Consider the following 230686-nt stretch of genomic DNA (forward strand, 5'->3'; position numbering starts at 1 on the left):
CGGTGCACTCGCTGATCGAGCACCTGATTCTGGGTAGCATTCTCGCCAGCCTGATTGTCTGGCTGTTCATGAGGAACTGGCGAGCGGTCATCATTGCGGCGGTGGCCATTCCCGCGTCGGTAATCGCGACCTTCACGCTGATGCGTGGGATGGATTTTTCGCTGAACAACATGACGCTCCTGGCTCTGACGCTGTCAGTCGGCATCGTCATCGATGACGCGATCATTGTTCTGGAAAATATTTTCCGGTTCATGGAGGAAAAAGGAAAAGGACCGATCCAGGCGGCGATTGAGGCGACTCGTGAAATCGGCCTCGCGGTGATGGCGACGACGTTGTCGCTCATCATTATTTTTCTGCCGATCGCGTTCATGACGGGATACGCCCGCAAGTATGTGAACTCATTTGGCTGGACGATGGCGATGGCGATCCTCGTTTCACTGCTGGTCGCGTTTACGCTGACGCCGATGATGAGCAGCCGTCTGCTGCGGCTTAATACAACCGGCAAAACATCGCACTCGGGAAAGCTGCTGCTGTACGTAGAAGACCGCTACATGAAGATGCTGCAGTGGTCGCTGGCGCATCGGGGCGCGATCATTCTGATTTGCGCGGCAACATTTCTTTCGACTTTCGGTCTCTACCGTCTGGTGGGCCGCGACTGGATTCCGGCGGACGATCAATCAGAACTGCTGAGTTCATTCACGCTTCCTGAAGGCACTTCGCTGCAGAAGACGAGCGAGATGGCAACTGATATCGCCAAACGCGTCGTCGCTTTGCCGGAAGTTACGTTCGTGCAAAGCCTGACCCACGGGCCGACCAATCACGCTCATCTTTTCATAGGGCTGGTTCCACGCGGTGAACGAAAACTGAGCCATCAACAACTGGCCACAAGAGTTCGCGGCATTCTGGCGGGCTATCGCAATATCACTTACAACGTGCGCCTGCCTTCAGTGCTGGGCGGCGAGATTTATTTTCCAATCGCGGCGGTCATTCGCGGACCTGACCTCGGCCAGCTGGCGGAAATCAGCAAGAAGGTCGCGGATCGCATGCGGAAATATCCCGACCTGGTGGATGTGAACCCGAGCTTGAATCTGAACACGCCAGAACTACAGGTGAAAGTCGACCGGCAACGCGCCGCCGACATCGGCGTACGCATGACCGACATCAGCGATGCGGTTCGTTTGTTCTACTCCGGTGAAGACGAAATCACGCGCTTCAAAGAAGGGTCCGAACAATATCCGGTGACGATGCAGCTGCTCCAGGAGCAACGCGATAATCCCGACGTGCTGAATCGCATGATGGTTCCCTCGTCGAAACTGGGGCAAGTGCGGCTGGAGAGTGTGGCGTCAATTGGACGCGGGTTCGGTCCGGCTTCGCTGTGGCGCTACAACCGGGAATTTCAGGTGAGCGTGTACGCCAACGTGACGTCGGGATATCCGCTCGATGTGGCGGCCGGGCACACGATGCAATCGATCAAAGAGATCGGCCTACCCGCGGGCTATTCGTATCTTTTCTCCGGGCAAGTGAAAGTGCTCGAGGAGACCACGTGGAACCTGCTGCTGGCGATGCTGCTGGCGTCGGTCTTCATGTACATGGTCCTGGCCGCGCAGTTTGAGAGTTTTTCGCATCCCTTCATCATCATGCTCACGTTGCCGTTGAGCATTCCGTTCGCGCTGTTCTCGTTGTGGATCACGGGCCGCGCACTCAGCCTGTGGAGCGCGCTGGGAATGTTTCTACTGCTGGGGATCGTCAAGAAAAATGGAATTTTGCAGGTGGACTACACCAACCGGCTGATCGCGGAAGGAATGCCGCTGCGGGAAGCGATTCTGGAAGCGAACCGGGTAAGGCTGCGCCCTATTCTCATGACCACGCTGTCGATCATTGCCGGACTGATTCCAGTTGCCATCGGGTTGGGTGCTGGGTCCGAGCAGCGCGCGTCGATTGCGGTGACGATTATCGGAGGACAGACGCTGTGTCTGTTGTTGACGCTGCTCGTTGTCCCGGTCGCGTATTCCTATTTATCGGAATTGCAGAGTCTTCCGTGGCGCGAATGGAAGGGCCATTTGCTTGGCCGCGCTGCTGAGCAAGAAAGACCATCCGAGGGCGACTGAAGCGTTACCCTTCCGACTGCGGCTTCGTCGCGGCCGGCATTAGTTCGATATCTGCAATACCGTCCTTCGCGCACATTTCCTGCCAGGCATCATTCCCAATCTTGCCGTCGGAAAGTTGCAGGGTGAGTTGGAATGGCTGCAGTTGGTGGCCGTCTTTTTCAAGATAGAACTCGCCGGGAAGAGAGTGCAAGTTCCATCCGTGGTTGACCAGGGCCAGAGCAAAGGCGGTAGAGACAAGCCCGCGAGCGCGCTGAATTCTTTGTTCCTGGGTCAACAACATTCCTGCTGGATCTCGCATGATCGCGGCGACGTCGGGAACTTTTCCGAGTGCCTTGGGAATACTTGCAACGGTCTCTCCTTGAAGTTGCGCCGCAAGCGGTTCGGCGTATGCGGCTATGGATCCCTTCCAAGTGGGAATGAGGACGACGGGGCCACTTTCCTGCCAAGACACGGGCTGCAAGAAATTCTTTGGCATCTGGGGATTGGCCACTTCCAGAAAATTCAGTTCCGCCTGGTCGATGTCGGTGAGCAGGATCGAAGCGGGTTGATGGTCCTCTGCCATGGCATCAACAGAGAGCAGGTTGGCGGCGGCGATGCGATCGCGCAACGGAGGATGACTGTCGTAGGGATCAACCTTGGCTTCGGCGATTTGAGCGGCCAAGCCCTTCTGAACGCCTTCCGCAATCTGGGGCGCGATCAGGAATTGCGAAAAGCCGTCGGCGATCGCGGGGAGGCGTCCGGCGCTGAGCATGGGCGCCACTTCAGTTCTCCAATAGGAAGGCCAGGCAAGGGCGGAGGCGTGGACTCCGCGAAGTCCGCTGATCAGGGAAACTTGTCCAGCGACGAGGCAAGCGAGCTCGTCGGCGCGATACTCCTGTTTGCGAGAGACGAAATTGATGGCGCGTAGAAACAGCAGCCAATACCAATGAAGAAGTTTGAATACGACTGTATAGAAGATCGCGACCAGGGCCGGTAAGCTCATTTGTCCGATCGAGCCCATGTTCTGGAAGGTGCGCACCATCGACATCTGAGTGCGGTGCAGCCATGGGCCAAGACTGGTGTCCCCGCCATAGTAATGCGCAAATTCGTGAGCGAGGATGGCGCGGAACTGAGAAACATTGAGCGCAGCAAGCAGCGGCAGTCCGAGTCCCATGACGCGACGGCTGCCGATGCCCATCAGCCCGCCGCGATCGGCGACCCAGGCGTTGGGATCTCCGATGAGATAGACCTCGCGCGGGAGAGGCTCGCCAAGTTTGGAGGCGATCTGCTGGATCTCGGTGAATAGCTGGGGATGAGAAGCTGGTTCGAGTAAGAGTCCAGGCGGTTCGAACTTATCGATTCGCGGGACGAGGGACCAGAGCATGACGGCGGCGACGACGATCCCGCCTAAGAACAAGACCAGCGTGTTGAAATTCATGGCCGCGGTTAGTAAGAGGAAGGGTAGATACACACATAAGGACGCGAGCAGAATCATGAAAATGTAGGAGAGCAAAACCATGAACATCGCCAAGCTGGCGAATAACATGAGCGAGCGCCGAGGAGGGATAGTTACTGCGGAGCCCTGCATAAGACGGGCGCCATCATAACATGACAGACGATGGTCAGGCCTCAGCGGCTAAAGCCGCTAGGGAAACGAGCTGCTATCGCAGCGGTGAACCGCTGCGCCACCCAAAAGCACAGGGCAATATCACTAAGCAGCCTCACGCTGTGCTACCCATCGGCAAGAGCAAACTGTTTTCCGCAGGTTCTGCAGCGATGCTGTGATACGAAACGTACGATCAGTTTCCGGTCCACACTTCTACATTTTCAGACTTCCACCTTCAATTTACTTCTCTACTGAATCAGCGTGCCGTTGCCGTTTTCTTCGGCGACTGGGGCAATGACTACGGCGGCTGCTACGCGATCTCCGGGTTCGAGACTCAGCAGGCGGACGCCTTGCGCGGCTCGGCCGGATTCGCGGATGGTGCTCGAGTCCATGCGGATGATCTTGCCGTACTGGCTGATCAACATCACTTCGGATTCTTCGCTGACCTGCGCGATGCCGACGACTTTGCCATTGCGGGCAGTGGTCTTCACGTTGATCACGCCGGAACCGCCTCGGCCTTGCAAGCGGTATTCGTCGGCGGGAGTGCGCTTGCCGTATCCGGCTTCGGTCACCGACAGAATCAGGCTGCCTTTGATGGGCAGAGTTTCGTCGGTGGCGGTGGCTTCGACGCCGGCTTTGGCGATGATGGTTTCGGCTTCGGTGTCGGCCTTCTTCGCGTCTTTCGGAGTGGTCGCCATGCCGACGATGTAGTCGTCCTTGTCGAGGTTCATGCCGCGGACTCCGTAGGCGGGACGGCCCATGGGGCGGACGTCACCTTCGTCGAAGCGAATGGCTTGGCCGTCGTGCGAGGCGAGGAAGATGATCTGTGCGCCATCGGTCAGAGTGACTCCGACTAACTCGTCGCCTTTGTCGATGCCGACCGCGATGATGCCGCGTTGCATGACGTGGCTGAAATCTTTCAGCTCAGTCTTTTTCACGGTGCCGTTCCTGGTGGCGAAGAAAACGTAGCGTCCTTCTTCTTCGAGATTGCGGACGGCTAACATCGTGCGCACGGTTTCTCCTGGCTGGAGAGCGACCAGGTTGCCGACGTGCTTGCCTTTTCCGGCGGCGGCGATGTCGGGGATTTCGTAGACCTTCAGCCAGAAGACTCGTCCGGTGTTGGTGAAGATCAGGATGTAAGCGTGCGTCGAGGCGAGGAAGAGGTGCTCGACGAAATCCTCGTCGCGCGTCTTCATGCCGGTGCGTCCCGTGCCGCCGCGGCGCTGCATGCGGTAGGTGGAGATCGGCGTGCGCTTCATGTAGCCGCCGTGGCTTACGGTGACGGCGACCTGCTCGTCGGCGATCAGGTCTTCGAGCAGGATCTCGGCGGCTTCGTCTTCGATGACGGTACGGCGGGCGTCGCCGTAGAGCTTTTTCACTTCTTCAAGTTCTTTGATGATGACGCTGCGGAGCTTTTTCTCGGAGCCGAGGATCGATTGGAATTCTTCGATGGCTTCGCGGATTTGCTTCAACTCGTTGGAAATTTCGTCGATCGAGAGTTTGGTCAGGCGATGGAGTTGGAGTTCGAGGATCGCATCGGCTTGCTTCGAGGTGAAGGGCTTGTCGGCGGGGAGCTTCGGAGCGCGTCCGGTGACGTTGATGTCGATCTTTTTGCCGCCAAAGTGGGCGACCAAGTTTTCGCGCGCATCGGCGCGGTTGGCGCTGGCGCGGATGATCGTGATCACGTTATCGAGATGGTCAAGCGCAGTGAGATAACCTTCTAAGATGTGCTCGCGGTCTTGCGCTTTGTTCAGCAAGTAGGCGGTGCGGCGGCGCACGACGTCGACACGGTGATCAATGAAGTGCTTGATCGCCTGGATCAGGCCCATCTCTTTCGGCTGGGCGTTGACGACCGCCAGCAGAATCATGCTGAAGCCTTCCTGCATGGAGGTGTGCTTGTAGAGTTGGTTCAGGACGATCTGGGGCTCGGCTCCGCGCTTGAGTTCGATGACGATGCGCATGCCGTCGCGATCGCTCTCGTCGCGGATATCGGAGATGTCGTCGATCGTCTTTTCATTCACCAGGTCGGCCATGCGCTCGATGAGGCGCGCTTTGTTTACCTGGTAAGGGATCTCGGTGACGATGATCGCCTGGCGGTCCTTGTTGAAAGTTTCGATGGCGGCGCGGGCACGCATCATGAAACGGCCGCGGCCGGTGCGGTAGGCTTCGAAAATTCCGGCACGTCCGTGGATGATGCCGGCGGTGGGGAAATCGGGGCCTTGCACGAATTTCAAAATTTCCGGCAACTGCGCGTTGGGATTATTCACCAGCGTGATCGTCGCGTCGACAATCTCGGTGAGATTGTGTGGCGGAATTTTTGTGGCCATGCCGACGGCGATTCCGTCGGAACCATTCACCAATAAATTTGGATAGCGCGCGGGCAGGACGGCGGGCTGCGTTTCGGTGCCGTCGTAATTGGGATAGAAATCTACGGCTTCTTTATCGAGGTCTTCTAACAGCGCGGTCGACACACGTGCTAAACGGGCTTCAGTGTAACGATCGGCTGCGGGAGGATCACCGTCTACCGATCCGAAATTTCCCTGACCATCGACGAGCGGGGCGCGCATGGCGAAGGGCTGCGCGAGGCGAACCAACGCATCGTAGACCGCGAGGTTTCCGTGGGGATGGTATTTGCCCATGACGTCGCCGACGATGCGGGCGCATTTGCGGGTGGGGCCGCCGGGGCGAAGACCCATCTGCTGCATGGTGTAGAGAATGCGGCGATGGACAGGCTTCAGTCCGTCGCGAACGTCGGGCAAGGCACGGCCGATGATGACGGAAAGAGAGTAGTCGAGATACGACCGCTTCATCTCCTCTTCAATATTGACGGGCTGAATATTGAGGGCGCCGGGACCGCTGTCGCCGGGAGGAGGTGTCAGGGGGAGTTCGGGATTCTTGGGATCGTCAGGCATGAAGATTCAGGTCTCAGGTGCCAGGTCTCAGGTGCCAGGAAAGGCCTATGGATTCGGGCCGTCCCGATACCGCTAACCGCTTCATTTACAGCGAGATACTAGGTCTGGAACTAGCGAGAATTATAGCATAAAGGGGGTGGGGCTGCCGAGCTTTGCTCGGCTGGACAGGTCGGAGACCTGTCCCCACATGGGTCCCCACACGGGTTAGCTTCTCCGCAGGGTTAGCAGGGTGATTTCTGGGGGCACGCCGATGCGCACTGGGAAGCCGAAGGTTCCCAAGCCGCGATTCACATAGAGCGCAGCTTTGTGTGCGCCGTTGCTCGAAACATTCCCACTGGCATGCCCGTTCGACATTGGCAACGTGTAGTGTCCCGCCACGAAGGGCGTGATCAGTCTGGCGGGGGTTACGCTGTGGTCTACGATTTCGAACTTTACTTGGCCGCCGTGGGTGTGGCCGGCTAGGCTCAGCTCGATGCCTAAGTCGGCGGCGCGGTTGAATGAGTTTGGATTGTGGGATAGAAGAATGTTCGGCATGTCGCGGCGGATGAGATGTTCAATTTCCTGCAGCATGGGGCCGGTGCTGCCGCCGCTGGTCATGTGGTCGCGTTGATAGTCGACGCCTAACAGGTTGAAGGTGGCTCCGTTGTGTTCGATCACTTTATTTTGGGCGCGCAGTAGTTGCATGCCTTTTTCTTTGAAGAGGCGCTGGGCGTCGTCTTCTACTCCAGCATAGATTTCGTGATTGCCGTTACATCCGTAGACGCCGAGCGGGGCTCGCAGGCGGCTGAGTTCGTTGATGCAGGTTTCCAGTGGATCGCCTTCGCGGCTGACGAAGTCTCCGGTGACGAAGGCGATGTCGGCGCGGAGATCGTTGGCCATGTCGACGGCGCGCGCGATTTCCGCGGGCGGCATGTAGTCGCCGATGTGGATGTCGCTGAGTTGCGCGATGCGCAGGCCGTCGAGTTCGAGGGGAAGGTTGGCTATGGGGACGTCCACGCGCTCGATGGTGTAGCGGAGGCGGCCAGCGGCGAATCCGTAGGTCGCGGCTAGAAATGGAACGCTGCCGGCAAACATGGCGGCATATTGAAAGAACGCGCGACGCTGGGGATTGAAGGCTCCGGCTACCGCTCCCGGACGCAGACGTGCGACTAGATTCGTAAGGTATTCGATTCCGCCTACGGACTGGACGGCCAGGAATCCGAAGAAAGATGCAATCAGCCACAAGCTGGAATAGGTGATTAGGCTCTTGCCGAAAGTGAGGCGAGAAACGGCGCGGCCGAGAAGAGGATCGAGGAGCGCTGCGACCAGGGCGACTGCGACGACGATGAGTGCGGCATGCAATCCCGTACGCCACGCGGGGCTGGAGAGAGCGGCGATCCAGGACCAGGTCCGGACGAACCAGAAACGCTGGACTGCGTAGATCAGGCCGAGGAACAAGGCTAAGAAAAGGATGCGGACCAGGATCAGGGTGAACACTCCATTAGAGTACGCCTTGTTAGATGCGGGGCGGGGGGCGGAAGGCGCAACCCCTAAAGGGGCTCGCAATTGGGCGGAATATCGGTATCGCTGAAGCGATACCCTGATACGAAACTGAGTCTAGCAGCAGCATGGCACCGGGAAAAGACAGCCTCGGCGGCTGAACAGTTTGCTGAAGAAGTCCGCTGCAAGTGCGTCAGGGGCTGAAGCCCAGTTAGAAAACAACGGTGTTATCGCAGCGGTGAACCGCTGCGCCACCCAAAAACAAAGTTTTTCAGCAAACTGTGAAGCCGGACGTTGTATGGCCTTTACGGCACGGCTGAAGCCGTGCCCTCCCGACTACGCAGGGCGGCGGCGCGCTCCCGCGCATTTTGTAGTGCGCGTTTCACGTGTCTTGGGGCGGTGCCGCCGGGGACATCGTGTAGGGCGAGGACTTCTTCGAGGCCGAGTTTCGAGGGGAAGGCGGCGTCAAAGGCCGGGTTGATCGCTTGCAGGTCGGGAAGAGGAAGTTTTTGCAGATCGCATCCACGGCCGGTAGCCAGGGCTACGGCTTTGCCTACGGCTTCGTGGGCGAGGCGACTGGGGACTCCGCGTTCGACCAGGTAGGCGGCGGCGGCCCAGGCGTTCATGAAATTGGATTGGGCGTCGTGTTCCATTTTCTTCAAGTCAAATTCCACGGTGCGCATGAATCCGGTGACGAGCGGGAGCATGCTGGTGACGGTGTCGGCGGCAAGAAAAAGTGGTTCCTGACTCTCCTGCATATCTTTGTTGTAGGCGAGGGGGAGGCCTTTTACGAGAGTCTGCAGGGTGGAGGCGTATCCCATGACGCGCGCCGACTTGCCTCTTACTAACTCGAGTAAGTCGGGATTCTTCTTTTGCGGCATGGCGCTGCTGCCGGTGGAATAAGGCTCGGGCAACTCCACGAATCCGTAGGCGGGAGTGGAGAAGAGAATCATCTCTTCGGCCCAGCGGCTCAGATGCAACGCCAGTTGCGCTAGTGTGTTGACGAATTCTATGGCGAAGTCGCGATCGCTGGTGGCGTCGATGCTGTTGGCGGTGGGCGCGTCGAAAGCGAGATCCTTGGCGATCTCCTGACGGTTGAGCGCGAGCGTGGCTCCGGCCACAGCGCCTGATCCAAGTGGGCATTGATTGGTGCGCCTTCGGCAATCCGCGAGGCGGGTGCTATCGCGGAGGAACATCTCGGCATAAGCCAGAAGCCAGTGCGCAACGAGAACAGGCTCCGCAGGTTGCAGATGCGTGTAGGCGGGCATGGCTGCCGGGCCGGCGGCGTCGGCGGGGGCGATGAGGGAGTCGATCCAGTCGGCCAGCTGGATTTGCAGGGTGTCAATGCCGGCGCGAACAAAGAGGCGGAGGTCTGTGGCGATTTGTTCGTTGCGACTGCGTCCAGTGTGGAGTTTGTAGCCGGTGTCGCCGATTAATTTCGCGAGTTGCTTTTCTACGTAGTGGTGGACGTCTTCCGCTTCGGAGTCGACGGGTTCGTGCTTTCCGATCTCGTCGAGGGCGGTTTGGATTTTCTCCAGTTCATCTTTCGTGAGAACCTGGGCGCGTTCGAGGGCACGGGCATGAGCCTTGCTGGCTGCGAGTTCGAAGAGGAGCAGGCGGCGATCGTAGGGGAACGAGCGCTGCCACTGTTCGAAGTCGGGATCGAGCGGTTGGCGGAAACGGCCGGACCACATTTTCACAACGCTACCTCGGGGGCTAAAGCCCCAATCACAAAGAGTCTATATCGCAGCGGTGAACCGCTGCGCCACCCAAAAGCAAAGGCAACGGACAACCGCCTGCGCCACCCAAAAAAAGTCAACGGAGAACCGCCGCGCCACCAAAAGCAAGTCGGCGGTGAACCACCGCGTCACGCAAAAGCAAAGTCAAGATCGTATTTGTTCATGTCTGCATTGGCTGGCGGTCGTTGACTCAACCTGCGCGTTCGCTTCTTTCGCCCCGTCGGGGCTGGCGTCCTTCTGACAAAAGAAACCCACGGCTTGCGCCGTGGGCTGTAATCTTACGCCGCTGCGCGGCTGCGGCAATTTGCTATTGTGACGCCGTCCTCGAACCGCTCATCCGACTTCGACCTGTTTTTCGGTTTGCGTCTTGGCGCGGACGCGGGAGGGGAGGCCGAGGATTTTGATGAAGCCTTCGGCATCTTTCTGATCGTAGCTGGCTCCCATGGTGAAAGACGAAAGATCGGTGCGGTAGAGCGAGTAATCGGATTTGCGTCCGGTCACGGTTACGTTGCCTTTGTAGAGCGAGAGGCCCACGGCGCCAGTGATCGTTTGCTGGGTGGGCGCTACAAATGCGTCGAGCGCTTCGCGCAGCGGAGTGAACCAGAGGCCGAAGTAAACCAGTTCGGCATACTTCAGGGCGACGTGCTGCTTGAAGTGCAGCAGATCACGGTCGAGGCAGAGGGCTTCGAGTTCTCCGTGGGCGGTTAGGAGCAGAGTGCCTCCGGGAGTTTCGTAGCAGCCGCGGGATTTGATTCCTACGAAGCGATTTTCTACCAGGTCGATGCGTCCGACGGCGTTGCGTCCGGCGATTTCATTGAGAAGTTCGACCAGGGAAATGGGATCGAGCTTCATGCCATTGACGGATACGGGCACGCCTTTCTCGAATCCGATTTCTACTTTTTCTTCGCGGTCGGGAGCTTCCTGCGGAGATTTGGTCAGTTGCCAGGTGTTTTCGAAAGGCGCGTTGTTGGCGTCTTCGAGTTCCCCACCTTCATGGCTCAGGTGCCAGAGGTTGCGGTCGCGGGAATGAATCTTCTCGCGGCTGGCGGTTACGGAGATGCCGCGTTTTTCGGCATAGTCGAGGCAGTCTTCGCGCGACTTCAAATCCCATTCACGCCAGGGGGCAATTACTTTTAACTCGGGCGCGAGGGCTTGGTAGGCCATCTCGAAGCGAACCTGATCGTTGCCTTTGCCGGTGCATCCATGGCTGACGGCGGACGCGCCTTCGCGCAGGGCAACTTCGACCTGATGCTTCGCAATTACCGGACGAGCGAGCGACGTGCCCAAGAGATATTTGTTTTCGTAGACGGCTCCGGCTTGCAGCGCGGGCCACACGTATTCGGTGAGGAATTCCTCGCGGAGATCTTCGACGACGACTTTGGCGGCGCCGGTCTTATAAGCTTTTTCGACTACGGCTTCGACGTCGTCACCTTGTCCCACATCGGCGACCATGGCGATGACTTCGCAGGCGTAGTTTTCCTTCAGCCAGGGAATGATGATCGAAGTATCCAGTCCGCCGGAATAGGCGAGGACAATTTTCTCAGGCATGCGCGCTCCTTACGGGCAAGCGGCCCACGCCGTTGCCGAGCAGCCACATCAAGATGGCTTTTTGAATATGCAGGCGATTTTCCGCCTGGTCGAAAACGACCGAGCTGGGAGAGTCTATCACTTCGTTGGTGACTTCCCATCCGCGATGCGCAGGCAAACAGTGCATGAACAGGGCATGCGGAGCGGCGTCCTGCATGAGGTCGCTATTGACCTGATAGGGCGCGAACAATGCGGAGCGGGAATTGGCTTCGTGCTCCTGTCCCATACTGGCCCAGACATCGGTGTACACGGCGTCAGCTCCGGCGACTGCCTCGCGCGGATCGGTGTAGATGTTGATCGCAGCTCCGCTTTGTTCGGCGATCGCTTCGGCAGCTTCCACAATCGCTGCGAGAGGAGCGTGGGAAGCGGGAGTCGCAATCGAGACCGATGTTCCCAGCGCGGCCCCGGCCAGCAGCAGCGAGTGCGCGACGTTGTTGCCATCGCCAACATAGGCGAGATGCACTTTCGAGAGACTGCCGAAGTGCTCTTGCAAAGTGAAGAGGTCGGCGAGCGCCTGACAAGGGTGCTCGAGATCGCTGAGCGCGTTGATCACGGGGACATCGGCATGAGCGGCCATGTCCTCGACGGTCGAATGCCGGAAAGTGCGGAGCACGATGAGGTCGATCCAACGCTCGAGATTATGCGCGATGTCGCTGAGCGATTCGCGGGCGTCGAGGCGGCTGGCGGTTTGGTCGACGAAGAAAGTGGAACCGCCCAGGCTGTCCATGCCGGCTTCAAAAGTGAGGCGGGTGCGCAGGGAGGGCTTTTCGAAGAACATCACCATCTGCTTGCCGGCGAGCGCGCTGCGGAAGTCAGCGGGGCGCTCCTTGAGCATGGCGGTCAGGTTGAAGAGAGCGTGAATCTCGTGGGGAGCGAGATCGTGCGTGGAGATGAGGTCGCGCGCGGGGATCTCCGGTTGTGGCTTGGGGGCGTTCGTTGATTCGATGGTCTGCGTTCTCATGGTCGCGGGCTGCGTGCTCCTGGCTTTCCGGGGGCGGTGTGCGCGCTCCCGTTTTGTCTCTGGATTAATATTCATTCAGATGCATAAGTATCCATTGGGGTTGGCGGGGATGTCAAGGGGAAATACGGGCGGGGATGGCGGGAGTAATGAGGGTCGATATCGCGAGCCGATTTTCGGAAGACAGGACGGCCGTAAAGACGTTCTTTCGCCCCGTTGGGGCTGGTCTGACATACGACCTAACCCACGGCTTGCGCCGTGGGCTGCAATCTTGCGCCGCTACGCGGCTGCAGTGACCCACGGCTTGTGCCGTGGCTGCAATCTTGCGCCGCTACGCGGCTGCAGTGACCCACGGCTTCTGCCGTGGGCTGTAATCTTGCGCGGCTTCGCGGCTGGAGTTGACTCGCCTAGACGGGGAACATCATGCCGTCGCGGCGTTGGGGCCTCGACTGGGCTACTTTGGCGGTGACGGCGCCGGACATTACTTTCTTCAAGGCGTCCTGGAACTGGTCCATTTCGGGGCGGGTTCCGACGGTGATGCGGGCGTAGGTGGGCCAGACGGGCCAGATGCGTCCGATGAATACTTTTTGTGTGGCCATGGCGTCGATCACTTCTTTTGCAGGACGTTTGGTGTCGAGCATGAAGCAGTTCGATTCGGAACGGACGTAGGAGTATCCATTGCGATCGAGCCACTGGAAAGTTTCTTCGCGGATGCCGGCGTTGATCTTCTTGCGCTCCTGCACCAGGCCGGTGTGTTTCAGGCTGGCAGTGGCAGCAACCATGGCGGTGACGGGCATGAAGTTCCATCCGCCGAAGTTGTGAATCTTTTCGAGCAGCTCGGGACGGGCGATGGCGGCGCCGCAGCGCAGACCGGCCATTCCATAAAGTTTCGAAAACGTGCGCAGAACGATCACGTCCTTGTCGGCTTTGACCAGATCGAGTGCGGTGGTCGCGTCGGAGAAATGGATGTAGGCTTCGTCGATCAAAACGATCGAACCTTTCGGTTTGTTCTCCACCAGGTACTCAATATCGGAGTGGCTGGTGAGCGTGCCGGTGGGATTGTTAGGGGAGCAGACGTAGAAGACGCCTGCATCGGAACCGGCGGCCAGCATGGCTTTTACGTCGTGAGCGTAGGTCCTGGTGAGCGGAACTTTGACGACTCGCGCGCCGACGGCGGCGGCGGCAAACATTCCGGCTTCGTATCCGGGGTCGGCGGTGACGTAGGAGTGGGCCGGCGATGTGAAGGCGCACACGCTGTGATGAAGAGCGTCGCTTGATCCAGGATAGATGTGAACGTAGTCCGGCTTGAGGCCTTCGGTTTCGGCGATGGTTTTCGCGAGATCTTCGGTGAGGCCGTCTAGGTAGCGTCCGCCCTGCGGGGTGATGGTAACGACCGCCTCGCGGGCGGAGACGCAGGGGCCGAGCGGGTTTTCATTGGCGTCGATCATGATCGAACCGGCCGGCGGATGATGTTCACGCGCGCGGGCGAGCATGGGTTCGGTGACAATGCGCAAGGCGACGGCAGCGGAAGCTGCGGTAGTCAGGCTGAGGAACGATCGGCGGGACGTGGAAGCAGGAGTAGAAGCCATCACTCACCTCGTGGCGGACAGTTTACCCCAGTTCTCAGTTCCCGGTTCGCAGTTCTCAGGTTAACTTGCGTCGGCTTCGGCGTCGGCTAGCTCGGGAACGAGGCGGTTTTTATTGCTGCCGCCGTCGTCTCCGGTGACGAATGCGGCGATCACGAGCGAGATGAGCAGCAGTGCTGCGGCTAGATACCACGGGGCTCCGGCTAGCGTGTGGGCGGGGGCGATAAAGTAGGCGAAAGTCAGTGAGAACATTCCCGGTCCAATCAACATCGCGACGCCGCGCAGGGATGCGATTGCACCCTGCAATTCTCCTTGTACTGAGCCCGAGACACGCTTCGTCATGAGGGCTTGCGAAGTGGGTCCGGCGAGCGACCAGAGTGAGTTGACGAGGATGGATCCCAGGAACATCGAAGTGGACCAGGACACTCCGTACATGGCGAAGCCAACGGCGGCGAAGAATAGTCCGGTAAGGAGTGCGCGGCGTTCGCCGAGCGCTTTCACGATGGGACCGACGAGTCCGGACATGACGATCGAGGTGACGCCGACGACGGCGAGCGACAGTCCAACCATGCGCTGGTTCCATCCAAAGCGGTAGATCACATACAGGACGAAGACGGTGAGATAAACCTCGTGCGCGACGTAGCCGAGGAAGTTGACGGCGGCGAGTCCCATCAGTTCCGCGTGCGAGCGGAGCAGGCGGAGAGCGCCGAGGGGATTCGCATTTTCCCAGCGCAAGCGCGGCTGACGTTTCTCAGGCGCGAGCGACTCGGGCAACACAAACAATCCATACATCGCGTTCAGCAGGCTGCCGCCGCATCCCACCCAGAAGGGGAGACGCGGGTTGTACATGCCGAGCCATCCACCTAACGCTGGACCCAGCACAAAACCGACACCAAAAGCCGCGCCCAGCAGGCCAAATGCTTTGGAGCGTTTCTCCGGCGGGGTGACGTCGCTGATGTAGGCGGTGGCGGTGGGAATGCTGGCGGAGGTGATGCCGGAGAGCAGGCGTCCGAGAAAAAGCCAGCTAATGTTGGGCGCGAGCGCCATGATGAGGTAGTCGAGGGAGAGGCCGAAGTTGGAGATCAGGATCACGCGACGGCGGCCGAAGCGGTCGGAGAGTAGTCCGAGGACAGGCGCGAAGAAGAATTGCATCAGCGCCCACGTCGTGATGAAGAGGCCGAGATATTCCGAAGCGCGCGCGGTGTTGCCGCCGAGAAAATCGGAGATCAGTTTCGGCATGACGGGCGCAACCACGCCGAAAGACAACATGTCGATGAGGACCGTGACAAAGATGAAACTGAGGGCGGCGTGACGTTTACCGAGCATGAGAGTTCTCCTGCAGATACGATGAGATGGTGTCGAGAGAGTGCAGCCAGAGATCGACGGCGTGGTCGATGCGCGGCCGGTCGCGGGAAGCGCAGTAGTCGAGCATGAAGCCGCGAAAGCCAGCGAGGACGATAGTGGCGAAGGCATGCGCGTCCTTGCCGGGTAGCCCTTTGCGGAGCAACGGAGCGGCGACGAAATCAATCCAGTCCTGCACTGCATTGTGCAGGAAGTCGCCGAAGCGTTTGGGATGGCGCAGGGCGAGCGCGTACGTCTCGAAGAAAAATTGGAACAGGCGTTCAGACTGGGGAGCGGACATCTGCATCCAGATGGCGCGGCAAGCGTCGGATGGGCGGTCGTACTTTGCTTCGCGCATGGCGCCGAAAGTGCTTCGCTGGCGCTCGCGCAAACGGGTGAGCGCTTTGACGATCAGCTCTTCTTTGGACCCGAAATAGTAAAGGAGTACGCGGGGGCTGGAGCCTACCGCTTTGGCAAGAGGACGCAGGGACAATTCAGCGACGCCGTGTTTGACGAGGTAGCCGACGATATCGTCGAGCAACTCGGCGGGACGGGACTGGCTCGCGATCCTCACGATGAGGCAGAGCGTAGCATAAATGAAACGAGTGTTTCAAGTATGAGGCTGCGAGCCGTGAAGCGGCACAAGCGGTGGGTCACATCGGGCAGAAGAGAAAAGCCCCAATGAGGCGACATCTAGCAATGGGATCGATTCTTCCGCCCCTTCAGGGCTCGCGTCTCCTAACGAAACAAACCCACGGCTTGCGCCGTGGGCTGCATTCTTCCGCCGCTTCGCGGCTTTCGCGATGTGGTTGGGTACCGGTTAAAAGGGGCTCCGGTTAAAAGCGGCTCGGGTTAAAAGCGGAGCACGACTCCGGCGGAGTAGCGCATGTTGTTGAGGTTGGATCCGTTGCTGCGAATCTGCAGGAAGTCGGCCTGGCCCAGGCGAACGCTGAGCAAGGGAGCGATGTTCAGGTCAACGCCTCCGCCGACGGCCCAGGCAGCGTCGGTTTCAGAAACGCTAACGCCGGCGGATCCGCCCGAAAGACGCGCGGCACCGCCGAGGGCATGAACAAAGGGAGTGAGATGGGTCGGATTCGGCAAGCGCAAGGTCGGGCCGAACATGAAGGTGTGGTACTTGGTGTGGATGGGGATGCCCAGAAACTCAGGAGTTCCATACATGCCGCCGAAATCGCCGGTCACGCCGACATAGCGGTTAAAGTAACCGCTCAACGAGGCATTCCATCCGTTGAGGTTGAAGTCACTCAGGCTGGGGGTGCCGGTACCGGCACGGAAATACTGGAAGCCGCCAAAGACTTCCGCGCGAGGCGCGTCTTGAGCCAAAACTTGTCCAGTCAGAAGGGATGCGAAAAAAAGTACAGCGAGAATCCGGTGCATAGTTCTCTCCTATTGGTTTTCCGGCGGTACGCACACGAGTACGTTGCGGCGCATCGGGACGCGCCCGCTGGAAACGTCACATTGAATGTTGGTCTCTGTCGAAGTTGGATGCGGAGTAGTTGCCCAGTGGTCGCCTACGAAGAAACCCCACTGGACATGAACTTTGGAATCGGAACCGTTACTGTCGAAGCCCGATCCAACCTTCGGAAACCACCATCGAGTTTCCGGGATTGTGGGGATCGTATTTCACCGAACTGGGCACGCCGAGACGGCAGGAATGAAGGTTGATCCACTGGCGCAGATAGGTGACGTCCTGGGAAGCTTCATAGGAAACTCCGGCCACGTCGTATTGATAGATGAGCATCGTGGCGGGCGGTTCGGAAGGAAGCTCCTGGACGTCAATGACCGTGCCGTCCGTGATGCGGCCGACTTCGGAGAGCCAGGTGCGGCGCTTGCGCTCCAGTTCGTCCGCAGTTTTAGGCTTGCGTCGAAACAAGACATAGCTCATCGCGGCCAAGGCAAGCGCGCCCAGGGCTAATGTGTAAGTGCCGAAAGGAATAACAGCCTCCGAAAGTCTTCCGGGATCAGTGTTTCCGGTAGTGCATTCAGCATAAATGCAAAATGCAGTTGCGGAAAGTGAACGGAAGTGTGCTCTTGAGGCGAAGATTGTGGGCGGGAAACCAGATTTGACAACAAAGTGACATTTCGCTGACAACTGAGGTTGAACGGTGCCCTACATTGACGGCACTTGGCTGGCCCTGCGCCGCACTCGTTTCCGGCGCCGTTGGACATCTCTCCAGGGATGGCTGACGGGGTTGGGGACGCTTAGGTCACTCCAAGCATGACTTGTGTGGCCAGGGCAGCGTTTCAAACCGAACGCGGATTTTCGGAGTGAAAGTCGCGGGGGACAAAACGGGCTAGCACTGCCGATTCGTTCCGCGCTCGGGAAATGGCCGGAGTGTCCCCCGGCCTTTTTTTATTGCCTCCGATTTGGGTTTGCGAGGGGTTTCAGTCGTGCCTCCGGCACTGCAACGGAACGGTGTCACGATACCCGCCAGTAAACTGGCGGGCTATTTTCGAACGTCCCTCCGGGACGAGACGACGGTCGCTGATTGTCGGGAAGACAACATCCTCAACAGGGCAAAGGCCATCCAGTAAGGCACACCACCGTTAGGACCGCACCACGCACAGAACCGCACCACCCATAGAACAACATCACCTATCACAGGATGCTGTGACACGTGCGCTTGGCGGTGCTCCGGTTGGCGCGGGTAGAATATGGGTTCCTGCCGGAGTATTTGCTCTTTCGTCACGATGAAGAGGGAGCCACAATCATGGACACTCTTACCCCCACTACTGACCCCCTCATGCGCTCCAGCCGTTTTCAGATTTTCTTGACAGTGCTTCTCGTGGCGATTGTTTTGGCGTGCGTCGCGTGTGGAGGCGGGGGTAGCAGTTCGCCGCCACCGCCACCACCGCCGCCCGGGCCGACGGTGCAGCCGGTGGTGACAACGGGCGATCGATCCTTATTACTGGCATCCCAGCCGACCGTGCAATTCACTTCCGGGGGCGGGTCGGGCCAATTCAACATCACGGTGGACGATAGCGTCGCGTACCAGCAGATGGATGGCGTGGGCGCGTCGCTGACGGATTCGTCGGCGTGGTTGATGTGGAACAAGCTCGATGGCTCGCAGCAAGCGGACCTGATGCAGAAACTGTTCAGCCGGTCGAATGGGATCGGGATTACTTTTCTGCGGCAGCCGATGGGTGCGAACGACTTTTCCAACTCCGGCAATTACAGCTACGACGACATGCCGAGCGGTCAGACTGATCCGAACCTGGTGAATTTTTCGATTGCGCACGACCAAGACGCGATCATTCCGCTGCTGCAGCAGGCGATCGTGGTGAATCCTGCAGTCAAAGTTGTCGCGCTGCCGTGGAGTCCTCCGGCGTGGATGAAGACGACTGGGACGATGAATGGCGGAGGCATGATCACGACGTACTTTCCGAGCCTGGCGCAATATTTCGTGAAGTATGTGCAGGCGTACCAGCAGCAGGGCATTCCAATCTATGCGATTTCGGTGCAGAACGAGCCGCTCAACTCGACGCTCAATTATCCGAGCGAATTTCTATCGGCGGCGGACGCTTCTGATTTTCTAGCCAATCATCTTGGGCCCGCTTTAGCCGGAGCCAGTCTCTCGGGGGTGAAGGTCTTCGGCTATGACCACAACTGGGACAACCCCGGTTACCCGGAGTCGATCCTGGCAAGTTCGGCAGCGCCGTATGTGGCGGGCACTGCTTTCCATTGCTATGCCGGTGACGTAACGGCTCAATCCGATGTGAAAACGGCGTATCCGGATAAAGACATCTGGTTCACGGAATGTTCCGGGACAGTGGGATCGAACTTCGCGGGCGATCTGGCGTGGAACACGGAGCACCTGTTGATCGGCGCGACGCGCAACTGGGCGCGCAGCATCTCATTGTGGAATATTGCGCTCGATCAGAACTCAGGACCAACGAATGGCGGATGCGCGCAATGCCGGGGCGTGGTGACGATCGACACGAGCACGAGTCCTTCTACGGTGAGTTATAACGTCGAGTACTACGTATTGGGGCACATGGGAAAATTCGTCGTGCCCGGCTCGCACCGGATTACGTCCAATACATTCGGAGCAGGAAGTATCGAGGATGTTGCTTTTCGAAATCCGGACGGATCGATTGCACTGTTAGTACTGAATGCGGCCAACAGTACGAACCAGTTCACGGTGACTTGGAAGAGCCAGAAATTCAGCTATTCATTGCCCGCCGGTGCGGTCGCCACGTTCACCTGGAAATAAAACTAAGTGCGACGTTTGTAATAGATGTTGAATTCGAATCCGGGATTGGGCGGGAAGATTTCAGCGATCTTGCGGAGGCGTTCGGCGAGAGGCGCAGGCGCCAGCAACGGGTAGTCGCGTTCCCGAAGATCGTAGTAGTCGACGTCGAGGCAGAGCGAGAGCAGGTAGATCGAAATCGCGTCGGCGAAGGTGGCAGTCAGATACTCGGTCTTATACTTCTCGGCTTCGGGACCATTGGCCGTGGCGAGCTTGCGCGACTCCCAGGCATCCAGCGAAGTTTCCCCTCGAACACCCGCTTCCACCTGCTGCCAGACCATGTCCGCGAAAGGCTGCGAGACTCCGGCGCGTTCGACGAGCGCGTGCCCAACGTTGATATAGAACTCGAAGGCGACGGAAAACTTGTCGTCCATCAGGCGGGTAGAAATGAAGACGCACTGCGCGTCGCCGAGATTCAGATTGCGGTGACAGACGGCGTTGTCGCTGAGCGCGACGTCGTAGCGATCGGCAATTACGGTTTCATCGCCCTGGCTGACGGTGAGCGGGACGAAGTAGTACGCCTTGCGGGTGAGCGCAGATGCTGCGGCGACCGGGACGGTCGCGATCATGCGGTCGAGATCGTTGTCGGAGATCGCGACTTCGCCGGCCCGGGCATAGCAGATGCCATTGGCGGCCTGCGAGACCGGAGTGGTCCGGACAATGTCCGCGGGGCTGCGCGTGATCGCCGAAACGGCTTGCGACATAGTGTTTATTGTAGCGCAACGTAGTCACTGCCTAATCCTGCGGCGGTGGTTTCATGGTGTAGCCTAGAAGCATGCCGGAAACAACTTCGAGCCGCCCGCGATGGATCGGAATTCCGTTGCGCGTCCTGCTCATGACGGTGGTAGTGACTCTGCTGGCGTTTGCCGTCAGCTTACTGTTGAGCATCCTGGGGACGATCGTGTATTCGCAGGTGAACCACACGGCGCCCAATATGCCGTATGCGTATCGTTATATTGCGTTTCCGTTTGCGATCAGCGTGGGCGTGATTGTCCTGGTGCTGTCGTTGACGATGGAAATCCGGCACTACCGCCGGCGCAAGAATCTGGCCGGCGCCGAGCGGGCAGGTTAGGTAAGGGATAAGTAAAGATACGGAATGATCACGCCGCGCATAGCCATTCCCATTCCACACTCTGGCGACCGCGCCTATGCCGAGCGGGCGCTTCCGCAATATGAAGAGGCGGTACGCAAGGCAGGCGGCGAGCCGGTCCGCATCGAACTCGAGCAAACTCCTGAGCAGGTCCGGCGGCAGCTTGCAGGCTGCGAAGGCGTGTTGCTGCCCGGCAGCCGGGCGGATATTGATCCTGCAGAATATCGAGCGGAGCGGCATCCAAAGACGGCTGCAGCGGATCCCAAGCGCGATGCGGTGGATAGACTCCTGTTAGAAGATGCGTACCGTGCGCGCAAACCGATTCTCGGAATCTGCTACGGACTGCAGACACTGAATGTGTTTCGATCGGGCACGCTGGTGCAGGACATCGAGTCGTCGATCAAGCACGAAGCGGGACGCACGGTTTCGAATGCACACCGGGCGGAAGTGGATCCGAAATCCACGCTGGCGTCGATCGTCGGGGGCGAAGTGGATCTCGCCGTCAATTCTTCGCATCATCAATCCGCTGATGAGGTCGGCGACGGCTTGCGGGTGGTGGCGCGATCTCCGGTTGACGGCGTGATTGAAGCACTCGAAGGAACGGTTCCGGGACATTTTGTGCTGGCGGTGCAATGGCATCCGGAGCGCTCCGTGAATGACGAGCCGGAAGTTGCGGAGTCGGCCAAGAAAATCTTTGAGGCATTTATTGCAGCCGCGCGGAAGAGATAGCCTGCGCATTGCCGGATTGCTACAGCTTTCGTGAACGGCGAAGGGTTTCGCTGGGTAGTTCTCCGAACATCGCGCGATATTCCTGGGCGAAGCGGCCAAAATGCAGGAAGCCCCAACGAGCCGCTTCGTTGGTCACGCTCGTAGAACCATTAGGATGCTGCAATCCGGCACGCACTCCATCCATTCTGACCCGGTAAAGAAATTGCAGGGGAGTGCAGCCGCGTTTGTTTCGAAACGAATGTTGCAGGGTGCGCGCATTGATGCCTACGGCCTGGCAGATATCGCCCAGGGAAGGCGAGAGATGCGCGTGGGCGACAATGTATTCCTCGGCAGTTCTCAGCTGCCAGGCGCCGGCAGCGCTGTGGCGGTTGAGCAATCGGGTGTAGTTGTGCGGTTGTGCCTGCAGAAGGAGCGTGATGATGTCGTTCTCTAGACGCTGCACGGAGAGCGATTCGCGAATCGCAAGGAGATCCAGACTGCAAAGTACACGCGAATAATTCCTGCAGAGCTCGCGGAGGCGCTCGCCCGCCACGGTTTCCATGTTGCAAACCGGAGAAAACACCAGGTCGGTGCGCGCCTCGCGTTCCAACATTTTCTGCAATTCCTGGACAACGCCGTCAGTGGCAATCCTGAGAAAAGCTACGTCGAAATCGGCGGGAGTTAGAACTTCCACACGCCGCAGAGGGGATTGAACAAAGGCAAATTGTGAGTTGACGACAACGCTGCCTTTCTCCGAGCGATGCAATCCTGCGCCGTTACGGCGATCCAGGACGAGCGCATAGGAATCGGCGGGCAACTTCGATCGGACTCGCATGGTCCCACTGGTGACGACGCGCGCCAGGCGCATGAGCCGGCCCTTGCCGACAAAAATCTGGGTCGAAAAAGGCGGAGAGCCGGGCAGCAATTCCGAAACATAGGGGATGGCGGCATCCGCCAAAAGGGATGCGGCCTCGTCCGGATCTCTGGTCTGAAGAACCAGGTCGCGGGGAAAGGGACTTGCCTTAATACCTATCTCCTTCCCCGCATGAGGTTGGTGTCGTAATGAAAATCCTCTGGGACCGGTTTCATGAATAGTGGTTAGGGGCACGATTTTAGCAAAAATTCGTGACTCAACCCCATAAGATTCTGTTTACCCTGCCACGCAGATGTGCTCGAAAAGCCGCGTCCAACAGGTCAATTGCGCAATCTGGATAGCGAGGCGGGACGGATTTCGATGGCGCGTGGGTCCCCAGATTCAGCGAGCGGCCCGCACTCCCGTAACCGGATCGCTTCAGTTGCGCTATGTGGATAGACCGGACCGGAGAGTTGCGAGAGATTGAATTCCAGAGTCCAAGCCTCCGTTCGGCGCACGCGGAAGTATCCGAGGGGATCGAGCCGTGCGGGGATTGGGTGTTCTGCAAAGCAGCGAATCGAGCCTTCAATCGGGGGAGGTTGAAGGCTCGAGCTGCGAAGAAAGGCAATCCACAAAAGAATGGTTCACGTTCCAGTCGACCCAACCAGCCCGGCTGATCGGATCGCCCCGCGGCATTTGTTTGAGGCGAGGATACGGATCCGCTGGCAACGGGAGAACCAGAAGCTTGCAGCACAGGGCTGGACCCGCGATCTCAGCGAGAGCGGCTTGTCGGCATTTGTCGCTGACCTGCTCATCGTGGGCGAACTCATTTCGCTCGAAGTGCCGCTGTCAACCGCAGAGCGGATGGTCATTCCAGCGAAGGTGGCGCGCAGCCGTGGAACCGAATACGGATTTCAGTTCACAGCCTTGAGCTTTGCGCAGCGCAAGGAGATTCAGGCGATTCTGCGGGGGCAACCAGAGATTCCGTTTTCGAGTCGGTAGGCGAGGCAGAGGGTCCAGTACACGGGAGCGGTTCCATGTCTGACAGAGCGCAGAAGAAGGGCATCACCGCCAAGCTGATCCAGGCGCGCAATGAACTCGATGATGCGCTGAGGTTAGCAACTCCTGCCGCGCGCTTTGATCCGATCGTGGTTCCCGTGCGGCTGCGGAATCTGCTTACTGAACTGCGAGACAACCTGAACAATATTATTGGCGAACTCGAAGCCAGCTAACCCACGAGTTGGCTTCCGGCTTGCGTGCGATACGCCATCGTTCTCCATCGAACCATCATCCATCGAAATACGGAAACGCCCCACTCCTCGCAGGGTGCGCGAGAAATGGGGCGTCTTGTTATTTGTTACTTCGAAATTTGAACGGTGAGCGTGTTATTTCCGATGGTGATGGCTGCGGCGTCCGAATTCGCGCCTCCGCCACAGACCTGAAATGTGTTGTTGCCCTTCAGGAGTCCGTCGCCGGGGAAGAGAACCCACTGATAGGTCACGGCCTGGAAACCGCTGCCCGGGATAGTAAGTAGAGGGCCTACTCCCGATCCGTAAGAGAGGCACGAACCGCCATTCAGACTGAGCCCGATGCGGAATTCGTCGTTGATGGAGTAATCGCTGTTCCAAGTCACAATTACGGGAGCGACGGCGGTTGGTTCGGTGATCGAGACGGCGGGGCCAAACAGAACACAGCACTTGGCGGTAACCGTTTTGGCGGTCAGGCTGCGTGCTACCTGCTTGGTGGGGATCGCAAAGGCCGAAACCGCGCCGGCGATGATCAGGCAGGCGAGGACTGCCCGCAATACAACATTTCGAGTGTTTGTTGATGGCATCACTTTTTACCTCTTCGCTTTTTCTAGAAGTCCGCTCTCGGTGATGAGGCCCGATAAGCGTCTAGTCCTGAAATCGAAGACGGGAAGAAAAACACGACATCTGGACAAGAAAATGATGAGGTGGGAGGAAAAGTTTGATTTTGTCGAAAGCCTGGTGCGTACACATGAAGAAGGTCTTTGTGATTGGGAATTTGTGATTGAACTGGGCCGCGGGTGCAATCTCCACCTCGGAGTATGGGGGCTGGCACTTTCGCGACAAATCACAGGCCACGGCTGGCGCGCCAGGTGCGCGACTCATTTCCAGGCGCGGGGTGCCCCATTTCTCGCGCTTTTTGCGAGAAGTGGGGAATGATGCTGTCTGCCGCGAAGGGTGTTGTTCCTAGGCAGCGGGCGCGGTGTAAGCGGGATTTTTCGCCAACAATCACGAGCCCGGTCAGGAACGGAAGATGCAATCAGTGCCTGTCTGCGGGTACACCTTTCTTCGACCTCTCCAGCCATTCGATCACTATCGTCTGCAATGCAATGCGACGATCTGAGAAGGTATGGTCAGTCGCCACTGCCACATGACTAAGCGCAACGGCGCCCTTCTGCTGTAACGCGCCGACAAGGGCTTCCATGTCGGCATGGTTCTGATCGTCAGCCTCGACGAGTAGTACTGGCCGGGCGCGCAGAGCGTCAGCCCATTGCACATAGTCCCAGTCCTTGGCGTGCCGCTCTGCCTCGCTAAAAAGGGCTGCCGCACTAGTTCCCTGTACCGGGTGCAGGTTGTTTTGCCAACGCTTCAAGCGCTCCTCGCGTTCCTTAGGATCAGCATTGACCTTGCCCAAATTCACCGCTGAGATCATCGCCACCGCCGTAATGTCCGGGTCGTGGGCGGCCTCGTATCCAGCCAGGAATCCACCCATACTGTGGCCAACTACCACCAACCTCTTCGGATCGCTGCGGTACTTTGCTGCGGTTGCCGGATCACGCAAGAACCGCACAGCCTCGGCCGTGTCTTCGATGGCAGACGACTGCGAAAATGTGCCCGCCGTGCCCCACGTCCCACGATAATGGAAGAGCAGCACGTTCCAACCCGCGCGTCGGATCGACTGCGCAAGATCGACGTTACTCTCATAACCCGGTAGCCCTTGCAGCAGGAGCACGGTCACATGCGGTCCCGCCCCGCTGGCAAGATAGTAGGTAGCATCCATGTCCACGCCGTGGCTCGGGACTGTGATTCCGGCGATGCCAGGCGGAAATTTCGCGTCTACCGGTGGATCTGCAACTACGGCAGTTGTTATCATCTGCCCTCGCAGCGACTGCTCACCGGTACACGCCAGCGCGAGCAGAGTAAGCACAGCAACACGGGTCATCAAGTCCGCATCTCCTCAAACGGTAGTCCAATACCTTGGCCCTTCATTTGAATTATTGTAAATCCGTCTCAGGCGGGCACCCTTGAATGTATGGGCCACCTGCCACCGAATTTGTCTATGATGGCGGAGAAGTGGGCCACCCGCCAAATCGCCCTACTCTTGTTAAGGAGTTGCATAATGATTGGGAGACAAGTTCTGCTGCTCGGGGCATCGTTGGTTGGCTCATTGCTATTTATGGACCAGCGGAGTGCCACTGCCGAATCCGTTGGCCCGATTGTGCGGATAGCAGAACTGGAAATTGACCCGGCGCAGCTTGACGCCTACAGGGCCGCGCTCAAAGAAGAAATTGAGACCTCGATTCGCATAGAGCCGGGGGTCTTGACGCTGCTCGCCGTTTCGCTCAAGGAACATCCTGAACAAATTAGATTGTTCGAGACCTACAAGGATGCCGCTGCATACGAATCGCATATCCAGAGTCCACATTTCAAAACATACAAAACTCGCACTGGGCAGATGGTCAAATCTCTCAGGTTGGTGGAAACCGACCCAATTCTACTCGGCTCAAAATCGAAATGAACTCCCGAGCACACTCCTACGCGCGGGGTGCCCAGGTAACTCGGGGTGCCCCATTCATTCGCGTACTTTGCGAATGAGTGAGCGAAGCGTGGTGCTTCCGTCAGTAAAGTGTTCCATCGGACGCGCCTTGATCTCCAGCGGCCAATCCTGAAAGTTGACGCGGACCAGACCCTTCTCACCACAGTAGTACGAACGGAAGCTGCTCCACCGCCATTGATCCGGTTGTTCGACGAGTCCGCGATTGACCGGGTTACGATGCATGTAGCGCAGCTTCTCAATGCGCTTTCGTTCAGTCCAAACGTTGAAATCGTAGAAACGCTTCTGCCAGATAGGGTCAGGAATAGAATCCCAGAGCGCGATCTGGGCCGGGTGAATTCGTTTTCGGGGTTGGTTGACGCGTCGTGCAAAACGCTGTTTGATCACTTTCATCACCACCGAAGGATCGCCGACTTCGGGTTCGGTGATGAGCAGATGGAAATGTTCCGGCATGACGACATATCCGTGCACGACGAAGCGGTACTTACGGCGTGTTTCTTCGAGGATTGTCAGGAACAGGTCGCGGCGTTTGGCGGTTCGCAATTGCGCTTGCCGGCGATAGCAACTGCACGTAATAAAATGCAGGTCTTGGTTGCCGTAATAGCGAATGAGTCCTTTGGTCACTCGGTTAGAGTAGTGGTCGGACGGCAGGGCGTCGGTGATCCCGATACATCGTGATGGTGACAAAACCCACACATCGCAACGAACGCGATGTGTGGGGCACCCTCGAATGTATGGGCCACCCGCCAGCACTTGGCAAGTAACCACCTAGTCTGGTGCTTGAACCGCGAACGCCCAACAGCTTGTTACCCCCCTGCTGATCCGCAAGACTCCCTGGGATGAAGAAGCCACTGGTCTTGGCGTATCATTTCGCTGTTCGCTATGAGGCACCGGCATAGGGTCTGCCAAAAACAGCGAAACAGTCTAGCTTGGAGCTAAACCAGATGCCACTTCGAGGTCCCGACGATGAGGATAGGAGAAAACTGCATCAGGAGATTACGCAAGTTGTAAATCAGCGGTTGCTGGTCACCACGTTCGCCGTGACGGTGTTTGGGGCCGTTGTCGCCTGGTCCTTCCCGCAAATGGATGCAGGAAAGGTGGCAGTTCCTGAAAGACCGTTCATAGCCTCCGTTGTGTTAAACGTGATTCTCACCGCTCTCCTCTGGTTACACCACGAACTAATATTGTGGGCTAGAACTCTGACAACCTATCTGCAAGAAACGGAAGACTCCGGCTGGGAAGCAGACTGGGCAGAGTTTCGAAGACATGAGGAATTTGAGTATGAAGGCTACAGCAAACCCCAAATGAATGTGTTCAAATCGCTCGGAATTATCAGTTTAGTTTTTCCGTGGGCTCTTTGCTTGCTCTATTTGCCCCCGGTGGACCTCGCGCATCGCGTGTATCACCCGGCTGATGCATTCCAAGGTGTGATTTTATGGTGCACCGGCATTCATCTGAGGAGCTACGTCTCAGCCCTTCTTTCTTGTGCGACTGGCTACATCTACTTGAGGTTCTGTAAGGAATGGGGTGGCAGCAGCAGGGTCAAGGCCTATGAAAAGAAGGTGCGTGGCTATTGGAAGAAGCTTAAAGAAGAACCAAGCATCGTCGGCGTGGAATCGAAGCCTCCAGTTTAAGGTTGTTTGTTTTCTGTGCTCGACGAATAGATGTATTCCCACCTGTTCATTCTCCGCTTCAGTGTGGGATGCGAAACTAAGAGGTGCAAAACCACTGCCTGCACACTCTCGGTAATCGGCGTGAGGCGCTCGCCGCGTTCAGCCGGAATCAGTATGCATATGTCCGATATTTCTTTGGCGAAGCCGCCGCTGGGACCGACGATTGAGTAGATTTCGGACCCAATTTCACGCCCATACTTCATAGCTTCGACAAGTGGCACGCTTACACCTTTTTCTACGCTGCCACCTCCAACAGAAAATACCAAAAGTGAATCTCGACGGCTAAAATGCGTTGCTTTTAGCCAGCCAGTGATCGCTGTATTCCAACCATAGTCGTTGATTCTCGCCGTCAGCTCCGGAACATTATCAGCGAACGCGTAGGCCTCCAGATCAGCTGTCATGCGTAGGTCACTCGCCGCGTGCGCTGCTAAACTCGCTCCACCCCCCAAACCGGCGACAAGAATCCGCCCGTTGCGATCACGGACTGCCGCAAGTGAAGACGCTAGACGTTCCAGAGCCTCCCCGTCGAGCCTACGGATTACCGATTGGACGTCTGCAAGGTATTGTTCTGAGAAAGTCATTGGAAAGTCTCGTCTCTGAAATGATTTGCCATTGTTAAATTATAGAAGTCCCACTCAAAAAAGGCTGCGAGCAAATAGGCCGTTCAACGGAAAACGGTTTAAGCGGGCCGCGCGGCAGGGGGGTGCATATTCCATCCCGTGGTGTTCTCACCCCGTCATCCGTTTGACGGGGTGGTGTATACGGACGGCAAAATGCTCCCTCCCCGCTTTCCCTACGCTCAGGGACTCCGATTTCGACAGTTGACCGGGCCGGCCCGGGTTCCGTGGAGATCATCAACGAAGGAGTAGCGTTAGCGGATCGCTCACTAGATCCTCGAAAGAGTTCCTTTTGTAGTCCAAATCGAATCCCGAGCCAAAGAATCGTTTCAGTCGATTCTCCTCGGTCTTGGCCTCGTTCTTCTTCTTCTTTGAATGCCAATTGAAAACGAGCACTCGGCGGAACTTTGAAGAATTAACTTGGACTCTCTTCAGCAAATATTTCAAATGCATGTCGGCCTCTGGGAACGAATATCCACAGAAAACCCACACATCCGACTTGGATAGCAACTGTTCCGCAGCATTCCACACTTCCTGCAAATACAGATTGGAGAGCACCTTGAAGTAGCTCGGCGGAATGACTATGGGTACTGACAGCGTCCCGCACGAACAGATACACGCGTCGGGGTCAGTGACCAACTTACAGACGCTCTTGTCCTTAGGTGTTAGGGTCATCGTTCGACAAGTTGGACAATAGAGCCAGTTCAAAGAACCGTGTAGTTTAAGAAGCCGCACTGAATTCTTAGGATTGGGGCGATGCCATTGTCCTACATTATCGAAATTCGTGAATTCCAAGCAGTAGTCAAGGTCAAAGATTCTTTCCTGTGCAACCAGCGCGTTGTCGACCAAGATGTCGTAGTTCAGGCTGAGAAATTCAAAATTCTTGACGATCTCCTCCTCGACGAGTCGCGAGATCAGACGGTTGTGCAAGTCTTTGGAGTTCTCTAGCGTATGATCCAGAATGATAGCTATTAGGAGAATCAAGGACTGCCTGACGCTTCTTATCCGGGAGCCCTGCCCAAACAACGTGGGAAGATCGAGTCCGCGAAAATGTTCTTCCCGAGAGATCGCCAGCTCTAGTGTCCCGAGCGCTTCTTCAAAGGTTGGGAAGACAGTCTTTTTCATGTTGTCGTGATCTACGTCAATACCGAAGAACGTACGAAAGAATGTCGCCAGTTCAGCGTTGATGATGCTTCTCTTTCCACCGGGGTCCTTGTCGGTCTGATTGAACTTGAAATAGGCATTGAATAGGTCCGCACATCTTTTGATCCAGTATCAGCGGCATCCGGAAGCGAAAAGCCTATCGCCTGACGGCGCGCCGTGCACCGCAGAAACCAGAGGGTTGTTAAGGCGTGCGCACGTGCTCGCCGGGGAAATTCGTTACGTCGGCAAGGAAACTGATCGTAAATGGGAAGAAGGCGACGAGATCAGCGTGTTGGAGTTTGCGGCCGCCGAATACGGGCGAAAAGGGATGGTTGTCGCGAGTGAGGAGGTAAGAGCGAAGATCAGCAGCATCGGAATCAACAAATGCGCTCGTGAAAGCCGATTCGATCGTAAGAACGTCATCAGAAAACTAGTTCGCGGATTGCCCGTGAAACGAAACTCTTACGAGGAATTCTTGCACTGGCTGAATTCATTTCACTCTGCTTGCTACCGTGAAACTGTTAGAGCCAGTCTCAAAGGATTGGGGCAGTGCCAGAGAGGAGAAGCGGGTTAGTAGCGAAGTCATGGATTATTCGAATGTGTTTAGAACAGTTTTATGGGCGGAATGCGATCATCATTTAAGGAAGTTGTCATTAAGCAAATGCGCACGCGAGCAGGTTTGATCGCAAGAACTATATTGGGAGTTAGTTCAGGGTATATCGGTGAAGCACGATGATTGTAAATGAAATTGAGGTTGCTTCAATTTGAAGGAAAACTGTGCTAAACTCCTGACCCCATAGAAGATTACTGCTTCCCACTTTAACCATTGTTGACCTTTTGGAGTGTTTGTAATGGAGTGTCGAGCTGTCAGCAAGCTTTCGTTCAGCGACCTTCAAAAGAGGTTAAAAGTTGTTCCCAATGCGTCGCGCATCGTCTCTGCGCTAGAGAAATTCATTGGGCCGAAACAACCCGAGGCATCCGAGCCTCTCTTCTTTGAGGCGGAGTATGAGTACGGAGATTTAATTGTCGACAATGGAGTGTTCGTCCCCCCGTGTGGGGCTGATGCAAATAACTGCGAACAGTGCTTAGATTTAAAAAACCGGGTCTCATACAGTTCCGTACCCTTATCGCTTGTACTCAATCAATGCGTTGAAGTGTTCACCGACCGCTCTCCGAAATTAGTTGATAATCGGAACAAGTTGGTTCCCCTGAAGATCATCGAAAGTGCTGAACTGTTCGGAACGTTTGAGACCTTAGATTATTTCCTTGCGCAATGCACGACAAAACCGCCTTGGAGTGTATCAGCAGGCAGTCGGTCCGTTTGGATACTAGCTCCGCTTAACGACAACAGACTACCGAGTTTCTTATCCGAGACGACGGGTGCTGATGTTTACTGGGATAGGACTGAACCACAGTGGAAGCTTATAAAAAGCTCTATGAAAACAAGCCCGTGGAAAACCTCAATTATTCTGTTTTCGCGATCATTCATAGAGACTGTCAAGAAGAATCGGACACAAGCAAACTCATTTTTCAAGCTGTTGCTGGAAACAGGATGGCTCCAATCAGCGCCGTTCCGTCATTCAACCGTGGAGCATGCCGAACTCAGAACTTGGTTTCTTGAGGGGCCGGCTCGATCAATACCAGCACCATTAGGAGAACTGTACCAGTTCGCAACCGTTTGTCATATATTGAGTATCGCACGAGGAGACATCCCCGCTTTTCAGCCAGCCGGAAGTGCCAAAACCGTCGCTGGGCCTTTCATCGCTTTCGAGAAGGCGCTGTACGAAGCTCTGTCACTTCTTAAGCCAAAAACCCCAGACATTGCACGCTATTTTCCCGTTGTGCTCCAACCAGGCCATCTCACGAGCGGAGGTGCAAGTGGCTATTATTCTTTCCGTTGCCCGTCAATTGCTGGGCCTACCATGTCAGCAGTTCCAAATTTCAGCGAAATCCCCGATCCAATCCGGCGAACTCTAAATGGGCTAAAAAACGGTTTTCAGCCTGAATACCTCGATCGGGAGAAATCGACGTTTTTCGCTCAGTCTGGTAGATACTCAGTGACAAGGGAAGGAAGTCAATTTCCGTGGCAGGATTTTTTTTCACATGTCAAGCACATCCCGCTACGCCGCTCTAACTTGTATACAGAAAGTGCTTTTCTCATATCGGGTATGCGCATTGTCAGGAGCGCTGATGCTCAGCTTGCAAGACATTCTGCGGCGTAAGCCCTTCTCGATGAACTGGGCGCTGGCAGCTTCCTCCGGAGTGGGCAATAACCCATCGTTCAGAGTCAAAACCACTCGTTATTTCATTGTCGTAAAGCGTCGCGTTCTGGCGTCTTTCATCCAACCACTTTTTTACAATCGCAATCTGCATATCGGGGTTCAACATGATCCGGTTGGACAAGCACCCGTCCCAATCCTGCGCTGCTTGTAACACACCACAGAGTAGCAGGGCGCGCGTCAGCTGAATGTCTGGACCGGGAACCGACTCGGGAGAACCATCAAAATTCACCGGGAATCCACCGTTCACAAGCTTTATTGATCCATCCCTTAAAGGGATGGTTATGTCCGACCTGCGATCATTGACTTCGAATTCTGGGCGTGCGTCTAGCGTAGCTAGAATAGAGCGAAACTCATGGTCCTGTGAGGAACAACTGATAAAAATTTTGTCGCCTTTGATATTCCTCCAGCTCTGGTCGGTTGCAAACAGATCAACGCCAGTGCAACCCCAAACCACATCCACCGACTCAACTAGTTCGGCCAACGAATTTGAAACGACGACCCCTTTCAAAGCCAGCGTTGTCATCAAGTCAATATCATAGACATGGACCACTTGGGCGTGGCCAATTAAAGCCTTCGCAACTGCCGCGCCTATGTTGCCAGCCCCCACCACTCCGACCGTTCTCTTTTCGCGTAAAACACCCCTAGATGCGACTCGATTCAGCACGGCCTCGCGAATCAGACGAGGCTCCAGAAGCGTCTTAGCTGCAGAAGAGGCAACTTCTATTACGGGGACAGAGGGGGGGCGACCGCCATGCCTGGCGATCCCGCTCATCGTTTGTTCTACGGCATTAACCGATCGGGTCAATGCGATCGCATCAGGCATAGTTTCTAGACCCACGCCCCCATCATCAAGAATGACGATGTGATCGCCAGGGCTTGATTCAACCTGAACAGTTTTCCACATCGCGCGCGCCTCTGTCGCTAAATGCTCGGAATAGGCACCCCACTTGAAGTTTCCACCTGAGTGATGAACGCGCACCCCGAGCGTTTTCAACCTTTCTACGACACTCTCGTTTGCGGAGTAGATTTTGCCTAGGATGTGCAGCTTCTGGGGTTCGCAGCCTAGATCAATGAGCGCCTGAATCAAGCTTCCGGTCGTTTCAAGTAGATGCTGAATACAAACAACATAGTATTTATCCAAAGGATTCGGAACATGCGACATTTGCGTCTTCGCGAATTCCAGTACCGGAAGATTGGAAAATGTTTTGGTAGCCATAATGCCCTCGAAAGAAGTGAAACACCGCCCACCGGTGAATCCCATTGGATAGTTGAAGCCAAGATTTCACCCTGAGATTTCAGAGCCAAAATCTGGGCTTAGGTCCGAATGCAGGGCTCCACAGCGCCAATCCCCGACCTGAAATCGATTCTTGTTTCGCCCAATCCATTTTGGTTCCCTACATCGCAACTGGGTTTGAAAGAACTATTTACAACTCGATTGAAGTACTTGGTTTGTCTTAAGCGGTATTGCATGATGCTCGCGTTGATGAGGCGCTCGAACGTGGTTCGCGTAGCCCAACACACAGCCGGAGAGAGTGGAGAGAAAAATATGAAATCGCAAATTCAGAAAACGCTGACTATCACTATGGTAGGCATTCTGTTGGGGCTGCAGGCACATGCGAGCGACCTAAGCGATGCCTTAGGTATTAACATCGACCCGTCCGCCGGTAAGTTTGAAGTGGGCCCGCCGAACCCCGGTCCAGTCATCCAGCGGCTACCGCAGATCATCCAACGGCTACCCCAGGACATCGCCAACTTGGGCAACCCTGCTGGTCTAGCACTTGCAGCCGCAGTACGCCATGCGGAAGCTCAAGCCAGCTACGGAGCTCGGCCAATACCACCAGCGGTCTACCAGCAGTTGCAGGGGTATTTTGCACCCAACTTCCTCCAGGGGGTTCGGTACAACACGTTTGACAATGCGCGGATCTCGCTGGACAGCGCAGTGATGATGCTTAACAACGATGTTGCTGCAATCACGTTGAATAACATCGTCGTGTTTCGTAACGAAAATGAAGCTCAGAACGCATACACGTGGGCGCACGAACTTACGCACGTGCTCCAATATCAAAATTTGGGCATCGATGCGTTCGCGAACATGTACACAACCAATGCTTGGGTGTTGGAAAACCAGGCAAAGGACAATGCGGCACGCTTTGGGCAGGTTCAGGCTGGGGCGCAGGGGCAGCAACAACAACAGCAGTTCGCGTACTTCAACGTTACTGGTCAGTTCCTTTACGGAGATGCGAATGGGAACCTTTATCCCGCAAATCCCAATAACGGACAAGTCGTGGGACCGGCTAACGGCCGCGTGGTCTTCCAAAACGGGCAATACTGGGCTATCGATTCATTTGGTCGCACTTGGTTAGCCACGCGAATTCGCTAAGGTAGGGCGCCTCACATCCCGCAACGGCCCATGAGCAGAGGTAGCTTATGGGCCGCGCTTTTTTATGTGTTCGATTCCTCGCAGCACTTCCTCCAAGCAGGTTATGTGCCAAAAACAGAAAGGAACATCCACAGGACTCGTAGCACCCTTGGGTGCCAACGTAACCATAATCAGGGGGGAGGGGGCATTTTGCCGTCCGTATACACCACCCCGTCATCCGTTTGACGGGGTAGTACACTTCGGGAAAAATTGTCGACCCCCTCCTGGTACCGATCATGGAATGTGGTTTGAGGCGGGGCGCGCGAGCGAGTGGGGTAGAGTAGCCAGAGTTGTTGGTGTAATCGCCTGATTACAGCAATTGATGGATAAAGCGTTGGAAGGCCCTGCATCTGCGTACAATTGTCGCCGATGACTCCTTTCGTCCTCGCCAGCGTGTTCGTCATTTCCGGCGTGGTCGTGGAAACACTTTGCGCTGGCAAAGAGCCAAGCGGCGTAATGAAGAAGTTGCATCCACCGCGATGGGCATTCCCGATGCCCGTTTGGTATGCGGTCGGCTTCTTCTACTACGTGATGTGTTTTGCGGTCGTGTATCGCATGACGGCGTCAGGCAGGTCAGAGGCTCCTGGTCTAATGCTGATCGCAGCATTGATGGCTGCGAATGCCGGATGGAATCTCATTTTCTTTCGGCTACGCTCATTGCGATGGAGTTTTTGGTTCTACGTGCCATATATCGTGCTCGCGGCCGCTCTGATAAGGGCTCTGTGGTCCGTGGACAGGGTCTCCACCACGTTGCTTCTCATCTATTCGGCGTATCTGCCCTACGCCATAGTCTGGTCCTACTTCGTCATGAGATTGAATGCGTCGCCCTCAAACCACTCGATAGGCGGACCCATTTCCGGCCCGTGACCCTACCACCTTGGAACCAGAGCAAGCTGGCCGCTACCAACCAATCACGGCAATCTTGTACACGAGCAGAACGGGTACGGTCACCAGTGTGATCCAAGCGGATAGCGTGTAGCGTCGGAAGAAGTACAAGGTCACGCCCGCCCAGCAGGAACAAGCTGCGATCAAAGTGCCGCCGACATAGAGCGCAGCCACTGCGGTCGAGAAGTCCGAGCCTTGGACATGTCTGAGCCGGAAGAACTCCCCAAGGGTCCTCACGACGATAAGGAATTCGATCGTGATTCCCATCTGCGCCCAACGTTCTTTAGTCACGTTAAGAATTCTAATTGGGAGAACAAACGAATGGACAATCTTGAGCGCGCTCATTGACCTTCGTGGGGTCAGGACCTGCTCAATCGCTCATCGCCACAGAGCAACCGTCACTCCGCCGATGACTATGAACGCTCCACCTACCATGATGGCTGGTGTTGGAAGAGTACCGAAAAAAACAAAGTTAGAGATCTGGAAAACTACGAAGAGCGTCGCGACGTACATACCAGTGACGGCCGCAAACTCCACGGGGGCCAGGTTGAGGGAAGTACCGTAAAGCGCGAGTAACGTGTACCCGAGCAGGAAGAGGCTGATCCGGCCTGACAAAGACTGACGGTGCAGCGCAATGCGCACGATAGCATCGCCTGCTGCTTCAAAGACCGTCGCCGCGAGCACGAACAAGAAGATTTTCATGCGCCATGTTCTCAGGTCCTAACAACAAGGCGCAAATCTCAGGGTTATCGGCGAAAAATCGCAATTACCCTCAAAACCCGGTCGAAGTGCCCACAGTCGTAGCTTACGATTATTCCGGCACCTCGACGCCACCGCCTGAACGAACCGAAAGCTTGAATACATGTCGTAGTTCCCGTCCACGAAGGGCTTTCACAGACGGGGCTTGGACAATTGCAACAGTCGGTACAAATGCGGGGGCGGAAGCAAAGACCTCATATTCCTGCGGGGCAACATCGAAGCTTGCTCGTCCCTGAGAATCGGTCGCGGAGACACCGTCCTGAACAATTCGAGGTTTACTGCCAATCGGGATAGCCCAATGCTGCACCTGAACTGATGCCCCAGCTATCGGTGCTCCACTGGAGTCTTCGACGACGACAAGCAGGGTTGGCGATGATTGTGCCAACAACATTGAAGTTATTAGCACGAGTGACCCGACGGCGAGAACAGCGTTTACGCGCATTTCTTGCACCCAAATTCCCGACCCGTCCAAAAGATCGCAGGGGACCCGGTTGCGTACACTATATGCCAGTTGCTTTACCAAATGACTGTTGTTAATCGCGATTACACTCATTGACCCACGGGTCACATCCCGGCCCGGCCCGTGGCGGGAGCAGTTGGTGCTAACGCGTGTTAACAACAGTCTCGTAGCGCAACAATCTCGCCAGCTATAATCCCTGCCAATGGGCAGACGCGCGATCTTGGGGTTGATCTCATTGTTCGTGAGTGCTTCTCTGGAAGCGAGTGCTCAATCTAAAGCCAACGGTCTATGTCAGCTCTCGACTCTCAAAGATGGCCAGACGGTCTCACTTCTCGGGAGAGTGGGAGATGCCCCTCACGACATGGTTTTTCTACCGGCCGGATGCACTGAGACGGTTGTGCTGGTGTATGCAGGTAATTCGGAGAGTGGCGAACTGAGCGAGAAGTTGGTCAAAGATAAGAACCTCGAACGCTTCGGTAAATACACCCGCGCCACCTACGGAAAAATCGGACGAAACGGGACGTGCGCGCAATGTGCTATGTACGAGGTCCGCGCCACGCTAACAGGAAGGCTAAACGTTGCTCCTGATGTCGTCCCGCAAGGGTTGTGGAAGGACAAGCTCGGAATGCTCCATGATCAGACTGGGAAGTTCGTAGGCCAAGCTGGCTTCGGCCATCCACCCATCTGGAAATACCGACTCGCAATCGTGTCCGTGTCGAATGTTGAAGCAAAGAAGCTTCCAGAGCCAAAGATCGAATAGCAGTTAGTTGGCGTAACATCGCCATTACACTAGTTTGCGCTTTCCTTTCGCCGACCTGGCGAAGAAACGGCGCAAGCTGGTGCTAACGCCTGATTACAACAACCATCTCGAACTAGCCATCGGAGAAGCGTATAAAGTTCTAGCAATGCGAAGGCGACGCGTACTCACCGGATGGCGGCTGTGGACTGGCATGGGACTGGCCACAGTTGTTTTTTCTCGGGATGGTTCAGCCTCGCGAAAGTCTTCGCTCCACATGACTCACGTTGGGATATTTCGTGGTCTGCTGTCGGGTGGACAGTGGCAGCGGTAACTGCATTCGTCCTGCTAGGGACCTATCTTGATTCTGGCAGAAAGGGTTGATTCGGCCAGCAGGTCAATGAGTGTAATCGCCTGATTTCGACAGTTATGGTGCTCCCCCTACCGCGTCATGCAAGAGAAAAGCCGCCCAGACATCGGGCGGCAGGTAATCGCGTTGAAGGAATTCGGACTCGGAGCAGCGGACACCCCCTGCATGATCAGTACTCAGCTGGAATCGTTGCCCATGCATAGCACTATCAGGCTCTAAGGGGATGCCGCAACCGCGGTTGCTCGCGCCTATTGCTGTGCCATCCAGCCATGGACAGCGCCAGAACCATCAAACCAGTTGCCGACCATTAGGCCGGCAGCGTTAATGCCCCATCCAGATGTCAGCGCAGCCCCCGTCGGCGTTCTGTTCAGAAATACGATGTGACATGTTGAGCGTCGATGGTGTCTATTAGACTTAGAACGAGATGACGAAAAATGCGCCCCAACCTCGCAACATACACTTGATCTTTTTGGCGAAAAGGCCCAAGGAGTTTTACAAGATAGTACCTGAGAAACTGAGGGAAGGTCTCAGCACTCGCAACCAGGTAATCGCCGATCTCGACCGCGCGCAAAATCGACATTAGAATGGAAATCGTTGCGCTTTCTTATGATGATGCCAAGAAGGTGGTGACCGGTGGATGGCAAACTTTCGAGCAACGGTATTCCCGCTGTCCCGGCATTATGTTGCTGGCATTGTCCGCGTTGAATGGGGAGCAAGATCAGGCGCTGTTGTACAAAGGGAATTCATCCGGAATGCTCTGTGGCGAAGACAAGCTCCTGCTAATGATGAAGAAAGACGACATTGGTCCGTTAAGAAAGAGGCTACTGTATCGGTCTTGTAATTTGGTGCGTTTGCTTTCGCGAGGGCTTGGTTGGCGAAAAAAACGACCGTACTTTAACAACCTTTAGTTTTCTGTAAAGCTTATGGATCGATCTCAATTGGCCGTGTTTTCGTCCTTAGTTCAGGCCGCGATTCGACTGACGCTACTAGGTTGTGGAATTGCGGTCCCCTTAGCGGATGCCCAGACCGAACAAGTTCAGAATCAGGCACCAAGGGCTGGTGCGCACGTGGTCAGCGGTACTGTCACCAATTCTGTAACCGGAATGCCGATCGCGCGTGCCTTGGTCGAACTTGATGCCCAAACTGTTCGTCACATTCTGACAGATGCCAGCGGCATGTTCCGATTCGAAAGTGTTCCGGAAGGTTTGGCAAAACTAGAAGCGGAAAGACCCGGCTTTTTGCAACCTTCCGATGTGGGAACGGAAATGAGACGTTCCGTTAGCGTACAGGTGTCGGCCGATGTCCAAGGCATTGTTTTGAAGCTTGTGCCACAGGGTGTGTTGGCCGGATATGTTCGCTCCATCCAAGGAATACCGATAGAAGCGTTTCCCGTTCGTGTGTACTACCGAAGCGTCGTTGACGGCAAGACACGATGGCAGAAGGCGGCTTCCTTGAGCTCGGGCGAGGACGGTTATTTCCGAGTCTTCGAAATGCCCGCAGAGTCGGTTGTTGTTTCCGCTGGCCCAGAGCTCTGGCGACCCCGCCCGCCCGGAGCAAAACATCTTGGATATCCATCTGTGTTTTATCCCAATGCAAGAGGGCGCGCGGCAGCCAGTGAGATCACTGTGACGCCAGGACAGGAGGTGCAGACCGACTTTTCCTTGAGTCAGGAGCCGCTTTTCGAAGTCTCAGGAGAAGTTGCTGGCCTTCAGGAAACCATCGACACAAAGGTCGAGTTGAGCAATAGTTCGGGAGAAGCTTTGCCTCTGGTGCAGGTCCACTCGGGACGGCACGACTTCTCCGCCTATGTTACCGAGGGTAGATATACTCTGCGGGCTTCAGCTGAGGTGGACGGTCAGGCATGGCAAGCGACAGTGCCTCTAACAATCACGTCGAATATGGTCGGGATTCGCGTTGTGTTGGGGCGCCGACCGCCCATTGCGGTGAAAGTGCGCAACGAGTCTACCGTCAACCACAATCAAAAGCCAAATCCGTTGACCGCCGCAGTTACTCTGACCACAGGAGCACCATCTCTCAATCCGCTCCAGTTCGTAGCCCGACAATTGGCAAATGGGGATCAGACTTCCATGGTAGTTGCTGGTGTGGAGCCGGGGAACTATTCCGTTGAAATCAGCGCGTACGGCGCCTATGTAAAATCTGCCATCTCTGGTTCTACGGACCTCTTACACGATGAATTACTGGTTCCGGAGGATGGAGGCGTTGCGCCCGTCGATGTTGTACTGAGCGACGATGGTGGTCAGGTTACCGGAAGCGTCAAGTTGCCTGAGCATGACAGTTCGGCTACCGTACTGTTGGTGCCCGAAGCCGGGTCATCCAAAGAAGTCCGAACTGTGATCACAGAGGCAACCGGCCAATTCGAGTTCGTACAAGTCCGCCCCGGAAGTTTTATTCTGCTTGCTTTCGATCGTGTCGAAAGTTTGGAGTTTAGGAATTCGGATGTGCTGAGCAGATATCTGTCGAGTGGCGTCCACGTCAGTGTGGCAGAGAGGCAGGTGGTAACAGCAAGCCCGGAATTGATTTTGTTTGACAAATGAGTCTTATGTTCCGCAAATGGATTCTGACAACGGTGCTAGTGGCGACTGCCGCATCTGCTCAGCCATCGCCTCCGCAGGCCCCGATGAAGTCCCGAATTTCCGGGACGGTGGTGGACGCCGTTCGCGGCGAGGTCCTTCCCGATATTGAGGTTTCCATTCGGGTGAACAGGGCGGAGAACGCGCTGCAATCTGTGGTCACTGGGTCAGATGGACGATTTGAGTTTGGCGACTTGGCGACAGCCAAGTACTCGCTCTCCGCTCGCGGGCACGGCTACCTGCCACAGGCGTATCAGCAACACCATGGGCTGGCTACTGCTGTTGTCACTGGACCTGGGTTCGAGTCGGAAAATTTGATTTTCGGGTTGAAGCGCGACGCGTCAATCTCGGGCACCGTGACGGATGGTGTAGGAGCCCCAGTTAGTTTGGCGGAAGTCTTGCTCTTCACGAGTTTGCCAGCCTTGACACAGGTAGTGAGGCTCAGGTCAAAACAGAAAACCGATGATGCAGGCCAGTTCCAGTTCAGTCACCTAACGGAAGGCAAGTACTATCTGGCAGTATCTGCCCATCCGTGGTACGCGCGAGACGACTCCGAAGAGGCAGAAGGAAGCACCTCGCTCGAAGGTGAAAGAGGGCTCGCAATAGAAGAGTCCGCTCAGCCTAAGGAGGCCGTCTCCTCGCGGGGGGCGCCTATGCATTCCGAGTTGGACGTGGCCTTCCAGACACGGTACTACGTCAATGCCACAGAACCGGAACTAGCAACGCCGATTGTTCTAAAGCCCGCAGATCGGGCGACAGCGGATTTGCATCTTGTCGCCGTGCCTGCCATACGTCTTAAGATCCGAGGCGAACCCGGTTTCAAACACACGGCGGACCCCCTTGTTCTGCACGAGCGGATATTCTCCTACTCGCGGCAAGTTGTCTCCCAGAGCTTCGATCAGGACGGTGCAGAACTGGACAGCTTGGCACCAGGACGCTATCGCCTAGAACTTCCATCGCAAGGAGCGGGCGGCCTGCCACAACAGCAAATGATTGACTTGGTTGCCGATGCGGAGGTTATTCCCGGTGAAAGTAGCAAGTCCGTCAGCAGTGTTACGGGCAACGTATTGCTCGACGGAACCGAAGTGTCATGCCAGCGCTGCAATATTCAGCTTCTGAGCCTGCCCTCTGGCGAAGCGTTTGTAGCTCGAAAAACTCCCAAGGGCTTCGAGATCGACGGAGGTGTGCGACCAGGTGTCTATTTTGTTTTAGCACTCAGCCCTGAAGACGACTATTGGGTCAAAGAGATTTCTGCGGTTGGCGCCCGAGTCTTCGGAAAACAGGTCGAGATCCAGTCCGGAGCACCCGTTCGATTATCCATAGTCATGACCAAGAATGCCGGGACGGTTGATGGGCTCGCCCTCCGCGGCGGCAAACCCGTCAGCCAAGCTGCTGTGTTTCTCGTGCCGAATGATCCCGCGCACAATCTAGACCGTTTTCGCTTCGACCAGAGCGATAGCGACGGAAGTTTTACATTCCGACGGATACTGCCCGGCGACTATACGGCCTTTGCAGTTGCTGAGGGATGGGACTTAGAGTGGACGAATCCGGCTACGCTTGGGCCTTACCTCGGCGGCGGTGTGAGAGTGCGAGTTCAGCCAGGAAATAAAATTCGCCTTGAACTTACGGTCCAATTGCTCGCGGGCGTTTCCAACTAGCTTTTGGGTCTCAAGTCTCTTTTGTGAAAGCAAACTAATTTGATAATCCCTCTCTCGATTTAGTGACCTGCGAGGATTCACGCTCTAGTTCTTGCATAGTCTCTGCCAGTTGGGTGCACGTACTAGGGTGAACGCGTTCTCCCCGGCGCGCTTTGATAATCGTGTCGCGACTCAGGCCGGTTCGCTCCAGTTGACTCAGGGAGAAATCGTTGAGCCTCTTCACGAGTTCAGGGGTACATGGGCGAGTCTTGAGCGTTTGGTGCCGGTGATATCGGATAGGTCCGGTGTGTTCGAGCATGCTAGGGTCTTCGCCTTCCTGGGCTCGTCTCTCAATTTCCTTTCCGATAAAGACAAATGGTGTCATCGCCGTGATGGGACGACGCAACAACAATCCCCTGGTGTAGGCATCGCAGGGCTCGCCATTGGGGGAAAGGGATTTGTCTTCCGGGTGGAGGTGATGACGCCAGATCACGCTCGAAAGCGTTTGCGGCGACAGAATCACTCCATTGAACTCTTCCGACAGATGAACCGTGATCCCACTATGGATCTCCGTATACTCCCGCGTTATCCACTCCTCGGAATTTTTGCTGGCGGGCGCAATCAAAGTGCAATTGGGCGGAGGCTGAACGAGTATCGGCGACAACGCAAAATTGTACGGTTTGGCTGCACCCGGATCGCGCTGCCGCAAAACCTTCAGCACATTTGGTGTAGTGATGCGAACTCGCATGACGGCGGGCAAATTGTCGAACCACAATTCGCGTGAGAGGAGCGCATTCTCGGGGTTTTCGATATTGCGGAAATGGTCGTCAATAAGGCGCTGCCATACTTCCACGATCCATCGCGGATAATCGGTGTCCTGATCTTTGCAGTCTTCTGGTTTATACCGGGGTCGTTTGTCGGGAACGAAGACGATGCCCAGGCCATGCTCACTTGGCTTGATGATTTCAATGCTTCGTTTCCTTCTTGTATAAACGACATATCGTTTTGCCGATATTGCCAAGCCGTATAGTTGCTGTGGTTTGCCCTTACGATCAAGATTGCAGTCTTCAATCTTAAGAATCTCTCCAACCACGCTCTTGTCGTATGGATTCAGTCGGTTGAGTTTTGCGCAAATCTCATCGACTTGTTTCCACTTTATCGCTCGAATGGCCGGTTTCCCGTCGCTAAGTTTGTGCTGTCCGCCGGGACACGGAACCAAGCCGCCGTTCCTGGAAGCGACAAAATGCATCGAGTCCGTATCGGTTAGCAAGTAAGTGCCGCCAAGGTCTTTGACCATGTGCTCCAGGACAGCCAAAATTAACCGGCCACCGGATGTAATCAGCGCCGCCGCTGGAGCGAATTGAAATTTACCTGGGCGTTCAACCACAAATGTTGGCTGTTCGAATCTGTGATCGCCGGAAAATACTTCCAATTGTTTAGCGGCATTTTTTCCATACTCGTATTTGTTCAATTCCGCAAAGATTCCGTACAGTGCGTTGGCGATTATTTTCAGTAGGAGATAGTGCGGATGTGTTTTTGGCAGTTTTTTCCGTTCTTCGATTACGGTGCGGAAGAAATCGTCTTTCTCAGGATCGAACGCCCGCGTGCCGATTACCGTGGGCTTCATCCCTTCCTGTACACCGTAGGAAACGAGCCTGAACGCTTGAAGGATTTTCGGCGTGCGCCCGGTGGCGAGTTTGGACGCAGCCAGGTCCGGTCCGGCATACCAGATCGGCTCTTTTGAACTAATCGGGTTCAAACCAATGTTGGTGCTGCCAGTATCGTTATATAGAGCACGAACCGGGAGGATGTCTGCCGATGGCTCGACTAGGGCGAAAAAGCCCAGTTCCAGCCAAGTTGAAGGGGCAAGCACCGTTTCAACATCCACATCGTTCAACGTTTTCTGGGCGGCTTTAGTGCAGTATGCAACTCCAACGTTGGATGAAATTAGCAGGGGCCAGAGGCCGAGCAATCCCGCAACCGAAGGATACTCGGACGTTGTATCACAGACCACGATGGGCACTTCCTGATGCCGTATCCGAATTTCGCTGCGGCCTCCGTAGTACGCCTGCATGCACTTGCCTAGGATATGGTCTGGTAGATCAAACTTTCGGCGTGGCTGCTCGATACCCATTTCTTCCAGAAACGCTTTGGTGATACTGGCTGCACTCATGGCTCTTTCAGGCGGGAGCTTGAGTGGAAACCCGTCATATTCGAGTTTCATCGAGTTCAGTAGTGCAACGGTGCGTTCAACATCGCGTCGACCGTACTCCAATTCCTTTTTTGTAACGCGGCCCGTTGGCTCATGGTCCATCTTGCCTTCAAGGCCAAAAGAAGCCAGAAAACCGCCGAGGGTCATGTGTCTATTACGGAGTGCCCAGCCCAAAACAGAGAGATCAAGGAAACGCCCGCGATAGACCGCACGGTTGTTCGGATCTCCGCCTGCCAGGCTGATGAATGCCGAGCGCGAATCCTTCGGCTTAATTCTCACTTTTGGCCGGAAAACGTCGGAGCCGCCTTTGCGCGTCCACAGAACCATCGACCATCCGGTGTTTTTGCTCTGAGCCTCGCGATACTCCAGCGCTAGTCGACTGAGGTCGAATGGGGCATTAAAACAAACGATGGAAGCCCCGGCCTGAATGGCCTCCCAGAATTCCCCGTCGACAAACTGGGTGCGCGACTGCACCAGAATTTCCTTCGGGCATCCCTCCTCTACGTCGGCGAGTTTCTTGTGCGCGAAATTGCGAATCAACCGGACTGACTCGGCGTCCAGATTGTCTGCATACACAAGACCTTCCTGCTGGCAGACGTATGTTCCATCCTTCAGTTCGCAAAATCGCCACCACAGAAAGTTGAGATCCTGGCGAATACCGGTTGTGGTTTCACAATCGAAGACAAGCGCAAAATTTGCCCACTTGTCTGCTAAACGGCCCTCGCCATCCGGGCGTGGTTTTTCGTTTACTACTCTGGTGTGGACCCGAAGGAAGATGGGTGCCAGTTCGGATTGAATCTTGCGCGGATGGCGACTTCCGGAAAGACTGTCGGGCATCGGTTCTCAATCCGACTGCTGCGCGGCATCCTAAACTTCAGTTCAATTAATCTTGGGGTTAAGCGCAGGGTCAGACAATGATAACGCTTCCGCTTTACGACGAAGGGACGCGGCTGTTTCCTGTAACGCTTTCGCGATCAACTTGGGCGGGGTAGTCAGTACTTGTTCGGCAATCGTGTCTTGGTCTTCGGCCAACAACAATAGATAACGGCGCAGCGCTTCGAGGCCCGACTCCTTGCTACCGTGCTTCCCGTTCTTGGCGAGCCGTTTGATGTCTCTTCTGCCTTCCAATTTGCGATGACAATTGCGACAGACGACTCTCTTGAAGTCCGCATCCAGTTCCCAGGAAACGGGATGATCCGCTTCGAAACAAAAGAGATCCGATTCTGGACAGTAAAAACATCGAGTTGGATACCCCAACTGCTTGCGGCGCATCTCCGTGCGCTTGGCTCGCGTGATGGGGTAAGGATTTTTCACGCGCTCGCGTCCGGACTGACGTAAAGAGTATCGAGCTGCCCCACGTCACCCGCTTGGCCAAGGGATAACAGCAACTCATAGTCACTAATCAGTTCATGGCCGCCAATCTTCTTCCCGCGATACTGCCCCAGAGCCGACGGCGGTTCTTTCCCCTGCAGTACGCGTAAGTACGTCGCGCGGTGTTGTCCCGCGAGCTCGCGCTCACGAGAGCCGCGTGCGTTCACCGACAAGGCTCCTCGGTCAGTTAGGATTTGCACCGTGGCGGAGTATCTGTCGCTCGCTTTTACGCGAATGCGACCGCCCGGTCGGTCCTGAATCAGTGCGTTGGGGACCAGTTTTCGCATTGCTCTCACGGTGGTTCCCTCCGCGCGTGCGGCTCTGGTAGCTGACTTCGCTTCTCCCCGGCGGATTCGATTAAGAGCGGCAAGAACGCGTACTCTTTCTTCTTGTTGACGCCGGGAAGGGCCACGGTCGCCCTTCTTGGCTTGGTTACTTGAGCGGTGTCGTGAATGTTTGGCCTTCTGGCGCGAAGGCCGCGTCTTTCGCGAATTGGAATTTCGAGGACTCATGAGCTGAATCTCTCGTTGATTCAGCCTGCGAGCAATGAGAAAATAGAACTGTTGGCACGCTTTGGCATGAGTTTCTTCCATGGGACATCGAGGGCCAAAACCGGTCGCAATCGGCTTAATGACGACCTGGGAATTCGAGTTCTACAAGGCCTTCCGGTCGTTGCGAGACGGAAGATCGCTTCCCTCCCAGTCAGCTTCTCCCGCAACTGGGCTTAGCAGGCAGCAACTCCGCTCCTTCATCGGACGACTAAAGCAAATGAACCCAGACCACTATTGGCTGACGACTCAACGCCTTACGAAAGAAATGGGCTATCCTGTGACGCTCTCACGGCCACCAGTGAGCGTTCAGCTACAGTGGGCCGAACAACAGAAGGAAGAAGAAATCCGGTCTCTGGCAATGGAATTGAACCCTCCTGGCCTGCGGGCTTTGGACAGACGACGGAAGATCTGGGACGACCTGATTAGAGCTGTCACCTATGCCGCTCTTCGGAAGGCTTGCGGACGTTGGGCCCAGTTGGCGGATGTTCGGAGTTCAGGAACTACCCCGTATCCCCGACATATCGTTCGGAACGCTGCGGCGTTTCTTATGATGAAGAGAAACGAAAGGTTTCCCAAATCGACCTATGGTGACGATGCCCGCGTGGATTATTTGGCGCGCGGGATGGCTGGAGTGCTCTGCGATCTCAGCCCCATGACTGGTATTGAGCGCTTACGCAACATGCAGCACAATCGGACTGGGCCGCTCTGGGTGACGCGTGAGGGAAATCGAGAGTTACCAGAACGCGAGCGGTATTGCGGCTGCTGGCGATGCAAGATTGAGAAATCGAGCAAGCTTACGGAATTCATGCGTTCTGGATACGACAACGGTTTGAAAGTCTTTATGGAACTCTCCGCCACCACCAAGGTTCCAGTCGAGTGGCGTGCGAAGCGTTCCCGATTGGTCTAAGAGAGTTTGAAATACGAAAACGGGCCTGCCGTCTGTTCGAAGCAGCCGACAAGCCCTAACCACCAATGGAGAGTGAACTCCGATGGCAGCTACGAAAACCGTACCGCAACTACCGCAATCCCACAATTCACTAGTGCCCCGTCACGGCGTCGTAACGCTTTTTGGCTACGGCATCCAGGTCCGCGTTGATCGCGGTCACCTTCTGTTGGAGGACGGCATCGGAGCCGAGCGTTGCCAGTATCGTCTTCCGCGCGTCGGACACGGCCTTAAACGTCTAGTTGTTATCGGCTCGGACGGGAATGTTTCGTTGGCCGCGCTCCGTTGGCTGGCGGATCAAAAAGCCGCTTTCGTCATGCTGGAGCGTGACGGCTCGGTCGTGGCAGCAATTGGACCGGTTCGCCCATCTGATGCCCGACTTCGCCGCGCTCAATCACTGGCGGGCCAATCAGGAGCTGCAATCCGGATCGCTCGGGAACTCATCGACAGAAAACTTGCCGGACAAGAGGAAGTGGCTCGTCAAAAACTGCATGCCACGCAGATCGCCGACACAATTCACCGCTACCGATCTGAGTTGGCAGAAGCTGACACGACGGAGTCCATAAGATTAGTAGAATCGAAGGCGGCTGGTGCTTTTTGGTCTGCTTGGCGAAGCTTGCCTATTAGCTTTCCAAGAAAAGACGAGCTACGAGTTCCGGACCACTGGCGGACTTTCGGCGCACGGGTATCACCTTTGACAGGGTCCCCTCGTCTAGCGGTTAACCCACCGAACGCAATACTCAATTATCTCTACGCGATTCTCGAATCCGAATCTCGGTTGGCTGCGGCTGCTCTTGGCCTCGACCCCGGAATTGGCGTCCTACACGTAGACACCCCTGCTCGCGATAGCCTTGCCTGCGATCTCATGGAAGTTGTTCGTCCCCAAGTGGACGCATTCGTACTGGACTGGATCACTCGCGAACCTCTGAAACGAGAATGGTTCTTGGAGCAGCGGGACGGCAATTGCCGCCTTATGGCAGATCTCGCTATCCAGCTTTCTGAAACTGCGCCGACATGGAGTCGGGCGGTCGCGCCAATTGCTGAATGGGTCGCCGAGGTACTGTGGTCGCGAAGTCGGAAACCAATCGGTTCGGCTTCACTTCCTACTCGCTTGACTCAACGGCACAAACGCGAGGCGAAAGGTATGTCATCGGAGCCCTCTCCGATTCCGCACCTACAGAGGGCGAACCTTTGTCGCGGGTGCGGGAAGACAATCCGGATGGGGCGCACAAACTGTGCAGAGTGCGCAGTTGGCGCGGCGACAGAACGCCTGGCTAGTGCCTCGAGACTTGGCCGCACGGCTGCGCGCAGCCCGGCGGCACGCGCTAAGCATGCGACTTCGCGGAGGCGGCACGCGCAGGCATGCTCGGACTGGGACGCATCGACGCAGCCAGCCTGGCTTACGAGCGAAGTGTTCTTACACCAAATCCAGCCCCTGCTCTCGAACATTTCAACAACTGCGATTCGAGCACGGATTGGTGTCTCGCGCTGGTATGCAAGCAAGATTCGAAAAGGTTATGCTTCACACCCAAGGCATTGGCAAGCTCTGGCCGAGTTGGTTGGCATCGGGATGTGATCAGCATCACCGACGAACGCCATTGTCTCACTAGAATATCCCATTGTGTTAGACTCCTGCGCTTTTTATCCAGCTCGTTCTAGACTCGAGAGAGTCTGGTTAGAAAACATATGAGAGAAATCCGTGGAAGTGCCAGGTTACACATCATCGTCCTTTGGCAAGTACTGGGAGTGTCTTTGGTGACGATGCTTGGTTGTGGCGGCGGCAGCTCAGGTGGCGGTGAGCCGCCCCCACCACCGAAACCCGATTTCAGTTTGGCGGTCCAACCGACTATGCAAACTTTGGCGGCTGGAAGTTCCGTTTCTGTTTCTTTGTCCGCCACGGCACGGAACGGTTTCTCATCTCAAATCACGGTTCGAGTGACGGGACAACAAGGTGGCGTCTCAGTATCGCCTCAGAATTTCACACTCACTCCCGGCACTCCACAAACAGTTACACTTATGGCTGCTGTTAATACCCCCACGAGCAGCGCTAATGTTGATCTTTCTGGCAGTTCTGGCTCGTTGGCCCACACAGCGCAGCTAACGTTGTCGGTGAGCGGACCATATAGTGGGCCGCCGGTGCGCACTCGCTACGTGCGGACAGATGCAACAACCATTTACAGCCTCTGGTTGAATCAGCACTGGGAAGTCTACGATCCTCCCACGGCTCGTTTCTTCGTTACCGACCCGTCTTCAAGCCATGTTTTTGTCTTGGACGATGTCACCGAGTCTGAGATCGCCAGTATCAGCGTCCCGGGAGCCTACGGAATTGATGAATCTCCCGATCACAGCGCGCTGTACGTTGGCACGCTTATCGGAGACGTGTACGTGATTAATCCTGTGTCGATGAAAATCACACAGCGGTACAAGGCCTCGCAAATCGGATCCAGTGGCTTTCAGGCTTGGATCGCTCTTGTTTTGGCTGACGGGCGGTTGACACTGCTAGGGCAGCAAAACATCGTGGGCGGAGACGTTGGTTACGCTGTTTGGAATCCGTCGGACAATTCCATTAACGTATGTGTCATCGGTGCCTGCGGCGGCGGTGGTGAGGCATTCAGTTCGTCGTTCGCAACGACCGCAGATCGCACAAAGATTCTCACCGGCGGCCGGGGAGGCTTCTTTGTAATCGACCCCAGCACGCAACAAGTTAGTAGTGTTCCCGCGTTCAACGCTAGCCATATCCTGACTTCACCAGACGGAAAATACATCATTCTTCCGGGATCTAATTCCGACGCTGTTGTTTACGACGCACATACGCTCCAGCAGGTCGCTGACTTTAGCGTTGCCGGGGACGCGTCCAGCGCGTCTGGCTTCGCTGTGAGCGCGGACTCAAGCACACTCTACACATCCGGCAACGACCACGGAGGGTTTGTTTATGCGTATAGTCTTCCCACTGGCCAAGCCCTCGGATGGACGCCGGACATGGTTGTCATCCCACAGGGCGGTGGGTCAGCGGTCGGGCCTATTGCTACTCCCTACATGTTGGCAGTTGATGGTACGGGACTATTCGCCGGACCTCTCGAGGAAGGGGTGGGCTTCGTCGACGTGGCGACTCTGCAAGCTGCCTCTGGAGCTACGCAATTCGAGAATGGATATTTGATTCCACCAACGGGTCCAGCATCAGGCGGAACCGCAACACAGAACGCCGACCCAAACGTGGTCGGCACGCTGCAGAGCGTATATTTCGGCTCGCAACAGGCGACCGGCCTTTCTCTCGGCCCGCAATTTACGATCAACGCCACCAGTCCTCCGGGTCCGGCGGGTCCTGTGGATGTCTACACGTTCACAGCCGACGGCGGTATGCAATTGCTTCCGGAGGCTTTCAGTTACGGCCCGACGATCCTCCAAGTAACGCCGAGTATGGCCACGCAGGAGGGTGGAGGAACCGGGTACATTTACGGCTATGGATTCGGTACGAACGCAAAGGGTATTCCGGCCGATTTGCAGCTCACGATGAACGGCAGTCCAGCTACTATCACTTCTTACAGTTACTTCGGCTATCCCTTTCAAGCGGCTCCATACCCCATGGAAGTTTTCACCTACACGATTCCACCGAGTGCAAGTGGAGCGAGTGATGTCACGGTCACCACCACTTCGGGAAGTGCCACTTCTCATGGGGGATTCACATACCTTCCTCCGACGCAGCAGTTTCCGTTAGCAGGCGCCGAACTAGTTCAGGGTATTTACGATCCTCATCGTGCCTTGTACTACTTTACGGACAATAGCCAAATTGACGTGTTTTCGCGTACGCAGGGAAAGTGGTTGTCGCCTATTGCGATTCCTGCCCCTCAGGGAGCGACACAGCGGCTGTGGGGAATCTCACTTTCGCCAGATGGCAGCAAGCTGGCGGTCTCTGATGCCTCGGCAGGTGTCATCTATCTCCTAAACCCATCCAATCCGGCCTCCGTGAAGACATTCACGGTGCAAGTCATTAACCCTGCCGGCAATTTGAATCCCTGTGGGCTCGCCGTTAGCAACTCTGGGATCGTTTATTACTCTATGTTTGGTGGCGCAACAGGTTATTACAAACTCAACACAAATAGCGGGACCATTACAAACTATGAGACCGGCCCGGCGGTTCAAGACGGCGCCTATCTGCGAGCAGCAATCACTGCTGACAATTCAACCGTGTTCTTTAACAGCATTGGATATCTTGTCAGCATTGATACCGCAACCGATGTCCTATCACTGGTCGCGGTCAAACCATTGTGCTGTGGGAACAATGAGCTGTCGCTATCGAACAACCAGCTGCAGGTTGTATCTAGTTCATATCTTTATGACTCAGCCCTAAATGCGGAATCATTTTACGCGTTGAACGATCGTGAAATTCAGCACATTGCCTATGCTTATGGCGCAAAGATGAGTGCTGATGGGCGGGTCGTGTTCCAGCCATCGACGAACGGGATTGACGTGCTCGACGGCAGATTAGGAAACCTGCTCCAGCGCGTTTCACTGCCTTTCCCTCTTTCAACGAACTATGATGCACTGGTCGATGACGGCCAGGACAATATTCTGATTGCAATCACGAGTGCGAATGGCAGCGGAATCGCAATTGTTGATTTAAGTTCCATCCCGGAGCCGCCCGCATTGATGTACAACGGGAGCGCTTTCCAGGCACCTCGTACCACCAGTTCGGAAGAATATCCGCGAGCTTGGCAAAAACAGACCATAAGCGTTTCCACGGCGAAACGTTTCGCAACAGGGCAAGTGCGCACAGTTCCACACGTCACGAAACTATTCCGGGCGATGACCAATTAGGGCTGGCTGGAGAAAACCTCGGATCCCGAAGACGGGAGGGGGTCGACAATTTTTCCCGAAGTGTACTACCCCGTCATCCGTTTGACCCTGCTTTTCACCCGCCTGTAAGATCAAACATTCCTCCCTTCACCAGAAATCTGCCGAGCGGGGCTTGGCTTCGATGGTTGAGGGTGGTGGTTTCTATAAAGACAAAACATGCCGCACGAATTGCCTAAAGCGTACGAGCCGGGCGCGATTGAAACGCGCTGGGCGGAGTATTGGATCCGCGAGAAAATCTTTCACGTGGAGACGCCGGACCCTCAGGGGCTAAAGCCCCCGTCAGAGGGGGCATCAGGCGGCACGGCTGAAGCCGTGCCCTCCCCGGTCGTTCCGTCTTCGGCCGCTGCTTCCCCAGCGGTGCCTTCTCCATATCCGCAGGGGACTAGCGAGGTTGGCGGGCGGGGGCGCCCGCCCCACACTGGCAAGCCGGTGTTTACTTTGTTGTTGCCTCCTCCCAATGTGACGGGACGGCTGCACATGGGGCACATGTTCGGGCAGACGCAGATGGATATCCTCGTGCGCTGGCATCGCATGCGCGGGTTTCTGACTTTGTGGCTGCCGGGGACCGATCATGCGGGCATCGCTACGCAGATGATGGTCGACCGGCAGTTGCGCTCCGAGGGGAAGTCGCGGCTGGCGATGGGGCGCGAAAAATTTGTCGAGCGGGTTTGGGAGTGGAAGCGGCTCTACGGTGGCAACATTCTCGAGCAGATGAAGCGGCTGGGCGCGTCCGTGGATTGGGGGCGCGAGTACTTCACGATGGACGAGAACCTTTCGCGCGCGGTGCGCGAAGTGTTTGTCCGGCTGTATGAGCAGGGACTGATCTATCGCGGGAAGTACATCGTCAACTGGTGCGCGGATTGCGGCACGGCGATTTCGGATCTCGAAGTGAAGCACGAGGATGTGGCGGGCAAGCTGTATGAGATTCGCTATCCCATCGTCGAGGCGGGCGAGGGCGCCCGCCCCACACCACCCACCCAATACATTACGGTGGCGACTACGCGGCCGGAGACGATGCTGGGGGATACGGCGATTGCGGTGAATCCGCGGGATGAGCGTTATTCGCATCTGCGGGGGAAGCATGCTTTACTGCCGCTGATGAATCGCGCGATTCCGATCATCTTTGACGAACTGGCACAGCCGGAATTTGGGACGGGTGCGGTGAAGGTGACGCCGGCGCATGATCCAAATGATTTCGAGGCGGGGAAGCGTCACAACCTGCCGCAGATTGAAGTCATCGACGAGCACAACAAGATGAACTCGAACGCCGGCGCCTACGCGGGGCTGGACCGGTTTGCGGCGCGGGCTCGCGTGATCGCGGATCTGACTGAGCAGGGATTCCTGGTCGGCACGAAGGACTACACGATTGCTTTGGGCAAGTGCGATCGGTCGGACACGATCGTCGAGCCGCGGCTTTCGGAACAGTGGTTTGTGAAGATCGCGCCGCTTGCGAAGAAGGCGATTGCGGCGGTTGAGTCGGGCGAGATCACAATTACGCCGGACAACTACCGGCAGATTTATCTGAACTGGATGTACAACATCCACGACTGGTGCGTATCGCGGCAGTTGTGGTGGGGACACCGGATTCCGGCATGGACGTGCGGCGACTGCAAAGAAGTAATCGTCGCGCGCGAGGCTCCAACGAAGTGCACGAAGTGTGGTGGAGCGAAGCTGGAACAGGTGACGGACGTGCTCGACACGTGGTTCTCGTCAGGGCTTCTGCCGTTCACAACTTTGGGATGGCCGGACAAGACGCGCGACCAGGCGGTGTTTTATCCGACGACGCTGCTGATTACGGCGTACGAGATCCTATTCTTCTGGGTGGCACGCATGATCATGTTCGGCTGCCACTTCATGGAAGGGCATGAACAGGATCCGGCGCTGAAGAAGGCGAGCGGGTGGGGCGACAAGAAGAATGACAGCGTGCCGTTCCGCGAGGTTTATATTCACGCGCTGGTGCGCGATGCGGACCGGCAGAAGATGTCGAAGACAAAAGGGAACGTGATCGATCCACTGGAGATCATTGACCGGTTTGGTACGGATGCGACGCGGTTTACTTTGGCGGCGATGGCTGCGCCGGGGACCGATATTGCGTTCAACGAGAGCCGGACGGAGGGCTATCGGGCGTTCGCCAACAAGATATGGAATGCGGCGCGCTTCATGTTTATGAATGTGGAGCGGGTGGGGACAGGTCTTCGACCTGTCCTGGACAAGTCAGAGACCTGTCCCCACACGGGCATTGCTGGGTTCCAGGCTCAGACGCTTGAAGATCGGTGGATTCTTTCTCGCTTCAACCGGGTCACGGGCGAGGTCAACGAGGCGCTCAAGCTTTATCGCTTTCACGAAGCGGCGAACCGGATTTACGATTTCTTCTGGGGCGAGTTCTGCGATTGGTATCTGGAACTGCTCAAGCCGCGGCTGATGGAAACGGCTTCCGCGGAAACGGCCAAGCTTGCGTGTGAAAATCTGGCTGGAGTGTTTGAGGCGTCGTTGCGGTTGCTGCATCCGGTGATGCCGTTCATCACGGAAGAGATCTGGCACGCGATGTATGACGGGAAGCCTCCGCTGAAGTCGATTGCGCTGGCGGCGTATCCGGCGGCGGACGAAGCGCAGATCGATCTGGCGGCGGAAACGGAAATGGCGGTGTTGCAGGACTTGATCGTCAGTGTGCGCAATCTACGGGCTGAGTTGAAAGTGGAGCCCAAGGTCAAGGTGCCGATCGAGTTGTTTGCACAGGATCCTGCGATTCGTAAGATGATTGAACAGAACCGGGGTTCGGTAGAGCGGCTCGGGAATGTGCAGTCGATCCAGTTCGTGCAGGAGTCGCTGGCGAGTCGTCCGGGTGCCCGGGGCACTGCGCGATTTGACGTGCACGTAATTTACGAGAGAAAGATAGACGTCGCGGCCGAGTGCGCGCGGCTGACCAAGGAACTGGAGAAGATTGAAAAACCCTTGGCCAGTTCGCAAGCCCGGCTGGCGGATGAAGGGTTCCTGGGTAAGGCTCCAGCCCACGTGGTGGAAGGATTGCGAAAGCAAGTGGGCGAAATGGAAGTGGTACGTGACAAGGCGCTGGCGAAGATGAAAGAGCTGGGGTGCAAGTAAGGCGGGCGAGGCGCCCGCCCCACACAAACATAAACATGGACTGGAACTCACGACGCATTACCGCGATTATCGAGAACGCGCTGAACGAAGACAAAGCGACGCGCGATGCGACTAGCTACGCCTGCATTGATGCGAATCAGCGGGCGGCGGCGACGATTATCGCGAAGCAGAGTTGCATCCTGGCCGGACTGGGCTGCGTGCCGCGAATTCTTGACGCGTACGCTACGCTGGACGGCGCGGTCACGTCGCACTTTGAAGTCACCAGTCATCCGTCAATTTTCGATGGGATCCGGCTGCATGAAGGGCAGCAGATTGCGGTGATCACGCACAACGCGCGGGTGCTGCTGTCGTGCGAGCGCGTGATCCTGAATTTTCTGCAACGCATGAGCGGAGTCGCGACCAGCACGCGGCAATTTGTGGACGCGGTCCACGGGACGCGGGCCCGCATTCTGGATACTCGCAAAACTGTGCCCGGCCTGCGCGTGATCGATAAGTACGCGGTGCGCTGCGGCGGCGGACAGAATCACCGGCTCGATTTGTCCGACGGAATCCTGATCAAGAACAATCACGTGGCTCTGGCGGGCGGTGCGGCGAGTGCGCTGGATCGGGCGCTCCGCAACCGGCGCGGCAACCAGCCGATTGAAATCGAAGTGCGATCGCTGGAAGAGATGCGGCAGGCCCTGGAGCACGGAGCGGAAGCGATCCTGCTCGACAACATGACCGCCAAGGACGTGAAGGAAGCAGTCGAGACCTGTTCGCGGCTTACACGGCGTCCGCCGCTGGAGTGCGCGGGCGGAATCACGCTCGAGAATGTGCGCGCCTACGCGGATACGGGCGTGGACTTTATTTCCGTCGGCGCACTGACGCATTCGTCGGTGGCGGTGGATATGAGTATGAGAGTGGTGCCGGCGTAGAAAATCGTCGTTGGTCGCTCGTCGTTCGCGACCCGCTGTCTTGCCGCGGACGTTGCCGCTGACACTGCCCGATACCGCGAACGACGATCGACGATCGACCAACGACAATTTCACTTCCCCGCTATAATTCCCGCATCGAAAGCAAACCTAAATCCCGCACGGCTGGCGGAGCGGTTGGCGCTTCGGCGCGGACGGACGATCGCCTCGGGCGGATTGTGCGCCTGCTGATGGATCATGCAACCGTGGTGGCGAGTGGCACGAAGATCGCGGAAGAAATTGGCAGCAGCCGTTCCGCAGTGTGGCGAATGATCCAGCAATTGCGCGGGCTGGGAGTGGATGTGGCGGGACATCCGGCGACGGGATATCAGTTGCGCGCGGTGCCGGACCTTTTGCTGCCGGAGATTGTCGCTCCGCTCGTGAAGAGCACGATCTTCGCGAAGAGTCTTCATCATTACTACAAGATTGGATCGACCAACTCCGAAGCAATGACGGCGGCGGCGGAGGGTGCGCCGGAGGGAAGTGTATTCCTTGCCGAGGAACAACTCGCGGGCCGGGGCCGGGGCGCGCATACATGGCATTCGGCGCGGTCGGCGGGGATTTATTGTTCGGTGGTCTTGCGGCCTCCCATGCCGCCTTCGGAGGCGCTGCTCTTTTCTCTGGCGGCGGGACTGGCGGTGCACGCGGCTGTGGCGGAGACATTCCCGGGATTACGTCCGGATCTGAAGTGGCCGAATGATGTGCTGCTCAACGGCAAGAAGTTCTGCGGAATCCTCACGGAGATGAATTCGGAGGCGACGCGCGTGCGGCACCTGGTGGTGGGCGTCGGGATCAATGTGAACCAGACGAAGTTTCCGGCGGAATTGCGCGAGATTGCGACTTCGCTGAAGAGTGAAACCGGCACCGAGTGGTCGCGCGTGGAACTGTGCGCAGCTTTGCTAAAATCGCTCGACCGCGAGTATCGGAACTTGTTGCGCGATCCGGAAGCGCGGGAAGCGATCCTGCGGCGCTTTCAGGAAAACTCGTCGTCGACGCGCGGACAACGAGTGCGAGTGGAGGAAAATAGCGGGATCGAAGGCGTCACGGAAGGGCTTGATCCGCGCGGGTTCCTGCAGGTCAGGACCGCGAGCGGATTGAGAACGGTGCTGAGTGGAACGGTCAAGCTGATTACGTAATTTTGTAATTGTGTAATCTTGTAATTGAGAATCGGCAGCGATTTTTAGATTGCCAAATTACACAATTACCAAATTACAAATCCCTATGCTTCTCGTGATTGATGTCGGCAACACGAATACTGTGCTGGGTGTGTTTGGCCCCGCTCCTGGAGATGGCTCGGATAGCGAGGCGTCCGGGAACGTTCCACACGATGCTCAACTGGTGGCGAACTGGCGCGTCGGATCGCACCTGGCGCGCACGGTGGACGAGTACGGCGTGATTTTCCGGAATTTGTTTTCGATGGAGAATCTGGAAGTTTCAGACGTCAACGGGATTGTGATTTCGTCGGTCGTGCCTCCGCTGGATTCGGTTTTGCGGCAGGTTTGCGAACGATACTTCAAGACGAAGCCGCTATTCATTGAGCCGGGCGTGAAGACGGGCATGCCGGTGTTGTATGACAATCCGGCGGAAGTGGGCGCCGATCGGGTCGTGAACGCGGTGGCCGCGTTTGAGAAATATGGCGGCCCGTGCGTGATCGTGGACTTCGGCACGGCGACGACGTTTGATTGCGTATCGAAAAAGGGCGAGTACATGGGAGGGGTGATTTGTCCGGGGATCGGTATTTCGGCGGACGCACTTTTTCAGCGGACGGCGCGCCTGCCGCGCGTCGAGATTCGGAAGCCGGCGCGAGTGATTGGATCGAACACGGTGGGGAGCCTGCAATCGGGACTCTACTATGGATATCTCGGATTGGTGGACGGGATCCTCGAAAGACTCCGCGATGAAATGGGAGAACAGACGAAGGTCGTGGCCACGGGCGGACTGGGTACGTTGATCGGCACGGCGTCGCACTTCATCAAGGAAGTGGATGAGTTCCTGACGCTGGAAGGGTTGCGCATTATCTGGGAGAGGAACTTGTCACTGACTTCGAAAACCAGCAAGGCCGCGACGAAGCCGGTGGTGGATGCGAAACCGTGGCCTTCGCCGAAGAGTCCGAAGGGGCATTGAGAGTTGTTCCACGGCGGCTAAACAGTTTGCTGAAAAAGTCCGGGCCGAATACCTCAGGGGCTGAAGCCCGAATCGAAACAAAGGCTTTACTGCAGCGGTAAACCGCTGCGCCACCCAAAGGCTTGCCCGGAAGAGAGAAAAGCGGTTGCCGTCCTGGCGGATCAATCTCCTGCATCGCGGACTATCTTGGAAAACTACTTCAATTACTTCACGGAAATCGAAGAGCACTATCTGCGGCGGCGCGGGACGCATCTGCTTGTCTCCACGCTTGATTGGGCTCTGATTGAGACGTGGAAGTCGGCGGGGATTCCGCTGGAAGCGGTGTTGCGCGGGATTGATGCGACGTTTGATAAGTACGATCAGCGTCCGACGAAATCGAAGAAGGTGAACAGCCTGACGTATTGTGCGCAGGCCGTGCTGACGGCAGCAGAGGACATGAAAGAAGCGGCGGTGGGTGCAGAGTCGCCGCGGCCGCAGGTAGCAGGATTTGAAGCACCCGGAATCGCAGCGTTTCTTCGCGACAATGCCGAGCAACTTGGACGGGCGAAATTGCCGGAGCGCGAAGGATTTGCGACGGGAGCGCTGGCGCGCGAAATGGCCAAGTCGTTACGCGAGATCGCGGATGAGGTAGAGTCGAAGTTGCCGCGACTGGAAGATCTCGAACGGCGTTTGACGGTGATGGAAGAAAAATTGTTCGCGGCGTTGCTGGCGGTGACGCCGGACTCCGACCTGGTCGCGGTACGAACTGAGTCGGATCGCGATCTTGCACCGTATCGTAAAAATATGACGGCGGCGCAAGTTGAGCAATTGCATAAGCAGTATGTCCACAAGCGGTTGTTGGAAAAATGCGGGGTGCCGCGGCTGAGCTTGTTCTACATGCATTAGCGTGGTGCGGGCACTCTTGCCCGCCTCCCTCGTACACAAAATCAAAAGCGGCGGACAAGAGTGTCCGCACCGCACGATCAAGCACCTATGCTTCTTACTATCGAAAAGCTGATTTACGGCGGAGACGGTTTAGCGCGTACTCCGCCGGATGTGGACGGCCGCAGCATGGCTGTCTTTGTGCCGTTTGTGTTGCCGGGAGAACGAGTGGAAGCGGAGATTGCGTCCGGGAAGGCAGGCTTTGCGCGGGGATCGGCTGCGAAGTTGGTGGAGGCGTCTGCAGAACGGATCGCAGGTGCGTGTACCTACTACGAACGCTGCGGCGGATGTCACTACCAGCACATTCCTTACGAACGGCAGTTGCAGTACAAGGCTGGAATCCTGCGCGAGACGTTGCAGAGGATCGCAAAGATCAAGCTCGGCCCCGAGATCCAACTGCATGCTTCGCCGCCGTGGAATTATCGCAATCGCGCGCGATTGCAGGTGAGGATTGCGCCGGAGTTCGCATTAGGATATTTCCGGTTTGGCTCGCATGAATTTCTGCCTGTGCGGGAGTGCCCGATCAGTTCGCCGCTGATCAATCAAGTCCTCTCGCGATTGACGGAATTGCAAGGGTGCGAGTGTCCGGCAGGGATTGAAGAAATCGAATTGTTCGCGGATGCGGGGGATGAGCGGCTCCTCGCCTGGGCATTCTGTGGACGAGACGCCGATGCGGAACCTCTGGGACGTTGGGCGGAGACGGTGCGGAGGGAAGTACCGACGATTGCGGGTATCACTTTCTTTCCAACGCGGCGGCGTTCCGAGGAAGAGGAGCCGACGGATATGAGACCGCTGGCGTTGTCTGGGGCTTCCGAGATTCTGTACAAGGCGCAGGACGCCGAATATCACGTGAGTGCCGGGTCGTTTTTCCAGGTCAATCGCCACCTCGTGGACGAGATGGTTTCGACCGTCACGGGAAATGCCGAAGGCGAGTTGGCGCTCGATCTCTATGCAGGAGTGGGGCTTTTCTCGGTGGCGCTGGCGAAAAAGTTTCATCACATATTTGCTGTAGAGGCGTCACAGACTTCATATGGGGACCTGGTGCACAATGGCCAACCGAATGTGAGGGCGGTCCGAGCGCGCATGGAGGAATTCCAGCGGCCGTCGCGACAGCGTCCTGATCTGGTTGTGCTGGATCCTCCGCGAGCCGGAGTAGGAAAAGCTGTGACCCGGCTGCTGGTGGAACTGGAGGCGCGGCGAGTCCGATATGTCTCGTGCGATCCGTCGACGCTGGCGCGCGACCTGGTGCCGTTGCTGGCGGCGGGCTATCGCATCGAGGAAGCACACTTATTCGATCTCTTCCCCCAGACGTTCCATATCGAATCGGTGATGCTGCTGGCGCGCTGACCGCTTTCACATTCGCAGACCCTTCCTGGTCAATTGCATAACTCCGCCGATGCCACGGCGGGGCGTTTCCGCCATGTTGTCCTATGACACGCGAACTCAAGCCCGGGCGACAGCCGCTCTTGTGGGCGGCATTATTTTTTTCTTCAGGAATATGGATTGGCGTTCGTGCGTGGCGTCCTCCGCTGTGGTGGGTGATTGCGGTGGTTGCGTTTGGGCTGGCGGCGGTGTGGTTCGTGCGCGCGCGGGCCTGGTTTGCGAAAGGGCTGGCTCTAGGAGCGTGGTTCCTTCTCGGCGCTTTTCTTGTTCAGGTTCGCGGCACGCCGGCCGCTGATCCGCGCATCGCTGAATTTGCAGACGGCAGCGTCGTGACGGTCACGGGACACGTGGTCCGGGAGGGATATGCGCGGGCTTCAGGACCGAGATCCGTTCGTCACCCGATTGATATCGAGACAGAGAGTATTGAGGGAGTGGGGCGGAGTGCGGATATCAAGTGCGGGCTGAGGCTGACAATTGCGGAGGTGGTAGAGGAGCAGGGCGTCGAGAGCGCGGAGATGTCAGCAAACTGCGATCGGAAGCGATCGGAAGATGTCAGTGTGACTGCCCCTGGAGGACAGCAGGTCCTTCGCTTCGCTCAGGATGACAAATCTCAGAAGGGCGCTGAGCGAAGAAGTCCCGGAGGGAGTGCCGATTGCTTGCGTTATGGCACGCGTTTGCGGGTGCGAGCGAAGTTGCATCCGCCGCGGAACTACCGTAATCCGGGCGCGTTTGACTACGAAGGCTATCTGCAGGAAAACGGGATCGCGGTTCTGGCGTCGGCGCGCGCGCAGGATGTTGAAGTGCTGGCAGGCTTCTCCGGAAGCCGGATTGAAGCGTGGCGTATGTACGTCCATTCGAGCCTGGTCGCGAAGATTCATGAGCTATGGCCGGCGCGGGAAGCGGCGCTGATGGACGCGATGGTGCTCGGTGAAGACGCGTTTCTTGAAAACGGAAGCAGGGTTGAGTTTCAGCGGTCGGGTACGTATCACGTTCTGGTTGTGTCGGGGATGAATCTCAGCATATTGGCGTTCGTCATTTTCTGGATGCTCCGGCAGTTTCATCTCGATCAGTCGCTGGCGAGCGTGGTGACGGTCGCAGTGTCATTTGCCTACGCATTTGTTACGGGAGTCGGGCCGCCGGTATGGCGAGCGGCGCTGATGCTGGCAATTTATCTGGGCGCACGCATTCTGTATCGCGAACGTAGCATGTTGAACGCGCTGGGGGCAGCGGCGATCGGCGTCTTGATCTACGATCCGCGCGCGCTTTTTGGTGCGAGCTTCCAACTGACGTTTCTGGCAGTACTGATCATTGCCGCGATTGGCATCCCGATGCTGGAGCGAACGACGCAACCGTACTCCAAGGGAATGCGGCTGCTGCGGTCGACAAGTTACGACGTACATGTTCCGGCAAAGGTGGCGCAATTCCGGCTGGACTTGCGGCTGATCGCGGGAAGGCTGAAAAGGTTCATCGGAGAGCGGCTCGCCTTTGTTCTTTCTCGAGGGCTTACGCACGTTGCGCTGGCGGTTTGTGAACTCGTCTTTGTCTCGGCGCTCATGCAGGCGGGCCTGGCATTGCCGATGGCGTATTACTTCCATCGCGCAACGACGACGGGAATGCCCGCCAACCTGGTGGTCGTCCCGCTGACGGAAATATTGATGCCGGCAGCGGTCGCGGCGGTGGGGCTGGGATACATCTCGTCGCTCGCGGCGCGCCCGGCAGTTTGGATTTCGAGTTGGTCGCTGAACCTGATCACCGGAACCGTGCACTGGATGGGCGGTTCACGGCTGGCTGATCTGCGTGTAGCGACTCCAGCGCAGCTGATCGTGGTACTGGCACTGTTGGCACTCGCGATTGGAATGCTTCTGGTTTGGCGAAGACGGCTGGTGGTTTTCGCAACTCTGACCGCACTGGCTGCGGTGGCCGCCTGGATCGCGATCGGTCCACCGCGGCCACAGGTACGGGCGGGAATTCTGGAAGTGACCGCGATTGACGTTGGCCAGGGTGACTCGATTCTGGTGGTGACGCCCCAGGGCCGCACGATTCTGGTCGATGCGGGCGGCCTTCCCTACTGGATGCATTCCTCTTTTGACATCGGCGAGCAGGTGGTGTCTTCCTACCTCTGGAATCGCGGGATGGAGCGCCTGGATGTTGTCGTCATCACGCATGATCACTCCGACCATCTGGGAGGGATGCCGGGAGTGATAGCAAATTTTCGTCCGTCGGAATTGTGGTTGAGCACGGACGCGCCGAACCGGGAACTGGATCCAATTCTGGCGCAGGCAAAAGAAGCGGGGATGAAAATTAAGGTCCGCACGGAAGGAGAGCAGTTCGATTTTTGGGGGCGCAAACTTCCATGTGCTTGGTCCGGATAAGGACGAAGCGCGGGTTGAATCGCATCCGAATTTTCAGTCGCTGGTTTTCACAGTCACGCTGGCGGGGACGACGGCGCTGCTCGAAGCGGATGCGGAGCGAGCGGAGGAGTGGCGCATCGTGCAGGAGCATCCTGAGGCACAGCTCCTGAAAGTGGCGCATCACGGCAGTTCCGGCTCGACGTCTGCCGACCTGCTGGCGACTGTTCATCCGCAATACGCAGTGATTTCAGCAGGAGTGCGAAATATGTATGGGCATCCGCGGCGCGAGGTGCTGGAGCGATTGCAGAAGGACGGAGTGAAGACGTATCGCACGGATATGACCGGCGCGGTGAGTTTCTATCTCGACGGCAAAACCGTGACGCCGGAGGTCGCGATTATCCGTTGATCTCAGCTGTCTCGTCATCGACGGGCGGCGATTTCCGATAGGACTCGATGATCCGGGTAGCTTCGCCGGCGTCTTCTTCGCTGACCAGCAGCACCACGCCACCCAGGCCGGGAAATGCGTCCTGATTGAGATCGGTCGCCATCAATTGCGCTTCGATGCCGGCGGACTCGAGCAGTCCCTGCACGACGAGGGCTTCCGGTTCCTGTTCGCTGTCAAACACCTTGACGAGCTTTTCATCGGGATTGGGACTCGGATCGGTCTTCGGAACAGCATTATCAGCGTTTGGCATACCTCCTCCGCAGATTGCGTATTAACAGATTACGGCAGTCACCGTCGCCCTGTCTTGCTCCCACGAAAGTGCACGGTCCAAACGAAACTTGAAACAGGCGCGGAAGGTGCCACAATGACGACTTGGATGCCGTAACGCGGGGTCGCGGCCAGACATCCAATCAAGTAGTGGGGGTGGGCATGGAATCTGCGCAGTGGGCCGAGTCGTCGATGAGCGAGCGGAATGAACTGGATGAGTCGCGCAAAATTCGGCGCCTGCAGGTCATGATCAGCATGGTGATGTCCGTGATCAGCCAGGATCCAGATCTGACGGTGGAAGAAGCTGCGGCGATGGCGGCCAATGCCCGGAGCGCCGCGCTTGCCATGTTTCCCGGCAAGGAACTGGCCTACGACATTCTCTACAAGCCGCGGTTGCAGCGGTTGATGAATGAGCGCTTTCGGCTGCAGTAAGTGCCTGCCGACTTATTGACTCGCGCCAGAAGCGGCTTGTACCCTCAACAAATGAACGCAGCATTTTGGAGAAACACTCTTTTCACCACCGTAATACTCTCCATTCTGGTTGTCCTCACAGACTTTGCTTCAGCTTCAGATAAGCAAGCGGAAGGCATGGCTTTGTTTAAGCATGCTATTGAACTTACGGACTTACGTCAGAGTGGGCCGTATCGCCTGCACTGGAACCTAACGGTGGCGGACGAAGTGCTGGGTAAGCGAGAAGGAACGGACGTGGTCACTTTTGCGTCAATGGAGCGATGGCGCCGCGACCTTCACATGACGGGTTACGACGAGGTTGCAGTATTCCTCGGTCACAATATGTATCGCACCCGCAGCATTGCCTTCACGCCTCCCAGCATGCGTGGTGATGTGGCGGCCAGTCTTAGGAATCTTCCAGAAATGTTGAGTTTCAAAGTCCTGCGTGTATTCAATCGTAAGAAAGATGGCGTCGAGGAGCGTTGTGTTGATCTGGAGCTACCGAGCAAAGCAGAAATGATGTGGTGTTTCGATTCACAGACTGGACTACCGTTGTTGCAACAATGGCCTGACTTTAATCGTCGAATCGAGTTCTCGAATTACAAACAGATCGCCGGTAAGTTTGTCCCCGGCGTAGTCGAGGCGACGGCCAAAGGCAAGCAGGTGGATAAGGCCGTTCTTGAAGCGATCGATGTTCCCGATTCGCCTCAGGCCTTCGAACCTCCGCCGGGGGCCAACGTAAGACAGTGGTGCGACAACATGGAAAGGCCATTCCCGACGAAAAGGCTACCAGTGGATATCCGGCCCGATATGCGATCCCGCAAAGGCTTAGAGCTAAAGTACGAACTTACGCTGGACGCGCAGGGCAAGGTGACGAATGTCGTTCCCATGGATCCGCAGCCATACGTGGACCGGCAAGTGATCGAAGCGGTACGTACCTGGCAATTGGATCCGGCAACATGCGACGGTACACCGGTCCCCACCGACATCTTGCTTGATGCCGGGCGGTAGGTTTACCGACCTGACAGTAGTGGCTTAATTTTCAAGCCGATAACCAAACGTCCCGAAGGGACAATTGAAAGTAGCCCGCCAGTTTAATGGCGGGAGGCGGCCATTTCTGAAGTCGAGTGCCGGAGGCACGACTTAATTTTTCATCGGGCGCAACCCCGAGATCAGTTGTCCGCCTGAGGACTAGGTCCTTCCGTGGGCCTGGCCAGGCGTTGAAACGCCGGGCCATTGTCAGCTGTCCTTGCGGTACAACAGGTCGCGCATCGCCTGGCGGCGAGCTTCGTTGACTCCGCTGTCGGCATCCTTAAGACCGGCGTCCTTGCCGGATTTGCCGACGGGGCCAATGTACTCGGGCGCGCTGCAGTCGGGGCAATGCGTGGCAAACCCGGGTTTGTCGGGCTTCAGTTCAAATTCTTCCGAGCAGATTGCACAGACTTTCATGGGAAAAGCCATTCCTACTCCTATCAGGACGATGCCAGAAAATTACGTTCATAAATCATAAAACTTAGATCCGTGAACCGACAAGATCGTTGCTTTTTCTTGGCCAGGCAACGGGCAAGGCGTCTCAGGAAGGGCACGAAGGAATTCACGAAGGAGCACTAAGGAAAACGCTTCGCCTCCTACTCAACGTCGGGTTCCGCGCGGCGACAACGACTGAAGTAGCGCTTTGAAGTCAGAGGGGAGTTCACAATCTACCGAAATGGTTGTTCCTGAGCGTGGATGAACGAAATCGAGGTGGGCGGCGTGGAGGGCAACGCGATCAATCTTTCGCTCTGACGCTTCTGCGGGAGAATATTTGCGGTCGCCGATGACGGGGTGGCCGAACGCTGCGAACTGCACTCGGATCTGATTCTGCAGTCCCGTAACCAGCGTGACCCGAACCAGCGACGCGCCGCGAAGGGATTGTTCGACGGTATAGCGAAGTTCCGCGCGAGTTGCTAGGGAATCTTTCTCGGTGCTCAGTTTTTGAAACATATCCTCACGTCGCAAGTAGTGAACGAGCTTGTCTTGCTTGGCGGAGAGATGTCCGCGCACGACGGCGAGATACTGGCGCACGGGAGTATGCGCAAGAAACTGCTGCACGAGCGCCTCGCGATCCCGTTCGGTTTTCACAAAGAGCAGAACACCAGACGTGAAACGGTCGATGCGATGCACGACGTAGGCGCGTTGTCGTCTGGATTTCAGTTCCGCGGAGAGAATCGACCATGCGGACGCTGCGTCAGATCCTGGGGCTGGCACAGAGAGAAGTCCGGCCGGCTTGTTGAGAGCGACAACGGCGTCGTCTTCGTAAAGAACGGCCAGGTCGCGGGAGCGACGGGGGTTTCGACTACCGTGTTTGCCAGGCGATTTCTTCATGGCGAGAGATCAGTCGTTCGTTACAAAACTGCGGATCCCTCGCTTCGCTCGGGATGACAGTTTGCAAGAGTGAATGCTCACGTGCGACGCAATGGTATCAACAATCCACGCCGAGACGGTCTTGACCCTTTCTTGCGTTCCCCACTAGACTCGCTGGGCGGGGTGATCCATGCGCAAACTTATCTGGGTACTGTGTCTTGCTGTCTCCTATTGCGGAGCTGCTGCGGCCGATGAAGGCCATCATCATGAAGAACTCACGCAGGAGCAGTTGGGGACGGTGCACTTTCCTGTGTCCTGCACGTCGGACGCGCAAAAGAACTTCGAGAAGGGCGTCGCGCTGCTGCATTCCTTCTGGTACGAGGAGTCGGCGAAGATGTTCGAGGCGATTCAGAAGCAGGATCCGAAATGCGCGATGGCGTATTGGGGCGAGGGGATGAGCGCGTGGCATCAGTTGTGGAACCGTCCGGATGCGAAGTTGATCAAGAAGGAGATGTCGGGGCTTAAGAAGGCGGAGAAGATTCACGCGAACACGGAGCGCGAGCGGGATTACATCGCGGCGCTCAAAATCTTCTATACGAACAGCAAGGCGGATCACCAGACGCGCGCCAAGGCTTATTCCGACGCGATGGAGAAGGTCTATCAGAAGTATCCTGACGATCACGAAGCGGCAATTTTCTACTCGCTGTCACTGCTGGCCTCGGAGCCGGAACAGGACACAACGTTCGCCAATCGCAAGAAAGCTGGGGCCATCCTGGGGAAGCTGTTCGACATTGAGCCGAATCATCCGGGCGTGGCGCACTACCTGATTCACAGCTATGACAAGCCGCAGCTGGCCGAGTTGGGACTTCCGGCAGCGCAACGCTATGCGCAGATTGCACCATTCGCTCCGCATGCCGTGCACATGCCGTCGCATATCTTTGCCCGCGTTGGAGACTGGCCGGCATCGATCAAATCGAACCTGGCTTCCATCGATGCCACGCGCAAAACGGCGGCAATGCACATGGGCGGAGCGGGCCACCAGTTTCATGCGATGGACTATCTGATCTACGCGTATCTGCAAAGTGGGCGTGAAGCCGATGCGCAAAAGGAAATCGACGAAGTGAAAACCATGCCCGAGATGCACATGGGTGATGGACGGGATATGCAGCCGTTCGCGATGTCGAAGTTTCCGGCAATGCTGGCCATGGAGTTGCATCGCTGGAACGACGCCGCGCAGTTGCAGGTGATCGCCAAGGCTGAGGCGGGCGATCGCGCTTATACCTATTGGGCGCGGGCGATCGGCAACGCGCGCACTGGGAATCTGGCGGCGGCGAAAAAGGATCTGGCCGAGATCGATGCCATCTCCAAGGGAAAAGGCGCGCACAATGCCGGCTACGACGAAGAGTATCTCGGGATGCTTTATGCAGAGGGCAACGCGTGGGTACTGCATGGCGAGGGAAAGAATGATGAAGCCATCGCGGCGCTAAAGAAAGCCGCCGACAAGGAAGATAGTGTCGGCGAAGAAAACACCTCCATGCCGGCGCGGGAAATCCTGGCTGACATGCTTTTGGAATTAAACCGTCCCGCCGAAGCGCTGGCGGAGTATCGTGTCGCGCTGAAATTCAATCCGAAACGTTTCGACGGTTTGTATGGGGCGGGACGCGCCGCAGAGATGGCGGGACAAACCGCGGAAGCCTCGGAATACTACGCGCTGCTGGTCAAGACCTGCGACGGCGGGAGCTCCGAGCGTCCGGAGTTGAAGAAGGCGAAGGAGACGGCTCTGGCGGCGAAGTAGGCGAAGCGGTTTAGCCCCCTGCAATCGCTCCCAAAATCACGAGCGGCTCTTTCCCGGACACGACTGCATCGGGCAGAGGCTGATCGGGCGAGTCGTGGGACAAATCTTCTTCGATCGCGAAGAAGCGCAGGAACGGCCTTCGTTGTAGCGTGACGTGATCGCGGATGGTGCCGCGCAGCATCGGATAGCGCGCTTCGAGGGCGTCGAGCACGGCGCGTAAAGTCACCTGGCCGTCGACCTCGAGACTTACCTCGGCGCCCACGTGGGCCAACGTGCGCAGATGTTGCGGGAGCAGGACGCGGATCATATTCGATTTCTTGACCTGTTCTTTTGAGTGTCGGCCAGCCGTAAGTGCAGCAGCCTTGTTATTCCCACCCGACTACCAGTTTGTAGATATTGTCGCGACTGTCCTTGGCGACGCCTTTGATGTTGGAAATGCCTTCCCTCTCGCCAGGCTGACTGAACATCTCCACATTCATCGTGGTTCCGCGGTTGCCGGTGACAACGGTCTGGGCGTAATACTGCGTTCCGAGGACGCGGGAGACATAGTAACCCGGCCCATAAATGCTGTCCCACACCGGTTGCATTGCGTTCGTTGGCGCGTTGGCGGTGGTTGCGCCTTTAGGAACTTGCGCGGGTTTCACGATCGTCCACCGCCCCTTGCAGATTTCGCCATCGGGCATCGTGACAAAGATATCCCCGGGAGTGAATTTCCCTGAGATCTTCGCGATCAGTACGGGTGCGGGTGTCTGCGCGGCAAGTGGACCCTGGACCGGATAAAAGCGCCCCGTGAGTGTGGCGCATCCGAGCATTGTGGAGATGGCCAGCAATACCAAGAAGAGTCTGATTTTCACCGGATTGCCCTCCGTATGCTTAGATGCCGCTGCAGGTTGGCTACGTGAGCACAAATAGTCCACTTCCGAAGTCACGAAAGGACTATTCGGCCAGCGGACGTCCGATCTCCCAGTGATGCCCCCAGGGATCCACGACTCGGCCCAGTCGCCAACCGTACTCTTCCCCGACTGGATAGACTTCCTTCGCACCCGCAGCCAGCGCGCGGAAAAAAACCGCGTCCGGATCCGCCACAGTGAAGATCATGCGGACCGTGCCACCGCCAAGAGTCTGCGGGCTGAAGTTGAAGTGCTCGGGAGATTCGTCGCCCACCCAGAACTCCGCGCCTTCGATGGACAACTTCGCGACCACGCTTCCAGCGTCGCCTTCCATGCGATAGACCTCAGTCGCTCCGAATGCAGACTTGTAGAATTCGACGGCGCGCGCGCTTTCACGGACGGAGAGCCAAGGGGCTATCGAGGTGCGGACAGAACCCGCGCTGGATGGATCAGAAGACATGATGGATTTCCTGAACTTGATCAACAAGCCCGGGGCTAAAGCCCCGGGTCATAGAGAGTAGTTTCGGCACGGCTGAAGCCGTGCCCTCCCACCAAACGCATACGCATCACGGCAATGTCTGTACTTCCACGCTGAGCACCGCCGGCAGATCGCGCACGATTGGATTCCACGAATCGCCTGCATCGGCGGAGGCGTAGACCTGGCCGCCGCTGGTTCCGAAATAGATTCCGCACTTATCCAGGGTATCGACGGCCATGGCGTCGCGCAGGACGTTTACGTAGCAATTTTCTTGCGGGAGGCCCTTCGTGAGAGGCTCCCATTCGTTGCCGCCCGTGCGGCTACGGAAGACGCGCAGTTTGCCGTCGGGCACAAAGTGCTCGCTGTCGCTCTTGATGGGGATAACGTAAACGGTTTCTGGTTCGTGGGAATGGATGTCGATGACGAATCCGAAGTCGGTGGGTAAGTTGCCGCTGACCTCGCGCCAGTTATCGCCGGCATCGTCGCTGCGCATGACGTCCCAGTGTTTCTGCATGAAGAGGACGCCGGGCCGCTTCGGGTTCATGGCAATGTGGTGCACGCAGTGTCCGACCTCGGCGTTGGGATCGGGAATGTATTGCGACTTGAGTCCACGATTGATCGGCTTCCAGGTCTTGCCGCCGTCATCGGTGCGAAATGCCCCCGCCGCAGAAATTGCAATGTACATACGCTGCGGATTACTCGGGTCAAGGATGATGGTGTGCAGACACATTCCGCCCGCGCCGGGCTGCCACTTCGGGCCGGTGCCGTGGCCGCGCAGTCCGGGGAGTTCGCTCCAATTTTGTCCACCGTCGGTGGAGCGGAAGATGGCTGCATCTTCTATGCCTGCGTACACGGTATTGGGTTCGGTGAGCGACGGTTCCAGATGCCACACCCGCTTGAACTCCCACGGATGCTGCGTGCCGTCATAAAACTGATGGGTCGTGAGCGGCTTGCCTGTCGCCTCAGACACGTCATAAGCAAATTTGTTGCTCTCGCCTTTGGGCATGCCATCGGGAGTGGTGGTGGGTTGGCCGGCGGGCGTTCCGGGCTGGTGCCAGGTTTTACCACCATCGTCCGAACGCTGAATGATTTGTCCAAACCATCCGCTGGTTTGCGAGGCGTAGATGCGATTGGGATCGACCGGCGATCCTTTCAGGTGATACATTTCCCAGCCCGCAAAGTGCGGACCACTGACATCCCACTTTTCACGCTTGCCGTCGGACTCAAGAATGAATGCGCCTTTGCGCGTGCCTACCAGAACGCGGACTCTGCTCATGCGTCGCTCCTTGAAAAACCTGTTTATTTTCGCACCGAATCAATTGTCTGCGTATGACTCGAGCTACTCTGATACGAATCTGAGTCGAAAAGGCACGACTCAAGCCGTGCCCTCCCCAACCAACATGTTCTTCCCAACGATCGAACTACGCTGCCTTGGCGGGCGCGCTCATCATCTGCGTCATGAATTCGCGCATTTTCGCCACATGGCCGGGTGCGCGTTTGTCGCTCCACGCCTCATAGCGCTGGGCGGCTTTCTCCAGATGCGCGAGGTATGCGGGGCTTGCAAATAGTTCACGCAACTGCGGGACGACGCCCTTGGCCATCTCCCAGACGCCAAAAAACTCGCCGGTCGTCTCGAAGAAGAGATCCTCGTTCAGGAGATCATAGTTCAAGAGCGCACAGGTTTGCTCCCAATAGCCCAGCACCATGTTGGCAAAGTTTCCGCCTTCGGTTCCGGGAGCTGCGATCTTCATTGCATCCTCCAGGTTTTGCACCCGGTAGTTCTTGAAGTACCAGTCGCGGGCCTTGCGCAGCAGGGCTTCGCGCCGCATTTCGTAAACCTGGAGTTGAAGCTGCGCTTGTTCGTGGGTTGGTTTCGCCATGATCGTTCTCCTTAATTTGATTTTCATTACTGTTGGTACGACGTTGCAGCCACTACGAGAGCCGAGGTCGCTGCCGGAAATCCTCGGCGCGATCTGAGCTCTACCTGTGCAACGAAGGAGAAGGCTCAGGATCGACATTCTTTCTACCTATTTTAGGACCCCATCTGCCGGGGTTTCCTCCGCGAACGAATACTATGCAATATGTCGCTTGCGTTATGCAAGTGACTTGCTAGAATAGCAATGTGCCCAGGCCAAGGCGCGGCTCCGCCCGCCGTTCGGGATGTCCGCTGAATGCTTCGATCGAGATGCTGGGGGACCGCTGGTCGTTGCTAATCATCCGCGACATGATGCTGCGCGGTTCGAAAACCTACAAAGAATTTCTGCATTCCCACGAACGAATCGCCACCAATATTCTTGCGGAACGTTTGCAGCGGCTCATCTCCTACGGGATTATTTCTGTGGAGCCGGATCCGGAGGATGGGCGCAAACAGATTTACTTGCTAACTCAAAAAGGGATTGACCTCGCGCCCGTCCTGACGGAGATGGTGCTCTGGGCTTCGGCGCACGAAGAAACTGGCAACCAGGCGCTGGTTCAACTCATGCGAACGGATCGAACGAAGTTTCTGATGGGCATCCGCCAGCGTTGGGCCGAGGCTACAAAACACAACAACGCTTAGTTCAGTTATTTGCCGGTGAGGATTCCGCCGGCACGAAGTCGCTGAGCGTAAGCACTGCCTGCACCGTACCGTCTTTAATGTCGGCTTTCAAGCGGAAGCCGAGCTTGCGGCAGATTGCTTGCATGTCTCGATTCTCGGCGAGGATCGTAGATTCGACGCTCACCAACTTTTCAGCGCGGGCGACTTCGATCAGTCGGCAGAACAGTTCCGTTCCTAATCCTTGATGTTGGAAACGATCGTCGACCAGCACGGCCATCTCGGCTTCATGGCGGCCGCGGAACTGGCTGAGGCGTCCGATCGCAATAATTTCGGGATCACCCTCGGCATTCTTCTGTTCAGCCACCAGCGCCATTTCCCGGTCGTAGTCAATGAAGCAGATGCGCGTCAGCCGTTCGTGCGCGGTGCGCTGACTCAGCTTCAGGGACTGGAAATAGCGCATGTAGACGGTGCGATCCGAAAGCGCGTGATGCAGTTTGATAAGCAAGGGTTCGTCTTCAGGACGGATGGGGCGGAACAGAATCTCCTTGCCATTTTTCATGGTCCCGGCGCGGACGTATTGCTTGGGGTAGGGCCGAATAGCGAGGCGAGGCAGTTGTTCCTCCTTCGCATCCTGCGGATAGACAATGACGCGGGCGTCGAGAGCGATCAGACGCTCGGGCGAAGCCAGCAGTGGATTGATGTCGATCTCCCGGATCCAGCGCTGTTCGACGACGAGTTGGCTGAAACGCACCAGCAGGTCTTCGAGCGCGCCCATGTCGATGGCTTTGCGTCCGCGCACACCCTGTAGAGCGGCAAAGATCTTCGTCTGCTCCATCACGCGGCGCGCCAGCGTGGTATTGAGAGGAGGCAGGGACAGAGCGCGGTCCTTAAAAACCTCTACCAGTTGTCCGCCGGTGCCGAAGAGCAGAACCGGCCCAAACTGCGCGTCCACCGAGCTGCCGAGAATCAGTTCGTAGCCGTCCGCACGGATGAAGGGCTGCACCGTGACTCCCTGAAAACTATCGGCGCCGGCTTTTTCTCGGACGGACGATTCAATTTCCCGCCACGCGCGCTTTACGGCTGCGGCGCCGCTCAGGTTCAACTTCACGCCGCCAACATCTGTCTTGTGTGTGATTGTGTGGGAAAGCAATTTCAGGACGACCGGATAGCCCAACTTTTCTGCCTGCGCGGCTGCTTCATCCTCGGAATGCGCCTCGAGTGTAGGCGCGGTAGGGATCCCGTAACAGGCCAGCAACTCTTTCGATTCCGGCTCGGTCAGCAGCGTGCGGCCAGTCTGTCGCACGGTTTCGATGAGGGCCTCAGCGCGGGTGCGATCTGGCCCCTCGGCGCCTTGGGGCAACAAGGGAGTTTCATACAGGCCGCGAAGAAGATAGCTGTAACGCCACATGTAGTAGAAAATCCGGGCCGCGGTGTCGGGATAGGAAAACGTGGGGATGCCGGCGCGATTCAGGATCGCCATCCCGTCAGTCATTTCGCCGCCACCCATCCACGTAGCGAGCACGGGTTTGCCAAGGCCGGTCGCGAAGGGAACCAATTTCTCAGCCGTCACGGTTGGATGCGACATTCCTTGCGGGCAGGTAATCGCCAGCACGCCGTCATTGCTGGGATCGTTGGCGACGATCTCGATCACCTTGGCGTACTTATCGGGCAGAGCGTCGCCGAGGATGTCGACAGGGTTATTGTGGCTCCAGTGAGATGGCAGCAGCTGGTTAAGCTGATCCATGGTCTCCGGAGAAAGCTGGGCGAGTTCGCCGCCGGCGGCGATGATGGAATCGGCGGCAAGCACTCCGGGGCCTCCGGCATTGGTGACGACGGCGAGGCGTGGTCCCTTGGGCCGGGGCTGCTTCGAGAGAACCTCGGCCATGTAGAACAGGTCGGCGATGGTGTTGACGCGGAGCACGCCACAACGAAGAAAGGCCGCATCCAGCACTTCGTCGCTGCCGGCGAGTGTTCCCGTGTGCGAGGCAGCAGCATGGGCGGCGGCTTCGGTGCGTCCAGCTTTGATCACGATGATCGGCTTGGTGAGCGAGACTTCGCGCGCCGCAGACAGGAACGAGCGAGCATCTCCGACGGACTCCATGTACATGACGATGGAGTGCGTCCGCGGATCGCTGCCCAGGTAGTCGATCAAGTCTCCCCATCCCACATCGAGCATGGAGCCGACCGAAACGAAGGCGCTGAAGCCGACGAGTTCCTGCTTTGCCCAATCGAGAATCGCGGTACACAACGCGCCGCTCTGGCTGATGAACGCCACATTGCCCGGCCGCGCCAGATGATGCGAGGCAAAAGTTGCGTTGAGGCCGGTAATCGGGTTCATGATGCCGAGACAATTCGGACCGATGACGCGCATCCCACTGTCGCCGAGCTGGGCCAGAATCTGGCGTTCCAGTTCTTTGCCGTGATCCCCGTGTTCTTTGAATCCCGCCGAGATTACGATGGCGCCTTTGACGCCAGCCGCTACGCACTGTGCGATGACTGCAGGCACGGTTTCTGCGGGCGTGGCGATGACGGCGAGATCGACCTGTTCCGGGATCTCCTGCACGGTCGGGTAAGCCTTGATGCCGAGCACGTTACTGCGTCTTTCACTGACCGGGTAGACGGCGCCGCCGAAGGGGCTGCTGAGCAAGCTCCATAGGATCGCGCGTCCGACACTGCCTTCGCGGTCGGTCGCTCCGATCACCGCGACGCCGTGCGGGTTGAAGATTGCATCCAGGGGGTGGCCCTCACCCCTGATTTTCTTGGATTTAGTCTGCGCGGGGTTGGATTCCGGCTTTCGATCGCGCTTCGGGATGCTCATGGCCACTCAGTTTACGCCACAGGTGGGCAAGGGTCTGTGATGTTGCGCACTGCATTTCCGGGGCGTTCGTCACTTTATTGGCGCTTGGAAAAGGCCAATTCGTGATCTACAATTCCGCCTACTCGGGGACAATCCATGATGATTCAGCACCCCGGGATTCGTGCGTCTTGCGCACGAAGTAGTGCTCAAGGAGCGTCTCAAATGAAGAAACTGCTCACATTGATGTTTGCGCTTGCCCTCTCCGTGTCCTTGTCGTCGTTCGCCCTCGCCCAGGACAAGATGGACCACGACAAGATGGACAAAAAAGAAGACAAGATGGAGAAGAAGGAAAAGAAGCACCACCATAAGAAAGAAAAGAAAGAGAAGAAGGACGAGATGAAGCACGACGACATGAAGAAAGACGAAATGAAGAAGTAGTAGTCCGATCCTTTCTTGCGGGTGCCACCCCGGCTTTAGGCCGGGGGTTTTTATTGGAGTGAACTTTGCCGGGACGCCAGACTCCCTTCGAACCGTGTTAAAATTTGTTGCGCGGAAAAATCATTCTTCCGGCTCGCGACGCGCGAAATCTCTCCAACCGGCAACCAGGGACTGAACAGTGGCTCAGAATCCGAACGCCCAGAACGGTCCTATCACCTACGCCGACGCCGGCGTTGATATCACACGGGCCAATCGCACCAAGCAGCGCATCAAGTATCTCGCTCATAAGACCTTCACGCGCGGCGTGTTGAGCGAGATCGGCGGCTTTGGCGGGCTATTTTCCGTCGACAAGAAGTATGTCGATCCGGTGCTGGTTTCGAGCGTGGATGGTGTTGGTACCAAGCTGAAGGTTGCCTTTGAAATGAAGATGCACCACACCATCGGCGCCGACCTGGTGAACCACTGCGTCAACGATATTGCCGTGCAGGGCGCAGCGCCCATGTTTTTCATGGACTACCTCGCCACCGGCAAGCTGGAACCGGAAGTGGCCGAGAAAGTGGTCGAAGGTCTGGCCGAAGCCTGCAAGCACAATGGATGCGCCCTGATCGGCGGCGAGACTGCCGAGATGCCCGGCTTTTATGACCAGGGCGAATACGACTTGGCCGGGTTCATTGTCGGGGTAGTGGAACGCGACAAGATTATCAACGGCAAGACGGTCGAGATCGGCGACATCGTGCTCGGACTTCCCTCGAACGGCCTGCATACGAACGGCTATTCGCTGGCCCGCAAGCTGCTGTTCGATGTGGCTGGATACACGGTCGACACGTTTGTCAGCGAGATCAAGAACAAAGTGGGCAACGAGTTGATGCGTCCGCACAAGAGCTACTGGCCGATCATCAAGAAGATGATCGCCGGCGAGTGCGTAGCGGCGCTGGCACACATCACAGGCGGAGGCATCACCGAGAACCTGCCGCGCGTATTGCCACGCGGAACCGCTGCAGTGATTGAGCGCGGAACATGGCCGATCCCGCCGCTGTTTGAGCATCTGCAAAAACTGGGAAACGTCGCGGATGATGAGATGTTGCGGACGTTCAACATGGGCATCGGCATGTTGATGGTGGTCCCGGCAAAAAAATTCAAGAAGGCGGAAACGCTGCTCGATCGTGCCGGAGAGAAGTTCTATAGCGTCGGACGAATCGTCAAGGGCGACCGCAAAGTGATGTACAGCTAGGTCAAAGGTGAGAGGTCAGATTGCAGAGGTGAGACCCAACCTCAACCGCCTTGGATTCTTACCTCTGCAATTTGACCTCTGACTTCTGCAATTGTTTCCATGAAAAACCTCGGCATCCTCCTTTCCGGACGCGGCTCGAACTTCGTCGCCATTGCCAACAGCATTGACGCGGGACGGATTCCCGATGCTCGGATTGCTATCGTGATCTCCAACCGCACAGACGCCCCGGGCGTGGAGACGGCTCGCGAGCGAGGATTGAAAGCGCTGGTGATTCCGTCCAAGGGGAAAGACCGTCAGGCGCACGACCGCGAAGTGGTGGCGGCGTTGCAGGAACACGCGGTCGATGTGATTTGTCTTGCCGGATACATGCGTCTGCTTTCGCCCTGGTTCGTACAGCAGTTCCCGCAGCGCATTCTGAATATTCATCCCTCGCTTCTGCCCGCGTTCCCCGGACTCGAAGCGCAACACCAGGCCTTTGCCTACGGAGTGAAATTTTCCGGATGCACCGTGCATTTCGTCGATGAAGAGCTCGACCACGGCGCGATCATCGTGCAGAAAACCGTGCCCGTGCTCGACACGGACGATGAGCACACGCTGGCGGAGCGCATCCTGGCGCAGGAGCACGTTGCTTATTCGGAAGCGATCAAGATAGTGCTGGAAGGAAAATGCAAGGTCGTGGGACGCAGGCTCTTGCAAGGTTAGAGGTGAGAGGTCAGATTGCAGAGGTGAAACCTGACGGTACAAAAGTCTGTTGAGAACCTTCTGGTTTTCACCTCTGCAATCTGACCTCTCACCTCTCACCTCTGACCTTAATCACATCAGCAGTTCGCCGGTTTTCCGAAACAGCGGGTACTGCATATCCACCAATTCGTTTTTCACCCGATTTAATCCGAACACGCACTCCTCGAATTTGCTGGAAAGCTGGGCGAAGAGCGGCGCGACTTTCGCGTACTCGAAATATTCAAATTTGGAAACGATGTAGTAGCTTTCCTTGCCCGCCTTCATCCATTCAACAAAATTCTCTAGCCTCTGCTTGCGCAGGCGGTAGTGATTGATGCTCTCCGGAAACATTCCGGCAAAAAACAGAGTGTAGTCACCGATGTGTTTGCGAACCTGGCGCTCGCGGTCGAAGGAGGGCGCGGGGCCGTACACAGGATCTGACTCAAGCAGCATTTCACCGACATCGTTCAATGGTTTTCCGGCGGAGCTGCGGATCTTGTAGAGTTGTTCGGCGTCGCAGAATTCCGCGAGCAGGTGCGCGACATAGCTGATGATTTGCGGGTCGCGGATGCCAATCTCCTCGGCATAGTGCCGTCCTACAAGGTCGACAAACAGCTGCTCCAATGGATGCGATTCGCCAGCCATATCCGGGCCCCCTACTCCCTTGTCCGATGCACCTGGAACGTCCATCGGACGCTCCCTTTGGACCGATTAGATACCGCACATCGGTTTTGAATACAAGTAACTTTCGATTAGTGAACCCCTTCAGATATTTAGAGGTGGGCGAGATGCGATAAGTTATCTCTGAACATTGTTGGCACTTGATCGTGCCGGCTGCTAATCACGCGAATCGCGAAGATGTCGTAATCTATTTCCTCGCAGTCGCAGAGGCCGGGGTTTGCCTCGTCTCTGCGCACACAGGAGACGCGGCAAGGCGCGTCGCTACGGGGAATTTAATTTGGAGGAGCATTTATGGAACGCCGCAACATTTCAGGTTCATCGCCATTTGAGCCGGTGGTGGGATATTCGCGCGCGGTGCGCGTGGGTGGATATATCCATGTGTCTGGTACGACGGCAACTGGGCCAGACGGGAAAATCATCGGTATCGGCGACGTCTACGCGCAAGCCGTGCAAACTATCAAGAACATCGAAACCGCCTTGGCGAAGGCAGGCGCTTCACTGAAAGACGTGGTGCGCACCCGCATGTTCATCGTCAACAGGGGAGACAGTGATGCGGTGGGGAAGGCGCACGGGGAGTTCTTCGGTGCCATTCGCCCAACGACGAGCATGCTGGTGATCAGCGCGCTGATCTCGCCGGAGATGCTGGTGGAAATTGAAGCCGAGGCGATCGTAGCGGAAGCGAAGTGAGTGACGGGAAGCCGGCGAGAACCGGCTTCCCCACAAATGGATGAGAGTTAGCGGCGACGGCCCTTCTTGGCCGATTTCTTTTTCGCAGCTTTCTTGGCAGGTTTCTTCGCCGCTTTTTTCTTAGCGGGTTTTTTCGCTGCCTTCTTTTTCTTTTTGGCGGGCGCCTTCTTCTTCGCCGGCTTCTTGGCTGCTTTCTTTTTTGCCGGAGCTTTTTTCTTGGCAGGCTTCTTCGCTGGCGCTTTCTTCGGTGCGGGCTTGCTTCCTCCGCCACCGCCAACCGGCGCGGGTGGAGGCGCGATCACGGGCTCAGGTTCCGAGCCGGGACGATCTTCCATCATGCCGGATTCTTCTTCCTCTTCTTCTTCCTCGTCGAAGTTCTCTTCCAGCGATTCGCCATAGGCGCCGCTGTCGCTGTATTCGTCCATTTCATCATCCCGGCCCCAGAGGGTCCGATCATCGAAGCGCATAGTTCCTCCTGCAGATTTTTTGGTGGCCACCGGGCATATTGCGCCGGAGCCCAGGAAAATTAAGACTACTCTCTCGCCGAATCTATACCAGATCGCGCAATGGCGCGCGATTATAGCATGGCAAATTTCATCCGAGAGTATCGTGCATCCGGGGCGTTTTGGCGAGGAAAATCCGGAAAGGGATAATCCGTCTTGGGTAGGGCGAAAGACCCCCGGTCGTGCCGTCGATTCGAGGCAACCTAAGGCGAAGACAAGGCGAAGCCGCTTCGGAACTCTATTCGTAAGCCAACGCGTCGATCGGGTCCTTCTGAGCCGCCTTAAAAGCTGGATACAGGGAGCCTGCAATGGCGCCAACGATCGCAATGACGGAGGCGCGCACAATCCAATTTCCGGCCACTACCACCTGCAGCAAGGGGAAGCGTTGTGCGAGGGCGGCCCGCGCCGCGAAGCTCACGACGATCCCCAGGATAATGCCGCTAACTGCGAGCAGCATGGTTTCCCGTACGACCACGTTGACGATGTAAAACCGGGATGCGCCCATCGATTTCAGAATCCCGATCTCCCGTGTCCGTTCCATTACCGCCGTATACATTGCCTGGAAAATGACAATGAAGCCGATCACTACCGAGATGCCAACCACGACATTGATGAACGTGGACAGGCCGGGATAGTTACTGGTCGTCATCATGGCGAGGTAGGCAGCCATCGACGTGGCCGCATAATGTTCCAGGCCCGGGACGGCTTTGATTTCGCCAATGACGGTGTCGGCGTTCGCAGGATCATCGAGTTTCAGATAGAAGAAAGTGGCTTTGTCCTTCGCGCCGACGAGATCCTGCAGGGTGCTCAGAGGAACAAATTTACGTCCGCCTTTGCCACGTTCGACAATGCCGCAAATCCTGAACTTGTTGTTCAGGATATCGATGGTGTCTCCGATCTTGGTCTTTTGCGACTGCGCAAAGAGGTCGTCAACCAGAACATCATATGGACCCTCAAAGGGGCCACCCTTGAGATAGCGAAAGCCGCCGGACATGCTCTCGTAACTCGGCAGGTCGATGCCGGCAATCGTCTCCAGCGTGCCACTGGTCACGACCTGCGTGACGACCGGAGCAACGCTTTTTACGTGCGGAAGTTTGGCAAGTACGCCTCCAACCTTCACGGGCATGGGTGCGCCGCTGAATGCGCCGATGAAGGAGGAACCGGGAGGGCGGACGAGAACATCGGCGCCGATTCCAGCGGTACGGGTGCGGCTATCCTGCAGCATGCCCACGCACAACCCGACGATCAATAGAATGAGAGTCACTTCCAGTGCCACCGCGACAATGCTGATCAGCGAGCGGATCGGCCTATGCACGAGGTTGCCGACGATCATTCGATTCATCATGATTTGTGGACTCGAATCTATAGCGTGGATGTTGCTACCGGCTACGTCTTCTACTGACTATGACCGTCCGAGCCCTTGGCCGACGATTCGGACTGAGTTTGACCAAGGTGTACGACCTCGGCGCCTGCCGGTTGCTCGAGCGCGAACTGCTCGTCCTTGAGGGGCTTGTTGATCTCTAACTTGACCATCGTGAGCAGGATATCGTAGTCCTCCTGCGGCCGCTCGATGGCAATGTCATTGGGAAATTCGGTGCCACCGTAGTCGGTGTACTGGTCGTACTTCGCGTCCGTAACGACGTTTCCCTGCTGGTCGTACAACATCTGCCGGCGGGGACGCAGGTCGGTCCGGCTGAACGAAATCTTGCGCGACAGCACCCAGCCGTTCGGACCTTTGCGAATAATCGCAAGTTCGTAGTCGGGCTGATCGACGCGATGTTTCTTGGCGTCCAAAACGGTTTCATAACCGTTTTCCATCACGGCGATTTCGTCGGGGCCGATTTCACGCGGCAACAGCGCGTCGTAGATGGCCTGCGGGCGCAGGTTCTCCAGCCGCTTTTCGGGCTGGTATGCACCTTCGCTGTTGGAGCCGGTGACGAACTTGTTTCGGGGAGGAATCCAGACCTTGAAATTTGACCCGTCGCTCACCATGTCGAAAGCGGTGTTGCGCACCACGGGAAGGAGACCTTTCATGCGCAGCATGGCGGGCTTGCGGGCCAGCACGTAGCCGCGAATCTCCTTGTAATCGGTGACCTTGCCATTCTTCTGGTCTCCGACCGAGGTGTTGATGTCCACCGTCGCCTGCATAGACTGAATCTTCGCCGCCTGCGCGTTGACGTATTCGATGAGTTGCTGCTGGGTCGCAGTTTTCAGCGGAGCGTTCGAGAGCTGGCGGTCCCGAGTGCGGGTGCGGAAGAGGCATCCGCTGAGCGGAAACGCAGCAATCGCGACCAAAAGAATGGCGGTCAGGCGAGACGGCATCCGGCGAGTAGTGCGATCGGTACTGAGGTAGACTTCGGCCACGCTATATATGATTAAGATGAAGTTCAATCGGTGCAAGAATCGTTGCCGGCAGACCGCAGCGTAGGCCGAAAATACAGACTGATCCACGCCGCTCCGGCCCCTGAGCAGTTAGCTCTGGCGCGGAGAGAAATCCCCCGGGACACTAAGACATCATGAGAACTGCTATCTAGTATAAAGCAGCGGGGACCTTGGTGCTCGGCGTTTAGCGCATTCCCAGTGCACGACGGTATGCGGCCACATTGCGGTTATGTTCGGTAAGGTCGTGGGCAAAGCGGTGATGCCCGTTTCCGTCGCTTACAAAGTAAAAGAATTTCGTCTCCGCGGGATGCATCGCTGCAGTCAGCGCGCCTTGTCCAGGATTCGCAATTGGGCCCGGAGGCAATCCCGGAAAGCGATAGGTGTTGTACGGCGAATTGACCGCCAGGTCGGCATGATGCAGGCTGCCGGAATATGTTCCTGCCAGCAACTCGGCGTAGATCACGCTAGGATCCGCGTCGAGCGCCATACGATGTGCCAGCCGGTTGTAGTAAACGCTGGCCACCATGGGACGCTCGTCGGGCGAGGCCGTTTCTTTTTCGACAATCGCCGCCATGGTCACGGTTCGATGCACATCGGAGTTGAGGCCGATCTGCTGGGCCACCTGCCGGAACTGATGCACCATGGTGCCAATCATTTCTTCGTGACTTTGCGTGCGCGTGAACTGGTAGGTATTGGGGAACAGATAGCCTTCGAGGGATTTTGCTTCCGGAGCAAGGTCGGCGATCAAGTCCGTGCGCGTCTGCGCGATCTTTAAGAATTGGTCGGAAGTGCCGAGGCCCGCGTCCTCCATAACCTTGGCAACGTCGAACATCGTGTAGCCTTCCGGGATCGTCACCACATGGAAGTACACGTCGCCCCGAGCAATGCGATCGTAGACCTCAGGAACACTGGCCGCGCGCTCAAAAAGATATTCGCCCGCCTTCAAAGAAACCTTGGGATGAAACTGCCGCCATATGCGGAAGGCGAGCACGCTCTGAATGACTCCAGCTTTCTTGAGTTCAGCCGCGATGCGCCGAGTGGAATATCCGCTATGCAGCAGGACAGACTGGTTGGCCGGAGGAGTGACAGGCGTGTAGACGGACCAGGCCACCCAGCCCGCGACGCCGAGTGCAACCGCCAAAAAGAGCGCGACTAGAGTACGCAAGGGTTAAGTGTAAAAGCTTATTGCGGAATGCAACAGCCAGAGTAGGGAGCGGAGCCTATCGGGAGTAACCGGCAGGGCGTACAGCAAAGATCGCTAGAACAGGGAACTTTGGCGTCGATTGGGCGTGATGCCAAAGTGTTCGTAGGCAAGCTGGGTCGCGATTCGCCCGCGGGGAGTGCGGTTCAGAAATCCAATCTGGATGAGGAATGGCTCGTAAATTTCTTCGATCGCGTCCGCTTCTTCGGCGAGCACGGCCGCCAGTGTGCCCAATCCCACCGGGCCACCTTGGTACTTCTCGATGATGGTGAGCAGCAGCTTGCGATCAATTTCGTCGAATCCGTGGCGATCGACCTCCAGCATGGAAAGTGCTTTCTGCGCGGTCGGTTGGTCGATATTTCCGCCGGCGCGAACTTGTGCATAGTCGCGCACGCGCCGCAGGAGGCGGTTTGCAATGCGCGGTGTTCCGCGAGACCGGCTGGCGACTTCCATGGCGCCCGGCCGATCGATGGTCACACCCATGATGTCCGCCGAGCGTTCGACGATCACGCGCAGATCATCGTTCGAATAAAACTCCAGCCGCAGGAGAAGTCCGAAGCGCGAACGCAGGGGAGCGGACAACAATCCTGCACGTGTGGTCGCGCCGATAAACGTGAACGGCTTCACGTCCATCGTGTGGGTGCGAGCCGACGGGCCTTGTCCGATCATGATGTCGAGCTTGTAGTCTTCGAGAGCGGAATACAGAATTTCTTCGAGCGCGGGCTGCAGACGATGCACTTCGTCGATGAACAGCACCTGGCGATCCCTCATGTTCGTGAGGATTGCCGTCAGATCGCCTTTGATCTGTAGTGTAGGACCGGAGGTCTGCTGGAAAGGGACGGCGAGTTCGTTCGCGATGATGTTCGCGAGCGTGGTCTTGCCAAGGCCGGGTGGCCCATAGAGCAGAACGTGATCAAGGGCCTCGCCGCGCGAGCGGGTCGCTTCAATCGCCACCGCAAGATTCTCTTTGACCTTGGATTGTCCGATGAACTCGTTGAGCCTCTGCGGGCGCAGCTTGAGTTCAAACGAGGAATCGTCCTCGACCGGCGCCGCGGAGACGATGCGGTCTTTCAGGTTGGGATTGTTCTTTGCGAGTGCCACTGTCGCAAATGTTAGCAGATGTGGGACGGACACTCTTGTCCGTCGCAGTTTTGCACGAAGCTACTGCCCAATCACGCCCACGCGTGCGCCCTTAATTCTGCCGGGATCGATCCATGCGACTTTCTGCCCGAACCACGTCTTGGTGTTGACCAGCTTGTATTTCTTAGACGCGGCAGCGAAATCGCGGGTCGCCAGAAGATACGCAACTGGACTCTCTCCAAACTTACTCACACGGTCCGCGAGCCATCCTCCACCTGAGGGCGCGGCGAGAATAACCGGTTCGCCAGGAAAGTACGCGAGCTTGCCGAAATCTTTTTGAGTCTCAGTGAGCGGCTCCGCCCATCCATAGGCTTTTCGGAAAAGCGCGATGGCTGCGTTCAGGTCGTTGACGCCGACGATGACATTTTCGATTCCAAAGACCGGCGCCCCGTTCATGCTCGCCGAAGGCTGTACGCGCCATTGCCGCGGCGTTTGATCTTCGATCATGAACGGCAACACGGATCCCGTCGTTCCTGGACCCACTTCCGCTGTCAGCCATTCCAGCGACATGCCATCCGGACGCTTGCGGCTCCCACGTTGCGGTGCGCCGACCGCGATGCCGGCTTTCTTCAGGCGGTCGATATCCTGCAGCAACACGTTGGTGCCGACGGCCCAGGCACATGCGCCGACATCGCTCGACATGAACTTTGCCCAATCCGAGCCATCGGTCACGCCCGCTTTTACCGGGCCTATCAGTTCGAGGTACGACTGGTCTTCGAATCCGATCAGGGCCATCTGGGTAACGCCATTGCCGTGCGGCCCGCCAAAATCGGGAGTCATCCCGACGTCAGTGAACATCTGCCGCAGGGCGTCGAGGTCCGGTCCGCAGAGGGAAACGTGATCGAGTTCCAGCACCTTGGCTGACTGTGCCATAACGGAAGATGAAAACAGAGTTGAAACAACGATAACCAGCGCCGCGACGTACAAGCGGTGGGGAACGGATTCCCGCCTGAGCATCTTTGCCTCCCTCAAGAAAGAGGAATGGTACGCCAGAAAGTGCGATTAGGGAAAGGTTTCCTGCCAGAGCCTCGGGCCAGCCGATTCTAGCCAAGGGCACGGAGTTCGGGCGTACCGATGTGAAGCTGGCGTGAATCTACGAACGACTCCTCGTTCAAAAAACCAACCCCAGCGCTACTCCTCTTCGTCCTTGACCTCGCCGCGCGCCGCCTTGGCCTTCTCGACAATCTTGTCCTGCAACTGCTGCGGGACGACATCGTAATGGTGCATTTCCATCGCAAAGCTGCCGCGTCCCTGCGTCATTGAAGTCAGGTCGACGCCGTAGGTCAGCATCTCGGCCATCGGCACTTCGGCTTTGACGATGGTGTTGCCGGCTTTGTTGTCCATACCTTGGATACGACCGCGGCGGCTGTTCAAATCGCCCATGATGCTGCCGGCGAAGTCGTCGGGAATGGTGATTTCCGCGTGCATGATCGGTTCGAGCAGCGTTGGTTTCGCCGCTTCCATCGCCTTCCTGAATGCAATGCGCCCCGCCATCTGGAAGGAAAGATCATTGGAGTCGACGTCGTGATACGAACCGTCGTACAGGATGACGCGGAAGTTCACCACCGGAAAGCCCGCCAGATAACCGCGCGAAGCCGCGTCCTTGATTCCCTTCTCCACTGCCGGAATGAAGTTCTTCGGAATCGCGCCGCCAAAAATATCGTTCACGAATTCGAACTCCGGTCCCTTCGGCAGCGGCTCCATCTTGATCTTGCAGTCGCCATACTGCCCGTGGCCGCCGGTCTGTTTCTTGTGGCGTCCCTGGACGTCTGCCTTGCCACGAATCGTCTCGCGATACGGAACCTTCGGCGCCTTCAGCACCACTTCCGCGTGGTACCGCTTTTTCATCTTCGATACGACGACTTCGATATGCTGCTGACCAGTGCCTGCGATCAGGAATTCCTTGGTCTGCGGGTCACGGAAGAAACGCAGCATGGCATCTTCTTCCATCAGCTTGTGGAGCCCGACACCCAATTTATCTTCGTCGGCGCGGCTCTTGGGCTCGATCGCAAACGTGATGGCGGGCTCGGGCAGCTGTACGTGCGGATATTTGATGGGAGCGTTCTTGTCGCCGAGCGTGTCGCCGGTCAGAGTCTCGCGTAACTTCGCGACTGCTCCAATATCGCCCGCGTGCAGCTCCTGGATCGGAATCGCCTGTTTGCCCTGCATGATCGAGATATGCGCCAACTTCTCTGCGGTGTTGCGGCTGAAGTTCTGCAGCGTTGCATCGTTCTTCAGGACACCTGAGAAGACTTTGAAATAGGAGATGCGTCCCGCAAATGCATCGGAAAGAGTCTTGAATACATAGACCGAAGCCGGTTCGGTATCGATTCCCTTGCGGACTGGCGGCTCGCCGTTGCCTCCCGCCGCTTCGCCGGTGATCTGGTGATGCTCGCTGGCGGCCGGGGTGTAATCAACGATGAAGTCCATCAATTCATCGACGCCGATGTTGCCCAGTCCGGAAGTGAACAGCACGGGGAACAATTTGTCTTCGCGGATCGCCTCATGCAACGCGGGCACCAGATCTTCTTCCGGGATCGTGCCCTTCTCGAAATACTCTTCCATCAATTCGTCTTTGCCTTCGGCGACGAGTTCCACCAGCTTTTCGTGCGCTTCCTTGGCAACTTCCGCCATGTTGGCGGGAATTGGTCCTTCTTTCCCTTTGCCATTGCCACCCATTTCGTAGGTGTAGGCTTTCATGCGGACGAGATCGACGATGCCGGAAAGGTTCTTCTCGCTGCCGATGGGAAGTTGGAGCGGAGTGACGGCGCGTCCAAACGCGTTGACCAGTGATTCCAGCACGCGCTCGGCGTTGGCGCGCTCGCGGTCCATGCGGCTGACGACGATCATGCGCGGCAGATTGATTTCTTCGCAGTAATTCCAAACGCGCTGCGTCACGACTTCCACACCGGCCACGCCGTCTACGACCACCAGCGCCGCATCGACTACGGGCAGCACCATTTTGGCCTCGTGGACAAACATGTTGAAGCCGGGAGTATCCAGCAAATTGAGCTTGGTCTTTCCCCACTCCACCGCCGCCAGGCCAACCGAGATCGACATCTTGCGGGCAATTTCTTCCTCGTCGTAGTCCGTGGTGGCCGTGCCATCGTCCACGTGCCCGAAACGCGGTGTGGCGCCAGCGGTAAAGAGCATGGCCGAGACCAGCGAAGTTTTGCCGGCGTGTCCATGCCCGATCAAGGCAAGATTGCGAAGATTGGCTGCGTCGTAAACTTTCACGGATTGTCTCCTTCAGCAGGCTTGACTGGGAGATCGGCGAGGGCCCGGAATTAAGTATCAGGACAGGTACAGGCCAGCCCAACACCACCTGCGAAACTCCCGATGCTAGCACAGGGCGGGAGAGCGCCTCAAGGAAGGGGCACCACTCCCGCCAAAAATTGCCGAGTTGGCGGCATTGAGGAACGATGTCGTGGGACGCTCGCAGTCCACATCTTTGTCCAAGGTTTCATTTGCTGGGATAATGGATCCTGCGGAGGTTGTCCATGGAACGTTCCGCCCTGGCCTTTTTCATTCTTTCCGTCGCTGCCCTTTCCGTCGCCCAAAACACAAAGCCGAGTCAACCTGTGATCACCCTCGAACGCACCGCCTGCCTGGGCTCTTGCCCAATTTACAAGTTGGCGATCTACAAAGACGGATCCACTGTTTACGAGGGGAAAGAATATGTGCGCATAAAGGGAACGGAGACCTATCGCATCGAGGCAGATGCGGTTCGGCAACTGGCCAATAAATTTGTCGCGGCCCGCTATTTCTCGTTCGAATCCAAGTACGTCTCCATAAAAACTGCCGATGGGTCGGAAATGGTCGTGACCGATTTACCTTCAACCTACACATCCTTCACTTGGGAAGGGCACACCAAGAAAATCGATGACTATGTCGGTGGGCCGAGGGAGTTGCGCGAATTGGAGGAAGAGGTTGATCGTGCCGCTAAGTCGAGTCGCTACATTCGTATTGACGCCGAAACCGTGCATCAGAAAGCGCGGCAGGGATGGAACGTAAAGGAGGATCCGGAAGCGAAAGGCCTTCTTTGGGAAGTTGTTGAATCGGGAGAGGCAGACGCCGTGCGTGCCTTTCTGCAGGAAGGGGCGAACCCAAATCAGAACAGCCGCGACCTGAGCCTGCTGCAGCGGGCCAGGAATGCCGATGTGGTCAGGGTGCTGATCGCTGGCGGCGCCGACGTAAATTGGAAGTCCAGCTATGGCACAGCGCTGTTGTCCGCCGCGAGCGGCGATTTGGATGCCGTGACTGCTCTGATCAGTGCGGGTGCTCATGTGAACGAGACAAATTCTGAAGGAGAAACCGCTTTGATGAAGGCGGCTTCGGAAGCCGAACCCGACATTTGCCGGTTGCTCCTGACATCCGGAGCAAATCCCAGTCTCCTCGACCAGTCCGGCCACTCTGCCCTCGACCACGCTCGAGAAGGTCAAAAGACCAGAGACCAGAGGAAAGACGATCCGTTCGCAGAGCCGATCGACCCGGCGCAATACCAGGCAACCCTTCAGGTCCTGTCGGCCGCAACGAACGAACCGGCCAAGAAACAGTGAGTACCTACGGGACCAGCCTGAACACCGTCCCCAAGCTCGATGTGCCGCCGACCGCTGTGGTGCCATACAACGCTTTGTCGATGCCGACAACGAGTGCTCCGTAAGGATTGAATCCGTCGGTCGTTCCACCGGTGAACATGTGCAGCACAGTCTCGGTTCCCGACGGCGTGAGCTTGAACACCGTGCCGCCGTTGGAATTGCCGCCGGTCGTCGTGCCGTACAAATTCTTCTTGAAGAGGATCAGGCCCGCGTTCGGATTGATTCCGTCGGCGCCGTTGCGGCGGAAATGATACAGAACGGTCTCGCCGCCCGTCCCCAATTTGTACACAACTCCGGCATTGTCGACTCCGCCCCCGTTGGTGGTCCCATAGAGATTGCCGTCGGCGTCGAAAAGCACACTGCCGAACGGCGATTGCCCGTCGGCGACGCCGCCCTTGAAGGTGTAGAGCGTGGCGTAGCTTCCCGTTTTCGTAATGGAAAATACCGTTCCCAGATTGCCGAGGCCACCGAGCGTGGTCGTGCCGTAGAGAATGCCCTTGTAAAGAATCATGCTGGCGTAAGGGAACGATCCATCCAGAGCCGGGAAGGCGGAGTTGAAATCGTGCAGAATCGTCTTCTTGCCCGCGGCCGTCAGTTTGAACACCGTGCCGTATCCGAACGCGCCGCCGGCGTTGGTAGCGCCGAACAGGTTCGTGCCTACTCTGACCACACCTGCATAGGGGTTGTAGCCATCGGCGGCTCCTTTGAAGCTGTAGAGGACGGTTTCGATTCCCGTGGCCGGATTGAAGCTGAACACGGTGCCGTTGTTGGTGGTTCCGCCGAATATGGTGGTGCCATACAGGATGCCGGTTTTCTTGTCGATGAATAGCCCGGCAATGGGGTGCGTGCCATCGTTTCCGCCGACAAAGCTGTAGACGACTGACTCATCGCCAGTTGTGGTCACTTTGAAGATCGCTCCGAAGTTGTCGTGACCTCCGCTGAACGTGGTTCCGTACATGTTCCCCACCGCATCGACCACCAGGTTGCAGCGTGGGCCGTAGGCATCGGGAGCATTCCCAAAACTGTGGATGACGCTCTCCGAGGTCGCAAGGGCAGCCGGGCCAGTGAGCATGAGCAGAAAAATCAATAGGGCCGATGAAAGTGCTACTTTGGCGGACGATGTGTACATGGAATCCTCCTGACGGATCAATCCTCGATGTTTGACAGCGTGAAAGCGTACCGAAAGCCATCAGCGCGGATTTGGCAGCAGGATTAGTCCGTGGGGAGTCGGAGGGGAAAGGCAGGCCGACAAATCTTGGGCGGAATCTTGACCCAGATGGGTGTTGTCTGTCAATGGCGAAAGGGCCTTCAATGCTGACTCCCGCCCGACAACAGCTATGAATTCTCAATGCGTCTCACCGAGAACTCATACTCAGGACTCTTCGGCACCAGGGATCCGAAGTATCCGCCCGAGAATGCGATGTCATTCCACTTGGTGCCATGGCTGAAGACTTGTTTGACTAGGTCGCCTTCGTTGGTCTTGGTGATCTTGCTGTTACCGGTTATTCCATCTACCGAATAGCTGAACGTGTAGTCGGCTCCAACATAGGACGAACTCAAATCCACAGCATAGTGAAGGCCTCCCATGAGGATAACAATCCCAATGGCCTCATGAGTCAAACCGTCCAGCGAGATGATTATGCGGTGCTCCGATATCGGTAGTTGAATGTGGTTTGCAAAGGTTGGGTTGAAGAATAGTTTTACGGGCGCCTCCGTACCGCTGGCTATGAAGTCCCGTATAGCCTGAAACTCGTCGCTTCTTGCTAGTGCTCGTGATTGGCGGGCCAGACAGATGTAAGAGGCCTTTGCCGCGGTTCTCAAGGCTGAGGCCGCGCATAGAAAATGAAACGTGCCCTTCCACACAGGTTCATAGGTAACCCGTTCTGCTGGTTCTTCAGCTAGTTTCTTGCCTTGTTGTCGCGCACGACGCTTGAAAGCCTCGACTTCTTGGAGAGAGGTAGACCTCAGATTTTCGGAAATTACCTCCCCGGAATGATCTATCTGTCGAGTGCGAATCGAGATTTCGCCGTCCGGATGTCTGATGCCCGTTTCCTCATCCGAGCCTACCCGCAGAATGGAGGGCACACTGGGCACGATCTTTTTTCGCCGATTGGGGATGCCTGCAATTTGTCTGAAGGGGAGCAAGTGTTCAGTAAATTCGTCCTCAAACCTACCGCAGGAACCGTTACATTCCACACACGTTGCCGCGATGGTGTCATTTCCACCTAGAGACGCGGGAATGACATGTTCCTGGGACGATGCCTTTGCTGGGCAGAATAGGCAATTGCGCATGCTGACGACCTGACTACAATCCCGCGCTCTTCTCCGCGATCAGCCCCTTGATCTTCTCCACGAACTCCGCCGTCCCCATATCTTCAGTCTTTTCTTTGCCGCGGGCGCGGACGTTGACCTTGTTCGCTTCCGCTTCCTTGTCTCCGACGACGAGCAGGAACGGAATTTTCTGCATTGCCTGTTCGCGAATCTTGGCGTTCATCTTTTCGTTACGGGCATCGACTTCGACGCGGACTCCCACGGCCCGCAGTTGCGCGGCGACGTTTTCGGCATAGGCCACATGACGCTCCGCAATCGGGATCATCGCTACCTGCACCGGCGAGAGCCATACCGGGAACGCTCCGGCGTAGTGCTCGATCAGCACGCCGAAGAAGCGCTCCACCGATCCATACAGCGCGCGATGCACCATGACCGGCTGCTTGCGCGTGCCATCTTCGGCGACGTACTCCAGTTGAAAGCGCTGCGGCAGGTTGAAATCGAACTGCACCGTCGAGAGCTGCCAGAGTCGCCCGATCGCGTCGACCAACTTGACGTCAATCTTCGGACCGTAAAACGCCGCTTCGCCTGGAATCGTCTTGTAGGGAATATTCAGCTTCTTCAGTGCGCTTTCGAGCGAATGGTTGGCCGTATTCCACTGCTCGTCGGTGCCGAGAAAACTTTTCTTGTCGTTTGGATCCCAGGTGGAGAGTTCCGTCTGATATTCGGTGAAGCCGAAAGCTTTGAGTACCGCCAGCGCAAATTCCAGGCAGCCGACGATTTCGTTTTCAATCTGCTCGGGAGTGCAGAAGATGTGGGCATCGTCCTGCGTAAAGCCGCGGACGCGCAACAATCCGTGCATCACGCCCGAGCGCTCGTAGCGATAGACCGTTCCCAACTCGCCCAGTCGTACCGGCAGATCGCGATACGACTTCAGCGAGTCTGCATAAATCAGTATGTGCCCCGGGCAATTCATCGGCTTGAGCCGGTATTCGGCATCGTCGAGTTCCATGGCGTCGAACATATTGTTCGAGTAGTAGCCTTCGTGTCCGGACGTGTGGAAGAGTTGACGGCGCGCGACGTGCGGCGTGCAGACCAGCGAATATCCGCGGCGCAGATATTCTTCGCGCATCCAGTCTTCCATCTCTTTGCGGATCACTCCACCCTTCGGATGCCAGAAGATCAGCCCCGGTCCCGCCAGTTCCTGGATGGAGAACAGATCGAGCTGCTTGCCGAGCACGCGATGATCGCGTTTCTTCGCCTCCTCGATTCCGGTCAGGTAAGCGTCGAGGTCTTTCTTCGAGAAAAATGAAGTCCCGTAAATGCGCTGCAACTGCTGGTTCTTCTCGTCGCCCAGCCAGTACGCGCCCGCGATGTTGAGCAGCTTGAACGCCTTGATCTTGCCGGTCGAAGGAATATGCGGGCCGCGGCAGAAGTCGAGAAACTTGCCGGTCTTGTAGATCGAAATCTTTTCATCGGGCTTGGTGAATTGCTCGATGAAATGGCACTTCATGAAATCGCCTTCACCCTTGAACTTGTCCAGGCCTTCCGTGCGTGGCAGAAACTCACGTGCGTAAGGCAGATTCTGCTGGACGAGTTCCTGCATCTTCTTTTCGATCTTCTCGAGATCTTCCGGCGTGAACGCAGTGGGACGATAGAAATCGTAGAAGAATCCATTCTCGGTCGACGGCCCGTGACCGAGCTTGGTCTCCGGGAAAAGTTCGAGCACCGCAGCCGCCAGCAGATGCGCGGACGAATGTCGATACACTTCGAGCGCCTCCGGGTCTTTATCCGTGAGCAGGCGCAGGTCAGTATCTTTTTCGAGCGGACGAGTGAGGTCGATCAAATCGCCATTCGTCTTCGCCGCGAGCGCCGCATCCGCGAGACGCGGGCTAATGGACCTCGCAATATCGAGCGCCGTCGTCCCCTTTGGAACTTCTTTGGTGCTCCCATCGGGGAGCTTAATGTGGATACTCTCAGACATAGGATCAGGCCTTGTATTTCGCTGAATCTCTTAAGTTTAAGGGAGTGCGGCGGGAGGGTCAAACATGCGAAACCCCAGCTGTCATCCTGAGCGGAGCAAGAACTGCGCGAAGCGAAGTTCTTGCGGAGTCGAAGGACCCCATGCAAGTGGACACAACCAGCGGCGTTGCAGGGAGTTTCCACATGGATACTCGTTTGAATCGGAAAACTCCGGGGGCGCCACGTGGCTGCAACAGCACGGGGAGAATTCCCTGCAACCGCAGAGACTTGGAAAACGTGCTGGGGTCCTTCGACTACGCAGGCCAATTCGCTTCGCGAATCGCCCTGCTCCGCTCAGGATGACAGGCCTGTTAGAGATCTCAAGGCGTGATTGTGACCTTCTTCAGTTTCCGGCCAAGCTGAATGGTGATTGTCGTCGGCAGATTCGACGTCAGTCGCAGCAAGACGTCGGTTGCGATCGCGCTGTCTACCTTGACGGCTTTCTCTTTCTTGATCTTCCGCGACGCCTCTGACGCTGAGCTAGCCAGGCCAATTAGAGCAAGCAGCTTGTCGAGCCGGATTCCACTCCGGTCCTCCGAGGCGACATCCCCGAAGGAGACTGAGACGGTTTCGACGTCCTCCGGCACTTCATGCTTCTGAAACTGCTTCGCCCAGTCCTCGCCCGCCTTGTTTGCTGCATCCGAGGAGTGAAAGTCCGCGACAATTACTCGCGCCAGCTCCTTCTTCAGCGCCATCGGATGCGCTTTCCCGGTCGCTGCATCCTGTTTCATTGCTGCGATCTGGTCCGAGCGAACGTCCGTCAGCAGTTCGTAGTACCGCCACATCATGTCGTCCGAAATCGACATGATCTTGCCGTACATCTCGAGCGGTGCTTCATGAATGCCGACCGCGTTTCCGAGCGACTTCGACATCTTATTAACGCCGTCGAGCCCTTCCAACAGCGGCATTGTCAGCACGACCTGCGACTCTTGTGCGTAGGCCCGCTGCAATTCGCGTCCAACCAGCAGGTTGAATTTTTGATCGGTGCCGCCCAGTTCCACGTCCGCTTCGAGCGCCACCGAGTCGTATCCCTGCGCCAGCGGATAGAGCAACTCGTGCATGGCAATCGGCTTTTCGTCGTGAAATCGTTTGTGGAAGTCTTCGCGCTCCAGCATTTGCGAAACCGTGTACTTGGCCGCCAGCCGGATGAAGTCTTCGGCGGAAAACTTCGCGAACCACCGGCTATTGAAATCCACTACCGTTTTTTCCGGACTGAGAATCTTGAACACCTGTGCTTTGTAGGTGTCGGCGTTGGCGTCAATCTGCTCGCGCGTCAACGGAGGCCGCGTCACCGATCGTCCCGTGGGATCGCCGATCATCCCGGTGAAATCGCCGATCAGGAAGATGACCGTGTGTCCCAGATCCTGAAAATGTTTGAGCTTGCGCAATAGAACGGTGTGTCCCAGGTGAAGATCGGGCGCGGTCGGATCAAATCCCGCCTTTACCCTTAGCGGCTTGCCCGATTTGAGCGACCGCTCGAGTTTCGCGCGCAATTCGGATTCTTTGACGATCTCCGCCGCGCCCTTCTTGATGTAGGCCAGTTGTTCGTCAACCGGTGGAAAGTTAGCCATGCGGTTTGATTATAGCGAGAGCATCACGCCGCGCGATGATTAGCTTTGTCGTGGCTCCTCCGCCTCACCACGGGTGTGTCCCAGGAAACGCCCCGCTTTCGGTACACTCGACTTTCTGTTTCGGAGCACCCGTGCGCGAAGTCGCTCTGTACGACCCAAATCGCGAGCCTGCCAGTTGGATGGAGATGATCCAGCCTACGCAGTATGCCGTCTTTCTCTGCGACACTGAGAATAGGACTGAGTTGACGAGCGATGGGCACTCACTCGGTCCCGGTATGACGCGCAGCTGCCTGATTTTCGATTCGCTCGACGAAGCCGAGCAATACTGCCGTCGGACAATTGCAGACATTCCCAGGTTGCGATGCGACGTCTTCGACAGTCGCGGACGGGTCAACCCGCCGGTCGCCACCTTTGTCGATCCGCAGTTTGAAGGCAGCCTGGATTCTGAAGCCAAGGCCACTCGCATGATCCGGTGGGCCTGCCTTTTGATCGCTGCGTCGCTCCCATTGTTCTGGTACACATGGCGCACCCGGGGCGAAGGGTGGGTGGGCGCTTTTTTTGGCGTGCAATTCGTTTTTGTCGCTTTGCGACTTCTGCATTGGGGCTACAGCATGAAAGAGGAACTGCGAAACCGGAAGGTGCAATCCGACCTGCGCAAGCAACAGAATGTCAGGAGCGGATGACTCTCAGGTTTTCTAACCTTTGACGTAAAAACTCAACGCCGCGTCCCCCTGGGCCAGCGTCCGATACCGTCGCAACTCACCGTACGATTCCCCACAGTCGAACTTCTTCTCATGCTCCGCGATCACCACTGCCGCTGGCCGAAGCAACTGGGACGCCGCTAACGCGCTCAAAGTCCTGCCGTATTCTTCCTGCTCCCGATAGGGCGGATCCAGGAAAACAAAGTCCACCGCGATGCCCGCAGTCGCCAACTGCCGAAGTCCCTTGCCGACGTCTGCCGTTATGATGCGGAACCCGCTCTCGATGCCCAATGATCGTAGATTTGCCGCAATCAACTGCGCTGCCGCCTGCGACGACTCCACAAAACAAACCATCTTCGCCCCGCGGCTCAGCGCTTCGATTCCGACCGCTCCCGTCCCGGCATACAAGTCCAGCCACACCGATCCGGCGAGTGCTTCGGGATTGCCCGCGCACAGCACGTTAAACAGCGTCTCGCGCAGGCGGTCTGCTGTGGGACGAATTTCCGTGCCTGGCACCGACCGCAGCAGGCGTCTTCGATATTGTCCGGCGATGACTCGCATATTCAGTAAGTGTGGCGCGGGCGCCCTCGCCCGCGTGCCCGCACCCAAACCGCTGCATTGGGGGTTGGGCAGTTCCAGTTTCCTCAGGCTCGCTTACGACAGCATCTACACCAACGACAGCTTCTACAACAGCATCAGTTTCGCGGGCGAGGGCGCCAGCGCCACAGAGGCTGATCCGCCGGCACCACGTCCGGCGTCTAAGTAGATAGAATACTCATAGGCACCACTATGCGCAGTTGGTCCATCCCGGCCGGCAAGCTGTTCGGCATCGAAGTTCGCATTCACCTGACGTTTTTCTTCCTGCTGCTGTTTGTGTGGAGCGCCGAGTCAGCCGTACAAGACGCGACCGCTGCCGCGCGTGCGTTGGGGCTGGTTGGAATCATTTTTGCGAGTGTAGTCATGCACGAGCTCGGCCACGCCCTCGTCGCCCGTCGCGCGGGAGTGCCCGCCAAAGGGATCATCCTTCTTCCGATTGGTGGCGTCACCATCCTCGACGAATCGCAGGCGACGCTGGAATCGGATTCGACGTGGAAGCGTGATATACGAATCGCCATTGCCGGCCCGCTCGTAAATCTGGTAATCGCAGGCGTAACGGCATTGGCGCTGTTGGCAGTCGTTCCCGGCTTTCCGTTGCTTGCGAAACCGCTGGTCGATCCCAACTCCCTGCCGCGCAGTGTGGTTTGGTTGAATCTGTATCTCGGACTTTTCAATTTGCTCCCGGCGTATCCCATGGACGGAGGCCGCGTGCTGCGCGCCTTCTTCACGCGACAGATGGATCCGATCCGCGCCACGCAACGGGCCGTTCGCATCGGGCACGTGTTCGCAATCCTGTTCATGATGCTCGGTATGCTCCTTGCCAATCGCCCCGAGACCCGTGGCGACGGTCTGTGGCTGCTGATGATCGGATTCTTCCTCTTTGCAGGAGCGCAACTCGAAGAACGTTCCGCAGTCTTCCATTCTGTTCTGCAGAGCGTGCGACTCGAAGAAGTCATGCTCACCGACTTCGCTACTTTGTCGCCTGCCGACACATTAGAAGATGCGCTCGACAAAGCTGTCCACACCTTGCAGGACGATTTCCCCGTGGTCCGAGGCAGTGACATGGTCGGCGTGATCTCGAAACAGAAAATTCTCGACGCGCTCCGCTCCGACGGCAACGGATACGTGCAGGCTGCCATGAACCGCTTGTTCGAAGTCGCCAATAAGCAGGAGTCGCTCGCTTCGGCCTTCCGCAAACTGGCTGCACGCAACTTGAGCATCATTCCAGTGGTTGATGAACAACGCCTGGTCGGCATCATCACCCTGCAAAATTTGATGCACTCCATGGCGCTGCTCGCCGAGAGCCGTAAACTGCGCCGCGCCGACATCGAATAGATACGCGAGTAGAGACGCGGCTTGCCGCGTCTCCGATGGCAACCGCACTACCGATTGCGAGGGAGACGAGGCAAGCCTCGTCTCTACATGATTTTGCGGCCAATCCGCCGGTTGTTCGCGGCGACTCGCATTCTTGTTAGACTTTCCTCATGCGCGCTGATGCTCCCGCCGACGCGAACGGACGCGGCACTCTTGCTCCCGGTTCGGCGCTGTATCTCGTCGCCACTCCCATCGGGAATCTCGAAGACATCACGCTGCGTGCTCTGCGAGTACTGAAAGAAGTCGACTTCATCGCCTGCGAAGACACTCGCCAGACGCAGAAACTTCTGAGCCACTACGGCATTCCGACCCGCACCGTCAGCTATCACGAACACAACGAGATGACGAAAGCCGCCGAGCTGATCGTCGATCTCGAAAGCGGCGCAAAGATCGCGCTCGTCACCGACGCCGGCATGCCTGGCATCTCCGACCCCGGCTTCCGCCTGATCACGCTCGCGATCCGCCATCACGTGCCGGTCGTCCCGATCCCGGGTGCGTCGGCATTTCTGGCCGCGCTCGTAGCCAGCGGCCTGCCCACCGACTCCTTCCGGTTCAGCGGATTCCTTCCCGTAAAATCCGGCCAGCGCCGCAAGCTGCTTGAGAGCGTGCGCGAGTCCGAGCGGACGCAAGTCTTCTACGAAGCCCCGCACCGGCTGCTCGAAACGCTCACCGATGTAGTCGAAGTTCTGGGCAGCGAACGGCACGTAGTAGTCGCGCGCGAAGTCACCAAGATCTACGAAGAGTTCCTGCGCGGACGAGCAAGTGAAGTGCTGGACGAATTGAAGTCGCGCGGAGAAGTTCGCGGTGAGATCACATTGTTAGTCGCCAAGGCGGAGGGCTCCGAGCTGCGAGCTGCGGGCTCCGAGTTGACCATTGCGCAACGCGTGAAGCAGATCATGTCCGATGAGAACGCCGATGAAAAAGCCGCGTTGAAGAAGGTCGCTAAAGAGCGCGGGATGGGGAAGAGTGAGGCGTATCGGGAGTGGCAAAGGAATAAGTGATTACGTTGTTGGTGACCTCGCGATTTCGAAAACAGTTGCCGTACAGGGCAGTCCTTGGCATCCCCGTGCGGCTGCTCGTCAGTTGATAGCTAACCATGACAGACACACATTACGAAGACATTCTCACCAAGCAGCTTGCGATGAATCACCAGACATGGTCTGTCTTGCAAAAACATGGCGTGACGGAAAAGAGCAGGGTGCGTCTCGATTTTTCTTACAACTCACCAAATCGTCAGGCTGCCGACGGATTGCGCGCTCTACTTCAGGAACAGACGGACTACGAAGTTCAGGTCGAGCCGGTCGGTTCATTTCTGCGCCGCAAATGGAGAGTTGGAGGCCGAACGCAGGCGACAGCTGTTTCTCCCACAATCCTAGATCAGTGGGTCACGTGGATGGTCGCTGCTGGTAAAGAGCGCTCTTGTGACTTTGATGGATGGGGAACATCGGTCTGAAAATCTGGGTAACCACTTTTCCCTCCGCAACCTGTCGGGCCATTTTGTGAAAATGGCGATGTTACGGTAGCAATCCACCTTTACAATTCACATCCCCGGCATTTTCCCCAGGAACAGCAATACCATATCGATCGTGTCGCTGACGCCGTGCGCGATAATCGGCACGCACAAATTCTTTCCCGTGCGTAGGTACATCAGACCGAGAAAGATTCCCGCCAGCCCTTCTTCAATCCATCCGGTCAGCCCCTGATAGCCATGCGCCAGACCGAACACGATGTTGACCATCACCAGGCTCACGATCCACGCGCCCCGCGTGCGGCCAAATAAATCCGCCACGCGGTTCATCAGATACCCGCGCCAGAACAGTTCTTCGCCAAAAGCCGCCAGCGTCCAGGAGAGCGCAATGAACAGCAGCGTCATCTTGATGTTCCCGGTGAGCATGCGAAACAGATCCAGATCCGGCTCTCTGCCAAGCAGACGCGACAAAATCGGCTGCGTCACTAGAAGTTGAAACGCTTCCAACGCCGCACCCAGCACGACACCACCTGCGATCGTCACCGGCCACGAACGCCAGCGAGTCAACCCGACCGCGCGCCATCCCAGCCCGCGCAAGCGCAGAGAAATCCATCCCAGTAGAACGAGCTCCGGGGTTTTCGAGACGGGAATCCAGTGACTATAGTCGGCGTAGAAGATGAATGCGACCAGCAGAAATTCGAGGAGCGCGAGCCACTTGCTATCGCGCCAGGACGTTGCGGACGTGTTCAGGTCGGCCATTCGATCTAGTGTTATCTACAAATGAATTGTCATCCTCAGCGGAGCGAAGGATATGCTCGCTTTGCGAACGCCAAGAAAGCAGGTCCTTCGCTCCGCTCAGGATGACAGGTGGTTTTAGGGATGACGGCGCCAGTTGCGGTCCAATCTATTCATCGAGCTGCTGTTCCCCATCCCTGAGTCGATCGCGTTTCCCGAAACTGGTGAATGAACCACAGCGCCAACTGCGTGGTGAGAAAAACCGTTCCGCCTCCAAGTGCGAATCCGATTGGAATGAGTTTCCATCCCAGTAGTTCGTGGCCCTGCGGAATTGCATCCGTCATTCCGAGCACCAGGGAGAATGTGTCCGCATTCGTCAGCCACAGGCCAACTTTGTGGTTGAACGGTTTCGCCAATGCCGCGAGAAAGAAGGACGCGCCAAAGCAGTAGCCGGCCAGGCAGACGAGAAAAACCAGAAAGCCTTTCAGACTGAGCGTGGCCCATCGGAAGATGGCGCGCAGAATGGTCCACGGCATGCGGTGTTGTTGCGCGCGTACCAGCAGATTGTCTGTGACGTAACTGGCGGCCAGCGTCGAGGGTGTCCCGAGGCGAGTCAGCGCCGAACTGACTCCCGCCTCCGTCATTGCTCCGCCCGTGGCCGCAGTGTCCAGAATGTGGCTGCGAATTTCTTCGACGATTTCCGTGACTTGCTCAGCGGGCAGAGAACGCAGCCGCGCGCGAAGATCGGCGAGATAGGCGTCGATCATTTTCTGTGTTTGCGGAGACGCGAGTGCAGGCATTAACGTTGCTCCTTTCGCACGGCGACCAGAAGGTCGTCGAGGCTGGCCGAAAAGCTTTGCCAGAAGCGCGCCATCTCGGTGACGCGCCGGCGTCCGGATGCGGTCAGGCGGTAATACTTTCGGGGATGGCCCGCGTCCGCTTCCACCCACTCTGAACTGAGCAGCCCTTCGGCCTTCAACCGGCTGAGCAGGGGATAAACCGTTCCCTCAGGAACGACGAGGCCCGAGCCATCTGCCAGCCGTCGCATGATTTCCAATCCATAAAGGCGATCCGACCAAAGCACCGCCAGAATCGCCAGTTCCAGACATCCCTTGCGCAACTGGACTTCCCACTTATCAGCAGACTCGGGCTCGGGGGTGGCGCGGACAGCCATTGGTAGGCACGATACCTTGCGGTGCAAGGTATGTCAAGAATCAAGATGCACGCCGGGTGGGCGGACGAGTGCTCCGTGCCGAAAGTAGCGGTGAGATCAGGAGTTCGCGGGCGGGGGCGCCCGCGCCACATCCTACGTGGACAAAGCCTTTTTGACCGCCTCGCTGACCACTTTCCCGTCCACTCGCAACCCGGCGGCTGCGAAGCGAGCCATGGCGGCCTTCATGACGTTGCCCATGTCTTTCATCGCGGGCTGCGGATTCATCTCGGCGATCGCTGCCTTCACTCCCGCGATGATCTCTTCTTCGCCCGCGGCCTTGGGCAGATAGGCTTCAATCATTTTGATTTCGGCAGCTTCTTTGTCGGCCATTTCCTGACGTCCGCCTTTGGTGAACTGCTCCACCGACTCCTTGCGCTGCTTGATGAGCGTGGAGAGAATCTGCTGCGATTCCTTATCGTCGAGCGGCGCCATCTTCTCGACGGCTTTCAACTGGAGCGCGCTTTTCACCATACGCAGGCAGGAAAGGCGAGCTTCTTCTTTCGCCTTCATGGCGGTGACGATGTCTTTCTGGATCTGGTCGATTAATGGCATGGGCAGATTATAGAACGCTACGGGCTCCGAGCCTCGAGCTGCGAGCGAACCAAGATTGGTCGAAGCCCGCAGCTCGTAGCTCGCAGCCAATAGCCATTCGCCCATACCCTCGACTATCCTAAGAACTCATGCTGAAAAAGAACCGCCTTTTCACTCCCGGCCCGACACCGCTTCTCCCCTCCGCGCAGCTCGCGATGGCGTCGTATGGCGCGCATCATCGCACTGCGGACTTCCGCGCCCTGTTCACGCGCGTTCTCGCCGATCTGAAGGAATTTATCGGCACACAGAATGAAGTCCTTGTGCTCACTGCTTCGGGTACGGGATTCATGGAAGCGGCCGTCTCGAACCTGACGTCGTGCGGAGACAGAGTGCTCGTCCTGACCGCCGGAAAATTTGGCGAGCGCTGGGTGTCGCTGGCGAAGGCATTCGGATGCCAGGTTGAAACCGTCACCGCGCCCTACGGCCAGACGATCGCCCTCGACCAGGTGCAAGCGAAACTCGCGGAGAAGAATGACATTCGCTGCGTCTATGTGCAGGCGTCGGAAAGTTCGACCGGCGCGCGTCATGACATCGAAGCGATTGCGAAGCTGGTGCGCGCGTTGCCCGATACGTTGCTCGTGGTTGACGCCATCACCGGGCTCGGCACCACTCACCTCGACGTCGACAAGTGGGGGATCGACATCATTATTGGTGGATCGCAGAAAGCGCTCATGATCCCGCCCGGCCTCGCATACGGCGCGATCAGTGAGCGAGCGTGGCAGCGTATGGAGACGACCACCACTCCGCGCTACTACTTCGATCTGCGCAAGGAGAGAAAGTCCTCTGCGAAAGCGGAAACGGCCTACACACCCGCGACCGCGATGTTCGCCGCGCTCGCGGCCGCGCTCGACTACGTTCGCCAGATGGGAAACGGCAACCTTGCCGCCGGAAGAAAAGCTCTCATCGACAACGCCGAACTCTGCGCCGCCATGGCGCGCGCGGGAGTACAGGCCCTCGGCCTGAAACTATTCGCGCCGACGTGCCCGGCCGCCGCGCTCATCGCCGTCGAGGCTCCCCGCGAGGCCGACTCGACCGAAATCTGCAAACGTTTTCGCGATCAGTTTGGAGCCGTCGTCGCGAACGGGCAGGCTGAGATGAAAGGACAACTGTTCCGCATCGCGCATCTCGGCTACTACGACTACCTCGACACAGTTGGAGTGCTGTCGGCACTCGAAAACGTGATCGCCGATCTGACCGGGAAACCGGTGGAGTTTGGCAGCGCAGTCCGCGCCGCGCAGGAAGTGTACGCGCGTACAGCAAAGGCGAATCGATAGCTTCCTGGAGCAGCATTCGCTTGCGGGTGGTCTGGGCAGGTCGCTCGACCCGATGAGCCACCGAATATTTGTAATGGGTTCCGAGTGTGAGACCTCGGGGGCTAAAGCCCACTGGTTAGAAGAATCTCAATCGCAGCGGTGAACCGCTGCGCCACCCAAAATCAGATTCTGTCCACTACTGTCCACGGCATTCTGCACACGGACAAACTTCCCGCAGATACGCCCACGAATAAATTCCCAAATCGTGTTTATCGTTCCAGGAGAAACGAAGCGCATACTTCCCCACCGGCTCCGCTGACAGCGGCTTGGCTGCGGCCTTGAACATCGGGAGCGCTCCCGGAGCCTGCTTCGGACCTTCGCCCGGCTTCCGATCGGACTTGCTCCGCTCGTCATCACAAAGCGCGCACGGACAAGCGTCCCGCAGAAACGGAAACGTGTAGCTCGACTTGTGCCCATCTTTCCACTCGATTTCGACGCCGGTTCCCGTGCTCAAATTGATCTTGACCGAGTGAGGATCGTTGGCGAGCCGAGGGGACGGATCAAGCGCTGGCATACCATCAGTATCGCATGCAGCGATGTCAGCGCGACCTAAACTCTTTATTTTCAGCGCTCGCGAGCCTCTGCAGTCCCGGCACCTCGTCCGTTGCCGCGATAGAGTCTGCTCTCGCTCCCGATCCCCGAACCCTCACCAAACATCTACCGCTAACCGATCGCCTTTCGTGGAACGAATCCGTGTCCGATATCATCTAAGTTGTTAGGCGGAAGACACATCCGGCGTCGGTGACGGGAAAAATTAGCTTTCGATCACGCAGGCAGAGGCAGTTCTGCGCGTGCTATACTTCCAAGGCTTGTGCCTTTGTGCACAACTCCGTACCAACTCCTACCGCTGAATAGGTTTGGCGCCCGCCCACTGCGGACGACCCGAAGGAAAATCTGTCTTGGCTCTTGATGACAAGTACGACGATATAAAAAAGCTGATCGAAACAGGCAAGGAAAAGGGATATCTGACCTATGACCAGGTCAACGATTTAATCCCGCACGATGTGCATTCTCCTGAAGACCTGGACGATCTGCTTACCACGATCGGGACACAAGGAATTGACGTACTCGAAAGCTCGAAAGGGCCTTCGACCGATCTGGAAAAAAAATTCGAGGAAGTAGAAGAAGGCTCTGAAGACGTTGAGCTCGACCTGACCCCAGGCGCGCTTGAAAAGACCAACGACCCCGTCCGCATGTACCTGCGCGAGATGGGCACCGTGCCTTTGCTGACCCGCGAAGGCGAAGTCGAAATTGCAAAACGCATCGAGCGTGGACAGAACCGCGTCCTGAAAGCTCTTTCCCGTTCTCCCATCGTGATCAATGAACTCCTCGCCCTGGGCGAGGACCTCGAGAAAGGCGTCCGCTCCATTAAAGAGCTGGTCACTTTCGACGAAGAGGAAATCACCGAAGAGATCGTAGAAAAGCGGCTCAAGGAATTCCTGGCGAAGATTCACGCCATGGAAAAGCTCTACCACAAGGTAGCGCCGCTCCAGGCGAAGTTAGCCGACGTGAATCAGAAGAAGCGTCCGAAGGACTATCGCCGTTATCGCATTCAACTGGCGCGAGCGGTCATCCGGACTTCGCAGGCGATCCGCAAGCTGGGATTCACTCACAACGAACGCAAGCGCCTGATCGACCGCGTCAATCGCACGGTCGATGGCATGCGATCGCTCGACCGTCAGATCCAGAACCTGGAAAAGAAGGCCGACGCGACGCGTTCCGAAGAGCAGCGCAAGGAATACCGCAAGCAATCGCGCGCGGTACGAGGCGAACTCGAAAAGCTGGAAGCCGAAGCGGGCGTCTTGTTCCTGGAACTCAAGCGCACACAGCGCGAGATTATCCAGGGAGACATGGACGCGGAGCACGCCAAGCGCGAGCTCATCGAAGCCAACCTGCGTCTCGTCGTCTCGATCGCGAAAAAGTACACCAACCGGGGCCTGCAATTCCTCGACCTGATTCAGGAAGGCAATATCGGCCTGATGAAGGCGGTAGACAAATTCGAATACCGGCGAGGCTATAAGTTCTCCACGTACGCCACGTGGTGGATTCGGCAGGCAATTACTCGTGCCATTGCTGATCAGGCGCGTACGATTCGTATCCCCGTCCACATGATCGAAACGATCAACAAGCTGATCCGCACCTCGCGGCAACTTGTGCAGGAACTGGGACGCGAACCTACCTCGGAAGAGATCGCGAAGAGAATGGATATTCCGGTAGCGAAAGTCAGGAAAGTCCTGAAGATCGCTCAGGAACCAATCTCGCTCGAAACTCCGATCGGCGAAGAAGAAGACTCCCACCTTGGAGACTTCATCGAAGACCGAGCCGTAGTCTCGCCCGCCGAGGCCGTAATCAACGTCAACCTGAAAGACCAGACCTCGCAAGTTCTCCGCACGCTAACCCCGCGCGAAGAAAAAGTAATCAAAATGCGGTTTGGACTGGAAGACGGCAGCGAACACACCCTGGAAGAAGTCGGCCAATCGTTCGCAGTTACCCGCGAACGCATCCGCCAGATCGAAGCCAAGGCGCTGCGGAAGTTGCGTCATCCAAGTCGCTCGCGTAAGTTGCGGGCGTTCATGGATGGAGTCCGGGACTAGCAGTTTACTCGTAGGGTTTTGAAGGGCGCGAGTGATCGCGCCCTTTTTCCTTTCTGACGACTTATGCTGAATTTCCAGGTTAGCGCTCATCCCGAGGCGCGAACCCGTGCCGCTAGCCAGGCGATGGAAGCCCCGCTACTGTGCCCTTTTAGTATGATCATGGTCAGCCTATCTACAAATGCTTGATATCACGCCAGACGATATCGCGCTATTGAACGACTCCGACCTTCGCACCTTGGTTGGTCTACTTTGCGAGGCAGAGCTTAGGAAGCGAGGTTTGTCCACCACTGCGGTGACGTGGAGCGGACATCAGAACTCGGCGGATGGAGGCCTAGACGTTCGCGTTTCCCTTGGGGACGACGTAACGATCGCCGGCTTCATACCGCGCCCACACACTGGCTTTCAAGTGAAGAAGAGCGGTATGCCGCGCACCGAAATTCTCGACGAGATGCGGCCGGGCGACGTTTTGCGGCCGATTATTCGAGACCTGGCGAATCGATCGGGCGCGTAGGTCATCGTGAGTGCGGAATCAACCTCGGAAACGACTCTTCGAAACAGACACGACGCCATGCGAGAGGCTGTGGGTGATCTTCCGAACGCGAAAGATCTTTCGTTAGATTTCTACGACCGAGGGCGTGTGGCGAGTTGGGTTCGCGACCATGCAGGCATGGCTCTCTGGGTCAGGAGCAAAATCGGGCGCGCGCTGCCGGGATGGCGCCCGTACGAGGCGTGGGCATATGTGCCTGATGGTGTCAGGGGAGAATACCTGCTTGACGATGCGGTCCGCGTCCGTACTGACACTGAGGCGACAGAGCCCGGCCTGTCGGCAGTGGTGGGCATTCAACGCGTTCGTGACCGACTGCGACCCCCTGGTGGAGTAGTCCGTCTCGTCGGATTGTCAGGAGTAGGAAAAACGAGATTTGTCCAAGCCCTTTTCGATAGCCGGGTTGGCGAGTCGAGCCTTGATCCAGCACTGGCGCTTTACACAGATGTGGCCGATGGACCCGAGCCGTCTCCCGTAACTCTTACCCAGAACCTGATTGCATCGCGCTCGCGGGCAATTGTCGTGGTGGACAACTGCCCGCCTGACCTTCACAGGCGCGTCTCCGACGTGTGCCGGGCGCCCGAAAGCACCGTGAGCGTGATTACGGTCGAGTACGACATTCGCGAGGACCAGCCCGAGGGAACCGAGGTTTTCGAGCTGGAAGTGTCTTCGGAAGCCTTAATCGAAAAATTGTTGAAGCACCGATTTTCCTATTTGTCGTGGATCGACCTTCACACTATTGCGCAGTTCTCGGGCGGAAACGCTCGAATCGCCATCAGCCTGGCCGAGACGGTTCACCGCGATGAGACGATTGCTGGCATGTCCGACGAAAATCTTTTCAAGCGATTGTTCGAACAGCGTAATGCACCGAATGAATCTCTGTTGGTTGCAGCACAAGGCCTATCGCTCGTGTACTCGTTTCATGGAGAAGACGTGTCCGATGGTGACGAGGCGGAACTTTCCCGACTGGGGGCCGTCGTAAAGAGAAACGCTCAAGAGATGTTTCAAAGTGCCGTCGAACTGGGGCGTCGCCGTTTAGTCCAGCGCCGCGGCGTCTGGCGGGCCGTTCTTCCCCATGCAATCGCGAATCGGCTGGCGGCCCGAGCGCTCCAAGACATCCCCACCACCATAGTCGAAAAACACCTAGTCAACGAAGCGCCCGAAAGACTTCTAAGGTCTTTTTCCAGAAGACTCGGGTATCTTGACGGTTCCCAAGAGGCAAAGCAAATCTCGAGGAACTGGCTTGGCGTAGGCGGGTTGTTGTCAGATGTCCTGAACCTCAACGAACTTGGCGAAAGTATGTTCAGAAACATAGCGCCAGTAGACCCGGATGCCACGTTATCGGCGCTCGAACGAGCTGTGCTTGGGTCCACAAGCGGCGACTCTGCGAAAAAATGCGCCCGCTACGTGCAACTGCTGGTATCCCTCGCTTACGAGCCTCAGCATTTCGAAAGATCCGTTGCGCTGCTCGCCAAAGCTGCAGTGGCTGGCGCAGAAGGATCGGCGTCATCCTTTCGCCAAAAATCCCAACGACACAACCAAAGCGTTCGGTTCGCTTTTCCTAATCATACAGTCAGGCACTCACGCATCCCCGGAACAGAGGGAATCAGTAACTCGGTCGTTGCTAAGGTCAAGCAATTCACTCGAACGAGAACTAGGCCTGAGGAGTCTCGATGCCGCTCTAACCGCGTGGCATTTCGGACCCATCGTAAGTTTTGGATTTGGAGCACGGTCGCGAGACTTTGGCTACTGGCCTGCCACGAGGGAAGAAGTGGTCAAGTGGTTCAGTCGATTCCTAAAGTTGGCTGAGGAATTGGCATGCGCTGACTACTCCGAGGCTCAACGCGTGCGCACTATCATCGCGAATAAGTTTCGTGGCCTGTGGACGGGAGCCCAGATGTATGAGGACTTGGAACGTACCTGCAACTCGATCTCGAGAAAATCATTCTGGGCAGAAGGCTGGAGTGCCGCGCGGGAAACGCTGTATTACGACTCCAATGGATTCACCGCCGATGTGGCTAAGAATCTCGCCCGCGTCGAGGCGCTTCTTCAGCCGCGGGGTACGATCCAGCGTGTGCGTTCGATCGTTTTGGCGGAATCTATATCAATTGTGGGAATTCCTTTAGTCAGTGACCGCAACGAGAGCATCGAGTCCGCGATGTCCCGACTGGAGAATACTGCCTACGAACTTGGTGTGACTGTGGTGCGTGATGAATCCGCGCTAAGAGAGCTTCTTCCAGAGTTAATTCGCACGAGGAGTGAACAAATTTGGGGTTTTGGGCGAGGGCTGGCGCAAGGCGCAGATGATCCGATCGAAATCTGGAAAAAGTTGGTCGCCCAACTGCAACCCATCCCCGTGGAAGGGACAACCATAGGCGTGTTCCGCGGATTCTTGAACGGTCTCCATCCAAGGAATCCAGCACTTGCAAGTTCCATGCTCGATGATGCCATCGACGATAACGCTCTTGCGCAATTCTATCCCATGCTGGAGACCTCAATCGGAACGATAGAACAATCTGGATTTCAGCGCCTGATTCGCTCTCTTAATCATGGTAGCGCTCCAATTCACATGTATCGGACGTTGCAGGCAGGGGGAGTAACGCATCATCTCAAAGGCTCGATGTTTAATGAGTTGTTGCTGAGAATTTCGGATCGCTACGCCGGCGTTGACATCGCCATAGAGATTCTCATCATGAGGCTTTCTTTCGGTCAAGAAAGCAGTACGCCCGGCGAACTCGTCGAAATTGGATGTGAGCTTTTCCGCCGTCTCAAAGTAACCGGAAACACAGACTCTAACTTCGTATATAGGCTACAGATTGTCGGGAAGAACTGCTTACTTGGGGAAAAGGGCGCTACGACTGTTAGCGAGATCTGCAGCAATCTGCGTGACGCCATTTCGAGGTCCGAAGCGTCTACATATGGCCACCGTGACCTTCTGCAGGTTCTCTTCAGTGCTCAGCCTTTTGCCGTTCTGCAATCCTTGTGCGGTGGAGACGATGCGGCAATGGCAAGGGTCGGAATCGGCATTTTGGAGAGTTCAGATCTATTGCGTCCGCATGCTTTCGACGTTATCCCAGTAGAGGCGCTTCTTCGATGGTGCGACGAATTGCCTGAGGTTCGTTATCCGATCGCGGCTGCGGGAATATCTGCGATTAAGCAAGACAAGGACGGTCCACACTGGACTGACATTGCACTCAAAATTCTGGAGAAATCTCCCGACCGGCCCCGAGTGCTCCAAAAATTCATCCGGCAATTCAGCTTGCCGGGTTGGGACAGTTCGAAAGCCGCGGAGGTCCAGTCCAATTTACGGCTCCTCGATGAAATGGCAAAGTACTCTGATCCTCGCCTTGAGGAGTTTGCAAGCCAGGAAAAGGCCAGGTTGTCGCAGGCGACCGCTGCTGTGAAGGAAGCGATCCCCCCGGTTTACCTAGATCAGTACGAAAGCTTTGAGTAAGCAGGCATCCGCGTCGCAGCAGTGAACCTCTGCGCACGGGAAATAGCTTCCCAACATCAAAAACGTCGGACAAGAAAGCCTGCCCCGCGTGCATTCCGCTTCCCGTTTCGGGAAGCGGCGACAAGATTTCTCTTCTGAAACTCTTGCTTTGGGATGCTGGAAAATTTCCAATAGAAGCAGTCAAAAGCAGATTCCTCGCACGCTCTCGCCTTCGGCTGCGAGCGACTCGGAATGACAGCCGTTAAGGGAGTGGCTGCGGGCGAAGCAACATCTTCGCTGAGGATGACATGTCTCTCATTGGGGTGAGTGTGACGAAGAAAAGAACAAGATCGACGCACAAAATCGCCGACAAGAAGAAGCGCGGCGAGTGGGTGGAGTTGCGGTTCATGGCGGAGGCGGCTGAGCATGATTTGCCGGCTAGCAAACCGTTGGGCGATTCGGAGAATTTTGATGTGGTGGTGGGGCGTCCGGGAAAGTTCGTGGCAGTGCAGGTGAAGTGCACGATCTTCCAATCGAAGAATGGCGAAGGATATGTCTGCTCGGTGTGCAGCAGTCATAAGGTGTATCGGGAGGGGTCGTTTGATTTTTTGGCGGCGTATGTGGTGCCGGAGAAGGCATGGTACATTCTGCCGGCCAAGGAGATTACGGGAATGCGGGCGGTAACGCTGTGCACGCCGACAGGACGGTATGAGCAATATCGCGAGGCGTGGAAGCTGCTGCAGGATGCGGTGGGGCTGGGCGAAACGGCGGTGAGCGATCCGGCTAGTAGCGGCGTGGACACCAGCGAGGAAGCACCGGCGGCGCCTTCGCCGGCGTTTCAAAGGATGGAGTCTGCGATGAATCTGTTCCGTCGGCGCCTGCAGGGCGAGTGAACGCTTCCGCGACAGGGATGTAACGTTCTATCCCCAAGGCCTTCTCACCAGAACGGCTGCTCCGCGGGAACAAACTCCACCTTAACTTCCGGCACCATCGGTTTCAGCCAGCGCACACACTCTTCCATCCCAGCTTGCTCGGAAGGGATGTGTCCGAGGACGATCAACGCCTTCTGTCTCTTCTCACTGACGGCGTCGGCGGCGTATTCGACGGTTTCCCATTCGCGGGATTCGCCGGTGATCAGTAGTTGGACATCGGGAATCTCTAGCGCGCGCACTTCCGTCTGCAGGCCGGCGGCGCCGGGGGAGAGAGCGATACGGGTCAGTTTCATGGTGCGGTCGCCGACTACACGCATAGTGCGCAGTTGCAGTCGCGACTTCAATTCGGCGGCCAGCTTTTCCAGCGTGGTTTCAGGAATCGTGAATAGGTACGGATTCTGTTTGTCCTGAAACTTTTCCCAGCCGAGAGCGCGGATCATGCCCACTTCGATGCCGTCCGGATTGCGCATGTGCCAGTGGTCGTGGAATCTCCAGACCACCAGGTTGTGCTCTTTGATGAATGCCAGTTTTTGCGCGAGGACGGGATCGTTTTCTTTCTGCGGAATTTCGTCGGCGTGGTCGAGGTGATTGTAGAAAGTCGGCTCGTGGGTGATCACGAGATTCTGTCCGGCGGCGGCGGCGCGCTGCAGGACGTCGAATGTCGCCATCATTGTGACTGCGATGCCGGTCACGCGAGTGTCGGGATCTCCTGCTTTGAAGGTGTCTACCGTGTCCTGCTGCCAGGGAACGCCGACTTGCGCCTTGATTCGTTCGATCACTTCCCGCGCGGTGAGAGGTTCGTGTCTCGCGGTGGCCGGGGATTGAGCCGACGCGACAATTGGCAAAAAGGTGAGGAATGCGAGTAAGGTCGACCAGCGTCCATGCATGATTGTGCCTCTTTCTGGCTGCGACACTTTGTGCGCATTCTAACAATGCGCATGCGATTGAGGGGCGAATGCTGCCATCAATCGAACCATTCAATCTCTTCCACGTCCCGCGCCCCGGCTTGCGCCAGCAGTGCGCGAAACGCTTCATCGATCGCCGGCATTGCGGTCTGGCAATCGTTCGCGAGCCGGACATCGGCACGATAACGATATCCGCCGGCTACGCGATCTGGAAAATCGCAGATCCGAATCCGCACGCCCGGAAACGGAGAGCACGCCACGTAGTCTCCGTACCAATGACTGTCTCCCATCGACCATTGCCATCCGCCGAGAGCATGCAAGCGGGTCCGCAGGGCGGTTGTGGATGAGTCCGGAACGACAAACTGGTAGGCTCCAGTCATAATTTGAGAAACTCATCGTACCGGAATCGGCCGGGAGGGCGAAGGGCGGTAAGGCGCTTCGAGCGCGGATTTCCGCCGCGAACCAATCCAGCCAACTCTTTGATTCGCTTTTTATTCGCTTCGTGCTAAACTGACCCAAAATGATGTGATGACCCGCACTTTTTACTCCAGCCTGCGGGTGTAGGCTTCTGGGATTAACACTCCCAGCTTCAGGTATTTAAATACAGTCAGGAGCATTCATGATGGCCGACGAGCGCAACAAAGCAATTGATCTTGCACTCTCTCAGATTGAAAAGCAGTTTGGTAAGGGCTCGATCATGCGGCTGGGATCGAAGGAAGCGATCGTCCCTATCGCCGTGATTCCCACTGGATCGATCTCGTTCGATGCGGCATTGGGCGTGGGTGGATTTCCACGTGGCCGTGTGGTCGAAGTGTTCGGTCCGGAATCGTCCGGCAAGACCACCATCACCCTGCAGGTGATCGCCGAAGCGCAGAAGATGGGCGGCATGGCCGCTTTCGTCGACGCCGAACACGCGCTTGATCCCGGCTACGCGAAGAAACTCGGTGTAGACGTCGACAACCTGCTCGTGTCGCAGCCCGACTACGGCGAACAGGCACTCGAGATCGTGGAAGCCCTGGTTCGCTCGAACGCGATTGACGTGCTGGTGGTGGACTCGGTGGCAGCCCTGGTTCCGAAAGCTGAACTCGATGGCGAAATGGGCGACAGCCACATGGGATTGCAGGCCCGCCTCATGTCGCAAGCTCTTCGTAAACTGACTGGTACGGTCGCGAAATCACGTACCTGCCTGATCTTCATCAATCAGATCCGCGAAAAAATCGGCGTCATGTTTGGCAACCCGGAGACCACTACCGGCGGCCGCGCGCTGAAGTTTTACTCGTCCGTGCGCATCGATATCCGTCGTATCGCTGCTATCAAGGAAGGCGACGTAATGACGGGCTCGCGCACGAAAGTGAAGATCGTGAAGAACAAAGTTGCCGCACCGTTCCGCGAAGCCGAATTCGACATCCTCTACGGCGAAGGCATCTCGCGCGAAGGCGACCTGCTGGACCTGGCGTCGAATAACAATATCGTGGAGAAGTCCGGCTCCTGGTACAGCTACAAAGGCGAGCGCATCGGACAAGGCCGCGAAAATGCGCGCGCTTTCCTGAAGGAAAACAAAGACACGATGGTGAAGCTCGAAGCCGAAGTTCGCAAAGCTCTGGGAATCGGGGTCGGGCCAGCAGCAGCGGCTCCTGTGGCGGCCCCAGCGCAGGCTACGGGGACTCAGGGACGGGTAGCAACCATGCCATTGGCAGTTGAGGCAGCCAAAGGACAGGCCGCAAAGCGCTAGAAGGGCCATATGAAATAACGACCGCCCGCGGCGAAGTATTGCGGGACAGTGAGGCGTTTGCTTCGCGAAAGGGTTAGCGGCGTTTGCTTAGTCCTCGCGTCGTTTGCATTCTTTGCAGCGCTCAGTCTTGCAGTTAGGATTTCCTAGGTACGTGTGCAAACGATTTTCGGGAGGTCGGACCACGGTAGATCCAGAGCAATGTCGCCCCGCCCAGAGCGGCCCCGGACTTGCTGACCGGCTGACACAAATCGGCAAGGATTGCGCGGAACATCTAAAAGAGCCCTTTCGCTCCGTCGATCATGGCGAACTGCTATACGACGAAAAGGGATTTCCACGATGATTGCCCGCTCCTCGGCCCTCAGGGCATCGTGTCGACGAGCCCAAGTTTATCCAAGGAAGCGCATAGGTTGGTCGTCTCCACGCTCGCTCGACACATAGAAGTCGCCATCGCGCCGAAACCTGAGTGCTGACCACGGCCGAGTGCTGCCTCATTGCCATCCCCGTTTCTCCCCGCATACAATCCTTCTTACTCTCGACCCTGTCGTCGACCGAGGCCCTGTGAAGCGCATTAAAGCCATATATCCCGGATCGTTCGATCCCCCGACCAACGGACATCTCGATCTGATCGAGCGGGGGAGCAAGATTTTCGATGAACTCGTGGTCGCCATCCTTCGCAATCCCGAAAAGGCGCCCCTCTTCAGTGTTCCCGAGCGCCGCAACATGCTGGAAGCCATGACCGCCGGCTTCGACAATGTTTCGGTCGAGACCTTCGACGGCCTGACCGTCGAATACGCGATGACGGTAGGAGCATCGGTGGTGCTGCGCGGCATTCGCGCCATCAGCGACTACGAATACGAACTCCAGATGGCATTGATGAACCGCAAGCTCCAGCCCAGCCTGGAAACTGTCTTCATGATGCCCGCCGAACGATATTCCTACGTCAGTTCGCGACTGGTACGGGAAGTTGCGCAACTGGGCGGCAGTATCAATTGCCTTGTTCCGGACCTAGTGGCGCAGAAACTTCGTGAGAAAATGGATCCAGCACTGAAGTTCGCCGACGCCGAGTTGGCACGCAAACCGTCCCAGCACAAGACAAAGTCCAGGAAAAAGCGTTAGTCCAAATCGACCGAGAAGAAGAGACGACGAAATCATGAGCAGCGTAATGACCCCCGTGACCCATCCCGTCCGCCTGACGGAACGCATTAACCGGATCGAGCCCTCGTCTACCATGGCCGCGGCAGCCGAGGCCGAAAAGCTGCGCCAGCAGGGCATCGACATCGTGGACGTCACCGCCGGCGAACCACACTTCACCACGCCGCAGCACGTGAAGGATGCTGCCATCGCGGCCATCAATAACAATTTCTCGAAATACACCGCAGTCGGTGGAACGCTCGAATTGAAGGATGCCATTATCAATCGCCATGCCGCCGACTTCGGCTCTGCCTACAAACGCGAAGAAGCGTGTGCGTCGGTGGGCGGCAAGCATGCGCTGTTCAACGTGATCTCCGTGCTCGTCGATCACGGTGACGAAGCGATTCTGCCGGTGCCCTACTGGGTCAGCTTCAAAGACATGGTGCGTTACATGGGCGGCAACTGTGTGCTGCTTAATGCCGACGAGTCGCAAGGCTTCCGCGTAACCGCGCAGATGGTGGAGCGCCTCATCACGCCGAAGACGAAACTCATCATTCTGAATTCGCCGTCGAATCCGTCGGGCGCGGTGATGAGCCCCAGCGACATGACCGAAGTCGTTCGACTCGCGCACGAGCGCGGCATCTGGGTAATTTCCGACGAGTGTTACGTCTACCTGAATTACACGGCAAAGAATTTTTCTGTCGGATCGCTCACGGAATTCCGTGACCGTTTTCTCGTCGTCGGATCACTCTCGAAAACCTATGCGATGACTGGATGGCGTCTCGGGTACACACTCGGCCCGGCCGCGATCATCGGCGCAGTAGCAAAGCTGCAGAGCCAGTCCACGTCGAACCCGACCTCGATCGTGCAAAAAGCGGCCGTCGCGGCGCTGAATAGTTCGCAACAATGCGTGGCCGACATGCGCGCCGAGTACATCAAATTGCGCGACCACATTGTCGGCGGGTTGCGCGCGATCCACGGCGTGAAGTGCACGATGCCGGAAGGCGCGTTCTATGCGTATCCCAATGTGTCGGCGTTCTTCGGCAAGAGCGGCGTGAAGTGCGCTGCCGACATCGCCCACGGACTGCTGCACAAAGCGCACGTGGCGACGGTCGCCGGAGAAGGCTTCGGCACCAGCGAGCACGTCCGCATTTCGTACGCGACCACCATGGAGAACCTCGACCGGGCACTCGAACGGATGCAGAAATATTTCGCAAGCCTGTAGCTTTCATATCGTTTTTTGGAATTCTGGAGGTCGCATGCGATCGCGTCTATTGTTTCTGTGCTCTCTCGTTATCCTCGGCGTGCTTGCCGTTGCCGTGCCAAGATCGCGCGCGGGATCTGGCGAGGCGACCGCCGTTCCTGGGGGTGACCGGTTACTCGGTGCGTGGCGACTGGTGAGCGTGGAAACGATCCGGCCCAATGGCGAAGTTATCTATCCGTTTTACGGCAAACATCCTGAGGGACTGATTGTTTACGATCGCAGCGGATGGATGAGCGTCCAGATTGTCTCCGATCCGAAGCCCCCCGGCCCGAAAGGGGATTCTCGAGAGACGTTTCGCAACGGCTCTCCCGACGAAAAGGTTGTTGCCATCGAAGGGTACTATGCCTACTTTGGAACCTGGACCGTCGACTCATCGACGTCTACCGTGACCCACCACCTTAAAGACTCGCTTTATCCAGGAGAGAGAGGCGTGGAATTCGCCCGGCACTTTACCTTCAACGGCGACCAACTTACTCTGATCGCGAAGACCCACGAGATGGGTGAAGATCACCAGCGCAAACTGGTATGGCAACGCGCACGGTAGAGGCCCTCGTAGTCTGGTAATTTGTAATTAGTAGGCTTGGGAACTCAGCTACCGCCGAGTGCGAAAATCACAAATTACCAATCGCAAATTACCAATTGTTCATGACCGACCTGTACCCACTCTTGCTCCCGCCCGCGTTCGACCCGCGCCCCTGGGGAACGCTCGATCTTTCGCAGATTTATCCCAACCACAAATTTAACGAGAAGATCGGCGAAGCCTGGCTTACCGGAGACGATTGCCTGGTCATGAATGGACCGCTCGCGAAGAGGACTTTGGCTGACGTGAGCAAAGAGTTCGGCGCCGCCCTCGTAGGGACTGCGGCGCGCGATCCGCAGCGTTTTCCCTTGCTCCTGAAATTTCTTTTCCCGGAAGAAAAGCTTTCAGTCCAGGTTCATCCTGACGATGCGACGGCGCAACGCTTTGGAGAGCCCTGGGGCAAGACGGAATGCTGGTATGTCGCGCATGCGAAGCCCGGCGCAAAGATCGCCCTCGGACTAAAGCCGGGCGTAACCGCCGCGCAACTGGAACAGGCCATCCACGACAAGAGCGCGGAAGAGTTGCTCAACTGGGTCAACATTTATTCCGGAGAGATGATCTATGTCACCGCCGGAACGGTCCACACGATGGGCGGAGGCGCCGTGCTCGTCGAAACGCAACAGCAATCCGACACGACCTATCGTCTTTACGACTACGGCCGCCCGCGCGAATTGCACCTGGAACGCGGCCTCGCGTCGATCAAAGTGGAAGCAAAATCCGGAAAGGTGATTCGTCCCGCTCCGGTCACGATTGACGGCGGACAGAACCGCCTCTCAACCATGGTCGCCGCGCCCTATTTCACGGTCGACATGTTCGAATTGAAAGCGCCGCACATCTTTTCGACTCGCGACCAATCCGGGAAAGACTCGGTGCAAATCCTGGTTGCAACCAACGGTTTTGGAGTCGTCGAATCTCCGGGACGTGAGCCCGTTACCCTGGCAAAAGGCGATGCGGTCGTAGTTCCCGCAGCACTGGGAGAATTCAGCGTGCGGCCACAGTGGACGCTCGAATTTCTGAAAGCATTTGTCCCGGGCGTTCCCGCCGCCGAGCCTGCCGTCCGGCTATGAAGCCTCTTCCCGCCTGAGGGGTTTCTCGTGACCTGCACCAAGATGATAGGCTTTTAACTTAGTGACGACGAACTTCTATCCCGTAATTCTGGCGGGCGGGCGAGGCACACGCTTCTGGCCGCTCAGCCGCAAGCGCCGAGCAAAACAACTCCTGGCACTCGACGGCAAGCAGACCATGATCCAGCAGACCGTGGCTCGCCTACTACCGATCACGTCCGCCAAGCGGCAATGGATTATCACTAACGACGATCTTCGCTCCGCGATCCTGCGGCAATTGCCGAAACTGGCGCCCAAGCAGATCCTCGCAGAGCCTGTCGGTCGCAACACGGCACCTGCGATTGGACTCGCGGCATTCTTCCTGCTTCGCCACGATCCCGACGCCGTGCTCGGACTCTTCCCTTCCGACCATGTTATCGCCGAACCCAAGCAGTATCGGGAGACGATCCGCCGCGGAATAGAAATTGCCGCTGCCGGAGAAAATATCGTTGTCCTCGGGATACGTCCGACGCGCGCCGAAACTGGTTACGGATACATTGAAGTCGGCAATCCAGATGCGAACGGAGCGCTGCAAGTCCGCCGTTTCACAGAAAAACCTGACTTAGCGAAAGCCACCCAGTTTGTCGCGGCTGGGAATTATTTCTGGAACAGCGGCATGTTTCTGTGGCGCGCTTCGACGCTGGCGAACGCGCTCCGCGAGCATCTCCCGAAGACGGCGCCGATTCTTGAGAAGATCGCGGCCGCGTTCGGGACAAACAAGTTTGCAGCAACCTTTCGGCGCCTGTATCCAAAGTGCGAAAACATCAGTATCGATTACGCCGTACTCGAACCTCGCTCGGCGAAAGGCGAAGGCCGGTCGAATATTTTTTGCCTGCCTTCCGATTTCGGCTGGAACGACCTCGGCTCCTGGACATCGCTGCACGAGCATCATGCCCGCCGAACCCAGCCGGCCGAAAATAATCTCATCAGTGCCGCGGCCAAATTCACACTGAACGCCAAGAACAATTACATCCACGCTCCCGGCAAATTTGTAGCGGCGGTTGGAGTCAGTAACCTGGTGATCGTGGAAACAGAAGATGCCCTGCTGATCACAACGCTCGACCAGTCCCAGGACGTAGGTAAAGTAGTCAAACACCTCGACGAGAAGAAGTTGAAGAAGTTGACTTAGCTCAAAGCTCGCGGCCCGAAGCTCGCAGCCGCCTTCGAACGACGAACAGCGAACGACGATGACAATCAAATTCGGTACCGACGGCTGGCGCGGCTTCATCGCCGACGACTTCACTTTCGATAACGTACGCAAGGTCGCGGGAGCAATCGCGTCCTACGTTCTCAAGCATGAGGAGTTCGCGCGCGGTGTCCTCGTTGGATATGACACGCGCTACGCGTCTGACCGAGCCGCCCGACTCGTTGCCCAAGTGCTCGCCGGAGCAGGCATCCCCGTCCTACTCGCCAACGACTACACTCCGACTCCGGCCGTGTCTTACAACGTCAAGAAACTCGGGGCCGCCGGCGGGGTGATGATCACCTCCAGCCACAATCCCTTCAACTGGAACGGCGTAAAGTTCAAAGCTAAGTTTGGCGGCTCGGCGACTCCCGACATTTTGAAGTTGATTGAAGCCGAATTGCGCGCGGGCGCGATGCCCTCGAAGCCTACGGCGAAGATTGAAGAAGTAGACTTCAAGCCCGCCTATGTCGAAGCGGTGTGCGAGTTTGCCGACCTCGATATCATTCGCCGCGCGAATTTCAAATTCGCTATCGACTCCATGTACGGCTCGGGACGCGGCGTCCTGCCCGGAATCTTCGACAAGAATGGCATCCAGTACGTTGCGATTCGTCAGGATGCGAATCCATTGTTTCCGGGAATTAATCCGGAACCGATTTTGCCGCACGTTTCCCTGTTGCAGGAAACGGTGAAGAAAGAGAAATGCCATGCCGGCCTCGCGACTGACGGCGACGCCGATCGCATTGGAGCTGTCGCCGAAGACGGAAGTTTCGTCGACGCTCACAAATGTTTCGCGATCCTCGCGAACTGGCTGCTCGAACGCCGGAAGTGGCCGGGCGACCTGGTACGCGCCTTCAATACCACCAAGATGATCGATCGCATCGCCGCCAAGCATGGCCGGAAGATGCACGAAGTTTCCATCGGCTTCAAGTACGCCGCCGACCTCATGATGACGCGCGAAATTCTGATCGCAGGAGAAGAGTCCGGCGGCATCGGGTTTGGCTGCTTTATTCCCGAGCGCGACGGCGTGCTGAACGCTCTGCTGCTCGCTAACGTGATGGCGGAAGAAGGCAAGCCGATGGGCCAACTGGTCGCCGATCTGCAGCGCGAATACGGACCGCACTACTATGGCCGTCGCGATCTTCATATTTCGGAAGAACTGAAGAATGGTGCAGTCCGCCGCGCCGCCGACCCGGGTACGACGAAGGTCGGACCTTACAAGATCCTGCGCAAAGAGAATCTGGACGGCGTGAAGTTTTTTCTCGACGCGCCCACGAACGGCAATGGTGCCGACGCCTGGCTGCTGTTCCGTGCCTCGGGAACGGAATTGTTGCTGCGGGTGTATACGGAAGCGTCCTCGCCTGAACTGGTGGAAGAGATCCTGCAGGCGGCGGAACGCTTCGTGCATCAGGCGTAGAGTCGCCGAGAGGTTGCGCCGCTTCTATGATCCCGCACGAAGCGAGGGATCTGCAGTTTTGTCCCGAATACTGGGGCCGACAAAACCCTCTGGTCGCGACACTTTCGCGACTCGCCATGCCTCCGAACACGATAGGATAATGGCTGTAATCTGGGGTCGATCATCGAAACGGAAACTACAGTCTCGGGAGCGGATTCGCTCGAGTCGCAGCGCTATAACCGCGTCAAGCGGTGGCTGGGCGTCGCTGACTTCGGGATGGGACTTCTGCTGCTCGTCCTGCTGCTCGCCACCGGCTGGAGCGGTGCCCTCCGCGATCTCGCCCTCAAAGGTGCATCGACCAACTATTCGTTGGCTGTGTTTCTTTACGTACTCATGCTGACGGCGATCAGCCGTGCCTTAGGATTCCCGCTCGATTACTACAGCTTCCGGCTTGAGCATCGCTACCACCTTTCCAACCAGCGAACCCGGTCCTGGTTGTGGGACGAATTCAAGGGTCTCATCGTCGGACTGGTGTTCGCCACGATTGTCGTGGAGTTGCTCTATCTGCTGATTCGCTACGTGCAACATTGGTGGCTGGTAGCGTGGGCGCTTTTCCTAGGATTGTTCGTGCTGCTCGCGCAACTGGCGCCAGTCGTGCTCTTCCCGATCTTCTACAAATTTGAGCCGCTCGACAATGAAGAATTGAGAAAGCGCCTGGTTGTCCTCAGCGAACGAGCAGGCACGCGGGTGCGCGGCGTCTACAAATGGAATCTTTCGGAGAAGAGCAAGAAAGCGAACGCTGCCCTGACCGGCTTGGGCGCAACACGGCGTATCATCCTTGCCGACACACTGCTCGATCAATACTCCAACGATGAGATCGAAGCTGTTCTCGCCCATGAACTCGGCCACCACGTTCACCGGCATATTTTGAAAAGTATTCTCGTGCAGGCGGGGATCACGCTGGCCGGCTTTTATCTGGCGAATGAAGTGCTGCGCTATGCGGTCGAGCGCGCCAATATGTATGAGAGGATGTCCGACTTCGCCAACCTGCCGCTGCTGGTGCTGGTCGCAACCTTGCTCTCATTTCTCTTGATGCCTGCCCTGAATGCCTATTCCCGCTTCAATGAGCGGCAGGCGGACCGGTATTGTTTCCAGTCCGTAGCTAGTGTCGAGCCATTTATTACGTCGATGAACAAATTAGCGGAACAGAATCTAGCTGAGAAAACTCCGTCCCGGTGGGTCGAATGGCTATTCCATTCCCATCCCGCAATCGCGAAGCGTGTAGCCGCTGCGCAAGCCTGGGCGAAAGCACACTGAACATAAGGTAGAAGGTAAGAGGTCAGATTGCAGAGGTTAAAATCTGATTTTTACCTCTGCAATCTGACCTTTCACCTCTGACCTCGCAGGATCACTTCCACTCGCTTCACATCCTCTTCCGTATCCACGCCGACGGAATCAAACGGCGTTTCGGCCACATAGATGGGGATTCCGTTTTCGAGAAAGCGCAGCTGTTCCAACCGTTCGCTGCGTTCCAATCCAGACTCCGGCCAGCGGACAAACCGGTCCAGCGCGTCCTTGCGATAGCCGTAAAAGCCGAGGTGCTTGAAATACCGTGGATGCGTCTGGTCGCGATCAAAAGGAATTGTCGCCCGCGAAAAGTAGAGCGCGCGGCCGTTCGAATCGGTCACGACTTTCACCGCGCTCGGGTTGTTGACGTCCACTTCCTCTGCGGGTGTCTTCAGCGTCCCCACCTCGACGCCCGGACGTCGCATCACGGCGATCAAGCTGTCGATATGCTCCGGCTTCGTGAGCGGTTCGTCTCCCTGAACATTCAAATACACGTCTGCGGCAACCGAGTTAGAGATCTCATGCACACGCTCCGTACCCGATCGATGCTCGGACGAAGTCATGCGCGCCTCGAACCCGCGTCCCCGGCAAAACGCCAGAATCTCCTCGGAGTCGGTCGCGATGACGACCTCGTCGAGCGTCGCGCAGCGCCGCACGCCCTGATAGACCCAGGCCAGCAAGGGATCACCCGCAATCTCGCGCAGCATTTTACGCGGCAGCCGTGTCGAAGCGAGCCGCGCCGGAATAACGGCCACAACTTTCATGCGCCGTAGTTTCGCACGCGGCCCGGTGGTTTGGCACCCTATTCCGCCTTTTTCTGAGGACTGATAGAATCATTATCGGAACGCGTCCACCCGCGTCGGCGGAATTCTGTGCCCGGTCCCGGGCTCCCCGAAACAGTTCGTTTCCGCAAGTTGTACGAGTTGGCGGTGTAGCTCAGGTGGTTAGAGCGACGGTCTCATAATCTATTGAAAACAATTGGTTTATAGTCTTTTCAATGCGTTACGGACGTTGAAGAGAGCCGTTTTGGGGCATTTTGGGCACGTTTGGGTCGAATTGTTCTACAAATGTTCTACGAAATTGCCGGATTTTGAGCGACGGTAAGTTTACGGTTTTTTCGTCGCCTGTTCGCTGCGAACAAAAACAGAAAAGATGCTCAAGGTCGTAGGGTGTTTTGGAAACCCACAGCGCCCCGTGGCATCTATCTAGAAGGTGACCGCGCTGTGCCGATAGACCAAGAAAGACCCAACGTTGAACTCGAAATCGCCAACGAAGCAAAACACATGCTTCAAGAAAAACTCGTGTCTTCCGGTATAGCAGGACTGCTGTCACTCGTTCCGGGCGTCGGCGCAGCGGTCAGCGAGTTGATGACAGAACTCGCAATACAAAGAACCAACAATCGCGTAAAAGAAATGTTCGAGCACTTCACAGCCAGAGTGCACGAGGTCGGAGAAGAGAAGGTTGATCGGGAGTGGTTTCGCAGCGAAGAGTTTCAGACGTTGCTGTACGAGGCATTCAGCCAACTCAATGTCACACATGACCGCGAGAAGATCGAGATGCTTGGTACTGCGCTCGGCAACAGTGGCGCACCCGGCTTCAAGGAAGAAGAACGCAAAGACCTTTTCATTCGCTTTGTGAGAGACCTCACCCGGCAACATGTGAAAGTCCTTCTCCAACTCGTCCCGAACTATCTCCCGATGCGGGCGTCCGGCACGGTGGAGCCTCTGAATGAGGAAACAGAACGGAAATTGAAATGGGGTTCCAGACCAACGGTGAATCCGCGTGCGGACGATCTCCTTGTGCTTCAGATGCTGCATGCTTACGGTCTTGTTGAAGAACACATTAACTCGTCAATTGTGCAACCTCGCATCCCGGCCAGATTCACTAGTGAGAATCAAATGATCGGTGCACTGAAGAAGGTTACCAAGAACATGGAGCATCCTACAGTGACGCGGTCTTTCCGCCTTAGTCCACTCGGCAACGATTTTCTGAAGTTCATGGGATTGCCGAAAGCTTAAAATCTTTACATGAAGATCACTGATCCCGATACTCCTGACCCGTTGCCGAAGTTCACGGCGGAAATGGAGAAAGCAATCAAGGACTTGCGGGAGACAGCGTTAAGGACTGTTGTGCCTGCGTCAGACCAGTTGAGTCTTTTGGCGAAGGAGTGCGCACTTCCAACGAAGCAGCTACAAGGAATATTCGAAAAGACAGAATTTCTTCCCTCAGCTCAATTGAAAGCTCTAGCGGAAGAGATGCGTTCCCAAACCGTTCAATGGTCACAAACAGCGGAGGAAATGCGGCCACTCTTTGAGCATGCCGCAGAAGTCTGGCGGGAGTGCAGGGACGGAGCCGCACGGCTGGCTAAGTCAGGGTGGACTCTTCCCGCGCACATGACGCCGCGCGAAATGCTAGAACTCCTTAACGAGCCGAACGATGATGCGATTGACAGGGCATTCATCGAGTTCTACCACGATGCGGGTCAGATTTCCTTTTTGAAGCGGGCGATTTTGGCGTCTCCCCGATTCAAGGAGTGGGAGCAGCTTCTTGAGCAGTGCTTCGACAATTACGAAAGCGGAAAATATTTGATCTGCATTCCCGCTCTCCTTTCGGTGTTGGAAGGCGGTCTGGCGCTCCCTGAAGGAGCTACTTTTATAGGATCGAAGGAGCGCATCAAGTACTTCAATTCAAAACTCGATGCTTCTCAGCCCCTCTCGATTAAGCACGCAATGTGGAATTCGATGAATGAATTCGTAAAAGCCCTCTATCAGGATCGTCATTTCGACCAAGGGCGGCCTCTCAAGCTGAATCGTCACTGGATTCTGCATGGACGAGATATTCCGTCTTCTTGGCGACAGGCAGATGCTCTTCGGCTCTTCCATGCGCTGTCAACAATCTGTTCTCTTTGCAGCCCTGTGTCAGGCTAGAGGCTGATGGCATTTCCATAGTTTCTGATGAGGGACGATTTCCCTTTAAGAATCTCTGTCTTTCAGTTCCAGGTCGAGCTTCAGCGAACGACCAAGGCCATCGAGTCCAGGGATAGAGCCGCTTCAGGACCTGCATAATCGTCCAGGTGTCTTTCGCAATCCTGACGAATTGTTCCGCAAACTTCTTTTCAGCTAGACTGTCTGCCCGCTGCTGCTCGTTAACCGCTCGCAGCTTTGCCGCTGCTGATTCAGACATCGACTTCTTAGGCTCTGGTGCAAGTCCTCGGAATCTCGCAAACGGATCGGTCTGTGTTTCAAAGAGTGCAACGGTACTCACGGTTTTCCCTGCAACTTGAACCGACTCCAATCGAGGACAGGTTCCTCACCGCGTGACAATGCACCCATAGCCGTTTCCAGTTCAGTCGGCTCAGGCTCTTTGTAGCCAACTGCCGGAAGAACTTTTTCGTTTAGCGTGTCGAGAAGAGCTTTTCTCGTGATCCGCGATTGAAACTGCGTTTCACGGAACACGGCTGTGACCTGTGCCTGCAAAGCCTGAGCTTTCAGGTGCAGATGACCGACCGCCGATAACGTCAAGAACGACACGGCAAACGTTGCCAACATCAAAATCAAAATTACAATCAACATATTTTCTCCTAAAAAGAAAGTGGGGTACGCCCGGACTCCGGATAGCGGCACGTCGTACCCCTGTTTCGAGGTCATCGCCGTGTACGCTGGCAAGCGTACATAATCGGCTCTCCCGAAAGTCATCCCCCTAAGTTCTTGTCCTGCCAAGTAACGAAAAACTGTGGGGGCGGATGTAAAGCTATGATTCAGGAGGAAAAAGAATTTTCTGCGTCTGACGATTTTCCTGTCGGACTTTCCAATAGCAATTTTCCTTCTTGTATTCGATAGAGTCCTCATGTCTCGCGAGTGACGACTTGTCCGGCTTGCGCCCCATGTCCCTAGCGAATCCTTCATAGGTCAGCCATTGCGGGTCACACCGTTCTGAGCCATCGAGAACTTTTGTCATCAAGAATTCCCATGCCCGTTTTGTAGGAATGTGTTCCCCTGCTGCTAGACGATTTTCAGTGATTTGAAGACGACGGTATTCCTTCGACAGCACTGCACCGTCATACGACTCTCCGCTCTCGCCTGTGTGAGTCTGATAATGGTCGTACTCGTCCGCGTCGGGACCGTTCCCTTTTCCTTTTGCCCGGTAGACTGAATCCGGATCGCCTCCCATGCGAACACAATTTTTATTTCCGACTAGATTGTCCTTGGCGAACCTGGGAATTGAGACGTTAGAGAACCTGAGGTCAAACGGTCGCTTCCGGTCAACGAGCCTCGCCCGCCGAAGGACATCCTCAGGAAGCGTGCCGTGCTTGACGCTTGCAACCAGTTCCGTCAACGGTGCAAACCGTGTTCCTGGTGTGCCGAGAAATGAACGTGTAGGAGTAGCTGTGACTAGTCTGCCGTTTTTGACTTTCAAGATGTGAACGACACACCGGAAGAACGGTAGGAACTCTGGTGAGATGAGACAATTACCGCCCCCAAGGGAAGTCAAATCGAGATGGACATCGTCACCAATTCTCTGTGCATTAAATCTCCCGAACTCAAAAGCATTTTCGGCAACCGTAGTACGGAGTTGCGCCCGGAGACGCTTGAGCAACGCACGGCGGGAGATGTCGATAGGGTCATCGGAACGCCGTGTCTTCTCGACAGCAGTCAAATCCTCCCTTTGAAACTCTTCGCGTGCGTCACGGCACAGAGCTTCTAGGCGGATGAGAACGCGGTCAATGACCTCGTCGGAAAAACAATCCTTGGTCAGGTCTGGGACTTCATGCGAAATCTGGGACAGCACGTCCTCCCGCCTCGTCAGTGGGCAGAGTTGGGCAACGCGGTCATTGACGGTCTGGAGTAGGATGCCGTTCACAGGGCACCCCCGATGACGCTCTCTGAACGTGTGGCATGCCGATAACAGAACGTGCTGCCCTCAATCGGGGAGTTTGTGCAGTCGTTATCAAAGTTGCAGATTGGAATTCGCGGTGAGTCGGATGCGCTAAATGGAGCCAAGTCCGCTAATGGACTAGGAACCAAGTCCACAGGCGGACAACTATCCACATATCCTTCTATAAAACCCTTCTGACCTACAGACCTACTACCTTCTATATAACTGTTAACAGATAGATGTCCGCTAATGGACTTGGGCATGTTCTCAACAGTTTGCGGGGAGGATGCCGACACCCCGCTGGCTGCGGTAGCCAAGTCCGCTAATGGACTTGGTTCGTGCTTAGGGGTTTGAGTAGGCTTCACAAACAGCGGTGAGAGGTAGCCGTCTTTACCCCGGACTGATTCACGAACAACTATCAAATGGCACTTCACAATCAGGCTGTGGGTCGTTCGATGGATTACGGGTCTGGATGTCAGGCACGCCCTGGCAGTGATAGCCATCCTTTGTCCAAACAGACCAGCAGCGTCAAGATTCTGCTCGATGTAGTGGAGCAGTCCACGCTCTTGTAGCGTCAATGTTTTTGTGGATTTGTTGCGGTCGCGCTTTGGTATGTGTATCGTTTTGTCAGTCATTCTGTCCCTTTCCTTCTGTCTACTTCCTATTTCTGCAATTCCAGGCTCACGAGTGCCAAGTCATCCGGTGTCAATCGTCCGAGTAGCGCCCCGATTGAGCGTGATGTTTGAAAGCTCGTCGTCTTCGTGAGTTCACGGAGTGCTCTGACCTTGTTGACGAGTTCTCGCAAGTCAGCCCGCAATTCGTTTTTCGTTTCCATCGTGAGTCCCCTCTGTCTTTCCTTTACTGCACCTTGCCTGCGTCAGCAGAGCGACGAATCCACTGTTCGACATCGCTGCGCAGGAATCGCATCCCGCACGGCAGGCGTAGAACTGGTAGTGGGATTTCGTGGGAGGTCTGCCCTCTGCGCCTGGTCAACTCATAGACGCTGCGCTTGCTGCACTTCAAGAACACAGCAAGGTCTGTCACAGTCATCAGTTCCACGTTTGACTCCTCGCTCCCCAATAGAAAAAACGCCTGACAGACGTGAGTCCATCAGGGCGTTGGTCGAGGCGCTTTGCGGAACGCCTGTCAAAAATCTACCCGCAAAGGTTTCCGACCATGCCCCGCTTGGGGTCTGCGATCAAATGTGGTGATTGCGTTTTGCGCTCACCCGCGCCGTACCTGCCCTAGTCGGGCGACCACCGTGGCCTTTCGGATCGGTTGGTGAGACAGTCGCGAGAACTGCCCGCTCTTGGTACATTTCTACCTCTCAAGAATAGCAAGCTGAGAGGGATTAGCAATGGCTCGAAAGTCATCAGCACTTGTTACCGATCAGTGCGATGACCTACTATTACAATATTACACTGTGGTATGCCCAAAGTCAATCTAACTCGCTAGCACAATGCTGCAAGATATTCATTGACTGATACAAAAATATCAAAAATATATATCAGTACGTGAGAATCATTCTGACGCCCGATGGTACCTACTCCGAAAATGTACCAGGCAGAAAGCTACGCAAAGGGGACCCACAAAGGGGACCCGCCCGAAAAAATGTACCGGATAGAAATTCCGGAAAGGGGACCCAATAGACGGGACCCCAATGAAAGGGAGCGTTGTGTGACCTGGCCGAACCGATCACGTTGGAGAACTACCACGGGGCGCTCTGCCGGACGGTCGGTCGTCTGGGGAGGTAACCACCCTATTTTTCTGCCCTTCGACTGTCCTACCCCATACCCCTAATTCGCATCAGGGTTGCGAGGGAGCCGCAATCAGGGCAGCAGGAGGCTGTTGAGCGACGGTTCGTAGAACCTGCGTCACAAAATCACGTCCTTGCAATCAGAGACTTACAAAGGACGTAGAACACCTGTAGAACATTCTGAGCATGTGACAGTTTTTGTCATTTCCAGGAAGAGGCGTCATTCATTCGTGTTGGAGAGGTCGAGCGTCATCAAGGTTGAGTTTGGTCTAGAGCGGCAGTCTGGTTCTCGCTCCACGCGACCAAATATCTGTGGAACGCATGAGTGAGGGACTCTATCCACACGTCGAAGTCTTTTCCGAGCACAAATGGATTCATCAAACGCTCATCGAAGTAGTCTGGTTGGAAATGATAGACGCCGTTTCGGAACCGCTTCAGTAACGCTAGATGTGGCGATGCCAGAAGAGGGTCGATCTCAGGGTCAGACAACTTCAAATCTTGCCAACCTTCGCAGACTACATACAGCCCTGCATACCAATAGCTGAGATACATGAACGCACGACCTGCGTCCTCATTGTCAAAGAAGCTCGGGGTCGGTGAGAACTGCTTGCCCGCTTGCAGATAGTGCTCCCGCATCTCAATGCTCCACATGAAGTAGCGGTGCAGGCTGAAAATCTTGAAGACCTCTGGAACGGGTGCACTCACGGTATTTATTTTACTAGGTGCAGGAGCACCCGCTGGTGCTTAGTGGGTATCGGTCTGACGATGTGCCCTTAGAACTGAGCCTATTTTCTCAAGTCTCTCTCCTTTGTATCGAGTATCCCGGCTATACTTTCCTGGCCTGAGGGGGCAATTACAAAATGAACTTCAGAGAGATTGTTCGTGACCTTGACAGACAAATTTCAGAGCTTCAGAAAGCACGGAAGGCGTTGGCCGGGTTGGGCGGGGCAGTCGGAAACGGAAGACGCGGAAGGACAATGAGCGCGGCTGGTCGCAAACGAATTGCAGCCGCTCAACGCGCACGCTGGGCGAAGATCAGGGCGGGCAAGAGATGAAAGCTACGGAGGAAGCATGGCAAGTCAGGAGTGTTGGGTGAGGTGTAGCGAGTGCCCTTTGATAGTCACCTTCACGGTACTGGAATTTATGGACAGACTGGGGATACTCGAATGTGCGGCAGGTCACCGCTGCGAGTACGCAGTCGGGGAAGTAAACCGGGGAGCACCGCCACAAGCGTAGGTACTGACTCAGACCCCTAGCATTCGCTTCGCTGCCTTCAGTCGTGCCTTGCGGTACGTAGGCTCAGGCTCGTTCTGCCGGATGTAATCCTCAAGAATCTGACCGAACATCGGAGCATAGCCCTTCGCAATACGGCTGATCCGCATGAAGTTCTGCGCGGGCGTAAACATCTTGTCTTTGCAGATTGCGTCAATCATCTCAAGAATGTTCTGTGACATGGATGCGACTCCGACTCACCCTATCATTATGGACAACAAATAGAAGACTGCCCATCCCACGATTCCGAATTCAAAGCAGAGCACCAGCAGAAGCCCCAGACTGAACACACCGTCAATGACCTTTTTCACGGTTCCTCCTTGTCACTTCCCCTTGCCATTCGCAGCAGCCGCTTCCAGGAGCTTCATGCCGCTCTTAAATGCCTCCGGTGTGATGGCCTTCTTGTACACGTTCAGCGTCGTCGTCATGGACTTATGCCGCAAGAGCGCCTGGGCGACAGCATAGTTGCCGTTGGTCGCTTCGATTGCAGCAGTGCAGGCTCCGCGTCGGCCAGCGTAGAGGGTCTTCCATTGCACGCCTGATTTCTTTGGGACTTTGTCGCAAATCTCACATTCTTTCTTGCCTTCGACGTGCGGCTTGATGACTCGGGCAATCAGATTGTGAAGGTCAACGGGCGTCCCGTTACGACTTTCGAACACGTACCCTTCTTTGCGGTTGCCGCTCTTCTTGCGCCAGAGTACGAGCGGAACTCTGACTTGGTCTATCAGGGGCAGGGGCGCAATGGACTCAGCCGTCTTTGGGACATCGACTATACCGCGTACAACGGAGCGACGAATATGGACGCTCTCTTTGTCGAAATCTTCCCAACGCAGAGCCGCAATCTCACCAGGACGCAAGCCAAGGAAGCAGGACAGTGCCATCACGAGTTGGCAGTCAACATGGTCAACCAGGGCTGAAATGATGTTCTCCGCTTCCTCAAGTGTGTAGTGCTTCGTGCGCTCGGATTCAATGGCGTCATCCGGCATCGAGACATCGTGCCACGGGTTGACCTTGATTCGCTGCTCAATGACCGCACGCTTGAAGAGCGAACTGCCGAGAGCCTTGATGTGCTTCAGCGTGTTCTTGCCCTGAGTGCTGGTCAGCGATTGAAGGAACTGCGTCCCCATGAACGGCTCGTACTGTTGCAGCGTGCGCTTCGCGAAGTGAGCCTTGAGATGTTGGTTCCAAATCTGCTTGTACCCTCGCACGGTCGAAGGCTTCTTTCTGGCTTTGCTAGTCAACTGCACAATCTCTTCGCAGTAGGGAAGGTATCGCTGCTCCCAGAAATCAGAGATGGACATGTCTTGCTGAGGCTGACCGTTCGACTGAGCAGCGTTGACGGTCTGCATGATTTTGTCGCGCACATCAGCGACAGATTTCTTCGTACGATGCTCGGCTCTCTTCTCGCAGAATCGGTGATGCTGCTCACCGTTCACTGAGCACAATCGCTCCGTTTTGTGAACGCGCTGCGCAGTTCCATCCTTCAATTCTGTTGTGCGATACTTAAGGAACCATGAGCCGTTGTGCTTGTAGATCGAACCTGATTGGTACGCCATTGTGCTCCCCTCTGTTTCAGCACAAGAGTACCGAATTGTTCTACAATGTTCTACAGCACAAAGGTCACATCCTCGTAACTTGCAGTAAACACACCGTGGCGGTGTAGCTCAGGTGGTTAGAGCGACGGTCTCATAATCCGTAGGTCGTAGGTTCGAGTCCTACCGCCGCCACCAAAATCCTCCCAAAAACTTCCGCGACGAGGACTGTGTTAGTAGTCGGAACCGCTCTGCTGCGATCCCGGAGTCTCGCCCTGCAACTCCGCCATGATCGCGACCGCGGCACTCGTCCCCACCAGGTCAGCGCCCGCTTCCACCAGTTCGCGCACGTGTTCAGCAGTTTTGATTCCGCCCGATGCCTTGATGTGGATATGCTTTGGCGCGAGCCCACGGAGAAAACGGATGTCTTCTGCCGTGGCGATTCCCACGCTGCCACTGCTCGCGTTCTTCAGGTAAGAGACTCCGGCATCGATACTGAGTGCAACTGCGCGTTCCCGCTGCGCCAGATTCAGGAGAGGAAGTTCCAGCATGATCTTTACCGGAATTCCCTGCGCCCCTTCTACCACTCCCCGGATGTCTTCGAAATAGTCCTTCTCTCGACCTGAAAGCAGAAAGCCGACGTTCGGCATCAAGTCGATTTCCTGTGCACCTTCCTGGACGAGGCGGCCCGCCTCGTACGCCTTGCCTGCGCTCGTCATCGTGCCGAAGGGGAGATCGATAAACGATGCCACCTTGATTCCGGTGCCTGCGAGCGCCGCCGTGGTCTTGCTTGTCCACGCCGGAGGAATCATGGCCGCGTGAAATCTGTACTTCTTGCATTCTTCAATGTGCTGTTGCCACTGCGCGTCGGTCAGGCGATTGGAAATGAGTGTCGACTGGATTCGTCCGGCAAAACTGGCGGCGTCTTGCAGCGAGATGCGGGGCTTGGCGTGAGTCTCGGTCAATTCTGCTCTGTCGATTTCCCTGGGAACAAATGTTTGCGGAACTCGCCAGTCTGCGCCCCGGTTGCGCCCCTGTCAACACAAGGAGGCAGGAAGGAGGTAGGTTGGTGGTAGCTCAGTTTGAACCCGAATCCATTCCCATACTGCCCGGCAGTGCTGATATTCACACCAACGCAATGAGTACCGGACGGACAACCGACAATAGCCCGGCGTTTTAACGCCGGGTAGGGTCCGCGTAACAAAGAGCCAGCGGGACGACTGATCTGACGGATACGGTCCGGGCGTGAACCCAGTCGTGCCTCCCGCACTGGGCGCCAGAAATTGCCCCACACCCGCCAGTAAACTGGCGGGCTGCCCTCAATCGTCCCGCGGGGACGGCGGTTTGTCAGTTTGAAGGTTGAGCCGCGACCGGCTAGTTCTCAGTCATCGGGCAGTCGTCCAGCAGCGACCGCGCTTTGCTGGCCAGACTCTTCAGTGAGAACGGTTTCTGCAGCACTTCGGCGTGTTCGGTGAGGTCTTCGGAGTTGCGAACGGCGAAATCAGGATAGCCGGACATATAAAGAATCTTGGCCTGCGGATACAGCCGCATGATGTGATTGCCCAATTCCTGTCCACCCATGTTCGGCATGACGATGTCGGTGACGACGAGATCGATTTGTTTCTGCTGCGTTTCGGCGATGCGGAGCGCCGCTTCGCCGTCGGGTGCGGCCAGCACGTTGTAGCCGAGGCCCATCAGGTACACGCTCGCCACTTCGCGAATGGCAACCTGATCCTCCACCAGCAGGATTGTTTCCGTGCCGGTCGTAGCAGTCTTGGTTGGCTTCGGTTCGGGCGACACTGCCGCTTCGCAATCCGGGAAAAAGATTTTGAAGGTCGTGCCTTGTTCGGGCTCGCTGTAAACGGAGATCGCTCCGCCACTCTGCTGGATCACGCCATACACCATGGGCAAGCCTAGTCCAGTACCCTTGCCCGGAGCTTTCGTCGTGAAGAACGGCTCGAAGATACGTGCCTGGGTGGCCGCATCCATGCCCGTGCCGGTATCGGTGACCGCGATCATAACGTAGGATCCCGCTTGCACGAAGGAGTGCCGCCAATTCTGGGGCTCGTCGAAACGGACGCTGGCTGCTTGAATCGTCAGGGTGCCGCCGTCGGGCATCGCGTCGCGTGCATTCAAGGCGAGATTCAAGAGAGCTTGTTCGAGCTGTCCCTGATCAACCTTCACTCGTGCCAGATTGTCTTCGCTCTCGATCTTCAGCGCGATGGTTTCCGGCAGAACGCGAGCGAGCATTCTGGCCACTCCAGTCAGCACTGAGGGAACATCGATGACGCGGGGCTGCAGGAATTGTTTCCGGCTGAACGCGAGCAACTGGCTGGTTAAGGCGGCCGCTCGTTGGACCGCATTGTGAACCTCGGCTGCATCCGCGCCGAGGGGATCGTCGGGAAGCAGGCGATCCCGAATGCGATCGATATGCGCGCCCATCACCATCAGCAGATTGTTGAAATCGTGAGCGACGCCTCCGGCGAGTTGGCCGACTGCTTCCATCTTCTGAGCCTGGCGGAGCCGATCTTCCATGCGCCGGTTTTCCGTAATGTCGTAGAGAACGCCCTGCATCAACTGCATGTCACCGGGAACAGCGTCGAGCAGATTCGCTTCGTCGCGAAACCAGAGAATCCGGCCATCGCGCGCCAACATGCGGTATTCCGCTTTGTACAGTTGATGCGTTTCCTTGATTCGGTTCTCGGCCGCAATCGCGATTTCGCGATCTTCGTGATGAATGCGGCTCATCCAGAGGCCTGGATCCGCCATCCACTCCTCGGCGGTGAATCCCAACATCGATTCGATCTGGGGACTCACGAATTGCCACCGGCCTTCGATGCCGACTTCTGCAACATAAGTAATCGCGGGCAGGCGTTCAACCAAGGTCCGGTAGCGCGTTTCCGCCGCCCGCAATTCCGTCTTCGCGCGATAGTGCTCAATTGCAATTCCCGCCAGATGCGTGGCCCGGTCAATCAATAAGAGATGATGAGGCTGGGGCCCGAGTGGCTCCCGGTAATAGCAGGCAAATGTTCCCTGCACCGTGCCGTCATGCGAGGCAATCGGCATCGACCAGCAAGCGCGCAGTCCGTGAGGTAACGCCAGGTGCCGGTAGTCGGCCCACAAAGGATCGTTCGCAATATCCGTAACTACGACTGGCTGCTGGCGATATGCTGCCGTGCCGCAGGATCCTGCCCGGGGGCCAATGGAGAGTCCTTGTAGTGCGTCGCGATAACTTCGTGGCAGGCTCGGCGACGCTCCTTCGCTCATCGTGGCTCCGTCGGCGTTCAGCAACAGAACCGAACAAAGCAGGCCCGGCGATCTTTCTTCAATTTTTAGACACAGGGATTCCAGTATTCGCGTCAAAGGCTGTTGTGCCCGGATCATCTCCAGCACGGCCTTGTCGAGCAGAGACAACGCCTCCGCGATCTTGTGGGGATCGCCGTCCGACATGCGGGCTGCTGTTGACATACGGGACTCTCAGTCCGATGCGCAGGAACGCAGTTCTGTGCACCGGAAGATGGTGGAACCACAAAATCGGGGGGGGACTTCATTATCGTTGCGTATGGCAGAGTCCGCACGGTTACTACGGTAACCAGGGATTGAAGGGAAAAATTGAAGGGGGAAAGGCAGGTTGTCGAGAACGGTTTTTCGAACCTTGCGGCTCGAAGCGCACCCGCAATCCGACCTTTCACCTGCGCCCTGCCTACACGTCTTTTAAAGCGTCTTCGTCCAATCCGAAGTAGTGCCCAAGCTCATGCAGCACGGTTTGCCGCACCTGGTGTCGAATCTCAGCCTCGGTCGAGCACACCGCCTCGATGTTTTTCTGGTAAATGACGATGCGGTCAGGGCCTTGGGAAAGGTCAAAAACACTTTTTTCAGTCGCTGGCCGGCCTTGATAGATACCCAGAACGAGTCCGTCCCGGCTGCGTGCGACTTCCCGAGGAGGGCGGTCTTCGACCAGCACGGCGAGATTGTGAATGCGCTCCTGGAACTGCCTGGGCAGAGCGTCCAGAACTCCTTCGACCAGCGTTACGAATCGCTCGCGTTCCATGGGTTGCTCAGACTCCGCCGACGACCTCGGCCACGAACGTTACGAACTGCTTGATGTCGTCTTCGGTCGTATCCAACGAGCACATCCAACGTACAACCGATTCCTCTTCGATCCACGGATAGAAAAAATATCGTTCCTGGATTTTCTTGATCGCGGGACGCGGTATCTGGACGAATACTCCGTTCGCATCCACTGGATACACGACCTTGACCTGGGGAATCTTCTTCACCTCGCTCTCGAGCAGCTTGGCCATGCGGTTGGAATGCTCGGCGTTGCGACGCCACAGATCGTTGGTGAGCAATGCTTCCATTTGGACGGCCAGAAAACGCATCTTCGACGCCAGTTGCATCCCCTGCTTGCGCATGAACAGAAACTCCCGCGCCAGTGCTGGCCGAAAGAAAACGACGGCTTCTACTCCCATCAACCCGTTTTTCGTCCCCCCGAACGAGAGCACGTCGACTCCGAGATCTCGTGTTGCCTGCCGCAGGGTCAGGCCTTGCGCAACGACGGCGTTCGAAATTCTTGCTCCGTCCATATGCAGGAACATGTCGCGCTCGTGGGCAAACCTCGCCAGGGCTTCCACCTCTGCGCGCTGATACACCGTCCCCATTTCAGTCGACTGCGTGATCGAGATCACCTTGGGTTGCACATGGTGCTGATCCCCGATCCCGTGGTACGCGTGCTCCACGGTTTCCACGGTCAATTTGCCCATAGCCGCAGCCAGCGGAATCAGCTTGCATCCCGTGAGCTTCTCCGGAGCGCCACATTCATCGGTGTAAATGTGGGACATCTCGGAGCACAACACCGCGTGATACGGGCGCGTCAACGCGTCCAGGCTCAAAACATTGGCAGCTGTTCCGTTGAAGACGAAGAACACCTCGACATCCTCGCCGAACTGCTCGCGAAATTTGCGAACGGCGGATTCCGTATAGGGGTCGTCGCCATATCCGACGACGTGTCCCTGGTTCGCGCGCCCAATGGCCTCGATCACCTCGGCGTGCACCATGGCATTGTTGTCGCTGGCAAAACTGCGGCTCGGTTTCATGACCAAAACAGCCTAGCAGACCTGCAAATTCTTAGGAGCTTTAGGCATCTATTTCGAATCTATTGGCTCTACAATAAGTGTTTCGAGGCCGATCGAGCGGTCAGCCTGGGCCAGTTGGCTCGTTTTAGAAAGATGGATTACATGCGCGGAATTTCAGTTCGATCCTTTGAATTTTTTGCACCCGTCCTTTTTCTTGGATTTCTGCTGTTCTCCACCAGTGGATGCTCGGGCAACAAACCCGCGCAGGCCGGGGGCCCGCAAGCTATGCCCGTGCAGGTGAAAACGGCCCAGCCTGCCAAGGTCGATGACACCACGGACTATGTGGCCACCTTGAAATCGCGGGAGACGGCAGTGATCATGCCCCAAGTGGAGGGCATCATCACCCAGATCTTCGTCCATTCCGGACAGAGCGTCGCGGCCGGAGCGCCCTTGATGCAGATCGATCCTGCCAAGCAACAGGCAACCGTCAAGAGTCAGGAAGACGCCCACACCGCCCAGGAAGCCCAGGTCAAATGGGCGCAGCAAAACTACGAGCGGATCAGCGGCCTGGCCAATGCCGGCGTCGTCAGCAAGCAGGAGCTTGACCAGGCCAAAGCGAACGTCGATGCAGCCCAAGCCCAGTTGCAGAGCCTGTCGGCGCAAGTGCGTGAGCAGCAGGTGCAGCTCCACTATTACCAGGTCGTAGCCTCGCGGGCTGGAATCGTTGGAGACGTCCCGGTCCGAGTCGGTGACCGGGTTCAAACTTCGACGATGCTTACGACCGTCGACCGTCCCGGCACGCTCGAAGCCTATGTCTATGTTCCGGTCGAGAAAAGCGCGCAGCTCAAGATGAATCTGCCCGTGCAGCTCGTGGACGCCAGCGGCAAGGTACTCGCCGCCAGCCGGATCACCTTTGTCTCGCCGCAGGTGGATAACGCGACCCAGACCGTCCTGGTGAAAGCGCAGGTTCCGAACAACAACGACTCTTTGCGCAACGCGCAGTTTATCCGTGCTCGCGTAGTCTGGAGCACCACCCAGCGTTCGGTGGTGCCAATCATAGCGGTGTCTCGTATCGGAGGGCTGTATTTCGCCTTCGTCGCTGAGGCCGACTCCAAAGGCGGATACGTAGTCCGTCAAAAGACCCTGCAGGTCGGACAAATCGTAGGCAACGACTATGTCGTGCTCGACGGAATCAAGACCGGCGACAAAGTCGTCGTCACAGGGACGCAGTTTCTGATCGACGGCATCCCAGTCATTCCACAGGAATCGAGTAGCTAGTTTCTAGTTGTTGGTTTCTAGTTCCCAGTTGTCCGCTCGCGATTGGGACGTCACCAGGAACCGGCCACCAGGAAACGAATTAGGACTTGTAACCAGCAACTGGAAACTGGAAACCAGCCTTACTGACTGCCCTCTTATGGTTGATTTTTTTATTCATCGTCCCGTTTTTTCGACCGTGTGCGCCTTGCTCATCATTCTCGCGGGCGCTTCCGTCATCCCCACTCTCCCTATCTCCCAATTCCCTCAACTCGCGCCGCCGCAAGTCAGCGTAACCAGCGTGTATGTGGGCGCGAGCGCCCAGACGGTGGAGTCGGCTGTCACTACACCGCTCGAGCAGCAGATCAACGGTGCGGAGGGCATGAAGTACATTACATCCTCGTCGACCAACGACGGGGTGAGTCAGATCACCGCGACCTTTGATTTGACGCGCAATCCTGACCTTGCCTCGGTCGACATTCAGAACCGCGTCAACACGGCTCAGGGACGCCTCCCCAATGCGGTCAAGCAGGTTGGCATCACAGTACAGAAGAGTTCGCAGAATTTCGTGTTCGGCGCCGCCGTCTTCTCGCCCGACCAGCGCTATACGCCGCTCTTCATGAGCAACTACCTCGACGTATACGTGCGCGACAGTCTCAAGCGCGTGCCCGGCGTAGCCGACGTGCTCATCTTCGGAGAGCGCAAGTATTCCATGCGCTTATGGCTCGATCCTGTGCGGATGGCCAGCCGCAGCCTCACCGCGCCCGATGTCGTATCGGCACTGAGCGAGCAGAACGTGGAAGTCGCCGCCGGGCAGGTCGGATCGCAACCCGCTATGCCCGGCCAGCAATACCAGATCAGCGTTCGCGCCGTCGGCCGCCTTTCGGAAGCGGCGCAGTTCGACAACATCATCCTCAAGAGTAATAACGATGGCACGCTGGTTCGCCTGAAGGACGTCGGCCGCGCCGAACTCGGCGCAGAAGACTACGGTTCCGACCTGCTCTACAACGGCCAGGACGCGGTCGGCATCGGCATTACCCAGCTTTCCACCGCCAACGCGCTCGACGTTCGAAAGAAGTGCCTGGCAGAACTCGATCGTCTCTCCAAGCGATTCCCGCCCGGCATGAAAGCGGAAGTGGCATTCGACACCACGGACGCCGTCAGCGAATCGATTCGTGACGTCGTGTATACACTCGGCGGATCCATCTTTCTCGTCATTCTCGTTATTTTTATTTTCCTGCAAGACTGGCGCTCGACCATCATCCCCGCCGTCACGATTCCGGTCTCGCTGATTGGCACGTTTGCGTTTATCAAGCTGCTCGGCTTTTCCATTAACACGCTCACTCTATTCGGCATCACGCTCGCAACTGGACTGGTCGTCGACGATGCCATCGTCGTCATCGAAAATATCGAACGCCACCTGCAGGAAGGCGAGTCCGATCCAACCAAGGCGTCTTCGGACGCCATGCACGAAGTAACAGGCGCAGTCATTGCGACCTCACTGGTGCTGGTCGCTGTGTTTATTCCGGTAGCGTTTTTTCCTGGCACCACTGGAATATTGTTCCGCCAGTTCGCGCTCACCATCGCGTTCTCGATCGCCATCTCGGCGTTTAACGCTCTTACCCTGACGCCCGCGCTCTCCGCGCTCCTACTGGGCCGCAAGCACGGCCAAAAGAACATCGTCTTCCGCTTCGTCGATCGCGTCATCGAAGCCATCACCAGCGGATACGTACATGCGCTGCGCACCTTCCTGCGCTATGAACCGGTCGCCCTCCTCTTATTCGCCGGCGGCCTCGGACTCGCTTACTTTGTCTTTCAACAGGTCCCCAGAGGTTTTGTCCCCAACGAAGATCAGGGATATCTGATCGTCATCGTGCAATCCCCAGCGGGCGCTTCGCTGGAATACACGAGAAAAATTGGCGAGCAGATTTCAGCGATCACCAAGAAAGTTCCTGAGATTCAGGGCACCTTCGCAATTGCGGGCTTCAGTTTTGGCGGTGCCGCCGCAAACCGTGGCCTCGTCTTCCTGCCACTCACGCCCTACAGTAAACGCGAGGGGAAAGAACACACTGCCTCTGCGGTGCTGAATAAGATTCGCGGTCCGATGTTCGGTATTTCCGGAGCTTTAGTGATCGCCGTCGAACCGCCCGCCGTGCAGGGGCTGGGGGCATTCGGTGGCTTCCAGTTCGAATTGCAGGATCAAGGCAGCCACACCTTGCAGGAACTGGATAAAGTGACGCACGACCTGATCCGCGAGGGCGGAGCGCGCAAAGAGAAAGATCTCGTCAGTCTCTTTTCTACCTACACGGCCGGCGACCCGCAGTTCGTCGTGACTATCGATCGCGAAAAAGCAAAGAGCCTGCACGTTCCCCTCAACCAGATCACGGAAACGCTAAGCGTCTATATGGGATCGGCGTATATCAACGACTTCGATTTCAATAACCGCTCCTACCGCGTGTACGTACAAGCCGACAAGCAGTTCCGCGCCCGTCCGCAAGACATCAACCAGTACTATGTCCGGTCGGACGGCGGCTCGATGATTCCGCTGGAGAACCTGTTGGCTGTGACCTCGACCGCGGCGCCCCAGGTCATCAGCCACTACAACCTTTTCCGGGCAACGGAAATTACGGGCGTTGCCGCCCCCGGCTTCAGTTCCGGCCAGGCCATCGACGCCATGCAGCAGAACGCGGCCAAGGTCATGCCCCAGGGCTTCAACTACGAATGGTCCGGAATCTCGTTGGAAGAACTGCAATCGGGAAGCACGACGCTGATCCTGTTCGGCCTTGGTGTCGTGGTCGTGTATCTCACGCTTTCCGCGCAATACGAAAGCTTCGTGCTTCCATTCATCATCTTGCTGGCGGTGCCGATGGCGTTGCTGGGCGCCCTTTCTGCGCAATGGCTACGCGGCCAGGAAAATGACGTGTACTGCCAGGTCGGACTCGTCATGCTCGTCGGACTGTCTTCGAAAAACGCCATCTTGATCGTGGAATTTGCCGAGCAATTGCGCAAGCGCGGTATGACGATTCTGGACTCCGCTGTTGAAGCCGCAAAAATTCGACTGCGCCCGATTCTCATGACGTCCTTTGCATTCATTCTCGGCGTCGTACCTCTGGTCACCGCCAGCGGCGCCGGCGAAAATGGGCGCCACTCCGTCGGCACCACCGTTTTCGGCGGCATGATCATGAGCACGATCCTGAACCTGTTCTTCATTCCCGTGCTCTATTTGCTGATTGAAGGCTTCCGCGAGCGCCGCAAGACCAAAGCAGCATAAGCCTGTGTCATGACGAAAAGAGTCATCATCAGTGAATTGTCATCCTGACCCCGAGCGAATTCGAGGGGGAAGGACCTGCTTTCTTTCGGTTCTCTGAGGAAGCGGCCCATGGAAATCGCTTTCCTCGGGGAGCCCAGTCACCGTGGCTAGGAACTTGACCTTTCGTCCTTCCCGGCACATTATCTGGTAGCCAACCGTAGTTTAAGCAACCGTTCGAGCCTTAATTTCATCTTTACGCTTGGGAAACATTCGGGCTCCCGCTACAAAATCCAGGTTGTGCGAGGTCCACTATGAAGAAGTTCTTATTGCTTGCCGTTATTGCCTCCGCTCTTTCTACCGCCGTGCCGGCACAGGAAAATCGAGATGCTCTCAGCCAAAAAGGTATTGATCGCATCACGAAAGAGGTGCGACACGAACTCGTCATGCTGCCGTACTACGGCGTGTTCGACAATCTGTCTTACAAAGTCGATCCCGACGGCACGGTGACGCTGCTCGGCCAAGCCGCTCGTCCGACGCTCAAGTCGGATGCGGAAAATGCCGTGAAGCGCATTGAAGGTGTGGAGAAAGTCGTCAACAACATCGAAGTCCTGCCGACTTCAATCGGCGATGACCGTATCCGCCGCGCCGTTTACCGCGCGATCTTTGGAAACTCGGTTCTCAGTCAATATCAACTGCGTGCGGTACCGCCGATCCACATCATCGTGAACAAAGGACACGTCGCTCTCGAAGGCGTGGTTGCCCGGCAGATGGAAAAGCAGATTGCCGGTGTCCAGGCGAATGGCGTTTCCGGCGTGTTCTCCGTCGCGAACAACCTTCGGGTGGAAGAGGACGACAAGAAAGATGACAAGAAGAAATAACGACCGCTGATATAGGGCGGACACTCCTGTCCGCCCTGCAATCCCTGCCCGATCCGAACCAGCTTTTCTCCGCGCCCATTGCGGCTTCTCTTTGCGTCCGCTGCGGTTTAAAATTTTGAGCTTGAGACGCCAGCGAGGATGACCGTCCACCCAGACATCGAACGCGCTGCTGCGCTCTTGCGTGCTGGCCGTCTTGTCGTCTTTCCCACGGAAACCGTCTATGGCTTAGGTGCAAACGCCCTCGATCCAGACGCTGTCGCACGCATTTACGCGGCCAAAGGCCGCCCCGCGACCAGTCCTCTCATCGTCCACGTAGCCTCGATCGAGATGGCGCAGTCTCTGGTTGCAGGTTGGCCCGAAATCGCCGACCGCCTGGCGCGCAAGTTCTGGCCCGGCCCGTTGACGCTCGTCCTCGAGAAGAAGTCTGCGATTCCGGCGATTGTCACCGCCGGACTTTCCACCGTCGGCCTGCGCATGCCCGCACATCCTATCGCGCAAGCGTTGCTTCGCGCTGCCGGACTACCGTTAGCCGCGCCGAGCGCGAATCGTTTTACAGAACTTTCTCCGACCACTGCGGACCATGTGCGCCAGAGCCTGGGTGACGATGTCGATCTCATCCTGGACGGCGGCCCCTGCGAGGTCGGAATCGAATCAACCGTGCTGTCGCTCGTTGGCTCGCAGCCTGTGTTACTGCGTCCGGGTGGGATATCCCGCTCAGAAATTGAAGCAGTCATTGGCCCGGTGATGACGGGGCCTGAAGTCGTCATCGGCGCACATCCGTCGCCCGGAATGCACGCGCGCCACTACAGTCCGCGGACTCGCTTGTTTTTAGTAAGAGATGGAAAAGTGCCTGAGCAGGGGAGCGGAATTTACCTGCGGCATGAGCATCCACCGTCGCGCAAAGACATCGAGATTATGCAGATGCCGTTGCATGCCCCCGAATATGCGACTGTGCTCTACGAGCGACTCCATCAAGCCGACGCCGGTGAACACGAGTGGATCGCCGTTGACTCGCCGCCCGCATCCAGCGCTTGGGAAGCGGTAAACGACCGTCTTCGCCGTGCTTCAACGCCAGACCTAATTTAGGGGGATGCTCTGTGCTACTCGGTCCAGCGCTTGAATAGCAGAGCTCCGTTGGTTCCACCGAAGCCAAAGGAATTGGACATGGCGTATTCGAACTGAGCCTTGCGTGCGTGGTGGGGAACGAAATCCATTCCTTCAGTATCGGGATCCTGATTGTCGAGGTTGACGGTCGGGGGAAGAATCTGATCGCGCAGCGCGAGCACGGTCACGCCCGCCTCTAAACCGCCCGCCCCGCCCAGCAAGTGCCCGGTCATGGATTTCGTCGAACTGACAGGCACACTCTTGCCAAAAAGATTGCGGATGGCGTGTGCCTCGAGCGTATCGCCGATGGGAGTCGAGGTGCCGTGGGCATTCACATAGCCGACGACCGTGGATTCCAGCCCGGCGTCGCGCAGGGCGTTGCGCATCACGCGAAAACCGCCTTCGTGTTCTGGAGCGGGCTGCGTCATGTGGAACGCGTCAGAACTCATGCCGTAGCCGACAATCTCGGCCAGGATGGGAGCGCCGCGCCGCCGCGCATGTTCCAGTTCTTCGAGAATCAGAATGCCCGCGCCTTCTCCGATGACAAAGCCATCGCGATCCTTGTCCCAGGGACGGCTGGCGCGTGTGGGATCGTCGTTGCGCGTTGAGAGTGCGCGCATGGCAGCGAATCCGCCGACCCCCATGGGAGTAATCGCGGCCTCAGCGCCACCGGCAATCATTACGTCCGCGTCATTGTGTTGAATGATGCGGAACGAGTCGCCGACTGAGTGCGCGCTGGTCGTGCAGGCCGTGGCCGTCGCTTCGTTCGGCCCCTTCGCGCCGGAGCGCATGGAGACGTGTCCAGCGGCGAGGTTGATGATGGATGCGGGAATAAAAAATGGAGAGATCTTGCGCGGGCCACCCTGCATTAACGCAGTGTGCTCGCGTTCGATGACATCGAACCCGCCGATACCCGATCCGATGTGCACGCCCACCCGCTCGGCATTCTCCGGCGTGATTTCCAGCTTCGACATCTTGAGCGCTTCTTCGGACGCGGCGATCGCGAAGTGAATGAAGCGCCCCATCTTCTTGATTTCTTTTTTCTCGATGAAGTTCAGCGGGTCAAAGGTCTTGACCTCGGCCGCAATCTGACAGGCAAAGGCGGCAGCGTCGAACCCGGTGATGCGGTCGACGCCACTCTTGCCCGCCAATATCGCGGGCCACACGTCTGCCGTGGTGTTACCCAACGAGCAGATCAATCCCAAGCCTGTGATAACGACCCGCCGCGCCAAGTTACTTGCCTGCCTTTGCGTGCTTGCCGATGTAGTCGATGGCATCGTTGACGGTGCGGATCTTCTCGGCGTCTTCGTCCGGAATCTCGATGTCGAAGGCTTCTTCGAAGGCCATGACCAGTTCCACGGTGTCGAGCGAATCAGCTCCCAGGTCGTCCACGAACGAGGCGCTCGGTGTGACTTCGCCCTCGTCTACACCCAATTGTTCCACAATGATTTGCTTCACTTTTTCGTCAACAGCTGCCATTTGTTCTCCTCGTTTCCAAGTCTGGGGATTGTACGCCTGCGTAACCTAAACCGGCGGCTCACTGAATCAGTGCCGCCTGCTGCTCACAATACTGAATGGAGTCAATGCAATAGTCTAAAAGGGATTGAGAAAGTATGCAAAGCGGTGAAGAGCAAATCGAACGGATTCAATGGAGTAGCCATGCGGCAGACGACCGACCGGTCGATATTTGACCTTCGCATTCGACGCTTTGAAGTAGAGACGCGGCTCGCCCGCGTCTCCCAAGCCGAAAAGAGACGAGGCAAGCCTCGTCTCTAGACGAGGGTTGTTCTTACTTGTTTTCTCCAAACACCGCGTTGTAGATCCCTCCCGCTAACGCTCCGCCCACGATCGGCGCGAGCCAGAAAAGCCAGAGTTGCGAGATCGCCCATCCGCCAACGAAGATTGCCGGCCCCGTGCTGCGTGCGGGATTGACAGAGAGGTTCGTCACGGGAATTCCGATCAGGTGAATCAACGTGAGTCCCAGTCCGATCGCGATCGGGGCAAAACCCGACGGAGCGCGCTTGTCGGTGGAGCCCATGATGATCATCAAGAAGAAAAATGTGAGAACGACTTCGGCGACCAGGCAAGCGATCATCGAGTATTCTCCCGGCGAGTGCTCGCCGTAGCCATTGGAAGCGAAACCGCCCAGGCTGAAACCTGGCTTTCCGCTGGCGATCACGAACAGGACGCCCGCACCGGCGATTCCGCCGAGAACTTGCGCGATCACGTAGGGCAGCAATTCCGACGCGGGAAAGCGTTTGCCCGCGACCAGTCCAACCGACACGGCGGGATTGAGATGGCATCCGGAAATGTGCCCGATGGCGTAGGCCATGGTGAGGACGGTGAGTCCGAAGGCGAGTGCGACACCGGCGAATCCGATGCCGAGTTGCGGAAATGCGGCTGCCAGCACGGCGCTGCCGCAGCCACCGAAGACTAACCAGAACGTTCCGAGAAACTCTGCTACGGCTCTTTTGGATAAGCTCATATTGCCTCCATTCGAGGTTCGCTCGAGATTTCTACTTGGAATATTGATCGCGCAGCCAGACTTGCCGATTGGTCATCGGCATTGCGCGTCCTTCAATGTACACCTGCTTGACGGCTGTCTTTACATCCAGCGGATCGCCATTGGCAACGACGACGTTGGCCGTCTTGCCGACGTCGAGTGATCCGAGTTTGTCCGCCACACCCCAGACCTCGGCAGCGTTCAATGTAATCGCCTTGAGCGCTTCGTCATACGGCAACCCGAATGCCACCGCATAGCCCGCTTCGTCCGGCAGATTGCGAACGTTGTGGGCCGAGTAGGAAGCGAATATGACTTTCACGCCGCGCTTGTGAAGTTCTGCAGGCAAGCTGTACACGGCGTCGTAGCGCTCATCGTCTTTGGGCGCTTCGTAAATCGGGCCTACGATCACGGGCACTTTCAGGCTGGCGACGTAGTCCAATACAGGTTGGGAGTGGCTGATGTGGTTGAGCACGAACTTCAGCTTGAATTCGTTGGCCAACCGGACCGCGGTTTGCAGTTCACTAGGGCCTTCTGCTGCCAGCACAATGGTTTTCTTGCCTTCGAGGTAAGGCAGCAGCGACTCAAGTTTCAGATCGCGTTTCGGAGCGGACGGCTCGGGCTTCTTGTCGCGTGCGGCATCGGCCTTCTTGCGATCGTAATCGGTCCACTTTGATTTGTAATCCTGCGCATCCAGAAACGCCTGTCGCAATTGAGCTGCGAGTCCCATGCGGGTGGATGGGAATTTGCGCTTATCGAAGCCACCTCGATTACGGCGTTCATTTCCCGTGAAATTAAGCGGCATGGCAAGATCGCGGATCAGCAGCATTTCGTTCGCGGACGCGCCGTCCAGTTGAATGAACGAATCCTGGCCGGGAAGCGTGTCACCACTCGATGGAGCGATGACCGCGTTGGTAATGCCATTCATACGCGCCACGGGGATGAGAGTCGTCTCGGCGTGAAAGGCTTCGGCGGTGTGCATGTGCGGCATGATCTCGTCGCTGATTTCGACCAGGTCGTTGGTCATCTCTTCGGCGGAGATTTCCGTGAGTCCGAGACTGGTCTCTGAATCAATCAGGCCGGGATAGACGGTCATGCCGGTTACATCGATCACCTGCGCTCCGGCCGGAACGTTCACCGAAGCCGCAGAGCCGACAGCGGTAATCTTTCCGCCTTGCAGAACGACAGTGCCGTTCTCAATCGTCCCATGAGTGATGGTCAGGAGCTTGCCGCCCTTGAGGGCGATGGGTTTGTCCTGGGCCGCCGCGGGAATGCACAGCAACGCGAACGCTGCCAGAACCAGCGCACAGATGGCACTGATCGTCGGAAGCGCACCAGCCTCAGCGGCTGAAGCCGGTTTCAATTTGGCATCGGCGGCACGACTGAAGTCGTGCCCTTCTCGGAACATTTCTGAGAACTGAGAACTGGGAACTGAGAACTGAGAACTGGAAATTGAGAACTGGCTTTTCATTGTCCCTCCCGATAGTGCGTCATCCCGAGTCCGGGCAATGAGCGGTCGAAGAATACGTCGCCATCAATCAAAACTTTTTCCGGAACTCCATTCGTGGAGAGCGGATAACCGTCCCAGATCACGAGGTCAGCATCTTTGCCGACATCGATCGAGCCCACGTGGTCATCAACGCCCACGATCCACGCGGGGTTGAGGGTAATCATCTTCAGAGCTTCTTCTTCGGTGGCGCCTCCGTAGCGCATCGTCTTGGCTGCTTCCTGATTCAGCCGGCGCGTGTAGTCTTCGGAATCGCTCTTGATCGCGACGCGCACGCCTTTGCGCATCGAGAGGACGGCATTCCACGGGATTGCGTCCCAGGCTTCCTGCTTGTAGCCCCACCAGTCAGCGAAAGTCGCGATGCCAATATTTTCGGCGGCGAGTTTTTCCGGTACCTTGTAGGCCTCGAGCGCGTGATGGAAGGCGCGAATCTTGTAGCCGAACTCATGCGCCATCGCGATCTCGGTGAGAAATTCATCGGCGCGATAACAATGGATCTGCACCATCAACTTACCGCGCAGCACGTCGGCGAGTGCTTCGAGTTTCAAGTCGTGCTTCGGAGGAGAGGCGTCCTTGTCGCCGCGCTTCACTTTTTCGTTGTAGGCATCCCATTCGCGCATGTAGTCCTGCGCCTGGACGAGCGCTTCGCGTTGCACGGCAAAATTTCCCATGCGCGTGGAGGGCAGTTGATCCCGGCTGCCGTAGACGCGTTTGGGATTCTCTCCACTGGCAAACTTGATGGATCGCGGCGCGTTCGGGAAGAGCAGTTCATCCCGTGTGAGCCCGTATTTGTGTTTGATGACGATGGCCTGTCCGCCAATCATGTTCGCGGAGCCGTGCAGCAGTAGCGAAGTCGTGACGCCGCCGGCCAGTGCGCGGTAGATCGCCTTGTCTTGATAGTCGAAGGCGTCTTTCATCATCATGTGCGGCGTGATTGGGCTGGTGGCTTCGTTCACATCGTCGTCGAGCGCGATGTGCGAATGCGAATCCACGATGCCGGGTGTCACGTACTTGCCGCCGGCGTCGATCACCGGAACTCCGGCCGGTGCATTGACGTTCTCGCCAACAGCGGCGATCTTGCCATCTTTCACATAGATGGAGCCATTCTTGATGTTGCCGTGCGTCACCGTCATCACGACGGCATTCTTGATGACCACATCATGAGGAGGAGCGGAGGTCTGGCTAAACGCCGTCGATGTGGCGAGCGCCACGAACAAGGCGATACAAATAGCGAATCTTTGGGCGAACTTCATGCGATGAACTCCGGATGCGAAAGCGATGTCAGCAGCGAATTGGGATTGTAGGAGGCAGAACGGAATGGGTCAACGCGAAAGCGCAGGTCTTGTCGGCGGCAAGAATTCATGTGACGATCAGAACGTGAAAATCACTATTGTTCTTACACTCTTGTTGACTGTTTCTGTATGGGCCGCGGATTGTCCGAAGCAACAGCCGAAAACCGAGGCCGCCTTGATCAGCCTCGAAAACAATTGGGCCGATGCGCTCAGCCGCAAGGATGCCGATACCGTTGCCTGCATGCTCGCCACCGAATTTGAGGAGGCGGACGTGGATGGATCGCTTCATACACGCGCGGAAAACCTGGCGAAGATTCCCAATCGTAAACCCGGCACGAACCATCTCTCTGAAATGCGCGCGCACATTGAAGGCAACATGGGATTCACGCGTGGCCTTGCCGAACTGGTGGATGCTTCCGGCAAAGTCGTCGCCCGCGTCCGTTTCACGGATGTGTTCACGTATCGGGACGGCCGGTGGCAAGCGCTGATCGGCCACGAGTCGCTGATCAGCCAGGCCGCCCGGTAATGCGCGCCGTTGTCCAGCGTGTCAGTCGCGCCAAGGTCACGGTAAATGGCGAAACGACTGGCGAAATCGGCCTTGGACTGCTGGTGCTGCTCGGCGTCGGCAAAGAAGACACGCGCGTCGAAGCTGACTACCTGGCTGAGAAAATCATTGGTCTGCGGATCTTTGAGGATGCAGACGGCAAAATGAATCTTGGAGTTGCGGACGTCGCTGGAGCGCTGCTGGTGGTTTCGCAATTCACGCTTTACGGAGATGTCCGCCGCGGGAAACGCCCTTCGTTCGATGCGGCGGCGCCTCCCCAACTGGCGCGGGAATTGTACGAATATGTTGTAGAGAAGGTCCGCGCTACCGGTTTGCGATGCGAAACAGGACGTTTCCAGGAAATGATGAAGGTGGAACTAGTGAACGAAGGGCCGGTTACGATTCTGCTGGATTCCTCGAAGGTCTTCTAACGGGTACGACTCGGGTCGGTAAGAAATTGCCGCCATCCAACATGCTTCGCAATAAAAAAGGCCGCCAGCTTTCGCCGGCGGCCTGCACTCCTGACGAGAGTTACTTGGTTTGTGGTTGATCTCCGCTCGGGATGGACTCGTTGTCCCGGAATGGTTTGATCACGTGATCGGACTTTGCATTGGGCACGGGGAAGTCTCCAGCAGAACTGAGTTCCTCGAGTTCCGGCGCATCCCCTGCGAGGCCGACTGCGGTTGTGTAGATCGCCTGGTGAAACAAGGAACCGGTTGGAGCCGTGGCGAGGGCAAAAATCGGGAACGCTTTGCCGCCGCCAAATCCAACAGCAATGTAATCAGCCACCATCCGGCCGGAGAACGTATCCGGAAGCCAGCTGAGATTCATCGGTCCGCCCAAGACTTGTGGAGCGCTCCACTTTGCCCCCCCGGTCGAGGATTGAATGAAACCGGCAAACAGCGAGCAGCTGTTTCCGCAATTCGAAACTGGATAGTAGTAATAGGCCAACCCGATGTGCGCGGTCGCGCCCGCAGTGCCCGGCTGGATTGCCATCCCGGTAATGAAATGGTCGACCGTGCTGGTGACCGCATCGATTGGTATTCGTTTGACTGCGGTCCAGACTGTGCCACTGCCGGATTTGCTGAACACGATATCGTTCGAGGCACAGTTCGTGCGGAACCGGCAATCCGGCCACGCCACATAGACCTTGCCTTTCGCATCGATGGCTGCGGAAGGTAATCCCGCGCTGCGGAGTCCTCCTGCTTCACCGTGGCTGATGAATTCTCCGACATTGACCGCTCGGGTCCAGGTGGCGCCGCCATTGGTCGAAGTGAACGCCATAACAAAGCCGCCAAATCCCAAGATAGGGACAATCACTTTTCCATTTGGCTTTACCAGGGGAAGGCCACCGATTCCGAAATCGTTGCCCTGCGTGCCAACCGCAGGACTCCAGGTCAGCCCACCATCGGTCGAAGTGCTCATCTGGATAAAGTCGCCGGCGTCCGTACTATCCCATTCGGAATAGCAGTGTCCGTAGAATTTGCTGGCGGCAGTGTTGTCGCAGACGATCCAGTTCTTGTCAGGGTTGCCCGTCTTGGTGACAAAACTGGGGTTGCTCCAGTGGGTGCCGTCGGTCGAGCGGCTGACGGCGACGGCATTCGCGTTGCCGATGGGCAGCGTCGAGATAAGCCACACAGCATGCAGGGCGTCATAGGCAACGGCGGCATCGCTGGCGGCCTGGTATTGTCCATTGCCCTGAAAAATTGTGATCCCGGGTAGAAAGCCGTTGGTCCAATGTGCGCCGCCGTCCGTCGTCGTGGCAAAGCCGATGTCGGCGCCCCCACCGCTGAAAATGCGGGCGACCTGGAACGCGGCGACGGTGGTGCTGCCGAAGGTGAACGCGCCCGGTTCGACTTCCGTCGCGTGCTGGCTGGTGTTGTTCGTGAACGTATCTTCGCTAAGTTGGGTGAGGCTGACTTGGGCGGAAGCCATCGACGCCAGTGCGAGAGAAGCTAACACGATGGCGAACCACGAACATTTGTGGGCGGACTGATTGCAATTTGCACGCATTACGAAAAACCTCGGACGGTTAGGGTCTGGGATCGTTGCCGGGCAGGCTGAAAACTAGCGGGGGGCCGCTCTGCCAATACTATGCGAGATAGTACTGGGGTGGAATTGGGCTGTCAACGGGCAGTTTGGCGAACAGTCAGCGGTGAGAACTCGCTACCGGCAAACCTTTCTAAGCTCCTCAGGTCAGTCGTTGGCGACTTTGCGGTGAGGTTTGACGGCGAGGCAACGGGAAAAGATTTGCGATACCTGCTGCACTTGCTCCTCGCTCAGCCGGACAGACCCGCCGAGCTTCTTGGTGAGTGCCTGGTTAATGTCGGGGAGGGGATGTCCGTGGAGCAAGCTCATCAATTGCGTCCATTCCTGGGCGACGGCGGTGCGTTCACCGGTGTCCGCATCTTCGCAGAACTGATCGGCGGCATCGACCGGAGTACCGTATTCATCGGCAACGTCTTCGTGGAAGTATCCGCGCAGGAAAGAGCGGAGCGCAGGAAAGTTGGCGGCAGTAATTTCTGGTTTTGGGTTGGAGTCGGGATTCATGAGCGACACTCCGGGTAGGACGTCAGGACGTAAAAGCTGGGTGCAGCATATTTCAAGACGACGACGGCATGCGAGCAGGAGCGAGACTCGCTCTCTCCGCGGTTAATGGTCCGTCCAATGGGCTGCTGGCTGTCATAGTCGAGAACCAGGTTCGGACGTCCGCCCGAACGATCGAGCCAGCGCTGAATGCGGTCCTGGGAGACGGCAAGGGCTGCGCCGATCGCATGTTCGGCGGTGGGCCGGTCGGTGTAAGTAGACGCTCCTGAAATATTGCGTTCGTGTTGCAGGCGCTCGCGGAGTTGCTCGTCGGTGCGCCCTACATGTTTGCGAAGCACATGGCCGCCGGCGGTTTCGTCCTGGCTCAAGTCGCGAGGAGAGCCCTGCCAGAACTCGGCGCGGGCTTCTGTTCGCTTCGCTGGAGTGGAAGCGGGAGCGTTGGTTGGTGGCAACTCACAGGAGGCAGCGCCCAACGCTAACAGCGCAGCCGCGCAAAATAAGAATCGGTGTGCCATTCAGCCCCGGGAGAAAGCAATCTGAAGCGTTCCGAGATTGTGCTCCCAAAGTAGGCGCATGGGCAAGTCCGGAAGGAAAGTTAGCGACTTATGACAAAGAAGGGACGGCGGGGGAAGCCGTCCCTTTCTGACTTGAGTAGTGCCATGTAGCTTGTATAGACCAGCAAGCTACTGCTTTGTTGTCGAAGACGCCTGCGGTGCAAGTCTCGGTGCGATCGAAGGCAGCAGATCCGCATTCGCAGCGTTGCCCGCTTCGGCAATCCACTCCCAAACGCGCCGTCCTTTTCCATTGGGAAAAGTCCGCACCTCGGCGTAGCCGACCAGGCGGTTGAATACGGTAGTCACCGATGCGATCGGATCCTTGTGGTGCTCGACCAGTTCGGGGAAACGCCGTAGCAGTTCGCGGTGGCCTTGGCGTGCTTCCAGTGGCACGCTTGACTCCATCAGGACGACGCGACAGGCACGCGTGAATCCAGTTTGCTTGCGGGAACTGGCGCGTCCGAGTAGCCGGGTTACTTCAGCCGTGAGTGCGTCTTCGCCAAACACTTTTGCCAGACACACCATCGTCTGTCGAACCGTGCCGATCCGTTTCATGATGTCGGCACGCTGGAGCAGCAACTGGCGAAGTTCTATTTCCGCCGCGGCGATTACCTCCTGAACATGTTCGTGGCGCAGAGGCATGGGCTGCGGGACGTTGGTAGCGGTGCTCATAAATTCCCCCTTTACGGATGAAGTTACGGTTACGGTTTCGTTCCTTCGGCAGCCTCACGCGATTCCGACGAGCGATGGCGGGCAACGAAAAGACGATGATTGGCGTTCGCTGGATAAATGTGATGGCCCTCGGAGGCATTTTGTTGCCAGACCTCAATGAGTTCGTGCCGTCCACCAACCGAATAGAACCTCAGCTTGCTGGTGGCTGGGGCTGAAGACGACTCAATCTCATTGGTGAATGTGGACGCGACAGTTTGCCCGCGCGCGTCCCGCAAGACCAGGAAATGCTGCATCGGCTGGGTTAGAGAGTAGTCGCCCGGCTGGAAGGTTCGGTCTCCCAGGCTGAATTCAAATGGGATGTTTACTTTGATCACGGCTGTTGATTGCGCGAGCACGTTTCCGGCTGAGTACACAACAAACAGCAAAAGTGATGTCAATGTCCGCTTCATTGCCTGCTTCATAGAGCCTCCTAAGTCGGTCCTGCTGGGTAACTTGCAGTTGGCAGAGTGACGCGAAAGTTTTCGCATCGCACTCCGTTTCTTGCCGTCAAATAGCTTGGGGCAAGTTAGAAATTGGACGACGTCCAGGGGCGTGGCGAACCGTGGTTTGTTTTCATCGCGCCGATGAAGGTTGGTCATAGGTGGATGTGAATCTGGAAATCCGGCATTTGAAGCTGCTGGCTGCCGTCGCGGAAGAAGGCAGCGTCACAGCCGCAGGCAAGAGATTGCACCTGACACAGTCCGCGCTCAGTCACCAGTTGCGGGATGCGGAAGAGCGGCTTGGGACCGCACTTTTTCTGCGCCTCGGTAAGCGCATGGCTCTGACCGCAGCGGGAACCATGCTGGTGGAAGCCGCACACCGCATCCTGAAAGACCTCAAAGACGCGGAGTCGCAGGTGCTCGCGCTCAACGGAGAGAGTCATGGTGTAATCCGGCTGAGCACCGAGTGCTACACCTGCTATCACTGGCTACCGCCGGTACTGTCGAGCTTTCATGCCCTGTATCCCAACGTAGAAATTTCCATCGACATGGCAGCGACGAATCGTCCGGCGGAAGAGTTGCTGGCGGGCAATCTGGATGTTGCGGTGATGTATTGTCCGCCCGAGCACAAGAATCTGCAGGTAGCGCCGCTGTGCGACGATGAATTGCTGGTCGTGATGTCGCCGAAACACCGGCTGGCGGCGCGACGGCGCATACAGCCCCAGGATCTTGAAGGAGAGACGCTGCTCTGCTATCCGCCGCGGGACGAGAGCACTTTGCTTTTGAAAGTGCTGCAACCGGCCGGCGTCACTCCCGGCCGCATCATGGAGATTCCACTTACGGAAGCGATTGTGGAGATGGTTGCGGCCGGCGCCGGGGTCGCATTCTTGGCGGAATGGTCAGTGGCGCCGCATCTGGAAAGCAAGAAGATTGTCGGCCGGACGCTCGGTGACCTTGGCTTTCACCGATGCTGGTATGCGGTGACTTTGCGCAACCGGCCTGAGGTTGCGTACATGACTGAGTTTCTGAACCTGCTCACTCTCAACGGCGCAAAGTACATGGACAGCATGCACGTGAGTGCGGCTGCCTTATAGCTCCACCCATCAGGGCGATGGAGCGTCGGCGACTGTGCTACTTGCCGGCCACCATCGCTTTGGATCCCAGTCCGATCAGCCGCTTCATTTTTTCGACGAGCCAGGCTACTTCCTGATGGTTGGGGATGGTTCGTCCGAGAGTTATTTTCTTCCCGTTGCTCAGGGTGAGTTCGATGTCGTAGTAGGGTGTGCCCGTCGAACCGCCCTGCTGGCTCCTGATTGCGCTGCTGATGGAAGCGATTTCCGCAAACGCGAATCGGCGAAGCCTGCCGACTCCGAGAAAGCCTGCCTGCAAGAGCAACTCCCCTTTGCCGATTCCGACACGGGTTGTGCCCAGCCACATCTGCGCGCAAATATAGAGGAGAAGGAAAGTGAAGAATCCAAAAACGATCGGAAAGAAAACGGGGGCGCGCGAACCCGCAAGGAAGTAAGTGGCCGCGCCGAAAATCAGCAGGAAAACCGATGTCCCGCTTGCGAACCCCTTGTTGCGTCCTGCGGGGAAATAGAACTCGATGCCCTCCGCGGTCTCCGTGATCACCACCGTGAGAGCGCTGGGTCGACTGGTCTGCGGAGTTGCATCAATGCTGTTGTCGGGATCGGGGGCCGTAGGCGTCTGCGCGGTGCGGAAGACTGGCACTTCGAAAACGTCGCGGTAGTCGACACCCGGAACATCGGCCCGGGCCTCGAGTTGCCAGACGATGACATCGCCGGGGCTGCGGGTTTCAGTGGGCTGAGCATTCCAGGGAATCCGAAAATTCACGGGGATGGATGTACCGGTTGGTCCGGGGTACATCTGGCCGGGCGCCACGCTCGCTTCCGCGCGCCAGCGAATGTGTTCCCATGTCGATCGGTTGTCGCCCGACCCGCTGGTCACACGGTTGATGCACGAGAGCCGCAGTTGTATGCCATGGTCGGGCGCTTGCGGAATCCTCGCCTGGATCATGCCCTTCAACTCGCCGCCGATGACGCCAGGCACAGGAGTGATTTCAAAATAGGTTCGGCCAAAAGTGCGGTAGGCGATCGTCCAGCGAATCGCCCGTACTAGTAACAGCACGCCGATCAATGGAAAGAGAAGTCCAACATACGCGATCGGTTTCCGAGCCGCTTGCTGGGGAATGAAGATCAGCATCGGCAAGGAAATCGTGTTCCACAGGCCAGCAAAAATCCATGCGCCGATCATGCCGGAACGCATGCTGCCCTGGATTCGTCCTTGAACCCAGTCCTCGCGCCACAGCCACGGCTCGGACGGATGCTCGGCTTGTGCGCGCTGCTGCTTCTTGAGCAGCCTTCCGCCAAAGATCACGGCGTAGATCAACCCGAATCCAATACCGCAGAACACCAAACCAAAGGGCAGAAAAAGCCAGCTGTGCGAGCTGCCGCTGCCATCGAGCGTCTGACGCATCCCGGTGAAGAGGGCGAAGAGTCCGAAGGCGGCAAAGGGCAGCGCGAACAGGCAGAGAAATACGGTGCCGAGTTTGCTGGTGCGCTCCACTTTGCATTCATTGTCAGTGGGAACACCCGGACAAGGTAGAGGTGAAAGGTGCGGCAACCAAAGTAACGGGAAATGAACTGGCTTTAGCAGTGGTGAAGACGCGGGGGCAAGCTGCCCCCGCGACCGCGGGCGCTATTGGATCAGAATCTACTTTTTGTCGGCCTCGAGGGCCAGGCGGCATTCTTCGAGGGCTTCGTTGACGTGCTTGAGGGCGGCGACACGATGGCCTCCGAAATCATGGGCGGCATTCTCGAGACTCTTCTTGGCTTCTTTCAGGTGCGTCATTGCCATCGCGATCGCGGGATGCTCTTCCTTTTCTTTCTTCATTTGTACCCGCTTCAGTTTCGGGGTGGCTGGTTGCTGCGCAGCGGCCGGCATGCTGATCGCGCCGATGAGGGCGGCAGCACTAAGAATGGCAACGAGTTTCTTTTTCATGGGAGATTGGCCTCTCTGGAAAGTTTGGGGATCGGGATCCCGCAAGCAATGTAGCACAGCAGCCAGAGAGGGCCAGCGCCGGTTGGGCAGCCAGGTTGCGCCCAAAAAAGGAAAGCCGGGCTGGTTCGCCCGGCGTTTCATATGGGAAGCGTCCATCGCTGGATCAGTATTCCCATCAACCTTGTCGACCTAAATTCGAATTACTAAGTTCGTGAAAAACCTCACATCACCAGGGCGAGGCTTTCCAGTTCGCGTTGCAGTACGGGCAGAGAGCACCCGGAGATTTCGACCCGGCCGGCGGCGTCCAGAGCCGCTTGTGGCGACACTCCATAACCGCGGCCCATCAGAAACACTTGCAACAATTCAGCAGCATCCCGGGAATCAATCATGCCGCCCTGCAACAAATCGTTGCGCAGAGCCGCCAGTTCTATCGAAGAAAATCTTTCTCTCATGGCCGTCATCACCTCCGACCCCCTACTGCTGTGATCTATTAGACTCATCGGCAACCTACTTTGTTGCATGCAATTAAACTGCCGGAGATTCCCCACCTCGATGGATACGGTTTTCCGGGTAGTAACGTTCCCTCCAAACGTGCTGGATACAGTGATTTAGGGGAAGAAATGGGTGGAATCAGCACTCGCCAGCCAGGTTGCCAACAATGTTCAAACTGACACTCTGTGTCATTCTGCGGGGGCCCACGACTGGACTTGGCGATCGGATCAGGCCGCGTCTACGGTAGCGGCATCCATCAGCAAAATCGGAATCCCATCCTGGATGGGATACACGCGACGGCATTCGCTGCATTTCAGGCTGGGCGGGTTCTCTCGCAGGGCGAGCGCTTTCTTGCAAGCGGGACAAACCAGAATGTCGAGCAGATCCTGCGGAATCATGATCAGCCATTCTAACCGTGAAATCGTCGTTGGTCGATGGGGGCTCGTCGTTCGTCGCTCGTCCTTCGCTATTCGCACGCTGGAGTGGATGTGTTGCCCGGTCGTCGAGAAGCTGGGTTGCTAAGGACGAACGACGAAGGACGAACGACCAACGACCAACGACCATCGCCACACGGCATCCTTGATAGAATCGCCCTTCACACTCACGAAACAGAACTGGGGAGCAATGGCAGCGAAAATCCTGGATGGCACCAAAATGGCGGCGGAAATCCGCGCGGAAGTGGCCGCGGAAGTGAAGACCATGGCGGCAGGGGGCCTGCGTCCCGGGCTGGCGGTAGTTTTGGTCGGGCACAATCCTGCGTCGGAAGTCTATGTGCGCGGCAAGGTGAAGAGCTGCGAAGAAGTGGGCATCTACAGCGAGAAGCATACCCCGCCGGACACGGCGTCCACAAAGGACCTGCTCGACCTGGTCGCGGACTTGAATCGTCGAGATGAAATCGACGGCATCCTCGTGCAGTTGCCTTTGCCTTCGCAGGTAGACGCCAAGAAGATTCTGCTGGCGGTTGATCCTGCAAAAGATGTGGACGGTTTCCACCCCATGAATGTCGGATATCTTTCGACTCAGCGACCGGGGCTGGTACCCTGCACTCCGGCGGGCGTGATGGAAATCCTGAAACGAACCGGCATTCCCGTTGCGGGACAAGAAGCGGTTGTGGTGGGACGCAGTGACATCGTGGGCAAGCCGGTTGCCATGCTGCTCCTGAATGCGAATGCGACCGTGACCGTATGCCACTCCAAGACGCGCGATCTGCCGGGCGTCTGCCGGAAGGCAGACATCCTGGTGGCGGCAATCGGACAGGCGGGCATGATCACGCGCAATTTCGTGAAGCCTGGTGCGACCGTGATTGATGTGGGCATGAACAAAGTCAGCGAGCGCTCGGAATTCGATCGTCTGTTTGCTGGGAACAAAAAACGCGAAGAGACGTTTCTCACCAAAGGATCGACGCTGGTGGGAGACGTTCATCCGGAAGTGGCGGACGTGGCGGGTGCACTGACTCCGGTACCCGGAGGCGTGGGTCCGCTCACGATTGCGATGTTGATGGCCAATACCGTGAAGGCGGCGAAGCTGCGAAGAGGTCAGAAGTAAGAGGGTAGATCTAGTATTTACCTCTGCAATCTGACCTCTGACCTTTGCAATCAATCGAGAAATTCCATTGCTTAAAGTAGGCCTTACCGGCGGGATTGCGAGCGGCAAATCGGTCGTGGGCGAAATGTTCGTCAAGCTGGGCGCCCACTTGATCCGCGCCGACGACGTTGCGCATCAACTGATGCAGCCGGGACAAGCTGTTTACAACGAAGTGGTGCGGCGCTTTGGGCGTGAAATCCTTGATCCTGATGGGCGCATCAATCGGCCTCGCTTGGCCGCGATGGCGTTTGGAACCGCGAGCGGGGCGGCGCGCGTCGAGGAACTGAACGCCATTGTCCATCCCGCCGTGGTCAGATATGAGAATGAATGGATGGACGAAGTGGGCCGCAACGATCCGCGAGCGATTGCAATCGTCGAGGCGGCGCTTATCCTGGAAGCAGGCGTGGCAGACCGGTTTGACCGGTTGCTGGTGGTCACGTGCAGCCCGGAGCAAAGAGTGGAACGCTTCGCCCGCCGGCTTGGAATTTCGGTGGAGTCGGCCCGCGCCGAAGTGACCCGCCGCATGGCCGCCCAATTTTCCGAAGAAGAGAAAGTAAAAGCCGCAGATTTCGTGATCGACAATTCCGGATCTCTCGATGCGACCGAAGAGCAGGTCCGGCGCGTATTCGCCACCCTGCGCGAGGCGGCCGCACGAAACCAGTAGTTCCCCTCCGAGTAGTGGGTCAGTTTGAAACCGAATCCAATCCCATGCATCCGGCGGTACTCCTACATTCAGCCCAACGCATGAGTCCCATCCAACCCAACGCACAAAGTCCCCTGCAACCCAGCGCATAGAGTCCCGTAGGGACAAATGACAATAGCCCGGCGTTTCAACGCCGGGTCGGTTCCGCGTAAGGACGAAAAGTCCCGGGAGGGACGACTGATCTCGGGGATGCGCCTGTGAGAATTCAGCCGTGCCTAAGGCGCTTTGATGACATCAGTTGTGCTCCCCACAGTGGAGTTCTACAATTGTCTTGTTTCCCCTTCCGTAAAACGATCTGTGCCGGTTCAGGAGGTCCCCATGAAACCGCTCAGTGTTTCGTTACTGGCCGTAGCCATCGTTTCCATCTACCTGTTGACGAGTTGCGATTCCACACCGAAAGCCGGAGAGGGTGCAAGCACGACTGCGCCCGCAGCCCCGGTTAAGCCACCGCAACCTTACACGGGATTGCAGGCCTTCAGCTGCATCAGTGGCCTGGCACAGAAATGGTCCCCCGACGTGATTCCCGTGCGCCTGGAATCACAACCGAACAGCGAGGCCAATGGTCAGGGCGGCAAGTCCACCGTCTGGAAAGCGGGATTCATTTCTCCAAGCCGGCGAAAGCTCAAATACTTCTATTGCTCGGGCAGTCGGCTAAAAGAATCGCCGCCCTACGGACCGTCCGCTGGGAGCGAGGAACCATACGGTTCCGATGTGCCTGCGCTCGGATTCCAGTCGTTGTTTCTTAAGACCGACTCCGACAAGGCATTCGCAGTGGCGCAAGAGCATGGTGGCGCCAACCTGATCAAGAAGAACCCAGATCAAGTGGTGACCTACTTCGTGCTCTGGAACCAGAAACAGCAGGCTCTCCACTGGTACGTGATGTACGGCAAGGATAAGGAGTCAGCCGCAGGCACAGGGATCGTGAACGCTTTGACCGGCGTCTACGTGGGCATAGGCAAGTAAGCCGGCATCTGTGGCGTTGGCTGAGACGAGACTAGGTTTGGATCGCGCCACCCGGCCGGCGCATCCACTGCGCTAGAACTATTCCCAGATCCAGTAGCGTGAGCAACGAAATCACTCCCAGCGAAATCGCGCAGTAGATACACCAGACTCCCAGCACACTGGCTTCGATGTGGGCGAGGCGGAGCGAGAATCCGAGGGCGGGCAAGATCGCGAGCAACATCAGGCGGTAGGCTCGTTTGTAAGCGAGCGCAGCCAGCAGGAGATACCCCACAATTCCAATGGCGGCCACTGGAATGCCCATGATTACTGCGAAGGGACTCTTGTTAACGATCCCGCAGTCCCAGCGTTCGTTGATGCTGCACGGGGAATCGCCTTCGCGGTAGTGTTCGCGCAGGGCCAGTGACGAGGCCGTGATTCCCACCACACACAGGATTACCAGGATCCATTTCATGAACGTGCTCCAGGGAATTTTTCGAAATCAACTGAAAGCGAAGTTCTCTTCATCGGCTAGTCATGATAGCGCTGCTCTCCCGCCGGAATGGCAACGGTCAAACGATTCTGCACGGGCGGCAAAGGACACGTCGCATACGGTGTGAACGAGCACGGCGGATTCTCCGCACGATTGAAATCGAGCCAGAGTTCGCCGGGCTGCGTCAATCCGTGGTCAGGCAGATCGGTGTACAGGAATCTTCCCGCGCCGTAGGTGGTCGTCTTGCTGGTCGCGTCGCGAAGGATAAAAAACAAAGTCGTATCTTCCGGGTCCTCAAGTACGGGCTCGAGTCGATAAACTTGGCCATCGATCGTGAACTCCGCAGCTCCTGGGGCAGGCATCTTGCTGACCGTGCCGAGGATCGTGGGAATATCCAGCATCTTCGGCGGATTGTACGGAATCCACTTGGCGTGAACCCGATACGCGGCGTTGGGTGCATACCAGTGCAGTCCGTGAAAGCCGGTGCGGGTGGCGGCTTGCGCGTCCTTGATTCGCAACCCGTAGCGCTCGTCGCGGTGAATGATGATGATCGTCAGGCCGCCGAGCGAAAGCTTGGAGCGATTGGGACTGTCGTCCGAGAGCAAGGCTTGCTCTTGCGCGGGATGACCGTCGACCGCCATGTCTTTCGGAAACCCGCCCGACGGCGGGAGCAGTCGCAGCGCACCGCCTTTTTCCAAACGCACAACCGCGAGATGGGCCGGAGCCTTGGCAATCTGAATCTTGTTGTCAGCCGCGGATCCAACGGTGTTGTCGCCGTCCTTCAGCCATTCCAGCCCGATGAGGGAAAGCCAGCCTTCCGGCGTCTGCAGTGCGGCTGCCCGCTTCTCTCTCCAGGTGAGCAGATCGCGCTGCCAGTCGGGAGCGGCGGGGGTATCGGCGGCGAAGGCTAACGGGGCCAACGCAAGGACCAGAGCGGCGTAGAGAACCAGTGTTTTCTTCATGAGACTGCCTTGATAGCTATTTGTTGTTAGATGTTAGCACTGGCCGTTGGTGAGCGTTTTGGGTAAGCAAATCCGCCCAGGATTTAGCTGGATGAACTTCCGCTCGTGAGGCATCGTATATAGGACCATGCAAAAGTGCGCCCGCCTCCTGCTGATTTCCTTGGCCTCGATCGCTCCTGTATTGGCGCAGGAGACGGCGTCGCGTACACCTGAGGCTTCGCCTCCCGCCGTGCAAGCCTCAGCTCCTGCGATTCCCAATGCAACCCCCGCCGAAGCACCAAAGGCCCCTCCGATTGAGTTGAAGCCGGATGCTTCGGGCACCGTGCCCCAGGAGCAGATCCGCGAATTGTTGCGGCGCGTCGCGGAAAAAGATCTGGAAAACGAGAAGCGATTACGGGACTACACCTACATCGAGCGGGAAGAAGAGCACAGCCTCGACGGGCACGGCGACGTCAAGAAAGTTGAGTCCACCACGTCGGAGGTGCTGGTCGTCTACGGCGAACACGTCGAGAGGCGCATCGCGAAAGACGACAAGCCGTTATCCGCTGACGACGCAAGAAAAGAAGAAGAGAGAATCCAGAAGATCGTCGATAAGCGCAAGAATGAATCCGAAGGCGATCGCCGCAAGCGCCTTGAGAAAGAGGAGAAAGAGCGCGAAGATGGCCGCAAGTTCGTCAAGGAAGTCGCCGACGCTTATAACTTCCATCTGCTAGGTTCGGAGACGTTGGACGGCCACGATACATGGATGCTCGACGCCGACCCGCGCTCCGACTACAAACCGACCAGCAAAGAGTCCAAATTCCTTCCGAAACTCAAAGGGAGAATCTGGATCGACAAAGCCGAAATGCAGTGGGTGAAGTTCGATATCGTTACGACCGATACGATTTCATTCGGCTTGTTCCTCGCACGTATCCACAAGGGCACACGCATTGTCGTCGAAACGACACGCGTCAATGACGAAGTCTGGCTGCCGAAACACGTCCAATTTCACGCCGACATCCGGTTAGCCTTGGTGAAGAACTACGATGTGGACGTCGAACAGACCTTCCGCGACTATAAGAAATTCCGCACAGAGTCGACGTTCACCGTGGTGGGTGAAAGCCAATAGCCGCGCACCCTACGCCTCTCAGTTTGTCTTCTTCGGCATCACCAGCCAGTGCAGGATCGAACTGACGATCGAGAGTACGATCGCGCCAATGAAAGCGGCGAGGAAGCCCTGTACTTCGAATCCCCTCACGAGGACGGACGCGAGTTCCAGCATCAGCGCGTTGATCACGAACCAGAACAGGCCGAGCGTGATCAGCGTCAAAGGGAAGGTGAGGACTTTGATAAGAAATCCGATCGTCGCGTTGACCAGACCGATCACCAACGCGGCAATGAGAGCGGTCATCGCGCTGTTCACGTGAATGCCGGGCACGACTTGCGACACGATCCACACGGCCAGAGCGCTTAAAACCCAGTTCAGCAACAGGCGCATGAGACGGCCTCCTTATCCAGGAATTCTGAAACTATACACCGGCCTACGTAAAGCGTTTCTGTAGAGACGAGGCTTGCCTCGTCTCCCGGGCGAACGGCGATGGAGTTGCCATCGGAGACGCGGCAAGCCGTTACAATTTATCTGTGCCTGCGAAGACGAATGCCGCGCGTTTGCTTGACCAGTTGGAAATCCGATACGAATTGCGCGAGTACGAGGTTGATCCCGAAGATCTGGCGGCCGAGACGGTGGCGGCCAAGATCGGGCTGCCCGCCGAGCAAGTGTTCAAGACCCTGGTCGCGCGCGGGGATCGCAACGGAGTTTGCCTCGCAGTCATCCCCGGAGATCAGGAACTGGATTTGAAATCACTGGCGAGTGCTGCAGGTGAGCGGAAGATTCAACTCGTCCCGATGAAAGAGCTGCAGGGACTGACCGGGTACATTCGAGGTGGCGTGACCGCTCTGGCGGGCAAGCGGGACTACCCTGTATACGTCGATGAGACCATCGAATTGTTTGACGTGGTTTCCATTTCGGCGGGCATGCGCGGATTGCAGATTCTGGTTGCGCCCGCCGACTACCTGCGGGCGACTCGCGGAAGCCTGGCGGCGATCGGGCATCCGAAGAAGTAGGTCGAAATCAGGCCGCGAACGCCGTTCGACCCCGGTTTTACGCTGAATACTGTGGAAAATTTTACGACCGCATCGCTGTCTGATTAAATAGATAGGTCAATCCATGGCATCAACAGCAGTCCAAATTCGGCGGAATTACAAAGCGGCGACCCGGAACGTTCACGGGCTGTGGCAGATCATCAAGGCGCTCGCCTCGACGGATCATCCCCTGCTCGCGCATCTGATTCCGATCCGGCGCTGTAATTTGTCGTGCACCTATTGCAATGAGTACGACGACTTCTCGAAACCGGTTCCGACCGAAGAGATGCTTCGGCGCGTGGATCTTTTAGGCGCCTTGGGAACATCCGTGGTCACGATCAGCGGTGGAGAGCCTCTGCTGCATCCCGATCTTGACGACATCATCCGGCAAATGGTGAAACGGCGCATCGTTTCCGGGCTGATCACCAACGGCTACCTGCTGACTGCGGATCGCATTCAGCGCCTCAATCGCGCGGGACTGGAATGGCTGCAGATTTCGATCGACAACGTGAATCCGGACGAGGTTTCGAAGAAGAGCCTGAAGGTTCTCGACAAGAAGTTACAACTGCTGGCCGAACATGCCGACTTTCACGTGAACATTAATTCCGTGGTGGGTGGGGGCGTGAGCAATCCGCAGGACGCGCTCCAGATCGGCAAGCGCGCGCTGGCACTGGGCTTCAGTTCGACGGTCGGGATCATTCACGATGGCCAGGGACAGCTGCAGCCGCTGAAGGACGACGAAAAAGCGGTGTATCACGAGATGCAGAATCTCGAGCGGCGCAGCTTCACGCGCATCAATGCGTTTCAGGACAACATCGCGCAGGGGCGTCCGAATCAGTGGCGCTGCCGGGCCGGTGCGCGCTATCTGTACATCTGCGAGGACGGCCTCGTCCATTATTGTTCGCAGCAGCGTGGCTATCCGGGGATTCCGCTGGAAAAATATACCGTTGCCGACATCAGGCGCGAGTTTTATGCGGAGAAATCCTGTGCACCGCACTGCACAGTGTCGTGCGTGCATCAGGTTTCAGTGGTCGATGGGTGGCGAGCGCCACAACATCCAGCCCCAGTGGCTCCGAGCGGGCTCGTTCAGATCGAGTAACGCAATCAGAAAATCCAGCTGTAGAGACGAGGCTTGCCTCGTCTCTCTCGCAAACGGCGACGGCGCGTCCGTTGAAGGCGCAACAAGCCGCGTCTCTACGGACGACCCATCAATACGTGTAGGGATTAGCTGGCTGCGGAATGTTCCGGTGAATGGGACCGTTCTTTGGGGGTGCTGCGGTGTTCTCGCTGGGCAACGCGCAGATCGGCGTGCAGAGCATCAAGTGCGGCAGTCGGTAGCTCGGTTCCCCATTCTTCCATCTCATCCTCTGGCCAATGGCCATTTAAACGGATGGTGGAATCGGTCATGTCTTCCGGGAACGCAAGGCGGTAGCTGCCTTCGCGGCTGAGGATGTCGCCCACCTGGCGGCCGGAGTGCATCTCGTATACGCGCCGCGTCGAGTTGCCGCCGTTGTTGCTGAACACGACCAGCACTTCGCCTTCTTCGCCGTAGTCGGGACGATAAAACCAGGCTTGCGGTGCGTCGGATTTTGGCCGCGTGCGTTTTTTGGCGTGAACTTGCGATCCGACTGGTTCTGATTTCAGCTCGTTCGCAGGATCGAAATAAAGAATTCGCTGGCAGGATTCACAGGTGATCAGTTTTTCGCCGTTGCGTATTTCGTTGTACGTCTGTGGGCGCAACATGACCTGGCAGCCCATGCATTTGTGGTCCCGGACTTCGGCGAGCCCGCTGCCGCGGAATTTCATCACGCGCTCGTAGTGGCGCAGCAGGTCGTCGGACACGCCTTTGCGGAGTCCATCACGCTTTTCATTCCACTCGGAGAGCTTCGCCTGATCAGCGGCGGTGATTTTGCGCGCTTCTTCTTTTTCTTTTTCGATTTCCGCGGTTTCCGCTTTCAGTTCCGCTTCCGCGGCCTTGACTTCGCGCTCGCGGGCTTCCACGTTCACCATCACTTCGAGAATGCGGTCTTCGTTGAAGCGGATTTCCTGCTCGGCAAACTGAATTTCCTGGAGCAGCGCTTTGTACTGGTCGTTGGTTTTTACCGCCAGCGACTGGTCGCGATACTTGGAGATTTTGCCTTGCAGATCCGTGATGGCGGCTTCGAATTTCTTTTTGTTGGATTCGTCGGCTTTGGCGGCGGCGCGGGCTTTGTCCAGTTGCGCCTTGGTGCCGGCAAGTTTGGCTTCGATCAAAGCGACGCGTTTGGGGAGCGTGGCGATTTCGTCCTGCAGTTTGCGGATTTCTTTGTCCGCGACCTGGAGCTGCAAGAGTTTTTCTATGTCAGGAAGCATCGGTCCCGAGTGGCATCTGCCATTGATTCTAGCACGCCGCCGGAAGGTCGTTTAGGCCGAAGAGCCATCATATAAGTCCTGTTCCGAGAGGACGGGTGCTGCCGCGGGTTTCTGGCCTGCTCGGCTGGATGCTCCAAACATGGCTCCCCGCGCGGGAACTACGGGCGCAAAGCGCATGAAGCCAATGGCTTCGGGCATGTCATCGTAGACGGCTTCCATGCCGCCGGCGCGGAAGTAGGTTTCGTGCCAGAAGCCGGTTCCGCTGGAATTCTTCAGAAAAGTCTTCCACCACTGCCGGTGGGGATCGGAGCGAGTCCAGGCCATTAGTGATTCCAGATCGCGCCAGTATTGCCGCATCCCGACATGCGGAGGAAACAAGGAATAGAGGACCGGTTCGTGCAGCAGCAAGCCATCGGGTTGGGCGGCGGCGGAGGAAGAAATCCCGGGGCCAAAGCCCAGCAAGGTTTTCAATCCGGTCAGCCGGTTGACGCGCATGCCCAGGTAGATCACGACCAGGTTGGGAAATCCGGAGAGGTCGACGGTCTGGCGATTCACTTTCGTTGGCATGAGTGGAAGATTAGCGGCGAGCGGGAGGCGTCGCAGTTTTTTCGGGGGGGGCGTTGGTGGGGATTCGTATCAGTAGTTGGAGAAATCGCCTGTTAACGTCAACTGGCACGATTAAAGGTTTAACGAATACCGCTGTCATTGTCTATTTTCGATGCCACGATTGGTTTGTGAGTAGCGACCAATGCCACGGGCATCCGGGATGATGTGCCGGAACAGGTAGACAAGCTTGAACCAGCCCGAGGTCTCTAACAAGATGAGTCCGCCCCACAGATCGCTGTGGCTGCCCCGATAACGCTGCTTCCAATGCCACATCGTCACAAGCACAAGGTAGACCATGCCGGGCAGAACGAGCAACATGGCCGCCACCAAGAGTCCCGCAAAAACCGCTTGGTTGGTCACGAATATGCACGGGAGTGCAATGAAGAGACCTACTAGCGCTGCGATTCCAAGCTGGCGCAATAATTGAAACCTTGATTGCCAGAGTGTTTCGCTCATGCGCGTTACTTTATTACAGTTTCAGCCGTCCGTCAGTTCGCTCAATTGGCGTAACATTCGCGATTACACCAACAACTCTGGTCCGGCAGGAGGTTGGGGGCAGTAGTTGGTGAAATCGCCTGATTACGACAGCTATCCTTTAGCCTTGTACTCTTCGACGAACCTTGGATCACCGATTAGCTCCAGATGGGCGCTTGTGCCGCGGACGCGGACCGTTTCGCCGCAAGATTCCATCGCCAGTTCTACATCTGCGGCCATATTCAGTGGAATCGATATCAAGCTTTCTGAGACCACATCATCCAGCCTCAGTGATCCGTCATACAGGTAGACGATATCTCCGCCCCAGACTTGCTTTGCCACAGAAAACGCCCCCTCAATTTGCGCATCCCCGATACGCAATGTCGCTTCCTGAGCCCAAAACGTCCCGTCGTCTTGCGCCGGTGTACCCTCGGACTGATGGATGTAGACGGACGGAAAGTGTATGAGCGCGCCTCCGTTTTCCATGGTTATGTGGTCAACGGCTGAGTCGTGAATTTCCATTGCAAGGTTAGGCACACTGAAAGGATATCGCTAAGGGTGTACTCATAGTTGGCGAAGAATCGCGATTACACTCATCGACCCAGAATCGACGGACCTCTGCCACGTTACGCTTTGCAGCCGAAGTGCTTGCGGCTTTCTTGTTTTGGGGCTGCTTACTTCTCACCCGGCATGGGATGCCGGGCTTCATCGGCGTGCGGAACGAGTTGCTGGTAGGTGGCGCTCGATACGTGCGAGTCCCAATAGCCCGAAGTTTTCGCGAAGCCAACGATGCCGAAGAACAGCACGGCAATCCCCGCGGCCATAGCCCATGTCGAAATTCGTGGCGCGGCGGGAACCAGTTTCGGAATTGCCGGAAACGATAAATTGAGTGTGTCTCTGGCCGGGCAGACGGCTACACACTCCAGGCATCCGGTACATTCGGCTGATTTGATCGTGACTAGCTGATCGACTGGCAGTGCCGAGGGACAAGCTTTCGCGCACTTCGCGCAATCAATGCAGGTTTCCGGATTGCGGCGGATGCGTGCCGGACTGAACAGGGATGTGATCCCCAGTAACGCGCCGTAGGGACACAGGTAGCGGCACCAGAAATTCTGGATGAACAACGACGCTACGACCAGCACGCCGAGTACGATCGCGCCGGTCTCTCCCATGTGGCGGAAGAAGTTGAGCATCTTTACGTCGGCAATGACGCCGTACGGGCTGTTCATGAAGGCGGCGAGTTCGTCGACTGCCATGGAACTCACGGCCCAAACGAAAAAGCCGAGGAGCAGATACTTCAGTCCGCGGAAGAAGGCGTCAAGCCAGCGCGGCAGATGAAAATTCCGGCGGAAGATTTTTCGTCCCAGCTGCCACAAGTATTCCGACAGCGTTCCTACCGGACACAGCCAGCTGCAGAAGGCCTTACGAAACAGGAACGACATCGCGAGAAACGAGATCAGAAGGAATAAGCCCGCCGGATGCAGGGACGGTACGTGTCCGGTGAGCAGCAGGTATTTCATGTTCATCAGTGCCGCGATCGGGAGCCAGCCCTCCACTCCCGCCGGACGGGCAACAGAAGTTGCCGCGCCACCAGGCTCATACTGCCGAACCCAGAAATAAAACTGTGTACCCATCCAGAGGTTCAGCAGCAGAAATGCAACTTGAAAACTGCGGCGCGTGATCTGGGAATGGTCGCGGTCGGTTCTGCGGATCAGTTTCTTTTTCGGCTTTGGGAGTGAGCGCGGAGTCTCTTGGCTGGTCGCGGAGATGATGCCTTGCGGCGGTGCGACAGTAATTTCGGATTGAGATTGAGTCGCCATCACGCCACCACCCCTGACTCATTGAGGGTAGAGCCTTCACGAACATTAGGATGTGATCTAAGTCACGGTCGTCGTACATTTGTGTAAACTACTGATTCAGTGGCTACTTGGGGAATTTCCGCGCGCAAGACTTCGAATCCAAACCTGCGCTGTGATACATCTTTCTACTTGGACCTTCACACATACATCTTCCTCTTCGTTGCCGGAGTACTGGGCGGAGCGCTCAATGCGGTTGCCGGGGGCGGCAGTTTCATTGCGTTTCCGGCGCTGATGTTCGCCGGCGTTCCTCCGATTCCCGCGAACGCCACGAACACGGTCGCTCTGTGGGTTGGCGTCACCGCCAGTTCGGGCGCTTACCGGAAGCATTTCGATATCTCGCGGCGGGTGATGGTGCCGCTCGCCGTCACCAGCGTCATCGGAGGAATCGGCGGCGCGTTTCTTCTGCTCCGAACTCCGGCCAATACTTTTTTGCACGTGCTGCCCTGGCTCATGTTGGGAGCAACCTTGCTGTTCTTGTTCGGCGGGCGCCTGGCGCGCGGATCAAAAAATGGACTGGCGCACGATGCCACGGTCACAGCGATTGCCGTCGCCGCAATCTTTGAGTTGGTGGTTGCGGTATACGGAGGCTACTTCGGCGGTGGCGTGGGGATCATGAACCTGGCCATGCTGGCCGCGCTCGGGATGACTGACATCCACGCCATGAACGCGTTGAAGGTTGTACTGGGCGGCATCATCAATGCCATGGCCGTAGTGACATTCACGGTGGCGAAGGCCGTCGCCTGGAAGCCGGGAGTGATCATGATCGCGGGCGCGATTGTCGGTGGATACTTCGGCGCCCACTACGCACAGAAACTTCCGCAACCGTGGATCCGCGCTTTCGTCATCGCCGTGGGAACAGGGATGACGGTGTACTTCTTCTGGAAGGCATACCTCTAGGGCCCTCCCGGCCCACATCGGCCATCGAACATCTTTACCACCAGGGTCGCAGCCGCCCCATTTCCTGTTTTGTGCCCGCCTTCTCGTTTGCATGACGGTTTTTCCACCGGATTTTCGCAATGGTATGTAACAAGGCTCTCAGGCCGAGGAGGATTCCATGAAGTCACCGTCTGGCTGGTTGCATTCCGGGTTCGCGAAGGGACTGGTATTGCTCTTCGTTGGTGCGGCGATCGTCGCGCAGGCGCAGGTCTATACGCCGCTCTATAACTACGGCACCAACACCGGCGATCCGCTCAACCCGACGCCTTTCAGCCAGATGACGCAGGGTCGCGACGGCCGTATCTACAGCACGACCGCTTTCGGTGGAGCGCATTCCGGCGGAGCCGCCTATGCCATCACGACCAGCGGCAGCCTGACGGTCATCAACAGTTTCGGGGCGTATCCCGCGGCCACCGCGCCCTGGAGTGGCTTGACTCTCGGCACCGACGGATTCTTCTATGGAACCACCACCGGTGGTGGTGCACACATCTCCGGAACCGCATTCAAGCTCAGCGATACCGGTGTGTACACTAATCTGTGGGACTTCACGGGAAACACCGATCAGGGTGTCCCCGAAGCTCCCCTGGTGCTGGGCGCTGACGGAAGCATGTACGGGACGAGTGACGGTGTGTACTCAGGACAGTATGGGACTGCGTTTAAGATCAGTTCCAAGGGCAAGCTGACGACTCTTCATCCGTTCAAGTTCACCGATGGCGCAGTTCCCTATGGGCTGATCCTGGGCCTCGACGGCAACTTCTATGGCGTGACCAGGCTCGGCGACTCCAACCAACTCAATTTGGGCTCGATCATCAAGATGACCAAAGCCGGTAAGATCACCGTCCTGCACGCTTTCGGGGGCACGGCCAACAATGATGGATCGCTCCCGATTGGAGGCATCGTTCAGGCCAACGATGGCGTCATCTACGGTACCACCTATGGCGGTGGCACCAAGAACTGGGGCACCGTGTTCAAGATCTCTCCCACCGGAAAAGACTATGTGGTTCTGCACAATTTTGACCGGACCGTGGACATCAACGACGGAATCCAGCCGCTCGGAGGGCTGGCGCTGGGCACTGACGGCAACGTCTATGGAACCACGGGCGGTGGGGGCAAGCAGAATGATGGAGCGCTGTTCCGCGTGACTCCGGCAGGAGCGTATTCCACGGTCTACAGTTTCTGTCCTGCGTCGGGCTGCAAGGATGGCTTCTTCCCGCAAACAGGAATGGTGCAACACACCAACGGCAAGTTCTATGGGGCCACCGAATCGGGTGGTGAAACAGTAAATGGCGGCGAGTTCTTCAGCCTCGATATGGGACTGGGGCCGTTTGTAAATCTGGTTTCTGTGTGGGGCAAGGTTGGGTCCACGATTGAAGTGCTCGGGCAGGGATTCACGGGGACTACCAGCGTCAAGCTGGGCGGGACGGCCGCCAGCTTCAACGTTGTCTCCGATACTTATCTGACTGCGACGGTACCGGCAGGATCGTCTGGCGTTGTCACAGTCGCAACGCCTGCGGGAACGTTAACCAGCAGCCGCAAGTTTTTTGTAACTCCGTTGATCACCAGCTTCACTCCCACCAGCGGTCCGGTCGGGACGCATGTCGTGATCAGCGGCAAAGGTCTGATTCAGGCCACGAAAGTTGCCTTCGGCAGCAAGAGCGCAACGTTCACGGTGAACTCCGACACGCAAGTGACGGCCACCGTGCCATCCGGCGCCGTGACCAACAAGATCTCGATCACGACACCCGGAGGCAAAGCGAGTAGCACGGCAAAATTCACGGTCACGCCGTAAATTTTGCGGCCATGCTTGGGGCCGGTCGGGAGCTTGAATTTATCCCATCGGCGCCGAGACGTGCTCGTGCACGACCAACCACTGGCCATCATGTTTTTCGAGGACAGCGGTCCAGCGGAACTGTCCCATGTCGCGCTTGCCGGATTTGTGCGTCATGTCGAAAGCGACCGTGGAAGTGATCCAGTAGGCATCTCCGGACTTGTGGATCTGAAGGTCGTCGTTGACGATAAATTTCGCAGCCTTGAAGTCGGCAAGCGCCTGTCCGACGCCCGCTTGATACTCGTCCCAGCCGCCATATTTGAGCGGGGCGATGTCGAAAAATACGTGTGGACCTTGCGCGTAGAACTGCTTCTGGTGAGCGGCATCCATCGCGCCCCAGCCGTCCCAAATTTTCTGCAAGTAGGCCCGGTCTACCCCACCACCAGAGCTTGCTTTGGCTGCCTTCTGGGCGAAGCCGGCCATCGCCAGGCAGGCGATCAACATCAATAGCGATATTTTCTTGATCATTTGATTCCTCTCTTCTTCACGGCGCAGCATTGTCGCATGGGAAATGGATTAAGACCAAGGGCGAGTGCTGAGGGGAGGTGCCCCCAGCCGGAGGGCGCGAGGCGCCCGCGCAACGGGTCAGGCGCACCCGCGCTACTGGGCGAATGCCTTTGGTAATCTGCCCTCCACCCGCCCGGCGTGCGATATTTTCAGAGGATATGTCCCAGATAAGCAAAGGTCAGAGGAGTTCGCGAGTTAAGCTCGGTGGGTCTGTGCTCGCTCTGGTGTTGCTGGAAAACGGCCGCCAGATTCGCGCTCGCATGAACCAGCTGTCCGCGAATGGCGGGCTGCTCTCGCTGGACCGTCCCTTGGATGAGGGCATCAAGGTCACTGCGTTGTTTCACGTTGGGACCACTAGCATCCGCACACGCGCTGAGATGCTGTTTCCGATGTGGGCCACAAAGGGCTGCTTTCAGCCAATCCGCTTTGTGGGCTTGGACGACAAAGAGCGCTCCAGCTTGACGAAAGAATTGGAAGCCATGGTGCGCGCCGGCGCGCCAGAAGAAGACGAAGAATAGATTCCGCCGCAAATCTTCAACTCACACTTTCACCACACATTTCCGTAGAGACGAGGCTTGCCTCGTCTCTCCCGCGAACGCCAACGCTGCCCGCAGAAGACGCGGCAAGCCGCGTCTCTACAGCAACCGTCACCCGGCGGCCGACAGTATTTGTTCCGCAGAATAGTTTTTCAACTCTCCGATTCTTCCCAGCGTGATGTCGGGTTTCGGAAATTGCGCGACCAGTTCTTCATCCAGCGCGTAGTGGCCCTGGCGGGGAAATACCGTGGTGACGCGCTTCCCCCAGTACTGCTTGATTGCCGTCAGCAGGCGGACCTTGTCATCAACCATCACGTAGTGCTGCGCCGGATACTTCGCTTCGACATCGGCAAGTTCGTGCTCCTTGTGAACGTAGATCAGGACCTGGCTTTCGAACGTTTCATATAGGCCGGAGCGGTCGACCTTGCGAGGCTGGAAAACGACATCGCCGTCGCTCAGGATCACAGCTTTGCCGGACTGTTTCACGTGCTCGACGGCGTCGAGGGATTCCGGATACAGCCGGTTCGCGAACGGATAGTTGATCATGAAGTAGGAAACTTCCAGCAACTTTGCCTCGCGCGGCATTTCGACCCGATAGCGCTGCAGCGCGCCCAGATAGTCGGCGTAGCCAAGTTCAGAGCGCAATTTTTCGAAGATGTCCCAATAACGTTGTTCGGAGGCTTCCCCGACGGTTGCCAGGAGATGGCGCTTGAGGTCGGCGGCCACCCGGTCGTTGTCGATCAGAGTATTGTCGACATCAAACAGGAACACCGTGCCAAGGCTGCGATCATTCGTTCCAGTATTCACGGGAGTCTCCACGAGGGAATCGTCGGTTCTCTTGCATCTTGCCAGAAATTCCATTTTCGCGGGGAGACTAACGCCGCTCGCCGTCAACCATGATGTGGAAAATTCCAACAATCTTCGGCTTGTGGAACGAAGGGCGCTGTAGTAAAACAGCGCCACCCAAATATTGTGGTGTCCGCGTCTTCTTCCATTCGGAACACTGCGGAGAATCTCCATTTCAATACCGGACGGAGTCCAGTACACATGGAACACGTTGATCAAGTATTCAGAAAGAAACGGCTTGAAGTTCGCTCCAGCCGTCTCTGCGAGTTCTGCCAGCAGCTCGATCCGAAGTTTGGCCACCGACATCCTCTGGACCAGATGGTTGGGCTCACCCGCAAAAGTACAGCGGCGGCGCATTTGACTGAAGACGGCTACGTCCAGCATCGCCTGGTGGAACTGGACCGGCTGACTTCCCGGCGTTCTGCGTAGCTTCATCCAGGACGTATCCAACAACCTTGGAACCGGCGGTGCTCGCCGCCTCCAGAGCAGGCGCAGTTGAAAAAATTGGTCCCCGGGGCTCTAATAGCCGAAGTGAGGTTCGTATGCTCGTCCGGATCCGCCCCCTCTTCTTGATCGTTGGCATGGTATTTCTGGCATCTGGAACGCCTCAGCTGTACGGCCAGATTCACGGCGTTCCGGCCTCGGTCTCGTCCATGGGATTCGGTGGAAGCAATTCCTTTACGCCAGGCGTAGCCGCCAGCGTGACCTCGCTTGGTCCGAACGGATTCGGCGGAAACCACGCTCGATTCGGTAACTGCTGTGTCAATCCTTTCTTCCAAAACGGATCCTTCCAGCGTGGAACACACTCCCCAGGCTTTCGCGGACGGCACTTCCGCCGCGATCTCTTCACAGGTGGAGTGCCCGTTTACGGCGTTGGCGCTCCTTACACACAAGTGATCGTCGTGCAGCCGGACGCGGTTGCGGATGATGAGGAAGATTCTTCGGGCGAACCTATTGTGGTGGAGCGTCGCGTATCACGTTCCGGTCGAGCCCGCGCGGTTGCCGTGGAAGCGCCACCAGCGCCGACCCCGCAAACTTTGGTTGCGGCCGAACCGCCGGCCCCAGTTGTCGCCCAGCCGAGTACCCTGCTCATTTTCAGGGATGGCCATCAAGCCGAGTTGCAGAATTACGCGATCGTCGGCGATACCATCTTTGACTTGGCGGACAACCGCGCTCACAAGATTCAGTTGTCGGACATCGATCTGGCCGCGACTCGCAAAGCGAACGACGCGCGCGGCGTGGATTTCCAGGTGCCTGTTAATCCAGGGCAGTGACGCTGGAAGATTGCAAGAGCAACAACAGCAACTTCAAACCCAACACCAACACCAACACTAACACCAACTTCAAACCCAACTGCAGCGGGCGGGGCGCCCGCGCCACATGGGGATGGGCGCGTTCGGGTACCATCGGAGGCATGTCTAAGAAGCTGGCTTCGGTTAAGCCCGGTGCGCCCTTGTCTGTCCAGATCTCAGCGAGAGGCGTTGCCCGACTGAAAGCGGGACACGTCTGGGTCTACCGCTCGGACGTCACTCCTTCCGAAGATGTGCCGCCCGGAGCCGTACTCGGGGTGGCCGATTCGCGCGGAAAATATTTAGGAACCGCCCTCTACAGCAGCTCGTCGCAGATCGCCATCCGCATGATCGCTCGCGACCCGGTGGCCGACTTCCCTGCTCTGCTCGCTGATCGCATTCGTGCGGCTATCCGCTATCGCGAACGGGTCGTCGCGACCACCAATGCGTATCGCGTGGTGTTCAGCGAAGCGGATTTTCTCCCTGGGCTGATTGTCGATCGCTACCACGATGTCGTTTCCGTGCAAATTCTGACCCAGGCCATGGATGCGGAGCCCGTGCGGGCCGCTCTGATCGCGACACTCATTGAGGAATTCCACCCCGCGGGGATTGTCGAGCGTGTCGACGCACGCATCCGCGATCTCGAGCAGTTGCCTCCGCGCAAGTCGGGGCTGTTGTGGGGAGAGAAGGCCGCGACCGTAGTCACCATGAACGAACCGGAAGTCCGGTTTCAGTATGACGGCATGGAAGGTCAGAAAACCGGTTCGTTTCTCGACCAGCGCGAGAACTACGCTGCCGCTGCCCAATACGCACACGGTGAAGCGCTCGACGTCTTCTGCTATCAGGGTGGATTTGCGCTGCACCTGGGGGCGAAATGTTCGACCGTGACCGGCGTGGACAGTTCGCGTCCGGCGCTGGAGATGGCGGACAAGAATGCGGCCTTGAACCAGCGCGAGGTGGAGTGGATCGAGGCGAATGCCTTCGATCTGCTGAAAGACTACGACTCGGCAAAGCGCCGCTATGACATGATCGTGCTCGATCCGCCCGCCTTCGCCAAGACTAAGCATGACCTCGATAAGGCCATGCGGGGATACAAGGAACTCAATCTCCGGGCGCTGAAGATGCTCCGGCCCGGTGGCGTGCTGGTGACCTGCTCCTGCTCCTTCCATGTGAGCGCTCCGGACTTCACGGAAATCGTGGCCGAAGCGGCGCGAGACGCTCATCGTCCAACGCGGGTCCTCGAAAGCCGCAGCCAGGCAAAGGACCATCCGATACTACTTAGCATGCCGGAAACGAGCTACCTGAAATGCGTGATAGCCACCGTAAACTGATGTAAATAGAGGCATATTCATACATTGACAATAAGACACTCATATTTTATGCTTCGTTTGTAGTGAGAACACATCTAACGGAGTGCTGATCGTTCAAAATCACATTCCGAGCAGGAGGCTTTTGCCATGACATTCGTTACCCGTTGGGATCCGTTTCGTGAGTACGTTTCGTTGCAGAACCGCGTGAACCGCTTGTTCCATGACGCGCAGAGTGGGGAGGGTCGTGAGGAGTCGTTGACCACCAGCACGTTTGCGCCGTCCGTCGACGTTTACGAAGACGAACACAACATCACGCTGAAGATTGAAGTCCCGGGAATTGACGAGAAGGACATCGATGTCCGGATCGAGAACAACACTTTGACCGTCCAGGGCGAGCGCAAGTTCGAAAAAGAAGAAAAAGAAGAGAACTTCCGCCGCGTGGAAAGCCGTTACGGCAGCTTCACTCGCACCTTCACCTTGCCCACCACGGTTGACTCCGAAAAAGTCGTAGCCAACTATGACAAGGGCGTGTTGAAAGTCCAGCTTGCGAAGAAGTCGGAAGCGAAGGCGAAGCAGATCAAGGTCAATGTCGGCAGCGAAAAGACGATCGAAGGCAAAGGACCAGGCAAGGCGGCGTAAGACAGTGGATAGTGATTGGTGGATAGTGGTTAGTTTTCGCGGGAGGCGGCGGGTTTGCGCCTCCCGTTTCATTTTGTAAGTTTGTAATCGGGTAATTTTGCAATCTGAAAACGATCAGGAGTGAGTTTTTCGAATTACAAAATTACTCGATTACAAAATTACAAAATCGGTCTAGGCTCGAAGTCTGGCCAGGAGTCAAATCATGGCAATCCGCTGGGACAAATTTACAGTCAAGGCGCAGGAAGCGGTGCAGCGCGCGAATGAACTCGCGTCCGAGCACGGCAATCCGGAATTGTTGCCGGTCCATCTGCTGGCCGCGCTGATCGAAGACCACGAAGGCATCGTCACGCCGGTCCTAGAGAAGATCGGCATCGGTCCGCAGGCGGTGCTGAGCGAGATCTACCAGGAAATTGAAAAGTTGCCGAAAGTTTCGGGCGCGTCTGCGCAGGCGTCGATGTCCTCGCAGGTGAACCAGTTGCTCGACCGCGCCTTCAAAGAAGCGGACACCTTCAAGGACGAGTATGTCTCGACTGAACATCTGCTCCTGGCGGCCACAGCGCTGAAGCGAGATCGAAATCACGTTGATCCAGCGCAGGAGTTGCTGGCGCGGCATGGCGCGACCCACGAAGCGATTCTTAAAGCGCTGCAAACGGTTCGCGGATCACAGAAAGTTACCGATCAGAATCCGGAAGCGAAGTTCCAGGCGCTGGAACGGTACGCCAAGGACCTTACAGAACTTGCGCGGCGGGGGAAGCTCGATCCCGTCATCGGCCGGAACGAAGAAATCCGTCGCGTCGTGCAGGTGTTATCAAGACGTACGAAAAACAATCCCGTGCTGATTGGCGAGCCCGGCGTAGGTAAGACCGCCATCGTCGAGGGACTCGCGCAAAGAATCATTTCCGGCGACGTGCCCGAAGCGCTGAAGAACAAGCGTGTGGTCGGACTCGATCTCGGCGCAATGGTTGCGGGCGCGAAGTATCGCGGCGAATTTGAAGATCGCCTGAAAGCGGTGCTCAAGGAAATCGAAGACTCGAATGGACAGATCATTCTGTTCATCGACGAATTGCACACCCTGGTCGGAGCAGGCGCGTCCGAAGGATCGATGGATGCGTCGAACATGTTGAAGCCGGCGCTGGCGCGCGGAGAACTGCGGGCGATTGGCGCAACCACACTCAACGAATATCGCAAGTACATCGAAAAAGACGCTGCCCTGGAACGCCGCTTCCAGCAGGTGTTTGTGGGCGAGCCGACGGTCGAAGACACAATCGCGATCCTGCGTGGACTAAAAGAAAAATACGAAGTTCATCACGGCGTCCGCATCAAGGACTCCGCGATTGTGGCCGCGGCAACTTTGTCGCATCGTTACATCTCCGATCGCTTTCTCCCGGACAAAGCCATCGACCTGGTCGATGAAGCTGCGGCGTCGTTGCGCATCGAGATTGACTCCATGCCGACCGTCATCGATCAGTTGGAGCGCCGGGCGATGCAGCTGGAAATCGAGAAGCAGGCATTGAAACGCGAGGAAGACGTGAACTCGCGCGAGCGGTTGGCCGTGGTGGAGAAAGAACTCGCCGGAATTCGTGAGCAGTCGAACGCGCTGAAGGCGAAGTGGAAACAGGAAAAAGAGGGGATCGCACGCATTCGAGCACTGAAAGAGAAACTCGAGCAGCTCAAGACCGAAGAGGCTGCTGAAGAGCGCAAGGGCAATTTGGAGCGCGTGGCGCAGATTCGCTATGGGTTGATCCGGCAGACAGAAGAAGAGTTGCAAAAGCTTTCGAAGGAAATGGAAAGCAAGTCCAGCCGCATGTTGAAAGAAGAAGTGGACGAAGAGGACATCGCGCGGATTGTTTCCAAGTGGACGGGCATCCCGGTCTCGAAGATGCTGGAAGGCGAAGTCAAGAAGCTGATCACGATGGAAGATCGCCTGCGGCAGCGCGTGATCGGGCAGGATGCGGCGCTCGAACGTGTGGCCAATGCGATCCGGCGATCGCGGGCGGGACTGAGCGATCCCAAGCGTCCAATCGGATCATTTATTTTCCTCGGGCCGACCGGCGTTGGAAAGACAGAACTGGCGCGCGCGCTGGCGGAATTCCTGTTCGACGATGAGAAGGCGCTGTTGCGCATCGACATGTCGGAATACATGGAGAAGCATGCCGTCTCTCGCCTGATCGGCGCGCCTCCGGGATATGTCGGATATGACGAAGGCGGGCAGCTGACAGAACAGGTGCGGCGCCGCCCTTACGCGGTCGTGCTGTTCGATGAAATTGAAAAGGCGCATCCGGATGTTTTCAACGTCCTGCTGCAGATCATGGACGACGGCCGGCTCACCGATGGCAGAGGCCGCACGGTCGATTTCAAGAACACCGTGATCATCATGACCTCGAACCTGGGGTCGGCGTATCTGCAAGCGGAGAGCGGTTTGAGTGCCGAAGCGTTCGAGCGCGCCAGCAAGCTGGTGATGGACGCTCTGCATGCGCATTTCAAGCCGGAGTTCCTGAATCGAGTTGACGATATTGTCATCTTCCATCCGCTCGGCAAAGAGCAGTTGGTCAAGATCGTCGATCTGCGCCTGGAAGATCTGCGGCGCCTGTTGGCCGACCGCAAGATCTCGCTGGAACTGACGGACTCGGCGAAAGAGTTGCTGTTCACAGAAGGATACGATCCGAACTTTGGAGCGCGTCCGCTGAAGAGAGCGATTCAGAAACTGGTGCAGGATCCGCTGGCGCTGAAGATTCTCGACGGCGAAGTGCTGCACGGGGACCACGTGATCGTCGACGGCGCCAAGGGCAAGTTGACGTTTCGAGTGAGCGAGCGCGTTGGCGAAAACGTGCCGGCGAAGGCGAAGAAGTAAAAAGTAGCGCCGGCACCCTGCCGGGCTGTGGCGAGGGCACGCTGCCCTCGCATGTGGGGGCGGGGCGCCCCCACGACTGCCGGCGAGGCGCCGGCGCTACGGTGAAGTGGGTTGCCTCTTGAACTGCTCCGAGATGTGCCCCTGCGACAGATACCACGCGACGATTACTCGGACGATGATGCCAACTCCGCCGAAGATCAGTCCCTTCAGACGTACGGCGACCACTGCTCCTGACACCGAAGGGATCAGCATGACGATTCCGGCACAGGCGGCGAGGATGGCGGCGTGGCGCATGATGTTGTTGAGGCGGAGCAGGCCCCAGGCGATGGCGCCCGCCGCGACGGCGACCAGAAGGAACATGTAAGGTCCGGCTAATTCCAAGCCGAAGAGCAACGGAGCAGCGGCTGTCATGGAGACGGTTCCGGGGCTTAGCAGCAATACGGCCGCAAGGATCGCCAGGTATGTCCCGCAGAGCCCGAACAGCGTTGCGATGGCGCGGATGCCAGTAGGGGGTGGGTTCAGGCGTGCACCTCGATACGTAATGTACCCGATCTGGGCGCGCGGGAAGTCAAAACCAAAAGCTTAACCACGGAGGTCACGGAGGACACGGAGGAATTCGACCGATTTTCTTTCTCTGTGTCCTCTGTGACCTCCGTGGTTATGATCTTCGCGTGCATCGACACTGTGCCTGCGTTTAGAATTCCCCGCTGAAACTCTGGGGGGATGGAATGAGACTTTGTCGTTGGGTAATGGTGTTCGCAGTGTTTGCGCTTGCGGTGAGCCTGGCCGCAGGGCAGGTGGCAGCTGTTAAGACGGTGGTCATCCGCGCCGGACGCATGCTCGACGTGAAAACTGGCAAGACGCTGACCGGCCAGACCATCATCATTCAGGGAGGAAAGATCACCAACGTCGGATCGTTAACCGACCAACTGCTTCCTGCCGGTGCGACCGTCATCGATCTCCCTAACGCCACCGTTCTTCCCGGACTGATCGACGCGCACACGCATATTACGTTCGCCCCCAATTTTGGCTACTCGACTCTGGGGATTTCTATTCCGCGCGAAGCGCTCACTGGAGCGCGCAACGCCAAAGTCACGCTGGAAGCCGGGTTCACAACCATCCGCAACGTGGGCGCGAATGGCTTCTCCGATGTTGCCCTACGCGACGCGGTTAATGCCGGCGACGTGCCTGGGCCGCGGATGCTGGTGAGCGGTCCGGCGCTGGGTATCACGGGCGGACATTGCGACAACAACCTGCTGCCCTACGAATACCATGCCATCGAGCCGGGAGTGGCCGATGGCGTGGAAGCGGTGCAGCACAAAGTGCGCGAGGTCATCAAGTATGGCGCGGACGTGATCAAAGTCTGCGCGACGGGCGGCGTTCTGTCGCGTGGAGATAATCCGCAGGCGTCGCAGTACACGCTGGAAGAGATGAAGGCCATCGTGGCGGACGCGCACCGGTTGGGGCGGAAAGTAGCAGCGCACGCGCATGGCGCCGAAGGGATTCGCTGGGCGTCGATGGCCGGCGTGGATTCGATTGAGCACGGCTCCTACGTCGACGACGCAGGCATCGCTGAGATGAAGAAGAACGGCACGTACCTGGTGCCGACTCTCTATCTGATGGACTGGTTCTTCGACAACGCAGAAAAGATCGGCACGCCGGCGGAACTCGTTGCGAAGGGAAAAGAAGTGATGCCGGCGGCGCGAAAGAATGTCGCGCGCGCGTTCGCAGCAGGAGTGAAAGTTGGTTTCGGAACGGACGCGGCGGTGTATCCGCATGGACAGAACGCGCACGAGTTCGCCGTCATGGTGAAGCTGGGCCTGACGCCACTGCAGGCGATCCAGTCTGCGACCATCAACGACGCCGATCTGCTGGGATGGTCCGACAAAGTCGGGACGATCGAACCCGGCAAATGGGCGGACATCATTGCGGTGGATGGCGATCCGCTCGCCGATGTAACTACGCTGGAGAAAGTGAAATTTGTGATGAAGGGCGGCGAGGTGGTGAAGAACGCATACGCGAAGTAAGGTCAGGGGTTTCAGGTCAGATTGCAGAGGTGCTATCGCGCGCAGCGGAAGCCGACAAACTCCTGCGAACCGTTCGGAGGATGGCTGTCGCGGTACTCAACCCAGAAATTCACCGGGCCTCCATCAAAGCTTCCGCCGCGAAGTACGCGTCTCGTCTTCACTTGAAGAAAAGTCTTCGCATCGAGGAATTTATTTCCGCCAGCAATCGGATTTTTCTGCGGACCGGGCGAGTAGGGCTTCCATTCGTCGGCGAGAAATTGCCAGACGTTGCCGGCCATGTCGAGGAGTCCGAAACCGTTGGCTGGATAAATCCCAGCGCGAGTCGTGGTGTGCAGATTGCTGCCTGAGTAGTTCAAATGAGTCGGGTCCGCAGGCTGATCGCCCCACGGGAAGAGCGTGTTGCGGCCGCCCCGCGCCGCGTATTCCCACTCGGCTTCGGTGGGCAATCGCTTGCCGACCCAGTGGCAGTACGCAACGGCGGAGAACCAGTTCACGTTGACGACCGGATGGTCAGCCTTCTTCGAGAAAGTTGCCGGATCGCTCCAGTGCTTGAGGTAGTTTCCATTGTCCAAGTCCCGGCTGATTTGGCTCGGCTGCCACTCGGGATTCACGTCCGTGAATCTCTTGAACTGTGCGTTCGTCACGGGAAACTGGTCGATGAAATAGTTGTCGATCGTGACCTCATGTTTCGGAACTTCGTCTTGAAACAGCTGGGGTGCGTCGATGCTGAAAATTTTCTGGAAGCTGGAAACTTGATCTGCGTCGATCCCCATCGAAAAGGTCGCGCCATGAATGCGAACCATCGGACCGGGAGCGGGTCTGGTGGCCTTCGGGGGCGGGGGCACAGGCGCGGGATGAGCGGATACTTGCGCCTGACAGATCCCGGCGAGCAGAACGATCCAGCCAAAAATCATCGCCGGCGAAAATCGGATGCGGATTGCTGGAGCGATCTCGATTGCCATGCTTCCAACATAGACTGGTCGCGCGGAAAATGGGTAGCGCAGGAACTGGCTGCGGCACTCCTCTTTCGCCCCTTCGGGGCTCGAACATTTCACGCTCGTAACCCACGGCTTGCGCCGTGGGCTTTATTCTTACGCCGCTTCGCGGCTGTGCTTTGTTACGTCCGCTTCGTGCCCTTGGACAGGTCGTTGTTCACCAGCAGGAGAAATCTTGGTTCTCACGCAATCGCGAGGGCATCGCGATGGGGCCATTACAGGTACCGAGGCTGGAGCAGAAAAAAGCCGGCCTCTTGCGAGGCCGGTGAATCCGACGAGCGGATTGCTTTTTTAGAAAGCGCGATAGCCCACGGTGGCGGTAGCCGCCGCTCCGCCGCCCACGAAAGCCTGGTAAATGAGGGCGAGAGATCCGTCAAATTGAACCAACGGGCCTGCGGGGAAATTGGTGAAAGGGTGGCACGCGTCGGGGCCGGAGGGAGAGTTCTGCGCGAGCGACTGATGGGTAACGCGGGCGACGCCCACGTTTTGCAGCATGAGTCCACGGGCCGTGGCGTTCTCGTTCGGAGTGGTCACCGAATTCCATGCGGAAGCCGCCTCAATGGTCGCGTCCAGGTTGTTCGAGGTATCGGAGTCAATGTCCGTATCCGCGTAACGCAAGAGGAAGGCGCCCCGGGCGGCAGCGGTGTTGTTCTTGAGGGTCATGGTGTCCTTGACCATCGGCGAATTGCCTGCGACCAGCGTGAAAGTCTGGGTGAGGGTCCAGATGCCGTCACTGGTGGTGCGAGCCATCTTGACGACCTTTGCAGAGTGCGACACGACGGAGACTGGTCCCCAGTTGGCACTGGCGCCGAAAGAACCGTAGTCGAAGTAGGCAACGCCGGTGCTCTGGTCACAGACGCCGTAGCCTTCGCGGTCGTCGGGGATCATGAAGTGACCCTGGGGGCTCTCGATGCCAAGGATATTGCCACCATCGGTCACGCAGTACCGGAGGAAAGTATTCTGAGCTCCCGCGGTGAACGTGAACTGACAATTGATGCTCGGCAGCGGGTTGTTGCGGGTTTCATTCTTCGCATCCGGTTCGGCGGCGAAACCGAGAGCAGTAAGCGTTAGCAGCGCAAGTACAAGAACAGATTTTTTCACGAAAGAATCTCCTGATGATTGGGATTGGATTGGCGCGTCATGCAGCCTGATCTTCGGGTCGCACAAGTAGAACCGGGCTATGAGGCGCTACTGGTGGTATCGAAGCGCGGCGGGAAAAAGCGACAAGCGGGGAACAAATCCGTGAGGCCGGCGGTCGATTCACGAAAACAAAACAGGTTGGTGAAACCCGATGGGGCTTCTCGCCTTGAGCAATTCCTTTAGAATTCTCGACAGTGTCGATCCAATTGCAAATTGAAACGACGTCGGGGAGCGCTCGGCTGGGCCGACTCACCACACCTCATGGCGAGATTGAAACGCCGGTCTTCATGCCGGTCGGGACACTGGCCTCGGTCAAGGGTGTTCCGCAGGACATTCTCGAAGAACTCGGCGTCCAGATTCTGCTCGGCAATACCTATCACCTCTATCTGCGTCCGGGAGTTGAGACCGTCCGCAAGATGGGTGGCCTGCATGGCTTCATGTCGTGGAAGCGGGCGATCCTTACTGATTCGGGCGGGTTCCAGGTTTTCAGTCTGACCGAGTTGCGCAAGGTAAGTGAAGAGGGAGTGACGTTCCGCTCGCATCTCGACGGCTCCTCGCATTTCTTTTCACCGGAGAGTGCGATGGCCGCGCAGATCGGGTTGGGCGCGGACATCATCATGGCGTTTGATGAGTGCACGGAGTATCCGGCGGATGCGGTTCGGGCGCGGGCTTCCATGGAGTTGACGCTGCGCTGGGCGGAGCGAAGCAAGAAATATTTTGAGCAGCACAAGCACGAAGTACCGTGGAGAGTGACTGACGATCGCGGCTCCGAGCCCGGAGCTTCGAGCTTCGAGCAAACTGGTTCTGATCGCTCGCAGCTCGGAGCTCGGAGCTCGGAACAAGCTTTATTCGGCATCGTGCAAGGTGGCATGGACCGCGAGCTTCGCCGCGAGTCAGCTCTACGGACCGTCGAAATCGGCTTTCCCGGTTATGCGATCGGCGGGCTGAGTGTCGGGGAGCCGCGGGAGCTTACGCGCGAGATCATCCAATCGACGTTGGAGCATCTGCCCGCGGACAAGCCCCGCTATGTGATGGGGGTCGGCACGCCGGAAGAGATTGCGGAATATTCGCAGATGGGCGTCGACATGATGGATTGCGTGCTGCCGACGCGGGCGGCGCGGCATGGGCTGCTGTTTACGTCCGAAGGCAAAGTTTCCATCAAGCAGGCGCGCTATGCCCAGGATGCGGGCCCGCTGGACCCGAATTGCCGTTGCCGAGTGTGCCAGAGGTACTCGCGGGCCTATTTAAGGCACCTTTATGCATCGAACGAATTGCTGGCCCAAGTGCTGAATACCGTCCACAATGTGAGCTACTACCTTGACACCATGCGGGGCGTCCGGCATGCTATTCAACTTGGGGAAAAAGCCCCTTTTCTTTCTGAGCAGTCTCGGCCGAAACCGTAGCCGTGTTCCTTGAAATAGGTTCAAGCTCGACGGTTCAAAGCTCAAGCCTGATGTCGAAGGGTATCCGGCCTAAGAAATATAAAGAGAAAAGAAATCCCGCAGGTCAGCAGCGCTAGAAGCAAAATTGTGCCGAGTTTTCCTCGGTTGCCCCGATGAGGGTGCTTCAGACTGCCACGGCTGGATATGATTTTTCGCAGTAAGTTCGTTCTAGGGGATCAACTTGGAAGGTAGCGCACTTTTCATGGGTTATGGCAGCGGATTGGCGGTGTGGTTGCAGGCTCCCAGTGGATCGAGTCTGTTGACCATCGCACCCCTGCTGTTCATTTTTGCCATTTTTTACTTCCTGCTGATCATGCCGCAGCAGCGGCGGCAGAAGAAGTGGCAGGCGATGTTGGGCGAATTGAAGACAGGCGACAAGGTCACCACCAGCGGCGGTCTGCGCGGGACGATCATGAGCCTGAAAGACGACGCGGTCATCCTGCGCGTGCCGCCGGACAACTTGAAACTCGAAGTCAGCCGGGGCTCGGTAGTGTCGGTGACGACGGCGGAAGAAGGAAAGTAGAAAGAAGCTTCGGGCTAACGAGCTTCGAGCTTGAATCTTGCGAAAGTGATCTTAGCTCGCGTCTCGAAGCGCGCAGCGCCTTTGATTTTTTATGACTAAGAACCTTACCGGGAAATTGCTTCTCATCCTCGCCATCCTTGTGATCTTCGTGGTGGGGATTTTCGGTCTTCCGTGGGAGTGGGCGGGACACGGTGGCGTGTTGGCACTAGTGACCGACCGCATTCACCTCGGACTTGACCTCAAGGGTGGCACGCACCTCATTCTCCAGGTGCAGGTGAACGACGCGGTCAATGTGGATTCCGACAACGCGATGGCGCGCTTGAAGGAAGATATGCGCACGCGCAAGATCAACTATGTCGAGGTCACCAAGCCGGATCCCGTGAACCATCCGGACGCGGTCGTGATCAAGGGTGTCGATCCGGGGCAAAGATCGGATCTGCAATCCATCGTTGCCGACCGGCTGCCGGAGTACAACCTCAATTCCGGCGCGGAAAATTCCTACACCGTTGCCATGAAGGCGCAAAGCCTGGCGGACCTCAAGAACCGCGCCGTAACGCAGGCGATCGAGACTATCCGCAACCGCATTGATGCGCTGGGCGTGAGCGAGCCGGTGATTCAGGAACACGGGTTGGGGCAATATCAGATTCTGGTGCAGTTGCCCGGCGTTGACGACCCGGCGCGCGTGAAGGCGATTGTGCAGTCCACCGCGATGCTCGAGATTAAGCAGTCGATGGGCGGGCCGTACGGCAGCCAGCAGCAGGCTTTGCAGGACCGCGGCGGAGTGCTTCCGGAAGGCACGGTCTTAATGCGTGGGCGCAGCATCGGGCGGACCGATGACACGGGCGAGACCTGGTATCTGATTTCGCGGGCTTCGGCAGTGACGGGCAGCGATCTCCGGACGGCTGAATCCAGTCGCGACGAGAATGGTCAGCCCGCCGTACGCTTCGTGCTCACGGGCGAGGGCGGCCGTAAGTTTTATTCCTTCACTTCCGCTCATGTGGGCGACAATCTCGCCGTAGTGCTCGACAATCAGGTGCAGGAAGTCGCAGTCATCAAAGAGGCCATCCGCGATACGGGCGTGATCAACGGCCGGTTCACCGAGCAACAGACGCGTGATTTGTCGATGGTTCTGCGCTCGGGTGCGTTGCCGGCCAGCCTGAAGTATCTCGAAGAGCGCACCGTCGGACCTTCTCTCGGCGCGGATTCGATTCGCTCCGGCGTACAGGCAGCGATGGTGGGCATGATTGCGGTTCTCCTCTTCATGCTGATCTACTATCGCGGCGCGGGCATTAACGCCGATATCGCACTCATTTTCAACCTGATCATCCTGCTCGGATTCATGGGCTACTTCGGCGCGGTGCTGACGTTGCCGGGAATTGCGGGTGTGATCCTGACGGTCGGCATGGGCGTGGACTCCAACGTTCTGATCTTCGAACGCATCCGGGAAGAGTTGCGCAATGGCAAGACTCCGCCCTCGGCCGTGGAACAAGGCTTCAGCCATGCCTGGATCACGATCGTTGACACGCACGTCACTACCATTGTGTCGGCGGCCATCCTGTTTATTTTTGGAACCGGTCCGGTGCGTGGATTCGCGACCACACTGGTGTTTGGTCTGGCGGCGAATCTATTTACCGCGGTTTTCGTATCGCGAGTGATTTTCGACTGGAACTTGAGCCGTCACCAGCGCGGCGAAGCATTGAGTATTTAAGAGCCGTCGTTCGCTGTTCGTCTTTCGCCAAGGGGCATCACCTGGCGCTTAGCGCGAAAGTAGCGAACGACGAAAAGCGAACGACGAGTTCAAAGGATCGAGTGCAGCGTGGAATTCTTTAAAAACACAAACATAGATTTTCTCGGGAAGAAGTGGTACTTCCTCGCTTTTTCTCTGGTATTCAGTCTGGCCGGACTATTCTCCATGGCGTTCTGGCATGGGATTCCGCTGGGCGTGGACTTCCGCGGCGGCACGCTGGTGTACGTAAAGTACTCGCATACGCCGGTTCCATCCGAAATCCATGCGGAACTGGCGCGCGCCGGTTTGAAGAATGCCCGCGTCCAGTCTTACGGGCCAGCCGCCAACAATGAGGTTCTGGTAGCGCTCGACATCCAGGAAACCAGCGAGCAGTCCCTCGACAGAGGAAAAATTCAGATCATTCAGGCGCTGCAAAGCAACGCGCCGGCGGGGAAACCGGACCTGAACAACGCCAGTTCTTTGACAATTCTGAACTACCTGTTGGAGAAGGACCCGTTGCATGCCGCGAGCGATGCCAATCAGCGCTATACCGCTGTGGCTCAGGCCATCGTGAACTACCGCGACAAGCAAAAGGGCGGCGTGCTGAATTCGATCGATGAACTGAAGGCCGCCACGGATCCGGCGGTGGTTGCGTCCTTGCAGGAAGGTTTCTCCCTTTCGGACTTTGGAGTTCGCAACGTCGAGATCGTTGGCCCGCAAGTCGGCGGCCAGCTGCGGAACCAGGCGCTCCTCGCCACTGTCTATTCCTTAGCAGGAATGCTGGTTTACCTGGGATTCCGCTTTGAATGGATTTATGGCGTGGCGGCGGTGCTGACGGTGTTCCATGACACGCTGATTACGGTGGGAGCGTTTTCCCTTCTCAACTGGGAAATCTCCTTGACGGTGATCGCGGCTATTCTCACCCTGATCGGGTACTCCAACAATGACACCATCGTGGTGTTCGACAGGATTCGGGAAAACATCAAGTTGTTGCGGCGGGAGCCGCTGTCGGAGATCGTCAACAGGAGCATTAATCAAACTTTAAGTCGAACCATCTTGACAGCAGGCCTGACTTTCCTTACCGTGCTTGCTCTGTTCTTGTTTGGCGGCGAAGTGCTTCGCGGTTTTAGTTTCGCCCTGGTGATCGGAATTCTGATCGGCACTTATTCGTCGATCGCCATTGCCGCGCCGGTTCTGGTGGCCTATCAAGACTGGCGTACGGAGCGAGGCAAGAGGCCGGTTGCCATGCCCGCCCGGCCGGGCGCTCGGCAGGATGACAGGCCGAAGGAAAAAGTGAAGGCATAGAACGGCTTATGTGGCGTACAATCATGGACTTGTCCGGAGAGACAAGCCTGGCAGACAGAGCAAGAAGATCGGGAGCAAAGGGGATGCAGGTGGTGTCTAAGATTACGTAGGGTCTGGTGCAGGGGAGAAGCCCATGTTTGAAGATAGCCTTATTGAATCGGGAAACAAGCTCAAGACCAAGCGGCTCGCAACCTCGATCATTTCGTTCTTTGGTCAATTCTTGCTGCTGGGAGTCTTGATCCTGATCCCACTGATTTACACCGAAGCGTTGCCCAAAACCCAGTTGATGACATTCCTGGTCGCGCCACCCCCGCCACCCCCACCTCCTCCACCTCCAGCCGCAGCCGTAGTGAAGGTCGTCAAGATCCAGAGCGACCTCGTCAACGGCCAGCTGCGCGCTCCGACCAAGATTCCTGAGAAAGTTCAGATGATTAAGGAAGAGGAAGCGCCGCCAGCAATGGGCATGGGCGTGATGGGCGGAGTACCGGGTGGAGTACCGGGCGGCTCGATGGGAGGCGTCATCGGTGGCATGATCAATTCCACTGCTGCCATCCCGAAGGTCGCGACCCCGCAGCGCGTGCGTGTATCGACGGGCGTCGCCACCGGTCTTCTGATCAAGAAAGTACAGCCCAATTATCCGCCCCTGGCGCGGCAGGCTCGCATCCAAGGATCGGTCGTGTTGCAGGCTGAAATCAGCAAGGACGGCACCATTCAAAACCTGCAGTTGATCAGCGGACACCCGATGCTGGCTCCGGCTGCGATTGAAGCCGTGAAGCAATGGCGGTACAAGCCGTATCTGCTCAACGGTGAGCCGGTCGCGGTGGATACACAAGTGGTTGTGAACTTCACTCTGTCCGGAGGTTAGACCCCGGCGGAGTTGTGGTGGCAGTCGGCCCTCCCCGTCCGACGCAAGTCCCATCGACGGGAAGCCAGGGTGGTTTTCTCCCACCCGGAGGGCGGTTCTGCCCACGGATTTTCATGGCAGCACGAAGGTAAGGTTTGGCTCGGGCGAGCATTCCGGCTAAGAAAGCGGAGCGCTGCGTCAGAGCAGTTGTTCCCGTGAAAAGCGGGGCAACGTGATCGGCAAGTTCAGACGAGGTCCGAGGAGGAAAGGCAACTCATGTTAGTAAATCTGGCAGCAGTCGCACTCTGCAACATGCACATATTCGCCACCATGCTCTTACAAGGTGAGAGCTCGGTTGGTTGGGACCCGATTTCGCTATGGAAGCAGATGGGGCTTCTTGCGAAAGCCGTGGTTATCATTCTGTTCATCATGTCGGGCTGGTCGATCGGCGTCATGATCGATCGCTGGATGGCTTTTAATGCCGCCCGCAACCAGTCGCGTGCGTTCGCTCCTGCGGTGGCAGGCGCTCTGCGCGAAGGCAAGATTGACGAAGCCATCAAAGTTGCCGAGCGTAACAAGAAGAGCCACCTGGCCAAGGTTGTCACCGCTGGCCTGATGGAATTTAAAGCTCACCAGGACAGCCCGGGCGAAATCCCTGGCGAAACCATCGAAGCTTCGAAGCGCGCTCTGGAGCGCACGGAAGCGATCGTCCACGCGGAACTGAAGCGCGGACTCGGTGGACTGGCGACAATCGGCTCGACTGCTCCCTTCGTGGGACTGTTCGGCACGGTGGTCGGCATTCTGAACGCCTTTAACGGCATCGCGAAAGAAAAAGCCACCGGACTGGCAGCAGTCGCGGGCGGCATTTCGGAAGCGCTCGTCACCACGGCAGTTGGATTGTTCGTGGCGATTCCGGCCGTTATGATGTTCAACTACCTGACCGGTCGCGTGGAAGCGTTCGACGTGGAGATGGATAACTCCTCGAGCGAACTGGTGGACTACTTCCTGAAGCGCCGGAGCATGCGCCGGTCCTAAGCCGCCGAAAACGGCAGTCGCCAATCGTGAGTTGCCGGACGGGCGTCCCAGTGCGGGGCGCCCGCTCCTCCACCTCAACGAGCAGAACGCGACTGGTGGATCGAAGCAGCGGGACAGGAAAGGAATTTCGATGGCATTAGCAAAGCGAAACGAAGGCGCCAAAGTAAACTCCGACATCAACGTGACGCCCATGGTGGACGTGATGCTGGTGTTGCTGATCATCTTCATGGTGGTCACGCCCATGTTGCAGCACGGGCAGCCCGTGGACATGGCGCAGGTCAACAACCCGGCGCCGATGCCGGACGCGGACAAGGAAGATGCGCTTCTGGTTGCGGTCACCCGCGAGAACAAAGTTTTCTTCGGGACCGATCCCATCAAGCCGGAAGATCTGACGCAGAAAATCAAAGACAAACTGGCCAACAAGACGGACAAGCGCGTTTTTATTAAAGCGGACGCGCGGGCAAAGTTCGGATGGGTGGTCGAGGTCGTGGATAACGTCCGCGCCGCAGGCGTGGATCAATTGGGATTGCTGACGGATCAGAAAAAGACCCCGGGTGCTTTGACGACGCCGCCCAAGGCGACGACGGGCGGGCAGTAACCGCGGGCTAGCAGTCGAGGAGATTAATTTATGGCAATGGCAATGGGTTCGGGCGGAGGGCAGAGTGCGAATATCAACGTCACGCCGCTCATTGACGTGTTGTTGGTGTTGCTGATCATCTTCATGGTGATCACGCCGTTGACTCCAAAGGGTCTGGATGCACTGGTTCCGCAGCCGCCTCCACCCAATCAGAAACAACCGCCTCCCACACCGGATCGTACGATCGTGGTGCAGTTGATCGATCACGGCCCGGGGCAGGATCCGGGGCTGAAGATCAATCAGGACGAAGTGACTTGGGAAAGTTTGCAGCTGCGCCTGTCGGACATCTTCAAGGCGCGCGCGGAAAAAGTCATGTTCGTAAAAGGGGACGACAATATTCCCTTCGCGAACGTGGCGAGCGTGATCGATATCGCCCATTCAGCGGGTGTAGATAAAGTGGGCCTGATCACAGCCAAAATCGAAGCGGGCAATTAAGATACTAGGTCAAAGTTCAGAGGGCAGATTGCCAGGGTGACTTAACCTCCGCAATCTTACCTCTCACCTCTGACCTTTCCGGGTTTCTACTCCGTGGCAAGGGAGATTCATAACGCGAATGAAAAACACCGCAAAAATAAAAATGCTGGTGGTACTGGCAGCCAGTCTGCTGCTGCTTCTGGGCACCGGCTGCACCAAGTTGAAGGCGCGCGACCAGCTCAACAAGGGCGTGCAGGCCTTCAAGAACAATAAATTCGAACAGGCAATCGATCACTTTCAACAAGCTGTGACGCTGGATCCGTCTCTCCTCAACGCGCGGCTTTATCTGGCCACTGCCTACGCGCAGGGATATGTGGGGGGCGTGGATACTCCGGAAAACATTCGTATGGCGGAGCAGGCGATCGATCAATACAAGCAGGTGCTGCAGGCCGACCCCAAGAATATTAATAGCGTGAAGGGAATCGCCTACCTCTACCTGCAGCAAAAGAACTTTCCTCTGGCAAAAGAGTTTTACAAAAAGGCCTCCGAACTCGATCCCAACGATGCCGAGCCGTATTACTCGATCGCCGTGATTGACTGGACGCAGACCTATCAGCCGCGCATGGAAGAGCGGCAGAAACTGGGCATGAAGTCGGAAGAGTCGCTGGCTGCAAAAGATAAGAAGCTCTGTGCGACGATCCGGGAAAAGAATACCGCCAACATTCAGGAAGGCATCGACAACCTGACCAAGGCGATCCAGTTGCGCCCGGACTACGATGACGCGATGGCCTATCTGAACCTGATGTACCGTGAGCGTGCGGACGTGCAATGCGACGATCCTTCAGCCCGCGCCGCCGATCTGAAGACTGCGGATGAATGGGTCGACAAGACCATGGCCGTCAAGAAGGAAAAGGCCGAGAAGCAGCCCGCGGGCGGCATCGTAATGGACGAGAACAAGTAGGGTTTTTGTTTTCAAAAGAAGGCCCCTCGCGGATGCGATGGGGCCTTTTTTAGTTTGTGGGCGCGGTGGCGGTAAGTGTTGTATTCGATTTCGGTCCCGAAGGGACCCGCCGATAATAGCCCGCCAGTTTACTGGCGGGGAAATGAACGCGGATGCGGGCAAGTGCCGGAGGCACGACTGGTCCGGCGATCGTGAGGCGGTGCATCAGTCGTCCCTCCGGGACTTTTGGCTCAAGATGTTCGCGATCCCGGCGTTGAAACGCCGGACTATTTTCAGTCGTCCCTTGCGGGACTTTTCATGGGGTGCGGGTCACGCTGGGGACTACAATCGATTCGGAAACGCGCCATGTTCAAGAAGATCCTGATTGCCAACCGGGGAGAGATTGCGGTGCGGGTGATCCGTGCGTGCCGCGAAATGGGTATTCCCACGGTGGCTGTCTTTTCCGACGTGGATCGCGCCGCCCTGCACGTTCGCAAAGCGGACGAGGCCTACCACATTGGCCCAGCGCCGGCGGTGGAGTCCTATCTTCGGATCGACAAGATTCTCGATGTGGCCAGGCGTTCGGGCGCAGAAGCAATTCATCCCGGATACGGTTTCCTTTCGGAGAATGCAAAGTTTGCGCAAGCCTGCGCAGACGCGGGCGTGAAGTTCATCGGCCCCACACCGGCGTCCATGGAAATGATGGGATCGAAGACGCGCGCCCGCCAGGAAATGGAAAAAGCGGGAGTGCCGCTTGTGCCCGGCACATCCCGCGGACTGCAATCTCCAGGAGAAGGCGAAGAAGTCGCAGAGCGAATCGGTTATCCAGTGATGTTGAAAGCGGCGTCGGGCGGCGGCGGTAAGGGCATGCGGCTGGTGCATTCGCGCGCAGAGTTACGCTCTGCGCTGGAAGCCGCGCAAAGCGAAGCGCAGCGCTCATTTGGCGACAGCGAAGTCTACATTGAGAAAGCGATCGTGAATCCTCGGCACATCGAGATGCAGGTGCTGGCGGATGAACATGGAAACACAGTCTGGCTGGGCGAGCGCGAATGTTCGATTCAGCGCCGCCATCAGAAAGTGCTGGAGGAAGCGCCGTCGCCGATCGTCGATGTCGGTATGCGCCGCCGTATGGGCGAAGTGGCTGTTCGCGTCGCAACAGCTGCAGGGTACACCAATGCCGGAACCGTCGAATTCCTGGTAGATCAACAAAAGAATTTCTATTTCCTCGAAATGAACACCCGGTTGCAGGTGGAACATCCCGTGACCGAACTGATCACCGGCCTCGACCTTGTGCATTTACAGATTCGCATCGCACACGGCGAGAAGCTCCCCTTCACGCAGAACGATATCCAGATTCGTGGACACGCGATCGAATGCCGCATCTATGCGGAGGATCCAGACAACAATTATTTTCCGAGTCCGGGCAAGATTACTTTGCTGGTTGCCCCGTCCGGTCCGGGAATCCGCCGGGATAGCGGCATGTACGAAGGGTGGACGGTCCCGCTCGATTACGATCCTCTACTCGCGAAATTGATCGGCTATGGTACGGACCGGCAGCAGGCGATCATGCGGTTGCGGCGCGCGCTGCATGAATATTTTGTGGCTGGCATCAAGACGAATATTTCTTTGTTCCAGCGAATCTTGCGCGATGAAGATTTTCAGGCGGGCAAACTTGATACCGGGTATCTGGATCGACTGCTAGCGAAGAAATCTGTGGCCGCGGAGTCCGCGCCGGAGCCGGAAATTGCGGCGATCGCGGCAGGGCTGTTTGAAATCATCGCTCCGAAGGCGGGAGACCGGCAAAATGGGGGCGTGGTTGCGACAGCTTCCAAATGGAAAGAAACGGGGCGCGTGGAAGGGCGGCGGTGAACAGTTTCAAAAAAGATGCGAGCGTTTGGCATGCGCCCTTCAAAATGTAAGGGCGTCTGAAATTCACGTATGGTTTACGAAGTCACCATAGACGGCAAACCGCATCGGCTCGAACTTGAACGGGCCGAGAGTGTGTGGAAATGCCGTCTTGATGGGCGGGAGATGGTGGTGGACGCGGTGTTGGCGCGACCAGACGTGCTCTCGCTCCTGATTGAAGGCCATTCGTACGAGATTAAGCGTGAGCAGACCGCAAACGATCTCCATCTGTGGGTCGGGAGCTCGCGCTTTGCAGTCGAGTTGCGCGATCCGCGCTCCCTGCGCTCGCGGCGGGACGGAACAGGGGATGCCGCCGGTCCGAAAAAGCTGGTCTGTCCGATGCCGGGGAAGATTGTGCGCGTGCTGGTGACGGAGCAGTCGGAAGTCGAAGCTGGCCAGGGAATCGTGGTGGTCGAAGCCATGAAGATGCAGAACGAGATCAAGTCGCCGAAGAAGGGTGTGGTGCAGAAGATTCTGGCCGTACCGGGCGCAAGCGTGAATGCAGGGGACGTGCTGGCGATTGTGGAATGACGCTCGCACCGGCCTTGGGGCTGCTCAAGACCTTGCGTTTCAGCTACCTGCCGCGAATTCGAGTGGAACCACCAGAGCAATCTGCACCCGGCGGTTGGCCGTACGGCCCTTCTAGAGAGTTCTCCAGATACAGCACCTCCGTGATCTAAACCTCTTCATTCGTTACGGATACGATGATTCAGTTGGGGGAGGTGTGTCTTGAAATGGCAGCGCATCATTAGTCTGGTAACACTGGCAATTTCGTTGTTCACGCTGGTCTTAGTTGTGCGGAAACCGGCGCCGGTTGCCGTACCTGTTTCCCCGGCAGCGACCGCAGCCAATGCGCAATCGTTTCAGGAAAAGGTGGACCGCCTTGAGCAGGCCGGGTCGACGGGCGTGGGTGGCGGCGAGGTTCGTCTGACTTCCGGCGAATTGTCGGCCGCGCTCGCGCAAGCCACCGGAATGATGCCGACGGCGGCGGCAACGCCTGCATCCACGGCTTCTTCCACGAGTTCTTCTTCCAGTTCTCCGGCTGCGAGTCCTTCGAACACTTCTGCTAGTCCGACCGAGTTTCCGGGTGCGGTACCGAACATCAAGGATTACCAGGTGTCGATGGATGGCGACGTCGTGCGCGGACAGTTCCTCACCAACATCGCTGGTAAAGATGTGTACCTGACGCTCGCTGGACACCTCGGGTCCAAGGACGGCTACGCGACGTTCGATGCGACGGAAGTAAAAGTGGGCGACCTGAGCGTTCCCGTGTCACTGGTGAATGATGCGCTGCAGAAGAAATTGGCGGAGCAACGCGATCAGTTGAAGTTGCCGAATAACGTCAAGGATCTGAAAGTCGAGAACGGTGAGTTGGTGTTTGTAGAGAAATAGGATGGCTCGACACTGCATCCATTCTTTCGTTGATGCAGGTTGCAACGAAATTGGGACACACGGAGGGAACGATGGGTCGTGCATTCGGATTTCTGGGGACGCTGATCGTGGCGGCGGTCGGGATGTATATCTATTCGATCCAGTTGAAGGGCACGGCCACGCCCGGCGGCGGCGACAGCACTGCGGAAACGGCCAACCTCGTGGGCGTCAAGAATGATCTGATCAGCATTGCGAACGCGGAGCGCGGCTACTTTGCGACGCAACAGAAATATGCGTCGCTGGACGAGTTGGTCGTGGGCAACTACATCACGATCGAGAGACAACGGCCTCCCTATACGTATGATGTTCAGACCACCTCCGGAGGATTTCATGTAACTGCAACGCGCGACCGCGCGGGCGCTCCGGCGCAGCTTTGGATCGACGAGAGCATGCAGATCAAGGCGTCGGATTGAGCGGTCCTGACTATCTGTGTTGAGAGTTGTGTACAGGACGATCACGACTGCACGCAGAAACGCCGCCTCTTGTAAAGCAGAAGTTGCGGCGATTCCCACACTACGGTTTCACTCTTCGTGATTTTCTAATCTCTATCTAATCCCATTCTTATCCGGGCAGGCTTCAATCAGTCCATATGACCAGCCAGCCGTTTTTGCCCCATCATGCCGAACACGTACTTGTGGCGAGTCCCAGCAGCGTCGTGCGCCAACGAGTTCTCGAAAGTCTGCGTTCTCCCGTGCGATGCGTCGAACAGGCGAGCGGTGGAGCAGAAGCGTTAGGTTACCTGGAGAGCGGCGCCTGGCAAGTTCTCTTTCTCGACCGATCATTGCCCGACTTGAATGCGGAAGAATTGAGCCACACCATCCGGCAAAGATTTCCCATGGTGGAGATTGTCTTGCTCGACTCGGAAGCCGATTCCGATGTTGCTGCCCTGCCAGAAGAACGCGTAACGCTCCCGCCACGTAAACCTCCCAATGTAGAAAAGCTGATGCCAGCGCGGGCGGTAGTGGTGAACGCAATCCTGCAGGCGCCGTTGCCGGGAATGATTGGCGGTTCGCGAAAAATGCAGCCCGTGTATCGAGGATCCCGGCTGATGGCGCGGCGGGATACGACTGTTCTAATCACAGGTCCAACGGGATCGGGAAAAGAGTTGGTGGCGCGCGCTATTCACGATTTAAGTGCGCGGTCCGCGCGCGCGTTTGTGGTGATCAACTGCGCTGCTATCCCTGAGGCTCTTCTCGAATCCGAACTCTTCGGGCATACGCGAGGCGCATTTACAGGGGCGATGCAATCGTATAGCGGCAGAATTCAGATGGCACAGGGAGGCACGCTCTTCCTGGATGAGATCGGCGACATGCCTCTGAGCTTGCAACCGAAGTTGCTGCGATTTCTGGAGCAGAAAGAAGTCCAAAGGTTGGGGAGTTGCGAAGTTCTGCGGGTGGACGCTCGCGTGATCGCCGCAACCAATGCTCGGTTGTTGTCGCTGGTGCAGCAGGGAAAGTTTCGCGAAGATCTGTATTACCGTTTGTGCGCTTTTCCGATCGAGATCCCGCCCTTGCGGGAGCGTCCGGATGACATTCTGGAACTTGCCCAGCATTTTCTGGACAAGTTTTCGTTGCGACCGCCAGCGCCGGAATTGTCGCCGGAAGGCGCGCAGTTATTGCGCTCGCATCCCTGGGCAGGCAATGTGAGGGAATTGCAGAACGTGATTGAGCGCTCGCTTATCCTCGCCGAAGACGAAATGATGATTCGTCCGGAACACATGCTGATGCCCGAAGATCGTGCACATGGTTAGAAACAGGCCATCTACATCGGTAACATTTTCCCAGTGCGGCTGTTCACGATAAGAGTCTTCTAAGGGGATCGGGGAGATAGCTGGCATCGCTCTTGCAAGAGCAGTTGTGATGTCATTCTCTTTTCCGATACCACAAACTCCGACGAGTGACGCCGACCATCCACTGGCACGGGCGTTCGCATCTTTCACAGAGGCGGCGGTTTCTCTCGAACGGTCCTACGCTCAGTTGCAAACCCAAGTGGTTCATCTGCGCGAAGACCTGAACGTCACCAATCGCGAACTGGCGCAAAGCCTGGAGGAAAATCGGCGAATCCGCGAGCGACAGCGGCGGATTCTGGAAGGGCTGCCGTGCGGGGTGCTGGTACTAGAAGGGGACACTGTTTCCGTTCTCAATCCTGAAGCGGAGCGGCTAACGGGTGTCAGAGCATCGGAGGTGAATGTTCTACCGGCTGCGATCCTCGCTGCACTCGAGCGCGCGCGGGACACTGGCAACGAAGAGGAACTATCGATCGACGGAACTGATGGCGAAAAGCCAACGTGGCTGTCGATTCGGCACGCATGGCTGGAGCGCGACGCCGAGCGCTCGACCTCGGTGTTCATCCTGCGCGATGTGAGTGCCGCGAAAGAACTGGAATTACAGCGCGGGCGGTTGGGAAGGCAGCAGGCGTTGGTGGAGATGTCGGCATTGCTGGCTCATGAGATTCGTAATCCGCTGGGCAGCCTGGAATTGTTCGCCGGCCTTCTGGCCGAAGCGCGTCTCGAGAAAGAGAGTCAGCAGTGGGTCGAACATGTCCAAGCTGGACTACGCACGCTTTCCGCGACCGTGAACAACGTGCTGCATCTCTACAACACTCCTCAGCCGGAAGCCGCGGAAATGGATCTCGGGCAATTGCTCGACTAGGCGCACGACTTCCTGCGTCCGCTGGCCAAGCAGGCAAAAGTTGAATTGCATCTCACCAATGGCTTGCGCGGCGTCACCGTGCGCGCCGACCGGCATCGTCTCGAACAGGTGCTTCTTAATCTCGCCTTGAATGCGTTTCGCTTTATGCCCGGTGGAGGATGGCTCGGTTTTCGGGGTGCTGATCTGGGTGCGAAGGGAGCCGAGATTGAGGTTCGAGATACGGGGCCCGGCATACCTGAAAGCGATTTGCAGCGGATATTCCAGGCTGGGTTCAGTACTCGTCCCGGCAGTTGCGGGCTTGGGCTGGCAGTGTGTCATCAGATTCTGGAACAGCATGGCGGCACGATCGCGGCAGAAAGCCGCGCGGGCGAGGGCACCACGTTCCGACTGAACCTGCCGCGCACGGGAGTGGCGCAATGAAGCGCGTATTGATTGCGGATGATGATGCCGGGATGCGAGCGGCGCTCGAAACACGTTTTCTGCAGCGCGGCTGGCAGGTTGATCTGGCCGTGAACGGATCCGAGGCGCTCGGCAAGTTCCGTGAAAGCCGGCATGCCCTGGTCATCACCGACGTGCGCATGCCGGGACGCGACGGTTTCGAGTTGATGCGTGAGGTGCAGGCAACGTCACCACGAACCGCAGTCATTCTCCTGACTGCGTATGGTTGCGTTCCCGATGCGGTGCAGGCGATCCAGAGCGGGGCATGTGACTACCTCGTCAAGCCCGTGTGTTTCGAAAAACTGGAATTGGCCGTTGACCAGGTTTTGCGGCGGGCGCAAGAAGAGAACAAGGACACCGAATCACTGATAGGACACTCGCCAGCATGGGAACTGGCGCTGGAGCGGGCGCGGCAAGCGGCGTCTACAGATGCCGACGTCCTGATCGAAGCGGAAAGCGGCACGGGGAAGGAATTAGTGGCGCGGCTGATTCATCGCTTGAGCGATCGTAAGCGAGGGCCGTTTGTCGCGTTGAATTGCACTGCATTTCCGGAATCGCTGCTGGAAAGCGAGTTGTTCGGCCATGCGAAAGGTGCGTTCACGGGCGCGGTGGCGGCGCGTCCCGGAAAGTTCGAGAGTGCCAACGGCGGCACGCTCTTGCTGGATGAAGTCGGCGAGATGCCGCTTCCCTTGCAACCCAAGTTACTGCGCGCGTTGCAAGAGCGCGAGTTTGATCGCCTGGGATCGAATCAAACCGTGCATGTCGATATCCGCGTGATTGCGACCACCAATCGTCCCCTGGAAGCCGCGGTCAAGGAAGGCCGCTTTCGCGCGGATCTGTATTACCGGCTGAATGTGATTCCGCTTACGCTGCCTCCGTTGCGGGAGCGCTCAGGAGACATCGCGGAACTGGCAGAACATTTCGCACGCATCTATGCCGCGTCGGGCGCGGTGCCACCCCTAAGCAGCGCGCTGGTGGCCCGCTTACAGGAGCAGGTGTGGCCGGGCAATGTGCGCGAGTTGGGCAACTTCGTGCGGCGGGCGGTTGCCCTGTCCCGCGGCGGCGAGATTGGGCTGGAGGCATTCGACCACGGTAAACCATCGGCGCGCGGTGCCGTTCCGGAGTGGAAAGCGGGCCTGTCGCTGGGAGAAATGGAACGGCAACTCCTGGCGATGACTTTGGAATCGACGGGCGGAAATCGTTCGCGGACCGCGGAACTGCTGGGAGTGAGCCTGCGCACGGTTCGCAACAAGATCCGCGAATACGGGCTGCCCCCGAGGAGTAACTACATCCATGTCAATGATTGATACGCCCATGATGCGAAGCCTGGAACGAGCGCTGGACACAGGCGCTTTCCGGCACCAGTTAATTACCTCTAACCTCGCGAACGTGGATACGCCCGGATACCGGACCCGCGACATTCGTCCCTTCGCAGGCGAACTGCAGCAGGCGATGTCGGGCGAAGAGCCGATGTTTTCTCCGATGTCACACGAACTGCGCGGGTTGATGGAGCGGCCGGATGGCAACAATGTGAACGTCGACCGGGAGTCGTTGCTGCTCGCCGAGAATCAGTTGCATTTTCAACTGGCGGTGCAGTTTCTGCGCGCGGAATTCCGGCGGCTGTCGCTGGCGATCCATGAAGGAGCAAACTCATGAACCTGTTTGGCATGCTGGAAATGAGCGGATCGGCACTGGGCGCAGAACGGCAACGCGCCGAAGTGGTGGCCAGCAATATGGCGAACGCACAAACGACTCACACTCAGGCGGGCGGCCCGTATCGGCGTCAGCTGGTGATCTTCCAGGCGCAGCGAACGCCGCGCTTTTCGCTGACACTCGCCGGAGCCCAACGAGAAACCTCTTCGGCCGTACGCGTGGCCGCGGTCGTTTCAGATACGCGTCCACCGGTGCAGCGTTTCGAGCCCGGGCACCCGGACGCGGACAAGCAAGGCTATGTTTCGTACTTGAGTATTGTGTTCGATTGCCGGCTGGTTTCAGCGGAGCATCTGACCTATCGCGAATTTCTGCAACGTCTTCCGGAAATTGCCTATCTCGCGTCCTGCGATCTGGTGCCAGCGGCGGCGCAAGCAGTGCTGCAGTTAGATCTCGCGGTGGCCTTCCCCGTCATTGACTTGTTACTCGGAGGAGAGGGTAAGGGAGGCGATCTGGGCCGGGAGATCACTGCCATCGAAGAGCAGATCTTGGAGAGTGTCATGCGGATCGTGTGCCGTGAGATGCAGGCTGCCTGGCAGGCCATCGCACTGGAATTCCGGTTTGGGCAACGACAGCCAATCGCACAGGCACAGCGCCTGATGGTTCCCGAAGAAAAGAATTTGTGTCTCAGCTTCGAAGCGAAGATGGCGGAGACTCGCGGCACATTGAACATGGCGATTCCGGCCGTGGTTTCGAACGCTCTCCTGCGGAAGATCTCTGCTGACCTGAGTTTCCAGCGCCCGCGCAGCCCGGTGGAGGCGCGTCGCAGAATCGAAAGGCGTTTGCTCGGCGCCGCATTCCAAGTGGACCTTTTCGCTCCGACGCTCACTGTCTCCCTCAACGCTTTGGCCAAGTTGGTACCGGGCTCGGTGCTGTTGTTTCCGGAAAGCATCGAACAACCGGCGACATTGATGGTGGATGAAATGCAGTTGTGTTCGGCCGCGGCGGTGCGAGTAGACGCGCAACGCGCGGCCCGCGTGCTCGCCATGGAAGCCAATCCGGCAAGGCCTGGTGAAGTATGACCGAGTCCGCAAACACACCGCTCCTCGACGAGTTGCCTGCATGGCTCGAAGGCTGGGAGAAATGTATCCAGTCTGTGCTTTCGCAGACGACCGGCCAGAGCGTCGTTTTTGAGGCATCGGCAGAGACACTGCCGAATGCGGAATCCGACTTGTGGTTCACCGTAGTCGTCGGAGGGGCCGTGCGCGGCGAGATGTCGTTACGTTTGCCGGCTGCTACCGGCATCCGCCTGGCGCAAAAATTTCTTCAGGAAACGGAACCAGCGCCGGACTCACCCACCGCAGACCACAAAGAGGCGCTCGAAGAACTGTTTCGTCAGATCGCAGGGCAAGCCGCCACTGCGCTGGCATCCACGGCAGGCGGAGAAGTGCAATTTCACCTGGCTGGTTCGGGAGCGCCTTCGTGGTCAGCATCGAGCAACAGGAATCTGCATACCCGCGACGAAGCGGGAGCGTCCATTTCCATTGAGCTTCAGATCAGCGCTGCACTGGCAGGCGCATTGCAGGCCAGTCACGAACCACCCGCACCCAAATCTTCTACGCCGGTGCTTACAGAGATTTCACCCTCTCCGGGGACCGCTCGCTACGAACGATTGCGCGACGTGATTCTCGAGGTCAAGTTGCGTTTTGGAAGCCGTCGCATGGTACTCCGCGATGTGCTGGCGCTCAGCGCAGGCGTGGTGGTGGAACTCGACAGCAATGTGAATTCTCCTGTCGATCTGCTGCTCGACGGCAGGGTTGCTGCGCAGGGCGATGTGGTGGTGGTCGACGGTAAATATGGACTACGCGTGACTGCGGTACTCGATTCCGCACCACCGTCGTAAGGAAAACACTATGCGCGAAGTTGGGCAGATCTTGAAGTGGCTGGAGCACCGGACAAGGGAATTCGAGCACTCCAAGTCGGGCTGCGGCCTCATCCTGTGTGCAGGGCCGAAGTCGCCGTGGGCACGATTATGGAAGAAACGAAGTGGAGCTCTTCTGCAAGGCGAGTTCTATTGCCAGCGGGAATGCCTGGAAATTGCATTGACGGCACAGCTGGCGCGTCTGCACGCGCTGAATCCGGCGCCGCCTCCTTCCAACCGCATTCCTCTGGGACTGCTCATGGTGGCGCGCGGCTGGCTCACTCATGAACAGGTAGTGAAGGCTCTGGCTGCGCAAGAGAAGGCCCGCACTGGACAGATCGGGGACTGGTTCGAGCGACTCGGATTCGCCACCGAACAACAGGTCACTTCAGCGCTTGCTTTGCAATGGGGATGTCCGGTGACCTCCTCGTTGGATTCGGCAGCGATCCAGCCATTCGACCGGATTCCGCTCGGGATTCTGGAAGCTTTCCAGATGATTCCCGTGCATTTCGTCCGAGCGACGAACACGGTTTACATCGCGTTCGGGCAACGGGTGGATCATGCCGCGCTCTATGCGATCGAAAAAATTCTCGGCTGCCGCACTCAGCCCTGTGTCGCCGGGCGCAGGCATGTTGCCGACGAACTGGTCCGTATGCGACAACAGCCCCGGCCCCGCGAACTGGCATTTGGTCCCATGCGAGACTTCGCCGAAATTGGACGAGTCAGTGTCAGCTACATGTTGAAGCTGGGCGCCGAGGACGCCACCTTGGGCCGAGTTGGTGACTTTATCTGGCTTCGCGTGCGGGTCCGCAATGCTCATACGGACGTGGTATTCCGGTTGGAGAGTAGAGTTCGCGCTGCAAAATCGGCAGTCGGGTTGGGGTATTCTTCGACCGACGCCAGTGAGATTGCTTTGATCGGATGAGGAAGAATCAATAGAGCTTGAAGTTTACTTGGACGCTGATCAGCACCAGCACAGGGTGGCCATCCCTAGTAGCCGGATCGAACCGCCACGTTTCCACAGCCTTGATCGCCTGTTCGTCCAGCCCGAGGCCCGCGGGCTTCATGATTCGGATATCGTGCGCTAGTCCGTCCGTTCCTACAACCACCGACAATATGGATTGCGCCGCGTACCCTGCCTGCCGAGCAAATTCCGAATATTCTGGTTCCGGATCGTACTTCAATTGGGGCGGAGAGACACCACCGCCCACGGGAACGACGGGTGCTGAGTGGTCTTGCGCTACCGGTACATTGTCCTTATCTTGCTTATCCTTCGATGCGAACCACGCCTTCCAAACATCGGGAAGCGCGTTCTTGAGTGGCTCGTCCGCCGCGAGAAACACCACTTCCATCACCTTCGCTACGTCTGGAATCTCCGGCTGCGCCGTGCCACACTCCAGTTCAATCTCAATCCCGCCATGTTTCGAGGCCCACTCGTCGATTTTCTTGATTCTGAAAATCTTCCTCGAGGGATCCTCCTTCGTTATGGAACCGAGATCACGAAATTGATTGCTACCAGGGTCCAAGAACAGGAACAACCGTTGCGCCTTGATGTGCAGGACTCCCGCTTGCAATGAAATGTCCTGCACTCTCACTTGTCCGTCGACCGTCCACGGACCGGGAGCGGCTGGCGGAGAGAGCTTCCCATCAGCGCCGAAATGCAGGGACGCTCCGGGGTAGGCCTGCCGGAGTGTCAGAATCTTGTTGCCATATGCCGCCTGCAAATCGCTCTTACTGGCGACAGCATGGGCGATCATCGGCGCGCCGAATAATAGAGCGACACCGATGCAAGCATGCAATGGTCTGCGGAATTTCACGGTACGCCTCATGCGCTTCGGGAAGAGGACAGGATTCTACCACCCTGAACTCAGATGGAGTATTTGGGATTACAGCGTGCGCTTGAACAGCGGCACGGCCAGGCCCAGCGTAACCAGCGCAAAAATTGCGAGGTACATGACGTCGGGAAGAATTGCGATCAGGCCGCTCTCTTTCAACAACAGCGCCTTGAATCCGTGAACGGCGTAAGTGAACGGATCCACAATCGCGATGGCGCGCAGCCATGCTGGAAATGCCTGGATCGGATAAATCGAGCCGCTGGGGAAGAACAGCAGTGTATTCAGAATTCCAAAAACAGCGCGGGGCACGAGCGGATCCTCAACCCGGACCATCATCAGGAACATCATACCGTTGAAGGCCAGAGAGACGGTGACGATCATCAAGAGCAGTCCAAGCACGGTCCCCGGATTGAAGATGGTGCCGACTCCGGACATGAGCGAGCCAATCAGGCTGATCACGACCCCGGTGAGTACGGCCTTGATGGCACCCGCTCCGTTCAGTCCGAAGACCAGTTCTGCTTTGGTGATCGGAGTCACGAGATATCCTTCGTGCACGCCTCGCGCCTTGTCGTCGATATAAAGCATTCCGCCGCCGATCATCACGGAGACGAACATCGCCAGCGCGATCGATCCGGGCAGCAGGTACTTCATGTATTCGATGTAAGGATAGAGTTCCACCACATCGAGAGCGGTTTGCCGCAGAAGGCGAGGCTCAATCGCCGGCTGGTTAAGAGCTTCGGTGATTCCGGCCAACTTCTCCTGCATGGTGGAACTCATGAAGTTGTCGCTGTTGTCCACGATGAGCGCGATGCGCGGACGGTTCTGCTGATAAACGCGCGCCGAATATTGCGGTGGAATGATGACTGCGCCCTGGATCTTTCCGTTGCGCACATCTTCGCGCGCCTGTACTTCGTTGTCGTAGTCAACCGGCACGAAGGTGCGCGCATTGGCGCGGACAGAATCGAACGCTTCCTTAATGCGAATCGCCTGTGTGCCGTGGTCCTCGTCTACGATGCCGAGCTTGGCATCGCGAATCTTTCCGCCAAACGCGTTCCCGAGCACGATCAGTTGCACCAGCGGGAAGATCATGGACACCATCATCAGCGCGGGCGAGCGGAAGAACTTGCGCATCTCGCGCTCGATAATTGCCATCATGCGGTTCATGGTTGCATCCCCGGACGCTGCGGCATCGTGAACGCATGCGCCTTGACCAGTTCGTCGCGTAACTGGCGCCCGGTGTAGTGGACGAATACATCGTCGAGCGTGGTGTTCTGCACCGAGAGTGTGCGCACCGGAACGCGCGCCTCGACTGCCATTTCGACCAGCATGGTAGTGGTGCGGGAACCGTTGGCGGTTAGCACGCGGTACATGCCCGCGCCCTCGTGCTGGACAGAAGTCACTTCCGGCAGGGCACGCAAACGCTGCTCCCAGTCAGACGGTGGATTATCAAATTGCGCTTCGATCACATTCGATCCGGGCACGCTAGCCTTCAATGCCTCGGGACTATCGAGCGCGACAAGCTTGCCGTGATCCACAATCGCAATGCGGTTGCAGAGTCGATCGGCTTCGTCCATGTAGTGCGTGGTGATGAGCACGGTGAGTTTGCGCTTCGACTTGATGTTGGTGAGCATCTCCCAAACCGCCACGCGAGAGACAGGATCGAGACCTGTGGTCGGCTCATCGAGAAAGAAAATCTTGGGACTATGCACCAGTCCGCGCGCGATTTCGAGACGCCGGCGCATGCCGCCGGACAACGTTTTCGTTTGCGCGTCCCGCCACTTTGTGAGGTCAACAGTTTCCAGCAACTCGTCGATCGCTTGCTTGCGGCGTTGCGCGGGAACATCGTAAAGCTTGGCGTAGATGCTCAGATTCTCCTGCACGGTGAGATCAATGTCGCTGGTCATGGCCTGCGGAATGACGCCGATCGCTCGTCGTGCTTCGTTCGGTTCTTTGCTCACATCGTGCCCCGCCACGCGGGCGAATCCTGAGGTGATTGGAATGAGAGTGGTCATCATCCGGATCAGCGTCGACTTGCCTGCGCCGTTGGGGCCGAGCAGTCCGAAGATCTCGCCTTCCTTCACCTGAAAAGAAACATCGTCGACCGCGGTGAAGTCGCCATACTTTTTCACGATGCGCGAGACTTCGATGGCGTTGGGCGCGTCCGCTGGAATTTCGCTCTTTCCGTTGAATTCAGAAACCGGAAGCGGAGCGTCATTGCCGGTGCCATGATTCGTGGGTACGTCGCTCATGGCTTCCCTGCAGCTTCGGAATTCTTCGGCACTGTGCCCTTCAGTTGCTCAGGGGACACCAGCACTTCGGCGGTCATGCCGGGCACATACGCGCCCTTAGGATTGTCGAGGCGAACCTTCAGGACGAGCGTGCGAATATCGCGCTTGCGGCGGCCGACATCGCGCTGGGTGGCGAAGTCCGCTTCCGCGGCCTTGTAGAACACTTTGCCAGGAGTAACCGTGCCGCCCGGCAGGCGAACCCGAAGCGTGTCGCCGAGCCCGATGTGATCGGCGTCCGTCTCTGGAATCGCCGCGCGTACCCACGTGTCGCTGAGATCGACCACCGTGACGATCGCCTGCCCGGCAGTGATTACTTCTCCTTCACGCGCCGCCCGCACCAGCACCGTCCCCGTTACCGGGGCATAGATCTTTGTGTAGCCGAGACGAACTTCGGCTTCCTTTAGTTGCGCCTGTGCGTTGGCGAGTTGCGCCTGCATGGAGGCGACCGTGCTTTCCGCGGCGCCGGCCTGGTTGGTGCGAGCACTCGCGGAATCAAGGTCGGCTTGCCCCGCGCGTACCTGATCCTTCAATGCCTGCACGCTGGCCTGCTGCGCTTTCAAATTTTGCTCCGCTTGTACTTTCTCCATTTCGGAGGCTACGCCGGCCTGTGCAAGTCCAACGATGCGGCGGCTGTCGCTTTCTACGCGAGTCAGAGTGGCTTCGGATTGCGCAAGCTGTGCGCGCGCGGATTGCAATCTTGCCTGTGCGTTGGCGACATCGCCGGAGGTCGAGCCCTTGGTCGATCGCTGCGTGAACTGGCTCTCGCTGACTTTCGAGCGAAGACTGGAAATGGTTGCTGCTGCCGCCCGCTCCTGCGCCTCGAGTTCCGCTGGATCGAGCGTCGCGATCAGGTCTCCCTGCTTAACGGAAGCGCCCTCTTCGACCAGCAGCTTCGCGATGCGGCCACCGACCTGCGGGCTGACCACGATCTGGTTCGAATCCACTGTGCCGACCAGGACCAGGTCATTTCCCGCGGGCGTCGAGAGAACGTAATAGGCCGATGCGATCAACAGAAGGATGCCAAGCAGGATCAGGAATTTGTTACGAACACTCATGCACGAACTCCTTGCCGTGACGCCGATAGCGGTCGCGTAAACAGCGCCGCGGAGATGAAGTCGAGTACGAATGCGCGCCGTTCCGCGATGTGCTCGTCCGTCAGTGGGTCAAACTTCATCACGGATTTGATCACCGGCGCCGCGCTGAAATAGAAAACAATTACTGCAACCATGGACGGAACAAAGTGCATGGGATCAATGGGACGAAATTCACCGGCGGCGATCCCCTCGCGCAATACTTCGCCTAGTTTTTGATAGATAGGCTGGAAATAGGCCCGCGCCACGCGCTTCATCTGGCCGATGCGGTCGGTGCCGCTGCGTATCCATTCTCCCTGAACGACGCGCGGGAAGCGTGGATTCGCCGCAATGTAATCGAAATAGGCGCCGAGGTAATTCAGTACCTTCTGGCGTGGTGCGAGGTTGCCCTCGAGCATGGGGACAACCGTATCGCGCAGGCCGCTGAAGACATGGTCGAGCACGGCCTCATAAATCGAATCTTTGTCTTTGAAGTAGTAATAGAGAAGAGCTTTATTAACACCGGCGGTGCGTGCAATCGCATCCGTGCGGGCGCCGGCGATGCCATGCTCTGCGAATTCGTCGATGGCCGCGTTCAAGATGGCGGCCCGGCTCTGTTCGGGCTTTCCGCGGGAACCGAGACGGGGTGCAGGCGAACGTTTCATGGGCTAATTAACCAGTTAGTTAGATAGTAGCCCATGCCTCCGGCAGCGTCAAGCGGACCTTTCCTTGGACGGAGCAGGTGCGAGGCCGGACGTGTGGATACAGAGCGTCCGCCCGGCCTGAACGGCAGATGCCTTACAGTCCGCCTGCGATCGATGGCACCAAAAGCACTTCGTCGCCATCCTGGAACGCGTAGGTATTGCCGCCGAGAAAGCGGATGTCCTCTTCGTTCACATACACATTCAGAAAGCGCCGGGTTTCTCCGGCTTCATCGCGCAGATGCGGCTTCAGGTCCGGGAACTGGGTATCGAGCACGGAAAAAAGTTCCGAGAGATTGGCGGCAGCACAGGTGATTTGCGGCGTGCCCGATGTCAGCCGGCGCAAGGCAGTCGGAATTTGGACAGTGACACTCATTTAAGCCTCCACAGGAATCGACGGCGTAGCGTCGGCAAAACTTGCAATCGTATTCAACTTGCTTTGCAGCAGGACTTCGAATTCGCGCAACTTGGGAGCGATGGGCGTTTCAGTTTCGTATTGCCCGGCCAGCACATCGGTTGTCTTCAGGCCGTTGCCAGTAATGCAGAGCACGGTCGTTTCATCGGAAAGAATGCGATCCTGCCGGACCAGCTTGCGTGCGGTGCCCACCGTGACGCCGCCTGCGGTCTCTGTGAAGACGCCTTCGCTCTCGGCGAGCAGTTGGATGTTGGCGATCACCTCGGCATCAGAAACATCTTCCGACCATCCGCCACTGGCTGTGATCGCCTTGATGGCGTAGTGTCCATCGGCGGGATTGCCGATGGCGAGCGAGCGCGCGATGGTCGACGGCCTCTGCGGCTCAATGTCTTTGCTGTACTGTTTGACGGCCGTCGAAATCGGCGAACATCCCGTTGCCTGCGCGCCAAAGAACTTCACGTCTTTCGGTTCGACCAATCCGAGCTGGATCAGTTCATCAAACGCCTTCTTGATTTTCGTGATCAGCGATCCACCCGCCATCGGGACAACGACGTTGTCCGGCAATCGCCAGCCCAGTTGTTCGGCAATTTCGAAGCCGACTGTCTTCGAACCTTCGGCATAGTACGGACGCAGGTTGACGTTGACGAATCCCCAGCGATGCTCGTCGGCAATCTGCGAACAGAGCCGGTTCACCTGATCGTAATTGCCGCTGATTCGCACCACGTTCGCGCCGAACACCTGCGTTCCGAGAACCTTCGCCGGTTCGAGATCGGATGGGATGAAGATCCAGGCCTTGAATCCCTCGCGCGCTGCTTGCGCTGCGACCGAATTCGCCAGGTTGCCGGTAGAGGAGCACGCTACGGTATCGAATCCAAAAGCACGCGCGTTGGCGAGCGCAACCGCGACCACGCGGTCCTTGAAACTCAAGGTGGGCAGGCAAACGGCGTCATTCTTCAGATAGAGATTGCGGATGCCGATCCGCTCTCCGAGTTGCGGCGCCTGCAGCAGCGGGGTGAATCCCGTGGGCAGTGAAGGCCGGAACGCGGCGGGCAAGGGCAGCAATTCGCGATAGCGCCATAGATTCGGAGCGCGCGAAGCGAACAGCTGGCGCGAGACCAGCTTCCGGATCGCGTCGTAGTCGTAGGTGATTTCGAGAGGCGAGAAGCAATCGTCGCAGATGCTGCGCGGTTGATTGCCAAAAGTCTTGCCGCATTCGCGGCAGGCAAGTTCATAGGTGCTCGTCGACATTTCCGCAACTGCCTTCTGTGACTGCGGGACGAGCCGGGTAAAAAAATACCCCAGATACGACAAAACCCCTTTTCCGAATGGGAAAAGAGGCTCGAAGTGCAAATAGCGCTACCTTGAAAAATGCGCTGCACCCCAAATCTCATGGTCCCCGTTACCGGGCGAGAGTTGGCACCTGCAATACGGGATAGATGATCCCGATTCGGTTGCCGTGGCGTCTATGGGCTCGTCCCTCAGCCACTCTGCATGAAATTCAGGTCCGCTCCGAAGAGCTGACTTGTTAAAGATAGTAAAACCGACCGAGCGGTCTGTCAAGAGGGGTTACGGGGAACACCTCACTTCGAATCAGGATCTGTTCGAATCCTGGTTACTTGCTGCTCTGCGGTGCTTCGGACCGCCCGCGATCCCTCCTGCCAGCGAGCGACCGTCGCTTCTTGAAGGCGCCTGCTCTCGGAGGCCGAGAAGAAAAGCGCCCCTTGATCTGCGGCGAGCAACTCTCTGCTTGACCATGGCGACCGCATCAGTCCGACCCCAGAGTGGGACTTCGGACCGAGCAACAGATGGCCCAACTCGTGCGCGAATGCGTACCCTAGAAGTTGTCCCAAGCAAAGCTGTCTTTCGGCAGCGAGACGGTGGATCGAGTCGTAGAAGATCCATGCAATCGAGCCGAACGACTCCTCAAGCCCACCTTCGGTTGCATAGCCAAACGCGTCTCCCCGGTCATAGAGGGATCGCGACATGGAGAGTGGAAGCACATTTACAACGAGATCCATTGGTCCCGGCAGCCGGGTGCAGGCAACTTCTCCCGACCATGTCGTGCCATCGAAACATACGAGCCAAAGCGTATTGACGCCAGCCTCGTGGAGGATCTTACGGGCTGTCGTTTCGGCTTTGGATAGAACGTTGGATTCAATCTGGGCATAGTTACGAACGCGAACGGTGATTTGTGTTGCTACATCCGATGGGAGTTGGAGGGCACTTTGTGAAGCGGCGCGCAAAGTGGCTTCTGGGAGAAGCAGCAGCGTCAGGATCCAAAACAACGCGGTGCGTTTCATGGAGCACCTCCTCGTGGTGCTCCATAAGTCGCGGATCTACCCGGCTACCTCAATGAGCGCGCTGTCGCACGGCCAACAAATATTTGTCGCACGTTAATCGGCTGATGGGAAAAGAGTTGTGCCGAATGTTTTGGTCAAGACAGTCTTCTTGAAATGGAGGATAATTTGGGGGTACGCCCCGGGTCAGGAGTTTCCCTATGTCGGGAATCCACACTCCAAGGCCGATTATTTCTTTTGGTCCGTTTGAAGCAGATCTGCAGACGCAGGAAGTGAAGAAACAAGGTATCCGGCTACACCTACCGGGCCAGTCCTTTCAAATTCTGAAGATGTTACTGGAGCGGCCAGGGGAGCTGGTCACTCGCGAAGAACTGCAAGAGGCGCTCTGGCCTAATGAAACATTCGTCGACTACGGCCACGGAGTGAACGCGGCCGTGAACCGGTTGCGAGATGCCCTGGGAGATTCCGCGGACAATCCCCGGCTGATCGAGACCTTGCCTCGGCGGGGATATCGGTTCATTGGGACGATTGCGCAGCCAGAGGAGTCAACTGCACCGGCTGAAGCAGGGGACGATAGGCGCGATCGCTTGCGTTGGCTACGAGTTGGAGCGGGCATTCTTGTCGTAGTTGCGGCGTGCGCACTCGCAGTGTGGTTTGTGCCTCGAGTTGCTCCTGGATTCTCCCTTCCAAAAATAACAACACTTGCAGCTGTGCCAGTCACAGCCTACCCGGGGGAGGAGTTATGCCTGGCGTTTTCCCCGGATGGATCGCAGATTGTTTTCGCGTGGAATGGTGATCCTGAATTGGGTCCGCAGGGTTTCGATCTCTACGTCAAGGTCCTGGGCAGTGAGGACCTGCTGCGCTTGACGCATCATCCATCGGCAGCGATTTGTCCAGCCTGGTCCCCGGACGGTTCGCAGATTGCCTTCCACCGCCTGTCTGGTGCAGACACGGGATTGTACGTGGTTCCTGCATTGGGTGGGCCGCAGAGAAAGCTGCGCTCCACAAACATCACGAGTGAAAACCATACGTACATCAGTTGGTCTCCAGACGGCAAATGGATTGCCCACGTGGATAATCAGCGACTCTTCCTTCTCTCCACCGAAACCTTGGAAAGCAGACAGATTCCCCACACTCCTGAGTGTCTTTCGGAAGGGATGCCCGCTTTCTCTCATAGCGGGCGAGAATTGGCATACTTCTGTACGCAAAACACTCAAAATTTGACCCGCGGCTTGTACACCGTCTCAACCTCGGGGGGCACGCCAAAACTGGTGACCACAATTGTCTGCGGGTGGCCTCCACGGCCACCCGCTTGGGCAGCCGGCGACCAGAAGTTGGTTTTTTCAAACACTCATTTTGGAGAAAGCTCCGACCTATATGACGTGACGCTCGCGGATGGATCAATTCGGAAACTACCCACCGAGGGAGGCGCCTTTGGTCCGGCAATTTCTGCAAAAGGGGACAAACTCGCCTACGTCAAACCCATTTCCGGCGATCATGGCCAGATCTGGCGAAGCGACCTGCTCAATCCGGGATCCTCCGGAGTCAGGTTGATGGCCTCTACCTATCAACAGCGAAGCCAACAGTTCTCCCCGGACGGAAAACATATTGCGTTTGAGTCCACTCGAGGAGGAATTCGAGAAGTTTGGATGAGCGATGCCGACGGGACTCAGCTGGTGCAGGTTTCGAATTTCAAGGACCCACGTACCGGCTCGCCACATTGGTCCCCGGATAGCCAGAAGATCGTCTTCGATACCCGGCATTCCGAACTTGCGGAATTGTACGTCGCCGATATTTCTGAACGGTTACCGCGGAAGTTGATCACAAACATCACGGACATTTTTCTTCCCACCTGGTCGCACGATGGAAAGTGGATTTATTTCGTTTCGGGCGAACCAACCAGCAGGGGAATTTACCGCTGTCCAGCGAGCGGAGGAGATGCGGTTCTGCTGTTGACGCTGCCACCACAAAGTTCGTTGCTCGGGCCATTGGCGGAGTCATTCGATGGAGAAACGCTCTATTTTTCGAGGGCGGTAGGAGGTTATCGGTGGGAACTGGATATGGTTTCGACTCAACGGCCCGTCAAGATTACCGCAGTAGAAGGACTGCCCACGGTTGATTACAACGTCTGGGCAATCGCGCCGGGAGGCATGTACTTTGTGGATTTTGATGCGAACAAGTCGATCCGTTATTTCGACTTCAGTACCAAGCAGGTCCGCCCAATTTTGGATGTAGGAAGAGCTGTCGACGGCGGTTTAGCGGTCTCCCCGGACGGCCGATGGGTCCTCTATGTTCAAAAGGAGGACTATAACGAAGACATCATGCTTGTCGACAACTTCCAGTAGGGTCTGTTTGCTTCCGAGTAAGTCGGGTTCCGTGCTGTCCAACCTCTCGCAGCCTCACTGCTCATATCCGCCAATATCAATGTTCGACCCTTGCACCCGTGGGTTACCCGCATAGTCGGTGGCGCCGACAACCCCGGTTCCGAGATTGATCCCCGCATTCACCGCTCGCGAGGCCGCTTGAACGTGGAGATCCGGCGTGGTCGGGTTCACAAAGAGAGGATCCGCATAGTTCGAATGGGAATCCTCACCTGATCCCGATTGATAGGCCGTAAAGCCGCTGTAGGTTTTTCCTACCCACAGCCAGGTCGTGCCGCTGGCGTTCGCGCTCGAGTAATAAAGGTTGTAGTCGACGTCGGCGGGGTTGGGAGTCGACTTTGTGTAGTTATTGACCATGTAGCCCTGTGCGCCCGCATACACAATGTTGTTCTTGAAGACATTGTTGGTGGCGTGAAACTGAATCTGGAATTCTCCTGAACCCGTGTTCTGGCCATCGTTCTTGTAGAGCGTGTTGTTCACGATGGTTACGTGATCGGTGCCACCGACGCCTGCCGCGTATCCGCCGATTGAGACTCCCGCTGAGTTTCCAAAGTAGATGAGGTTATTGCGGGCGGTTACAAAACTGGATGTCTTGTTCTTGTGCTCGCTGGCGATTTCAATTCCCAGGTCGACGTTGTGGATGAGGTTGCGTTCGACGATGACGTTCGTGCCGCCGTCCACATAGATGCCGTCGGAGCACCAGCAATTCTTTGGATACGACGGATTTCCGTCGGAAGAAATGTTGTAGACCGTGTTCTGGCTCACCGTGCCGTTGCGCGCCTGATCATAGGCTGGATTCGGCGAGGTGCCCTCAAAGCCGATCACGTCGATGCCGATGTTGTTGTTGTCGTGGATCAGGTTGTTGGTGACGGTGAACGTGTCCACATTGCCGTTGAGGGACATCGATTCGCTGCATCCAGTCTTGAGATGATCGAGTTCGTTGCCGCTGATCGTGAGATGGTTCAGCGCGGCCGGTGCCTCGCTTCCGTAGATCGCAACGCCGAGCGCATTCGCGCCGCATCCGGTCGCGGTCGTCACGATATCGTGAACGTGGTTATTGAGCAGTTGGAGATGGCTGCCCGCTCCAGTGATGTAGATTCCAACCGGGACATTGCTTCTGCTGGATGATTTGTAGTTTCGGACTTCCAATCCCTTCACGATGATGTAGCTTTGGCTCGCGATGTTGATCATGCCGTATTGGCCGCCGGGGATGGTGAGTCCGGTGCCGTCGAGAATCGCGGCCTGTTTGGAATAGTTCTGGAGCGTGATGTACCCGGCTGCCGCGGATCCTGATGCTGGAATATTCACGGTCTCGTTGTAAACGCCGCCCAGTACGTTAACGGTGTCGCCCGCCTGGACATGATTGGCGGCATATTGCACGTTCCGCCATGCGGTGCGCCGGGAAAGGCCATCGTTGGCGTTGTTGCCGGAGGTTGCAACGTAATACGTAGCGCCGAATCCGAACCCGCTGCAGAGCAAACTGAAGCAGATGCAGGAGAGTGATCTTTGAATTTTCGATCGCATGGCGGTTGCCTCTTTAGTTATGGTGCTATCTCCTCTGGCAGTTCTTTCTAATAATGGTTATTTAGTTTCGTTTTATTACGGTTAGTAGATTGCAAATTTATGCCCGCCTCGGAATCGAGTCAAGCGAAATTGCCTGGAACACGCAGTAGGAAGGGCGTGGAAGCCGAATGAATAAAGGCTTACCGGCTGTACTGGTTCCTCTTCTTATCCTCGTGGCGCTCGATCCCTAACTGAATCAGCCGGGAGATCAGGTCAGGATACGAGAGTCCCGACGCCGCCCAGAGTTTGGGATACATGCTGATTGAAGTGAAGCCAGGCATGGTATTGATCTCGTTGACGAAAATCTTGCGGGACTTCGGGTCCATGAGAAAATCCACGCGGGCCAGGCCGGAACAATCGACAGCCTGAAATGACGCGACAGCCAGCGACTGCAAGTTTTTCATCTCCGATTTGGTTAGCTCAGCGGGAATGACTAACTCGGATCCTTCGTCAAGGTACTTGGCGTTGTAATCGTAGAATTCTTTGCAGGGGACGATCTCACCGGCGATGGACGCTTTGGGATCGTCGTTGCCGAGCACCGAGCATTCAATTTCGCGAGCTTTGCGATTTTTCCCGCCAACGCCTTCTTCGATCACAATCTTGCGGTCGAACTTTGCGGCTTCTTCGATGGCAGGGCCCAGTTCTTTCCGGTCATGCGCCTTCGAGATGCCGACGGATGATCCCAGGTTTGCGGGTTTAACAAACACGGGATACTTCAACTTGCTCTCCACCAGCTTCTGAACTTTCTTCGGCTCGCTCTCCCACTGGCTGCGCAGGACGGTGACGTGCTTCACGATCGGCAGGCCCGCCGCGCGGAACAGGGACTTCATGACGTCTTTATCCATGCCGGCGGACGAGCCGAGAACGCCCGCGCCGACATAGGCCAGGTCGGCGAGTTCGAGCAAGCCCTGGATCGTCCCGTCTTCGCCGAACGTTCCGTGGAGCACGGGGAAGATCACGTCAACATTGATGGCGCGGTCGGTCGTGCGTCGAAGGGCGGAGGCTTCGATGCGGAAGGGCTCCATGCCACCGCCGCGATGGACCGGTTCGGGCGGCACGATCACTGCCTCGCCTTGGGCAAGAAGCGCGGCTCCGGGTGTCGCATCGGGATCGCCCGCGCGGAGGGGACGACTTTCCTCAAGCGGCTTTCCCTGCAAAAGTCGCTCGGCATTTTCCGACGTCAGCCATCGACCGTCCTTGGTGATTCCAATCGGGACAACGTTATATTTCGTCTTATCTATTGCTTTTAGGACCGATGCCGCTGAGAGGAGTGACACTTCGTGCTCGCCGCTTCGTCCACCAAAAAGGATGCCGACTCTGAGTTTTGCCATGCCATTTCAGTTTGGCGGGAGGCGCGGTCCGCGTCAATCGCAGGATTGGTACCCGAAAGGGTTGGACCCTCTGTCCGCGCAAAAAGAACACCTGCCAACAGGTTGCTGATTGTGTTGACAACCGTCAGAGGGCCGTTTAGCCTCGCTGATCAAGGGAAAAGGCTCGCCTGTGAAAGGGTCATCTTCCTGAATCCCCCAGAAAAGGCATCCGACATGAAAAAAGCTCTATTCGCGGCAGCGATATTGGCACTCCTGACCACGACCTGGGTCGGCTCAGCAGTGGCGCAGGCGGAAGGTGCGCCCGCGCGCAAAAAGCGCGTCGCCATTTTCGATTTTGACTATGCCACGGTGCACAGCGGCGTAGCGGCGATCTTCGGGCAGGACGTTGACATCGGCAAGGGCATCTCGGATCTGCTCGTAAAGTACCTGGTCAAGGACGGCAGCTATTCGGTGATCGAGCGCAAGGCCATGGACAAGATCCTGGCCGAGCAGAATTTCTCGAACAGCGATCGCGCCAATCCGAATTCGGCCGCCAAGCTGGGCAAACTACTGGGTGTGGATGCAATCATCGTGGGCAGCATCACGCAGTTCGGCAATGACACGAAGAAGACGGGCGTGGGCGGAGCCGGCGGCGGCCTGGGCGGTTTCGGCCTGGGTGGATTCAAACATTCCAATACCAAGGCAATCGTTGGACTCGATGCCCGCATCGTGGACATCGATACGGGTGAAATTCTGGCAGTTGCCGAAGGCAAAGGCGAATCGCAACGCTCCAGCACTTCGTTGCTGGGCGGCGGCGGTAACTGGCACGGATTCGGGGCTGGCGCCGTCGATTTTGGCAGCAGTGACTTTCAGAACACTATCATCGGCGAAGCCGTGAAATCCGCGGTCGAGCAGATGAGCACGGGAGTCATCGCCGGCAAAGACAAGCTGGTCACGCGCACGATCGTGGTCGAGGGCCTGGTCGCAGCGGTCGATGGCGGACAGGTAGTCCTCAATGTTGGCTCCAAAGCGGGCGTGAAGGTTGGCGACCAGCTTAGCGTCGAGCGAGTCAGCAAGGAAATTAAAGATCCGGCCACGGGAAAAGTATTGCGGCGGATGAGCACGTCGATCGGCATGGTTAAGGTCACCGATGTCGACGATGTTTCGTCCGTGTGCTCGGTGGTTTCTGGAACAGGCTTCAAAACTGGGGACGCGGTGAAGACTAAGCTTCAATAGTCTTCAGCCTGGTTGAGAAGGGAACGGCGGAGCTTAGGCTTCGCCGTTTTCTCTTTGGGACAATCGGTAAATTTTCTTACAGGATTTTCTTGCCGAAGGCTGACAACGCAAGCTCGACCGCCAAGTCGGCCGTCTGGTTCCGTTCGTCGATGACGGGATTGACTTCCACAATTTCAAAACTCAGCATGCGGCCGTGGTCGGAGATGATTTCCATCGCCAGATGAGCTTCGCGATAGGTGGCTCCGCCCCACACCGGCGTGCCCACGCCTGGAGCATCTTCGGGATCGATCCAGTCCATGTCGAGCGACACGTGATAGCCGGCGGTGCCGCGTCCGGCCATGCGAAGCGCCTCTTCCATCACCGAGCGCATTCCTCGTTCGTCGATGTCGCGCATGGTGAAAACTTCGACGCCGGCTTTGCGGATGTTTTCCTTTTCAAAATTGTCGACGTCGCGGATTCCCACGAGCACACAATTCTCGGGTTGCACCTTGGGAGTGAAGTCGTAGATCTTGCCGAGTTCATACGGAGGCAGTCCCATGATCGCTGCGAGCGGCATCCCATGGACGTTCCCGCTCGGGGAAGATTCAGGGCTGTTCATGTCGGTGTGGGCATCAATCCAGATCAAACCGATTTTCTGATTCTGCCGGCGATAAAATTCCGCGACCCCGGAAACCGTTCCTGCCGCAATCGAGTGATCGCCGCCCAGCACCACGGGAACTTGCCCGGCCTCGAGAGTTTTCAGAACCAGGTCTGCGCCCTTGGTACACGTAGCCGTGATTTCTTTCAGGTACTTGGCGTTGGCGGCGCCTTCCTTCTTTTGCTCAGGAATCGCGACCACGATGTTGCCGGCGTCTTCTACTCGGTGGCCGATTGCTTCCAGGCGAGCTTCCAGTCCGGCCACACGCACCGCCGACGGACCCATATCCACGCCACGGCGAGACTGCCCCAGGTCAAGAGGAACGCCAATCACCCGAATCTTTCGGGGAGTGACACTGCTAAACGATGCTCGTGTTGTATGAACCATAGAAGCCAGTTCTCAGTTCCCGGTTCTCAGTGAAACATCCCGTTCGCAGTTACTGAGAACTGGAAACCGGGAGCTGAGAACTTATGGATACAGCCGATGCAACATTCTCGGGAACGGAATCGTTTCCCGCACGTGTTCGAGCCCGCAGATCCACGCTACGGCTCGCTCGATGCCCATGCCGAAGCCGCTGTGCGGCACGCTGCCGTACTTGCGCAGGTCAAGATACCATTTGAAAGCTTCTTCCGGCAGATTGTGCTCGTGGATGCGCTTCAGCAGCAGTTCATGGGACGCCATGCGCTGCGATCCGCCGATGATTTCACCGTAACCTTCGGGAGCCAGCACATCGACGCAGAGCGCCAGTTCGGGACGCTGCGGATCGGGTTCCATATAAAACGCCTTCACGCCCGCGGGATAGCGATGCACCATGACCGGCTTGTCATATTGCGACGACAGGTAAGTCTCGTCCGGTGATCCAAGGTCTCCACCGTATTCGAATTTGTTTTCCAGCGCGCCTTGCGAGTGGCCTTCCTGGAGTTTCTGGACGGCTTCGTCGTAGCTGATGCGCGGAAAGGGTGCTTCGATCTTTTCGAGTTTCGTGAGATCGCGTCCGATCGTTTGCAGGTCCGTGCGGCGGCGTTCGAGGCACCGCTTCACGAGGAAGCTCAGCAAGCCTTCGGCGAGTTCCATCATGTCGTCGAGCGTGCCGTAGGCGACTTCGGGTTCGACCATCCAGAACTCGGTGAGATGGCGCCGCGTTTTCGATTTCTCCGCACGGAACGTCGGGCCGAACGAATACACCTTGCCGAGTGCCATCGCGGTGGCTTCGATGTAAAGCTGGCCGGACTGCGTGAGGAACGCCTGCTCTTCGAAGTAGTCCACGGGAAACAATGTGCTCGTTCCCTCGCAGGCGGCAGGCGTGAGAATCGGTGGATCGGTCAGCGTGAAGCCGTTGCCGTCAAAGAAATCGCGCGCGGCGCGAATGATCTCGGCACGCACCCGCAAAATCGCTGCCTGCCGCAACGAGCGCAGCCAGAGATGGCGGTGCTCCATCAGGAACTCGGTGCCATGCTCCTTCGGGGTGATCGGATACGGATCGGACTCCGAGACGCGCTGCACGACCTGCACATTCAACACGTCCATTTCATAGCCGCCCGGAGCGCGCTTGTCGGCGCGGACCTTGCCTTCGACGATAACGCTCGATTCCTGCGTCAGGCCTTTGATGGCGTCGAATACTTCTGGCGGGACTGCGTTCTTCGGCACCACGCCTTGAATCACGCCGGAGCCGTCGCGAAATTGCGGGAACAAAAGCTTGCCGCTCTCGCGCAGGTTATAGAGCCAGCCGCGGATGGTGACCGCCTGGCCTTCGTATTTGCCGATTTCTGCAATCGTACTTATGGGTGCGGACATAAAATCAAACGAGGTCAAAGGTGAGAGGTCAGATTGCAGAGGTTAAAACCCAAGGCCTCCATATTTTCACCTCTTCAATCTGACCTCTAACCTTTGACCTCCTAGGAATCTTCGAGCGTGCGGAACGTGGCGATCACTTCCGGACTTGGGCTTTTCTTTTCTTCGCCATCGATCTCCAGCAGCAGGGGCGGCGTCTGAGGAGCGGTGCGCAGTAGTTCCATGGTCTCTTTCCAGTTGATGGTGCCCTGGCCCGGCCACAGGTGCGTGTCTTTGTCGGCATGATTGTCATGCACGTGGGTCGAGCAGATGTATTTCTTGAGCGTCTCGAATGCCTGGGGCACGCCACCCATCATGTGAGCGTGGCCGCAATCGAAGCAGACGCCGACGTCGTCCATGTGTGACGTCCGGATGAACTCTACCAGGCGCTCGGGTGTGGACAATTCGTTCGGAATATTCTCGACCAGAATCCGTACTCCCAGCGGCTTGGCGAAAGCGCGCAGGTGCTCGATCGAGGTCATGGCCGATTCGAATTTCTTCTCGTCAAACTCTTCGTTCTGATTTCCGATGTGCTGCACCAGGAAGCGGAATGGAATCTGCTCGGCAATTTCAAGCGCGCGCTTGATTTCGTCCATGGCTTCGATACGCTGGCCGCGGTCGACCGACGCGATGTTCACTGGAGGCGAGCCGGTTCGTCCCCACTCGTAGTCCGAATAGAGAGGCGCGTGTACGGAGTTCAGAGGGATGCCCGTGGAGTTGAACCAGTCGGCAATTTCGCGAATGTGCTGCTTTCGGTTCGCGTAGTCGAAGTGTTGCCGGGCGGCGAAAATTTCGATCGCCTGCGCGCCGGCTTTCACGAGCTCATCCAGCAATCCCGGATGAAGCCGTTCCTTCACATAGATGTATGTTGAGACGGCTCTCTGCATCAGTACCCTACCGCCTTCCCGTTATTGCGGCCGTCACTCGCACCCAGGCGTTCGCCTGTTTTGGGGTCAATCATGATGCACTCTCCGTCACCCCACAGGTGCTCGACTCTCAAGGTATGTCCCTTGGACCGCAATAGGTTCATTGTATCGGGAGACAGGCGGTCTTCCACCTCAATTACGTCAGGGAGCCACTGATGATGCAACCTCGGCGCATTGACGGCTTCCTGGATGTCCAGGCCAAAATCGACCACTCCCATGAGGACATTCGCGACCGTCGTAATGATGGTTGGACCGCCGGGCGAGCCCAGCACCAGGAAGAGCTTGCCGTCTTTAAGGACGATCGTCGGCGTCATCGCGGAAAGCGGACGCTTGCCGGGGCCGATCGCGTTGGCGGGGCCCTGAATCAGTCCGTAGGCATTGGGGACGCCCTGCTTGGCTGCGAAGTCGTCCATTTCGTCGTTGAGCAGGAAGCCCAAGCCCTCGGCGGTAACCCGGGACCCAAACGAGTCATTCAGCGTAGTCGTCACCGCGACTGCGTTGCCCTGCGGATCGACAACCGAAAAGTGGGTTGTATTTTGTGGTTCGCGAATCGCCATCGGCTGGAATTCGGCGACCCGTTCCAGTTCATTGAAGACCTTGGGGCGTTTTAGATCTGCGCTGGCGCTGGCATGGCTGGGACTGATGGATTCACGCCATGCTTCGGCATAACGCTTGTCGAGCAACTGCGGTACGGGGATCCTTGCGAAGTCGGGATCGCCCATGAATTCCGCACGATCGTAGAAGGCACGGCGAAACGCTTCGACCGTCAAATGGACGGTTTGCGCCGAACGGTTGCCGAGTTTGGCGAGATCGAAGCCTTCGAGAATGTTAAGAATTTCGACCAGAGCCGTTCCGCCCGACGATGGCGGCGGAGCGCTGATGACGTCGTATCCCCGATACGTGCCGTGAATCGGCTCGCGCTCTTTGACTTCGTAGTCCGCCAGGTCTTTGGCCGTGATGAGGCCGCCACCTTTTTGCACGGCTGCCGCAAGTTCGCGGGCGAGGGCGCCGTGATAGAAGTCGCCCGGATTTTTGGCGATTCTCTCGAGCGTGCGCGCCAGTTCCGGCTGCTTCAGGATTTCTCCCGGCTGATAATACTTGCCGCCCCGCTGGAAGATGCGTTTCGATGCCGGGAACTTCGCAAGATCGTTGTCTTTCAGGTCTTCAGAATCTTCCCATGCCAGAGCAAACCCCTCGCGTGCCAGGCGAATGGCCGGGGCCATCACTTTTTCGAGCGTCAGCTTGCCGTATTTTTTTTCCGCATACACCAGGCCTGCGACCGATCCCGGAACTCCGACCGCCTTGTATCCGACCAGGCTCGCGTTCTCGATCACGTTGCCTTGCGCGTCGAGATACATGTTCTCGGTAGCAGCGGCGGGCGCCTTCTCTCGAAAATCGATGAAGTGTACTTCCCCGCTTGCTTTCCGCAATAGCAGGAACCCGCCTCCACCGATGTTTCCAGCCTGTGGATACACCACGGCGAGCGCAAACCCGGTAGCCACCGCCGCGTCCACAGCATTCCCACCCGCGTGCATCGTCTCGACACCGGCGCGCGATGCCAGTTCGTGCACGCTCGCCACCATCGCATGCTGGGCATGGACTGGACTCAGCGGCGCAGCGGTCAGATTCCCCGCAACCATTGCGAGAAACCCGCACACAATGACCAGTTTGTATTGAATACGCATGGGATGGAGTTGAACTTAAGAGGCTAGTCCACGATATTGATCAGAGTCAAACGGAGCATGCCGTGGAGACGCGGCTGGCCGCGTCTCCAATGTCTGCGATCAAGATGCTGGCGGTTGCTTGACCAGAGTCGCTTTGCTGTACGCCACGCGGAATCCGAGCCGCTCCGCGTTGCGCATGGACGTTGTTCCACCCAAGGTGATGATTACGGCGTACTCGCATCCGGCCTGAGCGGCGACTTGCATGCGCCGTTCGAGGATGGCGGTTTGTAAGCCGCGTCCGCGGTAATCCTTGAGTGTTCCTGCACCGTAGAGCCCGACGATCTTGTGCTCCGGGATGATGAGGCCCGCGCCGGTCGCGACAATGTGTCCGTCAATCTCGGCCACGAACGTCCGGCTGCCGGGGAAGGCGAACATGGGCGAGAGCATCTGATCGAAGCCCTCGGGCTCACCGCCATCCGGAAAGAACGCTCGCCGGACGATGCTGCCGATCGTAGGCAAATCCGCCGGCTGTCCCGCGCGAATCGTGAATCCGGAGTGAGCGGGAAATTTCTCGTCCGGATCCAGTTTTCGAGCCAGGACATTGTTGAGTTCTTCGATCCCGTAACCGCGTTCGCGGGTCAGATCGAGCAGGCTCGGGTCGCTGAGTGGACAGTAGTCAGTCTTCGACGGTGCCTTGCGGGAAAAGTAAAATTCTTCAAGGCGGTCCATGTCGGCGGCCGTGACAGGCGCTGCGAATCCCATGCCGACGGCGCGTCCGATGGGAGATCCGAGTCCGGCAAAGATCATGTGCCCGCCCGCGATTTCTTCCACTGCGGCCACCGGGTTCGGCTGATTCTTCAGACACCATTCTGCGTGATACACCTGCGGCATTTCTTCCGCAGACTCCAGGCGGCGGGCCAATGCCCGATCCACGAATTGCATGGGGAATGATCCTTTCTGTTGTTGATTCGGTGAGCCAGGGCGAAACTGCGCACACTACATGCGGGGCCTCGCCAGAACAACAGAGGCCGAGTTAGCGGGCGGCGATCATAAGAAGGAAACTAGGATACGACACTTTCAGCTGGAACTCATCTGGCAATCGCGCACGGAACCCGTAAACCGGTCTAATCCTAGTTGATTTCTAGTATTGCTGGTTCCCTACATCCTTTCTAGAGTGTCGGGTACTCAGGGTCACATTGTTTCGATGTTTCCCGGTTGCGGCCGGACTCTGCACGTTCTGAAGTGCCGTTCTGGACGCGAATCCTACCTCAAGGAAATTTGTGTATGCGAATCACCGCCATCGTTTTGTGTGCGTTCTGTGTGCTCGGCTTAGTGCTGCCCGGGTACGGGCAAAGTAACTACGCGACAGTGTCCGGAACGGTTCGGGATGCGCAGTCTTTGCCGGTTGCCAAGGCTACGATTCACATCCGAGCAATCAGCACAGGTGCGATCCGAGTGGTCGTTTCCAATGAGGGAGGACTGTTCTCCGCCGCCGGACTTTGGCCCGACGACTATGAGCTGACCACCGAAGCCGCGGGCTTTGCCACCTCAAAGCAGTCTCTGCGGCTCGAGGTCGGAGAGAAGTTGGCAATCGATATCGGACTTAAAGTCGGAACCGTCAAAGAAGGCGTGCAGGTCAGCGCGGCCGCCGATGTACTGCGGACGACCGAAGCGAGTGTCGGTGAAGTCGTCGAGCGGAAATTGGTGCAGGACCTTCCCTTGAATGGCCGGATGTTAATTGACCTGGTGTTGACGGTGCCGGGAGCGCACGTCGGCTTTGGAGCGCAGACGGGGGAAACGAATCCTCTTTATTGGCGGCCCGGGCAGCGCTCCGCGATCACGATTGGAGGCAATCGCCCGAACGCCAACTTCTTCCTGCTGGACGGCGCCACCAATACCGATCCCACCTTCAACACGCAGAATCTGAGCCCGTCTCCGGACGCGGTCATGGAATTCCAGGTTGAGACGAGCAGTTACACCGCGGATATGGGAGGAGCGGGCGGCGGGCAGATCAACATCGTCACTCGCGGAGGAACCAACCAGTTCCACGGAACGGCCTACGAATTCTTGCGCAACGGCGCCATGGATGCGACGACGTTTGGCTCCATGGGCAACAATCACCTGGTGCAGAACAATTTCGGCGCGTCATTCGGCGGGCCGCTCCTGGGCAAGAGCAAGAAGACTTTCTTCTTCTTCAACTATGAGGGCTTGCGGCTGGCGCAGGCGGATGCCGAGACGCTCACAGTCCCTACCCCGGAGGAAATCCAGGGCGATTTCAGTATGGCTAAGGCCAAGATCTACGATCCCACCACCGCGGTTCCGAATCCGAACTATGATCCGACGCAGCCGACTGGGCCGGACAACTTCCCGTACACACGCAGCCAGTTTCCCGACAACATGATTCCGATGGACCGGATCAATCCGCAACTCGCGGCATTTCTGATGCAGTACGTCCCGATGCCGAACATGATGATGGACAATACAGGAGTCGATTCGAATAACTATCTGGATATCCGCAACGAAAACCACTATCAGGATCAGGGCACAGTTCGCGTTGATCACGTATTCGGGAACAACGACACACTCCTCGCGCGGTATAGCGTGAGTGCCGAGCGCGGGTTTTCTCCCAGCAACGGCTCCACGGCAACCACGGAAAACCTGCCCGGATTTGGCGCGAATTTCGATAATCTTTCCCAGCAGTCCGTAGTGTCGTGGAACCACGTGTTTTCCAGCACGAAACTGAATACCATCGCGCTTACGTTTTCTCGCCTGGCGATGAATCACACGTCGCAAAACAATGGCGTCAACGATATCGTGGGTCAACTCGGTATCCAGGGAGTTGGATTCGGCGGAAAGAATGCCTGGGGCGCACCCTGGTTTGCGGCGCAGGGCTACACCGGAGTTGGAGATACGTTTGCCGCAACCCCCATGCATGCCTGGGACACGACTGCGGAATTGCGAGACACCTTTGCCTGGCAGCGCGGACGTCACGCCTTAAAGTTCGGTGGCGATGTTCGCAAATATATCTGGCCGATGTGGGGATTCTTTCAGAACCGCGGCTACTACCAGTACACCAACGGCTACACCACCGAATTCGGATTCAATGACGGGAGCGGGTCAGGATTTGCCAGCCTGTTGCTGAGCCTCCCCGCCGTGAAGCAGCGCCAGGCCGGAGTCCCGCAGATGCAATTGCGGAACTGGGGATGGGATACGTTCGCCGAAGACAGTTGGCAGATCACTTCAACGACGACGTTGAACATCGGACTGCGTTATGAATACACCAGCCCGCTCTATGATTTGCGGAACACCAATTCCAACATCATCTTCAAAGACGGACTCCCCGAAGTTTTCATCGGCGGCGAGCAGGGATATCCGCGTGGGCTGATGTATTCGAACAAGCACAACATCGCGCCCCGTTTTGGAATTGCCCAGAATGTTCCCCGGATGGGGTTGGTAGTTCGCGCGGCCTACGGGATCTTCTTTACGCCAGTGGATATGAACACCTGGTGCAATCAGCGCCACAATGTCCCGTATGTTTTCCCGGAAACGCAACAGGCCGACAACTTCACGCCACCCGTGGGTCTGTTTACGAGCGGCTTGAATTTCGGCACGCCCGTCCTCGGAAACGGAGACTTGAAACCTACGACCGTAAGCTTTACGGCATTTGATCCGAATGCGCCCGCTCAGTATGTGCAGCAATGGAACGGGCAGATCGAGAAGAGTTTTCACGGCAACACGACGCTTGCCGTGGGATACCTGGGCGCGCGCGGATTTCATCTACAGCGTGCGCACCTGATCAACAACGCGCCTCCGGGGCCGGGGCCGATCGGGCCGCGGCGTCCGTATAAGACACTGACGTTCGTCGACGGCACCGTGTTGACGCCGAGCAGTGATCCGGAAGCCATTATTCAAAGCCAGACGTTTCCGGTCAGCACCATCAACCGCCTGGAAGACTCCGCGCAGAGCTGGTACGACGCGGGCTACGTGAACATCCGCCGAAAGTACTCGCACGGCCTCAGCGTTTTGGCGAACTACACCTACGCCAAGACACTGACCAACGCGCCCGACTTCCGTTCTGCGATGGACGAGTCGGCCATCCCGCAAAACAACAGCGACCTGGGCGCTGAAAAAGGCCCGGGATGCGATGTGCGTCATCGCTTTGCGCTGAGCAGCGTGTTTGATATTCCAACCTACGGCGCGGCGACCTGGGCGCGGCTCCTCACGGAGAATTGGCATTTCACGACCATCTACCAGGTGCAATCGGGCATGCCGCTGACGATCTCAGTATTCGGTGACACCGCGAACTCGGGCACGGTGTTGGGAGAAAATCCCATTCGCGCGAACGTTACCGGGGAGCCAGTCTTCGGTCCGGGCACGCGCACCGCAGACAAATGGTTTAACCCTGCGGCCTTTGCTGCGCCACCGGCGTTCACATTTGGCGACGTCGGACGAAATTCCGTGTACGGCCCGCCGCTCCAGACTCTTGACCTGTCCTTGGCGCGGACATTCCGCATCACGGAAAAGGCAAACTTCCAATTCCGTGCAGAGGCCTTCAACGCTCTGAATAAGGTCAACCTGGGGACGCCGAACCGGTTCGTGAACACGCCGCAGTTCGGCACGATCACGATGGCGATGACGCCGGGGCGGGAGATTCAGTTGAGCGCGAGGTTATCGTTCTAGGCCAGCGACACCACGTCTCACAGTATTCAGCGTTTTGTTAGGAGACGGAGGAGTCAGTCCTAACCTCAGCGGCTAAAGCCGATCAAAGCACCAACCTATCGCAGCGGTAAACCGCTGCGCCGCCCAAGAGCCTATTCGCAAGAGGCCTGAGCAAGAGGCTAAGCGTTCGAATGCTCTAAATGGCCGGCTAGAGGCTAGTAGCCAGAAGCCAGCAGCTTTCTTACACCTGTTCCCGCGCTTCGCCCAGCACCACGCTGACCTCCATCTTCTTCTTTCCCCGATAGATGGTGACGTTCACGGTGTCTCCGGCGCGATGGCTATTCATGACCTGCGCGAGGTCTTGCTGGGTCTCCACCTTTTTCCCATCGACGGAGACGATCAGGTCCCCGCCAATCATGATCTGCATGTTGCCGAGGAAGGCGCGTTCGGTGCCTCCGCGCAGGCCGGCGCGATCGGCGGCGCCGCCGGGAACGGCTTGCACGATGAGCAATCCGTAGTCGGCGGCCAGGCTCATTTCAGTGGCGAGTTCACTCGAAATCGGAATTGTGCGCACGCCGAGCGCGGGACGCCGCACTCGTCCGATCGTGACCAGGTCATTCAAAACTGCTTTCGCGGTGTTGATCGGAATCGCGAAGCCGATACCTGCACTTTGTCCGACGCTCGACGCGATCATGGTATTGATGCCGATCACCTCGCCATGCCAGTTGAGGAGCGGTCCGCCGGAGTTGCCAGGATTGATCGCGGCGTCGGTCTGAATCGCTTCCTCGATCACCATGCCGTCGGGTTCCTGCACCTGGCGGATCGAACTGACAATCCCGCGTGTGAGTGTCCCCGCGAGGCCAAAGGGATTGCCGATCGCATAAACCTTCTGGCCCACCTGCAGATTCGTGGAATCCCCTAACGTCATCGGCGTCAGGCCGGGCGCCTTTATCTGGACGATGGCCAGATCATGCGCGCGGTCGGTGCCGACAATTGTCGCCCTATATTTCTTTCGGTTGCTCAGCGTCACTTCTACCTGGCGCGCTTCGGCAATCACGTGGTAGTTGGTGATGATGTGGCCCTCTTTATCAATGATGAAACCGGTTCCCTGACCTTCTTGCGGAACCAAGCCATAGAAAAAGTCGAAGGTCATCGCTCGCGAGGTGATGTTGACCACCGATGCGATGTTTTTGCGATAGACGCTGATGTTGTTCTGCTCTTCCGCATCGAGCGGATCGCCGCCGCCAGCGGCCTCGGTAATCTCAACGCTCGTGGGATGACTGATCCAATCGGCAGGATGCAACCGGTTATGACGATAAGTAGTGAAGTAGAAGAACGCACCCGCGATCAACACAGCAAGAAGAAGTGGACGGCCGGCTTTCATGATTGGTAACTCCCGAACAAGCGGTATAGAAGAATTCTAGCGAAAATCGAGGCCACAGTGTAGAGCCGAGGCTGGCCGCGTCTCGGGAGACTAGTTGCTTGGGCTGCGATGTGTTTTACCCCAGCCACCACCACCCGGAGACTCAACGCGGACCCTCTCTCCGGAACGCAGGCGGACGCTGGTCTTGCCGGCTAGTTTTTCTTCGGTGCCATCCTGGCGGATCACCGTTGTTCGTCCTGGCGCGCCGTCGCTGCCTCCAGAAAGTCCGTAGGGACCGCGGTTGCGGCGGTCGGCCAGCAGAGTGACTTGCGCGTCGGAGAGCACTTCGATTTCACGGACAATCCCGTCACCACCCCGATGTAGACCTGCGCCGCCGCTCTCCGTACGAAACGAATAGCGCCGTAGTCGGACCGGGTAGGCATATTCGAGCGCCTCAGCCGGAGTGTTCAGCGAATTCGTCATGTGGGTGTGAACCCCAGACACGCCGTCCTTAGTGGGGCGCGCGCCCATGCCTCCGGCGATGGTTTCGTAATAGGCAAATGACTCGCCGGAGCGTGGATCGATCCCGCCGATGGTGAGGTTGTTCATCGTGCCCGAGGCAGCGGCAGGAATGCGGTCCGGAATCGCTTGCGCCAGTGCTTTTAGCAGTACATCGACAATGCGCTGCGAAGTTTCGACATTGCCTCCGGCCACGGCTGCCGGCAGCTTCGCATTGACGACAGTGCCAATGGGCGCGATGACCTCAATGGGACGCAAAAGTCCGGCCGTGGCAGGTACGTCTTCCTGCAGCAGGCAGCGAAACACATAAAAGCAGGCGGAAACGGTGATGGCTTCCACCGCATTGATCGCTCCCTCCACTTGCGGATCAGATCCGGTGAAGTCGATGGTGATCGCTTTCTTAAGGGCATTCTTGCCGCCGGATTGCTTCTGGCCGCGTGCATGGACTCGCAGAGTCACAGCAATCCGCACCGGCTTGTCGTTGACACCATCATCATCGAGAAAATCTTCTGCGGAATACGTGCCGGGAGGGATGCTTCCCAGAAAACTGCGCATCATCGCCTCGGAGTAGTCAAGCAGCGACCGAGCCGCGAGTTGCGTACGAGCCAGTCCGTAGCGGCTGCAGATTTCGCCAAGCCGCGCAGCGCCAGTCTGGCACGCTGCGATCTGTGCTCCGAGATCGCCTTCGCGTTCCTCGGGTGTGCGGACATTATTCAGCAGCAGCGCCAGCACATCGGGAACGACCTTTCCTCCACGCAGAATCTTTACCGGAGGGATGCGAAGTCCCTCCTGATAAATCTCGCGGCAAGGCCCCATCGATCCGGGATAGGTGCCGCCGACATCTGCATGGTGAGCCCGGGAAGCAACATAGAAATCAGGCGTGACAGTGTGGAGCGGGCGCCCCCGCCCGCTGCCTTTGATTTTGAATGTGCCTTTGCCGCGTGTGCTGTTGACCGTGCCTACATACACCGGCATAACCAGCGTGATGTCCGGCAAATGAGTGCCGCCCCGAAACGGGTCGTTCAGCATCACGACGTCGCCTGGCTCAAGCGTCGAATGCTCGACTGCCGCCGCCACCGACATGGGCATCGACCCAAGATGCACCGGCATATGGTCGCCCATTGCAATCACTCGACCCTCACAGTCGAAGACCGCGCAGGAATAGTCGCGCCGCTCCTTGATGTTGGGAGAGAACGAAGTGCGGCGCAGCGCCGCGCCCATCTCTTCCGCAATCGAATGGTAGAGATTCTTGAAGACTTCGAGTTCGATAGGGTCGCGCATGACAGGGATGAGTTTACGCCAACCCTGAAACTGAGTTGGGTCACAACGAGGAGTCGTTTTGTCTTCTCGGAAATCGGTGTAAACTCGCACAAGGAGCCTGACGGCGGGGCAAATCCTGATGGCAGGCGACCGTGTCCAAACGCTGAATGCAAAGGACGTAACGGAGTATGAACATGAACATAAGGAAGAATGCCGCTCTCGCGACTCTGATCCTCTCAACTTTTGTGTTATTCGGCCAAGCTTCCGCCGCGAATCCGCCGGCCAATGCCGAAGAACTTATTGCCCAACACCTTGATTCGATAGCGAGCGGGACGGTTCGTGCCGGACTCAAAACTCGTGTAGTGCAGGGACCAGTACGCTTCTCGATCCTGAACGGCGCATCCGGCTCTCTCGAGGGCAAGGCAGCAATCGTATCGGACGGCAAGAAATTCCAAGTCATGATGAAGCTGCAGAACAACGACTATCGCGGCGAACAGTTTGTCTACGACGGCGACAAGGACAAGGTGGCGCTCTCCACCGCGCAAAAGTCGCGCTCCAATTTGGGCAACTTCGTCTTCGTACAGAATGCCGTTCTTCAGGAGGGTCTGTTAGGGGGAGCGCTGACCACCAGCTGGCCGCTGTTGAAAATAGACGAACGCAAGCCGAAGCTGAGCTTTGGCGGCCTGAAGAAACTCGACGGACAGGAACTCTACGATCTTCGCTATCGTCCCAAAAAGAACAGCGATTTGGAAATCCACCTTTACTTCGACCCTCAAACCTATCGTCACGTGGCAACGGTCTACAGCCTGAGCGTGACGCAGGGACTTGCTGGCGATACGCCGGTGGCTTCGGGTACGGGCTTACCGAACGCAGGGTCCGCTGCTGGAGGCAACTTTCCGGCCGGCGGAACGGCTGGCATTCCCTCGTCCACGGAAACCAACCAGGCGCGTCAGCAGCAGAACCGCTATCTCCTGAAAGAAAAATTTAGCGAATTTACGACCGTGGATGGCGTTACGTTGCCGACCCACTACGACATTCAGTTCACGCAGGAACTCCAGACCGGAAGTTCCACGTTGTCGGATTGGGATCTAAAGGGCCTCGATATAGCCAGTAACGTCACTGTGGACGCCCGTAACTTTGACGTGAAGTGAAGAAGGAGGGAGGTTCGTGAACAAGCGATTTCCTTCGAGTTAGTAAGACTCGGCTTGGCAAGACTGAGTTTCACGGCCCTCCCGGTGCTACACTTTTCTCACTATGACCGAGCGTCGTTCGCGTGTCTGGCTTTGGCTGCTCTTCGGCGGCGGAGCTTTCTTTCTTTTCGTGGCAGCGGTGTTTACGCTGGTGTACCTGAGCTTCAATGGCCACGATGAAGAATCATCATTCGGCGGTTTTGGAGACAAGATTGGCGTCGTCGATCTGGATGGTGTGATCCTTTCGCCGAAGCTGGTGGTGTCCCAGCTCAAGAAGTTTGCCGACGATGATTCCATCAAAGCGATCATTCTTCATGTCAACTCTCCGGGCGGAGGAGTGGCGGCGTCCGAAGAGATCTATCGCGAAGTGAAGCGCATTCACGACTCCAAGAAAAAGCGCATCGTGGCCTCCATCGAAACGGTCGGCGCGAGTGGCGCGTACTACGTATCCTCCGCGACCGACAAGATTTATGCCGACAAGGGAAGCATTGTCGGTTCCATCGGAGTGATTGCGCAGTGGGTGAATTATGGCGAACTGCTCCGCTGGGCCAAGCTCAAGAACATCACGCTGAAAGCCGGAGAGTTTAAGGACACCGGCAATCCCACCCGCGACATGACCCCCGCCGAGCAGGAATACATGCAGACCCTGATCGACAACATGCATACCCAGTTTATCCAGGCAGTCGCCGACGGCCGGAAGATGAAAGAGGCGGATATCCGCTTGATTGCAAACGGCAAAGTATGGACCGGAGAACAGGCGTTCCCGATGAAACTGGTCGATCAGATCGCTGATTTCGAGGATGCCGTGAAAGATACCGCCAAGTCCGTTGGAATCAAGGGAGAGCCGTCACTTGTCTGGCCTCCAAGGAACCGGCGATCGGGCCTCGACCTCATGTTTGGCGACGTTTCCGACTACTTGCCGACCCGCGAAAAGCTGATGGAGCAGCAAATGGGCTTCTATTATCTGTGGAAATAGGGTATTTCCCTGTCCACTTGCGCAGAACCCCTGAAATTTGAGAGAGTTATAGACGATGCCGCCCTCGATAGACCGGGGGGAAGAGAAGTTCGGCAGGGTGACCCTACCCCCAAGGGAGTAAAGAGACTATGACAAAAGCGGACCTCATCGAAGAAGTGTCCCGGCTCGCCGAACT

Annotated in this window: 213 protein-coding genes, 1 tRNA gene, 2 pseudogenes and 2 riboswitches (2 of these 218 only partly in view); of the genes and pseudogenes, 106 read left to right on the forward strand and 110 right to left on the reverse strand. The window is 57.2% G+C overall.

Annotated elements, in window-relative coordinates:
- On the forward strand, nt 1-2108 hold the 3' portion of the coding sequence (locus tag HY010_12590; protein MBI3476563.1) for an efflux RND transporter permease subunit. 997 nt of this gene lie to the left of the window's left edge; the window shows 2108 of its 3105 coding nt (coding positions 998-3105); its start codon lies beyond the left edge, outside the window; its stop codon occupies nt 2106-2108.
- A 4-nt stretch (nt 2109-2112) separates the two neighbouring features.
- Here the strand turns inward: HY010_12590 and HY010_12595 are convergent, their stop codons facing one another.
- From HY010_12595 to HY010_12645, 11 genes are all read right to left on the reverse strand, one after another.
- On the reverse strand, nt 2113-3633 hold the full coding sequence (locus HY010_12595) for a M48 family metalloprotease (GenBank protein ID MBI3476564.1): 1521 nt from the start codon (nt 3631-3633) through the stop codon (nt 2113-2115).
- A gap of 308 nt (nt 3634-3941) precedes the next feature.
- Nucleotides 3942-6605, reverse strand: coding sequence for a DNA gyrase subunit A (gene gyrA / locus HY010_12600; protein ID MBI3476565.1), 2664 nt, complete (start codon nt 6603-6605; stop codon nt 3942-3944).
- Between the two features lie 204 nt (nt 6606-6809).
- Nucleotides 6810-8081, reverse strand: coding sequence for a metallophosphoesterase (locus tag HY010_12605; protein MBI3476566.1), 1272 nt, complete (start codon nt 8079-8081; stop codon nt 6810-6812).
- A gap of 308 nt (nt 8082-8389) precedes the next feature.
- Nucleotides 8390-9778, reverse strand: a complete 1389-nt coding sequence (gene argH / locus HY010_12610; protein MBI3476567.1) for an argininosuccinate lyase — start codon at nt 9776-9778, stop codon at nt 8390-8392.
- Between the two features lie 378 nt (nt 9779-10156).
- Entirely contained in the window at nt 10157-11371 is a 1215-nt protein-coding gene (locus tag HY010_12615) for an argininosuccinate synthase (protein ID MBI3476568.1), read from the reverse strand.
- Nucleotides 11364-12371, reverse strand: coding sequence for an ornithine carbamoyltransferase (gene argF, locus HY010_12620; GenBank protein ID MBI3476569.1), 1008 nt, complete (start codon nt 12369-12371; stop codon nt 11364-11366). Before argF ends, HY010_12615 begins: the two co-directional genes overlap by 8 nt.
- A 404-nt stretch (nt 12372-12775) precedes the next feature.
- The gene (locus HY010_12625) at nt 12776-13957 is read right to left on the reverse strand and encodes a pyridoxal phosphate-dependent aminotransferase (GenBank protein ID MBI3476570.1); all 1182 of its coding nucleotides are present in this window, start codon (nt 13955-13957) and stop codon (nt 12776-12778) included.
- A gap of 60 nt (nt 13958-14017) precedes the next feature.
- On the reverse strand, nt 14018-15280 hold the full coding sequence (locus HY010_12630; GenBank protein ID MBI3476571.1) for a TCR/Tet family MFS transporter: 1263 nt from the start codon (nt 15278-15280) through the stop codon (nt 14018-14020).
- The gene (locus HY010_12635; GenBank protein MBI3476572.1) at nt 15270-15869 is read right to left on the reverse strand and encodes a TetR/AcrR family transcriptional regulator; all 600 of its coding nucleotides are present in this window, start codon (nt 15867-15869) and stop codon (nt 15270-15272) included. The genes HY010_12630 and HY010_12635 overlap by 11 nt, the downstream gene beginning before the upstream one ends.
- A gap of 278 nt (nt 15870-16147) precedes the next feature.
- Nucleotides 16148-16690 (reverse strand): outer membrane beta-barrel protein, encoded by a 543-nt coding sequence (locus HY010_12640; protein MBI3476573.1) that lies wholly within the window; start codon nt 16688-16690, stop codon nt 16148-16150.
- A gap of 178 nt (nt 16691-16868) precedes the next feature.
- A complete protein-coding gene (locus tag HY010_12645; protein ID MBI3476574.1) occupies nt 16869-17186 on the reverse strand; it encodes a hypothetical protein in 318 nt (105 codons plus the stop codon).
- An 871-nt stretch (nt 17187-18057) separates the two neighbouring features.
- Here HY010_12645 and HY010_12650 point away from each other — a divergent pair.
- Nucleotides 18058-19527, forward strand: a complete 1470-nt coding sequence (locus tag HY010_12650; GenBank protein ID MBI3476575.1) for a hypothetical protein — start codon at nt 18058-18060, stop codon at nt 19525-19527.
- 2 nt (nt 19528-19529) lie between these two features.
- On the opposite strand, the gene HY010_12655 is transcribed toward HY010_12650, so the two are convergent.
- Nucleotides 19530-20267 (reverse strand): hypothetical protein, encoded by a 738-nt coding sequence (locus HY010_12655; protein MBI3476576.1) that lies wholly within the window; start codon nt 20265-20267, stop codon nt 19530-19532.
- Between the two features lie 71 nt (nt 20268-20338).
- On the opposite strand from HY010_12655, the gene HY010_12660 reads away from it, so the two are divergent.
- Together HY010_12660 and HY010_12665 are read left to right on the forward strand one after the other, a co-directional pair.
- Nucleotides 20339-20635 (forward strand): hypothetical protein, encoded by a 297-nt coding sequence (locus HY010_12660; GenBank protein MBI3476577.1) that lies wholly within the window; start codon nt 20339-20341, stop codon nt 20633-20635.
- A 27-nt stretch (nt 20636-20662) separates the two neighbouring features.
- Entirely contained in the window at nt 20663-21382 is a 720-nt protein-coding gene (locus tag HY010_12665; protein MBI3476578.1) for a gamma-glutamyl-gamma-aminobutyrate hydrolase family protein, read from the forward strand.
- Nucleotides 21383-21401: 19 nt separating this feature from the next.
- On the opposite strand, the gene HY010_12670 is transcribed toward HY010_12665, so the two are convergent.
- Nucleotides 21402-22319 (reverse strand): helix-turn-helix domain-containing protein, encoded by a 918-nt coding sequence (locus tag HY010_12670; GenBank protein MBI3476579.1) that lies wholly within the window; start codon nt 22317-22319, stop codon nt 21402-21404.
- A 534-nt stretch (nt 22320-22853) separates the two neighbouring features.
- Here HY010_12670 and HY010_12675 point away from each other — a divergent pair.
- Nucleotides 22854-23216: a PilZ domain-containing protein gene (locus HY010_12675; protein MBI3476580.1), complete on the forward strand. Its 363-nt coding sequence runs from the start codon at nt 22854-22856 to the stop codon at nt 23214-23216.
- A gap of 35 nt (nt 23217-23251) precedes the next feature.
- A complete protein-coding gene (locus HY010_12680; GenBank protein ID MBI3476581.1) occupies nt 23252-23446 on the forward strand; it encodes a hypothetical protein in 195 nt (64 codons plus the stop codon).
- Between the two features lie 125 nt (nt 23447-23571).
- Here the strand turns inward: HY010_12680 and HY010_12685 are convergent, their stop codons facing one another.
- Both HY010_12685 and HY010_12690 read right to left on the reverse strand, forming a co-directional pair.
- Complete coding sequence (locus tag HY010_12685) at nt 23572-24048, reverse strand: hypothetical protein (protein ID MBI3476582.1); 477 nt, start codon at nt 24046-24048, stop codon at nt 23572-23574.
- 452 nt (nt 24049-24500) lie between these two features.
- The gene (locus tag HY010_12690; GenBank protein MBI3476583.1) at nt 24501-25403 is read right to left on the reverse strand and encodes an alpha/beta fold hydrolase; all 903 of its coding nucleotides are present in this window, start codon (nt 25401-25403) and stop codon (nt 24501-24503) included.
- A gap of 177 nt (nt 25404-25580) precedes the next feature.
- On the opposite strand from HY010_12690, the gene HY010_12695 reads away from it, so the two are divergent.
- Complete coding sequence (locus HY010_12695) at nt 25581-25979, forward strand: antibiotic biosynthesis monooxygenase (protein ID MBI3476584.1); 399 nt, start codon at nt 25581-25583, stop codon at nt 25977-25979.
- Between the two features lie 156 nt (nt 25980-26135).
- On the opposite strand, the pseudogene HY010_12700 reads toward HY010_12695, so the two are convergent.
- Nucleotides 26136-26639 (reverse strand): annotated as a pseudogene (locus HY010_12700) (transposase).
- Nucleotides 26640-26959: 320 nt separating this feature from the next.
- On the opposite strand from HY010_12700, the gene HY010_12705 reads away from it, so the two are divergent.
- Nucleotides 26960-27649: a hypothetical protein gene (locus tag HY010_12705; GenBank protein ID MBI3476585.1), complete on the forward strand. Its 690-nt coding sequence runs from the start codon at nt 26960-26962 to the stop codon at nt 27647-27649.
- On the opposite strand, the gene HY010_12710 is transcribed toward HY010_12705, so the two are convergent.
- Both HY010_12710 and HY010_12715 read right to left on the reverse strand, forming a co-directional pair.
- The gene (locus tag HY010_12710; protein MBI3476586.1) at nt 27646-28269 is read right to left on the reverse strand and encodes an SIS domain-containing protein; all 624 of its coding nucleotides are present in this window, start codon (nt 28267-28269) and stop codon (nt 27646-27648) included. The genes HY010_12705 and HY010_12710 overlap by 4 nt on opposite strands.
- 273 nt (nt 28270-28542) lie before the next feature.
- The gene (locus HY010_12715) at nt 28543-29430 is read right to left on the reverse strand and encodes an SIR2 family protein (GenBank protein MBI3476587.1); all 888 of its coding nucleotides are present in this window, start codon (nt 29428-29430) and stop codon (nt 28543-28545) included.
- An 869-nt stretch (nt 29431-30299) separates the two neighbouring features.
- On the opposite strand from HY010_12715, the gene HY010_12720 reads away from it, so the two are divergent.
- Entirely contained in the window at nt 30300-31670 is a 1371-nt protein-coding gene (locus HY010_12720; GenBank protein MBI3476588.1) for a hypothetical protein, read from the forward strand.
- On the opposite strand, the gene HY010_12725 is transcribed toward HY010_12720, so the two are convergent.
- The gene (locus tag HY010_12725) at nt 31627-32946 is read right to left on the reverse strand and encodes a hypothetical protein (GenBank protein ID MBI3476589.1); all 1320 of its coding nucleotides are present in this window, start codon (nt 32944-32946) and stop codon (nt 31627-31629) included. The genes HY010_12720 and HY010_12725 overlap by 44 nt on opposite strands.
- A 330-nt stretch (nt 32947-33276) precedes the next feature.
- On the opposite strand from HY010_12725, the gene HY010_12730 reads away from it, so the two are divergent.
- Nucleotides 33277-34110 (forward strand): DUF4157 domain-containing protein, encoded by an 834-nt coding sequence (locus tag HY010_12730; GenBank protein ID MBI3476590.1) that lies wholly within the window; start codon nt 33277-33279, stop codon nt 34108-34110.
- A 408-nt stretch (nt 34111-34518) separates the two neighbouring features.
- Nucleotides 34519-35016: a tryptophan-rich sensory protein gene (locus tag HY010_12735; protein ID MBI3476591.1), complete on the forward strand. Its 498-nt coding sequence runs from the start codon at nt 34519-34521 to the stop codon at nt 35014-35016.
- Nucleotides 35017-35049: 33 nt separating this feature from the next.
- On the opposite strand, the gene HY010_12740 is transcribed toward HY010_12735, so the two are convergent.
- The 3 genes from HY010_12740 to HY010_12750 form a co-directional block, all read right to left on the reverse strand.
- A complete protein-coding gene (locus tag HY010_12740) occupies nt 35050-35325 on the reverse strand; it encodes a hypothetical protein (protein ID MBI3476592.1) in 276 nt (91 codons plus the stop codon).
- A gap of 87 nt (nt 35326-35412) precedes the next feature.
- Complete coding sequence (locus HY010_12745) at nt 35413-35736, reverse strand: hypothetical protein (protein ID MBI3476593.1); 324 nt, start codon at nt 35734-35736, stop codon at nt 35413-35415.
- Between the two features lie 109 nt (nt 35737-35845).
- Nucleotides 35846-36346: a carboxypeptidase regulatory-like domain-containing protein gene (locus HY010_12750; protein ID MBI3476594.1), complete on the reverse strand. Its 501-nt coding sequence runs from the start codon at nt 36344-36346 to the stop codon at nt 35846-35848.
- Nucleotides 36347-36614: 268 nt separating this feature from the next.
- On the opposite strand from HY010_12750, the gene HY010_12755 reads away from it, so the two are divergent.
- The 4 genes from HY010_12755 to HY010_12770 all read left to right on the forward strand — a co-directional run bounded on the left by HY010_12755 (nt 36615) and on the right by HY010_12770 (nt 41608).
- On the forward strand, nt 36615-37013 hold the full coding sequence (locus HY010_12755; GenBank protein MBI3476595.1) for a hypothetical protein: 399 nt from the start codon (nt 36615-36617) through the stop codon (nt 37011-37013).
- Nucleotides 37014-37943: 930 nt separating this feature from the next.
- On the forward strand, nt 37944-38267 hold the full coding sequence (locus HY010_12760) for a hypothetical protein (GenBank protein MBI3476596.1): 324 nt from the start codon (nt 37944-37946) through the stop codon (nt 38265-38267).
- Between the two features lie 15 nt (nt 38268-38282).
- Nucleotides 38283-39914 carry a carboxypeptidase regulatory-like domain-containing protein gene (locus tag HY010_12765; GenBank protein MBI3476597.1) on the forward strand — a complete coding sequence of 544 codons (1632 nt, stop codon included), beginning with the start codon at nt 38283-38285 and terminating at the stop codon, nt 39912-39914.
- Between the two features lie 83 nt (nt 39915-39997).
- Complete coding sequence (locus tag HY010_12770; GenBank protein MBI3476598.1) at nt 39998-41608, forward strand: carboxypeptidase regulatory-like domain-containing protein; 1611 nt, start codon at nt 39998-40000, stop codon at nt 41606-41608.
- Nucleotides 41609-41642: 34 nt separating this feature from the next.
- On the opposite strand, the gene HY010_12775 is transcribed toward HY010_12770, so the two are convergent.
- The 3 genes from HY010_12775 to HY010_12785 form a co-directional block, all read right to left on the reverse strand.
- Nucleotides 41643-43946 (reverse strand): hypothetical protein, encoded by a 2304-nt coding sequence (locus HY010_12775; protein ID MBI3476599.1) that lies wholly within the window; start codon nt 43944-43946, stop codon nt 41643-41645.
- A gap of 732 nt (nt 43947-44678) precedes the next feature.
- Entirely contained in the window at nt 44679-45113 is a 435-nt protein-coding gene (locus HY010_12780; GenBank protein ID MBI3476600.1) for a hypothetical protein, read from the reverse strand.
- Nucleotides 45110-45457, reverse strand: a complete 348-nt coding sequence (locus HY010_12785; protein MBI3476601.1) for a hypothetical protein — start codon at nt 45455-45457, stop codon at nt 45110-45112. The genes HY010_12780 and HY010_12785 overlap by 4 nt, the downstream gene beginning before the upstream one ends.
- An 811-nt stretch (nt 45458-46268) precedes the next feature.
- Here HY010_12785 and HY010_12790 point away from each other — a divergent pair.
- From HY010_12790 to HY010_12840, 11 genes are all read left to right on the forward strand, one after another.
- Entirely contained in the window at nt 46269-46628 is a 360-nt protein-coding gene (locus HY010_12790; protein MBI3476602.1) for a hypothetical protein, read from the forward strand.
- Nucleotides 46629-46710: 82 nt separating this feature from the next.
- Complete coding sequence (cas1, locus tag HY010_12795) at nt 46711-48240, forward strand: CRISPR-associated endonuclease Cas1 (GenBank protein ID MBI3476603.1); 1530 nt, start codon at nt 46711-46713, stop codon at nt 48238-48240.
- A gap of 533 nt (nt 48241-48773) precedes the next feature.
- Nucleotides 48774-51479: a hypothetical protein gene (locus HY010_12800; protein MBI3476604.1), complete on the forward strand. Its 2706-nt coding sequence runs from the start codon at nt 48774-48776 to the stop codon at nt 51477-51479.
- A 195-nt stretch (nt 51480-51674) separates the two neighbouring features.
- The gene (locus HY010_12805) at nt 51675-54620 is read left to right on the forward strand and encodes a valine--tRNA ligase (protein ID MBI3476605.1); all 2946 of its coding nucleotides are present in this window, start codon (nt 51675-51677) and stop codon (nt 54618-54620) included.
- A gap of 35 nt (nt 54621-54655) precedes the next feature.
- Nucleotides 54656-55534 carry a carboxylating nicotinate-nucleotide diphosphorylase gene (gene nadC, locus HY010_12810; protein MBI3476606.1) on the forward strand — a complete coding sequence of 293 codons (879 nt, stop codon included), beginning with the start codon at nt 54656-54658 and terminating at the stop codon, nt 55532-55534.
- A gap of 227 nt (nt 55535-55761) precedes the next feature.
- Nucleotides 55762-56706: a biotin--[acetyl-CoA-carboxylase] ligase gene (locus HY010_12815; protein MBI3476607.1), complete on the forward strand. Its 945-nt coding sequence runs from the start codon at nt 55762-55764 to the stop codon at nt 56704-56706.
- Nucleotides 56707-56791: 85 nt separating this feature from the next.
- A complete protein-coding gene (locus tag HY010_12820) occupies nt 56792-57694 on the forward strand; it encodes a type III pantothenate kinase (GenBank protein ID MBI3476608.1) in 903 nt (300 codons plus the stop codon).
- 186 nt (nt 57695-57880) lie between these two features.
- Nucleotides 57881-58579 (forward strand): hypothetical protein, encoded by a 699-nt coding sequence (locus tag HY010_12825; protein ID MBI3476609.1) that lies wholly within the window; start codon nt 57881-57883, stop codon nt 58577-58579.
- A gap of 87 nt (nt 58580-58666) precedes the next feature.
- The gene (locus HY010_12830) at nt 58667-59962 is read left to right on the forward strand and encodes a class I SAM-dependent RNA methyltransferase (GenBank protein MBI3476610.1); all 1296 of its coding nucleotides are present in this window, start codon (nt 58667-58669) and stop codon (nt 59960-59962) included.
- A gap of 83 nt (nt 59963-60045) precedes the next feature.
- The gene (locus tag HY010_12835; protein MBI3476611.1) at nt 60046-62370 is read left to right on the forward strand and encodes a ComEC/Rec2 family competence protein; all 2325 of its coding nucleotides are present in this window, start codon (nt 60046-60048) and stop codon (nt 62368-62370) included.
- Nucleotides 62354-62755 (forward strand): hypothetical protein, encoded by a 402-nt coding sequence (locus HY010_12840; GenBank protein ID MBI3476612.1) that lies wholly within the window; start codon nt 62354-62356, stop codon nt 62753-62755. The genes HY010_12835 and HY010_12840 overlap by 17 nt, the downstream gene beginning before the upstream one ends.
- Here HY010_12840 and HY010_12845 read toward each other — a convergent pair.
- Complete coding sequence (locus HY010_12845) at nt 62745-63044, reverse strand: DUF2007 domain-containing protein (protein MBI3476613.1); 300 nt, start codon at nt 63042-63044, stop codon at nt 62745-62747. The two genes, HY010_12840 and HY010_12845, sit on opposite strands and share 11 nt — an antisense overlap.
- A gap of 179 nt (nt 63045-63223) precedes the next feature.
- Between HY010_12845 and HY010_12850 the strand changes: the two genes are divergently transcribed.
- Together HY010_12850 and HY010_12855 are read left to right on the forward strand one after the other, a co-directional pair.
- Nucleotides 63224-63493, forward strand: coding sequence for a hypothetical protein (locus tag HY010_12850; protein ID MBI3476614.1), 270 nt, complete (start codon nt 63224-63226; stop codon nt 63491-63493).
- Nucleotides 63494-63544: 51 nt separating this feature from the next.
- On the forward strand, nt 63545-64522 hold the full coding sequence (locus tag HY010_12855) for a hypothetical protein (GenBank protein MBI3476615.1): 978 nt from the start codon (nt 63545-63547) through the stop codon (nt 64520-64522).
- Nucleotides 64523-64750: 228 nt separating this feature from the next.
- Here the strand turns inward: HY010_12855 and HY010_12860 are convergent, their stop codons facing one another.
- Both HY010_12860 and HY010_12865 read right to left on the reverse strand, forming a co-directional pair.
- Nucleotides 64751-64972 carry a hypothetical protein gene (locus tag HY010_12860; GenBank protein MBI3476616.1) on the reverse strand — a complete coding sequence of 74 codons (222 nt, stop codon included), beginning with the start codon at nt 64970-64972 and terminating at the stop codon, nt 64751-64753.
- A 171-nt stretch (nt 64973-65143) separates the two neighbouring features.
- On the reverse strand, nt 65144-65875 hold the full coding sequence (locus HY010_12865) for an RluA family pseudouridine synthase (GenBank protein ID MBI3476617.1): 732 nt from the start codon (nt 65873-65875) through the stop codon (nt 65144-65146).
- 169 nt (nt 65876-66044) lie between these two features.
- Between HY010_12865 and HY010_12870 the strand changes: the two genes are divergently transcribed.
- Nucleotides 66045-67649 carry a hypothetical protein gene (locus HY010_12870; GenBank protein MBI3476618.1) on the forward strand — a complete coding sequence of 535 codons (1605 nt, stop codon included), beginning with the start codon at nt 66045-66047 and terminating at the stop codon, nt 67647-67649.
- 10 nt (nt 67650-67659) lie between these two features.
- On the opposite strand, the gene HY010_12875 is transcribed toward HY010_12870, so the two are convergent.
- The 5 genes from HY010_12875 to HY010_12895 all read right to left on the reverse strand — a co-directional run bounded on the left by HY010_12875 (nt 67660) and on the right by HY010_12895 (nt 70900).
- Nucleotides 67660-67956, reverse strand: a complete 297-nt coding sequence (locus tag HY010_12875) for a MoaD/ThiS family protein (GenBank protein MBI3476619.1) — start codon at nt 67954-67956, stop codon at nt 67660-67662.
- A gap of 58 nt (nt 67957-68014) precedes the next feature.
- Complete coding sequence (locus HY010_12880) at nt 68015-68503, reverse strand: hypothetical protein (protein ID MBI3476620.1); 489 nt, start codon at nt 68501-68503, stop codon at nt 68015-68017.
- Between the two features lie 82 nt (nt 68504-68585).
- Nucleotides 68586-68999 (reverse strand): VOC family protein, encoded by a 414-nt coding sequence (locus tag HY010_12885; GenBank protein MBI3476621.1) that lies wholly within the window; start codon nt 68997-68999, stop codon nt 68586-68588.
- 106 nt (nt 69000-69105) lie between these two features.
- A complete protein-coding gene (locus HY010_12890; GenBank protein MBI3476622.1) occupies nt 69106-70293 on the reverse strand; it encodes an exo-alpha-sialidase in 1188 nt (395 codons plus the stop codon).
- Between the two features lie 145 nt (nt 70294-70438).
- Nucleotides 70439-70900 (reverse strand): hypothetical protein, encoded by a 462-nt coding sequence (locus tag HY010_12895; protein ID MBI3476623.1) that lies wholly within the window; start codon nt 70898-70900, stop codon nt 70439-70441.
- Between the two features lie 302 nt (nt 70901-71202).
- Between HY010_12895 and HY010_12900 the strand changes: the two genes are divergently transcribed.
- Nucleotides 71203-71574: a helix-turn-helix transcriptional regulator gene (locus tag HY010_12900; GenBank protein MBI3476624.1), complete on the forward strand. Its 372-nt coding sequence runs from the start codon at nt 71203-71205 to the stop codon at nt 71572-71574.
- A gap of 1 nt (nt 71575) precedes the next feature.
- Here the strand turns inward: HY010_12900 and HY010_12905 are convergent, their stop codons facing one another.
- Complete coding sequence (locus HY010_12905; protein MBI3476625.1) at nt 71576-74371, reverse strand: bifunctional acetate--CoA ligase family protein/GNAT family N-acetyltransferase; 2796 nt, start codon at nt 74369-74371, stop codon at nt 71576-71578.
- A gap of 201 nt (nt 74372-74572) precedes the next feature.
- Here HY010_12905 and HY010_12910 point away from each other — a divergent pair, with 201 nt between their 5' ends.
- The 3 genes from HY010_12910 to HY010_12920 all read left to right on the forward strand — a co-directional run bounded on the left by HY010_12910 (nt 74573) and on the right by HY010_12920 (nt 76721).
- Nucleotides 74573-74788, forward strand: coding sequence for a hypothetical protein (locus tag HY010_12910; GenBank protein MBI3476626.1), 216 nt, complete (start codon nt 74573-74575; stop codon nt 74786-74788).
- Nucleotides 74789-74966: 178 nt separating this feature from the next.
- A complete protein-coding gene (locus HY010_12915) occupies nt 74967-76019 on the forward strand; it encodes a phosphoribosylformylglycinamidine cyclo-ligase (protein ID MBI3476627.1) in 1053 nt (350 codons plus the stop codon).
- Nucleotides 76020-76118: 99 nt separating this feature from the next.
- Nucleotides 76119-76721, forward strand: a complete 603-nt coding sequence (locus HY010_12920) for a phosphoribosylglycinamide formyltransferase (protein ID MBI3476628.1) — start codon at nt 76119-76121, stop codon at nt 76719-76721.
- Nucleotides 76722-76832: 111 nt separating this feature from the next.
- On the opposite strand, the gene HY010_12925 is transcribed toward HY010_12920, so the two are convergent.
- A complete protein-coding gene (locus tag HY010_12925) occupies nt 76833-77429 on the reverse strand; it encodes a hypothetical protein (protein ID MBI3476629.1) in 597 nt (198 codons plus the stop codon).
- A gap of 282 nt (nt 77430-77711) precedes the next feature.
- Between HY010_12925 and HY010_12930 the strand changes: the two genes are divergently transcribed.
- Nucleotides 77712-78107, forward strand: coding sequence for a RidA family protein (locus HY010_12930; GenBank protein MBI3476630.1), 396 nt, complete (start codon nt 77712-77714; stop codon nt 78105-78107).
- 47 nt (nt 78108-78154) lie between these two features.
- On the opposite strand, the pseudogene HY010_12935 reads toward HY010_12930, so the two are convergent.
- The 7 genes and pseudogenes from HY010_12935 to fusA form a co-directional block, all read right to left on the reverse strand.
- Nucleotides 78155-78364: pseudogene (locus tag HY010_12935) on the reverse strand (hypothetical protein).
- Nucleotides 78365-78848: 484 nt separating this feature from the next.
- A complete protein-coding gene (locus HY010_12940) occupies nt 78849-79952 on the reverse strand; it encodes an ABC transporter permease (GenBank protein MBI3476631.1) in 1104 nt (367 codons plus the stop codon).
- Between the two features lie 53 nt (nt 79953-80005).
- A complete protein-coding gene (locus HY010_12945; protein ID MBI3476632.1) occupies nt 80006-81001 on the reverse strand; it encodes a DUF4292 domain-containing protein in 996 nt (331 codons plus the stop codon).
- Between the two features lie 175 nt (nt 81002-81176).
- Nucleotides 81177-82157: an endolytic transglycosylase MltG gene (gene mltG / locus HY010_12950; GenBank protein MBI3476633.1), complete on the reverse strand. Its 981-nt coding sequence runs from the start codon at nt 82155-82157 to the stop codon at nt 81177-81179.
- A gap of 93 nt (nt 82158-82250) precedes the next feature.
- Nucleotides 82251-83312, reverse strand: coding sequence for a Holliday junction branch migration DNA helicase RuvB (gene ruvB, locus HY010_12955; protein MBI3476634.1), 1062 nt, complete (start codon nt 83310-83312; stop codon nt 82251-82253).
- A 42-nt stretch (nt 83313-83354) separates the two neighbouring features.
- Nucleotides 83355-84290 (reverse strand): VOC family protein, encoded by a 936-nt coding sequence (locus HY010_12960; GenBank protein MBI3476635.1) that lies wholly within the window; start codon nt 84288-84290, stop codon nt 83355-83357.
- A 174-nt stretch (nt 84291-84464) separates the two neighbouring features.
- Entirely contained in the window at nt 84465-86570 is a 2106-nt protein-coding gene (gene fusA / locus HY010_12965) for an elongation factor G (protein MBI3476636.1), read from the reverse strand.
- Between the two features lie 263 nt (nt 86571-86833).
- Here fusA and HY010_12970 point away from each other — a divergent pair, with 263 nt between their 5' ends.
- Nucleotides 86834-87892: an ankyrin repeat domain-containing protein gene (locus HY010_12970; GenBank protein MBI3476637.1), complete on the forward strand. Its 1059-nt coding sequence runs from the start codon at nt 86834-86836 to the stop codon at nt 87890-87892.
- Nucleotides 87893-87896: 4 nt separating this feature from the next.
- Here the strand turns inward: HY010_12970 and HY010_12975 are convergent, their stop codons facing one another.
- The 4 genes from HY010_12975 to HY010_12990 form a co-directional block, all read right to left on the reverse strand.
- The gene (locus tag HY010_12975; protein MBI3476638.1) at nt 87897-89060 is read right to left on the reverse strand and encodes a hypothetical protein; all 1164 of its coding nucleotides are present in this window, start codon (nt 89058-89060) and stop codon (nt 87897-87899) included.
- A gap of 206 nt (nt 89061-89266) precedes the next feature.
- Nucleotides 89267-90223 carry a hypothetical protein gene (locus HY010_12980; protein ID MBI3476639.1) on the reverse strand — a complete coding sequence of 319 codons (957 nt, stop codon included), beginning with the start codon at nt 90221-90223 and terminating at the stop codon, nt 89267-89269.
- A 13-nt stretch (nt 90224-90236) separates the two neighbouring features.
- Nucleotides 90237-92183, reverse strand: a complete 1947-nt coding sequence (gene thrS / locus HY010_12985) for a threonine--tRNA ligase (protein ID MBI3476640.1) — start codon at nt 92181-92183, stop codon at nt 90237-90239.
- Between the two features lie 358 nt (nt 92184-92541).
- Nucleotides 92542-93792: a tyrosine--tRNA ligase gene (locus HY010_12990; protein MBI3476641.1), complete on the reverse strand. Its 1251-nt coding sequence runs from the start codon at nt 93790-93792 to the stop codon at nt 92542-92544.
- 131 nt (nt 93793-93923) lie between these two features.
- On the opposite strand from HY010_12990, the gene HY010_12995 reads away from it, so the two are divergent.
- The gene (locus tag HY010_12995) at nt 93924-94475 is read left to right on the forward strand and encodes a hypothetical protein (protein ID MBI3476642.1); all 552 of its coding nucleotides are present in this window, start codon (nt 93924-93926) and stop codon (nt 94473-94475) included.
- A gap of 12 nt (nt 94476-94487) precedes the next feature.
- Here HY010_12995 and rsmD read toward each other — a convergent pair whose 3' ends face one another.
- Nucleotides 94488-95054 carry a 16S rRNA (guanine(966)-N(2))-methyltransferase RsmD gene (gene rsmD / locus HY010_13000; GenBank protein ID MBI3476643.1) on the reverse strand — a complete coding sequence of 189 codons (567 nt, stop codon included), beginning with the start codon at nt 95052-95054 and terminating at the stop codon, nt 94488-94490.
- Between rsmD and HY010_13005 the strand changes: the two genes are divergently transcribed.
- The 4 genes from HY010_13005 to HY010_13020 all read left to right on the forward strand — a co-directional run bounded on the left by HY010_13005 (nt 95044) and on the right by HY010_13020 (nt 97917).
- Nucleotides 95044-95259, forward strand: a complete 216-nt coding sequence (locus HY010_13005; GenBank protein MBI3476644.1) for a hypothetical protein — start codon at nt 95044-95046, stop codon at nt 95257-95259. The two genes, rsmD and HY010_13005, sit on opposite strands and share 11 nt — an antisense overlap.
- A 23-nt stretch (nt 95260-95282) precedes the next feature.
- Complete coding sequence (locus HY010_13010) at nt 95283-96425, forward strand: site-2 protease family protein (protein ID MBI3476645.1); 1143 nt, start codon at nt 95283-95285, stop codon at nt 96423-96425.
- Between the two features lie 149 nt (nt 96426-96574).
- A complete protein-coding gene (gene rsmI, locus HY010_13015) occupies nt 96575-97465 on the forward strand; it encodes a 16S rRNA (cytidine(1402)-2'-O)-methyltransferase (GenBank protein MBI3476646.1) in 891 nt (296 codons plus the stop codon).
- 95 nt (nt 97466-97560) lie between these two features.
- A complete protein-coding gene (locus HY010_13020) occupies nt 97561-97917 on the forward strand; it encodes a hypothetical protein (GenBank protein ID MBI3476647.1) in 357 nt (118 codons plus the stop codon).
- 87 nt (nt 97918-98004) lie between these two features.
- Here the strand turns inward: HY010_13020 and HY010_13025 are convergent, their stop codons facing one another.
- From HY010_13025 to HY010_13040, 4 genes are all read right to left on the reverse strand, one after another.
- Nucleotides 98005-98691, reverse strand: a complete 687-nt coding sequence (locus HY010_13025; GenBank protein ID MBI3476648.1) for a CPBP family intramembrane metalloprotease — start codon at nt 98689-98691, stop codon at nt 98005-98007.
- A 149-nt stretch (nt 98692-98840) separates the two neighbouring features.
- A complete protein-coding gene (locus tag HY010_13030; GenBank protein MBI3476649.1) occupies nt 98841-99467 on the reverse strand; it encodes a hypothetical protein in 627 nt (208 codons plus the stop codon).
- Nucleotides 99467-99841, reverse strand: coding sequence for a PadR family transcriptional regulator (locus tag HY010_13035; GenBank protein MBI3476650.1), 375 nt, complete (start codon nt 99839-99841; stop codon nt 99467-99469). Before HY010_13035 ends, HY010_13030 begins: the two co-directional genes overlap by 1 nt.
- A 132-nt stretch (nt 99842-99973) precedes the next feature.
- On the reverse strand, nt 99974-100432 hold the full coding sequence (locus HY010_13040) for a GatB/YqeY domain-containing protein (GenBank protein ID MBI3476651.1): 459 nt from the start codon (nt 100430-100432) through the stop codon (nt 99974-99976).
- A 128-nt stretch (nt 100433-100560) separates the two neighbouring features.
- Between HY010_13040 and HY010_13045 the strand changes: the two genes are divergently transcribed.
- Nucleotides 100561-101745 carry an alanine--glyoxylate aminotransferase family protein gene (locus tag HY010_13045; GenBank protein ID MBI3476652.1) on the forward strand — a complete coding sequence of 395 codons (1185 nt, stop codon included), beginning with the start codon at nt 100561-100563 and terminating at the stop codon, nt 101743-101745.
- Nucleotides 101746-101920: 175 nt separating this feature from the next.
- Here HY010_13045 and HY010_13050 read toward each other — a convergent pair whose 3' ends face one another.
- Nucleotides 101921-102298, reverse strand: coding sequence for a DUF971 domain-containing protein (locus HY010_13050; GenBank protein ID MBI3476653.1), 378 nt, complete (start codon nt 102296-102298; stop codon nt 101921-101923).
- Nucleotides 102299-102683: 385 nt separating this feature from the next.
- Between HY010_13050 and rpoD the strand changes: the two genes are divergently transcribed.
- The 5 genes from rpoD to HY010_13075 all read left to right on the forward strand — a co-directional run bounded on the left by rpoD (nt 102684) and on the right by HY010_13075 (nt 109248).
- Complete coding sequence (rpoD, locus tag HY010_13055) at nt 102684-104378, forward strand: RNA polymerase sigma factor RpoD (GenBank protein ID MBI3476654.1); 1695 nt, start codon at nt 102684-102686, stop codon at nt 104376-104378.
- A gap of 277 nt (nt 104379-104655) precedes the next feature.
- Entirely contained in the window at nt 104656-104889 is a 234-nt protein-coding gene (locus tag HY010_13060) for a hypothetical protein (GenBank protein MBI3476655.1), read from the forward strand.
- Nucleotides 104890-105513: 624 nt separating this feature from the next.
- On the forward strand, nt 105514-106731 hold the full coding sequence (locus HY010_13065) for a hypothetical protein (protein MBI3476656.1): 1218 nt from the start codon (nt 105514-105516) through the stop codon (nt 106729-106731).
- Nucleotides 106732-106936: 205 nt separating this feature from the next.
- Nucleotides 106937-108376, forward strand: coding sequence for a hypothetical protein (locus HY010_13070; GenBank protein ID MBI3476657.1), 1440 nt, complete (start codon nt 106937-106939; stop codon nt 108374-108376).
- Nucleotides 108377-108663: 287 nt separating this feature from the next.
- Entirely contained in the window at nt 108664-109248 is a 585-nt protein-coding gene (locus HY010_13075) for a hypothetical protein (GenBank protein MBI3476658.1), read from the forward strand.
- Between the two features lie 44 nt (nt 109249-109292).
- Here HY010_13075 and HY010_13080 read toward each other — a convergent pair whose 3' ends face one another.
- On the reverse strand, nt 109293-110174 hold the full coding sequence (locus HY010_13080) for a Nif3-like dinuclear metal center hexameric protein (protein MBI3476659.1): 882 nt from the start codon (nt 110172-110174) through the stop codon (nt 109293-109295).
- 77 nt (nt 110175-110251) lie between these two features.
- Entirely contained in the window at nt 110252-110572 is a 321-nt protein-coding gene (locus tag HY010_13085; GenBank protein MBI3476660.1) for a hypothetical protein, read from the reverse strand.
- Between the two features lie 239 nt (nt 110573-110811).
- On the opposite strand from HY010_13085, the gene recA reads away from it, so the two are divergent.
- The 8 genes from recA to HY010_13125 all read left to right on the forward strand — a co-directional run bounded on the left by recA (nt 110812) and on the right by HY010_13125 (nt 119898).
- Complete coding sequence (gene recA / locus HY010_13090; GenBank protein ID MBI3476661.1) at nt 110812-111924, forward strand: recombinase RecA; 1113 nt, start codon at nt 110812-110814, stop codon at nt 111922-111924.
- 558 nt (nt 111925-112482) lie between these two features.
- A complete protein-coding gene (gene coaD / locus HY010_13095; protein MBI3476662.1) occupies nt 112483-113040 on the forward strand; it encodes a pantetheine-phosphate adenylyltransferase in 558 nt (185 codons plus the stop codon).
- 34 nt (nt 113041-113074) lie between these two features.
- On the forward strand, nt 113075-114280 hold the full coding sequence (locus HY010_13100; protein MBI3476663.1) for a pyridoxal phosphate-dependent aminotransferase: 1206 nt from the start codon (nt 113075-113077) through the stop codon (nt 114278-114280).
- Nucleotides 114281-114314: 34 nt separating this feature from the next.
- Nucleotides 114315-114863: a lipocalin-like domain-containing protein gene (locus HY010_13105; GenBank protein ID MBI3476664.1), complete on the forward strand. Its 549-nt coding sequence runs from the start codon at nt 114315-114317 to the stop codon at nt 114861-114863.
- 101 nt (nt 114864-114964) lie between these two features.
- The gene (locus HY010_13110; GenBank protein ID MBI3476665.1) at nt 114965-115966 is read left to right on the forward strand and encodes a class I mannose-6-phosphate isomerase; all 1002 of its coding nucleotides are present in this window, start codon (nt 114965-114967) and stop codon (nt 115964-115966) included.
- A gap of 61 nt (nt 115967-116027) precedes the next feature.
- Complete coding sequence (locus HY010_13115; GenBank protein ID MBI3476666.1) at nt 116028-117131, forward strand: mannose-1-phosphate guanylyltransferase; 1104 nt, start codon at nt 116028-116030, stop codon at nt 117129-117131.
- A 58-nt stretch (nt 117132-117189) separates the two neighbouring features.
- On the forward strand, nt 117190-118602 hold the full coding sequence (locus tag HY010_13120) for a phosphoglucomutase/phosphomannomutase family protein (GenBank protein ID MBI3476667.1): 1413 nt from the start codon (nt 117190-117192) through the stop codon (nt 118600-118602).
- Nucleotides 118603-118857: 255 nt separating this feature from the next.
- On the forward strand, nt 118858-119898 hold the full coding sequence (locus tag HY010_13125; protein MBI3476668.1) for a M48 family metallopeptidase: 1041 nt from the start codon (nt 118858-118860) through the stop codon (nt 119896-119898).
- Between the two features lie 71 nt (nt 119899-119969).
- Here HY010_13125 and kdsB read toward each other — a convergent pair whose 3' ends face one another.
- Nucleotides 119970-120692 carry a 3-deoxy-manno-octulosonate cytidylyltransferase gene (kdsB, locus tag HY010_13130; protein ID MBI3476669.1) on the reverse strand — a complete coding sequence of 241 codons (723 nt, stop codon included), beginning with the start codon at nt 120690-120692 and terminating at the stop codon, nt 119970-119972.
- Nucleotides 120693-121211: 519 nt separating this feature from the next.
- Between kdsB and HY010_13135 the strand changes: the two genes are divergently transcribed.
- Together HY010_13135 and HY010_13140 are read left to right on the forward strand one after the other, a co-directional pair.
- Nucleotides 121212-121946, forward strand: coding sequence for a hypothetical protein (locus HY010_13135; protein MBI3476670.1), 735 nt, complete (start codon nt 121212-121214; stop codon nt 121944-121946).
- Nucleotides 121947-121955: 9 nt separating this feature from the next.
- On the forward strand, nt 121956-122855 hold the full coding sequence (locus HY010_13140) for a hypothetical protein (GenBank protein MBI3476671.1): 900 nt from the start codon (nt 121956-121958) through the stop codon (nt 122853-122855).
- Between the two features lie 333 nt (nt 122856-123188).
- On the opposite strand, the gene HY010_13145 is transcribed toward HY010_13140, so the two are convergent.
- The 7 genes from HY010_13145 to HY010_13175 all read right to left on the reverse strand — a co-directional run bounded on the left by HY010_13145 (nt 123189) and on the right by HY010_13175 (nt 129387).
- Nucleotides 123189-123500, reverse strand: a complete 312-nt coding sequence (locus HY010_13145; protein MBI3476672.1) for a hypothetical protein — start codon at nt 123498-123500, stop codon at nt 123189-123191.
- A 178-nt stretch (nt 123501-123678) separates the two neighbouring features.
- Nucleotides 123679-124716: a hypothetical protein gene (locus tag HY010_13150; GenBank protein ID MBI3476673.1), complete on the reverse strand. Its 1038-nt coding sequence runs from the start codon at nt 124714-124716 to the stop codon at nt 123679-123681.
- Nucleotides 124717-125464: 748 nt separating this feature from the next.
- Nucleotides 125465-125638: a hypothetical protein gene (locus HY010_13155; protein MBI3476674.1), complete on the reverse strand. Its 174-nt coding sequence runs from the start codon at nt 125636-125638 to the stop codon at nt 125465-125467.
- Between the two features lie 23 nt (nt 125639-125661).
- Nucleotides 125662-125853: a helix-turn-helix domain-containing protein gene (locus HY010_13160; protein MBI3476675.1), complete on the reverse strand. Its 192-nt coding sequence runs from the start codon at nt 125851-125853 to the stop codon at nt 125662-125664.
- Nucleotides 125854-126007: 154 nt separating this feature from the next.
- Nucleotides 126008-126124, reverse strand: a riboswitch (SAM riboswitch).
- Nucleotides 126125-126811: 687 nt separating this feature from the next.
- The gene (locus HY010_13165; GenBank protein MBI3476676.1) at nt 126812-127264 is read right to left on the reverse strand and encodes a hypothetical protein; all 453 of its coding nucleotides are present in this window, start codon (nt 127262-127264) and stop codon (nt 126812-126814) included.
- A gap of 539 nt (nt 127265-127803) precedes the next feature.
- The gene (locus tag HY010_13170; GenBank protein MBI3476677.1) at nt 127804-128013 is read right to left on the reverse strand and encodes a hypothetical protein; all 210 of its coding nucleotides are present in this window, start codon (nt 128011-128013) and stop codon (nt 127804-127806) included.
- Nucleotides 128014-128154: 141 nt separating this feature from the next.
- Nucleotides 128155-129387 carry a hypothetical protein gene (locus HY010_13175; GenBank protein MBI3476678.1) on the reverse strand — a complete coding sequence of 411 codons (1233 nt, stop codon included), beginning with the start codon at nt 129385-129387 and terminating at the stop codon, nt 128155-128157.
- A gap of 97 nt (nt 129388-129484) precedes the next feature.
- Between HY010_13175 and HY010_13180 the strand changes: the two genes are divergently transcribed.
- A tRNA-Met gene (locus HY010_13180) sits at nt 129485-129561 on the forward strand.
- Nucleotides 129562-129596: 35 nt separating this feature from the next.
- Here the strand turns inward: HY010_13180 and deoC are convergent.
- The 4 genes from deoC to HY010_13200 all read right to left on the reverse strand — a co-directional run bounded on the left by deoC (nt 129597) and on the right by HY010_13200 (nt 134459).
- Entirely contained in the window at nt 129597-130301 is a 705-nt protein-coding gene (gene deoC / locus HY010_13185) for a deoxyribose-phosphate aldolase (protein ID MBI3476679.1), read from the reverse strand.
- A 436-nt stretch (nt 130302-130737) separates the two neighbouring features.
- Nucleotides 130738-132831, reverse strand: coding sequence for a response regulator (locus HY010_13190; protein MBI3476680.1), 2094 nt, complete (start codon nt 132829-132831; stop codon nt 130738-130740).
- A 235-nt stretch (nt 132832-133066) separates the two neighbouring features.
- Nucleotides 133067-133414: a metallopeptidase family protein gene (locus HY010_13195; protein ID MBI3476681.1), complete on the reverse strand. Its 348-nt coding sequence runs from the start codon at nt 133412-133414 to the stop codon at nt 133067-133069.
- 7 nt (nt 133415-133421) lie between these two features.
- A complete protein-coding gene (locus tag HY010_13200) occupies nt 133422-134459 on the reverse strand; it encodes a low specificity L-threonine aldolase (GenBank protein MBI3476682.1) in 1038 nt (345 codons plus the stop codon).
- 141 nt (nt 134460-134600) lie between these two features.
- On the opposite strand from HY010_13200, the gene HY010_13205 reads away from it, so the two are divergent.
- The 4 genes from HY010_13205 to HY010_13220 all read left to right on the forward strand — a co-directional run bounded on the left by HY010_13205 (nt 134601) and on the right by HY010_13220 (nt 140906).
- Nucleotides 134601-135716 (forward strand): efflux RND transporter periplasmic adaptor subunit, encoded by a 1116-nt coding sequence (locus HY010_13205; GenBank protein ID MBI3476683.1) that lies wholly within the window; start codon nt 134601-134603, stop codon nt 135714-135716.
- 136 nt (nt 135717-135852) lie between these two features.
- On the forward strand, nt 135853-138963 hold the full coding sequence (locus HY010_13210; protein MBI3476684.1) for a multidrug efflux RND transporter permease subunit: 3111 nt from the start codon (nt 135853-135855) through the stop codon (nt 138961-138963).
- 290 nt (nt 138964-139253) lie between these two features.
- The gene (locus HY010_13215; GenBank protein MBI3476685.1) at nt 139254-139820 is read left to right on the forward strand and encodes a BON domain-containing protein; all 567 of its coding nucleotides are present in this window, start codon (nt 139254-139256) and stop codon (nt 139818-139820) included.
- Nucleotides 139821-139958: 138 nt separating this feature from the next.
- Nucleotides 139959-140906: a threonylcarbamoyl-AMP synthase gene (locus HY010_13220; GenBank protein MBI3476686.1), complete on the forward strand. Its 948-nt coding sequence runs from the start codon at nt 139959-139961 to the stop codon at nt 140904-140906.
- A gap of 14 nt (nt 140907-140920) precedes the next feature.
- Here HY010_13220 and fabF read toward each other — a convergent pair whose 3' ends face one another.
- A complete protein-coding gene (gene fabF / locus HY010_13225; GenBank protein ID MBI3476687.1) occupies nt 140921-142201 on the reverse strand; it encodes a beta-ketoacyl-ACP synthase II in 1281 nt (426 codons plus the stop codon).
- Nucleotides 142158-142403 (reverse strand): acyl carrier protein, encoded by a 246-nt coding sequence (acpP, locus tag HY010_13230; protein ID MBI3476688.1) that lies wholly within the window; start codon nt 142401-142403, stop codon nt 142158-142160. The genes fabF and acpP overlap by 44 nt, the downstream gene beginning before the upstream one ends.
- A gap of 144 nt (nt 142404-142547) precedes the next feature.
- Between acpP and HY010_13235 the strand changes: the two genes are divergently transcribed.
- Nucleotides 142548-142700 carry a hypothetical protein gene (locus tag HY010_13235; protein MBI3476689.1) on the forward strand — a complete coding sequence of 51 codons (153 nt, stop codon included), beginning with the start codon at nt 142548-142550 and terminating at the stop codon, nt 142698-142700.
- Between the two features lie 13 nt (nt 142701-142713).
- Here the strand turns inward: HY010_13235 and aqpZ are convergent, their stop codons facing one another.
- Genes aqpZ through HY010_13250 form a run of 3 tightly spaced genes read right to left on the reverse strand, consistent with a single transcriptional unit; the run spans nt 142714 to nt 146184 of the window.
- Nucleotides 142714-143409, reverse strand: a complete 696-nt coding sequence (gene aqpZ / locus HY010_13240; protein MBI3476690.1) for an aquaporin Z — start codon at nt 143407-143409, stop codon at nt 142714-142716.
- Between the two features lie 31 nt (nt 143410-143440).
- Nucleotides 143441-144832, reverse strand: a complete 1392-nt coding sequence (locus HY010_13245; protein MBI3476691.1) for an amidohydrolase family protein — start codon at nt 144830-144832, stop codon at nt 143441-143443.
- A gap of 59 nt (nt 144833-144891) precedes the next feature.
- Entirely contained in the window at nt 144892-146184 is a 1293-nt protein-coding gene (locus HY010_13250) for an amidohydrolase family protein (protein MBI3476692.1), read from the reverse strand.
- Nucleotides 146185-146248: 64 nt separating this feature from the next.
- Here HY010_13250 and HY010_13255 point away from each other — a divergent pair, with 64 nt between their 5' ends.
- Together HY010_13255 and HY010_13260 are read left to right on the forward strand one after the other, a co-directional pair.
- A complete protein-coding gene (locus tag HY010_13255; protein ID MBI3476693.1) occupies nt 146249-146749 on the forward strand; it encodes a nuclear transport factor 2 family protein in 501 nt (166 codons plus the stop codon).
- Nucleotides 146749-147198, forward strand: a complete 450-nt coding sequence (locus HY010_13260) for a D-tyrosyl-tRNA(Tyr) deacylase (GenBank protein ID MBI3476694.1) — start codon at nt 146749-146751, stop codon at nt 147196-147198. Before HY010_13255 ends, HY010_13260 begins: the two co-directional genes overlap by 1 nt.
- Nucleotides 147199-147298: 100 nt before the next feature.
- Here HY010_13260 and HY010_13265 read toward each other — a convergent pair whose 3' ends face one another.
- From HY010_13265 to HY010_13285, 5 genes are all read right to left on the reverse strand, one after another.
- Nucleotides 147299-148780, reverse strand: coding sequence for an exo-alpha-sialidase (locus tag HY010_13265; protein MBI3476695.1), 1482 nt, complete (start codon nt 148778-148780; stop codon nt 147299-147301).
- Between the two features lie 183 nt (nt 148781-148963).
- On the reverse strand, nt 148964-149317 hold the full coding sequence (locus tag HY010_13270; protein ID MBI3476696.1) for a hypothetical protein: 354 nt from the start codon (nt 149315-149317) through the stop codon (nt 148964-148966).
- Nucleotides 149314-149829: a hypothetical protein gene (locus HY010_13275; protein MBI3476697.1), complete on the reverse strand. Its 516-nt coding sequence runs from the start codon at nt 149827-149829 to the stop codon at nt 149314-149316. Before HY010_13275 ends, HY010_13270 begins: the two co-directional genes overlap by 4 nt.
- Nucleotides 149830-149997: 168 nt before the next feature.
- Nucleotides 149998-150540 (reverse strand): hypothetical protein, encoded by a 543-nt coding sequence (locus tag HY010_13280; GenBank protein MBI3476698.1) that lies wholly within the window; start codon nt 150538-150540, stop codon nt 149998-150000.
- Between the two features lie 29 nt (nt 150541-150569).
- On the reverse strand, nt 150570-151001 hold the full coding sequence (locus HY010_13285; protein MBI3476699.1) for a hypothetical protein: 432 nt from the start codon (nt 150999-151001) through the stop codon (nt 150570-150572).
- Nucleotides 151002-151180: 179 nt separating this feature from the next.
- Here HY010_13285 and HY010_13290 point away from each other — a divergent pair, with 179 nt between their 5' ends.
- Nucleotides 151181-152113: a LysR family transcriptional regulator gene (locus HY010_13290; protein ID MBI3476700.1), complete on the forward strand. Its 933-nt coding sequence runs from the start codon at nt 151181-151183 to the stop codon at nt 152111-152113.
- Nucleotides 152114-152150: 37 nt separating this feature from the next.
- Here the strand turns inward: HY010_13290 and HY010_13295 are convergent, their stop codons facing one another.
- From HY010_13295 to HY010_13310, 4 genes are all read right to left on the reverse strand, one after another.
- On the reverse strand, nt 152151-153605 hold the full coding sequence (locus tag HY010_13295) for a hypothetical protein (protein MBI3476701.1): 1455 nt from the start codon (nt 153603-153605) through the stop codon (nt 152151-152153).
- Between the two features lie 147 nt (nt 153606-153752).
- Nucleotides 153753-154040 carry a hypothetical protein gene (locus tag HY010_13300; protein ID MBI3476702.1) on the reverse strand — a complete coding sequence of 96 codons (288 nt, stop codon included), beginning with the start codon at nt 154038-154040 and terminating at the stop codon, nt 153753-153755.
- Between the two features lie 221 nt (nt 154041-154261).
- Nucleotides 154262-154501 (reverse strand): hypothetical protein, encoded by a 240-nt coding sequence (locus HY010_13305; GenBank protein MBI3476703.1) that lies wholly within the window; start codon nt 154499-154501, stop codon nt 154262-154264.
- A 258-nt stretch (nt 154502-154759) separates the two neighbouring features.
- Entirely contained in the window at nt 154760-154930 is a 171-nt protein-coding gene (locus tag HY010_13310; protein ID MBI3476704.1) for a Trm112 family protein, read from the reverse strand.
- Nucleotides 154931-155156: 226 nt separating this feature from the next.
- Here HY010_13310 and HY010_13315 point away from each other — a divergent pair, with 226 nt between their 5' ends.
- From HY010_13315 to HY010_13325, 3 genes are all read left to right on the forward strand, one after another.
- Entirely contained in the window at nt 155157-156077 is a 921-nt protein-coding gene (locus HY010_13315) for a bifunctional 5,10-methylenetetrahydrofolate dehydrogenase/5,10-methenyltetrahydrofolate cyclohydrolase (GenBank protein MBI3476705.1), read from the forward strand.
- A 67-nt stretch (nt 156078-156144) separates the two neighbouring features.
- Nucleotides 156145-156780 (forward strand): dephospho-CoA kinase, encoded by a 636-nt coding sequence (locus HY010_13320; protein ID MBI3476706.1) that lies wholly within the window; start codon nt 156145-156147, stop codon nt 156778-156780.
- A 357-nt stretch (nt 156781-157137) separates the two neighbouring features.
- Nucleotides 157138-157782, forward strand: a complete 645-nt coding sequence (locus tag HY010_13325; protein ID MBI3476707.1) for a hypothetical protein — start codon at nt 157138-157140, stop codon at nt 157780-157782.
- A gap of 31 nt (nt 157783-157813) precedes the next feature.
- Here HY010_13325 and HY010_13330 read toward each other — a convergent pair whose 3' ends face one another.
- Together HY010_13330 and HY010_13335 are read right to left on the reverse strand one after the other, a co-directional pair.
- Nucleotides 157814-158233 carry a vitamin K epoxide reductase family protein gene (locus HY010_13330; protein MBI3476708.1) on the reverse strand — a complete coding sequence of 140 codons (420 nt, stop codon included), beginning with the start codon at nt 158231-158233 and terminating at the stop codon, nt 157814-157816.
- 56 nt (nt 158234-158289) lie between these two features.
- Nucleotides 158290-159213 (reverse strand): DUF1684 domain-containing protein, encoded by a 924-nt coding sequence (locus HY010_13335; protein ID MBI3476709.1) that lies wholly within the window; start codon nt 159211-159213, stop codon nt 158290-158292.
- Nucleotides 159214-159340: 127 nt separating this feature from the next.
- On the opposite strand from HY010_13335, the gene HY010_13340 reads away from it, so the two are divergent.
- The gene (locus tag HY010_13340) at nt 159341-160321 is read left to right on the forward strand and encodes a hypothetical protein (protein MBI3476710.1); all 981 of its coding nucleotides are present in this window, start codon (nt 159341-159343) and stop codon (nt 160319-160321) included.
- An 18-nt stretch (nt 160322-160339) separates the two neighbouring features.
- Here the strand turns inward: HY010_13340 and HY010_13345 are convergent, their stop codons facing one another.
- The gene (locus HY010_13345; GenBank protein MBI3476711.1) at nt 160340-160690 is read right to left on the reverse strand and encodes a phage holin family protein; all 351 of its coding nucleotides are present in this window, start codon (nt 160688-160690) and stop codon (nt 160340-160342) included.
- A gap of 143 nt (nt 160691-160833) precedes the next feature.
- Between HY010_13345 and ybaK the strand changes: the two genes are divergently transcribed.
- Nucleotides 160834-161316 (forward strand): Cys-tRNA(Pro) deacylase, encoded by a 483-nt coding sequence (gene ybaK / locus HY010_13350; protein ID MBI3476712.1) that lies wholly within the window; start codon nt 160834-160836, stop codon nt 161314-161316.
- 103 nt (nt 161317-161419) lie between these two features.
- Complete coding sequence (locus HY010_13355; GenBank protein MBI3476713.1) at nt 161420-162433, forward strand: radical SAM protein; 1014 nt, start codon at nt 161420-161422, stop codon at nt 162431-162433.
- Nucleotides 162434-162558: 125 nt separating this feature from the next.
- Here the strand turns inward: HY010_13355 and HY010_13360 are convergent, their stop codons facing one another.
- From HY010_13360 to HY010_13380, 5 genes are all read right to left on the reverse strand, one after another.
- Complete coding sequence (locus tag HY010_13360) at nt 162559-163686, reverse strand: hypothetical protein (protein ID MBI3476714.1); 1128 nt, start codon at nt 163684-163686, stop codon at nt 162559-162561.
- A gap of 51 nt (nt 163687-163737) precedes the next feature.
- The gene (locus HY010_13365; GenBank protein ID MBI3476715.1) at nt 163738-164253 is read right to left on the reverse strand and encodes a DUF4188 domain-containing protein; all 516 of its coding nucleotides are present in this window, start codon (nt 164251-164253) and stop codon (nt 163738-163740) included.
- A gap of 135 nt (nt 164254-164388) precedes the next feature.
- A complete protein-coding gene (locus tag HY010_13370; protein ID MBI3476716.1) occupies nt 164389-164748 on the reverse strand; it encodes a hypothetical protein in 360 nt (119 codons plus the stop codon).
- Between the two features lie 132 nt (nt 164749-164880).
- Nucleotides 164881-165303: a hypothetical protein gene (locus tag HY010_13375; GenBank protein MBI3476717.1), complete on the reverse strand. Its 423-nt coding sequence runs from the start codon at nt 165301-165303 to the stop codon at nt 164881-164883.
- A 137-nt stretch (nt 165304-165440) separates the two neighbouring features.
- Nucleotides 165441-166586, reverse strand: coding sequence for a 4Fe-4S binding protein (locus HY010_13380; protein ID MBI3476718.1), 1146 nt, complete (start codon nt 166584-166586; stop codon nt 165441-165443).
- Nucleotides 166587-166754: 168 nt separating this feature from the next.
- Here HY010_13380 and HY010_13385 point away from each other — a divergent pair, with 168 nt between their 5' ends.
- Both HY010_13385 and HY010_13390 read left to right on the forward strand, forming a co-directional pair.
- The gene (locus tag HY010_13385) at nt 166755-167522 is read left to right on the forward strand and encodes a sulfite exporter TauE/SafE family protein (GenBank protein ID MBI3476719.1); all 768 of its coding nucleotides are present in this window, start codon (nt 166755-166757) and stop codon (nt 167520-167522) included.
- A gap of 157 nt (nt 167523-167679) precedes the next feature.
- Complete coding sequence (locus HY010_13390) at nt 167680-169350, forward strand: IPT/TIG domain-containing protein (GenBank protein ID MBI3476720.1); 1671 nt, start codon at nt 167680-167682, stop codon at nt 169348-169350.
- 39 nt (nt 169351-169389) lie between these two features.
- On the opposite strand, the gene HY010_13395 is transcribed toward HY010_13390, so the two are convergent.
- Nucleotides 169390-169857, reverse strand: a complete 468-nt coding sequence (locus tag HY010_13395; protein ID MBI3476721.1) for a nuclear transport factor 2 family protein — start codon at nt 169855-169857, stop codon at nt 169390-169392.
- Nucleotides 169858-170108: 251 nt separating this feature from the next.
- Between HY010_13395 and HY010_13400 the strand changes: the two genes are divergently transcribed.
- Entirely contained in the window at nt 170109-170414 is a 306-nt protein-coding gene (locus HY010_13400) for a hypothetical protein (GenBank protein MBI3476722.1), read from the forward strand.
- Nucleotides 170415-170543: 129 nt separating this feature from the next.
- Here the strand turns inward: HY010_13400 and HY010_13405 are convergent, their stop codons facing one another.
- Nucleotides 170544-171239 carry an HAD family hydrolase gene (locus HY010_13405; GenBank protein ID MBI3476723.1) on the reverse strand — a complete coding sequence of 232 codons (696 nt, stop codon included), beginning with the start codon at nt 171237-171239 and terminating at the stop codon, nt 170544-170546.
- A 581-nt stretch (nt 171240-171820) separates the two neighbouring features.
- Between HY010_13405 and HY010_13410 the strand changes: the two genes are divergently transcribed.
- The 4 genes from HY010_13410 to clpB all read left to right on the forward strand — a co-directional run bounded on the left by HY010_13410 (nt 171821) and on the right by clpB (nt 177367).
- Nucleotides 171821-172552 (forward strand): hypothetical protein, encoded by a 732-nt coding sequence (locus HY010_13410; protein ID MBI3476724.1) that lies wholly within the window; start codon nt 171821-171823, stop codon nt 172550-172552.
- 140 nt (nt 172553-172692) lie between these two features.
- On the forward strand, nt 172693-173898 hold the full coding sequence (locus HY010_13415; protein ID MBI3476725.1) for a class I SAM-dependent rRNA methyltransferase: 1206 nt from the start codon (nt 172693-172695) through the stop codon (nt 173896-173898).
- A 126-nt stretch (nt 173899-174024) separates the two neighbouring features.
- Complete coding sequence (locus tag HY010_13420) at nt 174025-174516, forward strand: Hsp20/alpha crystallin family protein (protein ID MBI3476726.1); 492 nt, start codon at nt 174025-174027, stop codon at nt 174514-174516.
- Nucleotides 174517-174718: 202 nt separating this feature from the next.
- Nucleotides 174719-177367, forward strand: coding sequence for an ATP-dependent chaperone ClpB (clpB, locus tag HY010_13425; protein ID MBI3476727.1), 2649 nt, complete (start codon nt 174719-174721; stop codon nt 177365-177367).
- A 96-nt stretch (nt 177368-177463) separates the two neighbouring features.
- Here the strand turns inward: clpB and HY010_13430 are convergent, their stop codons facing one another.
- Nucleotides 177464-177778: a hypothetical protein gene (locus HY010_13430; GenBank protein ID MBI3476728.1), complete on the reverse strand. Its 315-nt coding sequence runs from the start codon at nt 177776-177778 to the stop codon at nt 177464-177466.
- A gap of 338 nt (nt 177779-178116) precedes the next feature.
- On the opposite strand from HY010_13430, the gene HY010_13435 reads away from it, so the two are divergent.
- Nucleotides 178117-179394 carry an amidohydrolase family protein gene (locus tag HY010_13435; protein ID MBI3476729.1) on the forward strand — a complete coding sequence of 426 codons (1278 nt, stop codon included), beginning with the start codon at nt 178117-178119 and terminating at the stop codon, nt 179392-179394.
- 32 nt (nt 179395-179426) lie between these two features.
- On the opposite strand, the gene HY010_13440 is transcribed toward HY010_13435, so the two are convergent.
- Both HY010_13440 and HY010_13445 read right to left on the reverse strand, forming a co-directional pair.
- Complete coding sequence (locus HY010_13440) at nt 179427-180356, reverse strand: formylglycine-generating enzyme family protein (GenBank protein ID MBI3476730.1); 930 nt, start codon at nt 180354-180356, stop codon at nt 179427-179429.
- 324 nt (nt 180357-180680) lie between these two features.
- On the reverse strand, nt 180681-181490 hold the full coding sequence (locus HY010_13445; protein MBI3476731.1) for a hypothetical protein: 810 nt from the start codon (nt 181488-181490) through the stop codon (nt 180681-180683).
- Between the two features lie 233 nt (nt 181491-181723).
- Here HY010_13445 and tgt point away from each other — a divergent pair, with 233 nt between their 5' ends.
- The 21 genes from tgt to HY010_13550 all read left to right on the forward strand — a co-directional run bounded on the left by tgt (nt 181724) and on the right by HY010_13550 (nt 201316).
- On the forward strand, nt 181724-182932 hold the full coding sequence (gene tgt, locus HY010_13450; GenBank protein MBI3476732.1) for a tRNA guanosine(34) transglycosylase Tgt: 1209 nt from the start codon (nt 181724-181726) through the stop codon (nt 182930-182932).
- Nucleotides 182933-183173: 241 nt separating this feature from the next.
- Nucleotides 183174-183494 carry a preprotein translocase subunit YajC gene (yajC, locus tag HY010_13455; protein MBI3476733.1) on the forward strand — a complete coding sequence of 107 codons (321 nt, stop codon included), beginning with the start codon at nt 183174-183176 and terminating at the stop codon, nt 183492-183494.
- A 91-nt stretch (nt 183495-183585) separates the two neighbouring features.
- Nucleotides 183586-185202 carry a protein translocase subunit SecD gene (gene secD, locus HY010_13460; protein ID MBI3476734.1) on the forward strand — a complete coding sequence of 539 codons (1617 nt, stop codon included), beginning with the start codon at nt 183586-183588 and terminating at the stop codon, nt 185200-185202.
- Between the two features lie 204 nt (nt 185203-185406).
- The gene (secF, locus tag HY010_13465) at nt 185407-186525 is read left to right on the forward strand and encodes a protein translocase subunit SecF (GenBank protein MBI3476735.1); all 1119 of its coding nucleotides are present in this window, start codon (nt 185407-185409) and stop codon (nt 186523-186525) included.
- Nucleotides 186526-186658: 133 nt separating this feature from the next.
- On the forward strand, nt 186659-187390 hold the full coding sequence (locus HY010_13470; GenBank protein MBI3476736.1) for an energy transducer TonB: 732 nt from the start codon (nt 186659-186661) through the stop codon (nt 187388-187390).
- 255 nt (nt 187391-187645) lie between these two features.
- Nucleotides 187646-188404 carry a MotA/TolQ/ExbB proton channel family protein gene (locus HY010_13475; GenBank protein ID MBI3476737.1) on the forward strand — a complete coding sequence of 253 codons (759 nt, stop codon included), beginning with the start codon at nt 187646-187648 and terminating at the stop codon, nt 188402-188404.
- Nucleotides 188405-188534: 130 nt separating this feature from the next.
- Nucleotides 188535-189002 (forward strand): biopolymer transporter ExbD, encoded by a 468-nt coding sequence (locus HY010_13480; protein ID MBI3476738.1) that lies wholly within the window; start codon nt 188535-188537, stop codon nt 189000-189002.
- A 30-nt stretch (nt 189003-189032) separates the two neighbouring features.
- Nucleotides 189033-189476: a biopolymer transporter ExbD gene (locus HY010_13485; GenBank protein ID MBI3476739.1), complete on the forward strand. Its 444-nt coding sequence runs from the start codon at nt 189033-189035 to the stop codon at nt 189474-189476.
- Nucleotides 189477-189594: 118 nt separating this feature from the next.
- Nucleotides 189595-190416, forward strand: coding sequence for a tetratricopeptide repeat protein (locus HY010_13490; GenBank protein MBI3476740.1), 822 nt, complete (start codon nt 189595-189597; stop codon nt 190414-190416).
- 345 nt (nt 190417-190761) lie between these two features.
- Entirely contained in the window at nt 190762-192264 is a 1503-nt protein-coding gene (accC, locus tag HY010_13495; GenBank protein ID MBI3476741.1) for an acetyl-CoA carboxylase biotin carboxylase subunit, read from the forward strand.
- A 162-nt stretch (nt 192265-192426) separates the two neighbouring features.
- The gene (locus HY010_13500; protein MBI3476742.1) at nt 192427-192831 is read left to right on the forward strand and encodes an acetyl-CoA carboxylase biotin carboxyl carrier protein subunit; all 405 of its coding nucleotides are present in this window, start codon (nt 192427-192429) and stop codon (nt 192829-192831) included.
- A gap of 198 nt (nt 192832-193029) precedes the next feature.
- Nucleotides 193030-193692: a hypothetical protein gene (locus HY010_13505; protein MBI3476743.1), complete on the forward strand. Its 663-nt coding sequence runs from the start codon at nt 193030-193032 to the stop codon at nt 193690-193692.
- A 71-nt stretch (nt 193693-193763) separates the two neighbouring features.
- Entirely contained in the window at nt 193764-194144 is a 381-nt protein-coding gene (locus tag HY010_13510) for a hypothetical protein (protein ID MBI3476744.1), read from the forward strand.
- Nucleotides 194145-194422: 278 nt separating this feature from the next.
- Nucleotides 194423-195481 (forward strand): sigma-54-dependent Fis family transcriptional regulator, encoded by a 1059-nt coding sequence (locus HY010_13515; protein MBI3476745.1) that lies wholly within the window; start codon nt 194423-194425, stop codon nt 195479-195481.
- 109 nt (nt 195482-195590) lie between these two features.
- The gene (locus HY010_13520; GenBank protein ID MBI3476746.1) at nt 195591-196382 is read left to right on the forward strand and encodes a hypothetical protein; all 792 of its coding nucleotides are present in this window, start codon (nt 195591-195593) and stop codon (nt 196380-196382) included.
- A gap of 45 nt (nt 196383-196427) precedes the next feature.
- Nucleotides 196428-196802: an ATP-binding protein gene (locus tag HY010_13525; GenBank protein MBI3476747.1), complete on the forward strand. Its 375-nt coding sequence runs from the start codon at nt 196428-196430 to the stop codon at nt 196800-196802.
- Complete coding sequence (locus tag HY010_13530) at nt 196799-198127, forward strand: sigma-54-dependent Fis family transcriptional regulator (protein MBI3476748.1); 1329 nt, start codon at nt 196799-196801, stop codon at nt 198125-198127. The genes HY010_13525 and HY010_13530 overlap by 4 nt, the downstream gene beginning before the upstream one ends.
- Complete coding sequence (locus tag HY010_13535; GenBank protein MBI3476749.1) at nt 198114-198476, forward strand: flagellar biosynthesis protein FlgB; 363 nt, start codon at nt 198114-198116, stop codon at nt 198474-198476. The genes HY010_13530 and HY010_13535 overlap by 14 nt, the downstream gene beginning before the upstream one ends.
- Complete coding sequence (locus tag HY010_13540) at nt 198473-199552, forward strand: hypothetical protein (GenBank protein ID MBI3476750.1); 1080 nt, start codon at nt 198473-198475, stop codon at nt 199550-199552. The genes HY010_13535 and HY010_13540 overlap by 4 nt, the downstream gene beginning before the upstream one ends.
- Nucleotides 199549-200373: a FliM/FliN family flagellar motor switch protein gene (locus HY010_13545; GenBank protein ID MBI3476751.1), complete on the forward strand. Its 825-nt coding sequence runs from the start codon at nt 199549-199551 to the stop codon at nt 200371-200373. Before HY010_13540 ends, HY010_13545 begins: the two co-directional genes overlap by 4 nt.
- 10 nt (nt 200374-200383) lie before the next feature.
- Nucleotides 200384-201316 carry a hypothetical protein gene (locus HY010_13550; protein ID MBI3476752.1) on the forward strand — a complete coding sequence of 311 codons (933 nt, stop codon included), beginning with the start codon at nt 200384-200386 and terminating at the stop codon, nt 201314-201316.
- Nucleotides 201317-201323: 7 nt separating this feature from the next.
- Here HY010_13550 and HY010_13555 read toward each other — a convergent pair whose 3' ends face one another.
- The 8 genes from HY010_13555 to HY010_13590 all read right to left on the reverse strand — a co-directional run bounded on the left by HY010_13555 (nt 201324) and on the right by HY010_13590 (nt 209000).
- Nucleotides 201324-202208, reverse strand: a complete 885-nt coding sequence (locus HY010_13555; protein MBI3476753.1) for an energy transducer TonB — start codon at nt 202206-202208, stop codon at nt 201324-201326.
- Between the two features lie 69 nt (nt 202209-202277).
- On the reverse strand, nt 202278-203390 hold the full coding sequence (locus HY010_13560) for an ABC transporter permease (GenBank protein ID MBI3476754.1): 1113 nt from the start codon (nt 203388-203390) through the stop codon (nt 202278-202280).
- Nucleotides 203387-204475: an ATP-binding cassette domain-containing protein gene (locus tag HY010_13565; GenBank protein ID MBI3476755.1), complete on the reverse strand. Its 1089-nt coding sequence runs from the start codon at nt 204473-204475 to the stop codon at nt 203387-203389. The genes HY010_13560 and HY010_13565 overlap by 4 nt, the downstream gene beginning before the upstream one ends.
- The gene (locus HY010_13570) at nt 204472-205569 is read right to left on the reverse strand and encodes an HlyD family secretion protein (protein MBI3476756.1); all 1098 of its coding nucleotides are present in this window, start codon (nt 205567-205569) and stop codon (nt 204472-204474) included. Before HY010_13570 ends, HY010_13565 begins: the two co-directional genes overlap by 4 nt.
- Nucleotides 205566-206249 carry a TetR/AcrR family transcriptional regulator gene (locus HY010_13575; GenBank protein ID MBI3476757.1) on the reverse strand — a complete coding sequence of 228 codons (684 nt, stop codon included), beginning with the start codon at nt 206247-206249 and terminating at the stop codon, nt 205566-205568. Before HY010_13575 ends, HY010_13570 begins: the two co-directional genes overlap by 4 nt.
- 133 nt (nt 206250-206382) lie before the next feature.
- On the reverse strand, nt 206383-206661 hold the full coding sequence (locus tag HY010_13580; GenBank protein MBI3476758.1) for a MoaD/ThiS family protein: 279 nt from the start codon (nt 206659-206661) through the stop codon (nt 206383-206385).
- Nucleotides 206662-207948 carry a threonine synthase gene (locus HY010_13585; protein ID MBI3476759.1) on the reverse strand — a complete coding sequence of 429 codons (1287 nt, stop codon included), beginning with the start codon at nt 207946-207948 and terminating at the stop codon, nt 206662-206664.
- 136 nt (nt 207949-208084) lie between these two features.
- Nucleotides 208085-208198, reverse strand: a riboswitch (SAM riboswitch).
- An 82-nt stretch (nt 208199-208280) separates the two neighbouring features.
- A complete protein-coding gene (locus HY010_13590; protein ID MBI3476760.1) occupies nt 208281-209000 on the reverse strand; it encodes a hypothetical protein in 720 nt (239 codons plus the stop codon).
- Between the two features lie 197 nt (nt 209001-209197).
- Between HY010_13590 and HY010_13595 the strand changes: the two genes are divergently transcribed.
- Nucleotides 209198-211342 carry a PD40 domain-containing protein gene (locus HY010_13595; GenBank protein ID MBI3476761.1) on the forward strand — a complete coding sequence of 715 codons (2145 nt, stop codon included), beginning with the start codon at nt 209198-209200 and terminating at the stop codon, nt 211340-211342.
- Nucleotides 211343-211396: 54 nt separating this feature from the next.
- On the opposite strand, the gene HY010_13600 is transcribed toward HY010_13595, so the two are convergent.
- Together HY010_13600 and HY010_13605 are read right to left on the reverse strand one after the other, a co-directional pair.
- On the reverse strand, nt 211397-212902 hold the full coding sequence (locus tag HY010_13600; protein ID MBI3476762.1) for a right-handed parallel beta-helix repeat-containing protein: 1506 nt from the start codon (nt 212900-212902) through the stop codon (nt 211397-211399).
- A gap of 179 nt (nt 212903-213081) precedes the next feature.
- Nucleotides 213082-214272, reverse strand: a complete 1191-nt coding sequence (locus HY010_13605) for a D-alanine--D-alanine ligase (protein ID MBI3476763.1) — start codon at nt 214270-214272, stop codon at nt 213082-213084.
- A 213-nt stretch (nt 214273-214485) separates the two neighbouring features.
- Here HY010_13605 and HY010_13610 point away from each other — a divergent pair, with 213 nt between their 5' ends.
- Entirely contained in the window at nt 214486-215487 is a 1002-nt protein-coding gene (locus HY010_13610; GenBank protein MBI3476764.1) for a curli production assembly protein CsgG, read from the forward strand.
- Between the two features lie 76 nt (nt 215488-215563).
- Here HY010_13610 and rocF read toward each other — a convergent pair whose 3' ends face one another.
- The 5 genes from rocF to HY010_13635 all read right to left on the reverse strand — a co-directional run bounded on the left by rocF (nt 215564) and on the right by HY010_13635 (nt 221486).
- Nucleotides 215564-216511 (reverse strand): arginase, encoded by a 948-nt coding sequence (rocF, locus tag HY010_13615; protein MBI3476765.1) that lies wholly within the window; start codon nt 216509-216511, stop codon nt 215564-215566.
- Between the two features lie 81 nt (nt 216512-216592).
- Nucleotides 216593-217918, reverse strand: coding sequence for an asparagine--tRNA ligase (gene asnS, locus HY010_13620; protein MBI3476766.1), 1326 nt, complete (start codon nt 217916-217918; stop codon nt 216593-216595).
- A gap of 101 nt (nt 217919-218019) precedes the next feature.
- Nucleotides 218020-218841, reverse strand: coding sequence for a sugar phosphate isomerase/epimerase (locus HY010_13625; GenBank protein MBI3476767.1), 822 nt, complete (start codon nt 218839-218841; stop codon nt 218020-218022).
- On the reverse strand, nt 218841-220565 hold the full coding sequence (gene ggt, locus HY010_13630; protein ID MBI3476768.1) for a gamma-glutamyltransferase: 1725 nt from the start codon (nt 220563-220565) through the stop codon (nt 218841-218843). Before ggt ends, HY010_13625 begins: the two co-directional genes overlap by 1 nt.
- A gap of 99 nt (nt 220566-220664) precedes the next feature.
- The gene (locus tag HY010_13635; GenBank protein ID MBI3476769.1) at nt 220665-221486 is read right to left on the reverse strand and encodes a GNAT family N-acetyltransferase; all 822 of its coding nucleotides are present in this window, start codon (nt 221484-221486) and stop codon (nt 220665-220667) included.
- 342 nt (nt 221487-221828) lie between these two features.
- On the opposite strand from HY010_13635, the gene HY010_13640 reads away from it, so the two are divergent.
- Nucleotides 221829-225224: a TonB-dependent receptor gene (locus HY010_13640; GenBank protein MBI3476770.1), complete on the forward strand. Its 3396-nt coding sequence runs from the start codon at nt 221829-221831 to the stop codon at nt 225222-225224.
- Between the two features lie 220 nt (nt 225225-225444).
- Here the strand turns inward: HY010_13640 and HY010_13645 are convergent, their stop codons facing one another.
- Both HY010_13645 and HY010_13650 read right to left on the reverse strand, forming a co-directional pair.
- Nucleotides 225445-226587 (reverse strand): trypsin-like peptidase domain-containing protein, encoded by a 1143-nt coding sequence (locus HY010_13645; protein ID MBI3476771.1) that lies wholly within the window; start codon nt 226585-226587, stop codon nt 225445-225447.
- 90 nt (nt 226588-226677) lie between these two features.
- A complete protein-coding gene (locus HY010_13650) occupies nt 226678-228366 on the reverse strand; it encodes a hydantoinase B/oxoprolinase family protein (protein MBI3476772.1) in 1689 nt (562 codons plus the stop codon).
- Between the two features lie 173 nt (nt 228367-228539).
- Here HY010_13650 and HY010_13655 point away from each other — a divergent pair, with 173 nt between their 5' ends.
- From HY010_13655 to HY010_13665, 3 genes are all read left to right on the forward strand, one after another.
- Nucleotides 228540-229496, forward strand: a complete 957-nt coding sequence (locus HY010_13655) for a hypothetical protein (protein ID MBI3476773.1) — start codon at nt 228540-228542, stop codon at nt 229494-229496.
- Nucleotides 229497-229599: 103 nt separating this feature from the next.
- Nucleotides 229600-230511, forward strand: a complete 912-nt coding sequence (gene sppA, locus HY010_13660) for a signal peptide peptidase SppA (GenBank protein ID MBI3476774.1) — start codon at nt 229600-229602, stop codon at nt 230509-230511.
- 128 nt (nt 230512-230639) lie between these two features.
- Nucleotides 230640-230686, forward strand: the start of a protein-coding gene (locus HY010_13665; protein MBI3476775.1) for an integration host factor subunit beta. The gene runs 286 nt beyond the window's last position; 47 of the gene's 333 nt are visible here — the first part of the coding sequence; it begins with the start codon at nt 230640-230642; its stop codon lies off the right edge, out of view.

The organism is Acidobacteriota bacterium (assembly GCA_016196065.1).
In the GTDB taxonomy this organism is placed as follows: Bacteria; Acidobacteriota; Terriglobia; order Terriglobales; family Acidobacteriaceae; genus Acidiflorens.

Excerpts from the sequence above, each read along its gene's own strand:
- HY010_12595 (MBI3476564.1), bottom strand. The coding sequence starts at position 3,633 with ATGTTATTCGCCAGCTTGGCGATGTTCATGGTTTTGCTCTCCTACATT.
- gyrA (MBI3476565.1), bottom strand. The coding sequence starts at position 6,605 with ATGCCTGACGATCCCAAGAATCCCGAACTCCCCCTGACACCTCCTCCC.
- argH (MBI3476567.1), bottom strand. The coding sequence starts at position 9,778 with ATGTGGTCCGGCCGTTTCCGCCAACCGCTCGATCCCGACTTCGAACAG.
- HY010_12615 (MBI3476568.1), bottom strand. The coding sequence starts at position 11,371 with ATGCCTGAGAAAATTGTCCTCGCCTATTCCGGCGGACTGGATACTTCG.
- argF (MBI3476569.1), bottom strand. The coding sequence starts at position 12,371 with ATGAGAACGCAGACCATCGAATCAACGAACGCCCCCAAGCCACAACCG.
- HY010_12625 (MBI3476570.1), bottom strand. The coding sequence starts at position 13,957 with ATGGCTTCTACTCCTGCTTCCACGTCCCGCCGATCGTTCCTCAGCCTG.
- HY010_12630 (MBI3476571.1), bottom strand. The coding sequence starts at position 15,280 with ATGCTCGGTAAACGTCACGCCGCCCTCAGTTTCATCTTTGTCACGGTC.
- HY010_12640 (MBI3476573.1), bottom strand. The coding sequence starts at position 16,690 with ATGCACCGGATTCTCGCTGTACTTTTTTTCGCATCCCTTCTGACTGGA.
- HY010_12650 (MBI3476575.1), top strand. The coding sequence starts at position 18,058 with ATGCGCTCCAGCCGTTTTCAGATTTTCTTGACAGTGCTTCTCGTGGCG.
- HY010_12655 (MBI3476576.1), bottom strand. The coding sequence starts at position 20,267 with ATGTCGCAAGCCGTTTCGGCGATCACGCGCAGCCCCGCGGACATTGTC.
- HY010_12660 (MBI3476577.1), top strand. The coding sequence starts at position 20,339 with ATGCCGGAAACAACTTCGAGCCGCCCGCGATGGATCGGAATTCCGTTG.
- HY010_12675 (MBI3476580.1), top strand. The coding sequence starts at position 22,854 with ATGGTTCACGTTCCAGTCGACCCAACCAGCCCGGCTGATCGGATCGCC.
- HY010_12680 (MBI3476581.1), top strand. The coding sequence starts at position 23,252 with ATGTCTGACAGAGCGCAGAAGAAGGGCATCACCGCCAAGCTGATCCAG.
- HY010_12685 (MBI3476582.1), bottom strand. The coding sequence starts at position 24,048 with ATGCCATCAACAAACACTCGAAATGTTGTATTGCGGGCAGTCCTCGCC.
- HY010_12690 (MBI3476583.1), bottom strand. The coding sequence starts at position 25,403 with ATGACCCGTGTTGCTGTGCTTACTCTGCTCGCGCTGGCGTGTACCGGT.
- HY010_12695 (MBI3476584.1), top strand. The coding sequence starts at position 25,581 with ATGATTGGGAGACAAGTTCTGCTGCTCGGGGCATCGTTGGTTGGCTCA.
- HY010_12705 (MBI3476585.1), top strand. The coding sequence starts at position 26,960 with ATGCCACTTCGAGGTCCCGACGATGAGGATAGGAGAAAACTGCATCAG.
- HY010_12710 (MBI3476586.1), bottom strand. The coding sequence starts at position 28,269 with ATGACTTTCTCAGAACAATACCTTGCAGACGTCCAATCGGTAATCCGT.
- HY010_12715 (MBI3476587.1), bottom strand. The coding sequence starts at position 29,430 with ATGAAAAAGACTGTCTTCCCAACCTTTGAAGAAGCGCTCGGGACACTA.
- HY010_12720 (MBI3476588.1), top strand. The coding sequence starts at position 30,300 with ATGGAGTGTCGAGCTGTCAGCAAGCTTTCGTTCAGCGACCTTCAAAAG.
- HY010_12725 (MBI3476589.1), bottom strand. The coding sequence starts at position 32,946 with ATGGCTACCAAAACATTTTCCAATCTTCCGGTACTGGAATTCGCGAAG.
- HY010_12730 (MBI3476590.1), top strand. The coding sequence starts at position 33,277 with ATGAAATCGCAAATTCAGAAAACGCTGACTATCACTATGGTAGGCATT.
- HY010_12735 (MBI3476591.1), top strand. The coding sequence starts at position 34,519 with ATGACTCCTTTCGTCCTCGCCAGCGTGTTCGTCATTTCCGGCGTGGTC.
- HY010_12745 (MBI3476593.1), bottom strand. The coding sequence starts at position 35,736 with ATGAAAATCTTCTTGTTCGTGCTCGCGGCGACGGTCTTTGAAGCAGCA.
- HY010_12750 (MBI3476594.1), bottom strand. The coding sequence starts at position 36,346 with ATGAGTGTAATCGCGATTAACAACAGTCATTTGGTAAAGCAACTGGCA.
- HY010_12755 (MBI3476595.1), top strand. The coding sequence starts at position 36,615 with ATGGTTTTTCTACCGGCCGGATGCACTGAGACGGTTGTGCTGGTGTAT.
- HY010_12760 (MBI3476596.1), top strand. The coding sequence starts at position 37,944 with ATGGAAATCGTTGCGCTTTCTTATGATGATGCCAAGAAGGTGGTGACC.
- HY010_12765 (MBI3476597.1), top strand. The coding sequence starts at position 38,283 with ATGGATCGATCTCAATTGGCCGTGTTTTCGTCCTTAGTTCAGGCCGCG.
- HY010_12770 (MBI3476598.1), top strand. The coding sequence starts at position 39,998 with ATGAAGTCCCGAATTTCCGGGACGGTGGTGGACGCCGTTCGCGGCGAG.
- HY010_12775 (MBI3476599.1), bottom strand. The coding sequence starts at position 43,946 with ATGACCCTCGGCGGTTTTCTGGCTTCTTTTGGCCTTGAAGGCAAGATG.
- HY010_12785 (MBI3476601.1), bottom strand. The coding sequence starts at position 45,457 with ATGCGAAAACTGGTCCCCAACGCACTGATTCAGGACCGACCGGGCGGT.
- HY010_12790 (MBI3476602.1), top strand. The coding sequence starts at position 46,269 with ATGATGAAGAGAAACGAAAGGTTTCCCAAATCGACCTATGGTGACGAT.
- cas1 (MBI3476603.1), top strand. The coding sequence starts at position 46,711 with ATGGCAGCTACGAAAACCGTACCGCAACTACCGCAATCCCACAATTCA.
- HY010_12805 (MBI3476605.1), top strand. The coding sequence starts at position 51,675 with ATGCCGCACGAATTGCCTAAAGCGTACGAGCCGGGCGCGATTGAAACG.
- nadC (MBI3476606.1), top strand. The coding sequence starts at position 54,656 with ATGGACTGGAACTCACGACGCATTACCGCGATTATCGAGAACGCGCTG.
- HY010_12815 (MBI3476607.1), top strand. The coding sequence starts at position 55,762 with ATGGATCATGCAACCGTGGTGGCGAGTGGCACGAAGATCGCGGAAGAA.
- HY010_12820 (MBI3476608.1), top strand. The coding sequence starts at position 56,792 with ATGCTTCTCGTGATTGATGTCGGCAACACGAATACTGTGCTGGGTGTG.
- HY010_12830 (MBI3476610.1), top strand. The coding sequence starts at position 58,667 with ATGCTTCTTACTATCGAAAAGCTGATTTACGGCGGAGACGGTTTAGCG.
- HY010_12835 (MBI3476611.1), top strand. The coding sequence starts at position 60,046 with ATGACACGCGAACTCAAGCCCGGGCGACAGCCGCTCTTGTGGGCGGCA.
- HY010_12845 (MBI3476613.1), bottom strand. The coding sequence starts at position 63,044 with ATGCCAAACGCTGATAATGCTGTTCCGAAGACCGATCCGAGTCCCAAT.
- HY010_12850 (MBI3476614.1), top strand. The coding sequence starts at position 63,224 with ATGGAATCTGCGCAGTGGGCCGAGTCGTCGATGAGCGAGCGGAATGAA.
- HY010_12855 (MBI3476615.1), top strand. The coding sequence starts at position 63,545 with ATGAACGCAGCATTTTGGAGAAACACTCTTTTCACCACCGTAATACTC.
- HY010_12860 (MBI3476616.1), bottom strand. The coding sequence starts at position 64,972 with ATGGCTTTTCCCATGAAAGTCTGTGCAATCTGCTCGGAAGAATTTGAA.
- HY010_12865 (MBI3476617.1), bottom strand. The coding sequence starts at position 65,875 with ATGAAGAAATCGCCTGGCAAACACGGTAGTCGAAACCCCCGTCGCTCC.
- HY010_12870 (MBI3476618.1), top strand. The coding sequence starts at position 66,045 with ATGCGCAAACTTATCTGGGTACTGTGTCTTGCTGTCTCCTATTGCGGA.
- HY010_12875 (MBI3476619.1), bottom strand. The coding sequence starts at position 67,956 with ATGATCCGCGTCCTGCTCCCGCAACATCTGCGCACGTTGGCCCACGTG.
- HY010_12885 (MBI3476621.1), bottom strand. The coding sequence starts at position 68,999 with ATGTCTTCTGATCCATCCAGCGCGGGTTCTGTCCGCACCTCGATAGCC.
- HY010_12890 (MBI3476622.1), bottom strand. The coding sequence starts at position 70,293 with ATGAGCAGAGTCCGCGTTCTGGTAGGCACGCGCAAAGGCGCATTCATT.
- HY010_12900 (MBI3476624.1), top strand. The coding sequence starts at position 71,203 with ATGCTGGGGGACCGCTGGTCGTTGCTAATCATCCGCGACATGATGCTG.
- HY010_12905 (MBI3476625.1), bottom strand. The coding sequence starts at position 74,371 with ATGAGCATCCCGAAGCGCGATCGAAAGCCGGAATCCAACCCCGCGCAG.
- HY010_12910 (MBI3476626.1), top strand. The coding sequence starts at position 74,573 with ATGAAGAAACTGCTCACATTGATGTTTGCGCTTGCCCTCTCCGTGTCC.
- HY010_12920 (MBI3476628.1), top strand. The coding sequence starts at position 76,119 with ATGAAAAACCTCGGCATCCTCCTTTCCGGACGCGGCTCGAACTTCGTC.
- HY010_12925 (MBI3476629.1), bottom strand. The coding sequence starts at position 77,429 with ATGGACGTTCCAGGTGCATCGGACAAGGGAGTAGGGGGCCCGGATATG.
- HY010_12930 (MBI3476630.1), top strand. The coding sequence starts at position 77,712 with ATGGAACGCCGCAACATTTCAGGTTCATCGCCATTTGAGCCGGTGGTG.
- HY010_12940 (MBI3476631.1), bottom strand. The coding sequence starts at position 79,952 with ATGAATCGAATGATCGTCGGCAACCTCGTGCATAGGCCGATCCGCTCG.
- HY010_12960 (MBI3476635.1), bottom strand. The coding sequence starts at position 84,290 with ATGCTCAGGCGGGAATCCGTTCCCCACCGCTTGTACGTCGCGGCGCTG.
- HY010_12970 (MBI3476637.1), top strand. The coding sequence starts at position 86,834 with ATGGAACGTTCCGCCCTGGCCTTTTTCATTCTTTCCGTCGCTGCCCTT.
- HY010_12975 (MBI3476638.1), bottom strand. The coding sequence starts at position 89,060 with ATGTACACATCGTCCGCCAAAGTAGCACTTTCATCGGCCCTATTGATT.
- HY010_12980 (MBI3476639.1), bottom strand. The coding sequence starts at position 90,223 with ATGCGCAATTGCCTATTCTGCCCAGCAAAGGCATCGTCCCAGGAACAT.
- thrS (MBI3476640.1), bottom strand. The coding sequence starts at position 92,183 with ATGTCTGAGAGTATCCACATTAAGCTCCCCGATGGGAGCACCAAAGAA.
- HY010_12990 (MBI3476641.1), bottom strand. The coding sequence starts at position 93,792 with ATGGCTAACTTTCCACCGGTTGACGAACAACTGGCCTACATCAAGAAG.
- HY010_13005 (MBI3476644.1), top strand. The coding sequence starts at position 95,044 with ATGACTCGCATATTCAGTAAGTGTGGCGCGGGCGCCCTCGCCCGCGTG.
- rsmD (MBI3476643.1), bottom strand. The coding sequence starts at position 95,054 with ATGCGAGTCATCGCCGGACAATATCGAAGACGCCTGCTGCGGTCGGTG.
- HY010_13010 (MBI3476645.1), top strand. The coding sequence starts at position 95,283 with ATGCGCAGTTGGTCCATCCCGGCCGGCAAGCTGTTCGGCATCGAAGTT.
- rsmI (MBI3476646.1), top strand. The coding sequence starts at position 96,575 with ATGCGCGCTGATGCTCCCGCCGACGCGAACGGACGCGGCACTCTTGCT.
- HY010_13020 (MBI3476647.1), top strand. The coding sequence starts at position 97,561 with ATGACAGACACACATTACGAAGACATTCTCACCAAGCAGCTTGCGATG.
- HY010_13025 (MBI3476648.1), bottom strand. The coding sequence starts at position 98,691 with ATGGCCGACCTGAACACGTCCGCAACGTCCTGGCGCGATAGCAAGTGG.
- HY010_13030 (MBI3476649.1), bottom strand. The coding sequence starts at position 99,467 with ATGCCTGCACTCGCGTCTCCGCAAACACAGAAAATGATCGACGCCTAT.
- HY010_13035 (MBI3476650.1), bottom strand. The coding sequence starts at position 99,841 with ATGGCTGTCCGCGCCACCCCCGAGCCCGAGTCTGCTGATAAGTGGGAA.
- HY010_13040 (MBI3476651.1), bottom strand. The coding sequence starts at position 100,432 with ATGCCATTAATCGACCAGATCCAGAAAGACATCGTCACCGCCATGAAG.
- HY010_13045 (MBI3476652.1), top strand. The coding sequence starts at position 100,561 with ATGCTGAAAAAGAACCGCCTTTTCACTCCCGGCCCGACACCGCTTCTC.
- HY010_13050 (MBI3476653.1), bottom strand. The coding sequence starts at position 102,298 with ATGCCAGCGCTTGATCCGTCCCCTCGGCTCGCCAACGATCCTCACTCG.
- HY010_13075 (MBI3476658.1), top strand. The coding sequence starts at position 108,664 with ATGTCTCTCATTGGGGTGAGTGTGACGAAGAAAAGAACAAGATCGACG.
- HY010_13080 (MBI3476659.1), bottom strand. The coding sequence starts at position 110,174 with ATGCATGGACGCTGGTCGACCTTACTCGCATTCCTCACCTTTTTGCCA.
- HY010_13085 (MBI3476660.1), bottom strand. The coding sequence starts at position 110,572 with ATGACTGGAGCCTACCAGTTTGTCGTTCCGGACTCATCCACAACCGCC.
- recA (MBI3476661.1), top strand. The coding sequence starts at position 110,812 with ATGATGGCCGACGAGCGCAACAAAGCAATTGATCTTGCACTCTCTCAG.
- HY010_13100 (MBI3476663.1), top strand. The coding sequence starts at position 113,075 with ATGAGCAGCGTAATGACCCCCGTGACCCATCCCGTCCGCCTGACGGAA.
- HY010_13105 (MBI3476664.1), top strand. The coding sequence starts at position 114,315 with ATGCGATCGCGTCTATTGTTTCTGTGCTCTCTCGTTATCCTCGGCGTG.
- HY010_13110 (MBI3476665.1), top strand. The coding sequence starts at position 114,965 with ATGACCGACCTGTACCCACTCTTGCTCCCGCCCGCGTTCGACCCGCGC.
- HY010_13120 (MBI3476667.1), top strand. The coding sequence starts at position 117,190 with ATGACAATCAAATTCGGTACCGACGGCTGGCGCGGCTTCATCGCCGAC.
- HY010_13125 (MBI3476668.1), top strand. The coding sequence starts at position 118,858 with ATGGGACTTCTGCTGCTCGTCCTGCTGCTCGCCACCGGCTGGAGCGGT.
- kdsB (MBI3476669.1), bottom strand. The coding sequence starts at position 120,692 with ATGAAAGTTGTGGCCGTTATTCCGGCGCGGCTCGCTTCGACACGGCTG.
- HY010_13135 (MBI3476670.1), top strand. The coding sequence starts at position 121,212 with ATGCTTCAAGAAAAACTCGTGTCTTCCGGTATAGCAGGACTGCTGTCA.
- HY010_13140 (MBI3476671.1), top strand. The coding sequence starts at position 121,956 with ATGAAGATCACTGATCCCGATACTCCTGACCCGTTGCCGAAGTTCACG.
- HY010_13145 (MBI3476672.1), bottom strand. The coding sequence starts at position 123,500 with ATGTTGATTGTAATTTTGATTTTGATGTTGGCAACGTTTGCCGTGTCG.
- HY010_13155 (MBI3476674.1), bottom strand. The coding sequence starts at position 125,638 with ATGGAAACGAAAAACGAATTGCGGGCTGACTTGCGAGAACTCGTCAAC.
- HY010_13160 (MBI3476675.1), bottom strand. The coding sequence starts at position 125,853 with ATGACTGTGACAGACCTTGCTGTGTTCTTGAAGTGCAGCAAGCGCAGC.
- HY010_13170 (MBI3476677.1), bottom strand. The coding sequence starts at position 128,013 with ATGTCACAGAACATTCTTGAGATGATTGACGCAATCTGCAAAGACAAG.
- HY010_13175 (MBI3476678.1), bottom strand. The coding sequence starts at position 129,387 with ATGGCGTACCAATCAGGTTCGATCTACAAGCACAACGGCTCATGGTTC.
- HY010_13190 (MBI3476680.1), bottom strand. The coding sequence starts at position 132,831 with ATGTCAACAGCAGCCCGCATGTCGGACGGCGATCCCCACAAGATCGCG.
- HY010_13195 (MBI3476681.1), bottom strand. The coding sequence starts at position 133,414 with ATGGAACGCGAGCGATTCGTAACGCTGGTCGAAGGAGTTCTGGACGCT.
- HY010_13200 (MBI3476682.1), bottom strand. The coding sequence starts at position 134,459 with ATGAAACCGAGCCGCAGTTTTGCCAGCGACAACAATGCCATGGTGCAC.
- HY010_13205 (MBI3476683.1), top strand. The coding sequence starts at position 134,601 with ATGCGCGGAATTTCAGTTCGATCCTTTGAATTTTTTGCACCCGTCCTT.
- HY010_13210 (MBI3476684.1), top strand. The coding sequence starts at position 135,853 with ATGGTTGATTTTTTTATTCATCGTCCCGTTTTTTCGACCGTGTGCGCC.
- HY010_13215 (MBI3476685.1), top strand. The coding sequence starts at position 139,254 with ATGAAGAAGTTCTTATTGCTTGCCGTTATTGCCTCCGCTCTTTCTACC.
- HY010_13220 (MBI3476686.1), top strand. The coding sequence starts at position 139,959 with ATGACCGTCCACCCAGACATCGAACGCGCTGCTGCGCTCTTGCGTGCT.
- fabF (MBI3476687.1), bottom strand. The coding sequence starts at position 142,201 with ATGCCATCGACTACATCGGCAAGCACGCAAAGGCAGGCAAGTAACTTG.
- acpP (MBI3476688.1), bottom strand. The coding sequence starts at position 142,403 with ATGGCAGCTGTTGACGAAAAAGTGAAGCAAATCATTGTGGAACAATTG.
- aqpZ (MBI3476690.1), bottom strand. The coding sequence starts at position 143,409 with ATGAGCTTATCCAAAAGAGCCGTAGCAGAGTTTCTCGGAACGTTCTGG.
- HY010_13245 (MBI3476691.1), bottom strand. The coding sequence starts at position 144,832 with ATGTTCCGAGAAGGGCACGACTTCAGTCGTGCCGCCGATGCCAAATTG.
- HY010_13250 (MBI3476692.1), bottom strand. The coding sequence starts at position 146,184 with ATGAAGTTCGCCCAAAGATTCGCTATTTGTATCGCCTTGTTCGTGGCG.
- HY010_13255 (MBI3476693.1), top strand. The coding sequence starts at position 146,249 with ATGGGTCAACGCGAAAGCGCAGGTCTTGTCGGCGGCAAGAATTCATGT.
- HY010_13260 (MBI3476694.1), top strand. The coding sequence starts at position 146,749 with ATGCGCGCCGTTGTCCAGCGTGTCAGTCGCGCCAAGGTCACGGTAAAT.
- HY010_13265 (MBI3476695.1), bottom strand. The coding sequence starts at position 148,780 with ATGCGTGCAAATTGCAATCAGTCCGCCCACAAATGTTCGTGGTTCGCC.
- HY010_13270 (MBI3476696.1), bottom strand. The coding sequence starts at position 149,317 with ATGAATCCCGACTCCAACCCAAAACCAGAAATTACTGCCGCCAACTTT.
- HY010_13275 (MBI3476697.1), bottom strand. The coding sequence starts at position 149,829 with ATGGCACACCGATTCTTATTTTGCGCGGCTGCGCTGTTAGCGTTGGGC.
- HY010_13280 (MBI3476698.1), bottom strand. The coding sequence starts at position 150,540 with ATGAGCACCGCTACCAACGTCCCGCAGCCCATGCCTCTGCGCCACGAA.
- HY010_13285 (MBI3476699.1), bottom strand. The coding sequence starts at position 151,001 with ATGAAGCAGGCAATGAAGCGGACATTGACATCACTTTTGCTGTTTGTT.
- HY010_13300 (MBI3476702.1), bottom strand. The coding sequence starts at position 154,040 with ATGAAAAAGAAACTCGTTGCCATTCTTAGTGCTGCCGCCCTCATCGGC.
- HY010_13305 (MBI3476703.1), bottom strand. The coding sequence starts at position 154,501 with ATGACGGCCATGAGAGAAAGATTTTCTTCGATAGAACTGGCGGCTCTG.
- HY010_13310 (MBI3476704.1), bottom strand. The coding sequence starts at position 154,930 with ATGATTCCGCAGGATCTGCTCGACATTCTGGTTTGTCCCGCTTGCAAG.
- HY010_13315 (MBI3476705.1), top strand. The coding sequence starts at position 155,157 with ATGGCAGCGAAAATCCTGGATGGCACCAAAATGGCGGCGGAAATCCGC.
- HY010_13325 (MBI3476707.1), top strand. The coding sequence starts at position 157,138 with ATGAAACCGCTCAGTGTTTCGTTACTGGCCGTAGCCATCGTTTCCATC.
- HY010_13330 (MBI3476708.1), bottom strand. The coding sequence starts at position 158,233 with ATGAAATGGATCCTGGTAATCCTGTGTGTGGTGGGAATCACGGCCTCG.
- HY010_13335 (MBI3476709.1), bottom strand. The coding sequence starts at position 159,213 with ATGAAGAAAACACTGGTTCTCTACGCCGCTCTGGTCCTTGCGTTGGCC.
- HY010_13340 (MBI3476710.1), top strand. The coding sequence starts at position 159,341 with ATGCAAAAGTGCGCCCGCCTCCTGCTGATTTCCTTGGCCTCGATCGCT.
- HY010_13345 (MBI3476711.1), bottom strand. The coding sequence starts at position 160,690 with ATGCGCCTGTTGCTGAACTGGGTTTTAAGCGCTCTGGCCGTGTGGATC.
- HY010_13355 (MBI3476713.1), top strand. The coding sequence starts at position 161,420 with ATGGCATCAACAGCAGTCCAAATTCGGCGGAATTACAAAGCGGCGACC.
- HY010_13360 (MBI3476714.1), bottom strand. The coding sequence starts at position 163,686 with ATGCTTCCTGACATAGAAAAACTCTTGCAGCTCCAGGTCGCGGACAAA.
- HY010_13365 (MBI3476715.1), bottom strand. The coding sequence starts at position 164,253 with ATGCCAACGAAAGTGAATCGCCAGACCGTCGACCTCTCCGGATTTCCC.
- HY010_13370 (MBI3476716.1), bottom strand. The coding sequence starts at position 164,748 with ATGAGCGAAACACTCTGGCAATCAAGGTTTCAATTATTGCGCCAGCTT.
- HY010_13380 (MBI3476718.1), bottom strand. The coding sequence starts at position 166,586 with ATGGCGACTCAATCTCAATCCGAAATTACTGTCGCACCGCCGCAAGGC.
- HY010_13390 (MBI3476720.1), top strand. The coding sequence starts at position 167,680 with ATGAAGTCACCGTCTGGCTGGTTGCATTCCGGGTTCGCGAAGGGACTG.
- HY010_13395 (MBI3476721.1), bottom strand. The coding sequence starts at position 169,857 with ATGATCAAGAAAATATCGCTATTGATGTTGATCGCCTGCCTGGCGATG.
- HY010_13410 (MBI3476724.1), top strand. The coding sequence starts at position 171,821 with ATGCTCGTCCGGATCCGCCCCCTCTTCTTGATCGTTGGCATGGTATTT.
- HY010_13415 (MBI3476725.1), top strand. The coding sequence starts at position 172,693 with ATGTCTAAGAAGCTGGCTTCGGTTAAGCCCGGTGCGCCCTTGTCTGTC.
- HY010_13420 (MBI3476726.1), top strand. The coding sequence starts at position 174,025 with ATGACATTCGTTACCCGTTGGGATCCGTTTCGTGAGTACGTTTCGTTG.
- clpB (MBI3476727.1), top strand. The coding sequence starts at position 174,719 with ATGGCAATCCGCTGGGACAAATTTACAGTCAAGGCGCAGGAAGCGGTG.
- HY010_13430 (MBI3476728.1), bottom strand. The coding sequence starts at position 177,778 with ATGACAGCCGCTGCTCCGTTGCTCTTCGGCTTGGAATTAGCCGGACCT.
- HY010_13435 (MBI3476729.1), top strand. The coding sequence starts at position 178,117 with ATGGTGTTCGCAGTGTTTGCGCTTGCGGTGAGCCTGGCCGCAGGGCAG.
- HY010_13440 (MBI3476730.1), bottom strand. The coding sequence starts at position 180,356 with ATGGCAATCGAGATCGCTCCAGCAATCCGCATCCGATTTTCGCCGGCG.
- yajC (MBI3476733.1), top strand. The coding sequence starts at position 183,174 with ATGGGTTATGGCAGCGGATTGGCGGTGTGGTTGCAGGCTCCCAGTGGA.
- secD (MBI3476734.1), top strand. The coding sequence starts at position 183,586 with ATGACTAAGAACCTTACCGGGAAATTGCTTCTCATCCTCGCCATCCTT.
- secF (MBI3476735.1), top strand. The coding sequence starts at position 185,407 with ATGGCGTTCTGGCATGGGATTCCGCTGGGCGTGGACTTCCGCGGCGGC.
- HY010_13470 (MBI3476736.1), top strand. The coding sequence starts at position 186,659 with ATGTTTGAAGATAGCCTTATTGAATCGGGAAACAAGCTCAAGACCAAG.
- HY010_13475 (MBI3476737.1), top strand. The coding sequence starts at position 187,646 with ATGTTAGTAAATCTGGCAGCAGTCGCACTCTGCAACATGCACATATTC.
- HY010_13480 (MBI3476738.1), top strand. The coding sequence starts at position 188,535 with ATGGCATTAGCAAAGCGAAACGAAGGCGCCAAAGTAAACTCCGACATC.
- HY010_13485 (MBI3476739.1), top strand. The coding sequence starts at position 189,033 with ATGGCAATGGCAATGGGTTCGGGCGGAGGGCAGAGTGCGAATATCAAC.
- HY010_13490 (MBI3476740.1), top strand. The coding sequence starts at position 189,595 with ATGAAAAACACCGCAAAAATAAAAATGCTGGTGGTACTGGCAGCCAGT.
- accC (MBI3476741.1), top strand. The coding sequence starts at position 190,762 with ATGTTCAAGAAGATCCTGATTGCCAACCGGGGAGAGATTGCGGTGCGG.
- HY010_13500 (MBI3476742.1), top strand. The coding sequence starts at position 192,427 with ATGGTGGTGGACGCGGTGTTGGCGCGACCAGACGTGCTCTCGCTCCTG.
- HY010_13510 (MBI3476744.1), top strand. The coding sequence starts at position 193,764 with ATGGGTCGTGCATTCGGATTTCTGGGGACGCTGATCGTGGCGGCGGTC.
- HY010_13520 (MBI3476746.1), top strand. The coding sequence starts at position 195,591 with ATGTCATTCTCTTTTCCGATACCACAAACTCCGACGAGTGACGCCGAC.
- HY010_13530 (MBI3476748.1), top strand. The coding sequence starts at position 196,799 with ATGAAGCGCGTATTGATTGCGGATGATGATGCCGGGATGCGAGCGGCG.
- HY010_13535 (MBI3476749.1), top strand. The coding sequence starts at position 198,114 with ATGTCAATGATTGATACGCCCATGATGCGAAGCCTGGAACGAGCGCTG.
- HY010_13540 (MBI3476750.1), top strand. The coding sequence starts at position 198,473 with ATGAACCTGTTTGGCATGCTGGAAATGAGCGGATCGGCACTGGGCGCA.
- HY010_13545 (MBI3476751.1), top strand. The coding sequence starts at position 199,549 with ATGACCGAGTCCGCAAACACACCGCTCCTCGACGAGTTGCCTGCATGG.
- HY010_13550 (MBI3476752.1), top strand. The coding sequence starts at position 200,384 with ATGCGCGAAGTTGGGCAGATCTTGAAGTGGCTGGAGCACCGGACAAGG.
- HY010_13560 (MBI3476754.1), bottom strand. The coding sequence starts at position 203,390 with ATGAACCGCATGATGGCAATTATCGAGCGCGAGATGCGCAAGTTCTTC.
- HY010_13565 (MBI3476755.1), bottom strand. The coding sequence starts at position 204,475 with ATGAGCGACGTACCCACGAATCATGGCACCGGCAATGACGCTCCGCTT.
- HY010_13570 (MBI3476756.1), bottom strand. The coding sequence starts at position 205,569 with ATGAGTGTTCGTAACAAATTCCTGATCCTGCTTGGCATCCTTCTGTTG.
- HY010_13575 (MBI3476757.1), bottom strand. The coding sequence starts at position 206,249 with ATGAAACGTTCGCCTGCACCCCGTCTCGGTTCCCGCGGAAAGCCCGAA.
- HY010_13580 (MBI3476758.1), bottom strand. The coding sequence starts at position 206,661 with ATGAGTGTCACTGTCCAAATTCCGACTGCCTTGCGCCGGCTGACATCG.
- HY010_13585 (MBI3476759.1), bottom strand. The coding sequence starts at position 207,948 with ATGTCGACGAGCACCTATGAACTTGCCTGCCGCGAATGCGGCAAGACT.
- HY010_13590 (MBI3476760.1), bottom strand. The coding sequence starts at position 209,000 with ATGAAACGCACCGCGTTGTTTTGGATCCTGACGCTGCTGCTTCTCCCA.
- HY010_13595 (MBI3476761.1), top strand. The coding sequence starts at position 209,198 with ATGTCGGGAATCCACACTCCAAGGCCGATTATTTCTTTTGGTCCGTTT.
- HY010_13600 (MBI3476762.1), bottom strand. The coding sequence starts at position 212,902 with ATGCGATCGAAAATTCAAAGATCACTCTCCTGCATCTGCTTCAGTTTG.
- HY010_13605 (MBI3476763.1), bottom strand. The coding sequence starts at position 214,272 with ATGGCAAAACTCAGAGTCGGCATCCTTTTTGGTGGACGAAGCGGCGAG.
- HY010_13610 (MBI3476764.1), top strand. The coding sequence starts at position 214,486 with ATGAAAAAAGCTCTATTCGCGGCAGCGATATTGGCACTCCTGACCACG.
- rocF (MBI3476765.1), bottom strand. The coding sequence starts at position 216,511 with ATGGTTCATACAACACGAGCATCGTTTAGCAGTGTCACTCCCCGAAAG.
- asnS (MBI3476766.1), bottom strand. The coding sequence starts at position 217,918 with ATGTCCGCACCCATAAGTACGATTGCAGAAATCGGCAAATACGAAGGC.
- HY010_13625 (MBI3476767.1), bottom strand. The coding sequence starts at position 218,841 with ATGCAGAGAGCCGTCTCAACATACATCTATGTGAAGGAACGGCTTCAT.
- ggt (MBI3476768.1), bottom strand. The coding sequence starts at position 220,565 with ATGCGTATTCAATACAAACTGGTCATTGTGTGCGGGTTTCTCGCAATG.
- HY010_13635 (MBI3476769.1), bottom strand. The coding sequence starts at position 221,486 with ATGCAATTCGTGGATCGGGCATTGGCCCGCCGCCTGGAGTCTGCGGAA.
- HY010_13640 (MBI3476770.1), top strand. The coding sequence starts at position 221,829 with ATGCGAATCACCGCCATCGTTTTGTGTGCGTTCTGTGTGCTCGGCTTA.
- HY010_13645 (MBI3476771.1), bottom strand. The coding sequence starts at position 226,587 with ATGAAAGCCGGCCGTCCACTTCTTCTTGCTGTGTTGATCGCGGGTGCG.
- HY010_13650 (MBI3476772.1), bottom strand. The coding sequence starts at position 228,366 with ATGCGCGACCCTATCGAACTCGAAGTCTTCAAGAATCTCTACCATTCG.
- HY010_13655 (MBI3476773.1), top strand. The coding sequence starts at position 228,540 with ATGAACATAAGGAAGAATGCCGCTCTCGCGACTCTGATCCTCTCAACT.
- sppA (MBI3476774.1), top strand. The coding sequence starts at position 229,600 with ATGACCGAGCGTCGTTCGCGTGTCTGGCTTTGGCTGCTCTTCGGCGGC.